Source organism: Micromonospora sp. HB375 (assembly GCF_017872985.1).
GTDB classification, from domain to species: domain Bacteria; phylum Actinomycetota; class Actinomycetes; order Mycobacteriales; family Micromonosporaceae; genus Micromonospora; species Micromonospora chalcea.
The window spans coordinates 5,062,511-5,290,349 of the sequence record NZ_JAGGJO010000001.1 but is presented as its reverse complement, the minus strand read 5'-3'; the positions used below and the strand labels follow the sequence as shown (position 1 = coordinate 5,290,349).

The window sequence follows — 227,839 nt, the reverse complement described above, 5'->3', positions numbered from 1 at the left end:
TACGAGGCGGAGTTCGCCCGGCTGCTGCCCGAGCTGGCCCGGATGCCCGCAGGCGTCGCCGCGCCCGCCGGGCCGGCCCTCGCCGACACCCCGCGCGGCTACCTGTTCGACCTGGTCGCCGACCTGTTCCGGCGCATCGCCGAGGAACGCCCGCTGGTGCTGGTGATCGAGGACCTGCACTGGGCCGACCGCTCCACCCGCGACCTGATCGGCTTCCTGGTGCGGGCCGCCCGCGCCACCCGCCTGCTGGTGGTCTGCACGTACCGCACCGACGAGCTGCACCGCGGGCACCCGCTGCGGCCGTTCCTCGCCGAGCTGGACCGGGTCCGCGGCGTGGACCGGATCGAGCTGGGCCGCCTCGACCGCGACGGCACCGCCGCCGTGCTCGCCGACCTGCTCGGTGTCGAGCAGTTCGCCCGGACCGTGGACGACGTGCACGAACGCACCCAGGGCAACCCGTTCTTCATCGAGGAGCTGGCCGCCGCCGGTGGCCCGGTCGGCTGCGCCACCATCCCGGAGACGCTGCGCGACCTGCTGCTGGCCCGCGTCGACCGGCTGCCCGAGCCGGCCCAGCGGGTGCTGCGGATCGCCGCCGCCGGCGGCACCCGCTTCGCCCACCAGCTGCTCGCCGAGGTGGCCGGCCTGCCCGAGGCCGAACTGGAGGACGCGCTGCGCGCCGCCGTCGCCGGTCAGCTCGTGGTGGCCGACCCGGACGGCGACTACGAGTTCCGGCACGCGCTGGTCCGCGAGGCGGTGCACGACGACCTGCTGCCCGGCGAGCACGCCCGGCTGCACGCCCGGTACGCCGCCGCGATCGAGGCCCAACCCCACCTGGTCGCCGCCGGTCGCGCGCCGGCCGAGATCGCCCACCACTGGTACGCGGCGCACGACCACCCGCGCGCGCTCACCGCCGCCCGGGTCGCCGCCGAGGCGGCCGCCGAACGGTACGCGTACGCCGAGCAGAGCCGGCTGCTGGAGCGCGTCCTCGAACTGTGGGAGCAGGTGCCCGACGCCGCGGACCGGCTCGGCATGGACCACCTGCGGGTACTGGAGGACACGCTCATCGCCGCGGTCACCGCCGGTGACCTCAGCCGGGCGCTCACGCTCACCCGGGCCGCGCTGGCCGAGGTCGACCCCGACGCCGAACCGCTGCGTGCCGCCCGCCTGCTCGACCACCGGGGCCGGCTGTTCGCGCTGCTCGGCAAGAGCGACGGCGCGGCTGAGCTGCGCGAGGCGTACCGGCTGGCGGCCGGCGCCCCCGACGGCCCGGAACGGTTCGCCGTGCTGGCCGACATCGCGTCGCACCTGATGAAGGTCGACCCGCGCGAGGCCGCCACGGTGGCCGCCGAAGCCGCGGCCGGCGCGTCCGAGGTCGGCACCGACCTGGTGCTGCTGCCCACCCGGATCGCCCTGCTGCACCGCCTCGACGGCACGCCGGAGCGCGGGCTGGCCGAGCTGCGCCGGGTCGAGGCGCGGGCCCGTGCCGCCGGTGACTCGTGGGCCCTGGTCAGCGCGCTGGTCTTCCTCTCCGACGTGCTCTACGAGCTGGGCCGCTACGACGAGTCCGAACAGGCGGCCGCGGCCGGGGTGACCGAGGCGCGCCGGGTCGGCATCAGCCGCTCGATCGGGGCGTACCTGCTGTCGAACCGCGCCGAGGCGCTGATCGCGCTGGGCCGCTGGGACGAGGCGGACGCCACCTGCGCCGAGGCGGCCCGAATCGACCCGCCGGGCGTCTCCGGTCTGCACTGGCTGCAACTGCGCGCCGGGCTCCACCTGGCCCGCGCCCACCCCGCCGCCGACGAGGTCGTCGGGCGGGCGCTGGCGTTCCTCAGCCGCCCCTACCTGTGGCCCAACCACCGGCTGCCGCTGCACGAGCTGCGCGTGGAGGCCGCGCTCGCCGCCGACGACAAGCTGGAAGCGGTACGCGCGGCGCGCGCCGCCCTGGCCGACCCGCACCTGGCCGACCTGCCGCGCGAGGGCTGGCCGGTGCTCAGCGCGGTGGCGCGTACCGCCGCGCTGACCGGTGACGCGACGCTCGCCGCCGACGTGTCCACCAGGGCCGCCGCGCTGCCCGCCCGGCATCCGGCCGAACAGGCGTACGCGGCGCACGTCACCGCCGTCCTGGCCGGGCTCGCGCCCACCGGTCCCGCCGGGGCGCTCGCGCAGTGGCGGGCGGCGGTGGCGGCGTGGCGGACGGCCGGGCAGCCGTACCCGCTGGGCCGGGCGCTGCTCGGGCTGGCCGAGGCGGCCGCCGCGGCGGGCGAGCGGGACGACGTGGCCGCCGCGGTACGGGAGACGGTCGAGGTGGCCGCCCGGCTCGGCGCCACCCCGCTGGGCGAGCAGGCGGCGACGCTGGCCCGCCGGGTCGGGCTGCGCGGCACCGGGCGACCCGGGCCGGACCTGCTGACCAGCCGGGAACGGGAGGTGCTGCGCCTGGTCGCCGAGGGGCACAGCAACAGCCGCATCGCCGAGCGGCTGTTCATCTCGCCGAAGACGGCGAGCGTGCACGTGTCCCGGATCATCGCCAAGCTGGACGTGACCAACCGGGTGGAGGCCGCCGCGCTGGCCCACCGCCTCGGCCTGCTGGACCCGCCACCGGGCCTGCGTCAGGGGCGTGGCAGGTAGATTCGCCAGCCGGCGACGGTGACGACGTCGAGTGCGCCCGGTTCGGGGCCGAGACGCGCGTCCAGCCGGGCGGCCAGCGGCGAGCCGGCGAGCGCCACCCAGGCGGCGTCCGGGTCGGCCGCCACCTCCCGCCGGTACGCGGGCAGCCGGTCGAATCCGGGGCGCAGGTCGTCCTCGACCACGGCGCAGAGCACGTTCTCGCCGGTGGCGTAGGTGAGCCGGTTGCACGTCCAGTAGCCGCCGCGCACGTGCCGGACGCCGAGCGCGCCGAGCGTGTCCACGAGCGAGCGGTGCCGGTCGGCCTCGGCGTGCACGGCCGGCGCCGCCCGGACGACCTCCACTGTGGCCGCCGCGCCGGTTCCGAGCACACCTGCGAGCACCGCCACCGCCCCGACACCCGCCACCCGGGCCCTAGCCCCGGCCGCCCGCCCGCCGGTCGCCTTGATCGACTCCACCTCGGCGAGTGGGCGGACGGCCTGCCACAGTGGCCAGAGCAGGGCGGGCACCGCCACCGCCAGGCACGACAGGTACCGGCTGCTCTCGATCGGCGTCCGCCCGGCCGCGTTGCTGACCGCGTAGGCGGCGAGGACCCCGGCAGCGCCGCCGAGCAGCGCCAGCCGCACCCCGGCCGACACCCGCTCCACCGAGCGTGGACCGCCCCAGGTTCGTCGCAGGGTGTGCCACGCGGTGAACGCGGCCAGCGCCAGCAGCACCGGGAACGCGAGCGCCCACCAGAGCTGCCAGGTGGCGCACCGGCCGGGCGAGCAGAAGCCCATCGCCAGCGGCGGCCCGAGCACCAGCCCGCCGTACAGCCGGTCGGCCCAGTCCGCGGCAGCGCCCGTGCCACCGGCCGCCAGCACGGCGGCCACCGGATTGCGGCCGTGCCGGAAGCTGTCCACGAGCATCGGCGCCGTACCCAGCAGCAGCGCCCCGGACAGCACCACACCGGCCCGCCCGGCCAGTTCCCGCCACCGCCACGCCACGAGCAGCGCGCCGAGCGTCAGCACGTACGGCAGGATCAGCGGGTCCACCCAGAGCAGCAATCCGGCGATCAGCCCCCAGGCCGCCCAGCGGGGCAGCCGCGCGCCCGCCCCGGTCACGCAGAGCCCGACGGTGAGCAGCGCCAGCGCCGCGCCGGCCGGGTTCAGCTCCGGATAACCGCCACCGGCGATCAGCTGGTTCTTCACCACCCGGTCCGCGCCGAGCGCCAGCACGGCGACGACCAGCAGGGCGTACCAGCGGTCACCGCCGAGCCGCCGGGTCAGCCGCCAGGACAGCAGCAGGAACAACGCGTACAGCGCCAGCGTGGGCAGCCGCAGCACGAGCACCGACGGTCCGGCCAGCGCGATCAGCGGCGCGGCCAGGTACGCCTCCAGCGTGCCCATGTACGCCTGGCCGTAGAACCACACCGGGAAGCCGTCGCCCCGGGCGATGTGCAGGGCGGCCAGCCCCATCGTCGCCTCGTCGCTGTTGGTGGGCGGCACGTCGGCGAACAGCAGCGCCAGCCGGTAGCCCACAGCGGCGAACCCGACGAGCACGGCGAGCAGCGTCGGTAACGGCAGCCGCCGGGGCGTACGGGAGCGCACGGTCTCGCGTGGCTCCTCGCGTACCTCGGCGGTCATGCCTGTGATCATGGCATCCGGCGGGTGGCCGGCGGCGGGTGACGCGGTCGACGGCCGGCCTCAGCCGGCGGCGACGACCTCCCGGCGGGCGTCGAGCGCCTGCTGGTAGAGGCGGCCCGCGCGGTACGACGAACGGACCAGCGGGCCGCTCATCACGCCCGCGAAGCCGATCTCCTCGGCCTCCTCGCGCAGCTCGACGAACTCCTCCGGCTTGACCCAGCGGGTGACCGGGTGGTGCCGGGGGGAGGGGCGCAGGTACTGCGTGATGGTGATCAGCTCACAGCCCGCCTCGTGCAGGTCGCGCAGCGCCTGGGACACCTCGGCGCGCTCCTCGCCCATGCCCAGGATGAGGTTGCTCTTGGTGACCAGGCCGTCGGCGCGGGCCTGGCGGATCACGTCGAGCGAACGCTCGTAGCGGAACGCCGGGCGGATCCGCTTGAAGATGCGCGGCACCGTCTCCACGTTGTGGGCCAGCACCTCCGGCCGCGAGCCGAACACCTCGGCGAGCTGCTCGGGCACGGCGTTGAAGTCGGGGATCAGCAGCTCGACACCGCAGCCGGACTGCAGCGCGTGGATCTGCCGGACCGTCTCGGCGTACAGCCAGGCACCACCGTCGGGCAGGTCGTCGCGGGCGACACCGGTGATGGTCGCGTAACGCAGACCCATCGCGGCGACCGACTCGGCGACGCGCCGCGGCTCGTCGGCGTCGAACTCGGCCGGCTTTCCGGTGTCGATCTGACAGAAGTCGCAGCGCCGGGTGCACTGGTCACCACCGATGAGGAAGGTGGCCTCCCGGTCCTCCCAGCACTCGTAGATGTTGGGGCAGCCGGCCTCCTGGCACACGGTGTGCAGCCCTTCGCGCGAGACGAGCCCGCGCAACTGGGTGTACTCCGGGCCCATCTTGGCCTTGACCTTGATCCACGGCGGCTTGCGCTCGATCGGCGTCTCGGCGTTGCGTGCCTCGATCCGCAGCATGCGCCGCCCCTCCGGGGCGACCGTCGCGGGGCGCGCGGGCTGCTCAGTCGTCGGCGCGGATTGCTCGATCGTCACAAAACCGAGCGTACGCCGGTCGGCGCCGGTCGATGAACGGCGGGCGACCGCCGTCACCCCGGAATCGCTGTGACACCGGACACGAAGGGCCAAAAATCCCGGTCACACCGCGAGGCGCCCGGTGCTAGCGTGCCGGGCAGAGCTGTGACGGAGCCGAGTAACGGACCGATCCGCCAGTCGAGAGAGCCGCCGGTTGCTGCGAGGCGGTCTGGCGCCGGGCCGTGAAGACCCTCCCGAGCTGCGGGAAGAACAGCGCCTGTGCGCCCAGTAGAGCCCGCCCGGCCGGCCCCGGTGAAAAGGCGACGAACGAGGCTCCCGCCCCGGCGGGGGCGAAGGTGTGGTGGCACCGCGAGGTTCCCGCTCGCCCACATCTCCCTGGGGATCGCGTTGCGATTGGTCAAGGAGGTAGTCGTCGTGCAACGCATCCTGTCCCCCCAACTCCCCGCCCATGTGGGCGCCACCGTGCGCCTTGCCGGCTGGGTCCACCGCCGCCGGCTGCTCAAGTCGGTAGCCTTCCTGGTCCTCCGCGACGGCGGCGGGCTCGCCCAGGTGGTGGTCACCGCGCCCGCCGTGCGCGCGCAGGTCGAGGCGCTCACCGAGGAGACGGTCGTCGAGGTGGTCGGCACGGTGGTCGCGAACCCCGCCGCGCCCGCCGGGGTCGAGGTCGTCGAGCCGACGGTACGTCCGCTCGGGCCGCCCGCCGTCCCGCCCCCGTTCGACCTGTACCGGCCGGTGCTCACGGCCGGCCTGTCCACCCAGCTCGACCACGCGCCGGTCGCGCTGCGGCACCCGAGCCGATCCGCCGCGCTGCGGATCTCGGCGGCGGCCGTGTCCGGCTTCCGGGCCACGCTCGACGGGCAGGGCTTCGTCGAGGTGCACACGCCGAAGGTGGTCGCCTCGTCCACCGAGAGCGGGGCGAACGTGTTCGCGCTGGACTGGTTCGGGCGTCCCGCCTACCTGGCCCAGTCGCCGCAGTTCTACAAGCAGCTCATGGTGGGCGTCTTCGAGCGGGTGTACGAGGTCGGGCCGGTGTTCCGCGCCGAGCCGCACGACACCGCACGGCACCTGGCCCAGTACACGTCGCTCGACGTCGAGCTGGGGTTCGTGGCCGACCACCGGGACGTGATGGCGGTGCTGCGGGACACCCTGGCCGGGATGGTGGCGGCAGTCGCCGACCGGGCGGACGGTGCGCTGGCCACGCTCGGCGTGACGGTGCCGGAGGTGCCGGCCGAGATCCCGGCGGTGCACTTCACCGAGGCGTTGACGATCGCCGGCGCGCCGCCTTCCGAACCCGATCTGGCCCCGGCGCACGAGCGGGCGCTGGGGGAGTGGGCGCTCCGGGAGCACGGCAGCGACTTCCTCTTCGTCACCGGCTATCCGATGGCGAAGCGCCCCTTCTACACCCACCCGGACCCGGCGCGGCCCGCGTACTCGAACGGTTTCGACCTGCTGTTCCGCGGCGTGGAGCTGGTCACCGGCGGGCAGCGGCTGCACCGGCACGCCGACTACCTGGCCGCGCTGGCGGCGCGCGGCGAGCCGGTCGAGCCGTACGCCGGGTACGTGGACGCGTTCCGGCACGGCATGCCGCCGCACGGCGGGTTCGCGATCGGGCTGGAGCGGTTCGTCGCGCGGCTGACGGGCGCGGCGAACGTCCGGGAGGTGACCGCCTTCCCGCGCGACCTGCACCGCCTCGCGCCCTGACGGCTGCGCCCTCGCGCGGCTTGCTCCGTGCCGGTCCGCGGCGGCGGGCTCGCTCCTAGCCGGTCCCGGTCCCGGTTCCGACCCCGATGGCGGGCGCGGGCTCGGCATCGGGCCGGCGGTCTCGCCGCCGACCTCCGGAATCGGTTCGGATCTGCCACTGAGCGTGACGAGAGATCGCTCGGCCTAGTGGTCACTCTCGGTGAGGGTTGTTGCGGGGCGGTCGAGAGGCCCTCGGCGTCGGCGGATTGCGCTGAGCTGGGGTTATGGCGGACTGCCGTCCGGAGGGAGGGAAGGGTGTCTGCGCCCTTTGCTCTGCAGCCACGAGCGCAACGGTCGACCGGGCGTGATCGTTGCGGATCTGGCTGCAGAGCAAAGTCGGCGGGAGGTCACATGCCGCGGACGCGGCGTTGTCACTCACCGTGACCGATGGCGGGGTGGGGGCTGGGCGAGCGGCGGTTGTGGGCGGACGGCGATCCGGACCGGTCGGCCACCGCGCCGCCGAGCGGTCGGGCCGGGCCGATCGGCCGGACCGGGCGGTCAGGCCGGGCCGAGCAGGTCCCAGAGGTTGCCGGCGATGTCGCGGAAGACCGCGACCCGGCCGTACGGCTCGGTGCGGGGCGGCCGGACGAACTCGACCCCCGCGTCGGCCATCCGGCGGTACACCGCCTCGAAGTCGTCGACCTGGAGGAAGAAACCCACCCGGCCGTGGGTCTGGTCGCCCACCGCACCGGCCTGGTGCTCACCGTCGGCGCGGGCCAGCAGCAGGCCGGTCCCACCGCCCGGCGGGCGTACGACCACCCAGCGCTTGGGCCGGCCGTCGTTCGTCAGCGAGGGCTTGTCCTCGGCCAGCTCGAAGCCGAGCACCTCGGTGAAGAACGCGATCGCGGGGTCGTACTCGGTCACGACGAGCGTGACCAGGTCGAGCCGCACGGGTTCAGACCTGCGTCAGCGTCGGCAGGTGCCGCTCGACCACCGGCAGCACGTCGGCGACGGTGATCGGCCGGCCCAGCTCGGCGGTCAGCGAGGTGACCCCGGCGTCGCGGATGCCGCAGGGCACGATCCGGTCGAAGAAGCCCAGGTCGCAGTCGCAGTTGACGGAGAAGCCGTGCAGCGTGACGCCGCGGGCCACCCGGATGCCGATGGCGGCCACCTTGCGGGCCGGGCCCCTGTCGTCCTCCGGCACCCACACGCCGGAGCGCCCCTCGACCCGGCCGGCGGCCAGCCCGAACTCGGCGCACACGTCGATCAGCAGCTGCTCGGTGCGGCGGACGTACGCGACCACGTCGACCGGGTCGGGCAGCCGGACGATCGGGTAGCCGACGAGCTGCCCCGGACCGTGCCAGGTGATCTTCCCGCCGCGGTCCACGTCCACCACCGGGGTGCCGTCCATCGGGCGGTCCCACGGCTCGGTGCGCTTGCCGGCGGTGTAGACGCTGGGGTGCTCCAGCAGCAGCACCGTGTCGCCCTGCTCGCCGGCCACCACCGCCTCGTGCAGCCGGCGCTGCTCGTCCCAGGCGGCCTGGTAGTCGAGCAGGCCGGCGCGGACGGCGGTCAGCCCGGAAGTCGTCACGCTCACCCGTCCAGCCTAGTCCCGCCCCCCGGGAACCGGACCCGTGAGCCTCGTCGCCATCGGGCCGAGGTGGCGGTCAGTCCGGCACCCGCCACAGCCAGACGTCCTCCACCCGCTCCGGCTCGCCGAGCAGCGCGGTGGCGGTACGCCGCAGCGCGTCCTCGTCGACGTCGTACTTCGCGCCGTGCACCCGGTCCGGCAGCACCACCGCCCGCACGCCCCAGTGGCGCAGGTCCGCCCGGGACTCGCGGATGCTGCCGTCGGTGATGATCGGCACCAGCCCGGTCCGGCCGGCCTGGTCCATCAGCGAGTCGAAGGTGCGCGGCACCGGCCCGATCCGGCCCCGGCCCTCCGGACCGCCCGGGCCGAGGAAGAACCCGGCCGGGATGCGGAACTCACCCTGCCGGTGGGCCAGCGCGTACGCCTGCCAGCGCTGCCCGTCCGGGTACACGTCGACGGTCAGCGGCAGCGGGGTCAGCACCCCGTCGGGCGGGACGTAGCGCTGCCAGGCGCCACTGGTGATGAACGCCGGGATCGGTTCGCGGACGCTGGTCAGCAGCGGCGTCGGCACCAGCGGCAGCAGCGCGGCGACGAACGCGAGCGCCCAGGCCACGCCGATGGCGCGGCGCCGGGGCGGCCGGGCGAGCAGCGAGTCGATCGCGTACGCCAGCAGCAGGCCGATCACCGGCGCGACGACAAGGGCCAGCCGGGACGGCAGCGCCGCGTTGATCACCGGCAGGTTGTCCAGCACCCCGAACGGCAGCGTCTGCTCGAAGCGGCGGCCGTTCCACTTCACCGTCGGCCCCCACGACAGCACCGCGAAGACCACCGCGGTCACCCCGAGCGCCGCGAGGGTGGCCCGGAACGCCCGGTCCGCGCGCCACCACAGCAGCGCGAAGCAGGCCAGGCCGAGCACGAGCAGCGGTACGCCGAAGAACGAGTTCTCCTCCGTCGGGTTGGGCGCCAGCGAGGTGCCCCACCCGGCCCAGCCGGCCAGCGACCGGCGCGGGTACGACCCGTACGCGGCGATGTCCTCGGAATGGATCAGCGGGTCGAAGCCGGTGCCGTGGAACCGCTGCGGCCCGAGGAAGTGCAGCCACAGCGGGTACGCCAGCAGCACTCCGGCGACGAGCGCGGTGACTCCGAGTCCGGCCGCCATCCGGGGCAGCGCGGCGCGTACCTCCGGCCACCGGGCCGGGTGCAGCGCCCAGACGGCGAGGAACACGCCGAGCGCCAGCGCGGTGAAGAACAACCCTTCGGCGGCGATCGAGAACGCGGCCGCCACCAGCAGCCCGAGCACGATCCCGCCGGTGACCGCGCGGCCGGGGCGGCGCAGCCGGAACACGCCCCAGATCAGCAGCGGCACCAGCCAGCCGGCGGTCCAGTTCAGGTGCGCGTTGGCGTGCGACACCATCGCCGGGCAGAAGGCGATGAACAGCGCCCCCACGCCGGCGGCCAGCCGGCTGCGCACCAGGTACCGGCTCAGCAGCCAGTACCAGGCCACCGCGGTGGCGGCGAGGTTGAGCGTGAGGATGACCAGGAACGTCGCGGGCGGCCCGATCAGGTACGTCAGCGGCGCGAAGACCGCCGCGTACACGGTGATCGAGGTGTTCACCGCGAGGTTCACCCCGTCCGGGACGTTGATCAGCGTGGTGTAGAGCGGGTTCTCCCCGTGGGTGAGCGCGTGCCCGCCGAACGCCAGCAGCCACTCGAACAGCGCCTGGTCGCTGGAGTTGACCGTGATGGCACGGCTGTTCGGATCACGCCACATGCCGCTGGTGACCCAGAAGGCCAGGGCCAGGGCGGCGAGCGTCACCAGCAGGTCGGCCCGCCGGTCACGGACGCGGGTCGTCGACGGCCCGGTGGCCAGGAACGGGGAGGACGGCACGCAGCGGACGTTACCAACCGGACCTGGGCAGACCGCCCGGACACGAAACTCACCCGCACACTTCGGCGGTCGCGAATGTGTGAGCGGCGGCCATTCCGGTGTGACGAAACACAGCCGTAACGTCGCGGCAACCCGGAGGTGACTCAGTTCACATTCCACGATCGGGAGGTTCCCGTGCCCCGCTCCTCATCCCTCATCGCCCGCGTCGCCGGGGCGGCGGCCGGGGTCGTGCTGGCCGCGGCCACCGCGCTGGTCGCCGCCCTCCCCGCCCAGGCCGCCTCGCTCACCCAGGTCACCGGCTTCGGCTCCAACCCCGGAAACCTGACCATGTACGCGTACCGCCCGGACGGCCTGCCGGCCGGCGCGCCCGCCGTGGTGCTGCTGCACGGGTGCGTGCAGAACGCCTCGACCTACGTCGCCAACTCCGGCTGGCAGAAGTACGCCGACCAGTGGAAGTTCACGCTCATCGCGCCGCAGCAGCCCAGCGGCAACAACGCCAACTCCTGCTTCAACTGGTTCGAGACCGGTGACACCGCGCGCGGCCAGGGCGAGGCGCTGTCGATCAAGCAGATGGTCGACTACGCCAGGACCACCTACGGCACCGACGGCGCCCGCGTGTACGTCAGCGGCCTCTCCGCCGGCGGCGCGATGAGCGCGGCCATGCTCGCCGCCTACCCGGACGTCTTCGCCGGCGGCTCGATCATCGCCGGCATCCCGTACCGCTGCGCCACCAGCACCGTCACCGCGTTCAGCTGCATGAATCCGGGTGTGGACAAGACCCCAGCCCAGTGGGGCGACCTGGTCCGCGGCGCGTACGCCGGCTACACCGGCAAGCGGCCCCGGGTGGCGATCTGGCACGGCACCAGCGACACCACTGTGGCGACCGCGAACGCCGCCGAGTCGCGGGACCAGTGGACGAACGTGCTGGGCCTGTCGACCACCCCGACCAGCACGTCCACGCTGCCGTCCGGCACGAGCCTGGAGGTCTACGGCAACGACCAGGTCCGCCTCTACCGGGTCTCCGGCATGGGCCACGGCACCCCCGTCGACCCGGGTACGGGGGCGGACCAGTGCGGCACCGCCGGGGCGTACTTCCTGGACACCATCTGTTCGACGTACCGGGACGCGCTCTTCTTCGGGCTCGGCGGTGGCGGCGCCTCGCCGAGCCCGACCCCGACGGCGACCGCGTCACCCACGCCCACCGCGTCGCCCTCGCCCACGCCATCGCCGACCGGCGCGCCGGTCTGCGTCACCGCCAGCAACTACGCGCACGTGGTGGCCGGGCGGGCCTACCAGTCCGGCGGGTACGCCTACGCGCTGGGCAGCGGGCAGCGGATGGGCCTCTACAACACCTTCTACACGAGCACGCTCAAGCAGACCGGGCCCGCGTACTGGGTGATCGGCTGCTGAACGGCCACGCCGCGCCGCCCTCGCGGGCTCACTCCGTGAGGGCGGCGCGCAGCGCGCCCGGCAGGTCCGGATGCGTCCAGGGAAAGCCGGACTTGTCGAGTACGCCCGGCAGCACCCGGGTGCTGGTGAGCGCCTCCTGCGAGAAGCCGCCGAGCACCACCTTCAGCGCCACCGCCGGGATCGGCATGATCGCGGGGCGGTGCAGCTGACGGGCAAGTTCCCGGGTGAACTCGGCGTTGGTGACCGGCGCCGGGCCGACCACGTTGACCGGGCCCGCCACGTCGTCGCGGTCGAGCAGGAACTTCGCCGCGTTCAGCCAGTCCCGCATCGAGATCCACGGCAGCCACTGCCGCCCGTTGCCCAGCTTGCCGCCGACGCCGAGCCGGAACGGCAGCAGCTGCGGCTTGAGCAGGCCGCCGTCGCGGTGCAGGGGCAGTCCGGTACGCAGCCGCACCACCCGTACGCCCGCGTCCTCGGCCGGCCGGGTCGCGGCCTCCCACACCCGGCAGACGTCGGCGAGGAACCCCTCACCGGCCGGCGCCTCCTCGGTGACCGCGCGGTCACCGGTGTTGCCGTACCAGCCGACCGCCGAGGAGTTCAGCAGCACCACGGGCCGGTCCGCGGTGGGCAGACCGGCGATCGTGATGGCGAGCGTGGTGGTGCTGTCCACGCGGCTGGTCCGGATCAGCTTCCGGTACTCGTCGTTCCAGCGCTTGTCGCCCACCCCGGCCCCGGCCAGGTTCACCACCGCGTCCGCCTCGGCGACGCACTGCGGGTCCAGTTGCGCGGCGGACGGGTTCCACTGGCGCTCGGTGGGTGTGCGTGGTGGGCGGCGGACCAGGCGGGTGACCTGGTGGCCGTCCGCGGTGAGGCAGTCGACCAGTCGGGTGCCGAGGAAGCCGGACACGCCGGCCATGAGGATCCGCATGCTCACATCTTCGAGTACGCGGCGCTATTCGGATGCGTGGAGCGAAATCACTCACTCGTCACGCCCACCCGTCACGCGCGCTGAACGCGTTGCGTTTTTTTCGAATAGCGATACCCTTGTGGTCATGAGCAGCGCGCTGCGTGAACGTACCGTCCTTCCTCCGGACGACCCGGCTGAGCTGGCCCGGTTCGTGCACGAACTGCGGAGCGCCAGCGGTCGTGCGCGGGCCAGGCTGGTCGGGCCGGACGGGTCCGAGATCGAGATCCCCGACGAGTTGTACGGAGTGCTGCGGGACGTGGTGACGGCACTGTCCGAAGGGCTTGCGATCTCCATCGCACCGCACAACACGATGCTGACGACCCAGGAGGCGGCAGACCTGCTCAACATCTCCCGGCCCACGCTGGTCCGGTTGCTGTCCGAGGGCGAGATGCCGCACACGATGCGCGGCCGTCACCGGCGAGTCATGCTCCGGGACGTTCTCGACTACCAGGAGCGGACCCGGCAGGCACGCCGCCGGACGCTCGACCGGATGACCGCCGAAGCCGAGGAAGACGGCCTGTACGACGCGACGGCCACACCGCGCAGGACGAGATGAGCGTGACCTGAGTGGCGTTCCCGGCTTTTCTCGACACCTGCGTCCTCTACCCGGCGCATCTCTGCGACACCCTGCTGCGGCTGGCCGAGGTCGCCGCCTACCGGCCCCTCTGGTCCAGGGACGTCCTTGACGAGCTGCGACGCAACCTGATCGCACGAGGCATCGCGGAGGAGCGGGTCGACCGCCGGATCGGCCAGATGTCCGAGGCGTTCCCGGACGCCATGGTCAGCGGGTACGAGTCGCTCATCGACGGCATGTCCAACGATCCCAAGGACCGGCACGTGCTGGCTGCCGCCGTCCGGGCGAACGCGGAAGTGCTGGTCACGTTCAACGTCGGTGATTTTCCCGAGGCGTCGCTCAAGTCCTTCGACATCGTGGCGATGCACCCGGACGACTTCCTGCTCGACCAGCTGGACCTCTACCCGGGGCAGACACTGGACGTCCTGCACCGCCAGGCGGCCGCCTACCGCAGGGAGCCGACGACCGTACCGGGTCTGCTCGTACTGCTGGGACGCACCGGCCTGCCCAGGTTCGCCGCGGAGGTCCGCCGACACCTCTGAGGCGCCCCCGCGGCGAGACCCTTGACCGTCAGGCGTCAGCCGGGGCGGTACGCAGGTCGGCGAGCAGGCGCTCCACCTCCGCGTACGCCTCCTGCGGCAGCGGCCCGTACGCCAGCGTGCCGAGGTTCTCCCCGGCCTGCGCCACGGTCCGGCAGCCGGGGATGGGCAGCGTCTGCGGGCTGCGGGCGAGCAGCCAGCCCAGCGCGCCCTGGGCGAGCGTGCGGCCGTCGGCGGTCAGCGCCTCGCGGACCCGGGCCACCCGCTCGGACCACTCGGCGCGCGGCACGCCACCGGTGAACCAGGGCAGCCACTCCGGCGCCACGCCACGCACGTCGTCGTCGCCCCGGGCGGCCGGCGCGTCCTGGTACTTCGCGGTGAGCAGACCCATCGCCAGCGGCCCCCGGTTGAGGCTGGCCAGGTCGAACTCCGCGCACACCGCGAGCATCCCGGCGTTGTCCCGCAGCACCGACTGGTCGTGCTGGATGGCGGCGCAGTGCGGTCCGGCCTCGGCGAAGGCGCGCGCCGAGGCGGGGTCGTCGGTGCTCCAGCCGTACGCCCGGATCTTCCCCTCCGCGACCAGGTCCTCCAGCGTGCCGACGAGGTCCAGCGCCCGCGGCACCGGCAGGCCGCCCAGGTGGAGCTGGTAGAGGTCGACGTGGTCGGTGCCGAGGCGGCGCAGCGAGCCCTCCAGGCTGCTCCGCGCGTACTCGGGGGTGGCCTCCTCGCCGAGGGCCTGCCGGGTCTCCTCGTCCGTGGGGTAGCCGAACTTGGTGGCGATGACGGCCCGGTCCCGGCGGCCGGCGAGCGCGCGCCCCAACACCCGCTCGCTGTGCCCCGCGCCGTAGTTGCTGGACGTGTCGAACAGCGTCGCGCCCAGCTCCAGGGCCCGGTGGACGGTACGCACCGACTCGTCGTCGTCCACCTCGCCCCAGCCCAGCGGCTGCGTGCCGTCCCAGAGCGGACCCCCGATCGCCCAGCAGCCCATGCCGATCGCGCTGACCTCGATGCCGCTGCGGCCCAGCCGTCGTGTCGTCGTCATGCGCCCAGTGTTCACTTTCGAGTGTGCTCGAAGTCCAGCGCTTTTCCGGCCAGCCGGGGCAGGAGCGCGTCGACGGCTCCTGCCGCCCAGACCGTAAGGAAGGGCCCCTTCTTAACGCCTGGCGAGGTGAAAGGGCCCCTTCTTAACACGTGTCACACGGCGTCGAGGCGGGCCAGGTCGGCGGGGGAGAGGCGCAGCGCGGCGGCGGCGACGTTCTGCTCCAGGTGCGCCGGGTCGCCGGTGCCGGGGATGGCCAGCACGTTCGGGCCGCGGGCCAGCGTCCACGCCAGCCGGACCTGGGCCGCCGTCACGCCGTGCTCCCGGGCCACCGCGAGCACGTCCGGGTGCTCCTCGCCGGTCGCGCCGGCCTCCCGGCCGCTGGTGACGATGGAGAAGAACGGCACGAACGCGGTGCCGTGCGCGGCGCAGGCGCGGATCAGCTCGTCGTGCTGACGGCGGTAGCCCAGGCCGTACGAGTTCTGCACGCACACCACCGGTGCGATGGCGCGCGCCTCGGTGACCTGGTGGGGGCGTACGGCGGAGACGCCGAGGTGCCGGATCAGCCCGGCGTCGCGCAGCTCGGCGAGCGCGCCGAAGTGCTCGGACAGCGGCTCCGGGCCGTGCACCCGCAGGTTCACCACGTCCAGGTGGTCGCGGCCGAGCTGGCGCAGGTTCTCCTCCACCTGCCCGCGCAGCTGGTCCGGGCGGGCCGCCGGCAGCCACTGCCCGGACGGGTCCTTGCCCGGCCCGACCTTGGTCACGATGACCAGATCCTCCGGGTACGGCCACAGCGCCCGGTTGATCAGCTCGTTGGCCGAGCGCAGCGGCGAGAAGTAGAACGCGGCCGTGTCGATGTGGTTGACGCCCAGCTCGACGGCGCGGCGCAGCACGGCGACGGCCCGGTCGCGGTCGCTCGGGCTGCCGTCGGCGTTCGCGGTCAGCCGCATCGCGCCCAGGCCCATCCGGTTGACGGTGAGGTCGCCGAGCTGCCAGGCGCCGGCCGCGCCGGCGTGGACGGTGTCGATGGTCATGTGGCCCCCGTATCCCTCAGGTGTGGCCCCGCGGCGGGGCCGACAGGTTTCACGGAGGCGGCGGGCCGCTGGTTCACTCGCCTTCGTCGCGGTCGTCGGGCCGTTCGTGCCAGCGGGCCCGCCAGGCCGCCTCGTGCGCCTCGTGGCTGGCGCGTTCCTCGAAGACCAGCTTCCGCAGGGCCCGCCGGCCCTCGTCGAAGACGATCACTTCGACGGCCACCATACCCACCGTGATGGCGGTGAGCATGCCCAGCGCGGCCAGCCCCGGCACCCGTTCCGCGACCGGGATGCTCAGGCCGAGCAGCAACGCCGTCGCGACCCGCGTCCAGCTCAGCGTGCGCAGGGTACGGAGCTGGAACAGCATGTTGCCGCAGAGATAGCAGATCACGCCGCCGAACAGCAGCGGCACGCTCGGCCCGTGCCCCGGCTCGCTGGGCGGCACGTTCGGGTCGGCGATGCCGTGCACTATCGTCTCGGCGCCGAGCGCGAACAGGATGATGCCCGCGATCATCGGCAGGAACAGGTAGGCGTACGCGTCCCGGGCCATCGCCACCCGGGGGCCGTCCTGCGCGACGTGCAACGCGATCCGGGCGGCCGGCCCGATCATGTCGTAGTGCGCCCACCAGAGCGCGGCGGTGAAGAAGATGCCGAGCACGGCCGCGGTCACGGCCGGCCAGGTGGGCGGCTGGCCGAGCAGGTTGCTGCCGACGCCGACCGAGATCACGGACTCGCCCAGCGCGATGATCAGGATCAGGTCGTACCGCTCGGTCCAGTGTTCGGCCGATGCGACGCCCCAGCCCCAGGTGCCGGCGAGGATGCCGGTGCCGTACTGGAGCAGGACGACCACCGCCCACAGCACGTCGCGGAGCACCGCCGCGGAGAACAGGTCGTCGATCCTCGGCGGCAGCAGCGCGGCGACCAGCAGCAGCGCGGTGCTGCCGATCAACTCCGGGGCGAACCGGAGGAGTTGCCGGCGCTCGTTCGGGCTGTCCCGGACCGCGTGCCGGTACAGCAGCAGGTGGATCAACCGCAGGACGGTGTAGCTGAGCGCCGCGACCATCGGCCCGGCCGCGTTGCCGGTCGGGTCCCGGAACGCCTGCGGCAGCGACAGCGCGAACGTGAACAGCGCGGCCATGCCGACTGTCATGAGCACCGGGACGAAGCCTTCGCCGAGGCGTACCCGGGTGGCGACCACGCTGTGCACCACCCACGACCACCAGAGCACGGCGAGGACCAGCAGCGCGTGCAGCAGCGCCCCGCCGGTCACCTGCAGGGCGGTGGCCCGGGTGATGATGAAGAACGAGAAGACGAAGACCAGGTCGAAGAAGATCTCGAACCGGTCGACGCGGGCGCCCGGGGCCACCGGCACCGCCGGCCCCAGGCGTCCACGCCACCGGTTCGAGCCCACCGGCCGAGTCTGTCAGCGCAGGTCGGGCCGGGTGGCCGATTCGGTCAGCCCGTCCGGTGGCGCAGGCCGTCCATCAGCAGGTCGAGCAGGCGTCCGGCCTGGGCGCGCTGGTCCGGCTCGCCGGCCACCAGGGACACCCCGCTGAGGCTGGCGAGCACGTCGGCGGCGGCCACGTCGGCGCGTACGGCACCGGCCGCCGCGCCGGCGGCGAGGAGTTCGCCGAGCGCGGCCAGCAGCAGGTCGCGGCTCTGCGCGTACGGGTTGGCGCCGGAGGCGATGACCAGCCGCAGGGCGTCGGCCATGCCCCGCTTGGTGGCGAGGTAGTCGACGAACCGGTCCATCCACGTGCGCAGCGCCACGTCGGCGGGCCGGGTGGCGAGCAGCGCCGGCGCGGCGTCGCAGAGCTTCTCCAGCTCGTTGCGGTACGCCGCCTCGATGAGCGCTTCCCGGCTGGGGAAGTGGCGGTAGAGCGTGCCGATCCCGACCCCGGCCTCCTTGGCGACGCGGTCGAGCGTTACCTCCGCGCCCGCCTGGGAAAACGCCTGCACCGCGGCGTCCAGCAGGCGCTGCCGGTTGCGCAGCGCGTCGGCGCGCAGCGGTCGGTCGGGCACGGTTCCTCCTCGGCTCGACCGGGTCGCGGGCCCGGGTCGGTGGTAACCGGAGCCTCCTCCGGTTATGCTGAGCAAGTAACGGAGGATCCTCCGCTTCTCATCGTAGCGGGCGGACATCGGTCCGCGTCGCCGTCGACAAGGATGGACCATGACAACCCCGACACCAGTCACGACCCCGTTCGACTCCGAGACCACCGCCCTGGAAGTGGTCCGCGACCTGGACCTGACCGGCCGGCGGGCCGTCGTCACCGGCGGCGCCTCCGGGATCGGCGTGGAGACCGCCCGCGCGCTCGCCTCCGCCGGAGCGGACGTCACCCTCGCCGTCCGCAACACCGAGGCCGGTCAGCGCGCCGCCGCCGAGCTCACCGGCGCCACCGGCAACGACCGGATCCTGGTCGCCCCGCTCGACCTGGACGATCTCGCGTCGGTGGCCGCGTTCGTCCGGAACTGGGACGGGCCGCTGCACATGCTCGTCAACAACGCCGGGATCATGGCCTCCCCGGAGATGCGCACCGAGCAGGGCTGGGAGATGCAGTTCGCGACCAACCACCTCGGACACTTCGCGCTGGCCACCGGACTGCGCCCGGCGCTCGCCGCGGCCGGCGGCGCGCGGATCGTCTCGGTCAGCTCGGCCGCCCACCTGCGCTCACCTGTGGTGTTCTCCGACATCCACTTCCGGCAGCGGCCGTACGACCCGTGGCTGGCGTACGGGCAGTCCAAGACCGCGAACGTGCTGTTCGCGGTGGAGGCGACCCGCCGCTGGGCCGACGACGGCATCTGGACCAACGCGCTGATGCCCGGCGCGATCCGGACCAACCTCCAGCGCTACATCACCGAGGAGGAGTTGGCCCGGATGCGCGCGCAGAGCGGTGGCGGCGCGGCCTCGTTCAAGACCCCGGAGCAGGGCGCGGCGACCTCGGTGCTGGTCGCCACCTCACCGCTGCTCGACGGCGTCGGCGGCCGGTACTTCGAGGACTGCCAGGAGGCCGGGCCGAACCAGCCGGGCACGCGGACCGGCTGGGCGCCGTACGCCCGGGACCCGGAGGCCGCCGAGCAGCTCTGGACGGTATCCGAGGAGCACCTGAAGGGCTGAGGCCGCTGACGACGAAGGGGGCGCGCGGCATGTCGCCGCGCGCCCCCTCGCCGTCTCGGATCTACAGACCCAGCTCGGCCTCGAAGTTGCCGGCCTCCAGCCGCTCCTTCACCGCGGTGAGGAAACGGGCCGCGTCGGCGCCGTCGATCAGCCGGTGATCGTACGACATGGCCAGGTAGACCATCGACCGGATCGCCACGACCTCGCCCAGCTCCGGGTCGTTCACCACGACCGGGCGCTTCACCACAGCTCCCGTGCCGAGCATCGCCGACTGCGGCGACGGCACGATCGGGGTGTCGAACAGGGCGCCCCGGCTGCCGGTGTTGGTGAGCGTGAACGTCGCCCCGGCCATCTCGTCCGGGGTGATCTTGTTGGCCCGGGTGCGCTCGGCCAGGTCGGCGATCCGCTTGGCGATGCCGCCCATGTTCAGGTCACCGGCGTTGTGGATGACCGGCACGAGCAGGCCGCGCTCGGTGTCCACGGCGATGCCCAGGTGCTCCGCGGCCGGGTAGGTGATCGTCCCGCCCTCCAGGTCCATGCTGGCCTGGACGATCGGGTACGTCTGGAGCGCCTCGACGGCGGCGAGCGCGAAGAACGGCAGGAACGACAGCTTCACGCCGTGCTTGGCCTGGAACGACTCCTTCGCCCGCGCCCGCAGCTTCGCGACCCGGGTGACGTCCACCTCGACCACGGTGGTCAGCTGGGCCGTCTCGTGCAGCGACTGCTGCATCCGCTTGGCGATGGTGGCCCGGATACGCGGCAGCTTCTCCGTCGTACCCCGCTTGGCGCTCGGCTGCGGCTTGGCGGCCGGCTGGGCCGGCGCCTCCGCCTTCGCGGCCGGAGCGGCGGCGGTCGGCGCGGGCTTGGCGGCCTTCGCCTTCTCCGCCGCCTCCAGCACGTCCTGCTTGCGGATGCGGCCACCCACGCCGGTGCCCTTGACCGAGCCCAGGTCCACGCCGTGCTCGGCGGCGAGCTTGCGCACCAGCGGCGTCACGTACCCGGCGGAGTCCTCGCCGTGCTCGGCCGGAACGCTCCGGCGCTGCGTGGCGGCCGGCGCGGCCGGCTGGGCCGCCGCCTCGGCCTTGGCCGGCTGCGCGGCCTGCTCCGCCTCGGCGGCCGGCTCGTTGTAGGCCGCGCCCGGCGTCGGCTCCTCGACCTTCGGCTCCGGCTTGGGCTCCGGCTTGGGCTCGGGCTTCGCCTCGGCCTTGGGCTCCGGCTTGGGCTCGGGCTTCGGCTCCGCCTTCGCGGGCGCGGCACCGGCCACCCCGACGATCGCCAGCACGGCGCCGACGTCGGCGGTCTCGTCCTCGGCGACCTTGATCTCCTGCAGCGTGCCGGCGACCGGCGACGGGATCTCGGTGTCGACCTTGTCGGTGGAGACCTCCAGCAGCGGCTCGTCCACCTCGACGGTCTCACCGACCTGCTTGAGCCAGCGGGTGACGGTGCCCTCGGTGACGCTCTCGCCCAGGGCCGGCATGGTCACCGGCGTGCCCTCGCCCGACGACGCCGCCGGCTGGGCCGGCTCCTCGACGGCCGGCTGCTCGGCCTCGGCGCCCGGCTCGGCGGCGGCCTCCTCGGCCTGCTGCTCCGGCTCGGGGCCGGTGCCCTCGGCGGCGGCGGTCGGCTCGGTGGCCGGCTCGGCCTCCTGCTTCGGGGCCGCGCCCGCGTCCTCGCCCTCACCGGCGATGACCGCCAGCTCGCTGCCGACCTCGGCGGTCTCGTCCTCGCCGACCACGATCCGGCTCAGCACGCCCGCCGCGGGGGACGGGATCTCGGTGTCGACCTTGTCGGTCGACACCTCGAGCAGGGGCTCGTCGACCTCGACGGTGTCACCCTCCTGCTTGAGCCAGCGCGTGACGGTGCCCTCGGTGACGCTCTCGCCGAGCCGGGGCATGGTGACCGATACCGGCATGTTCTCCAGACTCCTTCATTCCCTGGTGGGATTCTCGCCCGTCGCCGGACGCCGCGGTTGTCGTGTCAGGCGTGCGCGTGCAGCGGCTTGCCGGCCAGGGCCAGGTGCGCCTCGCCCAGAGCCTCGTTCTGCGTCGGGTGGGCGTGCACGAGCTGCGCCACCTCGGCCGGGTACGCCTCCCAGTTGTAGATGAGCTGCGCCTCGCCGATCAGCTCACCGACCCGGGCGCCGACCATGTGCACGCCGACCACCGGGCCGTCGTCCACCCGGACCAGCTTCACGTGGCCCGCGGTCTTGAGGATCTGGCTCTTGCCGTTGCCGCCCAGGTTGTAGTTGTACGTCTTGATCTTGTCGGCGCCGTACTGCTCCTTGGCCTTCGCCTCGGTCAGGCCGACCGACGCCAGCTCCGGGTCGCAGTACGTCACGCGCGGGATGCCGGCCTCGTCGATCACGGCCGGGCTCTTCCCGGCGATCTCCTCGGCGACGAAGATGCCCTGCTGGAAGCCGCGGTGCGCGAGCTGCAGGCCGGGCACGATGTCGCCGACCGCGTAGACGTTCGGCACGCTGGTGCGCAGCCGCTCGTCGGTCAGCACGTAACCGCGGTCCATCTTGACGCCCTGCTCCTCGTAGCCGAGGCCGGCGGTGTTCGGGCCGCGGCCCACGGCGACCAGCAGCAGCTCGGCCTCGACCGTGTCACCGCCCTGAATCGTCAGCTTCACGCCCTTGTCGGTCTTCTCGACCTTCTCGAACGGCTTGCCGACCTTGAAGTTGATCTTCCGCTTGCGGAACGCCCGCTCCAGCGCCTTCGACGACTCCTCGTCCTCGGCGGCGACCAGGCGGGGCAGCGCCTCGACGATGGTCACGTCCACGCCGAAGGACTTCCAGACGCTGGCGAACTCGACGCCGATCACGCCGCCGCCGAGCACGATCGCCGAGGACGGCACGCGGTCCAGGGTCAGGGCGTGGTCGCTGGTGATGATCCGCTCGCCGTCCACGTCCAGGCCGGGCAGGCTCTTCGCGTACGAGCCGGAGGCCAGCACGACGTTACGGCCGGTGTAGCGCTTGCCGTCCACCTCGACGACGTTCTTGCCGACCAGCTTGCCGGCGCCCGCCACGAAGGTGATCTTCTTGCTGCTGCCCACCAGGCCCTGCAGGCCCTTGTACAGGCGGGAGATCACGCCGTCCTTGTACGAGTTGACCGCCTTCATGTCGATGCCCACCAGCTCGGCCTTCACGCCGAACTGCTCGGACTCGCGGGTCTGGTCGGCGATCTCGGCGGCGTGCAGCAGCGCCTTGGTCGGGATGCACCCGTTGTGCAGGCACGTCCCGCCGAGCTTGCTCTTCTCGATGAGGGCGACGGAGAGGTCCAGCTGGGCGGCACGCAGCGCCGCCGCGTAGCCGCCGCTACCACCTCCGAGGATGACGATGTCGAAGGTCGTGTCGTTCGGCTCGCTCACATCCAACTCCCAGGTCGCGTCACTGCATCGGGGGTTACGGCGGAGTAACAGGCACACCCCACCTCGGTCATCTTGTCACCACCACGGACCGGGCGCGTACCGAGGTGCCCAACGACACGTCGGTGACACGTACCCTTGGCACCGTCCTCGACGACGGCTTGGGGGAGGAGTGGATTCGGTGGGGTTGTTCCGACGACGAAAGCGGGCCGCCCCGGCGAGCCGCGACCGTGCCGCCGACCGCGCCGATCTGGACCACTTGGAGAACTTCGTCCGGACCCGTAAGGGCGTCGAGGCGTACATCGAGCCCCGTACGACGGTCACCGAGACCACGATCATGCTGATCGCCGACGACGGCGAGTGGACCCGGCGGCGCGTCGGCGGGCCGGACGAGGCCCGCCGCTGGGCGCACCGGATCGCCATCCCGATCTACGACGTGCGGCTGATGGGCTATCCGCAGCGCATGCGCGACTACAACGAACGCCGCAAGCGCCGCCCGGAGCCGTTCTGAGCGGGCGCGGGCGCGGGTGTTAAAAAGGGCCCCTTCTACAACGCGAGGCGTTAAGAAGGGGCCCTTCCTTACACGTCAGCCGTTGGTGGCGACGTCCTCGACCAGGTGCACGAGCGTACGCACCGGCACGCCGGTGCCGCCCTTGGTCCAGTAGCCGGTCGCCTCGCCCGAGTGGTAACCCGGACCGGCGATGTCGATGTGCGCCCACGCCACGTCGTCGGTGACGAACTCGCGCAGGAACACGCCGCCCTGCAGCATGTGCCCGGCCCGGTCCATCCCGGCGTTGACCTGCGAGATGTCCGCGACGTCCGACTCCATGCCCTTGCGCACGTCGTCCGGCAGCGGCATCGGCCAGGCCGGCTCACCGGTCGCGTCACCGGCCACCCGCACCCGCTCGCACAGCTCCGGGGTGCCCATCACACCGGCGATCCGCTTGCCCAGCGCGATCACCTGCCCGCCGGTCAGCGTGGAGGTCTCGAACAGGTAGTCCGCGCCGTCCGCGCAGGCCCGCGCCATCGCGTCGGCCAGCACCATCCGGCCCTCGGCGTCGGTGTTCAGCACCTCCACCTTCTTGCCGTTGAACATGCTGATCACGTCGCCCGGCCGGTAGCTGGCGCCCGACGGCATGTTCTCCGCCATCGGCAGGTAGCCGGTGACGGTGACCGACGGCTTGAGCGCCGCGATCGCCAGCATGGCCGCGCCGACCGCCGCCGCGCCGGCCATGTCCGACTTCATCTCCCACATGCCCTGCGCCGGCTTGATCGAGATGCCGCCGGTGTCGAACGTGATGCCCTTGCCGACCAGCGCGACCCGCTTGCCGTTGCCGCCGCCCTCCGGCGTCCAGGTGAGCTTCACCAGCCGCGGCGGGGCCTCGGAGCCCTGGCCGACGGCGAGGATGCCGCCGTAGCCACCGGCCTTGAGCGCCGCCTCGTCCAGCACCTCGACCTCCAGCCCCGCCTCGCGGGCGGCGGCGGAGACGGCGTCGGCGAACGCCGGGGGACGCAGCTCGTTCGGCGCGGTGTTCACCCAGTCCCGGCTGGTCCGCACCGCGCCGGCTACCGCCTGCGCCCGCGCGACCTCGGCCTGGGCGGTCGCGTCGGCCGCGTCCGGCACCGCCACCAGCACCTCGGCCACCGGCTCACGGCGGGCCGGCTGCGGCTTGGTCTTGTAGCCGGCGAACCGGTAGCCGCCCAGCAGCGCGCCCTCGGCGACCGCGCGCAGCGCGGCCGGGGCGTCGGCGTCGTCGGGCAGCGGCAGGGCCAGGGCGACGCGCGCCGCGCCGGCCAGCGCCCGTACGGCGGCGCCGGCGGCCCGGCGCAGCGACTCCGGGGCCGGAGCGGCGCCCGAGGGCTCCGGGCCGAGGCCGACGGCCACGACCAGCGGGGCGGTCACGGTGCCCAGCGTGGCCAACTTGATCACCTCGCCCGGGCCACCTGTCGCGCCGAGCAGGGCCAGCGTCTCGGTCAGCTTTCCGTCGAACGCGGCGGCGATGCTCTCCCCGCCGGTGGCCAGCAGCAGGGCGTGGGCGGGTGCGCCGCTGCCCGGCTCGGTGGTCTGGCTGTGCACGCCGATCACGATCGCGTCGACGGCGAGTTCGGCGGGGTCGGTGTCGACCAGGCTGAGGGTGGTGCGGGGCGATGTCACGAAAGCTACTCCGGGCGGGCCGGGCCGGCCGCGTCGTCGCGTACCGGCGGTGAAGGTGTCTCCGGCGGCAACCTACCCGCCGGAAGGCGTGGGTGTCCCGCCGATGCGCGCCGACGGGATCCCGCCGATGCTAACCACAGTCGTCGCGGCCGGTAAGTTGCCACCCATGACCGAGGTGACCTCCGACGCCGCCGAGACCCGGCTGCGCCGCTCCCCGCTGCACGAGCGGCACACCGCGCTCGGCGCGAAGTTCGCCCCCTTCGGGGGCTGGCAGATGCCGCTGGAGTACGCCGGTGGCGGTGTGCTCAAGGAGCACACCGCCGTCCGCGAGGGCGTCGGCGTGTTCGACGTCTCGCACCTGGGCAAGATCCGGGTCACCGGGCCGGGCGCGGCGGACTTCGTCAACGCCTGCCTCACCAACGACCTCGGCCGGATCGCTCCCGGTCAGGCGCAGTACACGCTCTGCTGCGACGACGCCACCGGCGGCGTGGTGGACGACATCATCGCCTACCTGCACGCAGACGACCACGTCTTCCTGATCCCCAACGCGGCGAACACCGCCGAGGTGGCCCGCCGGCTGCGCGCCGCCGCGCCCGCCGGGGTCACCGTCACCGACGAGCACGAGGCGTACGCGGTGCTCGCCGTCCAGGGCCCGCGCTCGGCGGACCTGCTGGGCTCGCTCGGCCTGCCCACCGGGCACGACTACATGAGTTTCTCCACCGCCACGCTCGACGGGGTGGAGCTGACCGTGTGCCGCACCGGCTACACCGGCGAGCTGGGCTACGAGCTGGTCGTGGCGTCCGAGCACGCGGTCGCCGTCTGGGACGCGCTCTTCGCCGCAGCCGGCGACGTCCGCGCCTGCGGCCTGGCCGCCCGGGACACGCTGCGCACCGAGATGGGCTACCCGCTGCACGGGCAGGACCTGTCCCCGGAGATCACCCCGGTGCAGGGCCGCTCCGGCTGGGCGGTGGGCTGGGACAAGCCGGCGTTCTGGGGCCGCGACGCGCTGCGCGCCGAGAAGGCCGCCGGACCCGCCCGTACGCTGCGCGGCCTGACCGCTGTCGACCGGGCCATCCCGCGCCCCGGCATGGCCGTGTACGCGGGCGACCGGCAGGTCGGCACCGTCACCAGCGGCACGTTCAGCCCGACGCTCAAGCACGGCGTCGCGCTGGCGCTCGTCGACACCGACCCGAAGCTGGCCGACGGCGAGGAGCTGGAGGTGGACATCCGGGGCCGCCGTGCCCGGATGCGCCTGACCCGGCCGCCGTTCGTCAAGCCCTCGGTGCGCTGAGGCCGGAGGCGGATCGGCGCTCGGCGCGCTGAGCCGCGCGGGTCAGTCCTCGCCGCGCTCCCCGGCGTCGAGGACTGCCTGCGTCCAGCCGCCCTCCAGCACGCCGGTGCCGTCCAGCACCGCCCAGTCGACCACGTCCGATGCCTCCACCACCACGGGTGAGCCGATCCGTACGCTCGGGTCGGTGTTGGCGTCGCTGGCGCTCGCGCCGACGATCCGTTCCGGGCTCTCCCACGAGGTCACCCCGGCCCAGACGTACTCGGGGCCGTCGTCGCCGGGCAGCCCGTACTTGACCACGAGCTGGCTCTCCTCGGGCAGCCGCCCGGCCAGGAACCGGGCCCGGATGTCGCCGAGCGCCTCCCGGGCGGTCTCCACCGCGCGGCTCATCGCGTCCCCCGTGCGGGTGTAGCGCACGTCCGGCTGGATGCCGTTGAACAGCGTCGCGCAGGCGGCGGCGAAGTAGCGGCCGGGCGGACCCGGATGCCCGGGCGGCGGGTTGAGGCTCAGGAACGAGTCGGCGTCCGGGTCGGTGGCCGGGTCCAGCTCCAGCCGCAGCAGCACCGGCGCGGTCGCGCCGTGCTGCTCCGGATTGCCGTACGCCACGGCGATGTCGTGCCCGGTCACCGTGGCCAGCACGGGAAGCTGCACGAACGCCGGCACCTCCTCACCGGCGAGCCCGTCGGTCCAGTCCCGCAGCAGCCGCCGGGCCGCGCCGGTCATCACCGCGCCCCACGCCCGGGTCAGGTGGTCCGGCACGCCCTGGGCCTGCAACTCCAGCAGCCCGAACCGGCGCAGCCCCTTCGTGGTGAACCACAGCCCGTCGGAGTCCGAGGAGTAGGGCACCAGCACCCAGTCGACGAGCCGGATCCGGCCCTGCTCGTCGGGCAGTGAGCGCAGCGCCGCCGCCGGGTCGAGGAACTGGAGCCCGAAGACGTCCACCACGTCCCCGCCGACCGTCTCGGCGACCGCGGCGGCCACCGCGCGGGCGGCCCACTCGTGCGCGGGCGGCCAGCCCGGCCGGTACTCGGCCTGCACCACCACCAGGTGGGTGGCGGCGGCCAGCCGGGCCAGTTGCTCCTCGGTGGCGCCGAACGCGGTGAGCAGGTCCGGCGGCAGCTCGGGGAACTCGTCGACGGTACGGGTGTCGACGGTCATCAGCGGGCTGTCGAGCATCTGCTTGGCCAGCCCGTGCACCGGCTCGGCGAGCCGCCCGGCCAGCCCTTCCACTGCGGTCTTCGGGCTCACCTTGGGCAGCCCGGTGATCGGCACCAGATAGGTCGCGTCGAGCGACTCGGGCACCGGTACCGGCAGGAAGTCGTCCGTGATGAGCATGCCGTCCCCCTCGACCGCGCCGGTGCACTCGCCCCGAACGCTACCCGCCCGGACCGGTGACGCTCAGCCGGTCAGCACCAGTCCCAGGTAGGACAGCGTGGTGACGATCTCCACGAGCGCCCCGAGCACGTCGCCGGTGATGCCGCCGAAGCGGCGTACCAGGTGCCGGAGCAGCCCGGCCGCGACGGCGAGCGCGCCGAGCACGGCGAGCGGCCCCTGCCACGGACGGTCCGGGACTGCGGGCACGGCCGCCAGCGCGACGGCGACCGCGCCGAGCGCCAGCGCGCCCCACCCGACGGTGCCGGCCACGAGCGCGCCCAGGCCCTCCGGCCGCGCGGCCGGCACGCCGCGCCGGCAGGCCAGGCCGACGGCGAGCCGCCCGGCCGCGGTGGCGGCGACCACGGCGGCGAACGCGGCGAGCGCGTCCCGGCCGGCCAGCTCCGCGAGCACCGCGCTCTGGAGCAGGAGTACGACCACCAGCGCGACCACCCCGAACGGGCCGACGTCCGGCTGCTTCATGATCTTCAGCGCGGCCGGACCACGCCGGTACGAGCCGAGCGCGTCCACGGTGTCGGCCAGCCCGTCCAGGTGCAGCCCCCGGGTGAGCAGCGCGCCCAGCCCCACCGTGACCAGGGCGGCGACGAGCGGTGGCGCGAGCGCGCCGGTGAGCAGCAGCGCCCCGCCGAGTACGGCGCCGAGCAGCGCGCCGACCAGCGGGGCGAGCGCCATCGCGGTGCCGGCGGCGGCCCGGTCGACCCGGCCGGCGCGTACCGGTGCGGTGGTGAACGTGGTGAGCGCCAGCCGGATGCCGTCGGCGAGCCGCGCCTCAGTCGGCACGTCGGCCGGGGGAGACCGGCTCGTCGGACCCGATCGTGGTCGGTCCCGGCCCGGCCGGCTCCGGCTCGGCGAAGTCCGGCTCGTCGCCGGTCCGGCCGTCGCCGGTGTCGCCGTCGTCGTCGGGGCCGCCCAGCGACGGATGCGCCGGCAGCGTGGCGGCGAGCGTCAGCGCGGAGCGCAGCAGCGGCAGCGCGGCCAGCGCGGTCGCCCCCTCGCCCAGGTCGAGCCGCAGGTCCACCAGCGGGGTCAGGCCGAGCACGTCGGCGGCCAGCCGCACACCCGGACGGCCGCCGTGGTCGGGCAGCAGGCACCAGTGCCGCGCCTGCCCGGCCAGGTCGCGGCTGACCATCGCGGCGGCGGTGCCGACCGGGCCGTCCAGCAGCACCGGCACCTTACGGGCGGTGGCGCCCAGCAGGACGCCGGTGGCCAGCGCGATGTCGCCGCCACCCAGCTCGGCCAGGATGTCCTTGGCCTCGCGGGACGAGCGGCGGGTGCGGTGCAGCGCGTCGCGTACCGCCGCGCAGCGGACCATCCAGGCGGTGTCGTCGATCTCGCCCTGCTCGGTGATCACCCGGCCGAGCACGGTGGGCGGCTCCGCGCCCGCGGTGGCCGCGAGCACCGCCGCGGCGGCGGCCTCGGCGCCCGCACCGCACGCGGCGAGCACCAGCAACTGCACTCCCGCGTCGGCGGCCTGCTCGGCGAGCCGCCAGCCGTAACGCAGCGCCGCCTCCACCTCGTCGCCGGGCAGGGCCGGGCGGTCCTCGATCGGCGCCGACGTGGGCGCCTCGACGATCTGCAGGTCGGCGCGGTTCTCGGCGGCCAGCCGGGCCAGCGCGCCCCGGCCGGCGCGGGCCTGCCGGGCCCGGCGGGCCGACTCACCGGCCGGCGCGCCGGCCGACACGCCGCCTTCGTGGTCGCCCTGGATCAGCAGTACGCGCACCGAGTCCCACGGCCGCGGCATCGAGGTGCCCTGGGTGGCGGCCGCGAAGCCGACCACCTGCTCCAGCACGCCCAGACCGGCGCCGGGAAGGTCGAGCGTGGCGAGCCGGTCGACCGCCTGCGGACCGGTGTAGTCGTCCGGCATCGGCAGTTCCATGCCCGGCTGGATCACCAGGCCGGTGGCGATCATCGGCAGCGCCATGGTGGGGGCGGCCCAGTCGCCCGTGCCGGGCTCGTCGGACGCGGCCGGGGCGGGCAGCGGGGCGGCGGCCGGGGTGAGCACCTCGGGCAGCGTCACGTCCCCGGCGCCGAGGTCGGCCGGTACGGCCTGAGCCGGTGCGGTCCGGCTCGCGGCGGCTCCGGTCGGCGCGGCCTGGTCCGGCGCGGGCCGGGGTGCCGTGGCCCAGGATGTCGCGACCTGGGGCGCCGCGTCGCGGCTCGGCCCGGCCTCGGGCGACGTGCCGGCGGGCGGCACGGCGTGGGCCGGAGCGGCCGGCTTGAGCCAGGTGGTCTGACCGGCGACCACCAGCGCGACCGCGTCGCAGGCGTCGGCGACCGCGCGGTTGGCGGCGCCGAGCGCGTCAGTGAACGCCCGGCCGAGCGGCGTGGTGGGCACCAGGGACAGGCCCACCTCGGGGCTGACCAGCACCAGCCGGGCGGTGCTGGAGCGCACCGCCGCGGCCAGCTCGGCGATCGTGGCGGTGTCGTCGGCCGGCTGGTGGGCCGGGTCGAGCAGCACCGTCACCCAGCCGCCCAGGTCGTCCACGAGCAGCGTCTCGTTCGGCCCGGCGGCGGCGATCACCTCGACCAGTCGGCCCGGGTTCGCGGCCGTCTCCTCGGTGGTCCAGCTCCCCGGCCGGCGGGCGCGGTGCGTCGCGAGGCGGGCCGCCCACTCGGTGTCCTCGGGATCCCCGGCCGGGGCGGTCGCCACGTACCGGACCGTGGGCGCGTCGGCGACCAGCGACTCGGCGATCTCGGACTTGCCGGAGCGGATACCGCCGAGCACCAGGAGGGTGTGCCACCCGTCAACGGACATGCTCCGTACCTTAGATGCCGCCGCCCCGGCGGGGCAGTGAGAGGTGGCTCATCGCGGTCGGCGCTCGGGGGCCTCGAAGCGATAGTCGTTGGGATTCACGTCAACCGGCTTCGGATCCTCCTGCCAGGCTCCCTCGCCGGGACGGGCGAGAAGCGCGTCGAGCAGCTCCTCCCGGTCCATCTCGTGGGCCGCCTCGATGCCGCCGCGTACCGCCATCGCCCGTATCTCCTCGGTGTCCATCTCCCGCAACGGCCGCATGGTGTCCTCCCTCGCTGACGACGTCCGGCGTGGATACCCCGCTGGTGACGGCCGAACCTTGCGGGCACCCGCGCGTCGGCCCGCGCCGGTCGAGGGGTGAAGCGTCGTGGGCGGGCGACTAGGCTTGCGGAGGTTTGGCGTCCTGCGGGACGACGGCGGCGAGGGGAGACGCGGCATGGCGTGGAGCTGGCGGTACGAGGGCACGAACGGCGACGCGGTCGACGGGCCGGATGAGTCGTTCACGAGCCAGGCGGACGCCGAGTCGTGGATCGGCCAGACCTGGCGGGAGCTCGCGGCATCCGGCGTCACCACCGTCGTGCTGGTCGAGGACGACCGGGTGGACTACCGGATGAGCCTGCAACCCCCGGCCGAATGACCGGCTACGACCGCCCCGGCGAGCCGCTGGTCCTCGGCGTGCCCCGGGCGGCGTTCCGGCCGAGCCCGATCTTCCTGGCCCTGGTCGCGCTCTTCGTGGCCAGCGGGGTGATGGCCTGGAACCGGTACGGCAACGTCCGGTTCGACGTGTTCCTCTTCGTGGTCTCCGGCTGGCTGGTCTCACTGTGCCTGCACGAGTACGCCCACGCCGTGGTCGCGTACCGGGCCGGTGACCGGGACATCGCCCACCGGGGCTACCTGACGCTCAACCCGCTGAAGTACACCAGCCCGCTGCTGTCGATCGTGCTGCCGGTGGTCGTGGTGCTGCTCGGCGGCATCGGCCTGCCCGGCGGCGCGGTCTGGGTGGACCGGCACGCCATCCCGGGCCGGCTGCGGCACACGCTGGTCAGCCTCGCCGGGCCGGCCACAAACGTGCTGTTCACGCTGGTGCTGGTGGCCGCGGTGGCGTGGGGCCCCGAGCTGGGCGGCCCGCTGGAGTTCTGGGCCGGTGTCGGGCTGCTCGCGTTCCTCCAGCTCACCGCCAGCGTGCTCAACCTGCTGCCGGTGCCGGGCCTGGACGGCGGCAACATGCTCCAGCCCTGGCTCAGCCCCGCCTACCGGCGGATGTACGACCTGTTCGCCCCGTACGGCTTCATCCTGCTGTTCGCGCTGCTGTGGAGCCCGCAGATCAACCGGGCGTTCTTCGGCGCGGTGTTCGCCGTCGGCGACGCGCTCGGGCTGCCGCGGGAGCTGTACCAGATCGGCTACGCCCTGATCCGCTTCTGGCAGTAGCCGACCGGCCGTTCCCGGGCCGGCTCACACCGGCCCGGGAACGACGCGACGTCACGGACGCTGCGCCGGGCTCTCGGTCTTCGCCGGGTCCCGCTCGGTGACCGGCTCGACGATCTCGTCGATCGCCTTCAGCAGGTCGGCGTCGAGCTTCACGCCCGCCGCCTTCACGTTGTCGTGCACCTGCTCGGGCCGGGACGCGCCGACGATCGCCGAGGCGACGTTCGGGTTCTGCAGCACCCACGCGACGGCGAGCTGCGCCATCGTCAGCCCGGCCTGCTCGGCCAGCGGCTTGAGCCGCTGCACCCGGGTGAGCACGTCGTCGTTGAGGAACCGCGCGATGAAGTTCGCGCCGGACTTCTCGTCGGTGGCGCGGGAGCCGGCCGGCGGCGGCTGGCCCGGCAGGTACTTGCCGGACAGCACACCCTGCGCCATCGGCGACCAGACGATCTGACCGATGCCCAGCTCCTCGCTGGCCGGGATCACCTCGGTCTCGATGACCCGCCACAGCATCGAGTACTGCGGCTGGTTGGAGATCAGCGGGATGCGCAGCTCACGGGCGAGCGCGTGCGCCTCGCGCAGCTGCGACGCCTTCCACTCGGAGACGCCGATGTAGTGCGCCTTGCCGGAGCGTACGACGTCGGCGAAGGCCTCCATCGTCTCCTCCAGCGGCGTGCTGTAGTCGTACCGGTGGGCCTGGTAGAGGTCGACGTGGTCGGTCTGCAGGCGGCGCAGCGAGCCGTCGATCGACTCCATGATGTGCTTGCGGGACAGGCCCCTGTCGTTGCGGCCCGGCCCGGTCGGCCAGTAGACCTTGGTGAAGATCTCCAGCCCTTCCCGGCGCTCACCCTTGAGCGCGCGGCCGAGCACCGACTCGGCCCGGGTGCCGGCGTACACGTCGGCGGTGTCGAACGTGGTGATGCCGCTGTCGAGCGCGGCGCGGACGCACGCGAGCGCGGCGTCCTCCTCGACCTGTGAGCCGTGGGTGATCCAGTTGCCGTACGAGATCTCGCTGACCATCAGGCCGGAGCGGCCCAGGTGACGGAATTCCATGCTCCCGACCCTAGTCCTGCCCGGTGGCGACCGCCGTCCGGCGCTCCCCGCCGGGCGCGGGTCAGAGCACCGGGCTCGCGTCGGCGAGCAGACGGTCGATCTCCGCTACCACCGCCGCGCGGCCGGGATGCACCGGGTCGATGAGCGGGTCGCCGCGCCGGTCCAGCGCGCCCCACCGGCCCGACTCCGTGGCGACCAGGAACGCCACCGGATGCACCACCACAGTCGGGTACGCCGGCGTGACCACCACCCGCCCGGCGCGGTCCACCACGCCCCGGCGGCCGGCCAGCTCGACCACGGCCAGGCCGTCGGCGGTAAACCCGTCCACCTTCCGTCCGTCGGCCAGCGGCGTGCCGAGACCGTGGTACCGGGTCGGCACCACCACCTCGCCGGTGAGGTCCACCGCGCCCCAGCCGCCGTTCTGCCGTACCGCCGCCAGTCCGTTGCGGAACGACCTGACCTCCTCGTACCCGGGCGGGATCCGCACGATGTTCATCCGGTCCACGGCCATCCAGCGGCCCTTGCCGTCCATCGACACCCAGGACAGCCCCTCGGAGAAGGCGCCCACCGCCCGGTAGCCGTTGTTCGCCTCGATCAGCGCCGCGCCGGACGTGTCGATCAGCGCCCAGCGGGACGCCTCCGGACGGCGTACCCAGGCCAGCCCTTCGTGGAACGGCTGCACCTCGGCGTACCGGTGCGCGATCACCATCTCGCCGTCGGCGTTCGCGTACCCCCAGAGCTGCTGCTCCTCGTCGAACGTCGCCACCGGGAGACGCGGCGCGCCGAGCACCTCCTCGGGCCGGCGCGGGGCCGGACCGAAACCGTCGGCGGCGGCCCGCTCCGCGATCGCGTCCAGCGCCACCTCGACGCGCGCGTTCATCGCCGCGTCCTCGCCGTGGCGCAGGTCCAGCGCCCGCTCGAAGTGCAGGCACGCCTCGGTCAGCCGTCCCTGGTCGTAGCAGCTCCGCCCGGCGTGCTCGTGCAGCAACGCGCGCAGCGGGTCCGGCAGCTCCGGCGAGTTCGTCTCGGCGAAGAGCCGGTCGGCCTCCGCGTGGTCACCCCGCCACCGCAGCGCCTCCGCGAGACGGGCCCGGGCCAACGCGGTACGCCGCAGCTCACCCGTCGTCTCCGCGTACGTGACTGCCAGCCGCGCGTCCCCGAGCGCGTCGTCCAGGTCGCCGAGGATCCGCGACGCCACCGCGCGCAGGCTCAGCAGCCGGGCCCGGCCACGGTTGTCCAGTGTGGTGTCGAGCTTGCCGGTCAGGCCGTCCCGGATCAGCCGCAACTGCGCCGGATCGGGCGCCTCCTCGCGCAGCGTACGCGGATCCAGCCGCCAGCCGACCGCGGCGAGGGCCTGCTCCGGGTCCGCCGGGGGCGGCGGCGGTCCGGCCGGTTCGGCGTCCGCTTCGGTGTCCGCTTCTTCGGTACGGGGAGTCGGCGCGTCGTCGGTCTGAGCGGTCGGCTCGTCGGCGGGCTCGGGTGGTGCGGGCTCGCGGTCGTGCTCCGGGTCGACGGTTGTGGTGTCGGTGTCGGGTGTGGGCTTGCCGCCGGCCGTAGGCTCGGCGGGTGCGCGGTCCGGGTCACCGGTCGGTGCGGTCTCGCCGTCGGAGTCCTCGCCGGGCGCGGTGGCCGGGGTGTCGGCGGCCTGCGGCTGCGGGATCGTGATGCCGGAGGGCTCGGTGCCGGCGGGTGCCGATTGCGGGGTCGCGATGCTCGTGAGGTCGGCTTCGGCTCGGCTGCCCGGAGACTCCAGTGGCGAGGCGGTGATGTCGGCGCGGTCGGCGTCGGCCCGGATGCTGCCGGTCGGCTCCGGTGTGGTGGCCGGTTCCTCGACGTGACCGGCCCTGCCCGGCTCGCCGGCTGTCTGGCTCCCGCCGCCAGCCTCTGAATCCGTGGCGTCCTGCCCGGCATCTACAGTGACCGGCGGCTCGGCGTCGGTGACCGGCCGGCCGCTTCCGGTGTCGGCGGACGTGCCGGTGGCGGGCATGCGGTTGCCCGCGTTCTCCCCGCCGGAAGCGGTCCCGTCCGGTGTGTCCAGGTGTCCGGCCGCCGGGTCCGCAGTGCTCGTGGATTCGTCGGTGTCGGTGTTTGCGTTGGTGCTGATGTCGGTGGCGGCAGGGGCGCTCGGTGTGGCGTCGCTGGTTGCGGCGTCGGATGGCGTGGTGACGCCGGTAGCGGGCGGCGTCGAGCCGGTACCGGACCCGGCCTCGGCCACCTCGGGGGTACGAATCGTCGCCGGCTCGGCCCGGTCTGCCACAGATCCTGGTACGAAATGACCCCCAGGGGGGCCGGAATCGTCCAAGATCTCCGGCGGTTCCGGTGTCTGGGCGGGGGCGGCGGGCTGGCTGGGACGGAACCATGCCTCGGCGCCGGAGTCCGTGGCCGGGGAGGGCGGAGCGGTTGTCGCCCCCGGGCGGGGGTGCTCGGCTCGCTCCGATGGCTCGCCGGTCCGGTCGACAGCCGGGCCGGGTTCCGTCCGTCCTGTGCCGGGCGCGGGACGGGCACTGGCGTCGGCGTAGGGCCGGTCGGCGTCAGGGGCCGACGTGGACGGAGCCTGCACCTCGGACTCGCGCCGACGACCGGCATCCACATCCGACGGCTTGGCCTCGGCGTCCGGTCCGGCCTCGGGCTCGCCGATGGCGCCGCTCTCCACGACTGGCCGGGGCGCGATCGGGGCCGGGTGCTCCACCGAGTCGGCGGGCCTGACGTCGGGTAGCTGCTCGGCCGGTGTGGGTACGGGCGGCCTGCCCGCGGTCTGCTGTGCGGGCACGGAACCGGAGTAGGCAGGCGGTGCCGGGCGAGCCCTCGCGGGTTGCGCCGTGTTCACCGGGTCGGAAGAAGGCGGGCCGTGACGCTCGGCGGTCCCGTCCTGCGACGGCGTGGGCCGGGCCGCGCCCTCGCTCCGGTCCGTCGGTGCCGCGCCACCCGGACGCTGCGCTCCAGAAGTGGGCGCTCCGGACGTGGGCGCACGGGATACGTGCGCGTCGGAAGGAGGCGGAACGGGGGTGACCGCGCCGGAAGCGGGGCTGCCCGCGCCAGGCATGTCGGCCTGCGGCGCGGCGGGGGCGGACGCTCCGGAAACGGGAGCGTCCGCGACGGGCACGCCGGCCTGCGGCGCAGGAGGTGCCGGACGCGGGGTGTCGCCGGTCCGAGGCGCAGCCGAGCCCTCCCCGGAACGCCCGGGCGTGGCCGGCGGCGGCACCGGATCGGGCCGTACCGGGGCGACCCGGGGACGGTCATCGGGACGGGTGTGTGCGGCCGGCTCGACAGGTGCCGTCTCCCGGCCGTCGGCGACCCGGGGCGGCGGGTGACCGGCCGGCCGCACCGGCCACTGCACCGGCGGCGCCGACCTGCGCGCATCGTGTGGCGACCGGCGGTCGTCCGGCTGCGCCGGACTCCGGTCGGGCGATCCCGGCCGGGGGTCGTCCGGCCGCACCGGCCACTGCGGGGCACGGGTCTCGGGGCGGGCGGCGGCATCCGGCTGTGGCCGACTGGGCTCGGGACGGGGCATCACGGTGGGCGGCCGGGTGGCGGAGGGCTGGGAGCGCGCCTCGTCGCGGTGACCGGCGAGGTCGGACGGATTGCCCGGACCTGTCGGCCGGGTGTCCCGCGCGCCCGGGCGGCCGGAAGCGCCCTGCTCCGGCTGGCGTGCGTCGGGGCGGGTGGCGTCGGACGGCGGCGTCGGGTACCGCTGCGGCGCCGGCCGCTCCACGGGTGGGCGCTGCCGTTCGTCCGGCCGGCGCGTGTCCGTCTCGGGACGGGGCCGCGGCTCGATGATGGGCCACTCGCCCTGGTGCGGGCGGGACCGGTCGACCGGCGGGCGCTGACCCTGCCACCGCTGGTCGGCGCCGGGACGCGGTGCGCCGTACCGGTCGGGCTCGGTCTGCGGATGCCCGTTCTCGGGCGCCCGGCGCTGGGTCTCCGGGTACGCGGCGGCCTCCCGGCCCGGCGCACGTCCGTCTGCCAAGGGCCGGCCGTCCACCGGCTCACGCCGCTCCGCCGGGGGACGCCGGCTCGGGTCACGCCAGCCGTCACCGTCGGTGCCGCGCCAACCGTCCCGGCCCGGCTGGCCCCACCCGGCCGCGCCCCGCTCCAGCGGCGGCACGGCGTCGTCGCGCCGATCGGCCGGGCGCCCGGCGCCGTGGTCACGCCGCCCGTCGGACGGCGGCTCCCGGCGCTCGTCCGGGAAGCGGTCGCGGCGTCCGTCGGGCATGGACTCGCGGCGCCCGGCGGGGGAATGGTCCCGCCGCGCGTCGGACGCCGAGCCCCACCGCTGTTCCGACACGGCAGGCGGGCCCTCGACCGGGGCGCGGCGTCCGTCGGCCTGGTGCGGGCGGTCGGCCCGGCGCTCGCCATGGTGCGGGAACTCGTTCGGCTCCGGCATCCAGCCGGGCTGGGACGGCCGGCGCGGTGCGGCCTCGGGGCGTACCCAGCGTTGGTCGAGCCGCTGCTCGGGCGGCGTGGGCGGGCCGGTGCGGCGCCGATCCTCCGGCCAGGGCCGCCGCCCGTCCGCGGGGTGCCCGCGGCGGTCGTCCGGAGGGCTGCCGGCGGGGCGCTGGCCGCCGTGATCCGTGGGCCCGGCCGGGTACGCCCCGCGGGACGTGGCCGGACCGGCCGGGCCGCCACCGCGTGGACCGCCGGACCCCGGCTGCTCGGCCCCGCGCGGACCGGCGGGACCGGTCGGGTACGTGCCATGTGGGCCGGCTGGACTGGTCGGGTACGTGCCGCGTGGGCCGGCTGGACTGGTCGGGTACGTGCCGCGCGGGCCTGCTGGACTGGTCGGGTATGTGCCGCGTGGGCCGGCCGGACTGACGGGGTACGCGTCGCGCGGACCCGCGGGACCCACCGGGCCGGCGGGGTGCGGGCCGTGCGGACCCGCCGGGCTGACCGGGTGGAATCCGGCGGGACTGACCGGGTTCGCGCCGGCCGGGCTGACCGGATACGGATCGGTGTCGGGCGCGGGACTGACGGGGTGGAACCCGGCCGGGCTGACCGGGTGCGCGCCTGCTGGGCTGACCGGGTACGGGTCGGCGTCGGGCGCGGGGCCGACCGGGCGTACCTCGGCGCGGCCGACCACGGTACGGCGGCGCGGCGTCAGGTTCTCGATGCCGATGTCACCCGGGTAGCGCTGCCCCGGGAACTGCGGCTGCCACTCGTGGGTGGGCTCGGCGGCCCAGGCCGGTTCGGCCGGCTCGCGCCAGCTCCCCCAGCCACTCATCGGCAACCCCTCCGGCCGCTCGCGCGGGACGGCCCCGGGGCCGGCTCGCGTCGCTCGCTCACGGCGGTGTCACCTCATTGGAAATTCGCGCGCTGGGGCGCCGGACGTGCCGGTACAGTCGCCCGGTCCAGCACGTCGTGGCTGCGGAAGGAGGGTAACGGCGTGGGCTCGGTCACCGCCACTGTGGCACCACCCACCGGCGCACACGTTACCCCATGGTTTCGGACATTCGGCGCGATCGCGGCGGCCGGGTTCCGGCGGCACGCGACCTACCGTCAGGCCGCCGTGGCGGGGCTGTTCACCAACACCGTGTTCGGCTTCCTGCGCTGCTACATCTTCCTCGCCGCGACCGGCGCGGCCGGCACCGTGGCCGGCTACGACAGGGCGCAGCTCGCCACGTTCGTCTGGGCCGGCCAGGGGCTGCTGGCGGTGATCGCCATCTGGGGCTGGACCGACCTGGCGGACCGGATCCGTACCGGTGAGGTGGCCGCCGACCTGCTGCGACCGGTGCACCCGGTGACCAGCTACCTCGCCACCGACCTGGGCCGGGCCGGGTTCGCGGCGCTGGCCCGGCTGGTGCCGCCGCTGGTGATCGGCCCGTTCTTCTTCGCGGTGTACGTGCCCCGGCACTGGGCAACGGTGCCGCTGTTCCTGCTCTCCGTGCTGCTCGCGGTGGTGGTCTGCTTCGGCTGCCGCTACCTGGTGAACGCCACCGCGTACTGGCTGCAGGACGTCCGAGGGCCGATGATCCTGTGGACGCTCGGCTCGGGCGTGCTGGCCGGGCTCTACTTCCCGCTCGGGTTCCTGCCCGGCCCGCTGGAGGCGGTCCTGCGGTACGCCACCCCGTTCCCCAGCATCCTTCAGGTGCCGCTGGACGTGCTGGTGGAGCGGGAGCCGATGTCCACCGGTCTCGCCCTGGTCGGGGTGCAGGCCGCCTGGGTGGTGGCGCTGCTGGCGCTGTGCCGGCTGGTGCAGCGCCGCGCCGAGCGCCGCCTGGTGGTCCAGGGTGGCTGAGCGCGACAGCGCGCCCAGGGTGGCTGAGCGCGACAGCGCGTCCAGGGTGGCTGAGCGCGACAGCGCGTCCAGGGTGGCTGAGCGCGACAGCGCGCCCGGGGTGGCTGAACTGCGGGCGTACCGGGCGCTGCTCGGCGCGCAGGCGCGTTCGCAGGCGGCGTACCGCACGTCGTTCGTGGTGGACCTGGTCGGCAACGTGGGCGCGACGGTGTTCGACGTGGTCACGGTCCTGGTGATCTTCGGTGTGACGCGGGAGCTGGGCGGCTTCACGCTGCGCGAGACGCTCGTCGTGGTCGGGCTGTCGGCGTGCGGCTTCGCCACCGCCGACCTGCTGGTCGGCAACATCGAACGGCTTCCCCGGTACGTGCGCACCGGCCTGTTCGACGCGGTGCTGGTCCGCCCGCTCGGCGCGCTGCCGCAGCTGCTGCTGATGGACCTGCCGCTGCGTAAGCTGTCCCGGGCCGTGTTCGGGCTCGCCGTGCTGCTGTTCGCGCTGGTCTCGGCGGGGATCGACTGGACACCGGGCCGGGTGGCGCTGGCGGTCGTCGCGCCGCTGGCCGCCGTGGTCTTCTTCGCCTCGGTCTTCGTGCTGACCGCGACGGTGTCGTTCTACTGGGTCGACTCGGGCGAGCTGGCCAACTCGGTCACCTACGGCGGGCGTGACTTCACCTCGTACCCGGTCACCGTCTACGGCGGCTGGTTCCGCGCGTTGTTCGCGTACGGGATGGGGTTCGCCTTTGTCAGCTACCACCCGGCGCTGGCGTTGCTGGGCCGCGCCGACCCGCTCGGCCTGCCGTCCTGGGCGGGCTGGGCCGCGCCGGGCGTCGCGGTGGTCGCGGCGGCGCTGGCCGCCCTGGCCTGGCGCGTCGGGGTCCGTCACTACCGGAGTACGGGGTCATGAGCGTCATCGAGATGGACGGGCTGCGCAAGGAGTTCACGGTCCGGGTCCGGGCCGGGCGGTTGCGGCGCGAGAAGCGGACGGTGACCGCCGTCGACGGGGTTGACCTGCGGGTGGAGCGCGGCGAGATGCTCGGCTACATCGGCCCGAACGGCGCCGGGAAGTCGACCACGTTGAAGATGCTCACCGGCGTGCTGACGCCGTCGTCCGGGCGGGCCCGGGTGTGCGGGCTGCGCCCGGTGGCCGACCGGACCCGGCTGGCGCTGCGCATCGGCGTGGTGTTCGGGCAGCGCTCGCAGCTGTGGTGGGACCTGCCGCTGCGGGACTCGTTCGACCTGCTGCGGCACGTCTACCGGGTGCCGGCCGGCGAGCACGCGGCCCGGCTGGCCCGCTGCCGGGACCTGCTCGACCTGGACGGGTTCCTGGACACGCCGGTCCGGCAGCTCTCGCTGGGTCAGCGGATGCGCGGTGAGCTGACCGCGGCGCTGCTGCACGGCCCGGAGGTGCTGTTCCTGGACGAGCCGACGATCGGCCTGGACGTGGTGAGCAAGCAGGCGGTGCGCGGTTTCCTGGCCGAGCTGGGCCGGGCCGGCGACACCACGCTGGTGCTCACCACGCACGACCTGGCCGACATCGAGCGGCTGTGCCGGCGGCTCGTGGTGATCGACCACGGGCGGGTGGTGCACGACGGGTCGATCGCCGAGCTGCACCGCCGGTACGGCTCGCGCCGGATGGTGGTCGCCGAGCTGGACGCGGCGCTGCCCGAGCCGCCGGTGCTGCCCGGCGCGCCGGTGCAGCGGGTGGAGGCGGACGGGCGGCGGCTGGTCTTCGCGCTGGAACGGGCGAGCGTCGCCGAGGTGGTGGCCGGGCTGGCCGGCCTGGCCACGCTGCGGGACATCTCGATCGTGGAGCCGGACATCGAGGAGGTCGTGGCGCGGCTCTACCGGGCGCCGGCCGCGGTCACGGGTGCTCCATGACGAGTACGGCGAACGTGCCGGGGGCCAGCGCCTCGTACCGGTGCGGGGTGTCGCCGGGGAAGGTGACGTAGTCGCCGGGTCCCAGCTCGACCGGGTCGGTCTCCGGGCCGACGCGCATCCGTCCGGCGGCCACCACGACGTGCTCGACGCTGCGCGGGGTGTGCGCCTCGGCGATCCGTACCGCGCCGGGTTCCAGTTCCATCACGTAGACGTCCCGCCGGGCGTGCGGCGCTCCGGCGGCGAGCAGGGTGGCGGAGAAGTCGGCGTGCTCGGAGCGGATCCGGGGGCCCTCGCCGGCCCGGACCACCCGCACGGCGGCGGCGGGTGGTTCGACCAGGCGGCTGAACGGTACGTCCAGCGCCACGCCGAGCGCCCAGAGCGTCTCCACGCTGGGGTTGCCGGAACCGGACTCCAGCTGGGACAGGGTGGACTTGGCGATGCCGGCGCGGCGGGCCAGCTCGGTGAGCGACAGGCCGGCCCGTTCGCGTTCGCGGCGTAGCGCGGCGGCGATGGTCGCGAGTGGGGGAGCGGGGTCGATCGCCATGTGTTCGCTCCAACGGTCGGTTTGTTCGGTTTGACGAACAAGCGTTCTCGCGTTCAGGATAATGGACATGCGTACGGCATACCGAACGGGCGACGCCCGGGTGCTCCGCGACGTCGCCGCCATCGGCGCGGCGATGCTCGCCGTGGGCGCGTCGTTCGGCGCCGTGGCGGTAGCCGCCGGCCTGCCCGCCTGGGCCACGCTCGCCATGTCCGCGGTCGTCTACGCCGGTGGCGCCCAGTTCATGGCGGTGGGGCTCGTCGTGGCCGGCAGTCCGCTCGCGGCGGTCCTCGCCGGCCTGCTCCTCAACGCCCGCCACCTGCCGTTCGGCCTGGCCCTCGGCGGCGCGCTCGGCTCCCGGCGCTGGCAGCGGCTGCTGGGCAGCCACCTGATGACCGACGAGGCGACCGCGTTCGCGCTGGCCCGCCCGGCCGGTCCGGGGCGGCGCCGGGCGTTCTGGCTCGCCGGGGTGCTGCTCTTCCTGGCCTGGAACACCGGCACCGCGCTCGGCGTGCTCGCCGGCGGCGCGGCCGGCGACCCGGCCGCGCTGGGACTCGACGCCGCGTTCCCGGCCGGGCTGGCCGCGCTGCTGCTGCCCAGCCTGCGCGACCGGGAGACCCGCCGGGTGGCGCTGACCGGCGCCGGCCTGGCCGTGCTGGCCACGCCGCTGCTGCCGGCCGGGTTGCCGGTGCTGCTCGCGCTCGCCGCGCTGGCCCTGCCGCTGCTGGCCCGCCGCCGCCCGCCCGCCGCGCCACCCCGGACCGCTGACGAGGCGGCTGATGATCGGAGCGTGCGGGCCGGGGAGGTCTCGTGCTGATCGCCGTGATCCTCGCGCTGGCCGCCGGCACCTACGGCTTCCGCGTCGCCGGGGTGCTGCTGCGGGACCGGCTGGACCTGCCCGAATGGGCCCGCCACCTGCTGCCGGTCGGCGCCGCCACGCTGCTGGCCGCGCTCGCCGCCACCGCGGCGCTGACCGAGGCCGGTGGCTTCGCCGGGTACGCCCGCCCCGCCGGGGTGCTGATCGGCCTGGTGCTGGCCTGGCGCCGGGCGCCGTTCGTGCTGGTCGTGGTCGCGGCGGCGGCCACTACAGCGGTGCTGCGCCTGCTCGGGGTGGACTGACGCCGGCCCTCGCACGAGAACGGCCCCGCACCGCCGGAGCGGGAAGGGGCCGATTTCGGAGCGGGGCCGGTCAGACCTTGTCGCCGATGTTCACCCGGGGCGCGGGAGCGCGCATCCGGCGGAACGTGATCGACCGCATGATCGCGTAGAAGTAGAGCGAGCCGAGCTTCTCGGTGCTCTTCGGGAAGCGCTCGCGGACCAGCCGCTTGATCTTCCGGGAGATCAGCACCGAGTCGATCAGCACGCCGAGCGCCAGCGCGCCCCACAGCAGGTTGGACAGCAGCCGCACGATCGGCGGCATGGCCTGGTTGGAACCGACCAGCACGATCAGCGCGCCGCCGAAGAACCAGGTGCCGACCGTACGCCGGGAGTCGACCACGTTGCGGGCCAGCAGCCGCTCGGGCCCCCGGTCACGCGGGCCGCCCTCGCGCCGGAACTCGGCGGCGGCCTCGGCGCGGGCGGCGCGGCGCTGCGCGCGGGCCTCCTCCTTGGTCAGCGGCTTGGCCGGCGCGGTCGGCCGGCGGCCGGCGACGGGGCGCTTCGGCGTGACCTGCCCGAGTTCCTTCTTGCTGGGCGTGTAGCCCCGGGGACGGGCGGCGGCGGACTCCTCGTCGGTCGTCACAGTGGTGACGGACTCCTCGACGAGGTCGGCGGACTTGCGGCGAAACAGCGACGGCACGCGGCAAGGGTAGCCAACCGGCCGCGCCCGGTGCACATCACGGGTGCACCGGGCGCGGACGGACGGTTGAACGGGACGGTCAGGGACGCTCGACGTGCGCGCCGAGGTCGGCCAGCTTGGCCTCGAAGTCCTCGTAGCCGCGGTTGATCAGGTCCACGCCGTACACCCGGGAGGTGCCCTCGGCGGCGAGCGCCGCGATGAGGTGGCTGAACCCGGCCCGCAGGTCCGGGATGACCAGGTCGGCGGCGTGCAGCTTGCTCGGCCCGGCGATCACCGCGGAGTGCTTGAAGTTGCGCCGGCCGAAGCGGCACGGGGTGCCGCCGAGGCAGTCCCGGTAGACCTGGATGTTGGCGCCCATCGTGTTCAGCGCCTCGGTGTAGCCGAGCCGCTGCTCGTAGACCGTCTCGTGGACGATCGACAGGCCGCGGGCCTGGGTGAGCGCGACCACCAGCGGCTGCTGCCAGTCGGTCATGAAACCCGGGTGTACGTCGGTCTCCAGCGCCACCGCGTTCAGCTCGCCGCCCGGGTGCCAGAAGCGGATGCCGCCCTCCTGGCCGGGGCTGCCGCCGCGCGGCGGGCGCAGGTCGGTGACCTCGTACTCGCCGCCGACCGAGCGGAAGATGTTCAGGAAGGTCATCATGTCGGCCTGCTGGGCGCCCAGCACCTCGACGTGACCGCGGGTCGCCAGCGCCGCCGCCGCCCAGCTGGCCGCCTCGATCCGGTCCGGGATCGGCCGGTGGGTGTAGCCGTGCAGCTTCTTGACGCCCTGGATCTCGATCACCCGGTCGGTGTGCACCTTGATGATCGCGCCCATCTTCTGCAGCACGCAGATGAGGTCGATGATCTCCGGCTCGACCGCCGCGTTGCGCAGCTCGGTGACGCCCTCGGCCATCACCGCGGTGAGCAGCACCTGCTCGGTGGCGCCCACGCTCGGGTACGGCAGCGCGAACTTCGTGCCGTGCAGCCCGTTGGGCGCGGACAGGTGCAGGCCCTCCGGCGTCTTGTCGACGGTGGCGCCGAACTCGCGCAGCGCCTGGAGGTGGAAGTCGATCGGACGCGGGCCGATGTGGCAGCCGCCCAGGTCGGGGATGAAGGCGTGGCCGAGCCGGTGCAGCAGCGGGCCGCAGAACAGGATCGGGATCCGGCTGGAACCGGCGTGCACGTTGATCTGGTCGGTGCTGGCGCTCTCGACGTTCGAGGGGTCGAAGACCAGCTCGCCCTCCTCGTCGCCGTCGCTGACCTTGACGCCGTGCAGGCCGAGCAGACCGCGGACCACCTCGACGTCACGGATACGCGGCACGTCGAACAGCCGGCTGGGTGTGTCGCCGAGCAGGGCGGCGACCATCGCCTTGGACACCAGGTTCTTCGCGCCGCGGACGCGGATCCGCCCTTCCAGCGGAGTGCCTCCGTGTACGACCAGGACGTCGTCGGTCAACGCAACCTCCAGCGCGTTGGGTGCTGCCGTGTCTAGTGATGGGTGCACGAAGTTCATCGCTACCCGGAACGCGGTCATGGGAAAACGGGCCGCGTGTGTCGTCGCCCCGGCAGCATAGCCCTCCGTGACGAAAATGGAATCGGTCACATCACCAGCGAGGGCACGAACCGGGGTGTCCGGTGCGTTTACGTGCCAGTGGGGTGACCGAGGGTGATCACGCTCCCGGAAGCGCGAGCATCTGGTCCAGCGCCGACCGGGCGTGTCGGGCGGTCTCCGGATCGACGGTGATCTGGTTCACCACGCGGCCGGCGACCAGCTCCTCCAGCGCCCACACCAGGTGCGGCAGGTCGATCCGGTTCATCGTCGAGCAGTAGCAGACCGCCCGGTCGAGGAACATGATCTGCTTGTCCGGGTGGGCCAGCGCGAGCCGGCGTACCAGGTTCAGCTCGGTGCCCACCGCCCACGCCGAGCCGGCCGGGGCCGCCTCGATCGTCCTGATGATGAACTCGGTCGAGCCGACCAGGTCGGCGGCGTTCACCACCTCGTGCCGGCACTCCGGGTGCACCAGCACGTTCACGCCCGGCACCCGCTCGCGTACGTCGTTGACGCTGTCGAGCGTGAACCGGCCGTGCACCGAGCAGTGGCCGCGCCACAGGATCATCTTCGCGTCCCGCAGCTGCTCGGCGGTCAGCCCGCCGCCCGGCTTGTGCGGGTCGTAGAGCACGCAGTCGTCGAGCGAGAAGCCCATCTCCAGCACCGCGGTGTTGCGGCCCAGGTGCTGGTCGGGCAGGAACAGCACCTTGCGGCCCTGCTCGAACGCCCAGTCCAGGGCCCGCTTGGCGTTCGACGAGGTGCAGACCACGCCGCCGTTGCGGCCGACGAAGCCCTTGATGTCGGCCGAGGAGTTCATGTACGTCACCGGGACGGTCTCAGCCGCGATGCCCAGGTCGGTGAGCGTGTCCCAGGCGGCCTCGACCTGCGACAGCACCGCCATGTCGGCCATCGAGCAGCCGGCCGCCAGGTCGGGCAGGATCACCTTCTGCGCGTCCGAGGTGAGGATGTCCGCGCTCTCGGCCATGAAGTGCACGCCGCAGAAGACGATGTACTCCGCATCAGGGCGCGCCGCCGCCTCCCGGGCCAGCTTGAACGAGTCGCCCGTCACGTCGGCGAACTGGATCACCTCGTCGCGCTGGTAGTGGTGCCCCAGCACGAACACCTTCGTGCCGAGCGCGGCCTTCGCGGCGGCGGCGCGGGCCACCAGGTCGGGGTCGCTCGGCGCGGGAAGATCACCCGGACACTCCACGCCACGTTCGGTGGCGGGGTCGCTGCCGCGGCCGAGGAGCAGCAGCGCCGTGGCGGTGTTGGACGGCTCAACCCAGGTCGAAGTCACGCCCCCATGGTCCCACAGCGCGACCACCGCGCAGCCGTCCCCGATGTGGCCTGCCACACTGCTGCGCATGCGCGTGCTGCTCTGCCCGGACAAGTTCGCCGGCACGTTGTCCGCCCCCGAGGTGGCCGCCGCGGTGGCCGAGGGCTGGCGGGACGTCGCCCCCGGCGACGAACTGCTGGTCCGGCCACTGGCCGACGGCGGACCGGGGTTCGTCGAGGTGCTCGCCGACGCGCTCGGCGGGCGCCGGCTGCCGGTGCCCACGGTCGACCCGCTGGGCCGTCCGGCCACCGGTGAGATCCTGCTCACCGACGACGGCACGGCGTACCTGGAGAGCGCCCAGGCGTGCGGCCTGCACCTGCTCTCCGACGCCGAACGGGACCCGAAGGCCACCACCTCGTACGGGCTGGGGCTGCTGGTCACCGCCGCGGTCGAGGCGGGCGCGCGCACCGTGGTGGTGGGGCTGGGCGGCTCGGCCACCAACGACGGCGGCGCCGGGATGCTCGTACCGCTGGGTGTCACGCCGCTCGACGACGCCGGCCGGGCGCTGCCGTACGGCGGCGCGGCGCTCACCGCGGTGGCCGCGCTCGACGGCGAGCCGCGGCTGCGCGGCGCGACGCTCGTCGCCGCCACCGACGTGGACAACCCGCTGCTCGGGCTGCACGGCGCGAGCAGCGTCTTCGGCCCGCAGAAGGGCGCCGACCGGGCCGACGTGCTGCTGCTCGACGCCGCGCTGACCCGCTGGGCGGACGTGCTGACGCAGCGCCTGCCGGGCTGCCCGCCCGGTCTGGGCGCGCTGCCCGGCGGCGGCGCCGCGGGCGGCCTCGGCGCAGCAGTGCTGGCGCTGGGCGGCCGGTGCGAATCGGGCATCGGGCTGGTCACCCGCGCGGTGAAGCTGGACGCCGCGCTCGACGCCGCCGACCTGGTGATCACCGGCGAGGGCTCGTTCGACCACCAGTCGCTGCGCGGCAAGGTGGTCGCCGGCGTGGCCGGCGCCGCCCGGGACCGGGGCGTGCCCTGCGTGGTGCTGGCGGGACGGGTGAGCACCGGGCGGCGGGAGGCCGCGGCGGCCGGCGTGACCGACGCGTACAGCCTGGTCGACCACTTCGGCGGCGAGGAGCGCGGGGGAGTGGACGCGGCGATGACCCGCCCGGCCGAGGGGCTGCGCGCGCTCGGCGCGCGGCTGGCCGGGCAGTGGAGCCGCTGACCGGTTCCGCTGGTCACGCCGCCGGGTGGTGACGCCGACGGCGGCGTACGATCGAAACGGACCACACCGGGAATCACTGGCGGACGTGCGGCGTTGGCCAGGACGTCCGGACCTATACCGCGCAGGGAGACTTCCACGTGACCACGCCAGCGCAGACCGAGTCGACCGAGGCCAAGGCCCCCAGCACCGTCGTCCTCACCGACGTCGCGGCGCAGAAGGTCAAGGCCCTGATCGAGCAGGAGGGCCGCGACGACCTGCGGCTCCGGGTCGCCGTGCAGCCGGGTGGCTGCTCCGGCCTGCGGTACCAGCTGTTCTTCGACGAGCGCTCGCTCGACGGTGACATCGTCACCGACTTCGACGGTGTCGAGGTCGTCGTCGACCGGATGAGCGCCCCCTACCTGACCGGCGCCACCATCGACTTCGCCGACCGGATCGACGCCCAGGGCTTCACCATCGACAACCCCAACGCGGGCAACTCCTGCGCCTGCGGCGACTCCTTCAGCTGAGTCGACGCACCGACCGCAAGCGGCGGGCCGTCCCGGTGGGGCGGCCCGCCGCTTCGTCGTACCCCCTGGGGGTGACGTCCGGATGTGCGCTGATCGACCGGTTGGTGACCGACCGCCGTCCGTCCGGTCCGGGGGCCGGTAGGCTGACCGCGCCGTGCTCCCGACCCCGAGGGTTGACATGAAGATCGCCGTGACCGGCTCGATCGCGACCGACCACCTGATGAGCTTCCCCGGCCGCTTCGCCGACCAGCTCATCGCCGACCAGCTCGACAAGGTCTCGCTCTCCTTCCTCGTCGACGAGCTGGTCCTGCGGCGCGGCGGCACCGCCGCCAACATCGCGTTCGGCATGGCCCAGCTCGGGCTGCGCCCGGTGCTGCTCGGCGCGGTCGGCGCCGACTTCGCCGACTACCGCTCCTGGCTGGAGCGCCACGGCGTCGACTGCGACTCGGTGCACGTCAGCGAGGTGGCGCACACCGCCCGCTTCGTCTGCACCACCGACACCGACATGTGCCAGATCGCCTCCTTCTACGCCGGGGCGATGAGCGAGGCCCGCAACATCGAGCTGCACCCGGTCGCGCAGCGCCTCGGCGGCCTCGACCTGGTGCTGGTCAGCGCCAACGACCCGGCCGCGATGATCCGCCACTCCGGCGAGTGCCGGGACCGGGGCTACGCCTTCGTCGCCGACCCGTCCCAGCAGCTCGCCCGGATGGACGGCGCGGACGTGCTCGGCCTGGTCGAGGGCGCCGACTACCTGATGACCAACGAGTACGAGAAGTCGCTGCTGCAGAGCAAGGCCGGGCTGACCGACGAGCAGCTGCTCGACCAGGTCAAGGTGCGGGTCACCACGCTGGGCAAGCAGGGCGTGGAGATCGCCGGCCGGGAGGTCGGCACGATCCGGGTGCCGATCGCGCGGGAGATCCAGGCGGTCGACCCGACCGGCGTCGGCGACGGCTTCCGGGCCGGCTTCTTCGCCGCGCTCGACTGGGGCGTCGGCCTGGAGCGGGCGGCCCAGGTCGGCTGCCTGCTGGCCACGCTGGTGCTGGAGAACTTCGGCGGCCAGGAGTACGAGGTCCGCCGCGACCTGTTCGTGAAGCGACTCGCCGAGTCGTACGGTGACGCGGCCGCCGAGGACGTCCGGCCGCACCTGCTGTGACCGGCGCGGCCGTCCCGTCGGGCGGGGTGGACCCCGAGGCGGTCCGCCCCGGCTCCGGCGGCCCGGTTCTGGTCGCCTTCGCCGGGCTGCCCGGCGTGGGCAAGACCACCCTCGCCGCCCGGGTCGGCGTCGCGCTGCGCGCCCCGGTCCTGCCGGTCGACCCGGTCGAGCGGGCCCTGCACCGCTACGGCCTCACCGGCGACGTGCCGGGCATGGCCGCGTACGGCGCGGTCGCCGGGCTGGCCGAGGTGCAGCTCGGCCTGGGGCTCAGCGTGGTGGTCGACGCGGTGAACCCGGTCGCCAGCGCCCGGGGCCTCTGGCACGACGTGGCCGAACGGGCCGGCGTGCCGCTGCGGGTGATCGAGGTGCACTGCGGCGACGAGGAGGAGCACCGGCGCCGGGTCGAGGCCCGCCCGCCCGAGGACGGCACCTGGGAGCTGACGCTGCGCCGCCGGGCCGAGTACGAGCCGCTGATCGGCCCCCGCCTGGTGGTCGACACCGCCGTGGCGGCCGACCCGCTGCCCGGCATCCTCGCGTACCTGAGCTGAACGTCGGGCGTTAAGAAGGGTCCCTTCCTCTACCCGAGGCGTTAACAAGGGGCCCTTCCTTACACCCGGACGTCGTAGGCGGGCCCGTCGTGCGCGGCGAGGAACTCGTGGCCGCGCATCCGGCACCACGCCGGGATGTCCACCGCCGCCGCCGGGTCGTCGGCCAGCACCCGCACCACCGCGCCGGCCGGCAGCCCGGGCACCAGCCGGGCGAGATTGATCACCGGCAGGGGGCAGCGCTGCCCCCGGCAGTCCAGCACCTCGTCCGGCTCGCTCACAGGTCGGTCACCCCCGCCTGCGCCCGCAGGTCCGCCACGATTCCGGGCAGCTCGGCCAGGAACCGCTCCACGTCCGCCTCGGTGGTCTCCCGGTGCAGCGACACCCGCACGTTGCCGTGCGACAGCACCCCCATCGCCTCCAGCACGTGCGACGGGCGCACCGTCGACGACGTGCACGACGAGCCGGAGGACACCGCGAACCCGCGCCGGTCCAGCGCGTGCAGCAGCGCCTCGCCGTCCACGTACAGGCAGGAGAACGTCACCAGGTGCGGCAGCCGGTCGACCGGGTCGCCGACCACCTCCACGTCCGGCACCTCGGCCGCCACCCGCGCCCGGATCCGGTCCACCAGCGGGCCCAGCCGCGCCGCCTCGGCCGCCGCGTCGGCCGCCGCCGCGCGCAGGCTCGCCGCCGCCGCGACCACCGCCGGCAGGTTCACCACCCCCGGGGTACGCCCCGACTCCCGCTCGTCGGCCGGGTACGGCGACTCCCACCGGGCGCCCTTGCGCACCACGAGCAGCCCGACGCCGGGCGGCCCGCCCCACTTGTGCGCGCTGGCGCTCAGCACCGACCAGCCCGCCGGCAGTGGCGCCCGGCCGGCGAGCTGCGCCGCGTCCACGTACAGCGGCACGCCCGCCTCGGCGCACAGCTCCGCCGCAGCGGGCACCGGCTGCACCGTGCCCACCTCGTGACTGGCAGCGATCAGCGCCGCGAGGGCCACGCCGGGCGCGGCCACCGCCGACGCCCAGGCGTCCAGGTCCACCCGGCCCAGCCGGTTCACCGGTACGGACACCGCCGCGCCGCCGGCGGCCGTGTGCCGCTGCGCGGCGTGCAGCACCGCCGAGTGCTCGACCGCCGAGTGCACAAGCGTCGCCCCGGCCCGCCGCCGCCCGGCCAGGCCACCGAGTACGGCGGCGTGCGCTGCCGCCGTACCGCTGGGGGTGAAGGACAGCTCGTCGGCGCGGACGCCGAGCGTCTGCGCGGCGGCCTCGCGCGCGGCGTCGAGGAGCTGGCGGGCCCGGCGGGCCGCCGAGTAGAGCCGGGCCGGGTCGGCCCAGCCGTCGTCCAGGGCGGCCAGCATCGCCTGCCGCGCGACCGGATGCAGCGGCGCGGCGGTGGCGGCGTCCAGGTAGACCGGGGAGGCGCTCATGACGTTCCACGCTATCGCCCGGTTACGCCCAAGATCCCCCCGATGGGGGTGGACAGCGACCCCAAGACGGCCTGGCCGGTCATGGTCGAGTAATCTGCGACCGTCGGTGACGCCTTTGCCGTCGGTGTCAAGGAGAACAACCGCCGCGGCGCGCTAGGGAGGCAGGACCAGGTGGTCGCAAGGAGTTCGGAGGTACGGCGCTCGGCCGTACGGGACAGCGCTTCCCCGGGGGCCGGTGGACGCCGGCGGCGTGGTGCTGGTCGAATCGCCGGGCTCGGTCTCGGCGCGGCGGCGCTGCTGGTCTCGCTCACCGGCTGTGACGTCGGCAAGGCGTTCGGCGGGTTCGGCTGGCCGCAGGGCGGCATCACGCCCGAGTCGCAGCGCATGTACGACCTGTGGATCGCGTCCTGCATCGCGGCGCTGGCCGTCGGTGTGTTCGTCTGGGGCCTGATCTTCTGGTGCGTGGTCCGCTACCGCAAGCGCGGCAACGAGCTGCCGGTGCAGACCCGCTACAACCTGCCGATGGAGTTCCTCTACACCATCGCGCCGATCCTCGTGGTCTCCGTGCTCTTCTACTACACCGCGGTCGTGCAGACCGACGTGATCAAGGAGTCGAAGAACCCGGACGTCACCGTCGAGGTCGTGGCGTTCAAGTGGAACTGGCAGTTCAACTACCGCGACGGCCAGGGCCGCGACGCCAACACCGTCGCCTCGGTGCTGGGCACCAGCGAGGTCATCCCGGTGCTGGTGCTGCCCAGCGGCCGCTCGATCCGGTTCGAGGAGACCAGCCGCGACGTCATCCACTCGTTCTGGGTGCCGGAGCTGCTGTTCAAGCGCGACGTCATGCCGGGCAACGTGCGCAACACGTTCGAGGTCTCCCGCATCGACCAGGAGGGCGCGTTCGTCGGCCGCTGCGCCGAGCTGTGCGGCAGCTACCACGCCTTCATGAACTTCGAACTGCGGGTCGTCTCGCCGGAGAAGTACGACCAGTTCCTCGCGGCCAAGAAGGCCGGCAAGTCGACCCAGGAGGCGCTCGGCGCGATCGGTGAGCCCGAGTACGCCACCGAGACGAAGCCGTTCGACACCCGGCGCGACGTGAACAACTTCAACCCGTCCGACGCCCAGGCCGGCGCGGGAAGCTGAGAGGTCCGGCATGAAGACCGAGTGGAAGATCTTCCTCACCATCGCCACGTTCCTCCTCGGCGCGACCATCCTCTACGGCGCCTGGACGTACGCGGACAGCGACGGCCGCATCGAGTGGATCGGCACCGTGGCGCTGCTGCTCTCCTTCCTGCTCTGCGCCATGTGCGGCGGCTTCTTCTGGTTCGTCTCCCGCCGGATCGACCTGCGCCCCGAGGACCGGCCGGACGGCGAGATCGCCGACGGCGCCGGTGAGGTCGGCTTCTTCAGCCCGGGCAGCTACTGGCCGTTCGCGTTGGCGCTGGCCGCCGCGATCGCCGGCCTGGGCCTGGTGTTCTGGCAGTTCTGGCTGCTGGGACTGGGCCTGGTGACGGTCGTCTTCGCCACCTGCGGGCTGCTCTTCGAGTACTACTCCGGCACCCGCCGCACCGCCGAGCACTGACCCAACGCGCCACGGCAGGCCCGCACCCCCTCCGGGGGAGCGGGCCTGCCGCGTTCCGCGCCTCCCTCCGCCGTCCCCGTTGATCATGAAGTTGACGGCACCGGCGGTCCTTTTTGTCCCCGCCAACCTCATGATCACCGCCCGTACGGCGGCGCTCTGGCGCTCTCCCGTTCCGCCTCCGGTGCGCACCACCGGCTCACGCCGGACTGTTCCATCAGCCGAGAGAGCCGTTCCGGTTGGCAGGACCACGAGAGATCTTGGAAGGAAGCGGTCTCCATGACAGCCGTTTCCTTCCAAGATCTCGCCGCGCGGCTCGGCCAGGTGGGGCGAACCGCAGTCCGCTCCCCATGACGCGGTGCCGCCACCGGGTCATCGTTGACACCCACGCCCGAGCCCACCGCGCGCCCGGCGCCGCCCCGCCCCGTTGATCAAGGAGTTTGTGTCCGCCTGGACAACCGTGGGGGACACAAACTCCTTGATCACGCGAGGCAGGCGGTTGGGCTGTCGGGCGTGGCGGGGAGGGAAAGGGCGCCGAAAGGGAGTGGAGGTCAGGCGGCCTGGGGGTGAGAAGGGCGGCGGGTGCGGCGGCCGGACAGGCGGGCCGGGCGGAAGGTGAACGTGGCGATCACCACTGCCGTGCCGCAGCGGGTGCAGATCAGCTCCGGGCAGTCGGCGCCGTGCCCGTCGCCGCAGGGCGGCGCCTCGAACAGCACGACGTCCTCGCAGGTGTCGCAGTGCAGCTCGCGGTCAGACACGGGTGGCTCCTCTCGCTCCGGGCCCGGGGCGAGGCGGTGTGGCGCCGGCCGGTGGACCGAAGACCGAAAACGGATAGACCGAAAACGGAAAATAACTCCCGTGTAGTTTGGCACGCGGGTACGACACCCTCGCCGTCAGGCGGCGCGTGCCACCTCCAGCCAGCGCTCCAGCGCGGCCGCCGCGGCGCCCGAGTCGACGGCCTCGGCGGCCCGGTCCAGGTTGGTCCGCAGCGCCTCGTGCAGATCGCCGTCGAGCGGGCCCTGGGTGGACAGCGCCACAGCGGCGTTGACCAGCACCGCGTCCCGTACCGGGCCGGTCTCGCCGGCGAGCAGGCGGCGTACCACGTCGGCGTTGTAGGCCGCGTCTCCGCCGCGCAGGTCGGCCAGGGTGGCCCGGGGTACCCCGAGCTCCGCCGCGTCCAGCAGCGCCTCCGTGACGGTGCCCTGCTGCGCCACCCAGACCCGGGTGGGCGCGCCGGTGCTGAACTCGTCCAGGCCGTCCTCGCCGCGTACCACGATCGCGGAGTCGCCGCGGGCCGCGAAAACGGCCGCCATCACCGGGGCCATCCGCTTGTCGAAGCAGCCCACCGCGCCCGCGCGGGGCCGCGCCGGGTTGGTCAGCGGGCCGAGGAAGTTGAACGCGGTGGGTACGCCGATCTCGCGCCGGACCGGGCCGGTGTGCCGCATCCCGGGGTGGAAGCGGGCGGCGAAGCAGAAGCCGATGCCGGCCTCGGTGACGCAGCGGGCCACCTGCTCGGGCTCCAGGTCCAGCGGTACGCCGAGCTCCTCCAGCACGTCCGCGGTGCCGCACGAGGAGGAGGCGGCCCGGTTGCCGTGCTTGACCACGCGGACGCCGGCCCCGGCGACCACGAGCGCCGCCATGGTGGAGATGTTCACCGTGTGCGCGAGGTCACCGCCGGTGCCGACCACGTCCAGCGCGGTGTCGCGTACCTCGTCGGGCAGGAGCACCGGCACCGCGCGGGTCAGCATGGTCTCGACCAGGCCGCCCAGCTCGGCGGGGGTCTCGCCCTTGGTGCGCAGCGCCACGGCGAACCCGGCGATCTGCGCCGGTGTCGCCGAGCCGGCCATGATCTCGCCCATCGCCCACGCCGTGTCGGCGGTGGAGAGCTCCTCGCCGCGCAGCAGCGCGTTGAGCAGAAGCGGCCAGGTCCGTTCGCCCATGACGGGCCTCCCGAGCGGCGTGAGGAAAGCGGTTGGGGCTTGCCACGGCCGCGTCGCCGTGGCGCGCGAGGGCCGGGGGATCAGGCCGCGGCGTGGGTGCGGCGCAGCAGCTCCGCGACGGTGCTGCCGGCGACCACCGGGTCCAGCGGGTGGGTCAGCGTGGCGTCGACCTCGGCGTACGCGGCCAGCCAGCGGTCGGCGGCGCGGGCCAGCACCACGCAGGTCGGCGGCGCGTCGTCCCGGTCGTCCTTGATCTGGCGGGCGATGCCGATGCCGCCGCCCGGGCTCGCCTCGCCGTCGAGCAGCAGCAGGTCGATCTCGTAGTCGTCGACCAGCCGGACGCAGGCGGCGTACTCGTCGGCCTCGACGAACTCGATCTCGATGCCGGGCGCCGGGCGGGTGCCCACGGCCAGCCGCATCCGGTCGCGGACCTTCGGGTCGTCGCTGTAGAGCAGGACGGTGCAAAGACGATCGCTCATCGTGACGTGGCTCCCACCTCGTAGCTGCCCGCTGATCGTAGCGGGCGTCACGTTCGGCCTGTCCTCCGCCCGGGCGGGGGAGGGCGTACCCCGTCAGGGGCCTCAGGCGCTCGCTTCCGCGGCGCGCTCGCGGGCCTCCTGGCGGTCCAGCTCGCGGTCGAGCCGGCGGGCCTCGCGCTCGGACTGTTTGACCCACTGGACGACCAGGACGGCGAGCATGGTGACGCTGACGAACTCGCCGCCGGCCCAGAGGACGCCTCCGGCCACCACCTGGTCGTTCCAGGGGTCGGACCAGGACAGGTTGAGCGACGGGTACCAGTCGCCGCCGAACAGCGTGGTGCTCTGCATGATGGTGAGCCCGAGCACGGTGTGGAACGGCACCGAGAGCAGCATGAGCAGCGCGCGCGCCGGGTACGGCCAGCGTCCGGGCAGCGGGTCGAGGCCGAGCAGCGGCCAGAAGAAGACGCAGCCGGTGGCGATGAAGTGCGCGTGGACGAGTTCGTGCGCCCACTCGTGGCGCAGGGTGAACTCGTAGAGGTCGGTGAAGTAGAGCGCGAACGGGTTCACCACGAAGATGGTGAACGCCACGAGCGGGAAGCTGTAGATCCGCGCGATCCGGCTGTGCACGATCGCGAGCAGGCGCTTGCGCGGGCGTACCGGCAGCGTGCGCAGCGCCAGCGTGACCGGCGCGCCGAGCGCCAGGAAGATCGGCGCGATCATCGACAGCACCATGTGCTGGACCATGTGCACCGAGAGCAGGGCGGTGTCGTACGCGCCGAGCCCGGTGAGCGTGACCAGCGCGATGCCGCCGAGGCCGGGGCCGAGGAACGACACGGTACGGATGACCGGCCAGCGGTCGCCGCGCAGCCGCAGCCGGTGCACCCCGTAGAGGTACAGGCCGGCGGCGAGCACGATGCCCAGCGTGAGCCAGCTGTCCAGCCGGGTCTCGGTGAACACCCGGGCCACGGTGAACGGCGGCGGGGCGCTCTCGCCTCCCGCCGCCAGCGTCGCCGGAACGGCCGAGGTGACGGCGAGGATCTGATCGACGTGCAGCACGCTTTTCAGGGTAGGTCAGGCGAAGCGGACCACCACGATCGGGCCACGGAAGGGCCGGGTTTGGCACCCCGCTGATCGTCGGTCCCGGTCAGGGGCAATAATGACCGCGTGACTGCGGCCCCAGCCATTGACAAGAGCCGGATCCACTCCCTGACGCGACCCAACATGGTCAGCGTCGGGACGATCGTGTGGCTCTCCAGCGAACTCATGTTCTTCGCGGCGCTGTTCGCGATGTACTTCTCCATCCGCGCGGCTGCGCCGGAGCAGTGGGAGAAGCACACCGAGGTGCTGAACATCCCGTACGCGACCACGTTCACGGTGATCCTGGTGCTCTCCTCGATCACCTGTCAGATCGGCGTGTTCGCGGCCGAGCGCGGCGACGTCCACGCCCTGCGCCGGTGGTTCACGATCACGTTCATCATGGGTCTGATCTTCGTACTCGGTCAGCTGAACGAGTACCGGACCCTGGTGCACGAGGGCGTGAAGATCAACGAAGACGGCTACGGGTCGATGTTCTACCTCACCACCGGATTCCACGGTCTGCACGTGACCGGCGGTCTGGTCGCCTTCATCATCTTCATGATCCGCACCACCATGGGTCGGTTCACCCCAGCCCAGGCGACCTCGGCGATCGTCGTGTCCTACTACTGGCACTTCGTGGACGTCGTGTGGATCGCGCTCTACGCCATGATCTACTGGCTCCAGTGATCTTGGCGCGTCACGAACCGCGCCGCTGCTCCGTCCCCTGAGACAAGGTCCAACCGGTTAAGGACACAGGTCATGACTTCTGACAACGACCGCCGACGCGGTCTGCTCGCGCGGCTGCGCGGGCGGCCCGTAGCGCGCAGCAGGGGCCGCCGCCGGCTGGGCGCCGCGGTCCGGCTGTTCGCCGCGCTGATGCTGGCCGGCGGTGCCTACACCGTCTTCGCCCCCGGCGTGCAGGCGCAGGACAACCCGCCGTTGACCGCCGCAGGCAACGAGGGTAAGGCGCTGTTCGACGTGAGCTGTGTGACCTGTCACGGTCGCAATGCCCAGGGCGTCGAGGGCCGTGGTCCGAGCCTGATCGGCGTCGGGTCCGCCTCGGTGGAGTTCCAGGTGAGCAGCGGTCGCATGCCGATGGCCCGGCAGGAGGCCCAGGCCATGCGCAAGCCGCCGCAGTTCACCGACGAGCAGGTGCGCCAGCTCGGGCAGTACATCCAGGAGCTCGGTGGCGGTCCGGAGGTGCCCAACGGCGACCTGCGTGAGGGCGCCAACCTGGCCACCGGTGGCGAGCTGTTCCGGATCAACTGCTCGCAGTGCCACGCCTTCGGCGGTGGCGGCGGTGCGCTGTCCTCCGGCAAGTACGCGCCGAGCCTCGCGCCGGCCAGCGACCGGCAGATCTACGCCGCGATGCTGAGCGGTCCGCAGAACATGCCGGTGTTCGGTGACAACCAGATCACGCCGCAGGAGAAGGCGGACATCATCGCCTACATCCAGGACACGCTGAAGAACGACGGCGACCCGGGCGGGTTCAACCTGGGCCGGTACGGCCCGTCGACCGAGGGCATCGCGATCTTCCTGGTCGGCATCGTCGCGCTGGTCTTCGCGAGCCTGTGGATTGCGGGCAAGTCGTGACCGGACGGATCAATGGTTCCAGTGCTGTGGCGCCGACCCCCGGCGTCACCCGTAGCGAGGTGACGGCATGAGCACCCACACCGAGCACCAGGCCCAGCGGGGCCCGGAGCCGCTCGACGTGAACGACCCCCGGCTCTCCCGGTTCGAGGTCGTTCAGGAGGGCGCCCGGCGGGACGACATCGAGATCGTCCACTACGAGCCGCAGGTGGTCCCGGGCAGCAAGGCCGAGCGCCGGCTGACCCGTACCGTCGCCCTGATGTTCCTGCTGACCGGCGTCTTCGCGACCGCCTTCCTGGTGGTCTACATCTGGTGGCCGTGGCAGTGGGAGCCGGGTCGCGGCGGCGACAAGCTCTACACGCCGCTGCTCGGCGTGACGCTGGGCCTGGCGCTGCTGGGCATCGGTTTCGGCATCCTGACCTGGGGCAAGAAGCTGCTGCCCAAGGAGGTGTCGATCCAGGACCGGCACGACCAGGTCGACGACCCGGAGGGTCGCAAGATCACCGGTGAGACGATGCTCTACCTCGCCGACGAGATGGGCGTACGCCGCCGGCCGCTGCTGGGCATCTCGCTGCTCGCCGGCCTGGCGCCGGTGGGCGCGGTGGCCGCCGCGCCGCTGATCGGTGGCCTGATCGAGCAGCCGCACAAGAACAACCAGATGTTCACCACCGGCTTCCAGCCGGGCGAGGGCGGCAAGAAGATCCGGCTGATCCGTGAGGACGGCCGTCCGATCCGCCCGGCCGACGTCAGCGTCGGCGGCCAGCTCACCGTGTTCCCGGGCATCGACGGCGGCGTCAGCAACAAGCACGCCGACTCGCCCACCCTGCTCATCCACCTGCGGGAGGACGACGCGCAGAAGTCGCGCGCCGCGAACGAGCGCAAGGGCCACGGCGACTACATGTGGGGCAACTACGTCGCGTACTCCAAGATCTGTACGCACGCCGGCTGCCCGGCCAGCCTCTACGAGCAGCAGACCAACCGCCTGCTCTGCCCCTGCCACCAGTCCCAGTTCCTCATCACCGACAACGCCAAGCCGATCTTCGGCCCGGCGAACCGGCCGCTGCCGCAGCTGCCGATCGAGGTGGACGAGGAGGGCTTCTTCGTGGCGAAGTCCGACTACACCGAGACCATCGGTCCCGACTTCTGGGAGCGGCCATGAAGCGCCGAAAGTTTGATGCCGCCGCGCTGCCGGCCAAGAGCGCGCGGGCGGTGGACGACCGCTTCCAGGTGGCCACGCCCCTGCGCAAGCTGCTGAACAAGGTCTTCCCCGACCACTGGTCGTTCCTGCTGGGCGAGATCGCGCTGTTCTCGTTCATCGTCCTGCTGCTGACCGGCGTCTTCCTGACGTTCTTCTTCGAGCCGACGATGACCGAGGTCATCTACAACGGCAGCTACGCGCCGCTGCGGGGCACCCCGATGTCGGCCGCGTACGCCTCCAGCCTGGACATCTCGTTCGATGTCCGGGGTGGCCTGATCATGCGGCAGATGCACCACTGGGCGGCCCTGCTGTTCATGGCCGCGATCGTGGTGCACATGCTGCGGGTGTTCTTCACCGGCGCGTTCCGCAAGCCGCGTGAGACCAACTGGATCATCGGTTCGCTGCTGTTCTGGGTCGGCTTCCTGGCCGGCTTCACCGGCTACTCGCTGCCGGACGACGGCCTGTCCGGCACCGGTCTGCGCATCGCCTCCGCGATCATCCTGTCGATCCCGGTGATCGGTTCCTGGGTCAGCTCGTCGATCTTCGGCGGGGAGTTCCCCGGCACCATCATCATCAGCCGCTTCTTCATCGCCCACGTGCTGCTCGTCCCGGGTCTGCTGGTGGCGCTGATCAGCGTGCACCTCGGCCTGGTGTTCAAGCAGAAGCACACCCAGTGGCCCGGCCCCGGCCGGACCAACTCCAACGTGGTCGGCGAGCGGATGTTCCCGCGCTACGCGCTCAAGCAGGGCGGCTTCTTCATGGTCGTCTTCGGCGTGATCGCGCTGATGGGCGGCCTGTTCCAGATCAACCCGATCTGGCTGTTCGGCCCGTACGAGGCGTGGGTGGTCTCGGCGGCCAGCCAGCCCGACTGGTACGTCATGTTCCTCGACGGCTCGACCCGGCTCATGCCGGGCTGGGAGATCCACATCCCGATCGGCAACGGGTACGTCATCCCACCGCTGTTCTGGCCGACGGTGGTCCTACCCGGAATCCTGGTGGGCCTGTCGACGATGTACCCGTTCCTGGAGGCGCGCCGCCTCAAGGACTACAAGCACCACAACCTGCTCCAGCGGCCCCGGGACGTTCCGGCCCGGACCGCCGTGGGCGCCATGGCGCTGGCCTTCTACATCGTGCTGACGCTCTCCGGCGCCAACGACGTCATCGCCGACAAGTTCCACATCAGCCTGAACGCGATGACCTGGGCGGGCCGGATCGGCCTGCTGATCCTGCCGCCGATCGCGTACTACATCACGTACCGGATCTGCCTGGGTCTGCAGCAGCACGACCGGGAGGTGCTGGCCCACGGTGTGGAGACCGGCATCATCAAGCGGCTGCCCGACGGCCGGTTCGTCGAGGTCCACCAGCCGCTCACCTCGGCCGAGGGGCACGACGGTCACCCGCCGGCGCTGGACTACGTCGGCTGGGTGGTGCCGAAGAAGATGAACCGGCTCGGCGCCCTCGGCCCGGCGATCCGGGGCTTCTTCTACCCGATCGAGAAGCCGGCCGAGGCGCCGGTCTCGCCGGGGCACCCGCCGGTCGAGGACCGGCCGGAGCGGGAGGAGATCGGCAGCGGCGAGAGCCGTCGCTGACCTTCCCGGTACGACTGACAGTGGCGCCCGCCGGATCATCCGGCGGGCGCCACTGCCGCTTTACGTACCTGTCGTCCGGTTGTGCCCGCCCGGCGCCCGACGTGCGGTGCACCGGTCCCCGCCGCCCCCCGACACGGACGGGTGGAATCGCAGGAATAACCCCGGTCAGCCGGGTATCCGTGCGGTCCGACGTCTCATGGGGGAGGAAAGATGCTGGGAATCAAACGCCTGGGCCTGATGGCCGCGCTGGTGGTCGTGGGGCTGGCGCCCGCCGCCGCGGCACAGGCCGCGGCGCAGCCGTCGACGCAGGACACGCAGTACCTGCAGGCGGTGCACCAGGTCAACCTGTTCGAGATCACCGCCGGTAACCTGGCCCAGCAGAAGGGTCAGAACCAGCAGGTCAAGGACCTGGGCAAGATGTTCGTCACGGACCACACCCAGCTGGACCAGACGGTGCAGTCGACCGCCCAGCAGCTCAACGTGCAGCTGCCGGCCGACCCGACCGCCGACCAGCAGAAGGTCCTCGACAAGCTGAACAACCTCAACGGGGCCGAGTTCGACAAGGCCTGGGTGACCGCGCAGCTCGCCGGCCACGTCCAGGCCATCCAGGCCACCCAGACCGAGATCTCGCAGGGCTCGGAGCAGTCGGTGGTGCAGATCGCGCAGGACGCGCTGCCGGTCCTGCAGGCGCACTACGACGCGCTGGTGGCCCTGGCCCAGACGCTGGGTGTCCCGGTTCCGCAGACCAGTGCCAGCGGCACGCCCAGCCCGGGCGGCACCACCTCGCCGGGTGGCACCGAGTCGCCGGCTCCGGGCGGCACCGAGACCGAGGAGCCCGCTCCGGGCACCACGGAGACCCCGGTGCCCAGCCAGAGCTGACGTACCGCACGGTCGACGGTGGCCGGTCCGCCCACGGGGCGGGCCGGCCACCGGCTCGTGTCAGTCGGCGCTCGCGAGCCCGATCGCGAACGCCGCCTCCAGGTCGTGCTGGGAGTACGCGCGGAACGCGATGTGCGACTCGGTGTTCAGCACGCCCGGCACCTTCGAGATGCTGCCGGCGATGACCTGCGCGATCTGCTCGAACTCCCGGACGCGGACCATGGCGATCAGGTCGACGTGCCCGGCCACCGAGTAGACCTCGCTGACGCCGGGCAGGTTGGCCAGGGTCTCGGCCACCTCGGGGATGGAGTCGGTGGCGCAGTCGATCAGCACGATCGCGGTGATCACGGGACGGTTCTCCGTTCGTCGGCGACGAGGCCCATGCTAGATCCCGCGGCCCTCACCGCGCCGCCGGGACGGTCAGGTCGTCCCCGGCCCGGATCACCCGGTGGAGGCTCTCCCCGGCCGCGACGGTCGCGCCCGGCCACACCACGGACCGGTCCACGTCGCCGTCCACCCGCGCGCCCGCGCCCACCACCGAGCCGGTGACCCGGCCGGTCACCGTCGCCGCCGGGTCCACCAGCCCGTCCGGGCCGGCGGCGTGCAGGTTGGCGTCCAGGTAGTCGGCCGGGGTGCCGGTGTCGTAGAACGTGCCCCGGTAGGGCACCACGGTGAGCGCGCCGGCCGCCTCCGCGGGCCGCCACACCGCCCGGACCAGGTCGCCGAACGTGGCCGGCAGGTCGCGGACCAGCCGCCAGGGCAGCAGCGAGAAACCCACGAACTCGTGGCCGTCGAACGTCCCGGGGGCGTCCGGGTCGTCGGCGGGCCGGCCGAGCAGGCGTACGCCGTGCCCGTCCCAGCCGTCCAGCAGCGCGGCGATGTCCGGCCCGGGCGGGGCCGCCGGATCGGCCAGGTACGCGTCGGCGTTGCCCACCAGCACGCCCCGGCCGGCGATCCAGTCTCGCAGCCGGCCGACGCCTCCGGCGGTGCCCAGCGGGGCGTCCGGCTCGACCGACAGGTGGGCCCGGTCGCCGACCCGCGCGACCACCTGGTCACCCAGGTAGCAGGCGTTCACCGCGACCCGTTCCGGACCGGCCAGGCCGAGCCCGGCCAGCCGGGCCAGCGCCCGGTCCAGCAGCGGGACGTTGCCGACCGGGCAGAGCGCCTTCGGCACCCGCTCGGTGAGCGGGCGCAGCCGGGTGCCCTCACCGGCGGCCAGCACCACCGCGCACACCTCGCCCCCCGGCGCCGGAGCGCCCGCGTACGGGGTGCTCACGCGGCCGGTGGGCGCTCGCCGGCGCGCGGGCCGATGCCGTAGTAGCCCAGCAGGTTCGCGGTGGCGCGGCTGAGCCGGGGCAGGTCGTCCAGCGGATGGAAGGCGGCCTCGAAGACCTCGGCCCCGTCCACCTTCAGCTCGGTGGTCGACGCCGGCACCTCCGCCTCGAAGACCACGTCCACCCAGCCCTTGGCGTGCACCACCGCGTTCGGCACCGCCGGGCGCAGCGCGTCGGGGGACAGGCGGACACCTGATTCCTCGTACAGCTCCCGGGCGGCGCCGACCACCGGGGCCTCGCCGCGTTGCAGCAGCCCGGCGGGCAGCGTCCAGCTGTAGCCGGGCGGCTGGCGCAGCAGCAGGATCCGGCCCGCGCCGGTGGCCTCCGCGTCCTTGACCAGCGTGACCGCGCCGACGACGTACTTCGGCACGGCCAGCCGCACCAGCCGCCGCCGCAGCGGGACCGGAAGCCGGTAGAAGATCTGGTAGCCGAGGGCCCGTCCGGTGGCACGCGCGCGGGGGATCATGCCGTCCAGGCTAGTGGTCCCGGCGCGGACCGGCTTCGTCTACTGCCTGTGGTCGACCAGATCGATCAACTGCTGGACCACGGTGTCCGGCTCGACGGTGCGGTCGAAGACCGCTACCAGCATCGTCTCCAGGTCGGGGTAGCCCAGTTCCTCGGACAGCCGCAGCAGCGGCAGGTCGCTGGCCAGACCCCGGTTGTGCTTGCGCAGCGCCAGCCCGATGGAGGCCCGGCCGAGGCGTACCTTGTCGGCGATCGAGATGCCCGGCTCGGTGTGCTCGGCGAACCAGCGGTTGATCTGCATCTGGGCGTGCGGCGACTTGACGAAGCCCAGCCACTCCCGGCGCGGGCCGCGCGGGGCCACGTCGGCCTCGAAGCCGCTCTCCGCGTCGCGCTCGGTGTAGATCTCCACCACGTCGCCCTCCTCCAGTTCGGAGGAGAGCGGGGCGAGCCGGCCGTTGATCCGGGCCGCCAGGCAGTGGTCGCCGCGCTCGGTGCCCAGCTCGTACGCGAGGTCGACCGGCGTGGCCCCGGCCGGCAGCACCACCTGCCGCCCGTCGGCGACGACCTGGATCTGCGCCTCCGACAGGTCGCAGCGCAGCGACTCCATGAACTGGGTCGGGTCGACGGTCTCCTGCTCCCAGTCGAGCACCCGGCGCAGCCAGGCCAGCTCGTCCGCCCGGTCGACGGCCCGGCCCGCGGCGCGGGGGAAGCGGTAGTGGGCGGCTACGCCGTACTCCGCGGAGCGATGCATCTCGGTGGTGCGGATCAGCACCTCGACGGTGCGGTCCTGCGGGCCGCAGACGCTCGTGTGCAGGGAGCGGTAGAGGTTGTTCTTCGGGGAGGCGATGAAGTCCTTGAAGCGGCCCGGCACCGGCCGCCAGAGCCCGTGCACGGCGCCCAGCGCGGCGTAACAGTCGGTCGCCGGACCGTCCACCACGATCGCGATACGCGGCAGGTCGTACGGGGCCGTGTGACCGCCGGCGACGGTGTCCTTCCAGATCGAGTAGAGGTGGCGGGGGCGGGGGGAGACGTCGGCGTCGACCCGGTTGCGGCGCAGCGCCACCCGGGTGCGGGCCACCACGTCGGCGAGGTAGGCGTCCCAGCCGGGCCGGTCGTGCACGAAGCGGGCGAGCCGCGCATGCTCCTCCGGCCGCAGGTGCAGCAGGACCACGTCGTCCAGCTCGCGTTTGAGCGTCTGGATGCCGAGCCGGTCGCAGAGCGGGACCAGCACCTCCTGGGTCTTGCGGGCGATCCGCTCCCGGGACGCGGCCGAGCGGACGCCGAGCGTACGCATGTTGTGCAGCCGGTCGGCCAGCTTGATCACCAGCACCCGGACGTCCTTGCCGGCCGCCACGATCATCTTGCGGACGGTCTCCGCCTCGGCGGCCTTGCCGTAGAACGCCTTGTCGAACTTCGTCACGCCGTCGACCAGGTGGGCGACCTCGCGGCCGAAGTCCTCCTGGAGCGCCTGGAGCGTGTAGCGGGTGTCCTCCACCGTGTCGTGCAGCAGCGCGGCGACCAGCGTGATGGTGTCCATGCCGAGGTCGGCGCAGATCTGCGCCACCGCCAGCGGATGGGTGATGTACGGCTCGCCGCTCTTGCGGAACTGGCCGCGGTGCATGTTCTCGGCGATCGTGTAGGCGCGGCGCAACACCGAGGCGTCGGCGCTCGCGTGGATGCCGCGATGGGCCCGGACCAGCGCGGTGACCGGGTCGCCGTCGGAGGTCGGCCAGGTGAGCAGGGAACGCAGGCGGCGGGTGAGTGGCAGTTCGCCCTGGGCTGGAAGCGCGCCACCCAGGGCGGCGCCGTGTCCGGCGTCGACGTCCACCTGGGACACCTCCTCACCCCGGCCCTCGGCCGCCGGGAACCGGCGACCGGGAGCAGAGCCCGCGAATCGGGCAGGTCTGCACTCCTTTAACAGACTAAGGGAGTCGAGGTAGTCCGATCGGTCAGTTGGTCATGAGCGTTCGGTCGAGACTTTGTGGGTTCCGCCGCTCTCCGCCTTCGTCAGGAGGTCGCGGAAACGCCCCGCGCCGGCCACCGGCGAGGCCCATCCGGCGCTCGCCTCGACCAGGCGGGTCTCCGGTCGCTCCAACCAGGACAGGATCCGTTCGGTCTCCTCGGCGGTCGCGGCCGGCACCGGCCCGTGCCCGGGCAGCACCGTCTCGGCGGTGGCCCGGATCGCGTCGATCGTCGGTCGCGGATGGACACCCGGCGGGGACACCCCGGCCCCCGCCAGCCGCCCGTGCCGCACCAGCGCCAGCTCCCAGCCGCCCCGGGCCGCCGGCCGGGCGGCGGCCAGCTCGGCGATGCCGGTCAGCGCGGCCAGCCGCTGCATCCGGACCGCCGCGCGCAGCACCGCGACCAGCCGCCCGCGCACCACAGCCGCCTCCTCGTAGCGCTGGGCGGCCGACAGCACCTCGATGCGGGCGAGCAGCGCGTCCACCACCACGCCGGGATCGTCGCTGGTGGCGGTGCGGAACGGCGTCGCCGCCCGGTCGTCGTACTCCTCGGGGGTGATCCGGTGCTCGCAGGGCGCCGGGCAGCGACCCAGCTCGGCCAGCGCGCAGGCCGGCATGGTGGTGCGCCGGGACAGCCGGTGCGTGCACTGCCGCAGCGGCACCGCGTCGTGGAAGCCGGCGGCGGCCAGCTCCGCCGCCTGCCGGGACCGGAACGGCCCCAGGTAGGCCGTGTCGGTCGGCGCGATGTCGCGCACGATCGACAACCGGGGGTACGCCTCGTCGGTGAGCTTCAGCCACACCTGGCGCTCCGGATACTTCGACCTGCGGTTGTACGGCGGCGCGTGCGCCGCGATCAGCCGCAGCTCGCGGACCTCCGCCTCCAGCGAGTGGGCGCACTCCACCGCCTCCACCCGCTCGGCGGCGGCGAGCATCTCGGAGATCCGGGCCCGCTTCTCCGCGGCGGTGAAGTAGCTGCGCACCCGGGTGGCGATGTCGCCGGACGTGCCGACGTAGAGCGGCCGGTCGTCGGCGGCCCGGAAGATGTAGACGCCCGGCACCTTCGGCAGCCCGTCGGCGAGGTGCCGCTTGCGGCGCTGGGTGGGTGTGACCGCGCGGGCGAACTCGATCGCCTCGCCGACCGTGTCGACGCGGTGCCCGCCGAGCCGGCCGATCAGCCCGTGCAGCACGTCGACGGTGGCCTTGGCGTCGTCCAGCGCCCGGTGGGTGGGCTGGGTCGCGGTGCGGAAGTAGGCGGCGAGCGTGCCCAGCTTGCGGTTGGGCACCTCGTCGCGGGTCAGCACCCGCCGGGCCAGCGCGGCCGTGTCCAGCACCCGCGGGTTGGGCCAGCGGTAGCCGTGCTTCACGCAGGCCGCCTTGAGGAACCCCACGTCGTACGGCGCGTTGTGGGCGACCAGCACGGCGTCGCCGACGAACTCCAGGAAGCTCGGCAGCACCTGCTCGATCGGCGGGGCGGGCAGCAGCATGGCCTGCGTGATGCCGGTGAGCACGGTGATGAACGGCGGGATCGGCACGCCCGGGTTGACCAGCGTGGCGAGCACGCCCAGCTCCTCGCCGCCGCGCACCTTCACCGCGCCGATCTCGGTGATCCCGCCGCCGTCGGGCGCGCCGCCCGTGGTCTCCAGGTCGACCACCACGAAGGTGGTCGCGTAGAGCGGCAGCGCCGGGTCCACGCCGCTGCCCGCCGCAGTGTCCAGGCCGGCCAGCGACTCCTGGACGTACTCCGCTCGTGTCACCCGCGGGACGCTAGCGGCACGGTCCGACACTTGCGTCACTGCGGCCCCAGGAGATACCACGGGGGTACGATGAGAGATCGGCTCACTCACCGGGCGGTGGGCCCGTTCGGGGTGGGAGACTTGCCTCATGCCCCTCACCGAGCCGCACGACGACCACTCCTCCGCGGAGGAGCCGGTCCTCGGCGTGCCCGGCGCCGGTGAGGACGCGCCGACCCCGGTCGAGCCCGAGCCCACCCTGCCCGAACCGGTCCGGCAGCGGATCGTGACGCTCACCGCGGCCGTGCTGCCCGGCCTGCCCGCCGACGAGGTGCCGGTGCCGCTGCGGCGGGTCGCCAAGTTCGCCCCGAACCGCCGCGCCCGGCTCGGCGCGCCCGCGATCGCCGCCCAGCTCACCGCCGACCCGCTGTTCCGGCAGCGGGTCACCGCCCGGGTGCTCGCCGACGCCGGCGACCTCGGCGCGGCAGTGGTGGAGGGCACCGCCCCGGCCGCGGCCGACCCGGTCGAGGTGGCCGCCCTGGCCTACCTGGCCCGGCCCCGGGGCTGGCGGGAACTGATCGAGGCCAGCGGCGAGGCGGTACGCGCCGAGGCCGACAGCGCTGTGGTGGCCGAACTGGTCCGCGAGGCCGAGCAGCGGGCCGCGCGCGCCGAGCACGACCGGGCGGTGGCCCGGGTCGAGGCGGAGAAGCTGCGCGACGAGCTGGCCCGGGTCCGCGAGGAACTCGGTCAGCTCCGCGAGGAGGCGCGCCAGCTCGCCCGTACCCTGCGGGAGACCCAGGCCCGCGAGCGCAAGGCCACCGAACTGCTCGCCACCGAGCGGGGCCGGGCGGCCCGCGCGGCGGCCGACGCGGACGCCGAGCTGCGCCGCGCCCGGGCCCGGCTGGCCGAGGCGGAGGCCGCCGCCGGCGTGGCCCGGGCCAGCGCCAAGGAGGCCCGGTCGGTCGACGACGCCCGGCTGTGGCTGCTGCTGGAGACGATCGGCCAGGCCGCGGTCGGGCTGCGCCGCGAGCTGGCGCTCGACCCGGTGGACAAGCTTCCGGCCGACTTCGTCGCCGACGCGTTCGCCGAGCAGCCGGGCGCCGCGCAGGCCGGCCCGTCGACGCGGGCCCGCGACACCGACGACCCGGCCCGCCTCGACCAGTTGCTCGCGCTGCCCCGGGCACACCTGGTGGTGGACGGTTACAACGTGACGAAGCGGGGCTTCGGCGAGATGTCGCTGGAGCAGCAGCGCAAACGGCTGATCACCGGGCTGGGCGGGATCGCCGCGCAGACCGGGGACGAGGTCACAGTGGTCTTCGACGGCGCCGAGCGGATTCACGGCCTGCCCCCGGCGCCGCGTGGCGTGCGGGTGCTGTTCTCCCGTAAGGGCGAGACCGCGGACGAGCTGATCCGTCGGCTGGTCCGCGCCGAGCCGGCCGGGCGGCCGGTGGTCGTGGTCTCCTCCGACCGCGAGGTCGCCGACGGGGTACGCCGGCACGGCGCGTACCCGCTGGGCGCCGACTCGCTGCTGCGGCGCCTGGCCCGCTCCTGAGCCTTCTCTCTCCCCCCTTGATCGACTCCAGATCGGGGGAGTGGTGGGGTCGGGCGCGTGCTGATCGCGCCACTTCGGCGTACTGGTTGGGGTTCGCGGCGGGTGCTGCCTCGTTGTCCGGTTCTGTCGTACCGGGGCGTTAGCGTTCTGGTGACCGACGGTGGTGGTCCCTTCCCCGAGCGCCACCGGCGACCCGTCAGGAGGCGTTGATGCTGATCGACTGCGACACCTGCGGCAACCGTGGCGCCGGCTGCTCCGGCTGCCTGGTGACCGCACTGCTCGACTCCGACCCGGCCGACCTCGGCCCGGCCGAGCACCGGGCGATCGAGGTGTTCGCGCGGGCCGGGTTCGAGGTCGAGGTGCTACCACCACCCGCGCCCGCCGAGGCGCTGGCGCCGATGCCCCGCCGCCCCGGCCGTCGCCGCCGGGTCGCCTGACGCTGCCCGCCGCTCGCCGCTCGCCGCTCGCCGCTCGCCGCTCGCCGCCCGCCGCCCGCCGGCTTCCGCCTGCCGCTGAAGGAATGCTGCCCCGGGGTGCTCAGGCCGGCCGCCGGGATCACCCCGTCCACCGCATGTCGATCGGGCCCGGGCCGCCGTCTGCCGCGTCGGCCCACCCTGGCATGCGCTGCTCCTCGATCCCCCGAGTCTGGATCCCAGCCACATCTGACGCTCCTTCTCGTCCCCGCCCCGGCAAGGGCCGTCGATCTTGGAGTTGTGGTGCCCAGGATGTCCGAGTAGCCACGTTTGTCAGCCGCCACAACTCCAAGATCGGCGCGCGGGGCGGGCTGGGGCCGCGCGGGGGCGGGGCGGGGCCGCGGGGCGGGCACGGCGGTCTCGCTTGCGCGGCCGGGCAATAGGATGAGCGGTCACGGCGGGAGGGGGCGGGATGACGCGGACCGGGCACGACGGCGGGGTGGAGCGGTGACCCCGCGCGCGTGGGCCCTGCTGACCCTGGCCGGCCTGGCGGTGGCGCTGCTCGTGGCGGTGGCGCTTCTGGTGCCGTGGAGCCGGCCGCCCGCGCCGCGAGCCGACCAGCTCGCGGCGCTGCGTGACCTTCCGGCCGAACAGGTGACCCGGGGCCGCGCGTTTCACGGCGCGCTGCGCCCGGCGGCCTGGTCGGCGCTGGCGGTCGGGCTGGTGGTGGCGTTGCTGCTCGGCCTGACCCCGCTGGGCGGGCGCCTGGTCGAACTGGCGGGCCGGCCCTTCGGCGGGCACTGGATCGCGCAGGCGGTGCTCGGCGGGCTGGCCGTCATGTTCCTCGCCGACCTGCTCACCCTGCCGTTCGCGGCCTGGCGGCGCACCGTGCTGGTCCGCTACGGGCTGAGCACCCAGAGCTGGGGCGGCTGGGCGGTCGACCTGCTCAAGTCGTACGCGGTCAGCGCCGTGATCGGCGCGCTGGTGCTGCTCGGCTTCTACACCGTGGTCCGCCTGGCCCCGCGCTGGTGGTGGGCGTTCGGCGCGGCCGGCGCGGCGGCGCTGGTGGTGGTGCTGTCGTTCGTGCTGCCGGTGCTCGTCGAGCCGGTGTTCAACCGGTTCACCCCGATGGAGCCGGGCCCGCTGCGCAGCGAGCTGACCGCGATGGCGGCCCAGGACGGCGTACCGGTGCGCGACGTGCTCGTCGCCGACGCGTCGCGGCGCACCCGGGCGGTGAACGCGTACGTCTCCGGGCTCGGCCCGACGCGGCGGGTGGTGGTCTACGACACGCTGCTGCGCGAGGCGGAGCCGGCCGAGGTGACGAGCGTGGTCGCCCACGAGCTGGGCCACGCCAAGGACCGGGACGTGTGGACCGGCACGCTGCTCGGCGCGCTCGGCGCCGCCGCCGCGGTGGTGGCGCTCTACCTGATCGGCTCCTGGACGCCGCTGCTGCGGCTCGCCGGCGTCGACTCGATCGCCCAGCCGCGGGCGTTCCCGCTGCTGATCGCGCTGGTCACGGTCGCCGGGCTGCTCACCACGCCGGTGCAGGCGCTGGTCTCCCGCCGGATCGAGGCCCGCGCCGACGCCCACGCGCTGGCGCTCACCGGCGACCCGGCGACGTTCGAGGCGATGCAGCGCCGGCTGGCGGGGGTGAACCTGGCCGACCCCGACCCGCCGCGCTGGGAGCACCTCTGGTCGGCGACCCACCCGTCCACCGTGGAGCGGATGGCCGCCGCCCGCGCCTACGCCAGGGAGTCCGGCCGATGAGCCGCACCTTGCTGATCACCAACGACTTCCCACCGCGCCCCGGTGGCATCCAGTCCTTCGTGCACAACCTCGCGGTGCGACAGCAGCCGGGATCGGTGGTGGTCTACGCGTCGAGCTGGCGCGGGGCGGAGAAGTTCGACGCCGACCAGCCGTTCGAGGTGGTGCGGGAACGTACCCGGGTGCTGCTGCCCACGCCGCTGATCGCGCGGCGGGCGGCGCGGCTGGCCCGCGCGTACGACTGCGACACGGTCTGGTTCGGCGCGGCGGCCCCGCTGGGGCTGCTCGCGGCGGGCCTGCGGCGGCGGTCCGGGATCCGCCGGGCCGTGGCGCTGACCCACGGACACGAGGTCGGATGGGCAGCGCTGCCCGGCGCCCGCTCGGCCCTGCGCCGGATCGGCCGGGGCGTGGACGTGACCACCTACCTCGGCGAGTACACCCGGACGCGGCTGGCGCGCGTGCTGGACGGGCTGACCGAGCTGCGGCGGCTCGCGCCCGGCGTGGACGTGGAGACCTACCACCCGGACGTCGAGGGCACGAAGGTCCGCGAACGGCTCGGGCTGGCCGACCGGCCGGTGGTGGTGTGCGTGTCGCGGCTGGTGCCCCGCAAGGGCCAGGACATGCTGATCCGCGCGCTGCCGGAGATCCGCCGCCGGGTGCCCGGCGCCGCGCTGCTGGTGGTCGGCGGCGGACCGTACCGCTCGACGCTGGAGAAGCTGGCCCGGCAGAGCGGGCTGGAACGCGACGTGGTGTTCACCGGTTCGGTGCCGTCGGCCGACCTGCCCGCCCACTACGCGGCCGGTGACGTGTACGCGATGCCCTGCCGCACCCGTAACCGGGGCCTGGACGTGGAGGGCCTCGGGATCGTCTACCTGGAGGCGGGCGCCACCGGGCTGCCGGTGGTGGCCGGCGACTCCGGGGGCGCGCCGGACGCGGTCCGCGACGGCGAGACCGGGTACGTGGTCGGCGGCCGGGACGTGGCCCAGCTCGCCGACCGGGTGGCCACGCTGCTCGCCGACCGGGACCTGGCCCGGCAGTTCGGCGCCGCCGGCCGGGCCTGGGTGGAACGGGAGTGGCGCTGGGAGACGCAGGCGCAGCGGATGGCCGCGCTGCTGGCCGGCTGACCGCCGCCCCCGGCCCGCAAGCGGCTCCGGCACGACCGCCGAGCCGCCTCAGGAGACGGCTTCGACGTGCACGGGCACCCGGCCCAGGTGCGGCGCCGCCGGGCCGGGGCGGCCGAAGTGCCAGCCCTGCCCGGCGTCGCAGCCGATCGCGCGCAGCCGGTCCGCCTGGTCGGCCGTCTCCACGCCCTCGGCGGTGACGGTCAGGTCCAGCGCGTGCGCCAGCGACACGAGCGAGGCGAGGATCCGCTCGTCGGTGCCGCTGTCCGGCGCGCGCAGGCCGGTGACGAACTCACCGGCCACCTTCAGCTCGTCGACCGGCAGGTCCCGCAGGTACGCGAGGTTGCAGTAGCCGGTGCCGAAGTCGTCGATGGCGACCCGGACCCCCAGGTCACCGAGCACCCGCAGCGCCCGCACCGGCTCGACCACGGTGCTCATCATGGTGCTCTCGGTGATCTCCAGTTGCAGCCGGCGCGGCGGCAGGCCGGTGCGGCCGAGCACGCCGCGTACCTCGGGCACCAGGTCGGCCCGGTGCAACTGGCGTACGGCGAGGTTGACGCTGACGAACGGCGCGTCGCCGTCGACCGCCGACCAGGTGCCCGCCTCGCGGCACGCCTCGGCCAGCACCCAGCTGCCGAGCGGGACGATCAGCCCGGTCTCCTCGGCCAGCGGGATGAAGCTGTCCGGCCGCAGCACGCCCAGCTCGGGGTGACGCCAGCGGACCAGCGCCTCCATGCCGAGGACCCGCCCGTCGCGCAGGGACGTCAGCGGCTGGTAGTCGAGGTAGAACTCGCCCCGGTCCAGGGCGGCGGGGATGGCCGCGGACAGCGCGTACCGGGCCAGGTCGCGGCGGTTGCGGTCGGCGTCGAACAGCGACCAGCGGGCCCCGCCCGCGGCCTTGGCCCAGTGCAGCGTGCTGTCGGCCGCGCGCATCAGCTCCATCGGGGAGGTGCCCGCGACCGGGCGCTCCACGATGCCGATGCTCGCCGAGACGGTCAGCTCGTGGCCGTCGACCAGCGCCGGCTCGCGTACCGCGGCCAGCGCCGCCTCGGCGACCTGCACCGCGTCGTCGGTGCCGGTCGTGCGCTCGATCAGGATCACGAACTCGTCGCCGCCGAGCCGGGCCACCAGATGCTCGCCGAGCGCCTCGTGCAGCCGCTGCGCCACCGCGACCAGCAACGAGTCGCCGACCTGGTGGCCGAGGGAGTCGTTGACGACCTTGAACCGGTCCAGGTCCAGGAAGCAGACGCCGACCCGGTCGGCGCCCCGGTTGATCGCGGCGGCCAGCCGCTCGGTGAACAGCGTGCGGTTGGGCAGGCCGGTGAGCGGGTCGTGGGTGGCCTGGTGCCGGAACCGGGCCTCGCTGTCGCGCAGCGCCCGTTCCGCCTGCGCACGGGCCATCATGGCGGCCCGGCGGATGGACTCCTGCTCGTCGAGCGTGCGGTCGCGCAGCGCGCGGGCGTACCCGGTGGCGACGGTGGCGAGCAGCCGGGCCATCCGGTCCTCGACGTCGTCGACGACCAGGTCGAGGTCGCGGACCAGGCGCAGCTGGATCACCTCGACGGTGCGGCCCAGCCCTTCGGCGGAGGCGATGTGCGCCTGCACCAGCTCCGCGCCGACCTGCTGGCCGATCCGCAGGTCGAACGGCTCGGCACGCAGCGCCTGGGCCAGCCGTTCGGTGAGCCGTTGCAGCATCTCCTCCAGCTGCGACTGGGTCATCGGCAGGTAGCTGGTGCCGGACACCGCCTTGGCCCAGGCCCGGGCGAACACGCCGGGCCTGCTGCGGGCCGCGTCGTCACCCACCGAGCCGCCCGACCCCGCCCATGAACACGGCCCGCTCGGCGTTCTCGGCCTGGTCGGGGGAGTCCGGCCGCCACTGCGGCACCCACACCACACCCGGGTCGACCAGTTCGAAGCCGTCGAACAGCGCGGTCAGCTCGGCCCGGCTGCGGATCCAGAGCTGGCTGTCGGTGCGCCGGTAGACCCGCTCCGCCTCGGCCCGCTCGCCGGTGCCGTCGCGGCCCTCCTCGCTGGCCTGGGAGAGCACCAGGTGGCTGCCGGGCGCCAGTGCTCCGCGCAGCGTCCGCAGGATCTCCTCGGGGCGGTCGCTGTCCGGGATGAAGTGCAGCACCGCCACGATCATCACCGCGACCGGACGGCTGAAGTCCAGCAGCCGGGTGACCTCCGGATGGGTCAGGATCGCCTCCGGGCGGCGCAGGTCCTCCTGGAGTACGGTGGCGTGCTCGTTGCCGGCCAGGATCTCCTGGCTGTGCGCCACCGCCACCGGGTCCACGTCGACGTAGACGACGCGCGACTGCCCGTCGATCCGCTGGGCGATCTCGTGCACGTTGCCGACGGTGGGGATGCCGGAGCCGATGTCGAGGAACTGGCGGACGCCGGCCTGGGCGAGGTACTGCACGGCCCGGCGCAGGAACGCGCGGTTGGCCTGGGCCATCAGTGGCGCCTCCGGCACCGCCTCCACCATCGCGCGGGCGGCCGCCCGGTCGGCGGCGAAGTTGTGCGAGCCGCCGAGGTAGTAGTCGTACATGCGGGCGACGCTGGGGCGTTCGATGTCGATCGTCTCGGGTGCCCAGTCCGGCCGCTGCATGTCCTGCCCCTCGGGTGTCGACGGCGCGCGGTGGTCACCGCCGCGCGGATCACCCGGGTATTCTGCCCCTCCGCCGTCGTGGTGCAAAGACCGTCGTCGCTATGCGTCCGGCCGTTCACCGTACGCGGTCAGCCGCACCCACGACGCCGGAGAGGCCCGCGTCCGCGGTGGACGGGGCCTCTTCCGGCGGTGTGCCTCAGAACTTGGGCGCGTCCGGTGCCTCGAGCAGGCCCAGCCGCAGCGCGGTCATCAGCGCCTGGGCCCGGTTGGCGGCGCCCAGCTTCTCGTAGAGCTTGGAGATGTGGGTCTTGGCGGTCGACTCGCTGACGAACAGCTGCTTGGCGATGCCCGCCACGCTCATGCCGTCGGCGAGCAGCCGCAGCACCTGGCCCTCACGGGGGGACAGCTGCGGGCCGGACGGGGCCAGCCGGCGCTTCATCGCCTCGGCCAGGTCGGCGGCGGTGAACGCGCTGGGGGAGGAGGCGGCGTGCCGGGCGGCGGCGACCACCTCGTCGGCCGGCGCGGTCTTCGGCACGAACGCGCTCGCGCCGGCTTCCAGGGCGCCGAAGAGCTGGTCGTCGCCGGCGTACATGGTCAGCACGACGATGCCCATCGACGCGCTGGACTTGCGCAGGGCGCGGGTGGCCTCCAGGCCGCTGCCGTCGGGCAGGCGAAGGTCCATGATCACCACGTCGGGCTGGAGCGCGCCGGCCTGGCGCACGCCCTCCGCGGCGGTGGCGGCCTCGCCCACGACCTCGAACTGGCGGTCACGCTCGAACGCGTGACGAAGACCCTTACGGATGAGGTCGTGGTCGTCGACTAGGAGAACCTTGGTACGGGTGGCCGGTGTCGGACTGCTGGTCATCCTCGGGTTACTCCCCTTCTGCTGCTGCGGCGCTGCCGCGCACCTTATCGCGCCGGGGCGACGAGCCGAGCACCACGGCCACTGTCGTCCCACTGGGTCGACGTGGCCTGATCTCCAACCGGCCTCGGATACGTTCCGCCCTCTCGGCCATGATCGCAAGGCCATAGTGCCCGTCCGGGCGCTGGTCACCGATGCCGTGACCGTCATCCGACACTTCGATTCGGGTGTACGGGGGATCCACCTCGCACGTGACCCACAGATTCGACGCGCCGGCGTGCTTACGGGCGTTCGTCACCGCCTCCTGCGCGATGCGCAGCAACTCGGCCTCGGTCGCGGCCGGCAGCCGGGCGGTGGACTCGTCGAGTGACAGGTGCACCCGCAGGCCGCCGGAGGCGCCGACGGTGCGGGCGTACTCGGCGATGGCGGCGGCCAGGCCACCGTGCCGGTCCACCTCGCTGCGCAGCTCGAACAGGCTCAGCCGCAGCTCGGTGATCACCCGGGTCACCTCCTGGCGCAGCGTGCGCAGCGAGTCGGCGGTCTCGTCGGCGTCCTCGTGCACGGTGGCCAGGGCGTTGTCGATGCCGTACCCGACCATGACCAGTTCCTGGGCGACCCCGTCGTGGATCTCCCGGGCCAGCCGCTGCCGCTCCTCGTTGGTCGCCAGCGAGCGCACCTCGTCGAAGAGCAGCGCCGCCTCCAGCCGCAGCGCCGCCGGGCCGGTCAGCGCCGTCACCCGGGACACCACCGGCGGCGGGTACGCGGCGGCGGTGTCCGCCTCGATCACCACCAGGCCGACCGTGCGTACGCCCGCCACCAGCGGCACGATCAGCGCGGAGACCTCGCCGGAGTGCCGGGACCGGGCCTGCGACCGGGACGAGACGGTCGGCTGCTGGCTGGCCCAGGCGTCGGCGATGGCCGAGTCGGCGTCGAGCGTGGTCTCCCAGTCGACCCGGTCCGCGCCGATCTGGGCCAGCACCACCAGCCGGCCGCCGCCGCTGGCGGAGAGCACCGCGCCCCGGTCGGTCTTCGCCACCACCCGCAGCTCCTCCAGCAGGTGCTCGGAGATGCCGCCCGGGTCCAGCGTGGCGCCGGGCAGCTGGCGGGCGACCGTACGCAGCTGGGTGAGCAGCCGGGTCGCCTCGGCGTACGGCTGGGGTTTGCCCTCGCCGCGGACCCGCATCACGCGCTGGAGCGTGCCGGCGGTGTAGAGGCCGAGACCGGCCAGGATCAGCCACTGGGCGCAGACCGCCAGGTAGCCCACCTGACCGAGCTGCGCGCCGCCGTCGACCCGGGTGAACGCGGCGCTCGCCACGAGCGTCGCCGCCGCCACCGCGAGCAGCGCGGCGCCCTCGCGGAACCGGCGGCTCAGCGCGGTCACGGTGACCGGCACCGCGAGGTACGGCAGCACCGCCGAGGCGCCCACCCCGCCGGTGACACCGGTGAGGTGGGTGTCGGCGGCGACCTGGCTGGCGGCCAGCCCGAGCACCACCACCTCGGCGAACCTGCTGATCGGGGTGAGCAGCCGGTGCTGTGGGGCGAGCACGGCGGGCAGCCCCGCGACGCCCAGCAGGGCGATCCACCAGAGCTGGGCGGCGTCGCGGGTGGCGAACAGGGTCAGGGCGGCGACCAGCGCGAGGAGGACCGCGCGGGCCGCGACCGCGAGGGGCTGCGTCTGCGGCTGGCCGGATGTGGAGGCGGGCACGTGACGGATCGTAGTCAGCGTTGGTAGATCTCCGCGATCTCCGAGGCGTACGTCTTGTGCACGACCTGCCGCTTGACCTTCAGCGACGGGGTCAGCTCACCGGTGGTCTCGGTGAAGTCCTGCGGCAGGATCCGGAACACCTTGATCGCCTCGGCCTTGGAGACCGCCTGGTTGGCCTGGTCGATCGCGCCCTGCACCTCGGCGCGCAGCGTCGCGTCCTCGCGCAGCTCGGCGATGCTCGTGGTCTCCGGGCGGCCCTGCGCGGCGAGCCACTTCGGCAGCGCCTCCTCGTCGATGGTGACGAGCGCGGCGATGAACGGCTGCCGGTCGCCGACCACCACGCACTGGCTGATCAGCGGGTGCGCCCGTACCTGGTCCTCCAGCACCGCCGGGGCGACGTTCTTGCCGCCGGCGGTCACGATGATCTCCTTCTTGCGGCCGGTGATGCTCAGGTAGCCGTCCTCGTCGAGGTGCCCGAGGTCGCCGGTGCGGAACCAGCCGTCGGCGCTGATCGCCTCGGCGGTGGCCGCCTCGTTGTGCCAGTAGCCCTGGAAGACGATGTCGCCGGCGATGAGGACCTCGCCGTCGTCCTCGATCCGGATGGTGACGCCGGGCAGCGGGCGGCCGACGGTGCCGATCCGGGTGCCGGTGGGCAGGTTCGCGGCGGCGGCCGGGGAGGTCTCGGTCAGGCCGTACCCCTCGCAGATGGTCACCCCGATGCCGCGGAAGAAGTGCCCGAGGCGCGCGCCCAGCGGCGCGCCGCCGGAGATGGCGTCGCGGCACCGGCCGCCCATCGCCGCCCGCAGCTTGCGGTAGACCAGCTTGTCGAAGAGGGCGTGCTGCGCGCGCAGGCCCAGGCCGGGACCGCCGGGCAGCTCCTGCGCCTCGCTCCAGGCGATGGCGACCTTCTCCGCCCGGTCGAAGATCTTGCCCTTCCCCTCGGACTCGGCCTTCTGCCGCGCGCCGTTGTAGACCTTCTCGAAGACCCGGGGTACGGAGAGCACGAACGTCGGCTTGACGTCCTGCAGCTCGGCGACCAGGTTCTTGGTGTCCGCGCAGTGCGCCATGGTGGCCCGGGCGTGCACCACGCCGACCTGGATGAGCCGGGCGAAGGCGTGCGCGAGCGGCAGGAACAGCAGCGTCGAGGCGCCCGGGCGGAACAGGTTCGGCAGCACCGGCACCGCGTTGGCGATGTCGGTGTAGATGTTGCGGTGGGTCAGCACGCAGCCCTTCGGCCGGCCGGTGGTGCCGCTGGTGTAGATGATCGTGGCGACGTCGCCGGCCTTGAGCATGGAGCGGCGCGTCTCGACCTCGGCCGGGTCCACCGCCTCGCCGGCGGTGACCAGGTCGTCCACCGCGCCCAGCTCGATCTGCCAGACCTCGCGCAGCTCGGGCAGCCGGTCCCGGACGCCGGCGACCAGGGTGGCGTGCGCGGTGCTCTCCACCACCACGGCGACGGCGCCGGAGTCGCCGAGGATCCAGGCGGCCTGCTCGGCGCTGGAGGTCTCGTAGATCGGCACGGTGACCGCGCCGGCGGCCCAGATCGCGTAGTCGAACAGGGTCCACTCGTAGCGGGTGCGGCTCATCAGGCCGACCCGGTCGCCGGGGGAGACGCCCGCCGCGATCAGGCCCCGGGCCACCGCGACCACCTCGTCGCGGAACTGCCGGCAGGTCACCTCCTCGCGCGCCGTCCCCGCGCCGGGACGGACGAACTGCACGGTGTCCGGGGCGACCTCGGCGTTTTCCCAGACCGGGTCGGTCAGGTTGGCCGCGTCGCCGACGGTGACGATCGGCGGGACGGAGAACTCGCGCACCTGCACTCCCTCGTGCTCTACCGGCGGGGGCCGGCCTGGTCGGCTCTGTCGAAACCTACCCGCACACCCCGGGGGGTCGGCCAGGGAGGTTGGCCGACCGGCTGGTGGGAGGCCCGTCGGCGGGTGGAGCGGCGCCGGGCGGGACGCGGCCGGGTAGCCTCCCCCCATGGCGGACTCCTCCACCCAGTCGATCATCATCGGCGCGTCACCGGATCGGGTGGCGGCCGTCATCTGCGACTTCCCCAGTTACCCCGAGTGGACCGAGGCGGTACGCGAGGCCGAGGTGATCGAGGAGTACGAGGACGGCTATGCCAGCCAGGTCCGGTTCACCCTCGACGCGGGCGTGCTGGCCGACGAGTACGTGCTGGCCTACGAGTACGCCGAGGACATCTCCCGGATCGAGTGGCGCCTGGTCGCCCCGTCGAAGATGCAGCGGTCCCAGCGCGGGTCGTACGACCTGGTGGGCAACCCGGACGGGACGACCACGGTGACCTACACGCTGGAGGTGGAGCTGTCCGTGGCGATGCTCGGCATGTTCCGCCGCAAGGCCGAGAAAATGATCATGGATACGGCGTTGAAGCAGCTCAAGCGCCGGGTAGAAGCACCCGGTGCGGCGCACTGACCCGACCGTCCCGGTAGTCACGCTGGAGGAGCCGAACCATGGGCACCACTGATCCGGGTTCGGCCCGGGAAGAGGCCGAGCGCCTCGTCGCCACCCTGCTCGCCGGCGCGAAGATGGCCGCCGCCGCGCCCGGCTCCGGCGCCTGGGGTCCGCTCGGTGGGATCCTCTCCGGTGTCCTCGGTCACACCCCGCCCGGCGCCGGGCCCGCTCCGGAGACGCCCGCGCCCGCCGGTTTCGCCACCGGCTCGCCGGAATGCTGTGTCTGCCCCGTCTGTCGCGGTATCGCCGCGTTGCGCGACCCGAGTCCGGAATTCGCCGAGCGGCTCGCCACCGGCGCCGGGGACCTGGCGGCCGGCGTGGCGAGCCTGCTGCGCGCGTTCACCCCCGCCGAGCCGGAGCGAACCGCCGACGACGGCACCGCCGCGGCGGACGGATCCGGGGACCACGTGTGGCGCGAGGCGACCCGTACCGGGCATGATTCTCAGCCGGCACCCGAGCAGGACGTGTGGTCCGCCGCCACCCGGGGGGAGGGCGCGGCCGATTCGGGTGCCGCCGCCGACGCCGCCGGGCCGCCGGAGCCGGCGACGAGCCGGCCACCGGCCGGCCGTCCCGTGGTGCCCGCCTCGCGGGCGTCCGGAGAGGTGGGCGCGGACGCACCAGGCGACGGGGCCTGACCACCGGACATCCCGGGACCGTACGGCTGGTTCGGCCGGTCCCCGGGCAGCACAGCAGAGGGGAGTGGCAGCGGTGACGCTGACCATCGGAGTCGACGTCGGTGGCACGAAGGTGGCCGGCGGTGTCGTGGACGACGCCGGCACGGTACTCGTGCAGACGCGACGGGACACCCCCGCCGACGACGTGGCCAAGACCCGCGACGTCATCATCGAGGTGGTCACCGAACTGGCCGCCGGGCACGCCGTCGAGGCGGTCGGCATCGGCGCCGCCGGCTGGATCGACGCCTCCCGCTCCACCGTGCTGTTCGCCCCGAACCTGGCCTGGCGGGACGAGCCGCTGCGCACGTACGTCGGGGACGCCACCGGCCTGCCGGTGATCGTGGAGAACGACGGGAACGTGGCCGCCTGGGCGGAGTTCCGCTACGGCGCGGCCCGCGACGCCGACGACTCGATGGTCATGTTCACCATCGGCACCGGCGTCGGCGGCGGCATCGTGCTCGGCGGCGGCCTGGTCCGCGGCGCCAACGGCATCGCCGCGGAGCTGGGGCACATGCTCACCGTGCCGGACGGCCACCAGTGCGGCTGCGGCCGGCTGGGCTGCATCGAGCAGTACGCCAGCGGCAGCGCCCTGGTCCGCTTCGCCCGCGCCGCCGCCCGGCAGGAGCCGCACCGGGCCACCGCGCTGCTGGAGCTGGCCGACGGCGAGGCCGAGTCGATCACCGGCCCGATGGTGACCGCCGCGGCCAAGGGCGGCGACCCGGTCTCCACCGAGGCGTTCGCCCAGGTCGGCCGCTGGCTCGGCACCAGCCTCGCGGACATGGCGCAGATCCTCGACCCGCAGGTGCTGGTGGTGGGCGGCGGCGTGATCGACGCCGGTGACCTGCTGCTCGGCCCGACCCGCCGGTCGTTCGCCGAGGCGCTGGCCCAGCGCAGCCGCCTGCCCGTCGCCGAGGTGCGCCCGGCCGAGCTGGGCAACACCGCAGGTGTGATCGGCGCCGCCGACCTGGCCCGGCGGATCTGACATGACGGACTCGGGTGTGCCGCTGCGGGTGCTGTCGTACAACGTCCACGGCCAGCGGGACGACACCGCCGCGCTGGCCGAGGTGGTCCGGGGCGCGGACCCGGACGTGGTGATCGTCCAGGAGGGACCGCGCCGGTTCCGGTGGCGGCAGAAGTGCGCCGCGCTCGCCGAGTCGTTCGGCATGGTGGTGGCGGCCGGCGGCCTGCCGTCGCTGGGCAACGTGCTGCTGACCAGCCTGCGGGTGCGGGTCACCGACACCAGCTGCCAGCGCTATCCGCTGACGCCGGGGCGGCACATGCGCGGCGCCGCGTACGCACGCTGCCGGGTCGGCGGCGTCGACGTGCTGCTGGCCGGCTCGCACCTGTCCACCGACCCGGCCGAGCGGCCCGCGCAGGCGGCCGCGTTCAAGCGGGAGCTGGCCGCGTCCACGCTGCCCGTGGTGGCCGGCGCGGACCTCAACGAGGGCCCGGACGGGCCGGCCTGGCGGACGGTCGCCGAGGGGCTCACCGACGCGGCGCTGGCCGCCGACCGGGCCGACCGGCACACGTTCTCCTGCGCCGACCCGCGCCGCCGCATCGACGCGCTGTTCGTCGACCCCCGGATCACAGTGGTCGACTACGACGTGGTGGACACGCCGCTGACCCGTCGCGCCAGCGACCACTTCCCGGTCCTGGTGGACCTGCTGCTGCCCACCGCCTGACGGCCGCGGACCGCCGGCCGTGACGCACGGTCACGGACCCGGCGGCCGGCAGGACAACCGCTTCGCCGCCTTTGCTCTGCCGCCACATGCGCATCAGTTACCCGTCGTGATCGGCGGCCGCCTCCCGGCCGGCCGGCCGAGAGGCGTCAGGCCAGCTCCCGCCGGTGCCGCGTCCGTGGCGGCAGAGCAAAGGGCGCACGAGGTACGCCTCCGGCGCGGCCGGTCCATTCACGCTCGGTGACCGGGTCGGCGGTGACGCTGTGTCAAGCGAGTCGAGCGGGTGGGCGGCGGCGAAATCGGTGGCTGGACAACCGCTGGCATTCTCGGCAGGATTTCGCGGTGTCCTCCTCCACCGACCCCGGCCACCCCGATCCGGACTCCACGGTCGCATCGAGCCGTGCCGAACGCCCGGTCTCCGACCGGGGTGACACGGTCTGCGTCATCGGCGCCGGCGCCAGCGGCCTGACCGCCGTCAAGAACCTCCGCGAGGCCGGCTTCGGCGTGGACTGCTACGAGCGGGAGACAGGCGTCGGCGGCACCTGGAACTGGCGGCACGACCGCAGCCCGGTGTACGCCAGCACGCACCTGATCTCGTCCCGGCCGTTCACCCAGTTCCCCGACTTCCCGATGCCGGACGACTGGCCGGACTACCCGCACCACAGCCAGCTGCTGTCCTACTTCGAGCGGTACGCCGACCACTTCGACCTGCGCCAGCACGTCTGGTTCGGCACCGAGGTGGTCCGGGTCGAGCCGGTCGAGGGGGACCGGTGGGACGTGACCACGCGCAGCACCGGCGGCTACGGCCCCGAACGCACCTCCCGGTACGCCGCCGTGGTGCTCGCCAACGGGCACAACTGGTCGCCGAAGCTGCCCCGCTACGAAGGGCTGGAGCAGTTCCGGGGCGAGGTCATGCACGCCTCGTCCTACAAGGACCCGGCGCAGCTGCGCGGCAAGCGGGTGCTGGTGGTGGGCGCCGGCAACACCGGCTGCGACATCGCGGTCGAGGCGGCCCAGCAGGCGTCGCACTGCTGGCACTCCACCCGGCGCGGCTACTGGTACGCCCCGAAGTATGTCCTCGGCCGCCCCGCCGACCAGGTCAACGACACGCTGCTGGCGCTGCGGGTGCCACTGCGGGTACGGCAGTGGCTCTACCACTGGACGCTGCGGCTGACCGTCGGCGACCTGACCCGGTTCGGCATGCCCGAGCCCGACCACCGCGTCTACGAGACGCACCCGATCGCCAACAGCCAGCTCGTCTACTACGTCGGGCACGGCGAGGTCACACCGGTGCCGGACGTGGCCCGGTTCGACGACCGTGCGGTCGAGCTGACCGACGGCCGGCGCATCGACCCGGAGCTGGTCGTCTTCGCCACCGGCTATCTGCCGCGCTTCGAGTTCCTCAAGGGACAGGTGCTCGGCGACGAGGACGGGTCCGGGCGGCCCCGGCTGTGGCTCAACGCGTTCACCGCCGGGTATCCCACGCTCGCCGTGGTCGGCCTGGTGCAGCCGGACTCCGGCATCTTCCCCATCTCGCACTGGCAGAGCGTGCTGTTCGCCCGGCTGCTCACGCTGCGCGCCACCCGGCCGGAGCGGGCCGCCGCGTTCGAACGCAAGGTCCGCGCGGGCCTCGGCGAGCGGTACTCGGCCAAGGTCAAGGACAGCACCCGGCACTGGTTCGAGGTCGGGCACGCCGACTACCTGCGTGCGCTCCAGCGGGCGCTGCACGAGCTGGAGGGTGTCAAATGACGGTTGAGCGTGTGCGGGTCGTCCGGTCCTGGGAGTGGGCCCGGCCGGAGCGGCCCGCCCGCCGGGAGGTGCTCGCCGCCGTACCCGAGCGGGAGGAGGCGAAGCCGCCGCTGCTGTTCGTACCCGGCTTCGGCCACGGCGCGTGGGCGTTCGCCGAGCACTGGCTGGGGCACGCCGCCGGTCGCGGCTTCCCGGCGTACGCGCTGAGCCTGCGCGGGCACGGCGGCAGCGAGCCGGCGCCGGAGGCGACGCTGCGCTCGTACACCCATGACGTGACGCAGGTGGCGGCGAGCCTGCCGCGGCAGGCGGTGCTGGTGGGGCACGGCGCCGGCGCCCGGGTCGTGGCGCACGCGCTGGCCCGCTACCCGGCGCGGGCCGCGGTGCTGGTGGCGCCGGTGCTCGGCGGCTGGGCGACGTTCGGCACGGCGTTGCGGCGAAATCCGGCCGGGACCCTGCCGGCGGTCTTCGGCGCCGGGCTGCGGCTGCACCGGCGGCAGCTGTTCAGCCGGGAGCTGCCCGACGCCGACGCCCGGCGGCACCTGGCCCGGCTGGGCCGGGCCGGGCGGCGGGCGCAGTGGCAGCTGCTGACCGGCCGGGGGCCGGAGCCGGCGGTGGGCCGGCCACCGGTGCTGGTGCTGGGCAGCCCGGACGACCGGGTCGTGCCGGCGTCCGCGCTGATCCGGGCCGCCCAGCGGTACGCCTCCGCGCCGCTGCTCTTCCCCGGCATGGGGCATGACCTGATGCTCGACGCCCGCTGGCGGGAGCCGATCGACGCGATCCTGGACTGGCTGGACAAGGACCCGGCGTCCGCGGCGGGGTGAGCGCCGGGGCGCCGGCTCAGCGGGTTGCGGCGCGGCGGCCGGCGAGCGACCCGCTCTCCTCCAGCGCGCTCAGGTAGGACGCCGCCCAGGCGTGGATGTCGTTGCGCGCCAGATGGTCGCGCATCGCGCGCATCCGCGCCGACACGTCCTCCGGGCCGGCCCGCAGCGCGGCCAGCAGCCCCTGCTTGAGGCCGTCGAGGTCGTGCGGGTTGACCAGGTACGCCTGCTCCAGCTCGGAGGCGGCGCCGGCGAACTCGCTGAGCAGCAGCGCGCCGGTGCCGTCGACCCGGGCCGCCACGTACTCCTTCGCGACCAGGTTCATCCCGTCGCGCAGCGGCGTCACCGCCATCACGTCCGCGACGCGGTAGAGCGCGACCAGCTCGGCCCGGTCGAACGGCTGGGAGAGGTAGTGGATCGCCGGCTCGCCGACCCGGCCGAACTCGCCGTTGATCCGCCCGACCTGGTGCTCCACCCGGTCCCGCAGGATCTGGTACTGCGCCACCCGGTCGCGGCTGGGCACCGCCACCTGCACCAGCACGGTGTCGCGGACCTTGATGTCGCCGCTGGCGAGCAGCTCGCGGTACGCCTTGAGCCGCTGCTCGATGCCCTTCGTGTAGTCCATCCGGTCGACGCTGAGGATCACCTGCTCCGGCTGGCCCAGGTCCTGCCGCAGGCGGCGGGCCCGCTCGGCGACCTCCGGGCGGGCCGCGAGCGCGGACATCTCGGCGGTGTCGATGGCGACCGGGAAGGCGCCGATGCGCACCACCCGGCCGTCGACGCCGATCCGCCGGTCGGTGGCGGGCAGGCCGAGCACCTTGGTGGCGAGCTGGGCGAAGTTGTGCGCGGCCTGGGCCCGCTGGAAGCCGATCAGGTCGGCGCCGAGCATGCCGCGCAGCAGCTCGGCGCGGCGCGGCAACTGCATGAACAGCTCCGGCGGCGGGAACGGCACGTGCAGGAAGAAGCCGATCCGCAGGTCCGGTCGCAGGTCGCGGAGCAGGCCGGGCACCAGCTGGAGGTGGTAGTCCTGCACCCAGACCAGGCCGCCGGGCTCGGCCGTCTCGGCCGCGGCCTCGGCGAAGCGCTGGTTGACCCGCTGGTACGCCTCCCACCACCGGCGGTGGTACTCCGGCTGCTCGACGGCGTCGTGGTAGAGCGGCCAGAGGGTGGCGTTGGCGAAGCCCTCGTAGTGGTCGCGGAAGTCCTCGGCGCTCAACGGGACGGTGTGCATCCGGACGCCGTCCACGTCCGGCAGCGCGGGGGCGGGACCGGTGCCGCCGGCCCAGCCGACCCAGGTGGCGGGCGTCTGCCGCAGCAGCGGGTGCAGGGCGCTCACCAGGCCGCCGGGGCTGCGGCGCCACTCGAAGGCGCCGTCGGGCGCCACACTGTCGTCGATGGGGAGGCGGTTGGCCACCACCACCAGGGGGCTCTGTCGCATCGGGCATTCCGCTCAGCAGGGGACCGGCGACCCGGAAGAGACGCAAGCCGGACAGCCGGTGCGGGACGTGACGTTCAGCCTATTCCTACTGACTGTAAGTTACACGCTTGTTACGTCCCGGCCCAGGGGCGAGCGGCGTCCCGCCATCCGGGCAGAGCCGGACGGCGCGACCTCAGACGACCGCGCCGTCGTCCGGGTCGTGGTCGTCCCGGTCGCCGGGACGCAGCCGCCAGATCAGCATCACGAAACCGGCCAGGATGCCGGAGAAGCCGAGCAGCGTCACCACCGACGGGTCGACCAGCGACACCACGGTGGGGGACAGGAACAGCAGGAAGCCGAGCACGATGCAGGCCACGCCGAGCACCGCGTACTTGGAGAAGCGGGGCAGCGGCGGCGGCGGGGGCGGGGTGTAGTGCTCCTCGTCCGACGCCTCGTCGGGCAGGTTGGCGCCGAACGTGTCCAGGCCGTCCAGCAGCGAGGGCTCGTCGTGCCGGTCCCGGCTCAGCGAGACGCCGGAGATGTCGGCCGCGTACGGCAGCCGGCGCACGTCGGTGGCGGTCGGCCCGGCCGGCTCCTCGGGGCGGCTGCCGGCGGCGGCGCCCGGCGGGGGCGGGTCGTCCACGTCCTCGGCCGCGGGCCAGGGGTGGCTGCCGGCGCTCGGCGCGGTGTGGAACCCGGCGACGATCTTCGCCCACTCGGCCTCGATGTCCGGCTCGTCGGCGCGCGGCTGCTCGCCGCCGCCCTCGTCGGCGAGCTGGGTGAGGTAGTCCCGGGCGGTGGTCAGGTGCGACCTGTCGACGTAGAGCCGGTCGACCGGGCGGGCCGGCACGGTGGTGGTGCGGGTCACCGGGTTCAGGTCGGCCGAGGGCTGGAGGTAGGCCGCGATGCCACCGGCGGCGAGCACGTCGAGCAGGTGCTCGCCGACGCGTGGATCGACGTCGCCCGCGACCGCGTACTCGGCCGCGTCGAGCCCGTTGTCCCGCCGTCCCCGACGGGGCCCGCCCCCTGACACCGGACACCCCCTTCGCCGATCCCTGCCCGTGCCCTGAATCGTGACACGTCGGCACCCGGTTCCGGGAGTGCGTTGTGGCGTGCCGCTCGTCGTTCGTACCCTCTTCCCGGACTCCTCCGGGCGCCGACGGCGCCTCCGGGGCCACGCGGCGACCCGCCCGCCGCCACCGACACGGGAAGGACGCCGGTGCTGTACTGGCTGCTGAAGTACATCATCCTCGGCCCGCTGCTGAGGCTGATCTTCCGCCCGCAGGTCGAGGGACTGGAGCACGTGCCGGACACCGGGCCGGTGATCCTCGCCAGCAACCACCTCTCCTTCTCGGATTCGATCTTCACTCCGTTGATCGTCAAGCGAAAAGTCACATTCATCGCCAAAGCCGAATACTTCACGGGTAGGGGCCTCAAGGGCTGGCTCACCAAGATGTTCTTCGTCGGCTCCGGCACCATCCCGGTCGACCGCTCCGGCGGCCGGGCCGCCCGTGCCGCCCTCGACACCCAGCTGTCGGTGCTGCGGGCCGGCGGCATCGCCGGCATCTACCCGGAGGGCACCCGGTCGCCGGACGGCCGGCTCTACCGGGGCAAGACCGGGGTGGCGCGGCTGGCGTTGGAGAGCGGCGCCCCGGTGGTCCCGATGGCCATGCTCAACTCCGACGCCATCCAGCCGACCGGCCAGATCATCCCCAACCTGGGCCGGGTGCGGATCCGGTTCGGGCCGCCGCTGGACTTCTCCCGCTACGCCGGGATGGCCGGTGACCGGTTCGTCGAACGGGCCGTCACCGACGAGATCATGTACGAGCTGATGGAGCTGTCCGGCCGCGAGTACGTCGACACGTACGCGCAGAAGGCCAAGGGCGCCGGGGCGCGCCAGCCGGTACCGGCCTGACCTTCAGCCCGCCCCGGCGATCCGCAGCAGCCCACCGGCGGCGTGCCGGCCGGCGAACGCGCGTACCCGGGCCAGCGTCGCCGCCGCGGCCGGCGGGTCCGCCTCGGTCAACGGCCCGACCGCCAGCGCGGACGCGATCATCTGGTCGGTCACGTCGGTCATCTCCGCGTACCCCTCGGCGGCGGTGGTGAGCAGCCGGCCCGCCCGCGCGGCGTCCCCGGCCCGCCGGGCCAGCGCCGCCTCGGCCGACCCCCCGGCCGCCCGCGCCCAGCGGGTCACCCGTGGCGCGTGGGCCAGCAGGTCGCGCACCAGCTCCGCGGCGTCGCCGCCGAGCAGCGCGGCGACGTGACCGACCGCCGGCACCCACTCGGCGAACGGGATCATCTTGGTCTGCCGCCAGTCCTCGTCCAGCTCGGTGAGCAGCGCCATCGCCTCGTCCCGGCGGCCCTGCACGGCGCGGCAGAGCGCGGCGTGCGCCAGCGTGGAGCGCAGCACGCGCTGGAAGCCGCTGCGCCGGGCCGCGACGAGCGCCTGGTCCACCAGGTCCTCGCCGGCGCCCGGGCCGGCCGGGTCGTCGCCGAGCGCCCGGATCCAGCCGGACACGGCCACGATGTGCAGGTCCCACTCGTCGGTCGGGCGTCGCGTCGACCCCTCGGCCATCCGCAGCGCCGCCGTCCAGTCCCCGCTGTAGTACGACTGGGCCCACTGGTCGCTGAAGCTCACCGTCAGCGCGTGCTCGCCGGCCAGGTCCAGGGACCGCTGCTCGTCGACCAGCCGGGCCGAGCCGGTCAGGTCGCCCTCCTCCTGCAGCACCCAGGCCAGGTTGTGCACCGCGCGGCGGCGGCTGGTCAGCCGCTCCAACCGGCACTCCTCGGTCACCTCGGCCAGCTCCGCGTACGCCTCCTCGGCGCCGGCCTGGTAGCGGACCACGGCGAGCGTGATGCGCGCGTTCGCCCGCGCCTCGGGCAGCCCCAGCCGCTCGGCCAGCTCGGCGGCGCTGCGCGCGGCCACGCACGCCGGCTCGGTCTCCGCGTCGAGCATGTGCGCCCGGGCCAGCTCCAGCAGCACGCCCACCTTGTCCTCGCTGTCCGGCAGCGTGGCGTGCAGCCCGATCGCCTGATCCAGGCAGCGCATCAGCTCCGAGCGGTCGGCCCGGGCGAAGGCCGCCGTGGCCAGCAGCCGCCACGCCTTCGCCGCGCCGGGCCGGTCACCGGCGTCGGCCAGCCGGCCGGCCAGCGTGGTGAGCAGCGCGGTCCCGCCGCCGTCGAGGAACCCGTCGCGGTCCCGGTAGAACGCCAGCTCGGCCTGGAACAGCTCCAGCGCCGGGTCCGGCCCGCACTCCACGCTCAGCGCGCGCTCCACGAGCGTGGCAGCGGTCTCCAGCGCGTGCAGCTCGTACGCCCGGCGGGCGGCCCGGTGCAGCGCGGACCGGGTCGCGGCGGCGTGCGGGGCCTGGTCCAGCCCGACGGTACGGGCGATCTCGTGCGCCGCCCACCTGTGGTTGGCCAGCACCTCGGCCCGGTCGTGCTGCCGGCCGTCGGCGAGCTGCTCCAGCCAGTCGGCGGTGCGCTGGTGCCGGGCGACCCGCTCGGCGCGGGGCAGCCGCTGGTAGCAGACGTCCCGGACCAGCACGTGCCGGAACCGGTACTCGGCCTGGCCGGGCATGGTCGAGACGGGCAGCTCGTAGACCAGGTCCCGGCGCTGGAGGTGGTGCAGCGCGCGCTCGACCCACTCCGTCGGGCGGCCGAGCGCCAGCGCCACCGGCGCCGCCCAGAACTGCACGCCCACCACCGAGGCGGCCTGGAGCACCGCGCGGTCGGCCGGGTCGAGCAGGTCCAGCCGGTTGGCGATGACCGCCTGCACGGTACGCGGCATCCCGGCGACCCCGGCCGGGTCGACGAGCGCGAGCCCGGCGGTCCGCTCGGCGAGCCCGCCGTCGAGCAGCATCCGCGCGTACTCCTGGGCGTAGAGCGGGTTGCCGTCGGCGAACTCGATCAGCGGCGCCCGCGCGTCCTGCGGCAGCGTGGCCTGGCCGAGCAGCAGCGAGTAGAGCGTGTCGATGTCCCCGTCGTGCATCGGCGGCACCGAGATGGACATCGCCCCGCTGATCGTGCCGGTCCAGGCCGGGTGCCGCTCGCGCAGCTCCGGCCGGGCGGTCGCGACGACGAGCAGCGGCACGTTGCGCGCCGCCGCGCCGAGCTGCTCGACGAAGGACAGCATCGCCTCGTCGGCCCAGTGCATGTCCTCGAAGACGAGCACCGTGGGGCCGGTCGCGGCCAGGGCGAGCAGGAAGCGCCGCCACGCCGCCTCGGTCTCGGCCGAGGTGAGCCGTTCGCCGGAGACGCCGACGAGCGGGCCCAGCGCCTCGGCCAGCCGTACCGCGTGCGGCTCGGCGAGGCGCCCCAGCCGCTCGCGCAGCCGGTCCCGGACGGTGGCCGGGTCGTCGGCGCCGGTCAGCCCGGCCCAGCTGCGGACGATGTCGGCGAGCGCGGCGTAGGTGACGTTCTCGCCGAACGGCGGGCACTGGCCGGTCAGCCAGGTGACCCGGGCGCCGGGCAGGCTGGCGGCGTGCCGGGCCAGCTCGCGCAGCAGCCGGCTCTTGCCCACCCCGGCCGGGCCGAAGACGGTGAGCAACTGCGAGGTGCGCTCGGTCAGCGTGCGGTGCAACGCGCTGACCAGCAGGCCCCGCTCGTGGTCCCGGTCGACCATCGGGGTCAGCTCGGCGGTCTGCCCGTCGCGCCGGGGCCGTGCCCGCACGGCCAGCCAGATCCGGCTCACCGTGGACCGGCCGCGCAACGTCACCGGCGGCTGGTCCGCGTACTCCATCTCGCGCCGGGTGGCCGCCCACGTGCTCTCGTCGACCACCACGCCGCCGACCGGGGCGAGCGCCTGCAACCGGCTGGCGGTGTTCACCACGTCGCCGGTGACGAACGCCTGGCCGCCGTCGCGCGCCGCGGCCAGGTCGACGAGGGCCTCGCCGGTGGCGATGCCGACCCGGAAACCCAGCGGCGGGTGCGGCCCGGCCGGCTGGCGGGCCAGGCTGCGCTGCAGCTCCAGCCCGGCGCGTACGCAGCGCAGCGCGTCGTTGTCGGTGGCCACCGGCGCGCCGAACAGCGCCATGACGGCGTCGCCGATGTACTTCTCCACCACGCCGCCGTACTGGTGCACCAGCCGGCGCACCGTGGCGAAGTAGACCTGTTGCAGGCTGCGTGCCTGCTCCGGATCGGCCCGCTCGGCGTACGTGGTGAAGTCGACGATGTCGATGAAGAGCACGCTGACCTGCCGGCGGTCCTCCTGTACCGCCACCGCGTGGTCGCGCAGCGGCTGACCGCAGTTGGTGCAGAAGTTCGCGCCGGTGTCGTTGGCGTGCCCGCAGCCCGGGCAGGACGCCGCCAGCGGACGGCCGCACCCGCCGCAGAAACGGTCGTCCGGCCCGGCGGTCCGGGCGCAGTGTCCACAGGTGAGGTCGATGTCCGGCTCCGTACGCGTGAGGTCCCCAGTGTCCCGCGCGGCCGCCGCAGTCGGGTACCCGACGGGTCGGCGGGACGTCACGGCTGTTCGGCCGGGTCTAGTCTCCCCTAGCAGGAAGTCCCGTCGACAGGGAGATTGCCGTGCACGTCCGGCTGTCCGCCTCATGGACCGATCCACGGGGGACGGTGTGGGCCGTCGGCGACACGGTCGACGTGGACGCCGTAACCCTCGCCGAACTGGAGGAAAAAGGAATGGTGGAGCAGCCCGCGGGTAGCGGATCGACCGAGACCACGACCACCACGACGACCCCGCCGAAGAAGACCGACCCCTCGAAGATCGGCCCGGGCCCGAGCGCGCCCCCGGCCGACAGCGACAAGGACTGACGGTCCGACCACGACGACGCGGGGGCCGGCGGGACGACCGCCGGCCCCCGCGTCGTCGTCGCTCAGCGGTCGTTCATGCCGGCCCGGCGGCGCAGCGCGGCCACGTCGGTGACCACGATGCGGCGCCCTTCGGTACGCAGCCAGCCCCGGCTGGCGAACGAGCCGATGGCCTGGTTGACGCTCTGCCGCGAGCCGCCGGCCATCTCGGCGAGCTGGCTCTGGTTCAGCTCGATGGTGATCATCGGGGCCTGGCTCTCGCCGGCCAGCCGGACCAGCGTCTTGGCCACTCGGCCGGGCAGGTCGAGGAAGACGTGGTCGGCGTTCTGCTCGGTGAGCCGGCGGATCAGCTGGCCGAGCGAGCGCATCACCGCGTCCAGGATGCGCGGGTTGGAGTGCACCAGCTCCATGAAGGCGGGCCGGGACAGCGCCAGCGCGGCGCAGTCCTCGATCGCCTCGGCCGAGGCGGACCGGGTGGAGGCGTCCAACAGGGACACCTCGCCGAGCACGTCCGGGGGTCGGATCACCGACAGCACCGCGCGCTCGCCGGTCGGCGCGGTACGGAACACCGCGACCGCGCCGCGGCGCAGGACGATCAGCGACTCGCCGGGGTCGTTCTCGACGAAGAGCAGCTGCCCCTTGCGGTAGGTGCGCGGTACGGCCGCGGCGATGACCCGCTGCCGCACCTCCGGCTCGAGCCCGGCGAACATCTCCACGCCCGTGAGCGCGTCACCCGGCTCCGGCAGGCGAGACTCCACGGCTCAACCCCTCCCCGGTCAGAAGTCACGACTCGCACACCGGGTGAAGCTGTCAGTCCCGGTACGAAGGCAGCTCAACCGGTTCGGCGCCCGACGGCGGTACACATCAGATCATGACGGTCCCGTCGCGTGCTGTACACCCCCGGAGACACTTCCGTGACCATGGCCCGGCCGTGTCCGGCACGCCGCCGACCTCGGCGGACGCCCCGGCGGGCGGTCCCCGGCGGTGATGGGCGAGGATGAGGGCGATGGTCTACCGCTATTTCTACGACTGCGAATTCATCGAGGACGGCCGGATCGTCGACCTGGTGTCGATCGGCGTCGTCGACGAGTACGGCCGCGAGTTCTACGCGGTCTCCACCGAGTTCGACGACTCCCGGGCGGTGCCCTGGGTGCGGCGCAACGTGCTGGACAAGCTCCCCTCGCCGGCCGACCGGGCCTGGCGCTCGCGCGCGCGCATCCGTGACGACCTGCACGACTTCCTGCTGGAGCCGGTGCGGGACCGGCCGGGCGAGCAGCTGGAGCTGTGGGCCTGGTACGCCGCGTACGACCACGTCGTGCTGGCCCAGCTCTGGGGCGCGATGCCGGCGCTGCCCCGGGAGATCCCCCGGTTCACCAAGGAGCTGCGTCAGCTCTGGGACGACCGGGGGCGTCCCCGGCTGCCGGACGCCGAGGCGGACCGGCACGACGCGCTCGTCGACGCCCGGCACAACCTGGCACGGTGGCGGGCGATGACGGCGCGGGAGGTTTGACCGGTTCCGCCCAGGGCACGGGAGCGGCATCTACGCCGATCCGAGACAGGAGTGCCCCATGAGCCATGAGCCGACAAGCGCCGCGGACGCCCGCCGCCGGGTCACCGAGCTGATCCGGGACGCCCGGATCTGCCTGCTCACCACCACCGGCGTGGACGGTCGTCTGGTCAGCCGCCCGATGGGGCTGCAGGAGGCGGAGTTCGACGGGGACCTGTGGTTCTTCGCATACGCCGACTCGGCGAAGGTGCGGCAGATCCGGGTCAACCCCCAGGTGAACGTCGGTTTCTCCGACCAGCGCCACCACGCCTGGGTGTCGGTGGCCGGCACCGCCACCGAGGAGTGGGACCCCGAGCGGGCGAAGGAGCTGTGGAACCCGCTGCTCAAGGTGTGGTTCCCGGACGGTCTGGACACGCCGGGGATCACGTTGATCAAGGTGCACGCCGGCTCGGCGGAGTACTGGGACTCGCCCGGCAGCACAGTGGTGAACCTGCTCGGGTTCGCCAGGGCGGCGGTGACCGGCAAGCCGCCGAAGGCGGGGGAGAACCACGAGGTCAGCTACTGACGGGTAGGGCCGTCCGTCGTCCGGAACGGCCCGGGGTGCGGTGTCGGCGTACACCTGTGGCGACTACAGTGCGCACTGACGGCCCGCCCCGGGCCGGCAACGGCGCCGATGGTCTGATCTGACACATATCCTGGGGCTTATCCGGGCTTCACCTGATGCTCCAGGAGGATGAGCAGATCATGCGTATCGGCGTGCTCACCGGCGGCGGCGACTGCCCAGGTCTCAACGCGGTGATTCGGGCGGTGGTCCGCAAGGGCGTCGCCACCTACGGTCACGAGTTCGTGGGCTTCCGGGACGGCTGGAAGGGCCCGCTCGAGGGCCTGACCAAGCCGCTGGGCATCCCCGAGGTGCGCGGCATCCTGCCCCGCGGCGGCACCATCCTCGGCTCGTCCCGCACCAACCCGTTCAAGATCGAGAACGGCGTGGAGCGGATCAAGGAGAACCTGGCCGCCCAGGGCGTGGACGCGCTGATCGCGATCGGCGGCGAGGACACGCTCGGCGTCGCCACCAAGCTGCACGAGCTGGGCGTCCACGTCATCGGCGTGCCGAAGACGATCGACAACGACCTGGGCGCCACCGACTACACGTTCGGCTTCGACACCGCGGTGAACATCGCGATGGAGGCGATCGACCGGCTGCACACCACCGCGGAGAGCCACCACCGCACGCTCGTGGTCGAGGTCATGGGCCGGCACGCCGGCTGGATCGCGCTGCACGCCGGCCTCGCCGGTGGCGCCAACGTGATCCTGCTGCCGGAGCGGCAGTTCGACGTCGAGCAGGTCGCCGGCTACGTCGAGAAGCGCTTCCAGCACCAGTACGCCCCGATCGTCGTGGTCGCCGAGGGCGCCCAGCCGCTGGACGGCCAGATGGTGCTGCACAACCAGGAGCTGGACGCGTTCGGCCACGTCCGCCTGGGCGGCATCGGCCAGTGGCTCGCCGAGCAGCTGGAGGCCAAGACCGGCAAGGAGGCCCGCACCGTGGTGCTCGGCCACATCCAGCGTGGTGGCACGCCGACCGCGTTCGACCGGGTGCTCGCCACCCGGCTCGGCCTCCACGCGATCGACGCCGCGAACGAGGGCGACTGGGGCAAGATGGTCGCGATGCAGAGCACTGACATCGTCCGGGTCCCGCTGGCCGACGCCACCCGCGAGCTGAAGACCGTGCCGCTGGAGCGGTACGCCGAGGCCGAGGTCTTCTTCGGCAGCTGATCGACGGCGCACGGCGTGGCGGGCCGGTGATCCGGCCCGCCACGCCACGCCCACGTGACCCGGGAAGGGGTACGGCTGATGGCACGCGAGGTGCACACGGTCGCGGTGATCGGCGCCGGCAAGATCGGTGAGCTGATGCTGTCCGGGCTGCTGCGCTCCGGCTGGCCGGTGGAGCGGCTGCTCGCCACCGCGCGCCGCCCGGCCCGGGCGAAGGAGCTGGCCGACCGCTACGGCGTACGTGTGGTGGACAACCTCACCGCGGTGACCGAGGCCGAGGTGCTCGCGGTGTCGGTCAAGCCGCAGGACGCCGCCGCGCTGCTGGACGAGATCGGCCCGAAGGTGCCGGCGGACAAGCTGGTCATCTCGCTCTGCGCCGGCCTGCCGACGGCGTTCTTCAACCGACGGCTGCCAGAGGGCACCCCTGTGGTCCGGGTGATGACCAACACCCCGGCGCTCGTCGACCAGGCGATGAGCGCCATCTCGGCGGGCGCGTACGCCACCGGCGAGCACCTGGCCCTGGCGGAGGAGATGTTCTCCCCGCTCGGCTCGACCGTGCGGGTGCCCGAGTCGCAGCAGGACGCGGTCACCGCGCTCTCCGGCTCCGGCCCCGCCTACTTCTACCTGCTGGTCGAGGCGATGATCGACGCGGGGATCCTGCTCGGCCTGCCGCGCCAGGTGGCGCACGAGCTGATCGTGCAGACCGCGATCGGTTCGGCGGTGATGCTGCGCGACTCCGGCGAGCACCCGGTGAAGCTGCGCGAGGCGGTCACCTCGCCGGCCGGCACCACCATCTCCGCGGTCCGCGAGCTGGAGAACCACGGCGTACGCGCGGCCATGCTGGCGGCGCTGGAGGCGGCCCGGGACCGGGCCCGGGAACTCGCCGCCCAGGCGGACTGACGCTCAGCCGCGACGCGACGCCGGCCGCGGATGCCGCCGGAGCAGCAGGATCAGCACGGCCAGGGCGAGCGTCCCCCACAGTGGCACCCAGCGGGGCCGGTGCTGGGCGAGCGTGCCGACCGCGCCACCGACGCTGTAACTGACCAGGGCGAGCAGCCCGAGCAGGGTGCCCCGCCGGGCCCGGGCCCGGCCGGCGGCGGGGCCGAGCAGCCAGCGGGCGGCCCGCTCACCGGTCTTGGTCGTGGTGCCCGACTGGTAGGTGATCGGCGTGGCGATCCCCGCGGTACGGCTCGCCAGCGTGGTCAGGCTGCCCATGGCGGCCGCGCCGGCGGCGGCGAGCAGAACCCGGGACGCCGTGCCGTCCCGGCCGTACGCGAGCGCCAGGTTGAGCGCCGCCCAGACGATCATGGCGGCCTCGGTGACCGCGATGTCCACCAGCGGCGCCGACGTCGGCCCGGTGCGGCCGCGGAGCAGGCTGACCAGCCCGGCGGCGGTGGCGAACGCGACGATCGACGCCGCCGAGACCGGCCACGTGGAGTGCCCGCCGGTGGGCCCCATGCCGAGGAAGATGGCGTTTCCGGACTGGTTGGCGACGAACGCGCCGTATCGCAGGAACGCGAAGGAGTCCAGCGCGCCGGCGGTGACGACGGCGAGCACCAGCGCCGCGAGCGGGCGCCGGAACTCGCGGTAGGAGTCCGCGGGGTCGTACGGCGCCGACCGGTTCACCCGTCCCCCGTTCGTGTGCAGGAGCAGCCCCGGCAGTTTCGCTGTCGGGCCGCCGCGGCGAACCTACTATATGTCGCATATGTAGGGTTTAGGGCGCTTCGCAATGCGGCGACCGGACGCGCGGCCGGCCGCTGGGGCGCCGGGTACCTGATCACGCAGTTCTTCCTGAGCCTGCTCGACGCGCTCGGTCGCTCGGGCGTGTTCGCGCTGATCGCCGCCGACTACGACCGGCGGCGGCGGGCGCACGCCGGTTCCTGAAATCTCCCTGAACGGCTGCGGCGCGACTAAACCGCTCTTACCGTGACGGAATAGCTGAAACCGTACAAAGCGTGCGGACGAAGGGATCGCGAAGTGCATCTCACGCCGAAGGAATTCGACAAGCTGACGATCCACTCGTTGGCGATGGTCGCCAACGCCCGCAAGGCGCGCGGGGTCAAGCTCAACCACCCCGAGGCCGTGGCGGTGATCTGCGCCGCGGCGCTCGAGGGCGCGCGCGAGGGCAAGACCGTCGAGGAGGTCATGAACGACGCCAGCCACGTGCTCACGGCCGACGACGTGATCCCCGGCGTGGCGGACATGATCCCGATGCTCCAGGTCGAAGCGGTCTTCACCGACGGGTCACGGCTGATCACCGTCCACTCACCCATCCAGTAGAGCAGCGACCGGAGGCCACGGTCTCCGGCAGAGCGGGGGCGACATGGCGAAGCAACACCCGGGACCGAACTCCAAGCACCTTCGGCCCATCGGCGGCTACAAGCTCAGCGACCAACCTCTGGAACTCAACGCCGGGCGGCCGGTGACCGAGGTGGTCGTGCACAACACCGGTGACCGGCCCATCCAGGTCGGCTCCCACTTCCACTTCTTCGAAGCCAACCGGTTCCTGGAGTTCGACCGCCCGGCGGCGTTCGGCAAGCGGCTGAACATCCCGGCCACGACCTCGATCCGGTTCGAGCCCGGCGACCGCAAGACAGTGCAACTGATCCCGTACGGCGGCTCCCAGCGGGTGTACGGCTTCAACGGACTGGTCCAGGGCTGGACCGGCGACGGGCCGATCCCCGGGTACCGGCCGGACCGGGCCGAGGCGCTCCACCAGGCCCAGACGCGCGGCTTCAAGACCACGTCGCAGGACCAGGACCAGGGCAAGGGTCAGGACCAAGGCAAGGGCAAGGGCAAGTAGCCCGCCACTCTCAGACGCGCCAGAGCTGGAGCGATAACGCATGAGTCAGATCTCACGGCAGGAATACGCCGGAATGTACGGCCCGACCACGGGTGACCAGATCCGGCTGGGTGACACCGACCTCTACATCGAGATCGAGAAGGACCTGCGGGTCCTCGGTGACGAGGTGATGTACGGCGGTGGCAAGACCCTGCGCGACGGCATGGGCAGTGCCAGCCAGGCCACCAGCGCCGAGGGCGTGGTGGATCTGGTGATCACCAACGTGACAATCGTCGACGCGCTGCTCGGCGTGGTCAAGGCGGACGTGGGGATCAAGGACGGCAGGATCGCCGGGATCGGCAAGGCCGGCAACCCCAACATCATGGACGGGGTGACCCCGGGCCTGGTGACCGGACCGGGCACCGACGCGATCTCCGGTGAGCACCTGATCCTGACCGCCGGCGGCATCGACGCGCACGTCCACCTGGTCACTCCGCAACAGGTGTACGCCGCGCTCAGCAACGGCGTCACCACCCTCTGGGGCGGCGGCACCGGGCCCAGCGACAGCACCAACGGCGTCACCATCACGCCCGGCCCGTGGAACATCCACAACATGATGCGGGCCTTCGAGAACCTGCCGATCAATATCGGCCTGCTGGGCAAGGGCAACAGCAGCGGCCGGGCGCCCCTGGTCGAGCAGATCATGGCCGGGGTGCCCAGCTTCAAGATCCACGAGGACTGGGGCGCGCCGCCCGCGGTGATCCGGTCCTGCCTGGCCGTCGCCGACGAGTACGACGTCCAGATCAGCATCCACACCGACACGCTCAACGAGAGCGGCTACATCGAGGACAGCATCGCCGCCTTCGAGGGCCGGACCATCCACACGTTCCACACCGAGGGCGCGGGCGGCGGGCACGCGCCGGACATCATCAAGGTCGCCGGCCAGATGAACGTCCTGCCCGCGTCGACCACGCCCACAGTGCCGTACGGCATCAACAGCCAGTCCGAGCTGTACGACATGATCATGGTCTGCCACAACTTCAACCCGAAGGTGCCCTCGGACGTCGCCTTCGTGGAGAGCCGGATCCGCACCGAGACCATCGCCGCCGAGGACGTGCTCCTCGACGAGGGCGTCATCTCGATGATGCAGAGCGACTCGCAGGCCATGGGCCGGGTGGGGGAGACCTGGCTGCGCACCGTCCAGCTCGCCGGGCAGATGAAGAACGCCCGCGGCAAGCTGGCCGAGGACTCCGACGCCAACGACAACTTCCGCGTCCTGCGCTACGTCGCCAAGATGACCATCAACCCGGCGATCACCCAGGGCGTCTCGCACGTCATCGGCTCGGTCAGCCCGGGCAAGCTCGCCGACCTGGTGCTCTGGGAGCCCGCGTTCTTCGGCACGAAGCCGAAGATGGTGCTCAAGGGCGGCATGATCGCCTGGTCGATCATGGGCGACCCGAACGCCTCGCTGCCCACCCCGCAGCCGGTCTACTACCGGCCCATGTTCGGCGCCACCGGCTCCCAGCTCGCCAAGAACTGCGTGACGTTCGTGTCCCGGGCCGCCCACGAGTCCGGTGTGGCCGAACAGCTCGGCCTGCAACGGCAGGTCATGCCGGTCTACGGCTGCCGCAACCTGACCAAGCGCGACATGGTGCGCAACGACCGTACGCCGAAGCTCGAGGTCGACCCGGAGACCTTCGCCGTGAAGATGGACGGCGTGCACGCGACCGTGCCGGCGGCCAAGAACCTCCCCCTCAGCCAGCTCTACTTCTTCAGCTGACCCGGCGTGGCACCCGCCCCCGGCCGGGCCGGCGGCGGGGTCGCGTGAAAGGAGAACACATGCTCGTCGAAACGGTACTCGGCAACGTGAACGAGCCGGCCTGGACCGAGCGGCTCCGGGAGGCCAAGGTCGACGACCTGGTCCTCGACCAGTGGGACGCCCAGAAGAGCCGGCTGCGCCGGACCACGAGCCTCGGCACCGAGCTGGCGCTGTCCCTGGCCCGCGGCGTACGGCTGCGCGACGGCGACGTGCTGGCCTGGGACGACGCCACGGCGACCGCTGTGGTGGCCCGGATCGCGCTCGGCGAGGTGATGGTCGTGCACCTCGACACGCTGCACGGCGAGTCGCTGGACATGGTGATCCGTTCCGCCGTCGAACTCGGCCACGCGATCGGCAACCAGCACTGGCCGGCGGTGGTGAAGGGCACCAAGATGTACGTCCCGCTGACTGTGGACCGCAAGGTCATGGACTCGGTGATGCGGACACACGCGTTCACCGGCCTCACCCACGAGTTCATCCCCGGCACCGAGATCATCGCGTACCTGGCCCCGCACGAGTCGCGGCGGCTGTTCGGCGGGGCCGACTCGACCCCGCACACGCACCTGCCCGCCGACCTGAACTGAGGGGCCGGGGTGTCCACGGTGACCGAGGCCCTGAAGCTGCTCCAGTTCGGCGACTCGGTCTTCCCGGTCGGCGCGTTCTCCTTCTCCAACGGGCTGGAGACGGCGGTCGAGCAGGGTGCGGTGCACGACCGGACCACGTTGCAGGAGTTCGTGCGGACGGTCACCCGTGCCGCCGCCACCGGTGACGGGGTGGCGCTGCTCGTGGCGCACCGCGCCGCGCGTGCCGGTGACCTCGACCGGATCCGGGCGGCCGACGAGGCCGTACACCTGCGCAAGATCAACGAGGAGACGCGGACAATGACCGTCCGCATGGGGCGCAAGCTGGCCGAGGCCGCCGAACGGGTGGTGGGGGAGTCCCTGCTGCGCAAGCGCGTCGCGGAGAGCGGCGGCGGCGTCCCGGTCACCTACCCGGTCGCGCTCGGCGTGCTCTTCGCCGAACTCGGCGTGGGCGAGGCGGACGCGTTCGCCGCCCACCAGTACGGCGCGGCCTCCATGGTGCTCGGCGCGGCGGTCCGGCTGATGCGGGTGGACCACCTCGACACCCAGTCGATCCTCTTCGCGGTGAACGAGCGGGTCGGCGAGGACTACGAGGAGGTGCGCACCGCCGGGCTGGACGACATGCAGAGCTTCGCGCCGCACCTCGACGTGCTGGCCGGCGCGCACCAGCACGCACACGTACGCATGTTCATGAGCTGAGCGCTCACCCACCTGAAGGGCTTCATCAGATGAAATCAGCGAGTCGGATCGGTGTCGGCGGCCCGGTGGGCAGCGGCAAGACAGCCATCATCGAGGCCGTCGTGCCCCGCCTGGTCGAGCAGGGCCTGCGCATCCTGGTCATCACCAACGACGTGGTCACCACCGAGGACGCCAAGCACGTCCGCCGCGCCCTGACCGGCGTGCTGGTGGAGGAGCGCATCGTCGGCGTGGAGACCGGCGCCTGCCCGCACACCGCCGTCCGCGAGGACCCCAGCATGAACCTCGCGGCGGTGGAGGACATGGAGGCGCGGTTCCCGGACAGCGACGTCGTGCTCATCGAGAGCGGCGGGGACAACCTCACGCTCACGTTCAGCCCCGCGCTCGTCGACTACTTCATCTACGTGATCGACGTGGCGGCCGGCGACAAGATCCCGCGCAAGAACGGTCCGGGCATCTCCAAGTCCGACATCCTCGTGATCAACAAGACCGACCTGGCCCCGTACGTCGACGCCGACCTGGACGTGATGGCCCGCGACGCCGAGCTGATGCGCGGCGGCAAGCCGTTCGTGTTCACCAACTGCAAGACCGGCGAGGGCATCGACGACCTGGTGGACCTGGTCCGCCGCAACGCGCTGTTCGACGCCGAAGTGCTGGCATGACCACTCTGGACTCCGTCCGGGAACTCGCGCCGTACCAGGACCAGCCGGCGCAGCTGCCGGCCGCCGCGAACGGCAAGGTGGGCATCCTCCGGCTGGGGTTCGAGTGGCGCGAGGACCAGGACCGGACCATCCTGCGCGACGTCTTCCGGCAGTCGCCGCTGCTGGTGCAGCGCGCGCTGTACTGGGACGAGGAGATGCCGGGCCTGCCCTGCGTCATGATCCTCACCACCTCGGGCGGCGTGCTCCAGGGCGACCGGCTGAGCATCGACGTCGACCTGGGGCCGGGCGCGCAGGCGCACCTGGTCACCCAGGCCGCCACCAAGATCCAGGAGATGGACGCCAACTACGGCACCCAGACCCAGAGCTTCACCCTGGCCGAGGATGCCTACCTGGAGTTCCTGCCCGAGCCGGTGATCCCGTTCCGGCGCAGCCGGTTCGTCTCCGACACCGTGGTCCGGCTCCCGGAGACCGCGACAATGCTGTACGCCGAGGTGCTCCAGCCCGGCCGCAAGTACTACCGCGACGGCGAGATCTTCGCGTACGACCTGTTCTCCACCACGCTGCGGGCGCACCGGCCCGACGGACGCCCGTTGTTCGTGGAGAAGTTCGTCATCACTCCCGGCCGGTTCCCGGTGACGCGGATCGGCATGATGGACCGCTTCCACGTCTTCGGCAACGTCGTGCTGCTCACCGACCCGGACCGGGCGGCCCGGGTCTTCGAGCGGACCGCGACGCCGGTGTGGGACGAGCAGACGCCGCTGGCCACCGCCGTCAGCCGACTGCCCAACGACGCCGGCCTGGTGTTCAAGGTGCTCGGGCAGGAGACCGAACCGGTCCGCGCCGCGGTACGCGCGTTCTGCACTGCCGCCCGCGAAGAGGTGACCGGCTGCACCTTCCCGCCGGTCTTCAGCTGGCGTTGAGGCGAGGAGAACAGCGGCATGGCCGACATCGGAGGTGGCTGGCACCGGCTGGCCGACCGGAACCCGGCGGTCGGATTCGTCGACGCGAGCCTGCGCGGCGCCGCGCAGGTGGTGCTCCAGAACAATCCGCTCAGCGGCCTGCTCATCCTGATCGCGCTGGCCTGGGGCGCGTTCGAGAACGGGACGCCCCGGGTGTTCGGCGGCGGCGTGCTCGGCCTGGTCGTGGGCACCGCGACCGCGCTGGCGCTGCGGGTCGACATGTCCAGCTGGCGCAAGGGCCTGTTCGGCTTCAGCCCGCTGCTGACCGGCCTCGCGGTGCCCACGTTCCTCGACCAGCGCCCGCTGATGTGGCTCTACCTCGTGCTCGGCGCGATCGGCACGGTGGTGGTCACGCTCGCCCTCAACGCCGTGTTCAAACGCTGGAACCTGACCGCCTACACGTTCCCGTTCGTACTCACGACCTGGTTCCTGCTGATGGCGGCGTACCAGTTCGACAGGTTCACGGTGCTCACCAAGCTGACCCCGAAGTTCCCCGGTGAGGGATCCCTGACCGGCGGCACGTTCGACTGGGGCCTCATCCCGGTCTTCTTCAAGGGCGTGTCCCAGGTCTACCTGATCGAGAGCTGGGTCACCGGCCTGCTCATCCTCATCGCCCTGCTGATCAACTCCCGGTGGTCGGCGCTGTTCGCGGTGATCGGCGCCGTCGGCGCGACACTGCTGGCGCTCTGGTTCGGCGCCGACGGCGCGTCCCTGGACAAGGGGCTGTTCGCCTTCAACGCGGTGCTGACCGCGATCGTGGTGGGCGCTGTGGCGCACCGTCCCGGCGCACTGGTCACCGTCTACACGCTGTTCGGTATCGCGCTGACGCTGTTCGTGCAGATGGCGCTGACCACCATGCTCACCCCGCTCGGCATCCCGGTGCTCACCGGGCCGTTCAACATCGCCACCTGGCTGTTGCTGCTGCCGGACCGGCACTTCGCGCCGGTGCCCAACCACGAACGGGTCAAGGACACCTTCCTGCACACCGTCCGCGACTCCGTCCACCTGCGAGAGAAGGAGGGAAACCGTGTCCGCTCCGAACGCGGGTGACACCGCCTGGGTGCTCGTCTGCGCCGGCCTGGTCCTGTTCATGACACCGGGGCTCGCCGCGTTCTACGGCGGCATGGTCCGCACCCGCAACGTGCTGGCGATGCTGCAACAGAACATGATCGCGCTGGGCGTGGTCAGCCTGACCTGGGTGCTCGTCGGCTACACCATCGCCTTCGGCGACGACGCCGGCAGCGGACTGTTCGGCAACCTGGAACTGTTCGGGCTCGCCGACCTCAAGGTGCCGCCCGCGCCCAACCTGCACGTGGTCGACGGCCGGATCACCATCCCGACGCTGGCGTTCGTACTGTTCCAGATGATGTTCGCGGTGATCACGCCGGCGCTCGTCACCGGCGCCACCGCGGGCCGGCTGCGTTTCGGCGGCTGGGTGCTGTTCCTCGCGGTCTGGTCGGTGGTGGTCTACGCGCCGATCGCGCACTGGCTCTGGCATCCCGGCGGATGGCTGGCGAAGTTCGGCACCCAGGACTGGGCCGGCGGGCTCGTCGTGCACGCCAGCGCCGGCGCCGCCGTCCTCGCCGTCCTGCTCGTCGTCGGCCGGCGCCGGGACTGGCCGCACACCGCCGCGCCACCCAACTCGATCCCGCTGACCATCGTCGGCGCCGGCATCCTCTGGTTCGGCTGGTTCGGCTTCAACGGCGGCGACGGCCTCCAGGCCAACGGCCTGGCCGCGCAGGCCGTCCTCAACACGCACCTGGCCGCCGCCGCGGCGATGCTCGTCTGGCTGGCGCTGGAGCGCGTCACCGACGGACACAGCACCGTCGTGGGCGCGGTCTCCGGCGCGGTCGCGGGCCTGGCCACTGTCACCCCGACCGCCGGGTACGTCAACGCGGCCTCGGCCGTCGCGATCGGCGCGCTGGCCGGCCTGGTCTGCCACTTCGCGCTGAAACTGAAGTACCTGCTGCGCCTCGACGACGCGCTCGACGTGCTCGCCGTGCACTTCGTCGGCGGCATGCTCGGCACGCTCCTGCTCGGCCTGTTCGGCAACCGCGGGGTCAACCCGCTCGGCGCGGACGGGCTGTTCCTCGGCGGCGGGGGCGGCCTGCTGTGGCGCCAGCTCGTCGGCGTGGTGAGCGTGGTCGCGTTCTCGTTCGTCCTGACCTGGCTGATCGCCGCCGGGGTGCAGGCACTCATCGGCCTGCGTGTGCCGCCGGCCGATCAGGAACGCCTGGACCAGGCGCAACAGGGCGCCGACGCGTACCACCTGGGCGGGGTCACCAGCCTGACCGCGCCGGGCGCGCCCCGCCGCCGTGCCGCGGCGGCGCCGGCCGGCGAACCAGCAGTGCCACCAGGCCAGCGGGTACGGGTGGTCACCGCGCTGCTGGAACCGGACCCGGCGGCGAACAGCGCCGACCTGCGCGACGCGCTGCTGCGCGCGGGCGCGATCTCGGTGATCGTCAGCGACGCCGCCGTGGCGACGACGACACCGAAGGCGAGCCTGCTGCCGCGTGGTTACTGGCAGGACCAGCCGCTGTCGGCCCGGCTGCGCGTCACCGTGCTGGTGGGTGCGGACGGGGTGGGGGCGGTGCTGGACGAGCTGGACCGGATGGGCGCGCGGCGAAGCGACACGTTCGTGCAGGAGGCGGAACGCGTCCAGTCCTGACGGTCCGTCGACCGATGCCGGCGGACAGCTCACCGGAGAAAGTCACGACAGGCCCTCGTGACCTGTGTGGGATCGTTCTGGTGCCACTCAATCAACAGCGGCTGATGCCCTGAGGACCGGAATGGAGCCGATCTTCTGGGAGCTGAGGCTTTCCCAGCCTCACCGGAAGTTGAGCCTTGTCCGGGTTGGACTTGATGATGCGGGCGCTGCGCCAAGCGTCATGCGCCGTAAGCCGTTCTGCGGCCCGCTTGGCTCCAATGAAGTCGGGGATGCGCCTGTACGCGCCAGGGGGTAGCGCCTGAGCAGCCTGTTCCAACCGTGACCAAATGGTCTCACGCACCTCGCATTTCGCCTCATCGATGTCCATGTGGCCCCCTCACGACGACGTCAGAGCGAGCGCCCAGGGCGACCTCTGCCACAGTCGTCATCGGCTCACGCCGTCTCGTTCTCCCGCAGGTGCGGCAACATCTGACCGACCAGCCCAGGGGTGATCGCGAGGGTAGTCGTCGACTCGGCGCTGTACTCGGCCCCACTGATGTCGGCGACGACGGCTCCCGCCTCACGGGCGATGGCCACCCCGGCTGTCATGTCCCAGGTGTGGTTGGAGAGGGTGATGGCGGCGTCGATCTTCCCCTCCGCCAACCAGACGAGATCCACTGCGGCTGATCCACTCATTCGCACGCGCTGCACCGTCGCGGCAAGCCGCGCCATAAGTGCCAGCCGGATCCGATTCTTGTTCGCGGCATCCGCTCCGACGGCGAAATCGCCGATCCCTACGACGGCTTCGTCCAGGCTGGTGGTGTCGCTCACCTTGACCGGATCGCCGTTCGCGAATGCCCCACAACCTTCGGCGGCCCAGTATCGAGCACCGAGGAAGGGTAGGTCCACGACGCCGAGGGCTGGACGTGTTCCGTGGAGTAAGCCGAGGGAGATGCCGCACAAGGGGATACCGCGCACGAAATTGATCGTTCCGTCGACCGGATCAAGCGTCCACTGCAAATCCCCGGTGCCGCTGACTCCCTCCTCCTCCCCGAGGAAGGCGATGCCGGGTGTCGCATCGCGCAGGAACGATCGAAGGTCTCGCTCAATCGCGTAGTCGACATCCGAGACGAGATCGCGGTCGCCTTTACTGGTAGAGGTGACCGGTGCCTGGCGGCGCATGAAGGTGGCTGCCCGACCAACAGCATCGAGGGCGACCGGCAGCAGCTCACGGTACGAGGTCACAGTTGCCGGCTCCGCTCCCACTGAGAGTCGAAAATCTGCTCATACACCGGATACAACCCCGTCGTGGGTTCTCGGCGTCGCATCACGAAGGTCGGAGAGTCGACCCCTCGGCTCGTGGGCAGGTATGCCTGGGCAAGGCAGAGGTCGTCGATGAGGAGCACGTTGAACCGAAGCGTCTCGTCGTAGAGGGCGAGCTGCACGTTGCCGTACATGTCGCCCGACAGGCGGTCACGCACCCGCAACATCGTCTCGATGTTGAGCTTCGTCAGTGCCGCGAGCTGGCCGGCCGGGAAGCTCTCCTCACGTTCCCTGGCTTGGATCGCCGAGCCGTCAGGATCCAGGAACAGGCATCGGACCTGTGCGCCGCCTTCGATGAGCTGACGCCAGCGGTGATCGGGGTAGTGCTGGCACAGCAGGTTCAGGGAGAGCCCCATCGCTCGAACCTTTCGGGCGCCGTCCAGGATGCGATCCGCAGGCAGGTGCGCAGAGAGCTCCGCCCGATTGCGGAAAACCGCCGTGACGTCCGCTATTGAGGTGCCACCGTTCCCTTCCGCCTGGATATCGGCAGCACCTTGCCGCAGCTCGGCGGCATCGGCCAATCCCAAGCCTGACCGGAATCGCCGATGAACCTCGTTCCCCGCCCGCGCGAGCGCGGTGTCGAGAGCGGCCTGGATCTCCGGTCGGGGTTGCACCGCATCCCGGCCGGCCTCCCATTTCGAGACGGTGCGCTCGCTGACGCCGAGGTGCTCGGCGAAGTCGCGGATGCTCATCCGCAGCGCGTGCCGCAGCATCCGGGTCTCCCGGCCGGTCCACTTCTGCACGGTCGTCATCGGCTCGCCTCCGAGTGCGTCGAGACCGGCTGCCAGCAGCTTAGCGACTCGACTTCAGAGCTGGTACAGCGCAAGTGCAGAGCGTAGTCGTACCCGATGAGCCGCAAGCTGGCGAGGGTGGACGCATGGCCCGGGGCGGGTGCTGGGCTCCGGCGGGGCGTCACCCGAGCGCGCCCGCCGTCCCCGCCCGCCCCGGTGCCGCTCCGACTCTCGACGGAAGGGCTCTTCATGGCGGCGGTGCTGGACGACTTCCCGGTACTCACCCCGGTCAGCGACGAGGACGTAGTGTTGGCCGTACGCGCGGTGGCGGTGCATGTGCCGGAGCGGTGGCCGGCGGGTCCACTGTGCCGCAGTGAGCGGGTCCCGCATCCGTGCCGGCTGGCCCGCTGGGGCCGCAGCACATTGCAGGCGGCCGGGCTCACCGAGGAGCGCGTGGACGAGTTGGTCGCCGCCGGCGACCCGGGCGCCTGGCCGTGGGCGTGACCGGGCTCGGGGCGTACCCGACGGAGAGCTGGCCCGGGTCGGCGGCGGTGCGTGAGGCGGTGGCCCGGTGGCTGCGGCTGGTGGCGGCGGACGCGGAGCTGGCGCCGTACCTCGTCGGGGTTGATCGGGCCCGGCTCGCCGGACACCTGGCGCTCACCCTCACGGTGGCGCTCGGCGGACCGGCGGGCGACATCGCCCGGCCAACGGCCGAGGCATGGCGCGGCCTGGGCCTGACCGAGGCGCAGCACCGCCGCGTGGTCGACTACCTGGCCGGGGTGCTCTGGGCGCTCGACGTGCCGGCAGGCTCGGTGACAGCGGCCCGGCGGGCCTTCTCGGACGAGGCCGGCTGGTGACCGCCGCCCTCGCCGCGTCGTGGTCCGTCACCATGCGGTACGCCCGCGAGGCAGCCGACCACTTCTGGTGCGCGGTCGAGGAGCGCTGCCCCGGGACGCTGCCGGAGCGGGAGGCGGCGGTGTTCCTCGCCGCATTCGGACGGCTGGTCAGCGGTGGCGACGACCCGGCCGGTCGGGCGGCGTTGTTGACCGTGCTCGGCCGGGCCTGTCGCCGCTACCGGCTGCTGCCGCACCAGCTCACCGTCGAGGCCGCGCTCGTCGCGACGGTGTCCCGGCAGGCGAGGTTGACACCGGAACTGGTGGCGGCCTGGGCAGGGGCCGCCCGGCGGGCCACGGCGGCGGTGAGCCGTGCGGTCGAGCAGGCCGACGACGGCCCGCCCTGGTGGCCGGCGCAGGTCGTCGACCACGACCGGGCCGCCGACGGCATCGCCGTGGTGACCGTGCGCCCCTGGCGCCGCCTGACGTTCCGGCCCGGCCAGGCGCTGCCCGTCTGCGCCGAGCGCCGGCCCGGCCGGTGGCGCTGGTACTCGCCGGCCAACGCTCCGCGCGCCGACGGCACCATCGAACTCCACGTCCGTGCCGTCGCCGCCGTCTCCCGCACGCTCGTGCACCGGGTACGCCCCGGTGACCGGATCTGGCTCGGCCCGCCCCGGTCGACCGGCCTGACCCTCGACCCGGCGTCGAAGGCGGACCTGCTGCTCGTCGCCGGGGGGACCGGGCTGGCGCCGCTGCGCGCCCTGGTCGAGCAGGTCGCCGCCGCGCCGGCCGGTCGCCGGGTCACAGTGGTGGTCGGCGCCCGTACCCTCGCCGACCTCTACGACCCGATCAGCCTCGACAAGCTTCAGAGCAGCAACGACTGGCTGACCGTCGTGCCCGCGTTCTCGCACGATCCGGTGGCGGAGGCGGGAGAGCAGGGTGATGCGCTCACCGTCGCGCTCGACCACTGGCGACCCGGCCAGGAGGTCTACCTGTGCGGGCCACCGTTGATGGTGGCCGGGTCGCGGCTGCGCTTGCTCGCCGGTGGGGTGCCGGCCGAGCGGATCCACCTGCCCGACGGGTTCGGCGTCTGATGGGCGTCTATCACAGCCGCAACGCGCTGGCCGGCCCGCTCACCGCGGACCGGCTCAGCGCCGTCGAGCTGCCCCGCACGTCACTGGGGCGGCGCGGTTACCGGACCGACGACGTCGACGCGCTGTTGCACCGGCTCGCCTACGAACTGGGGGAGCGGATCCGGCTGCTCGACGACGCCCGGGACGAGAACGACCGCATCAAGCGGGCCCTGCGCGCCTGGCAGGCCGAGGTGCGGGAGGCTGCCGGTGTCGTCTGGTCTCCCGCGGCCATTCCAGGCGCACCGTCTCGTCCCGGCCCCGACGGTCGACGTGCGGGTGAGCGGTGACCCGGACGACACCGGTCGTGCCGCATACTGGCCCGGTGTTCACTCTCGCCCAGGCGCGACACCTGGTGGCCACGCTGCGGCCGCGCGTCGACGAGCTGATCCGGCTGCGGGCCGACCTGGCCGAGCTGCGTGTCGATCTGGCCGACCACGGCGTCAGCGCGCTCGGCGGGCTCGCCGAGGTGAAGGCCCTGGAGGCGCGGCTGCACGTGGTGGTGGACGAGTTCCACCAGCACGACATCGCGGTCAAGGGGATCGCCCCGGTGCTGCTCGACTTCCCCGGTGAGCGCGACGGCCGGGCGGTGCTGTGGTGCTGGCTGGAGGGGGACACCGACATCCGGTGGTACCACCGGGTCGAGTGCGGATTCGCCGGCCGCCGTCCGGTCTGAGCCGGCCTGTGGGTGACGCGCGCCGGGCGGTGCCGTCCGACGCCGACGAGCTGGTGCGGCTGCGCGGGCTGATGCTCGCCGGAATGAGCGGCGCGCCGACGCCGCCGGGCCGCTGGCAGGACGTGGCCCGGGACAATCTGCGCGCCTGGCTGGCCGAGCCGGACCCGTGGCTGGCCGCAGCGCACTGCTGGCCTGGTTCCGGGACCGGGGCGTGCGCCGGGTCGACCTGCGGGCCTCGGCGGCCGGTCGGCCGCTCTACCGTGCCCTGGGTTTCCGGGAGACCGCCGACCCGGCGATGCGCCTGACGTTCCCGGCGGAACAATCCTTCATCCCGCTCCGCGAGACCGGCAACGATTTGTAGGCGTAAGTCGCTATGCGCGCTGAACCGCAAATCGGTGATCTTCCATGCGCCGTGATCTTATTGATATCTATCTCTCACCACCACTTCACGCCCCCAGGAGTGCGACGTGCGGAGATCCCGTTTTGCCACCCTCGCCCTGACCCTGGCCGCCTCGGTCGGGGTCACTCTGTCTCTGGCCGCCCCCGCCCAGGCGGCCCCGTCCGACCGCTACGTCGCGCTCGGCGACTCGTACGCCTCCGGCGTCGGCGCCGACAGCTACACGTCCGAGAGCGGTAACTGCCTACGCAGCACGAACGCCTACCCGGCGCTCTACAACGCCAACATCAAGCCGGCGTCGTACCGATCGGTGGCCTGCTCCGGCGCCACCACGGCCGACGTCATCAACAGCCAGCTCTCCGCGCTCTCCTCGACCACCACGCTGGTCAGCGTCACCGTGGGCGGCAACGACGTGGGCTTCGCCAACATCATGAGCACCTGTGTGCTCCAGGGGGAGACCCAGTGCGTGGCGGCAGTGCAGTCCGCCATGAACGTCGCCCGCACCTCGATGCCCGGCCGGCTCGCCAACGTCTACAACGGCATCAAGAGCCGCTCGCCCTCGGCCCGCGTCGTGGTGGTCGGCTACCCGGTCTTCTACCAGCTCGGCACGACCTGCGTCGGGCTCAGCGCCACGTCCCGGGCGAAGATCAACGAGGGCATCAACCTGCTCGACGACATCACCCGCACGGCCGCCGTCTCGGCCGGCTTCAAATTCGCCGACGTCCGCTCCATCTTCGTCGGCCACCAGCTGTGCAGCGGCGGGACCAAGTGGCTGCACGCGCTCAACGTGCTGAGCCTGAGCAAGTCGTACCACCCGACGGCGGCCGGGCAGTCCGGCGGCTACTACCCGGTCTTCCGGTCCGCCGCCGGCTGACCCGGTCCGCGGCAGCGGCACGCCTCCCCGCGGGGGCGTGCCGCTTCGCCGTGCCCGGCGGCGGTGTGCCCGTCAGGCCGGCAGGACCTTCTCGATCGCCGCGCGCAGCTCGGGCGAGTCCGGCGTGACCTGCGGGGCGAACCGGGCGGCCACTGTCCCGTCCGGGGCGACGAGGAACTTCTCGAAGTTCCAGCGCACGTCGCCGGTGTGCCCCTCGGCGTCCGGCGTGGACACCAGTTCGGCGTAGAGCGGGTGCCGGTCCGGGCCGTTGACGTCGACCTTCTCCGTCAGCGGGAACGTCACGCCGTAGTTGACCTGGCAGAACTCCTCGATCTCGGCGGCGCTGCCCGGCTCCTGGCCGGCGAACTGGTTGCACGGCACCCCGAGCACCGTGAGCCCGCGCCCGGCGTACGTGTCGGCGAGCTCCTGAAGGCCCGCGTACTGCGGGGTGAGGCCGCAGCGGGAGGCCACGTTGACCACGAGCAGGGCGCGGCCACGGTAGCGGCCGAGGTCGGCCGGTCCGCCGGTGAGGGCGTCGATCTGGACGTCGAAAACGGTCATGTGACGAGGCTACGGGCCGTCACGCGGACCGTCCCGCGCCACCCGTGAAATCGACGCATCTACATCTTGACGAAGTGGTGACGGCGTGAGTAGCGTCTCAGCAATCAATTTGGAAACTTTCCTAACTATTGGAGGGACGCCGTATGAAGAGATCGCTCCGCCGGGCCCTGTGGGCCACCGGCGCCGTGGTCGCGCTCGCGGTCGCCGCGGTGCCCATGACCACCGCGTCGGCCGCCGGCAGCGTCACCGCCACCTTCGCCAAGGTGCAGGACTGGGGGACCGGCCACGAAGGGCGGGTGACCGTCACCAACGGCACCAGCTCCACCGTCAACGGCTGGCGCATCGAGTTCACGCTGCCCTCCGGCACCTCGATCAGCAGCTCCTGGGACGCCGACATCACCCGCAGCGGTGACCGCTACGTGGCGGTCAACAAGAGCTGGGCCGCGACGCTCGCCCCGGGCGCCAGCTTCAGCTGGGGCTACAACGGCACCGGCGGCTACAAGGCGCCGGTGAGCTGCACGATCAACGGCGGCACCTGCACCGGCGGCGGCACGCCGACGACCACCGCGCCGACCACGGCGCCGCCGACCACCGCGCCGCCCACCACGGCGCCGCCGACGACCGCCCCGCCGACCACGCAGCCGCCCACCACGCCGCCGCCCGGCGGCAAGAAGGTCGTCGGCTACTTCGCCGAGTGGGGCGTCTACGCCCGCAACTACCACGTCAAGAACATCCACACCAGCGGCTCGGCCGCGAAGCTCACCCACATCCTGTACGCCTTCGGCAACACCACCGGCGGCCGGTGCAGCATCGGGGACAGCTACGCCGACTACGAGAAGGCGTACACCGCCGCGGACAGCGTCGACGGCGTGGCCGACACCTGGGACCAGCCGCTGCGCGGCAGCTTCAACCAGCTGCGCAAGCTGAAGAAGATGTACCCGAACCTGAAGGTCCTCTGGTCCTTCGGTGGCTGGACCTGGTCCGGCGGCTTCACCCAGGCCGCGCAGAACCCGGCCGCGTTCGCCGACTCCTGCTACTCCCTGGTCAAGGACCCGCGCTGGGCGGACGTCTTCGACGGCATCGACGTCGACTGGGAGTACCCGAACGCCTGCGGCCTCCAGTGCGACAGCAGCGGCCCGAACGCCTTCAAGAACGTGGTCTCGGCGCTGCGGAGCAAGTTCGGCTCCAGCTTCCTGGTCACCGCGGCGATCACCGCCGACGGCAGCAACGGCGGCAAGATCGACGCGACCGACTACGCGGGCGCCGCGACGAACCTCAACTGGCTGATGCCGATGACGTACGACTACTTCGGCGCCTTCAACGCCCAGGGGCCGACCGCGCCGCACTCGCCGCTCTACTCGTACTCGGGCATCCCGCAGCAGGGCTTCTGGTCCGACGCGGCGATCCAGAAGCTGAAGTCCAAGGGCGTACCGTCCAGCAAGCTGCTGCTCGGCGTCGGCTTCTACGGACGCGGCTGGACCGGCGTGACCCAGGCTGCGCCCGGCGGCAGTGCCACCGGCGCGGCCCCCGGCACCTACGAGGCCGGCATCGAGGACTACAAGGTGCTCAAGAACAGCTGCCCGGCCACCGGCACGGTCGGCGGCACCGCGTACGCCAAGTGCGGCAGCAACTGGTGGAGCTACGACACCCCGGCGACCATCGGCGGGAAGATGAGCTACGCCAACAGCCAGGGCCTCGGTGGCGCGTTCTTCTGGGAGCTCTCCGGTGACACCAGCAACGGTGAGCTGATCGGCGCCATCAAGGGCGGTCTCGGCTGAGCCGAGGGCCGACGCACCACCCACCCGGCGGGGAGGGGCCGTACCGGCCCCTCCCCGCCCGCGTGCCGCCCTGGCCGCGCGCGCCGATCCGGGTCAGGATGGGGAGTCACCCGGCCGCGCGGGCCGGGTGTGGCACACTCGCCGCTCGACGAGTCCACGCGACGGGAGGACCGATGGATCGCAGCCACCGCGGCCGGTTCGCCGCGCTCGCCCTCGCCTTCGCGCTCACGCCGGCGCTGGCCGCCTGCGGCTCCGGCCCGGACGGCGCCGCCACCGCGCCCAGCGGCCGGGCGCCCGCCGAGGAGGCGGCGGCCAAGAGCCGGGAGCGCGTGCAGGCGTACCTCGACGCGCTCACCGCCCGCGACGCCGACGCCGGCCGCAGCCAGCTCTGCGCGCCCATGCACGCCGCCTTCGACGCCGCCGCCACCGGCCCGAACGGCGACTTCGCCGACCACTTCACGGTGCCCGACGCGACGATCACCGACGTCCGCTCCGGCCCGAACGGGCAGGAGGTCAGCGCCTCCGTCACGGTGGCCGCCGGATCTCGCAAGGCCACCCGGTCCCTGCTGTTCACGGTGACCCGTAACGGGGCGGACTGGTGCATCTCCGGCGAGGTTCCCGGCGACCGCACGGCCGACCCGTCCGAGCCGCCGCCGGCGGCGCGGCCCTCGCCGGTCTCCTCCCAGTGACCGGAACCATGCCCCTCGGCGGCGAGTGATCGCGACGGTCGCCGTACGCTTTCCTCCATGCGCCATGAGTGGCATCAGCTGAGTCACCCCGCCGTGGGCAGCCCTGGCCTGCAGACCAGCCGCCCGACCGCCGACTCCGCCGAGGACGCGGCCCTCGGCCTCGACCGATGGCGGGAGCTGCCGCGCGCGCAGACCCCGCCGTGGGACGACCCGGCCCAGGTCGCCGAGGTCTGCCGGGTGCTGGACACGGTTCCCTCGGTGGTCGCGCCCTACGAGGTCGACCAGCTGCGGCAGCGGCTGGCCCTGGTCTGCGAGGGCAAGGCGTTCCTGCTCCAGGGCGGTGACTGCGCCGAGACGTTCGCCGACAACACCGAGAGCCACCTGCTCGCCAACGCCCGCACGCTGCTCCAGATGGCCATCGTGCTCACGTACGGCGCGTCACTGCCGGTGGTCAAGGTGGCCCGGGTGGCCGGCCAGTACACCAAGCCCCGGTCCCTGCCGACCGACGCCCGGGGGCTGCCCGCCTACCGCGGCGACATGATCAACTCGCTGGAGGCCACGCCGGAGGCGCGGGTCGCCGACCCGCAGCGCATGATCCGGGCGTACGCCAACTCGGCCGCCGCGATGAACATGCTCCGGGCGTACCTGGCAGGCGGCCTGGCCGACCTGCACGCCGTGCACGACTGGAACAAGGACTTCGTCCGGCAGTCCCCGGCCGGGGAGCGCTACGACGCGATCGCCCGCGAGATCGACCGGGCACTGGCCCTCATCCGGGCCTGCGGGATGACCGACGACGAGGCGCTGCGCACCGTCACGCTCTACTGCTCGCACGAGGCGCTGGCGCTGGAGTACGACCGGGCGCTGACCCGGATCTCCGACCACAAGGCGTACGGCCTGTCCGGGCACTTCCTCTGGATCGGCGAGCGGACCCGGCAGATCGACGGCGCGCACATCGACTTCATCTCCCGCATCGCCAACCCGATCGGCGTCAAGCTCGGCCCCACCACCACGCCGGACGAGGCGATCGAGCTCTGCGAGAAGCTCAACCCGGACAACATCCCCGGCCGGCTCACGCTGATCAGCCGGATGGGCAACCACCGGGTACGCGACGCGCTGCCGCCGATCGTGGCGAAGGTCACCGCCGCCGGCGCGAAGGTCGTCTGGCAGTGCGACCCGATGCACGGCAACACGCACGAGTCCTCGAACGGCTACAAGACCCGGCACTTCGACCGGATCGTGGACGAGGTGCTCGGCTACTTCGAGGTGCACCGCGGCCTCGACACCCACCCGGGCGGCCTGCACGTCGAGCTGACCGGCGAGGACGTCACCGAGTGCCTCGGCGGCGCCCAGGGCATCGAGGACCTCGACCTGCCCGACCGGTACGAGACCGCCTGCGACCCCCGGCTCAACACCCAGCAGTCGCTGGAGTTGGCGTTCCTGGTGGCGGAGATGCTCCGTGGCTGACGCGAGGAGTGAGCTTGCGAGCCCCGCAGTCGGCAGCCGAAGGGATGACAGTGGGTGAACTGATCGATCTGCGGACGGACACCGTGACCCGGCCGACGCCGGGGATGCGGGAGGCGATGGCCGCCGCCGAGGTGGGCGACGACGTCTACGGCGAGGACCCCACAGTCGCCGCCCTGGAGGCGGAGGTGGCCGCGCTGTTCGGCCACGAGGCGGCGCTGTTCGCCCCGAGCGGATCGATGGCCAACCAGATCGCGCTCCAGTTGCACGTGCCGCCCGGCGACGAGTTGCTCTGCGACGCCGACGCGCACGTGGTCACGTACGAGGTGGGGGCCGCCGCCGCGTACGGTGGGATCTCCTCGCGGACGTGGCCGGCGGTGGGCGCGGACCTGGACCCCGACGTGGTCGCCGGGATGATCCGGCCGGACGGCTACTTCGCGGTGCCCACGCGCGCGATCGCGGTGGAGCAGACCCACAACCGGGGCGGCGGCGGGGTGATCCCGCTGCCGATGCTGCGACGCATGCGCGAGGTCGCCGACGAGCACGGGGTGGCGCTGCACTGCGACGGCGCCCGGATCTGGCACGCGCACGTCGCGGACAGGGTGCCGCTGGCCGGGTACGGGGAGCTGTTCGACACGCTCTCGGTGTGCCTCTCCAAGGGCCTCGGCGCGCCGGTCGGCTCGCTGGTGGTGGGCAGCGCGGAGAAGATTGCCCGCGCGCGGGTCCTGCGCAAGCGGATGGGCGGTGGCATGAGGCAGGTCGGCATTCTTGCCGCCGCCGGCCGGTACGCGTTGGCGCACCACGTCGAGCGGCTCGCCGAGGACCACGCGAAGGCGGCCCGGCTGGCCGAGGCGGTCGCCCCGCACGGGGTGCTCGCGTCGGTGGTGCGCACGAACATCGTGCCGCTGGACCTGACCAAGCACCCTCTCGACGCGCACGCGCTGGCGGCGGCCGCGCGGGAAGCCGGTCTGCTGATCTCGGTGCTCGGCCCGCGTACCGCCCGGTTGGTGACCCACCTGGACGTCACCGACGAGCAGATCGACAGCGCCGCCACCATCCTCGACACCGCCCTGCGCGCCTGACCCTCCGGCAACGCCGTGGCGAGGGCGGGAGGAAACGGCTGTGTCAGGGGCGCAGGCGTTTGAGGGCGGCGATGTCGGCGGCGTGGCCGACGTGCTTCTCCGTCGGGGTCTCCACCAGCACCGGTACGCCGGCGGTCGCCGGATGGCGCATCAGCTCGGCGAACGCCGGTTCGCCGATGGCGCCCTTGCCGATGTTCTCGTGCCGGTCCCGGGTGGAGCCGCACAGGTCCTTCGAGTCGTTCGCGTGCACCAGCCGCAGCCGGTCGGCGCCCACCGTGGCGACCAGCGTGTCGAGCGTGGCGGTCATGCCGCCCTCGGCGGCCAGGTCGTGCCCGGCCGCCCAGGCGTGACAGGTGTCGAAGCACACGCCCAGCATCGGGTGCCGGTCGACCGCGTCGAGGTAGGGGCCGAGGTGCTCGACCCGGGACGCCAGTGACCGGCCGCCCCCGGCGCTCGGCTCGACCAGCAGCATCGGCCCGCCGGTGGCCGCGGTCTCGTCGAGCAGCGGGAGCAGCGACTCCCGGACCTGCCGCAGGGCCGCCTCGGCGTGCCCGGCGTCCACCGAGCTGCCGGCGTGGAACACCACGCCCTCGGCGCCGATCGCCCGGCCCCGCCGCAGCGCGTGGGCGAGCGTCTCCGCCGACCTGGTGACCGTCGCGGGGGTGGGGGAGCCGAGGTTGACCAGCAGCGACGCGTGGATGAACACGGGCAGGCCACGCTCGGCGCAGCCGTCGCGGAACAGCGCGTCCTGCGCCGGGTCACCGGCCGGCAGCGCCCAGCCACGCGAGTTCGAGACGTAGACCTGCACCACCTCGGACTCGGCCGCATCCGCGTACGGCAGGGCCGCCCGCGCCAGGCCACCGGAGGTGGGGGTGTGCGACCCCACCGGCCGGCACCCGTTCGCCGCGCTCACAGGCACGTCACAGTGATCGTGGTGCCCGGCGGCACCGGCGTGTTCTCGGCCGGGTTCTGGATCCGGACGATGCCGTTCGGGTTGAGCTGGATGTTGACCGGGAAGCCCTGGCTCTCCAGCGTCTGCTTGGCCTGCTGGCAGGGCATGTCGACCACCCGGGGCACGGCCACCTGCGGCGGGCCCTTGCTGATCTCCAGCTTGACCTGGGCGCCCTTTTCCACACCGGTGCCGTCGGCCGGGCTCTGGCCGAGGATCTCGTCCTTCGGCTTGTCGGACTCCTTGACGTTCTCCACCGGCTTGAGCCCGAGCCGCGCGAGGATGGCGCGCGCCTCGGTGAGGCTCTTGCCGACCAGGTCGGGCACGCTCACCGGGGCGCGGCCCTTGCTGAGGATCAGCGTCACCTTGGCCCCGGGCTTGACCTCAGTGCCCACCTTCGGGTCGGTGGCCAGCACGACACCCGCCGGCAGCGCGTCGTCGTAGCGGGAGCTGCCCTTGGCCGCGACCAGGTTGAGACCCTCCAGCTCCACCTGGGCGAGCGCGAAGTCCTTGCCCACCACGTCCGGCACCGGCAGGCGCTCCGGACCGAGCGACAGGGTCAGCGTGATCGTGCCGCCCTTGACGATCCGGGCGGCCGAGCCCGGCGCCTGCCCGAGCACGGTGTCCTTCGGGACGTTCTCGTCGTACCGGGGGTCGGCGTAGCGCAGCGTGAAACCACCGCGCTGGGCCTGCGCCTCCGCCTCGGCCTTGGTGAGGCTCACCATCTGCGGCGCGACCGTGTAGCGGCCCACGCCGAACCACCAGCCGCCGACGGCGGCGACCAGGCCGAGCACCACGACCGCCGCGGCGACGGCCAGCCGGCCGCGCGGCGAACCCATGATCCGGGTACGCAGGGCGGCGAACCGGGCGCCCACCCCCTCCGGTTCGGCGGCGCGTCGGCGGTGCGGGCGCTGCGTGGCGGCGCCCTCGGGCAGCCGGGCCCACGACGGGCGCTCGATCGGCTGCAGCGCGGCCACCACCTGCGTCGGCTGGCTCAGCACCGCCGTGTCGTCGCTGAGCTGACGCAGGACAGTGGTGTGCGTGTGCGGGTTGCCCAGTTCCTCGCGGGCCGCCTGCACCTCGGTCAGCAGCGCCGCGGCGTCGGCCGGACGGGCGGCCGGGTCGCGCCGGGTGGCCCGGGCGACGAGCGCGTCGACAGCCGGCGGCAGCGCCGGAACCAGCGTGGACGGGGCCGGCACGTCCCGGTCGACGTGCTGCCAGGCGACCTCCACCGGGCGGTCGCCGTCGTAGGGCACCCGGCCGGTGAGCATCTCGAACAGCACGATGCCGGCCGAGTAGACGTCGGTGCGCGGGTCGGCGTGGCCCTGGGTGACCAGCTCCGGCGCCACGTACGCCACCGTCGCCATGAGCTGGTTGCCGTTCTCGTCCTCCGCGCTCGCCTCGACGGCCCGGGCCAGCCCGAAGTCGGCCACCTTGACCACGCTGTCGACCAGGTCCCGGCTGCCACCGGCGGGCACCTCGGCGACCAGGACGTTCTCCGGCTTGACGTCGCGGTGCACCAGGCCGGCCCGGTGCGCGGCGGCGAGCGCGGCGAGCACCTGCTCGGTGATCGCGAGCGCCTCGTCCGGGTTCAGCCGGCGGCGCTCGGCGAGCACGTCACGCAGCGTGCGGCCGCGCACGTACTCCATCACCAGGTACGGCAGGCCGGCGTGGATGCCCTGGTCGTAGACCGCCACCACGTTCGGGTGGGTGAGCCGGGCGATCGTCTTCGCCTCGTCGGTGAACCGCTCGACGAACCCGGCCATCCGGGCCCGGGCCTGCGGCGCCTGGGTCGGGTGAATGATCTTGACCGCCACGGTGCGCTCCAGGCGCTCGTCGGTGGCGGTGTACACGGTCGCCATGCCGCCACGGGCGACGCGACCGCGAATGCGGTAGCGCCCCTCGATCAGCGAGCCCAGCAACGTGTCGGCGACCTGTGTGTCCATCGGCAGGCAGTCTATGTGTCGGAAGGGTGAACGTAGAACAGGATGCTACCGCCGGGTTGGGACACCGGTGGCCCGGCGCGCTCCGGCGCAGGTCGGGGGGTGCCGTGCACCGGATCCGGCGGGCACGTGGCAGGGTGGTCGGGTGACCGATTCCGTACCCGCCGAGACCGGCGCCGACCTGGCCGGACCGGCCGACCCGGCCGGCTGGCTGACGCTGCCCGACGTGGCCGAGCGCCTGGACCTGTCGATCAGCAAGGTGCACCAGATGATCCGCGACCGCGAGCTGCTCGCGGTGCGCCGCGACGGCGTCCGCCGCGTCCCGGCCGACCTGGTGGCCAACCGCACCGTGCTCAAGCACCTGCCCGGCGTGCTCAACCTGCTCGCCGACGCCGGGTACGACGACGAGGAGGCGCTGCGCTGGCTCTACCGGGAGGACCCGTCGCTTCCCGGCACCCCCGCAGTGGCCCTCGGCGGCGACCTGGCCCGCGAGGTCAAACGCCGAGCCCAGGCCGTGGCCTTCTAACCCACACCCCACCCACCCCGTCGATCATGAAGTTGACGGCGAAGTCGATCTCCAAAAGTGCCGCCAACTTCATGATCGACCGCTTCGGAGGCGGGGGACAGCGCGGGGGGAGTGGCTGTCAGGCGGGGCGGCGGGTGGCGGCTATGGCCAGGTCCACCAGCGCCTGGCGGGCCTCGGTGTCCAGGTCGACGGCGGTGAGCGCGGCCAGCGCGCTCTCCGTGAGCGCGGTGATGTGCCGTTCGGCACGCTCCAGCGCGCCGCTGGAGGTGATCAGCTCGCGCAGCCGGTCCACCCCGGCCGCGTCCAGGTCCGGTACGCCCAGCCCGGCCAGCAGCGCCTCCCGGCCGGCCTCGTCGAGCGTCTCCAGGGCGGCTGCCACCAGGTACGTCCGCTTGCCCTCGCGCAGGTCGTCACCGGCCGGCTTGCCGGTGAGCTCCGGGTCGCCGAACACGCCCAGCACGTCGTCGCGGAGCTGGAACGCCTCACCCAGCGGCAGCCCGTACGCGGAGTAGGCGGCGTGCACCTCGGCCGGGGCGCCGGCCAGCGCGGCGCCCAGCAGCAGCGGCCGTTCGACCGTGTACTTCGCCGACTTGTACCGGGCCACCTTGGCCGCCCGGTCGAGCGAGGTGTCAGCGGTCGCCTGGGTCAGCACGTCCAGGTACTGCCCGACGGTCACCTCGGTGCGCATCTCGTCGAAGACCGGCCGGGCCCGGGCCACCGTCGCCGGCGGCAGGCCGGAGGAGTGCAGCAGCTCGTCGGACCAGACCAGGCACAGGTCACCCAGCAGGATCGCGGCCGAGTCGCCGAACGCGTCCGCGTCGCCGCCCCAGCCGGCCGCCCGGTGCCGGGCGGCGAACCTGCGGTGCACCGCCGGCTCGCCCCGCCGGGTGTCCGACCGGTCCATCAGGTCGTCGTGAATCAGCGCGCTGGCCTGCACGAACTCCAGCGCGGCCAGGGCGGCGACGACCTGGTCGGAGTCGACTCCGCCAGCGCCCCGGTAGCCCCAGTAGCCGAACGCCGGGCGCAGCCGCTTGCCGCCGCCCAGCACGAACGCCTCGATCGCCTCGGCGACGGGCAGCAGGCCGTCGTCGACGGCGGTCAGCCAGCCGCGCTGGCCGGCCAGGAACTCGGTGAGCGCCTTGTCGATCCGCTGACGCAGGCCGGCACGGTCGACGGGGGAAACGGGAGCAGCGTGGGTCACGCCACGACGCTAGCGGTTCGGGCCCGCTCCCGTCGTGCCGCCGTCCCGGCGTGCCTCGCAGCTCACCGGCGGCGACGGCCGCCACGGGTGCCGTGACGGCAGGTACGGACGGGTCGCCGCGAGCAGCCGTGCGTACCCCCGGGTCGCCGGTCCGGGCGGACGGCGGGCCAGCCCGCGGCGGAACTCGGTGAGCTGGCCGACGGCCCGGGGCGAACCGGAGCGGACCGCGTCGAGCAGCGCCTCGCCGGCCACCGCGCACGCCTCGGGCTCCGCGCCGAGCCCCAGGTGCGCCCGGGCCAGCCAGCCGCCGTACACGGCGGAGCGGCGCGGGCGGCCCGGCGCTGCCACCACGGGCGTCAGCAGCGGCACGGCCGCGGCGGCCCGGCCCAGCGCGACGAGCGTGCGCCCGGTCATCGCGGCCAGCTCGGCGGCGTCCAGCCAGTAGAGCCACTGCGGCTCCCGGCCGGGCTCCGGCGGCCCGGCCCGGTCGGCGCCGGCCAGCGCCTCACCGGCGGCTCGCCGCCGCCCGCCGAGCGCGGCGGCGAGCGCGACCCGGTGCAGCAGCAGCGCCCGCAGCCCCGGGGAGGCGGTGGCGCGGCTGGCCGCGTACCCGATCCGGGCCAGGACCAGCGCGCCGGCCGCGTCACCGGCGTCGGACAGCAGGTGGCTGGCCGACCCGAGCACGTGCCCGGCCAGCGGCGGCTCCCCGGCGGCCACCGCGGCCCGCAGCGCCAGCCGGTAGGCGACCAGGCCGCCGGTGAGGTCGCCGGCGTCGGCGGCCAGCCACCCGGCGAGCTGCGCCGACTCGGCCAGCGACGGCAGCATCCGCCGCCGGCCGGCGGGCCCGGCGCGCCGGTAGCCGCGCACCGAGCGGCGCAGCCGGCGGGCGCCGAGGCCGGCGAGGTCGCCGCCACCGAGGAGGTCGTCCCAGCGGCGCAGCGTGGCCAGTGACGCCCCGTCCGCCGGGTGCCCCCGGACGGGGCCGGCGCGGTCGGCGGCGCGGGCCGGTCCGTACCCGTCGCCGGTGGCCGGGCCGGGGACCGGCGGTGTCGCCGGGCCGGTGAACGGACCGGCCAGCGTGCCGCCGCCCGGGTCGGCGGCCCAGCGGTGCGCCAGGGTGAGCAGCGCCAGCCGGGCCCGGGACCCGGCCGGGTCGACGGCCACCGGCGTCACGCCGAGCCGGCGGCTGCTGGCGGCGGCCCCGGCGAGCAGCTCGCCGGGCACGCCCAGGACCGTCGCCAGCCACGCGGACCAGAAGTCGCCGGGGAGCCGGAGCTGGCGCTCCCAGCGGGACACCTCGTGCCGGGTCAGGGTGGGCACGCCGGAGGCGGCGCAGAGCTCGGCGGCGAGGCGCTGCTGGCTCCAGCCGCGGGCGGCCCGCAGCTCGGCCAGGAGCGGCCCGAGCAGCCGCGGACCGGGCGGCCAGGACGGGATCATGGTGACCTCCGGGGGCGACGACGTGAAATGGCGACGCGGACGTCCGGCTGGCACCGGCGCGTCACAGTCGTGCGACCCCCGCGCGGGCCCCCGGGACGGCCGTCGGCCGCCCCACCGCGCTGTGGTCTTTCTACCCCCGGGGTACGACGTCGCGCCGCGAAGTGTTCGCGGGCTGGGAAGACCCTCGGTAAGCCGTGCGCTCCCGGCTACAGTCGGTCCGTGGCGCTCGGTCTTCCCTCGGTCCTCCCCAATCCCCAGCCGGCCATCGGGGAGCTGATCCGTGACGGCCGCCCCACCTTCTCCTTCGAGTTCTTCCCGCCGAAGACACAGGCCGGGGAGAAGCTGCTCTGGCAGGCCATCCGCGAGCTGGAGTCGCTGCGCCCCTCGTTCGTCTCGATCACCTACGGCGCGGGCGGCTCGACCCGCGACACCACGGTGGCGGTGACCGAGCGGATCGCCACCGAGACCACGCTGCTGCCGATGGCGCACCTGACCGCGGTGAACCACTCGGTCGCCGAGCTGCGGCACGTGATCGGCCGGCTGGCCTCGGTCGGGGTGCGCAACGTGCTGGCCGTGCGGGGTGACCCGCCGGGCGACCCGGGCGGCGAGTGGATCGCCCACCCCGAGGGCGTCCGGTACGCCGAGGACCTGGTCCGGCTGGTCCGCGACAGCGGTGACTTCAGCGTCGGCGTGGCCGCCTTCCCGTACAAGCACCCGCGTTCGCCGGACGTGGACAGCGACACCGCGTACTTCGTGCGCAAGTGCCGGGCCGGCGCGGAGTTCGCGATCACCCAGATGTTCTTCGACGCCGACGACTACCTGCGGCTGCGTGACCGGGTGGCCGCCACCGGCTGCGACACGCCGATCCTGGCCGGGGTGATGCCGGTGACCCAGATCGGCACCATCGAACGCTCCGTGCAGCTGTCCGGCGCGCCGTTCCCGCCGGCGCTCGCCGAGCGGTTCGAGCGGGTGGCCGACGACCCCGAGGCGGTCCGCCGCCTCGGCGTGGAGCAGGCGAGCGAGATGTGCGAGAAGCTGCTCGACGAGGGCGTGCCGGGGATCCACTTCATCACGCTCAACCGGTCCACCGCGACCCGCGAGGTGTGGCAGCGGCTGCGCGCGGCCGCACGGGTGTGACCACCCGCCACACGACACCCGCGCCGTGCTTCTACGGTTGATCCGTGGTGGGCACACAGCTGAACTGGGACCAGTACGCGACCGCGTGGGCGCGGCTGCACGGCGGATTCGATCCGCGTACCGCCGCGCCGGTGGTGCGTGCCTGGCTGCGCTTCGCCTACCACGTGGGCTACGTGCTGGGCCGGCTGCGCGTCGGCCCGACCCCGGTGACCGTGTTCGGGGTGCTGCTCTGCTTCTGCGTACCCCTGTTCGCGGAGCGGCCCGGCGACGGACCGTTCCTGGGCGCGCTGTTCGTGCTGCTGGCGGCGGTGGCCGACAGCGTCGACGGCGCGGTGGCGGTCGCGACCGGCCGCACCACCCGGCTGGGTTACGTCTACGACTCGGTCGCCGACCGGCTCGGCGAGGTGGCCTGGCTGATCGCGTTCTGGCTGCTCGGCGCGCCGGGCGCGCTGGTCGCGGCGGCCGGGGGCCTGTCCTGGCTGCACGAGTACGTGCGGGCGCGCGCGGTGTCGGCGGGGATGCGGGAGATCGGCGCGGTGACGGTGGGGGAGCGGCCCACCCGGGTCAGCGTGGCGCTGGTCGGGCTGCTCGTCGCCGGGCTCACCGGGCTGATCGACGCCGACCTGACGGCCGGCACCATCACCATGGCCACCACGGTGTGGGTACTGCTCGCCGGGTTCGGCCTGGGGCAGTTGCTCTCCGCCGTCCGCCGCGCCCTGGTAGACGCGGGCTGACCGCCGCGCCCGCGCCCGCGCAGCCCCGCCGCGCCCACGCGAGGCGCGCGGCGGGCGGCGGGCGGCGGGCGGCGGGCGGCGCGCGTTAATAAGGGGCCCTTCCTCTACCGGAGGCGTTAATAGGGGGCCCTTCCTTACACCCCTCACCAGGCGGGGCCGACCGCCTCGGCGACGATCTCGGCGGACATCGTGACCATGGGCAGCCCGCCGCCCGGGTGGCTGGAGCCGCCGACCAGCCAGAGCCCGGCCGCCGGCCCCCGGTTGGCCGGGCGCAGCAGCCCGCCCGCGGTGCCGTAGATCGCCCCGCCCGGCGCGCCGGTGGCCGCGTCCAGGTCGGCCGGGGTACGGATCTCCCGGAACACCAGCCGGTCCCGCACGTCGGCGCCGCGCTCGGCCAGCACGTCGAGAATCCGGTCCGCGTACGCCTCGGCCAGGCCCGGCCGCCGCCAGTCCACGGCGCTCGCGGCGGTGCCGTGCCGGGGCGCGTTCACGAGCACGAACCACGCCTCGTGGCCGTCCGGGCGGACCGCCGGATCGTCGGCGGCGGTGACGAACACGGTCGGGTCCGGGGCCGGGCGGGCCCGCACCCCGCGACCCGGGTCGCCGAACACGGCGTCGAACTCGGCGTCGTAGTCGCGGGGGAAGAACACGGTGTGGTGGGCCAGCCCGGAGTCGCCGCGTACGCCCAGCAGCAGCACGAACCCGGCCAGGCTGCGGTCGGTGAGCGCGGCCAGCCGGCGCGGGTCGGGCAGCAGGTCCCGGTAGACGGTGAGCGCGTCCACGTTCGCGACCACCACGTCGGCCGGCACCGGCGCGGCCGACCCGGCCACGCGTACCCCGTGCACCCGCCCGCCCGCGGCGTCGATCCGGGTGACCGCGGCGTCGGTGCGTACCACCACGCCCAGGTCCAGGCAGCGCGACAGCAGCGCGTCGGCGAGCGTGCCCAGCCCGCCGCGCAGGTACCAGCCGCCGTACGCCAACTCGGCGTAGGGAACGGCGACGAGCGCGGCCGGGGCGCGGCGCGGGTCGGCGCCGGTGTACGTGGCGTACCGGTCCAGCAGCATCCGCATCCGCGGGTCGGACAGGTGGCGGCGGCCCAGCCCGCGCAGGCTGCGGCCGGGGCCGATGGCGGCCAGGTCGCCCAGCCGCCAGGCCAGCGCGGCCAGGTCGCGGGGCGAGTCGACGGTACGGCGCAGGATGTCCCGGTGTGAGGCCGTCCACACCCGGCCGGCGCGCCGCCACAGCCCGCGCCAGTCGGCGGCGGACCGGTCGCCGAACGCGGCGCCGATCCGGGCGGCGAACTCGTCCGGGTCGGCGCAGGAGTCGAGCGCCTGTCCGCCGCCGGGGAAGACGTGCCGCACGATCGGGTCCAGCGGGACCAGGTCCAGGTATTCGTCGAGCTTCGCGCCGGTCGCCTCGAACAGGTCGTGGAAGACCTGCGGCAGCGTGAACAGGCTCGGCCCGGTGTCGAAGTGCCACACCCCCTCCGGGGTGTGGTGGGCGTACCGGCCGAGCTTGCCCCCGACCGTGCCGGCCCGTTCGAGGACGGTGACCTCGTGCCCGGTGACCGCGAGCCGGGCGGCGGCGGCGAGCCCGCCCACCCCGGCGCCGATGACCACGATGCGCGCCATGGCGTGCCCCTCCTAGGTGACCGGGCGACCCCGCCAGGTGAGCCGGTGTCGCTTCCGCAGATGGTACGACCGGACGGTCAGCCAACCGAGGACCACGACCGACACGGGGTGTGCGAGCGCGTCGGGCCACGCCCGTCCGCCGGTGGCGCGGGCGCTGACCACCCGCCCGGCGACCCCGGCCAGGTAGGCCAGGACCGCCACGGCGGCCACCGCCGGCGCGCCGGCGAGCAGCGCCCCGAGCGCCAGCAGCGGCGGCGCGACGTAGAGCGCGAACAGCAGCGCCAGCACGGCCGCCGCGGCGGCCGGGTGCCCGAACGTCGCCCACAGCGACTTGGTGTAGCCGTCGCGCAGTTGCGGCCAGGTGTCGTACATCCGGCAGGACGCCAGCCGGGACCCGTCGGCGAGCGCGATCCGCCCGCCGGCCCGTTTCACCGCCCGGGCCAGCTCGATGTCCTCCAGCACCTTGTCGGCCACCGCCGCGTGCCCGCCGGCCCGCAGGTAGCCGGCCCGGTCCACGACCAGGAACTGCCCGCCCGCCGCCGCGAGGGACGGCCGCCGCGAGCGTTCCATCGCGCGCAGCGGCAGGAACGTCAGCCACAACCACTGCAGCAGCGGCTGCGCCAGCCGGTCGGCCACCGTCCGCACCACGATCCGGGGGTACGGCGACAGCAGCGCCGCGTCCGCCGCGCGCAACTCGGTCACCGCCGCCGCCACCGCGTACGGGGTGAGCACCACGTCCGCGTCGACGAAGGCCAGCACCGCCGGCTCCGGGGCGGTCCGGGTGGCGAGCTGCCAGCAGGCGTGCGGCTTGCCCAGCCAGCCCGGCGGCGGGGCGACGCCGGTGAGCAGCGTGAGCCGGGGATCGTCACCGGCCACCGCGCGGACCACGTCGGCGGTGCCGTCGGTCGAGCCGTCGTCGAGCACCACGATCCGCAGGTCCGGCACGCCGCGCTGGGCCAGCAGCGCGCGCAGGCACGGGGTGACCCGCTCGGCCTCGTCGCGCAGCGGCAGCAGCACCGCCACCGGCTCGGTCACCTCGGCCGGGCCGGCGGCCGGGCGGCGCAGCCAGGCGTACGCGTTGACGATCGTGTGCCCGGTGAGCGCGGCGACCGCCACGGCCAGCGCGAGGGTGGCGATCATGCCGGGGCGTCGACGCGCGGCGCCGGCTCCGGCGCGGCGGCCCGGTCCCGGCGGGCCCGCCACAGCGTCACCGCCAGCGGCACCGCCGCCACCGCCATCCCGGCCGCGCCCCACAGCGCCGACGCCGGCAGCCGCAGGAACACCGCGTGCGCCAGCACGCTGGAGGCGTACGTCCAGAGGTAGAGCGCGAACATCGGCGCGTCCCGGCCGTCGGTCCGGTCCACCGACGGACCGGCGAGCGGGCGCAGCGCGACCGCGAGCAGCACCGCGAAGCCCAGCCAGCCCAGGTAGTTGCTGACCGGGATGCCGGGCAGCCCGGGCAGCGCCGGGGTGGCGTCACGCCAGGTCCAGTAGCCCTCGGCCACCATCTGCGGGTCGAGGAACAGGTCCCACGCGGCCAGTCCGACCGCCGACAGCGCGATCCGGGCGAGGCGGGAGCGGACCAGCCGGACCGCGGTGAGCCACGCCGGCCAGGCCATCCAGGTCCAGGCGAGTGGGATGATCAGCGGCACCCCGGCCAGCTTCGGGCCCAGCTCGCCGGAGTAGTCGTAGGTGCCGAACGGGAACCCGGTGGCCACGCCGATCGCCTCCACCGCGAACCCGCCGCCGGTGACGACCGCGACCAGCGCGGCGGCGGTACGGACGCCGCGGGTGAGCAGCGCGTGGCCGACCGAGAGCAGCCAGCCGAGCACCACTGTGGCCACCGTGAGCCCGGCCCGGGTCGCGCCGCCGGTGAGCGGGTAGCAGATCTGGGCGAGGATCAGCGCGGCCAGCAGCGCCCAGGGCAGCCGGGCCGCCCTCATGCTGTGCCGCCTTTCGTTCGCGACTGCGGGGCTCGCAAACCCGGCTCACTCCTCGCGCTCACGGGGCCGACCTTTCGTTCGCGACTGCGGGGCTCGCAAACCCGGCTCACTCCTCGCGCTCACGGTGCCGCCCTTTCGTTCGCGACTGCGGGGCTCGCAAACCCGGCTCACTCCTCGCGCTCACGGGGCGTCCGGCGGGGGCAGCGGCAGGTCCCGGCCGAGCACGCCGAACGGCCGCTCGTCGCCGGGGAAGTGGAAGTGCCGCAGGACGTCGACGAAGCCGAACCGGCGGTACAGCCGCCAGGCCCGGGACTTCTCCTCGTCGGCCTCCGGCGTGGACAGCAGCGTGGTGTCGCCCTCGGCCACGGCGAGCAGCGCGCGCAACTGGCGGGCGCCCAGGCCGTGCCCCTGCGCGGGCGGGCGGACGTGCAGTTCGACCACCTCGAACGGGTGCGCCAGCCAGCGCTGCCGGTCCCGCGCGTTCAGCGCCCGGTGCACCTGGTCGTGCCACCACTGCCCGGTGGCGCCCCGGTAGCCGTACCCGAAGCCGGCCAGGTGGCCCTCGGTGGTGAGGCTGGCGACGGCGCGGAAGCCGGGCCGGCGTACGTGGGTGGCGATGTAGCCGCGGCGGGCCTCCAGCAGGTCGGGCCGGTAGCCCATCGCCTCGCCGTAGACGGCCACCACGTCGTCCAGCCGCCGGACCAGGTCGTCCGGTGTCCACCGCACCAGCCTCATGCGTACCCTCTCGCTGTTTCCGGGCCGCCCTCGGCGGCCCAGCCGAGCACCGTGCGGTCGCCGACCACGTCGCCCACCGCGAACCGCGCGAACAGTTCCTCCGCGTACCAGCCCTCGGTGGGGGTGCGGGTGATCGCGGCGCGGTGCTCGGGGGAACGGTACGCGAACGCGACCAGGTCCGCCGGGTCGCGCCACACGCTCACCGTGCCCTGCCAGCCCAGCGGCGCCTCGCCGACGCCGAAGCGGGCGAGCAGGCCGGGCGCGGCGTGCAGCTCGGTGGCGACCGGCGGGATCGCCCGCCAGAACGTGGCCGCCCGGCGGGCCCGCAGCCGGGCCCGGGTCAGCGCCAGCACCGGACCGGTGACCCGCCCGCCCGACGGCGCGCCGAACGGCTCCCGGCCGGACCACCGGCCGCGGCTGGTCAGCGGGCGCAGGTCGACCCGTACCGCGGCGCGGGCGATCCGGGCCCAGGAGCGGGCGACCGGGGAGGCGTCGAAGCCGGCCGCGTCGGCGGGGGAGTCCCAGACCACGAGCGCGGCCCACCGGGTCAGGTCGGCGTCGCCGGGGCCGAATCCGGTGCCGGTCCCGGTGCCGAGCAGCTTGGCGAAGCGGACGCCGGGCAGGCGGCGCAGCCGCGCCGGGTGGGTGGCCATCCGGGCCAGCACACCGGGTACGGCCCGCCGGGGCACACGCCACACGTGCAGCGTGACGAGTTCGGGGTTCACGCCACCTCGGCCGGCGCGCCGGCGGTGATCCGCAGCAGTTCCGCGTACGTGGTGGGGAACACCGCCCGGGGTACGCCGCCGGCGGCCCACACCTCGTCGTACCCGGTCAGGGCGGTGTCGACGACGGTGCGCAGCGGCGCGGGGTGGCCGACCGGGGCGACGCCGCCGATCACCTGCCCGGTGTGCTGCTTGACGAACTCCGGGGTGGCCCGGCGCAGCCGGGTCACGCCCAGCGTGGCGGCCAGCCCGGCGGTGTCCACCCGGTGCGCGCCGGAGGTGAGCACCAGCAGCGGCGCGCCGTCCGCGTCGAAGATCAGCGAGTTGGCGATGGCGCCGACGGCGACGCCGAGCGCCTCGGCCGCGGCGGCGGCGGTGTGCACCGCGTCGGGCAGCAGTCGGACGAGGCTGGCCTCGCCCGATCCGTCCCGCGCGCCCGCCTCGTCGAGCGCGCGCTGCACCGCCTGCACGTTCGGGTGTGGCTGCATGCCCCCATTCTTCCCTCACCCCCGGTCCGGCCCCGCCGGGGGCCGTGGCCCTCCCGTGTGTCCCCGGCGCGTCACACGTTGCGTTTTCGTCGGTAGGGAGGTGTACTGTCAGGGTAGTTAGAACGAGTGTTCGATTTGGTTAGAGCGGATAGCGGCTCAGCTCCCCGGCTGGCCCGGCTCCGGTCCGACCGGTCGGGCACCCGTCGAACGCTCCGGAAGCGGTGTTTCGCGGCACCGGCTTCCGGGAGGTGCGGCACCGCGGGCCGCACCGGGTTCGGACAGTCGCGAGTCCGGGCCCGTCAGGCAGGTCGTCGCCCGCCGCCCACGACCCCCGGGCGGCGGGCGACGGACCCGCCGGCACGCCGGCCGGGGGTGGGTGTGGGGAAGCGTCCACACCCGGCCGGCCAGCCACCCGAAGGTGCGTCTTCCTCCGCACCGACCGCTCCGGGCGACCGGGCGACGGTTTCCCCGTCGCGCGACCGCCCGCCCCGGCCACACGCGGAGGAGAGACCCATGCCGACCAGTCCGGCCCAGGCGCCCACGGTGCCCGCGCACGTGCTGCCGCACCGCACCCCCGCCCAGTTGCTCGCGGTGGCCCGCGACGGGCTGGCCGAGGCCGCCCGCACCCGTCCCGACGGTCTCCGGTACGCCGCCGCCCACCTCGCGGCGCTGCGCGCCGCCGCCGCAGTGCTCGCCGCCCGGGCCCGTCCCGCGCCCACCCGGCGGAACCGGATCACCAGCGTCTGGGTGCTGCTCGCCACCGTCGCCCCCGAGCTGGACGAGTGGGCCGCCTACTTCGCCACCGGCGCGAGCAAGCGGGCCGCCGCCGAAGCAGGCATCCCCCGCGTGGTCACCGCCCGGGAGGCCGACGACCTGCTGCGTGCCGCCGAGGAGTTCGTGACAGTGGTGGAGACCGCGCTCGGCCTGGCCCACCAGCCGGCGCTCGACGGCCTGCCCCGGCCCCTGCGGCGCGGCGTCTCCGACTCCCCGCCGTCGCGGCCCGGAGCGGCAGCCGCCTGATTCGTGGCGCCCGGCCACCACCGGCGGGACCCCGGGTGGCCGGGCGCCGCACCAACGGCACCACGTGCCGCAGCACCGACACGATCCACAGCACACGATCCACAGCACCATCCACGGGCGGGCCCGTGGCGGAAACACGACGGGGGGTTGGTCCGATGGCGGGCCGCATGGTGGTCGGTTCCGCCGCCCTGGCCGAGCTGGTCCGTCCGGCGAGCGCGCCCGACCCGGCCGGTGGCCACCGGGTGCTGCCCGTCCGGGCCGAGCTGACCGGGCTGCTGCCCAACCGTGGCCTGCGCCGCGGCAGCACCGTCGCGGTCGGCGCCGGCCAGCCCCGGCGCAGCGGCGCCACCTCGCTGATCCTCGCGCTGCTCGCCGAGGCGTCCCGGGCCGGCTCGTGGTGCGCCGTGGTCGGCGTACCCACCTTCGGGGCCGGCGCCGCCGCCGAGGCGGGCATCGCCCTGGACCGGCTGGCCCTGGTGCCCGACCCCGGGCCGGAGTGGCCCACAGTGGTCGCCGCGCTCATCGACGGGGTCGACGTGGTGGTCACCGCCGTGCCGGCCACCGTCTCCGCCTCGATCGCCACCCGGCTGGCCGCCCGCGCCCGGCAGCGCGGAAGCGTGCTCGTCCCGTACGGCCGGTGGGACGGCGCGGACGTCACGCTCCAGGTGGTCCGGGGCGTCTGGCAGGGGCTCGGTGCCGGTCGCGGGCGGCTGCGCCGCCGTGAGGTGACCGTCTCGGCCCGGGGGCGGGGCGCCGCCGCCCGCCCCAAGGAGATCAAGGTGTGGCTGCCCGACGACGAGCTGACCCGGGTGATCCCCCGCTCGGCCGGGTTCGGCGCACCGTCCGCCGTGCCGTCGCGCCGGCTGCGCGTGGTGGCTCCACCCGCCCGTACGCCCGCCGTGGCCGGGCCGGCGTGAGCGGCGTACCGCAGCGGACGCTGCTGCTCTGGTGCCCGGACTGGCCGGTCCTCGCCGCCGAGATCGTCGACGGGGTGCCCGCCACCGACCCGGTCGTGGTGCTGCACGCCAACCGGGTGGTCGCCTGCTCCGAGCGGGCCCGTGCCGAGGGGATCCGGCGCGGGCTGCGCCGCCGGGAGGCGCAGGGGCGCTGCCCGCACCTGACGGTGGTCGACCACGACCCGGGGCGGGACGCGCGGGCGTTCGAACCGGTGGTGGCCGCCGTGGAGGAGGTGGTCGCCGGCGTCGAGGTGATCCGGCCCGGCGCCTGCGCCACGGCGGCCCGGGGGCCGAGCCGCTACCTCGGCGGCGAGGAGGCGGCGGCCGAGCGGATCGTCGAGCACGTCGCGCAGAGCTGCGCGGTGGAGAGCCAGGTCGGCATCGCCGACGGGGTGTTCGCGGCCGGGCTGGCCGCCCGGGAGGGGCGGATCGTGGCGCCCGGCGGCACCCGCGAGTTCCTGGCCGCCCGGCCGGTCGAGGCGCTCGGCCGGCCCGCCCTGGCCGACCTGCTGCGCCGGCTCGGCGTCCGCACCCTCGGCGACTTCGCGGCGCTGCCCGCCGGGGACGTGCTGGCCCGGTTCGGTTTCGACGGCGCGCTGGCGCACCGGCTCGCCGGCGGCCGGGACGACCGCCCGCTCGCGGTCCGGCAGCCGCCCGCCGACCTGATCGTCACCGCCGACTACGACGAGCCGGTCGACCGGGTCGACGCCGCCGCGTTCGCCGCCCGCACGCTCGCCGAACTGCTGCACGAGCGGCTGGCCGGGTACGGGCTGGCCTGCACCCGCCTCGGCATCGAGGCGGTCACCGCGCACGGCCAGGAGCTACACCGGGTCTGGCGGCACGACGGCCTGCTCACCGCCGCGGCCATCGCCGACCGGGTCCGCTGGCAGCTCGACGGCTGGCTCACCGGCAGCAACGGCCGGGGCGGGACGCGCCCGGCCCGCCCGACCGCCGGGATCGTCCGGTTGCGGCTGGTGCCCGACGGGGTGCTCGCCCAGGCGGGCCTGCAGCCCGGGCTGTGGGGGGAGACCGGCGCGGAACGGGAGCGGGCGCACCGCGCGCTGAGCCGGGTGCAGGGCATCCTCGGCCCCGAGGCGGTGGTCACCGCCGTGCTCGGCGGCGGGCGTTCCCCGGCCGACCAGGTGCGCCTCGTGCCGTGGGGCGACGAGCGGGTGCCCGCCCGTCCCGGCCCGCCACCCCTGCCGCCCGCCTCTCCCGCCGCCGCGCCACCGGTCCCGGCCGGTTCGGTGCGCGGTGTCGCGTCGTCGCGCCCGGTCCCGGCCGGTTCGGTGCGCGGTGTCACGTCGTCGCGCCCGGCTCCGGCCGCTCCGGCGAGCGGCGTGACGCCGTCGCGCCCGGCCGCCGGGGCCGCTCCGGGTGCCGCGTCCGCCCCTGTCGTCGTACCCCCTGGGGGCCGTGCGGGGCGGCGGGCCGGGCGGGGCCGGGCGATGGCCGAGCCGCCGTGGCCGGGCAGGATCCCGCCGCCCGCGCCGGCCGTGGTGCTGCCCGCCCCACTGGCCGCCGACGTGCGCGACGCGGCCGGGGATCCGGTCGTGGTGAGCGCCCGGCTGGCGGTCAGCGCGGCGCCGGCCCGGCTCACCGTCGGCGACGGCCGCCCGGCGGAGATCACCGGGTGGGCCGGCCCGTGGCCGGTGGACGAGCGGTGGTGGGCGCCGGCCGAGGCGCGCCGCCGGGCCCGGTTCCAGGTGAGCCTGGCCGACGGCGCCGCGCTGCTGCTCGCGGTCGAGGGCGGGCAGTGGCTGGTGGAGGCGATCTATGACTGAGTGCCGGGGGAGCGCGGGGTGAGCTTCCACAACCCGAAGATGCCGTGGTCGAAGCTGGAGCAGGTGCTCTCCGGGCGGGCCAAGGGGGAGCGGCACCTGCACGTGGTCGACCCGCTCGCGGTCGACGCCGACGGCGGCGACTCACCGGCGTGGAGCCGCAAGCGCCAGGAATACCAGCCGCCGCAGCTGGACCGGCCGGACGGCGTGGTGCCGTACGCGGAGCTGCACGCGCACTCCAACTTCAGCTTCCTCGACGGGGCCAGCCACCCGGAGGAACTGGCCGAGGAGGCGGCCCGGCTCGGGCTCACCGCGCTCGCCGTCACCGACCACGACGGCTTCTACGGCGTGGTGCGCTTCGCCGAGGCGGCCCGCGCGCTGCGGCTGCCGACGATCTTCGGCGCGGAACTGTCCCTCGGGCTGCCCGGCCCGCAGAACGGCGAACCCGACCCGCTCGGCCGGCACCTGCTGGTGCTGGCGCACGGCCACGAGGGGTACGCGCGCCTGGCCGCCACCATCTCCCGGGCCCAGCTGCGCGGCGGGGAGAAGGGCCGCCCGGTCTACGGCGAGCTGGAGGAGCTCGCGGCGGAGCTGAAGGACCACGTGCTGGTGCTCACCGGCTGCCGCAAGGGGCACGTGCCCGCCGCGCTGCTCACCGAGGGCGTCGACGCGGCGGCCCGGGAGCTGGACCGGCTCACCGCGCTGTTCGGCGCGGAGACGGTGGCGGTGGAGCTGACCGACCACGGCCACCCGGTCGACGCCGACCGCAACGACGCGCTCGCCGACCTGGCCGCCGCGGCCGGGCTGCCCACAGTCGCCACGAACAACGTGCACTACGCCACCCCGGGCCGGCGGCGGCTGGCCACCACGGTCGCGGCGGTCCGGGCCCGGCGCAGCCTCGACGAGATCGACGGCTGGCTGCCCGCCGCGGCCACCGCCCACCTGCGCAGCGGCGCGGAGATGGCGGCGCGGTTCGCCGCGTACCCGGGGGCGGTGGCGCGGGCCGCCGAGTACGGCGCGGAACTCGCCTTCGACCTGCAGCTCGTGGCGCCGAAGCTGCCGGCGTACCCGGTGCCGCCCGGGCACACCGAGATGAGCTGGCTGCGCCGGCTGACCATGGACGGCGCCCGCGAGCGCTACGGCCCGCCCGAGGCGCACCCGGAGGCGTACGCGCAGCTGGAACACGAGCTGCGGATGATCGAAGACCTCGGGTTCCCCGGCTACTTCCTGGTGGTCTACGACATCGTCGCGTTCTGCCGCGCGCAGGACATCTACTGCCAGGGCCGGGGCTCGGCGGCCAACTCGGCGGTCTGCTACGCGCTGCGCATCACCAACGTGGACGCGGTCCGGCACCGGCTGCTGTTCGAACGGTTCCTCGCCCCGGAACGCGACGGCCCGCCGGACATCGACGTGGACATCGAGTCCGACCGCCGGGAGGAGGTGATCCAGCACGTCTACGCCCGCTACGGCCGGGAGCACACCGCCCAGGTCGCCAACGTCATCTCGTACCGGCCCCGGTCGGCGGTGCGGGACGTGGCGAAGGCGTTCGGCTTCTCACCCGGCCAGCAGGACGCCTGGAGCAAGCAGATCGACAGGTGGGGCTCGGTCGCCGCGGTCGACGTGGCGGACATCCCGGAGCAGGTGGTCGCGTACGCCAACGAGCTGCAGACGTTCCCCCGGCACCTGGGCATCCACTCCGGCGGCATGGTGATCTGCGACCGGCCGGTGATCGAGGTGTGCCCGGTGGAGTGGGGCCGGATGCCCGGCCGCAGCGTGCTCCAGTGGGACAAGGACGACTGCGCGGCCGTCGGCCTGGTCAAGTTCGACCTGCTCGGCCTCGGCATGCTCTCGGCGCTGCACTACGGCTACGACCTGATCGGCTCCCGCCTCGACCTCGGCGACATGACGCTGGACGACCCCGAGGTCTACGACATGCTCTGCCGGGCCGACTCGGTGGGCGTGTTCCAGGTGGAGAGCCGCGCCCAGATGGCCACGCTGCCCCGGCTCAAGCCGCGCGAGTTCTACGACCTGGTGGTGGAGGTGGCGCTGATCCGGCCCGGCCCGATCCAGGGCGGCTCGGTGCACCCGTACATCAGGCGCAAGAACGGCCAGGAGCCGGTCACGTACGCGCACCCGCTGATGCGCAACGCGCTGGAGAAGACGCTCGGCGTGCCGCTGTTCCAGGAGCAGCTCATGCAGCTCGCCATCGACCTGGCCGGGTTCGACGCGGCCGGCGCCGACCAGCTGCGCCGGGCCATGGGGGCGAAACGGTCGGTGGAGCGGATGGCGCAGATCGCCGACCGGCTCTACGCCGGGATGGCCGAGCGGGGCATCACCGGCGAGCTGGCCGACGACGTCTACCGCAAGCTCACCGCGTTCGCCAGCTACGGCTTCCCGGAGAGCCACGCGATGAGCTTCGCCTACCTGGTGTACGCCAGCTCGTGGCTCAAGCGCTACCACCCGGGCCCGTTCCTGGCCGCGCTGCTCAACGCCCAGCCGATGGGCTTCTACTCGCCGCAGACGCTCGCCGACGACGCCCGCCGGCACGGCGTGGAGGTACGCCGGCCGGACATCAACGCCAGCGGCGCCAAGGCGGTGCTGGAGTCCACCCCGCAGACGCGGTGGGGCAGCGTGCCGGGCGAGCCGCCGCACGCCTGGGGGCTGGGCGGCCCGGCGGTACGGCTCGGGCTGGGCAGCGTCCGTACCCTCGGCGAGGACGTGGCCGAGCGGATCGAGGCGGAACGGACGGCGCACGGGCCGTACCGGGACATGCCGGACCTGGCCCGCCGCGTCGGTCTCACCGCCGCGCAGCTGGAGGCGCTGGCCACCGCCGACGCCTTCGCCTGTTTCGGGCTGACCCGGCGGCAGGCCCTCTGGGCCGCCGGCGCGGCGGCCCAGGACCGGCCCGGCCGGCTGCCCGGCACGGTGACCGGCGCGGACCCGCCCACGCTGCCCGGCATGGCCGCGGTGGACCGCCTGGTCGCCGACGTCTGGGCCACCGGCCTGTCCCCGGAGAGCCACCCGGCCCGGTTCATCCGGGACCGCCTCGACGAACTGGGCGCGGTGCCGATCGCCCGGCTCGGCCAGGTGCCGCCCGGGCAGCGGATCCGGGTCGGCGGGATCGTCACCCACCGGCAGCGCCCGGCGACCGCCGGCGGCGTCACGTTCCTCAACCTGGAGGACGAGACCGGAATGCTGAATGTCACTTGCTCCCCGGGGCTGTGGCAGCGCTACCGTCGAATCGCCCGCACCAGTGGAGCACTGGTGGTGCGGGGCCGGCTGCAGCGGCACGAGGGCGTCACGAACCTCACCGCGGACCGGCTGGACGCGATCGAGCCCCCCGTCACACCGGCATCCAGGGATTTCCGTTGATGGAGTGATCCACATTACGGTTTCCGTGAGCCGGAGGCGGGAGACTCCCGACGCGGGTGGGCAGAGTGGCCCACCCGGGGTATGGGGGATGAACAGATGACCTTTCACCGCACGTACGCCGGTGGCGTAGCCAACGCCCGACGGACCCGCCTCGGCGCCGACTGGGCGCCCACCCACGAGGCCGAGCCGCGGGAATACCAGGTGACCGACGGCCCGGTGGCCAACGACCAGCGCTCCCGCGCCGAGGACGACCCCGCCGGCGGCGGCGAGTCCTGAACCTGGGCCGGGGGGTGACTAGGCTCGGCGCGTGGAGCAGATCCGAACCCTCACCCCCCGCACCGCCGTCATCTGGTCGGTGCTCCGGGCCGAGCTGGACCGGCGGGCCGGCGAACGACTCTCCGTGCTCGACGTCGGCGGCGGGACCGGCGGTTTCGCCGTCCCGCTCGCCGAGGCCGGTCACCGGGTCACAGTGGTCGACGCCAGCCCCGACGCGCTCGCCGCGCTGACCCGCCGCGCCGCCGAGGCCGGGGTCGCCGACCGGGTACGCGCGACGCAGGGCGACGCCGACGCGCTCGCCGGGCTGGTCGAACCGGCCACCGTGGACCTGGTGCTCTGCCACTCCGTCCTCGAAGTCGTCGACGAGCCGGAACCGGTGATCTCCGCGCTGGTCACCGCGTTGCGCCCGGGCGGCGCGGCGAGCGTGCTCGTCGCCGGCCGGGCCGCCGCCGTGTTCGGCCGGGCGATGAACGGGCAGCTTGACGCCGCCGCGGCGCTGGCCGCCGACCCGCACGGCACCACCGGCCGCCGGGACACGCTGCGCCGCCGCTACGACGCCGCCGACGCGAGCGCGCTGCTCACCGCCGCCGGCCTCGCCGTGGAGGAGATCCACGGGGTACGGGTGCTCGCCGACCTGCTTCCGGCCGCCGTGGCCGACGGTCAGCCGGCCGCCCTGGTGGAGCTGGAACGGGCGCTCGCGGCCCGGCCCCCGTACCGTGATCTCGCCGCTCAGCTGCACCTGTTCGCCCGCCGCCCGGCATGACCGGCCCGGCTCCGGGCCCGCTGGACCGGGTTGCGCCGCGCTACGACGGCGGCAGCCTGGCCGACGTGCTGCCCAGCGCGCTGTCGGTGCTCGGCGTACCCGGTGCGGCCGACCGGCTCGGCCTGGCACCGGGGCTGGCCGGGGTACGCCGGATCGCGGTGCTGCTCGTCGACGGCCTCGGCTGGTACCAGATCCCCACCGCCGCCCGGTACGCCCCGACGCTCGCCGGACTGGCCTCCACCACCGGCCGGCCGCTCACCACCGGCTTCCCGTCCACCACCCCGACCAGCCTGGTCAGCCTCGGCACCGGCACCGCGTCGGGCGCGCACGGCGTGCTCGGCTTCACCGTCCGGGTGCCCGGCACCGACCGGGTGCTCAACCACGTCGACTGGGCCGGCGACCCCGACCCGGTGAGCTGGCAGCCGGTGCCCACCTGGTACCAGCGGGCGCGCGCCGCCGGGGTGGCGGTGACGGTGGTCAGCCGCCCCGAGTTCGCCGGCAGCGGCCTGACGCTCGCCGCCAACCGGGGCGGCGACTACCGGGGCGCGGCCGGCGCCGACGCGCTCGCCGCGCGGATGCTGGCGGCGCTGGCCGCCGGGGACGGACCCGCGCTGGTGTCCGGGTACCACCCCGACCTGGACCGGCACGGGCACCTCAGCGGCGTCGACTCCGCGCCGTGGCGGTCCGCCGCCGCCGATGTGGACGCGCTGCTGGCCCGGCTCGTCGACGGGCTGCCGCCGGACGCCGCGCTGCTGGTCACCGCCGACCACGGCCAGCTCGACGTGCCCGCCGGGCACCGGATCGACCTGGACGCCGATCCCCGGCTGCGCGCCGGGGTACTGGTGGTCGCCGGTGAGCCCCGCGTCCGCTACCTGCACACCGAGCCGGGCGCCGAAGCCGACGTGGTGGCCGCCTGGACCGAGCTGCTGGGCCCGGCCGCGCACGTGCTGACCCGCGCCGAGGCGGTGGCGACCGGCTGGTTCGGGCCGGTGCCCGAGGCGCACCTGAGGCGGATCGGCGACGTGGTGGTGGTCTGCCGGGACACGTACGCGGTGGTCGCCACCCGTTCCGAGCCGCCGATGGCGTCGCGGCTGGTGGCGTACCACGGCGCGGACACCGCCGCCGAGATGACCGTTCCGCTGCTGGTGGTGCGGGGCTGACCCGGCTCATCCGCGGCTCCGGCCGCGTCGGTGGCCGCCGGGCTGGGCGGTGGGGTTGTCGGACCGGCGGGCTAGCCTGCTGGCATGGGCCGCAGCCAGTCGTTGCCCCGAGGCGGTGACCCGCGCTTCGGGGCGGACGCCGACGACACCGGCTGCGCCATCCTGCACGTCGACATGGACGCGTTCTACGCCTCGGTCGAGGTGCGCCGCCGACCCGAGCTGCGCGGGCGGCCGGTGGTGGTGGGCGGCGTCGGCCCGCGCGGCGTGGTCAGCTCCGCCAGCTACGAGGCCCGGCAGTACGGCGTCCGCAGCGCCATGCCCACCGCCCGCGCCCGGGCGCTCTGCCCCGGCGCTGTCTACCTGCCGCCCGACTTCACCGCCTACACCGAGGCGTCGCGGGCGGTCATGCGGATCTTCCGGGACGTTACGCCCCTGGTCGAGCCGCTCTCGCTGGACGAGGCGTTCCTCGACGTGGCGGGCGCCCGCCGGCTGTTCGGCCGGCCCGCCGACATCGCCGCGCTGATCCGCCGCCGGGTCGCCGAGGAACAGCGGCTGACCTGTTCGGTGGGCGTCGGGCCGAGCAAGTTCGTGGCGAAGCTCGGCTCCACCCGGGCCAAGCCCGACGGCCTGCTCGTGGTCCCGGCCGCTCAGGTGCTGGAGTTCCTGCACCCGCTGCCGGTGTCCGCCCTGTGGGGCGTGGGGGAGCGTTCCGCCGACGCGCTGCGCCGCCTCGGCCTGCGCACCGTACGCGACCTCGCCGAGGCGCCGGCCGGCCTGCTGCGCCGGGCCGTGGGCGAGGCGTCCGCCGCCCACCTGCACGAGCTGGCCTGGGGGCGTGACCCGCGCGGGGTGACGCCCGAACAGGTGGAGAAGTCGATCGGCGCGGAGGTCACGTTCGACACCGACGTGACCGACCCGGACGAGATCCGGCGGTCCCTGCTCGCCCTCGCCGACAAGGCCGGCGCTCGGCTGCGGGCGGCCGGGCAGGTGGGCCGTACCGTGTCGCTCAAGGTCCGTTTCGCCGACTTCCGGACGATCAGCCGCTCCCGCACGCTCGCCGTGCCCACCGACACCGCCCGGGAGATGTTCGACACGGCCTGGGCGTTGTGGGGCGCGCTCGCTCCCGGCGAGCCGGTTCGGCTGGTCGGGGTCCGGATGGAAGGTCTCGCCCCCGCCGGGGAGACCCCGCAGCAGCTCACCCTCGGCGCGCCCGAGCGCGGCTGGCGTGAGGCGGAGGCGGCGGCCGATGCGGCGGCCGCCCGATTCGGGCGGTCCGTCATAGGTCCGGCCAGTCTTCTCGGCCGTCGTGATACACGACAAGTCGAAAAACCGACCCGGCCGTAGGTCGTCCCGCTTTCCGACGCGCGGGGGCCCTCGTAGACTTGCGGGTAAGCAGCCGGTTGGCTGCCACGGTCTGTCGGCCCGCCCGGGTCGACCAACGTGACCGGGGAGGAGTGCCGTGCCGCTCTCGGAGCACGAGCAGCGGCTGTTCGAGCAGATCGAGCGGTCGCTTGCCGAGGACCCCAAGTTCGCCTCGGCCGTGCGCGCCAGCGACCCGCGTTTCCACGCGCGGCGTCGCGTGCTCGTCGCTGCCGGCGTGGTCGTCGCTGGTCTGGCCCTGTTGATCTATGGTGCCGTGATCAAGATTCCCGCGGTGGCCGTGGCGGGTTTCGTCGTCATGCTGGCCTCGTTGGGCTACGCGGTGCAGTCGCACCGCCGATCCCAGTCGCCCGACCTGCACGTGGTCGGCGGCACAACGAGCCGGCGTCGTCCCCGTGGCCGCAGCAGTGGCCGCCGGGGCTCCTTCCTCGACCGGATGGAGGACCGCTGGCGGCAGCGCCCGGAGGGACACCGCTGACCGTGCTCCGCCCCGGACCGGGGCGGATGTCGCGGCGACGCCCGTCGGCGTGCGCTTCGTCGTGCCCGCTCCACGGCGGCGGGTGCGCGTAGCCGTCGATCGCGCCGCACCCGTCCACGCCCCGATGTCGGCCGGTGTGGCGGTGCCCCCGGATTCCCCGGCTGCGGCGTGAGTCTCTCCCCGGTCCGCTGGCCAGTGCTTCGCAGCCGATCATCGCCTCCGCGCCGACCTGCGGCGGCTCCTGTCGGCTGATAGTCCACGACTAGAGATCGATCTTCCAAAGCGCGGGAAACGCGAAGATCTTGGTAGGAAAGGGCCGCTATAGGGGCCTTTTCCTACCAAGATCTCAAGCGCCCCCGCTCCCCACCCCGCCAGCCCGCTGAGCAGTCGGTGATCAAGGAGTTTGTGTCCGGTCGGAGGCCTCGCGGAGACACAAACTCCTTGATCAACGGGCCGGGGGCCGGGGGGACGGGGCGGGGGACGGGGCGGGGGACGGGGCGGGGCGGTCAGCGGGCCGTGCGGCCCGCCAACAGGCGGCGTGGGCTCCAGCGCAGCATCTGCGTCCGGGCCTGCCCGCTCGTGGTGACGATCCGGGCCGACTGCTCGGCCAGGGCGGTCCGCCAACGCTGGATCACCGACGGGGGCAGCAGCGCGGCCAGCAGCCGGGTGCGGCGGTCGGCCCCGGCCGCGAGCGCGCCCCGGACCGTCCGCAGCGCCGGTTGCAACTCCGCGCCGGCGAGCGGGTCCCGCGCGTACCGGGCCCGCTCCTCGGCCCGGCCCAGCAGCCGTACCCCGGTCGCGGCGTCGCCGTTCTCGGTGAGCGCCTCCCGGGCCAGCCGCTCGGCGGTCGCGCGGGGGGTCTCCGTGCGGTCCACCCGGACGTGGAAGTCGACGAGCGTGTCGAGCAGCTCGTCCCAGGCGGCGTGCGCGTCGGCGCGGGCGGACTCGGCGTCCACGCCGACGACGACCTCCCGTGCCTCGCCCCGCTGGCCCGGCACCGCGAGCGCGGTGGCCGAGGGCGCCCGGACCCGGACGCGCCGGCGGCGGCGCAGGGTGGAGCGGCGCAGGCCCGGTACGGCGAACAGCGCCAGCAGCGCCAGCGCCGCGGCCAGCCACCACGGCCACACCCGGTTCTGCTCGGCCGGGTCACCTCCGCCCAGGGACAGGCCCTGGTCGGTGTCCTTGTCGAGCCGGTCCGCCTCGTTCGGGCCGGCCGACGGGTCGGCGGCGCCGGGAGCGACGGTGCTGCCGGGCGACGGGGTGACCTCCTCGGGGGCGTCGGTGTCCGGCGCCCAGGCGGAGCGGACCGAGCCCTGCACGCTCGCCGCCGGGGTGGCGTCGAACGGCACCCAGCCGATCCCGTTGCCGAAGTTGACCTCGGTCCAGGCGTGCAGGTTGCGGTTGGTCAGCACGTACGTGCCGCCGTCGGACTTGCTGCCGTTGGTGAAGCCGACAGCCACCCGGGCCGGAATACCGGCGGCCCGGACCAGCCAGGCCATCGCCGCCGCGTACTGCTGGCAGTAGCCGACCTTGGTGGCGAGGAAGTCGGTGATGTCCTGCCCGCTGCTGCCGTCGCGGGTGGACAGCGAGTAGGTGAAGCCGTTCTCCACGGAGAAGTACTCGTAGATCGCGCGGACCTTGTCGTAGTCGTTCGACTTGCCCCTCACCAGCTCGCCGACGAGATCCTCGACCTCCGGGACCGACGGCCGCTCGGTCTGCTGGCGCTTCACCGGGCTGTCCGCGGGCAGGGACGGGGCGGCGCGCAGCGCCGCCGGGCTGAACGTCGAGCGCACGTACTCGAACGAGTAGCTCTTGCCGCGGGCGTTCTCCCGGTTGGAGAAGACGATCTGCTGGCTCGAGTCGTACAGCCAGTTGCCGTTGAGGTCGTCCGCCTTCACCGGATCGGCGTAGACCGGCAGCAGCGGCATGTTCAGGTTCTTCGACACCTCGACGGTGGCCTTGTAGCGCTGCCGCTCGACGCCACGCGGGGTGCGCTCGCTCGGGTCGGGCAGGCCGCGGGTGACCGGCCGCCCGGTGGGCACGCGCGCCTGGAAGCCGCTCGGCCGCAGGTCGTCGACCACGCCGAGGCGCAGGTAGAACGGGCTCGGCTCGTTGGTGCTGACCTTCACCAGCTCGGTTTCCTGGCTCTGGTTGAGCTGGCCGCTGAGCGCTGCGAACAGGTCGATCCGGCCCGGGCTGCCACCCTGGCCGGGCCGGCCGTTGCCCTCACCGGGCCCGGCGCCGACGTTGTTCATCAGCCCGCCGGTCATCCCGGGCACGGCCAGGGGCAGGGCCACCGCCACCGCCACGCCGACCACTGCCAGCCGGCGGCCCGCCGCGGCCAGCGGCGACGCCTCCCAGACGTCGACGTCGCGTCCCTCACCGGTGAACCGGCGGCCGAACCGGCGTACCCGGTCGACGTTGTCGGTGACCAGCAGCCACAGGTAGCCGGCGGCGCCCACCACGAACGGGGTGGCGGGGACGCTGTCCAGGTAGACCGCCACCGGCACCGAGTAGATGGCGAGCATCGGCAGGCCGGCCAGCGCCGGCCGGCGCAGCCCGACCGAGAGGACGTCCACCACCACGGCGACCGCGCCGATGCCGAGCACCGCGAGGAACAGCAGCGAGTCGACGTCGGGCACCTTCACGCCGTACGAGCGCATGTCCTCCAGCGACGCCTGCGTCAGCTCGCCGAAGTGGGCGAACGTGCCCGGGGCCGGGATGAACGCGAGCAGCTCGGCGCCGCTCGGGAAGATCCACGTCAGGCCCAGGGTCAGGCCGGCGAGCATCGCCAGCACCTGGCCCCACAGCGGCGCCCGGGCCAGCCGGCTCAACGCGGCCGAGCCGGCCACCACGGCGACCACGATGGTGGCCTGGATCAGCCACGTCCAGCGTTCGAAGATCGCCGACAGCGGGGCCGCCGCCAGCAGGGTCGCCGCCGCGGCGACGAACCCGATGTTGCGATGGGGGGTCACGGGAGCTTCCTTCCGGTCATCGCATGCCTCCGGCGACCGTCTCGGCCAGGGCCGCCCGCAGCGCGAATCCCTGCGATCCGCGCCCGGCCTGCGGCCACAGCACCGGCAGACGGCTGCCGTGCTCCACCCCGATGACCCGCCAGCCGCTCTGCAGCAGCGCGAGCGCGGCGGCGCCGTGCGCCCGTTCCGCCTCGGTGCGGGCCTTCGGCGGCAGGTTCAGCCAGGTGTTGCTGTCGAGCAGGAACGCCACACAGGTCGCCCCGTTGCCGCGCAGCCCGGCCAGCAGCTCCGCCTCGGCGGCGCCGAGCGTGCCGAGCAACGCGATGATCAGGCCGCCGTCGGCCCGCTGCCGGACCTGCTGCACCAGCGTGGTGATCTCGCCGCGCCGGTCCAGGTGCACGTCGGCGAGCTGGTCCAGGAGCAGGCCCTCACCGCCGGCCTCGGTCGCCGCGACGTCGGCGCCGTTGCCGGTGACCAGGCGCAGCTTGTAGCCGGCCTGGCGCAGGTGCACGGCGATGCTGGCGGCCGCCGAGACCGCCCACTCGAAGCTCGCCGTCGGTCCCTCGCCCCGGTGCCCGGCGGCCCGGGTGTCCAGCACGACGGTGGCGCGGCTCTCCCACGGCTGCTCCTCGCGGCGCACCATCAGCTCGCCGGTGCGGGCGGTCGACTTCCAGTGCACGCGGCGCAGGTCGTCGCCCATCCGGTACTCCCGGGTGGCGGCGTCGTCCTCGCCGTGTACCGCTACCGAGCGGGCCCGGCTGTCGCCGCTGCCGGCGTACTCGCCTGGTAGCCGCACCGACGGCAACGGAGTGACCTGCGGGATCACCGTGAGGTGGTCGGTGCTGGGGAACGAGCGGGTCAGCTCGCACAACCCGAACGGGTCGGTCAGCCGGATCACCAGCGGGCCCACCTCGTAGCGGCCGCGCACGTCCGCCCGGACGGTGTACGCCACGGAGCTGGCCTGGTGCGCGCCGAGCCGCTCCAGCACCACCCGGGGGCGGCTGCCCAGCGCGTACGGCAGGCGGTCCTCCAGCAGCAGCGTGCCGGTGGGCAGCCGGGACAGGTTCTGCAGCCGCAGCACCACGCGGGAGCTGGCCCCGACCGGCACCCGGTGCGGCTCCAGCGACCTGTTGCAGGCCAGCTTGTACCGGCTGCGCCCGACGTACGCGGCGGCCAGCAGCGGCAGGACGGCGAGCAGGACCGCCACCCGGAGCAGGTCCTTCTCGCCCAGGATGCCGGCGGAGATCGCCGCGGCCACCGCGGCCGCCAGGAAGGAGCGGCCGCGGGTGGTCAGCCCACGCAGGCCGTCGCGCACGTCACGGCCTCCGCGGCTCGTACGGCCCGCGGCCGTTGTTGCCGCCGCCGGGGCGGGTGTCGTACGGCGAACGCTGCCGGTCGTGCGGGAGCGGCAGGCGGTGCACCAGCTCGGAGACGATCGCGTCGGTGGTGCGCCGGGCCAGCTGGGCGTCGGCGGTCGGGATGATCCGGTGCGCCAGCACCGGCACCGCGAGGACCTGGAGGTCGTCCGGCAGCACGTAGTCGCGGCCCTCCAGGGCGGCCACCGCGCGGGCGGTGCGCAGCAGCTGGAGCGTGGCCCGCGGGGATGCGCCCAGGCGCAGGTCCGGCGCCTCCCGGGTGGCGGTGACCAGGTCGATCGCGTACTGCTTGACCGCGTCGGCGACGTGCACCTGCCGGACGTGACCGATCAGCCGGCGGACGGTGGCCGCGTCGGAGACCGGCCGCAGCCCCGACAGCGGGTCGGTGGCGCCGTGCCCGTCGAGCATGGCCAACTCGGCGCGCGGGTCCGGGTAGCCCATGGCGATGCGGGCGGTGAACCGGTCGCGCTGCGCCTCGGGCAGCGGGTACGTGCCCTCCATCTCGATCGGGTTCTGCGTCGCGATCACCATGAACGGCGTCTGCAGCTGGTAGGTGACGCCGTCGACGGTGACCTGGCGCTCCTCCATGCACTCCAGGAGCGCCGACTGGGTCTTCGGCGAGGCCCGGTTGATCTCGTCGCCGACCACCAGGTTGGCGAAGACCGCGCCGGGGCGGAACTCGAAGTCGTGCGTCTCCTGGTTGTAGACGCTCACGCCGGTGACGTCGCTGGGAAGCAGGTCGGGGGTGAACTGGATCCGCCGGACCGAGCAGTCGATGGACCGGGCCATCGCCTTGGCGAGCTTGGTCTTGCCGACGCCGGGCACGTCCTCGATGAGCAGGTGGCCCTCGGCCAGCAGCACCGCCAGGGCGAGCCGGACGGTGGCGGTCTTGCCCTCGATGACCTGCTCGATGTTGGCCACGATGGCCTCGCTGGCGGCGCGGAACTCGTCGTGCGGCAGCAGACCGCCCACCTCGTCCCAGGTCTGTTGTGTCACGGGCCTCCTCCTCGTCGCCTGGACGGCAGCTCTTTATAGAGCACCTGGACCCGCCGTTGGGTTCGCGACGCCGAGCCACGTCTGCCGCAGTAATCTCACTGGCCTCTCAGGCTAACCATGTTTGTCGTTACTGCCGACTCCCGCAGGTGGTCGGTCGGTTACGCCCGGAATATTCGCCGGACCGGGGGACCGGCCGCTCCGGGCGGAACGGGCGCGCCGCCGCCGAGGGCTGCGAGGTACACTGCCTGCATGGCCGGGTTCTTCCTGCTTCTTACCGAGCCGTGTTGATGCGCTGAACGCGCGACAGCACGGCCGCCCCTCCTGCGCGAGGGGCTTTTTTGTGCCCGCAGCAGACCGCCCACAATTTTTCGAATCGCCCGATCCGCGCCGAGGAGACGCCATGAGTGAGGCAGCCGCACCGGCGACCGACATTCCCCCGTTCCGGTACACCGCCGCACTGGCCGACGAGATCGAACACCGCTGGCAGGACACCTGGGAGCGGGACGGCACCTTCCACGCGCCGAACCCGACCGGCCCGCTGGCCGACCCGGGTCATCCGCGCGCGGGCGCCGAGAAGCTGTACGTGCTGGACATGTTCCCGTACCCCTCCGGCGCCGGCCTGCACGTCGGCCACCCGCTGGGCTACATCGGCACCGACTGCTACGCCCGCTACCAGCGGATGGCCGGGCGCAACGTGCTGCACGCGATGGGCTTCGACGCGTTCGGCCTGCCCGCCGAGCAGTACGCGGTGCAGACCGGCACCCACCCCCGCACCACCACCGAGGCGAACATCGAGCGGTACCGGGCGCAGCTGCGCCGGCTGGGGCTGGGCCACGACGAGCGGCGGTCGGTGGCGACCATCGACACCGACTTCTACCGCTGGACGCAGTGGATCTTCCTGCAGGTCTTCAACTCGTGGTACGACACGGACGCACGCAAGGCCCGGCCGATCGCCGAGCTGATCGCCGAGTTCGAGGGCGGCACCCGCGCCACCCCGGACGGGCGGCCGTGGGCCGAGCTGTCCGTGGGGGAGCGGCGGCGCGTCGTGGACGACCACCGCCTGGCGTACGTCTCGGAGGCGCCGGTCAACTGGTGCCCGGGCCTGGGCACCGTGCTGGCCAACGAGGAGGTCACCGCCGACGGCCGCTCCGAGCGCGGCAACTTCCCGGTCTTCAAGCGCAACCTGAAGCAGTGGATGATGCGGATCACCGCGTACGGGGACCGGCTGCTGGAGGACCTGGACACACTGGACTGGCCGGAGCCGATCAAGCTGCAGCAGCGCAACTGGATCGGCCGGTCGACCGGCGCGCACATCGACTTCCCGACCGCCGCCGCGCCGGTGCGGGTGTTCACGACCCGGCCGGACACCGTCTTCGGCGCCACCTACATGGTGCTGGCCCCCGAGCACGAGCTGGTCGACGTGCTGACGCCGGCCGCCTGGCCGGAGGGGACGAAGGACGCCTGGACCGGCGGGCATGCGAGCCCGCGTGAGGCCGTCGAGGCGTACCGGAAGGCCGCCGCGGCCAAGACGGACATGGAGCGGCAGGCGGACAGCAAGGAGAAGACCGGCGTCTTCGTCGGCGCCTACGCGACCAACCCGGTGACCGGCGGGCAGATCCCGATCTTCATCGCCGACTACGTGCTGGCCGGGTACGGCACCGGCGCGATCATGGCGGTGCCCGCGCAGGACGAGCGGGACTGGGACTTCGCCGAGGTCTTCGAGCTGCCGATCGTGCGGACCGTGCAGCCGCCGGAGGGCTTCGCCGGCAAGGCGTACACCGGGGACGGCCCGGCGATCAACAGCGCCGCGCCGGAGCGCGGCATCGACCTGGACGGCCTGGGCGTCACCGAGGCCAAGGCGCGGATCATCGAGTGGCTGGAGGCGAACGGACACGGCGCCGGCGCGGTCACCTGGCGGCTGCGCGACTGGCTGTTCTCCCGGCAGCGTTACTGGGGCGAGCCGTTCCCGATCGTGTACGACGAGACCGGCGCGCCGATCGCGCTGCCCGAGTCGATGCTGCCGGTCGAGCTGCCCGAGGTGGAGGACTTCTCGCCGAAGACGTTCGACGCCGACGACGCCGACAGCAACCCGGAGACCCCGCTGTCGCGGCGGCGCGACTGGGTCGAGGTCGAGCTGGACCTGGGCGACGGGCCCAAGCGCTACACCCGCGAGACCAACGTGATGCCGCAGTGGGCCGGCTCCTGCTGGTACGAGCTGCGCTACCTGGATCCGACCGACTCGCAGCGCTTCGCCGACCCGGAGAACGAGGCGTACTGGATGGGGCCGCAGCGCCCGGGTGACTGCGGTGGCACCGACCTGTACGTCGGCGGCGCCGAGCACGCCGTGCTGCACCTGCTGTACGCGCGCTTCTGGCACAAGGTGCTGTACGACCTGGGCCACGTCTCGTCGTTCGAGCCGTTCCGCCGCCTGTTCAACCAGGGCATGATCCAGGCGTACGCGTTCGTCGACCCGCGCGGCGCGTACGTGCCCGCCGAGGAGGTCGTCGAGGTCGACGGCCGCTGGTTCCACGGCGAGACCGAGGTCCGGCGCGAGTACGGCAAGATGGGCAAGTCGCTGAAGAACGTCGTCACCCCGGACGACATGTGCGCGGCGTACGGCGCGGACACGTTCCGGGTGTACGAGATGTCGATGGGCCCGCTGGAGGTGTCCCGCCCGTGGGAGACCCGGGCGGTCGTCGGCTCGTACCGGTTCCTGCAGCGGGTCTGGCGCACCGTCGTCGACGAGCAGACCGGTGAGCTGCGGGTCACCGACGCGCCGGCCGACGAGGCGACCCGGCGGCTGCTGCACAAGGCGATCGACGGGGTCCGCGCCGACATGGACGGGATCCGGTTCAACACCGCCATCGCCAAGCTGATCGAGCTGACCAACGGCCTGACCCGGCTGGCGGAGACGCCGCGTGAGGTGGCCGAGCCGCTGGTGCTGATGGTCGCGCCGTTCGCCCCGCACATGGCGGAGGAGCTGTGGCGCAAGCTGGGTCACGAGCACTCGCTGGCGTACGCGGACTTCCCGGTCGCCGACCCGGCCCTGCTGGTGGCCGAGTCGGTCACGTACCCGGTGCAGGTCAACGGCAAGGTCCGGGGCCGGATCGAGGTGCCGGCCGACGCGTCCGAGGAGACGGTCCGCGCGGCGGCGCTGGAGGCGGTCGCCGGCACCCTGGCCGGCAAGGAGCCGCGCAAGGTGATCGTGGTGAAGGGCCGGATGGTCTCGGTCGTCGTCTGACCCGGCGGGTGGGCGTGTCCACACGCGGGACACGCCCACCCGCCGGTCAGGTCGCGCGGCGTCGCCGTTCGGCCCGCCACCAGCGGTGGACGATCAGCACGCTGGCGATCAGGCCGAGGCTCGCAGGCGCCGCCGCGTACCAGTTGATCGACCCGGGCGTGGTCACCGCCGCGCCGATCGCCGCGTAACCGATGGCGGTGGGGGCGGAGGCGATCACGCTGCCGGCCAGGAACGGCACCACCCGGGCGGCGGTGGTGCCGTAGCCGTAGCTGACCAGGCCGAACCCGGCGATCGGCAGCAGCCGGACGGTGATCACGCCGAAGACGCTCTGCCGGGCGAACCAGCCGTCGAGGCGGGCCAGCCGGCCGCGTACCCGCTCGGCGACGAAGTCGCGCCCGAGCACCCGCCCCACCGTGAAGCCGAGGGCCGCCGCCAGCAGCGCCGCGCCGAGCGCGTACGCGGCGCCCTGCACCGGGCCGAAGATCGCGCCCGCGGCCAGCGTGACGAACGTGCGCGGCACCAGAGCCACCAGCAGCAGCGCGCCGCCGAGAACCGCCGCGGGCGGGCCGTAGCCGCCGAGCGAGTCGGCGAGCCGGGGCAGGTCGGCCGGATCCGGCCGCGGCACCAGCAGCAGCGTCACGCCGAACCCGGCGAGCAGCAGCAGGAGCAGCCCGAACCGGCGCGCCGAGGGCTGCCGCAGCAACCCGGCGAGCCGGCGGGCCACCGGTCGCCGCCCCGGCCGGGCGGCGTCGGTCACGGCCTCGGGGCGGCGGCCACCGCGGTGCGGCGTTCGGAGCGGAGCCGGTCGGCCCAGGTGTCGTCGAGCGGCGGAAGCTGGTGGATGCCGGTCGCCCAGCGCAGCAGCAGGTCGGCCAGGTCGGGGTTGCGCGCCAGCGCCGGGCCGTGCGAGTAGGTGCCGAGCAGCTTGCCCCGCCACGCGCCCTCGGTGGCGCCGTCGTTGCCGACGCCCGTGGTGACCCGGGCCAGCGGGGACACGCCGGGGCCGAGGTGGGTACGGCCGCCGTGGTTCTCGAACCCGGACAGGTGCGGGATGCCCAGCCGCGGGTCGACCTCGCCGGCCAGCTCGCCGACGGCCCGGGTGGGACCGCGGTCGGAGGAGAGGTCGAGCAGCTCCAGGCCGGCGCACTGGGTGCCCTTGGCGAAGAAGGAGGTGCCGAGCAACTGGTAGCCGGCGCAGACGCCGAACACCACCGAGCCCTGGGCCACCGCCCGGTGCAGGCCGCCGTCGGCGATCAGGCGCTGGGCGCCGAGCGCCTGCGGGCCGTCCTCGCCGCCGCCGAGCAGGTAGATGTCGGCGGTGGCGGGCAGCCGCTGGTCGGAGCGGACCTCCAGCACCTCGACCGGCATGCCGCGCAGCTGGGCCCGGCGGGCCAGGATCAGCGCGTTGCCCCGGTCGCCGTAGGTGGACAGCAGGTCGGGATAGATCCAGACGATGCGCAGGCTCTCAGTTGACACGGTCCAGCTCCGCTCGGATGTCCTGGAAGGCGGTGTAGTTGGCGATGACCTCCAGCCGGCCCGGCGGCACCGCGCGGACCGCCTCGTCGAAGCTGCGGACGTGCTGGAACGGCACGCCGTTGACCTCGAGCCGCACCGCCAGGTCGTACGCCCGGTCGCCGGTGATCAGCACCTGCCGGCCGGTCAGCGGGGAGAAGTCCACGTCGAACAGCCAGGACGTGTCCAGCCCGTCGGGGTCGCGGGCGTTGATGGACAGCAGTGTCGGCGCGACGTCGGCCATGTCGAACGCCTCCAGCCAGCTCGCCGGGTTCTTCGCCAGCAGCAGCCGGATGTTGCGCCCGTCGCGGTTCACCTGGGCGTAGCGCCCGGCCACCGAGGTGACGGTGCCGAGCCGGGAGACCGCGTCCACCGGGCGTACGCCGAACTCGGCGGCGACGGCCAGGGCGGTGGCCGCGTTGCCGAGGTTGACCTTGCCGGGGAGCTGAAGCTGGATCTTGTGCCAGGCGCCGGTGGGGTCGAGCACGCCGTCGTCCTCGACCGTCCAGTTCGGCTCGGGGCGGCGCAGCGGGCAGCCGGTGCACCACCACTGCTCACCGGAGCGCTGGATGGTGGAGCCGCACTCGGGGCAGACCCAGGAGTCGTCGTGCCAGCGCTGCCCGGCGCTGAACCAGGTGACGTGCGGCGGCACGTGGCCCTGGGCCGGGTCGGCCGGCGGGGTGGCGGCCCACACCACCATCGGGTCGTCGGCGTTGGCGACCACCCGTACCCGCGGGTGCCGGACCAGGGCGGCGCGCCAGAGCTGCGCCATCATGGCGACCTCCTTGGCGCGGTCGAGCTGGTCGCGGGAGAGGTTGAGCAGCGCCACCACGTGCGGCTCGGTCGCCTCCAGCACCTGGGCGAGGTAGTGCTCGTCCACCTCCAGCACCGCGTACGGCGTGCTGCCGGCCTTGGCGAGCGCCGAGGTGTGGCCGGTGGGCATGTTCGCGCCGAAGGAGTTGGTGGCGACCCGGCCCAGCACGCCGACCGCGGCGGTGGTGAGCCGGGTGGTGGTGGTCTTGCCGTTGGTGCCGGACACCAGGGCGATGGCGCGCCCGGCCGAGAGGTGGGCGAGCAGGTCCGGGTCGATCTTGAGGCCGATCCAGCCGCCGATCACCGAGCCGTCGCCACGGCCCGCGGCCCGCGACAGTGCCGCGGCGGTGCGCGACACGGAGCTGGCCACCTTTGCCCGCAAGGGCATCTTCGCGTCCGTCACGCGAGCGAGGTTACCGGACCGCCACCTCCACCAGATCGCCGCCGACGGCGAACCGTTCGGCCGGGGACGTTCCGGCGGACGGGTGGAGCGCGCGGGGCCGGACGGCGTCGGTCGATGTCGGGTAGCGGACGGTGCCGGGCGCGCCCCACCCCCTCCACTCCGCCCCACCCGCGTTGACGTGCGGTTTTGCGCGCGGAAACGCCACGCCGCGCGGGCGATTCTGGTTGCAGGTGGAGGGAAGTGGAGTAGAGTGGGGCGCGATGGTGAGGCCGGGAGGGCCACACCGGCCCGGGGGGTCAGCGGCGCCGCGAACGCCGCTCAGGGCGAGGGGGTTGGGCCGATGTTCCTCGGCACCCACACTCCGCGCCTGGACGACAAAGGCCGGTTGATCCTGCCGGCGAAGTTCCGGGACGAACTGGCGGGGGGTGTCGTGATCACCAAAGGGCAGGAGCGCTGCCTCTACGTCTTCCCGATGCCCGAGTTCCAGCGGATCGCCGACCAGTTGCGCGCGCAGCCGATGACGAGCAAGGCGGCCCGGGCCTACAGCCGGGTCTTCTTCGCCAGCGCGCACGACGAGGTGCCGGACAAGCAGGGGCGGGTCACCATACCCGGCCACCTGCGGTCGTACGCGGCACTGGACCGGGATCTGGTCGTGATCGGAGCGAGCACCCGGGTGGAGATCTGGGACAAGGCGGCCTGGGAGGCCTACCTCGCGGAGAGCGAAGACGACTTCGCCGACATCGAGGAGGGGGTGCTGCCCGGCGGTCTGTAGGGCGTGACGGCGCCCGACGTACTGCGAGATCTCCAGCCGCTTTCGAGTTCCTGGCACCCCTTCCCCGGTGCCAGGCGCACGATCCGACACGGAGGGCCGCGGCCTCCGGCGGGCGGGAGCGGATGGGGATCTGGCGGTATGGCGAGGCGTCGTGGCGACGACGGACACGTGACGGAACGGTTGGCGAACGGGGTGGGGGTCGAGATGGGGGAGCTACGCGGCACGCACGTGCCGGTGCTGCTCGAGCGGTGTCTCGAGCTGCTGGCCCCCGCACTGGGCCGGCCCGGTCGCACCGTCCACGTCGACGCCACGCTCGGCCTGGCCGGGCACGCCGAGGCGGTGCTCACGGCGCATCCGGACACGGTGCTGATCGGCCTGGACCGGGACACCGAGGCGCTCGCCCACGCGCGGGTCCGCCTGGCCCGGTTCGCCGACCGGATCCACCTGGAGCACGCCGTCTACGACGAGCTGCCCGAGGTGCTCGACCGGCTCGGTTACCCGGCGATCGACGGGGTGCTGTTCGACCTGGGCGTCTCGTCGCTGCAACTGGACGCGCCCGACCGCGGGTTCGCGTACGCGCAGGACGCGCCGCTGGACATGCGGATGGACCAGACCCGGGGGGTGACCGCCGAGGAGGTGGTCAACACCTACTCCCACCCGGACCTGGCCCGCCTGCTGCGGGTGTACGGCGAGGAGAAGTTCGCCGGGAAGATCGCCTCGGCGATCATCCGGGAACGGGAGCGGGCCCGGATCACGTCGTCGGCCCGGCTGGCCGAGCTGGTCCGGGAGAGCATTCCGGCGCCAGCCCGACGAACTGGCGGACACCCGGCAAAGAGAACGTTTCAGGCTTTACGGATCGAGGTAAACAGAGAACTGGCAGCGCTGGAGACAGCGCTGCCGGCCGCTCTGGACAAGCTCACAGTGGGCGGCCGCATGGTGGTCCTGTCCTACCACTCGCTGGAGGACCGGCTCACCAAGCACGCGCTCGCCGACCGGGTCCGCAGCAAGGGCCCGGTCGACCTCCCGGTCGAACTGCCCGGGTCGGGCCCGACGTTCCGGCTGTTGAGCCGGGGCGCCGAGCTGCCCGGGGAGGCGGAGGTGGCCGCGAACCCGCGCGCCGCCTCGGTGCGGCTGCGGGCAGCGGAACGGCTCGACCCGGAGGCGGCCCGGCAGGGGCGTACCGACCGCGAACGGTACCGCCGCCGGGTGAAGGCGATGCACCAACCGGGGACGGGGTCACCGGGGTCCGGGACGGACCCCGCGTCGGCTCCGGGGGACGGGATCGGGACGGACGAAGAGGGGGAGGGGACATGAACGTCGAGAAGCGCGACGGCCGGGGAGCCGTCGGGCAGCGCGCACCGCGGTCGGGGGGCCGGACCGCGGCGCAGCGCACCACGCGGGCCACGACGGCGACCGACCGCCGGGAGGACACTCGCGCCCGGGGGGCGCGCGAGTTCCCGACGCAGGGCAGCGCCGCTCTGCGGCCGGCCGAGCGGACCCGGGTCACCGGCACGCCGGCGCCGCGCCTGCGGGTCGCCCCGCCGGCGCCGATCCGGGTGCCCCGGGCGCCTTTCGTCGCACTGATCCTGGTTCTCGTGGTCGGTGGGGTGCTGGGCATCCTGGCCGTCAACACCAAGATCAATGAGAACGCCTTCAAGCTGGAGAGGCTCCAGCAGCAGCAGGCCAAGCTCGACGTGGACGAGCAGGAGCTCAAGAAGGAGATCGCCAACCAGAAGGCACCCGGCAACCTGACCGCCAACGCCCGCAAGCTGGGCCTGGTCGAGTCCGAGGACCCGGCCTACATCCGGCTGCCGGACGGGCAGACCATCGGGGTGCCGCACCCCGCCCAGGGCGCCCCGTCGGTCACCAGCCAGCAGGGCAACGGAGGCTGAGCGGTGCCGCCGAGATCGGAGGATCCGCGCCGGGACGCCACGGGCTCCCGGCGCGGATCGTCGCGGGGGTCGGAGCCGCGCGAGCCGGGTCTCGGCGGGATCTCCGACGCCCGGGCGTACACCCCACGCGGACGGACCGTGCGCGAGGGCGGCGGCGCCGAGCAACGGCGTACCCCCCGCAGCACCCGGTCCGGCGACCCGTTCCGGCCCGCGTTGCAGGTGCTCGACGGCGGCCGGGCCGGGCGTGCCGGCACGCGCGAGCCCACGGGTGACGGCGCCCGGACCGGCCGCCGGGCCACCGCCGCGGGCGGCCGGGCCGGCGTGGTGCGGACCGTCTCGTCCCGGCCCGTGCGGGAGCCGTTCGACGACGAGGAGGACGCGCCGCCGCCGCGCCGCCGGTCCCAGCCGCGCCGTCCCGCCGCCCAGCCGCGCCGACCGGTCCGCAAGCCGCGCCGGCCCCCGCGGCTGGGCGATCCGCGCCGGCGGCTGCGCCTCGGCACGCTGCTGGCGCTGACGTTGTTCGCCAGCATCGGCGTGCGGCTGGTCTACCTCCAGACCGTCGACACCCCGGCGTACGCCGACGGCGGCCTGCCCAACCGGCTCGCCGTGGTCGAGCTGCCGGCCCCGCGCGGGGCGATCCTCGACCGCAACGGTGAGCCGCTGGCGCACAGTGTGGAGGCCCGGTACGTGTTCGCCGACCCGACCCGGGTCAAGGACCGCGCCGCCACCGCACGGGCGCTGTCCCCGTTGCTCGGCGTGCCCGCCTCGGACCTGGCCGAGAAGATGCGCGAGCGCAACCTGCCCGGCACCGACACCCCGTTGCAGTTCGTCTACCTGGCCCGGGGCGTCGAGATCGGCACCGCGAAGCGGATCATGGCGCTCGACCTGGCCGGCATCAACGTGCACCGGGACGAGCGGCGCGAGGTGCCCGGCGGGGACCTGGCCGCGAACCTGCTCGGCTTCGTCGGCCAGGACATGAACGGCCTGGAGGGGCTGGAGGCCAGGTACGACGACGTGCTGCGGGGACAGGCCGGCAAGCGGACCTACGAGGTGGGCCAGGGTGACCTGGCCGCGCCCATCCCGGGCGGCTACAGCCGGACCACCCAGCCGAAGCCGGGCAGCTCGCTGCAACTCACTGTCGACCGGGACCTGCAGTTCATGACGCAGCGGATCCTGGCGAAGCAGACGGAGAAGGTGAAGGGCAGCGTCGGCGCCGCGGTGATCATCGAGATCCCCAGCGGCGAGGTGCTGGCCCAGGCCAGCCAGCCGACGTACGACGCGGCCAACCCCACCAAGGTCACCTCGCCGTCGGACCGGGACGACGCGGCCACCACGTTCGTGGTCGACCCGGGCTCGATCCACAAGGCGATCACGTTCGGCGCGGCGCTCCAGGAGGGCGTGATCACCCCGGACACCGCGTTCCCGGTCGCCAACACCATCGAGCGGGGCGGGGTCACCTTCCGCGACACCCACCCGGTCGACGGCCGCACCATGAGCATCCCCGGCATGCTCGCCTTCTCGTCGAACGTCGGCACGATCGAGATCGGCGAGAAGCTGGGCAAGGAACGGCTCTTCGACTACCAGAAGCGGTTCGGGCTGGGCCAGGTGACAGGCGAGGGCATGCCGGGTGAGGCGGCCGGCCGGCTGCTCCCGCCGGACCAGTGGAGCGGCTCGGCGTACGGGTCGGTGCCGATCGGGCACAGCGTGGACGCCACGCCGCTGCAGATGGCCGCCGCGTACGCGGCCATCGCCAACAACGGCACGTACGTGCAGCCGCACCTGGTCAAGGAGACGATCGGCGCGGACGGCACACGCAGCCCCGCCGCGACGCCGACCACCCGGTCCGTGCTCAGCCCCGCGAACGCGGCCGCGCTGCGCCGGATGATGGAGGCGGTCACCACCGTCGACGGCCCGGAGGGGCAGGCCACCGGGCTGGCCGCCGCTGTGCCCGGCTACCGGGTGGCCGGCAAGACCGGCACCGGGCTGCGCTACGACAACGGCAAGCAGCAGCCCGGTGAGGTCGGCTCGTTCATCGGCATGGCCCCGGCGGAGAACCCCCGGTACGTGGTGGCGGTCTTCGTGTGGAGCCCCGGCGGCGGTGGCGGCGCGGTGGCCGCGCCCGCGTTCCGGGAGATGATGGGCTTCACTCTCCGCCACTACCGGGTGCCTCCGTCGCTGACCAACAAGTCCCCGAAGTTCGAGGTCTTTCCGCGCTGAGCCGGGACGGCGGGACATCATCGGTGAGTGGCGACGAACCACCGGGGCGGCTGTGCGGTCGGAACCGGACGACCGGGTAGGGTCTGACGCCGTGCCCGGCAATCCACGTCCCGCCACCGTGCGTCCCGTACGGCTCGGCGACCTCGCCGCCCGCGTGGCGGTGACCCCGCCGGAGGGGGCCGCCGAGGTGGCTGTCACCGGCGTGACCCACGCCAGCCAGGAGGTCCGCCCCGGCGACCTGTACGCGGCCCTGCCCGGCGCGCGGCGCCACGGCGCGGAGTTCGCCGCCGCCGCCGCCGAGGCGGGCGCGGTGGCCCTGCTCACCGACCCGGCCGGCGTGGCGCTGGCCGTCGGCGCCGGCCTGCCCGTGCTCGTCGTCGACGACCCGCGCGAGGCGCTCGGCGAGGTGGCCGCCACGGTCTACGGCGACCCGACCGCCGGCCTGACCGTGATCGGCGTGACCGGCACCGCCGGCAAGACGTCCACCAGCTACCTGGTCGAGTCCGGGCTGCGCGCCGCCGGGCGCGTCACCGGCCTGATCGGCACCGTGGAGACCCGCCTCGGTGACCTGGTGATCGACAGCGTCCGGACCACCCCGGAGGCCACCGACCTGCACGCCATGCTCGCGGTGGCCCGCGAGCACGGGGTGGACACCGTGGTCATGGAGGTGTCCAGCCACGCCCTGGCGATGGGCCGCGTCGGCGGCGTCCGCTTCGACGTCGGCGGCTACACCAACTTCGGCTCCGACCACCTGGACTTCCACGCCGACGAGGCGGACTACTTCGCGGCCAAGGCCCGGCTGTTCGACGGCCGCTGCCGGGTCGAGGTGCTCAACCACGACGACCCGGCGCTGCGCCCGCTGTACAAGGCGGGCACGGTCACCTACTCGGCGGCCGGCGACCCGGACGCCACCTGGTGGGCCGAGGGCATCGACGGCGAGGGGTACGCGCAGCGCTTCACCCTGCACGGGCCGGACGGGCTCGCGCTGCCCACCGGCGTGGCGCTGCCCGGCCGGCACAACGTGGCGAACGCGCTGCTGGCCGTCGCGCTCCTGGTCGCCGTCGGGGTGGACGCGGAGACCGCGGCGCGCGGCGTGGCCGCCTGCGGCGGCGTGCCCGGGCGGCTGGAACTGGTCAGCGGCGACGCCCCGGTACGCGGGGTGGTCGACTACGCGCACAAGGCCAACGCGATCGAGGCGGTGCTGACCGCGCTGCGCGACCTGACCGGCGGCCGGCTGATCTGCGTGCTGGGCGCCGGCGGCGACCGGGACCGGGGCAAGCGGCCGGTGATGGGCGGCGTGGCCGCGCGCGGCGCCGACGTGGTGCTGGTGACCGACGACAACCCGCGGACCGAGGACCCGGCCGCGATCCGGGCCGAGGTGCTGGCCGGCGCGTACGCCGCCGCGACCCCGGCCCGCGTCATCGAGGTGCCCGGGCGGCGGGCGGCGATCGAGGAGGCGGTCCGGGTGGCCGAACCGGGTGACGTGGTGGCGGTGCTGGGCAAGGGCCAGGAACGCGGCCAGGAGATCGGCGGCGAGGTGCTGCCGTTCGACGACCGGGTGGAGCTGGCGGCGGCGCTGCGCGCCCGCTTCGGTGACCTGGTGGGTCAGCGGTGATCCCGCTGACGCTGGCCGAGGTGGCCACCGCCGTCGACGGCCGGCTCGTCGGCGCCGACCCGGACGCCCGGGTCACCGGCACCGTCGAGTTCGACTCCCGCAAGGTGAGCCGGGGCGGCCTGTTCGTGGCCTTCCCCGGCGAGCGGGTGGACGGCCACGACTACGCGGCCGGCGCGATCTCCTCGGGCGCGGTGGCGGTGCTCGGCACCCGGGAGGTGCCGGGCGTGCCGATGGTGCTCGTCGGCGACGCGCTCGACGCGATGGGCCGGCTGGCCCGCGCCGTCGTCGACCGGCTGCCCGGCCTGACCGTCATCGGGCTGACCGGCTCGTCCGGCAAGACCACCACCAAGGACCTGATCGCCCAGGTCGCGGTCCGGCTCGGCCCGACGGTGGCCCCGCCCGGCTCGTTCAACAACGAGCTGGGGCACCCGTACACGGCGCTGCAGGCCACCCCGGAGACCCGCTTCCTGGTGATGGAGAAGGGCGCCCGCGGGGTGGGGCACGTCCGGTACCTGTGCGACGTGGTGCCGCCCCGGATCTCGGTGGTGCTCAACGTCGGCGTGGCGCACCTGGGCGAGTTCGGCTCGGTGGAGGCCATCGCGCTGGCCAAGGGGGAGCTGGTCGAGGCGCTGCCCTCCGACGGGCTGGCGGTGCTCAACGCCGACGACCCGCGGGTGGACGCGATGTCGACGCGTACGCAGGCCCGGGTGGTGCGGTACGGCGAGTCGGAGCGCGCCGACGTGCGCGCCGTGGACGTGACGCTCGACGGCCGGGGCCGGCCCTCGTACACGCTTGTCACCCCGGAGGGGAGCGCGCCGGTGCGGCTCGGGCTGACCGGCCGGCACCAGGTCTCCAACTCGCTCGCCGCGGCGGCGGTCGGGCGCGAGCTGGGCCTGCCACTGCCCGACCTGGCGGCGGCGCTGAACGAGCTGGGCCTGGTCTCCACCCGGCGGATGGACGTCTTCGAGCGCCCCGACGGGGTGACCGTGATCGACGACTCGTACAACGCGAACCCGGCCTCCACCGGCGTGGCGCTGCGGGCGTTGGCCAGCATGCGCGGCGAGGGGCGTACGGTCGCGGTGCTCGGCTACATGGCCGAGCTGGGTGACTTCGAACTTCAGGGGCATCAGCAGGTCGGCCGGCTCGCGGCCGAGCTGGGAGTGGACCGGCTGCTCGTGGTGGGCGAGCCGGCGGCGCCGATCCACGAGGGCGCGACAGCGGTAGGCAATTGGGGAGGAGAGTCGGTGCTGCTCAGCGATCAGGCGGCGGCCGTCGAGGTGCTGCGGAGCGAGCTGCGTCCGGGAGACGTGGTGCTGGTGAAGGGCTCCCGGTACCGGACCTGGGAGGTGGCCGACGCGCTGCGCGCGGACGCCCGCGAGGGTGCGACGGAGGGCGGCGCCGCATGAGGGCGGTCATCGTCGCCATCGGGGTCGCGTTCCTGATCTCGCTGTTCTGCACCCCGATCGCGATCAAGGTGTTCGCCCGGCTGAAGGCCGGCCAGCCGATCCGGTCGAACCTCGGGCTCGCCAGCAACGAGGGCAAGAAGGGCACGCCGACGATGGGCGGCGTGGTCTTCATCCTGGCCACTGTCATCGCGTACGTCGCCGGGCACCTGGCCCTGACCACGCTGCCGGACGCGCAGATCGCCCAGGTCGAGCCGACGATCACGGCGCTGGTGCTGCTGGGGCTGATGGTGTTCTCCGGCGCGGTCGGCTTCATCGACGACTTCCTGAAGGTGCGCAAGCGGCACAGCGGCGGCCTCAACAAGCGGGGCAAGCTGGCCGGGCAGATCCTGGTCGGCGCGGTCTTCGGCGCGGTGGCGGTCTACTTCCCGTCGAGCATGACCGACGCCGGCGGCAACGCGACGAACACCGAGACGGTGGCCAGCACCACGCTGAGCTTCATCCGGGACATCCCGGCGCTGGAGATCGGCAAGATCGGCTCGGTGATCGTCATCATCATGGTGGTCATGGCCGCCACCAACGGCGTCAACCTCACCGACGGCCTGGACGGCCTGGCCACCGGCGCCTCGGTGATGGTGCTCGCGGCGTACGCGCTCATCGCGTTCTGGCAGTACCGGCACTGGTGCGCCGACCCGAACTACACCGAGGCGTACTGCTACACCGTGCGCGACCCGCTGGAGATCGCGCTGATCGCCGGCGCGGCGGCGGGCGCCTGCGTGGGCTTCCTGTGGTGGAACACGTCCCCGGCGCGGATCTTCATGGGTGACACCGGCGCGCTCGGGCTGGGCGGCCTGATCGCCGGCATGGCGATGTCCACCCGCACGATCCTGCTGCTGCCGATCCTGGGCGGCCTGTTCGTGATCATCACGATGTCGGTGGTCATCCAGATCATCTCGTTCCGTACCACCGGCAAGCGGGTGTTCCGGATGTCGCCGTTGCAGCACCACTTCGAGCTGGCCGGCTGGAGCGAGGTCAACATCGTGGTCCGCTTCTGGATCATCGCCGGCATCGGCGTGGCCATCGCGCTGGGCCTGTTCTACAGCGAGTTCCTCGCCGCGGTCAGCTAGGTGTAAGGAAGGGCCCCTTATTAACAGACGTCTGTTAATAAGGGGCCCTTCCTTCAGATCCGACACGCCGACCGGGCGGTTGCGCCACGGGCGGGCGGGGCGAGCGGCAATGATGGGCCTGTGGGGGAGGGACGAGACATCCAGGTGACCAGCGACCCGCCGGCCCGGCGTGCGCCGGCGGCCACGCCTCCGGTCGAACCGCCGGCGGCGCGCTGGGATCCGGCCGGTGGGCTGGCCGCGCTGCGTGGCCTGCTGGCCCGGCCGCTGGCCTCGTACTACCTGCTGCTGTCCAGCGTCGGACTGCTGCTGCTGATCGGCCTCACCATGGTCTTCTCCGCGACCAGCGTGAAGGACTTCGCCGAGGGCGGCGACGCGTCCGCGTCGCTGACCAAGCAGGCCGTGTTCGCGGTGATCGGCATCGGCGCGTTCTGGGCCTGCCAGCGGCTGCCCGCGCGCACGTTCCGGGCGGTCAGCCGCCCGGCGCTGGGGGTGGCGGTCGCGCTGCTGCTCCTGCTCAACCTGCTCGTCGCGATGGGCTCGCTGTTCGGGGTGACGTCGATCGGGCCGTTGCGGGCCGAACTCCTCTCACTCTCGCTCGGCCCGATCTCGCTGCAACCGGTCGAGGTGGCGAAGTTCGCGCTGGTGCTGTGGGCGGCGCACGTGCTGGCCCGCAAGGGCGCGGTGCTGGGCTGGTGGAAGGAACTGGCCACGCCGCTGTTCCCGGTGGTGGGCCTGCTGTTCGTGCTGGTCGGCTACAACGACCTGGGCAGCATGCTGTGCCTGCTCGCGCTCGTGGTCGGCATGCTCTGGGCGGCGGGCGTACGGACCCGGGTCTTCGCCGCGCTCACCGCGATCGGCCTGGCCGGCATCGGCCTGCTGGTGGCCGCGGCCTCGCTCGGCGCCGGCTCCGGCTCCCGGGGCGCCGACAACTACCGGCTCGGCCGCCTCACCATGTGGCTCGACCCGCCCTCCCCGCGCACGTGTTTCGAGCAGGAGCTGCCGAACTGCTACCAGCTCGTGCAGGCCCGCTACGCGATCGGCAACGGCGGCTGGTTCGGCGTCGGCCTGGGCCAGAGCTCGCTGAAGTGGAACTGGCTCCCCGAGGCGCACAACGACTTCATCTTCGCCATCGTCGCGGAGGAACTGGGCGTGGTCGGCTGCACCGTGATCCTGGTGCTGTTCGCCGTGCTCGCGTACACCGGGCTGCGCATCGCCCGCCGGGTCGAGGACCCGTTCCGCCGGCTCGCCGCCGCCGGCGTGACCGCCTGGCTGGTCGGCCAGGCGGTCATCAACATCGGTGGCGTGACCGGGCTGCTGCCGCTGACCGGCGTACCGCTGCCGTTCATCTCCGACGGCGGCAGCGCCCTGGTGGTGACGCTCGCCGCGGTCGGCATGCTCGCCTCGTTCGCCCGCGCCGAGCCGGACGCCGCGCGAGCGCTGCATGCCCGTCCGCCCGCCCGATGGGTCCGACTAGTGTGGGCCCCGTTGCCGCCGCTTCCCGGCCGGCGCCGCAAGCCGGCGTCGCCGCCGGCCGACCGAGGGTCCGTGCCCCGGTCCCGGCAGCGGCGGCAGGACGATCAGGCCGCGCCCCGCGGCGCCCGGTCCGACCGGGCGCGCACCGGCGCGGCGAGCGAGAGGAGACGCTGATGGGTCCGCTGCGTTCGGTGGTGCTCTGCGGAGGGGGTACGGGCGGGCACATCTACCCGCTGCTCGCCTTCGCCGACTGCCTGCGCCGACACGACCCGAGCGTCCGGATCACCTGTCTGGGCACACCGAAGGGGCTGGAGAACGAGCTGATCCCGCCGGCCGGCTACGACCTGCGGCAGATCCCGGCGTACCAGCTTCCCCGGTCGGTGAACATGAGCCTGGTGCGCACCCCGGACCGGATGTGGAAGGCGGCCCGCGCCGCGGGCAAGGTGATCGACGAGGTCCAGGCCGACGCCGTGGTCGGCTTCGGCGGGTACGTCTCGGTGCCCGGTTACCTGGCCGCGTGGCGGCGGGAGCTGCCGATCGTCATCCACGAGGTCAACGTGCCGCCGGGCGTGGCCAACCGGCTCGGGATGAAGTTCACCAAGAACGTCGCGGTGGGCTTCCCGCACCAGCCGGCCCAGGCCGAGGCGCTGCGCGACGCCCGGGTGGTGGGCGTGCCGCTGCGCCGGGGCATCGCCGGGCTGGACCGGGCCGCCCTGCGTGACGCCGCCCGCGCCCACTTCGGACTCCGTCCCGACCTGCCGGTGCTGTTCGTCGCCGGTGGCTCGCAGGGCGCCCGCTCGATCAACCTGGCCGTGTCCGGCGCGGCGAAGGAGCTGGCCCGCAACGGCGTGCAGGTGCTGCACGTCATCGGCGCCCGCAACGAGCCGGTCTCGGTGCCCACCGACCTGCCGGTGCCGTACGTCACGCTGCCGTACCTGTCCGAGATGGAGCTGGGCTACGCCGCCGCCGATCTGATGCTGGCCCGGGGCGGCGCGATGACCTGCGCCGAGGTGGCCGCGATCGGACTGCCCACCGTCTACGTGCCCTACCCGCACAGCAACCAGGAGCAGAAGCGCAACGCGCTGCCGGTGGTGGAGGCGGGCGGCGGTCTGCTGGTCGACGACGCCGAGATGACCCCAGCCTGGGTGGAGCGGACGGTGATCCCGCTGATCCGGGACCCGCAGCGGCTCTGGGCGATGAGCCAGGCGGCAGCCGGCTACGGCCGCCGCGACGGCGACGTGGCGCTGCTGAACTTCGTCTACGAGGCGGTGGCCCGCTGATGAGGGAAACCGCGACGGGAAGGTACGTCTGATGAACACCGCGCAGTTCACGCCCGCCGGCACCATGACGGCGGAGGACCTGGGCCGGATCCATCTGATCGGCGTGGGCGGGGTCGGGATGGCCGGGCTGGCCCGGCTGTTCCTCACCCGGGGTCTGCCGGTCTCCGGCAGCGAGCTGCGGGAGTGGCCGTCGCTGGCCGGCCTGCGGGCGCTCGGCGGCACCATCCACTCCACCCACGAGGCGTCCAACCTCGACGGCGTGGACACGGTCGTCTACTCCTCGGCGATCCCGCAGGACCACCTGGAGATGGTGGAGGCGCGCCGGCGGGGCCTGCGGGTGCTGCACCGGTCCGAGGCGCTCGCCGCGGCGATGACCGGCCGCCGTACGGTGGCGGTGGCGGGCACCCACGGCAAGACGTCCACCACCTCGATGGTCACCATGGTGCTCCAGCAGGCCGGCACCGATCCGTCCTTCGTGATCGGCGGCGAGATCTCCGAGGTCGGCTCCGGCGCGCACCACGGGACCGGCGAGCACTTCGTGGTCGAGGCGGACGAGAGCGACCGCTCCTTCCTCATCTACCGCCCGTTCGTGTCGATCATCACGAACATCGAGGCGGATCACCTCAACACCTACGGCGACCTGGCCACGCTGGAGGCGGCGTTCGCCGAGTTCGCCCGGCTCACCGACCCGGCGGGGTTCGTGGTCACCTGCGCCGACGACCCGGGCGGGCGGCGGCTGGCCGAGACACTGCGCGCCGAGGGCCGCCGGGTCTGGACGTACGGCGAGTCCGCCGACGCGGACCTGCGGATGAGCGACGTCGTCTCGTCCGCGCACGGGGTGCGCTACCAGGCCGAGATCGAGGGTCGGGCGTTCGGCGAGTTCCGGCTGCCCGTACCGGGGCGGCACATGGCGCTCAACAGCGCCGCCGCGGTGCTCGCCGCGTACCTGCTGGAGCTGCCGGTCCCGGCGGCGGAGGCCGCGCTCGGCGCGTTCCCCGGCGTGCGGCGCCGCTTCGAGCGCAAGGGCGTCGCCGACGGCGTGCTGGTCTACGACGAGTACGCCTACCACCCGACCTCGATGACGTTGGCGCTGCAGACGCTGCGCGAGGTGGCCGGCGACGGCCGGCTGATCGTGGTGTTCCAGCCGTACCGGCTCTACCGGACCCGGGACAACCAGGCGGAGATCGCCGCCGCCCTCGGCATCGCCGACGAGGTGGTGCTGCTGGAGGTGTTCGGTCCCGGCGAGACGCGCCGCCCCGGCGAGGGCTCGGCCGCGCTGATCCAGGACGTGCCGCTGCCGGACGAGCGCAAGGTGTTCGTCGAGGCGTGGGACGACGTGCCGGCCGAGGTGGCCCGCCGGGCCCGGGCCGGCGACGTGGTGGTGACCATGGGCGCGCCGCCGATCTCGCTGATGGGTGACCAGTTGCTCGACGCCCTGCTGGCCCGCTCCGGCGGCACGGGGCTGGACGCCGGCGTCGGCCCGGACGGCGCGGCGGCCACCGCCGGATGAGTCCCGGTCCGGCCCGCGGCCGTACCCCCGGCCCGGACGGCGGAGGTGGCCGGCGCAGCCCGGTGCGGCGCTGGCAGCTCGTGCGGGCCAACGCGGACGCCGTGCCGCCGTCGGCCCGCCGGTTCATGGCCCGGGCCCGGCAGCGGCGGATGCGGGCCGCGCTGCCGTGGGCGGTCGCCGCCGCGGTGCTCGCCGTCGTGGGCCTGGTGGCGTGGACGGTGCTCGGCACCGGCCTGTTCGGCGTACGCGAGGTGCGGGTGGTCGGCGCGCGGCTGGTCACGCCGGTGCAGATCCGCGACGCCGCGGCGGTGCCGGACAACGAGCCGCTGGCCCGGGTGGACCTGGCCGCGACCGCCCGCCGGGTCGGCACGCTGCCGCCGGTGGCCAGCGCCACGGTCGAGCGGGAGTGGCCAGGCACGCTGGTGATCCGGGTGCGGGAGCGCACCGCGGTGGCGGCGGTGCCGCAGGGCGACGGGTTCGTGGTGGTGGACGGCTCGGGCGTGGTCTTCCAGCGCCTGGACCGGGCGCCGGACGGGTTGCCGCTGGTCAAGGTGGCCCGGCCGGGCCCGGACGATCCGGGTACGCGGGCCGGGCTGGCGGTGCTCGCCGCGCTGGGGGAGAAGCTGCGCGCGGAGCTGGTCGCGGTGGACGTGGCCGGCCTGGCCCGGATCACGTTGCAGCTGCGCGGCGAGCGTCAGGTGTTCTGGGGCGACGCCTCCCGGGGCGCGGACAAGTCCACCGTGGCGACCGCGTTGCTGAGCCGCAAGGCGGACCGGATCGACGTCAGCGCGCCGGACGTGGTCACGTTCGAGTGACCCGCGGCTCAGCGAGCGGACGCTGTGTCCCCTGTCGCTCGGTCGCGACACGCCGGAACAGGTCCTTGGCTCCTGGCGCGGCGGCGCATACGTTGCCCCGAAGAGATCAGTGGTTGACATAACTCTAAGCCTCTAGTAGAGGGTGAGGGTTCAGCCGTCGGAGGCCGCTGATCCGGCCAAGCCGTGTGGGGTCGGCCCATGCCAATCTCGAAGGGAAAGGACCGGAGATGACACCTCCGCACAACTACCTGGCGGTCATCAAGGTCGTCGGCATCGGGGGCGGCGGAGTCAACGCCGTCAACCGGATGATCGAGGTTGGGCTCAAGGGCGTCGAGTTCATCGCGATCAACACCGACGCGCAGGCGTTGCTGATGAGCGACGCCGACGTCAAGCTCGACGTGGGCCGGGAGCTGACCCGGGGACTGGGCGCGGGCGCCAACCCGGACGTCGGCAAGAACGCCGCCGAGGACCACCGCGACGAGATCGAAGAGGTCCTCAAGGGCGCCGACATGGTGTTCGTGACCTGCGGCGAGGGCGGCGGCACCGGCACCGGCGGCGCGCCGGTCGTGGCGAACATCGCCCGCAAGCTCGGCGCGCTCACCATCGGCGTGGTGACCCGGCCGTTCTCGTTCGAGGGCAAGCGCCGGCAGGTCCAGGCCGAGGCGGGCATCGAGGAGCTGCGCAACCAGTGCGACACGCTCATCGTGATCCCGAACGACCGGCTGCTCGCGCTCGGTGACCGCAACATCTCCATGATGGACGCGTTCCGCACGGCGGACCAGGTGCTTCTCTCCGGTGTCCAGGGCATCACCGACCTGATCACCACGCCGGGTCTGATCAACCTGGACTTCGCCGACGTGAAGAGCGTGATGAGCGGCGCGGGCAGCGCGCTCATGGGCATCGGCAGCGCCCGGGGCGAGAACCGCGCCGTCGAGGCGGCCGAGGCGGCCATCTCCAGCCCGCTGCTGGAGCAGAGCATGGACGGCGCGCGCGGTGTGCTGCTGTCCATCGCCGGCGGGTCGGACCTCGGCCTGTTCGAGATCAACGACGCGGCGCAGCTGGTCACCGACGCGGCCCACCCGGACGCGAACATCATCTTCGGCGCGGTCATCGACGACGCGCTCGGTGACGAGGTGCGGGTCACCGTGATCGCGGCGGGCTTCGACGGGGGCGCGCCCGCGTACAAGGCGGTCGAGCCGCCGCGCAAGAGCAACCAGAACCCGCCGGCCCAGCCGAACGCGCCGGTGAGCCCGCCGGCCACCATGCCGGCGCCGCAGCAGCCGTCGCGGCGGGTGCTCTTCGACGACGTCGACGTGCCCGACTTCCTCAAGAACGGGTCCTGAGCCGCGCCGATGACGGAGTCACAGACGGCGGTGCGGCCCGAGCGGCGCGCCGAGCTGGCGGCCGGGCTGGCCCGGGTCCGGGCCCGCATCGCCGACGCCTGCGCGGCGGCCGGGCGGCAGCGGGACGCGGTCACCCTGGTCGCGGTGACCAAGACGTACCCGGCGTCGGACGTGGTGGCGCTGGCCGCGCTGGGCGTGACCGACGTCGGGGAGAACCGCGACCAGGAGGCGGCGCCGAAGGCGGAGGCGGTGGCCGGCGCCGGCGCCGCGCCGCGCTGGCACTTCATCGGCCAGTTGCAGCGCAACAAGGCCCGGTCGGTGGTCCGGTACGCCGACGTGGTCCAGTCGGTGGACAGCGTCCGGCTGGCCGCCGCGCTGGACGCCGCCGCGGGCGCGGTCCGGGACCGGCCGCTGGACGTGCTGGTGCAGGTGAGCATCGACGGCGACCCGGCCCGGGGCGGGGCGCTGCCGGGCGCCGCCGATCCGCAGCGCGGGCTCGACCCGGTCGCTGCGGCGGTGGCCGGCGCGGACGGGCTGCGGCTGGCCGGCCTGATGGCGGTGGCGCCGCTGGGCTGGGAGCCGGACCGGGCGTTCGCCCGGCTGGCCGAGGTGGCGGCGGCGCTACGGGCCGACCATCCGGGCGCCACGGTGCTGTCGGCGGGGATGAGCGGCGACCTGGAAAGCGCGATCGGGCACGGCGCGACACATGTCCGTGTCGGCAGCGCGTTGCTCGGAATGCGCCCTGCGCTGCGGTAGCCTCACCACGACGGAAGCAAATTACATCAGTGTTGTTCAGGACGGCGTCCCCGTAGCCGGGGGCCGTGACGGGCGGACCGCGAACCGCACGTCAGGGGATTGCCGATCCGGTCCGGTGGGCATGATCGTCCACTCGTGATCAAGCGACACGGCACGGGGGCGCGTGCCGCACGGCGGACGGAAGGGCGCGGGGATGGGTGCACTGCGCAAGGCGGGGGTCTGGCTCGGTCTGGTCGAGGAGGACGACGAGCGGGCGTACGAGGACGGTGGCTACGACAAGGGTGGCTACCGGGACTCGTCGCGCTACCGGTCGAGCCGGTACGCCGAGGAGTTCGCCGACGAGGACGACGACGAGGCCGACGAGCCGCCGGCGACGCGGTCCCGCCTCAGCGACCGGGGCCGGCTGTCCGAGCGCGCCTCCAGCCGGTCGGTCGACACCGACCGGGGCGACGTGGAGCGCCCGGAGCGGGTCGAGCGCTCCAGCGTCCGGTCGATCACCCGGTCCTCCGCCGGCGAGACCTCGGGCGCCCTGACCTATCACACGCGGGACAATCTCGCGCTCGCGCCGCAGGCCCAGCCGCGCGAGCGGGAGCGGGTGGCGCCGGAGGACGAGCAGCGCTACCAGATCACCACGCTGCACCCGACCACCTACCGCGAGGCGCGGACCATCGGCGAGCACTTCCGGGACGGCGTCCCGGTGATCATCAATCTCACCGAGATGGACGAGGCGGACGCCCGCCGCCTTGTCGACTTCGCCGCCGGGCTCGCGTTCGGCCTGCGCGGTACGATCGAGCGCGTGACCAACCGGGTGTTCCTGCTCTCACCGGCCAACGTCCAGGTCACCGCGGAGGACAAGGCCAAGATCGCTGAGGGCGGCTTCTTCAGCCTGAGCTGACCCACATGACCGAGGGACGTCGCCTGCCGTGTTGTCGATCCTGTTCCAGGTGCTCTACCTGCTGCTGTACATCTTCCTAATTGTCCTTTTGGCGCGATTTGTTATGGGGGCGGTGCTGGCCTATGGTCGCCGCTGGCAACCGGGCCGGGGAGCGTCGGCGGGACTGGAAGTCGTGTGGAGCGTCACTGATCCGCCCCTGCGAGCGTTGAGGCGTGTGATCCCGCCACTGCGAATTGGTACCGTGAGCATCGACCTGGCCTCCCTTGTGCTCCTGGTTATCCTGTTCGTGCTGATGGAGTTCGTGTTTAGGCGCCTGATCTTCGCGTTTGCCTGACCAGAGCGCTTTCGCGGCCGCAACTGACCCGAGGAGTTTCGATGCCGCTGACCCCGGCCGACGTTCACAACGTCGCCTTCAAAAAGCCGCCGATCGGCAAGCGGGGGTATGACGAGGAGGAGGTCGACGCCTTCCTGGACGAGGTCGAGCGCGAGCTGGCCCGTCTGATCGAGGAGAACAACGAGCTGCGCGCCCAGGTGGAGCGCGGCGGTCGGGGTGGCGCTCCCGCCGGCCCCGGCGGTGACGCCCGCCTCGCGGCGGAGCTCAACGACGTCAAGGCCCAGCTCGACCGGGTGCAGCGCGACAAGGCGGCCGCCGAGCAGGCGGCCCGCGCGATGCAGGCCGAGCTGGAGCAGGTCCGCACGCAGGGCGGCCCGGCCGGGGTGACCGGGGACGGCGAGCAGCAGGCGCTGCGGGTGCTCATGATGGCCCAGCGCACCGCCGACGACCACGTCTCCGACGCCCGTCGCGAGGCCGACCAGCTGCTCTCCGAGGCCCGTTCGAAGGCCGAGGAGGTCACCCGGGAGGCGCGCGCCAAGGCCGACGCCCTGGAGCGGGACGCCCGCCAGCGGCACCAGGAGGCCATGGGCGGCCTGGACGCCAAGCGCACCGCGCTGCAGAAGCACATCGAGGAGCTCAAGCAGTTCGAGCGCGAGTACCGCACCCGGCTCAAGGCGTACCTGGAGAGCCAGCTGCGTGACCTCGACGGTCGCGGCCAGGGCCTCGAGGTGGAGATGAACCGCGCCGAGGGCACCCGTGCCGCCGGCAGCAACGGTCTCGCCGCGGCCGGCCTCGCCGGCTCCTACGGCGGTGGCCGCGGCGCCGGCTCGCTCGAGTCCGGCCGCTGATCCCGCGTCGGTGGCCGTCCCCGTGACGGCCACCGACCGCCCAGACCGACACGACGCGGCCGGGGGTGAGCCGTGGTAGCCGCCAGCATCCTGCTCATCGTCGTCGCGGTCGTGCTGCTGGTCGCCGGGCTCGCCGGCGGATCCAGCCTCCTGCTCATCGTCTCGATCGCGGCCAGCGTCCTGTCCGCCGTCGTCTTCGTCGCGTTCGCCCGCCAGGCGGCCGCGGCGCGGGCCACGGTCGGCCGGGCGACCGGGCCGCGTACCCGGACCGCGCACACCGTCCCGTCTCCGGACGACCCGGTGAGCCCGGTCCCGCACCACACGTCCACGGTCGACGCCGGCGGATCCGGGTGGCGGCAACCGCCCGGGTCGCCGGTGACCGAACCGGACGACACCCCGCCGCCTGCCGCGTACTCACCACCGGCCGATCCGTTCGACGCCGATCCGTACACCGCGCCTTACGAGCCGGCGACCGCCGAGTCGTACGAACGCGTCGCCGCCGAGCCGGTGACCGACGCGGAACCGACGCCCTACTCACCGCCCGGCCAGCGCGCCTCGGACGCCACGCGGCCCACCTCGCCCGCGCCGGGCGATGCGTTCGACGGCGACCCGCCGGCCGAGTACCTCTCCGCCGGGCAGGTGGCCCGGCTGGTGCGGCTGCCCGGCGAGGTCCTGGTGGTCGACGGCCACCCCCGCTTCCACCTGCCCGGCTGCCCGCATCTGGTGGGCCGGGAGGACGAGCCCGTTCCGGTCGCCGAGGCGGTCGGCCTGGGCTTCACCCCGTGCGCGCAGTGCGCCGCCGCCACCACCCTGCTGGCCGAGGCCCGGCCCCGCTGACCATGACGATCGCGGACGACACGCTCACCGTCGCGGTGCGGGTGAAGCCCGGCGCGTCCCGGACCCGGGTCGGCGGCCGGTACGACGGGCCGCTGGGTCCCGCGCTCGTCGTCGCGGTGCACGCGCCGGCGGTGGACGGCCGCGCGACCGAGGCGGCCCGAAGGGCGCTCGCCGAGGCGCTCGGCGTCCGGCCGGCGACCGTGTCGCTGCGCTCCGGCGCGGCCAGCCGGGACAAGCTCTTCCTGGTGGAACGCCCGCACGCCGAACTGCCCGGGGTGCTGCGGCGACTGCGCGACGGCAGCACGCCGTGAGATCCGCCCGGGCCGGTCGGCGATGACCCCCGGGCTGGACGTCGCGTTGCTGGTGGGCGCCGCCGTGCTGCTGGTGGCGGTGGGCGCGGTGCGCTTCTCCACCCGGCTCGGCGTGCCGAGCCTGCTGGTCTACCTGGCGCTCGGGGTGCTGCTCGGCGAGGCCGGGCTGGGCATCCGCTTCGACGACGTCGAGCTGACCCGGGTGCTCGGCTTCTGCGCGCTCATCGTGATCATCGCGGAGGGCGGCCTGACCGCCCGGTGGAGCACGCTGCGGCCGGTGCTCGGGCTGGCGGCCACGCTGTCCACCGTCGGCGTGGTGGTCAGCATCGTGGTCGTCGGCGTGGTGGTGCACCTGCTGCTCGACCTGGACTGGCGGCTGGCGCTGCTCTACGGCGCGGTGCTCTCCTCGACCGACGCGGCGGCGGTGTTCGCCACGCTGCGCCGGTTGCGCCTGCCACCCCGGCTGGTGGCCGCGCTGGAGGCCGAGTCCGGGGTGAACGACGCGCCCGTCGTGCTCGTGGTGCTGCTGCTCTCCCGCGCCGGAGCGGAGGCGGCCCACCCGTGGTGGTACGAGGCGCTGCTGCTCGGCTACGAGCTGGGCGTCGGCGCGGCGGTCGGGGTGGGCGCCGGGCTGGCCGGGCGGTACGCGCTGCGCCGGGCCGCGCTCCCGTCGGCCGGCCTGTACCCGATCGCGGTGGTCGGCTTCACCGTGCTGGCGTACGCGGCCGGCTCGGTGGTGCACGCCTCCGGCTTCCTCGCCGTGTACGTGGCCGGCGTGCTGCTCGGCAACTCCCGCCTGCCGCACCGGCAGGCCATCCTCGGCTTCGCCGACGGGCTGGCCTGGCTGGCCCAGATCGGCCTGTTCGTGCTGCTCGGCCTGCTGGTCTCGCCGAGCCGGCTGGACACCGCGGTGCTGCCCGCCGTGATCACCGGGCTGGCCCTGCTGCTGCTCGCCCGGCCGTTGTCGGTGGCGGTGTCCGCGCTGGCGTTCCGGGTCAACCTGCGCGAGCAGCTCTTCCTGTCCTGGGCGGGTCTGCGCGGCGCGGTGCCGGTGGTGCTCGCCACCATCCCGCTGTCGCTGCACGTGCCGGGGGCGGACCGCCTCTTCGACGCGGTCTTCGTGCTGGTGGTGATCTTCACGTTGCTCCAGGCCGGCACGCTGGCGCCGGCGGCCCGCCGGCTGGGCGTGATCGCGCCGGCCGAGCCGAACGAGATCATGCTGGAGACCGCCCCGCTGGAGCGGATGCGCGCCGACCTGCTCCAGCTGGAGGTGCCGGACGGGTCCCGGCTGGCCGGGGTGCACGTGGACGAGCTGCGGCTGCCGGTGGGCGCCGCGGTCACGCTGGTGCTGCGCGACGGCGTCGGGTTCGTGCCCGGCGCGGACACCCGGCTCAAGGTCGGGGACAGCCTGCTCATCGTCGCCACCGCCGGCGTACGGGACGAGACCGAGCGGCGGCTGCGGGCGGTGAGCCGCCGGGGCCGGCTGGCGCGATGGTTCGGGGAGTACGGCGAGGAGACGGCCCGCTGATCTGCTACCGTTCCTTTTGCCCCGATTGATGGCAGTCCGGGGCGGATACGTGGGACGACGGTGCGGCACGTTGTCGGACGCCTGTACGTTCCGTATTCTTGCCAACCTCCGGAGTGCACGGCGGGCCCGCTCGCCGTGCACCCTTCCGTACGCGGAGACGCCGACGACGGCGTCCCCGCCCACGTACCGCTGACCGCCGCGCCACGCGGCTGAGGGAGCTGACGATGGCGAAGCCAGCCGACACCAGGACCGCCGGCCGCAAGCCCGCGCCGAAGGCCACCCGCAGCGCGGCGGAGACCGAGAAGATCCGGGCCGCCCTGGCGGCGCGGCGGGACGAGCTGAACGCCGAGTACGATCAGACGCTGAGCGAGATCACCGAGCTGCAGCGCGACCGGCTGACCGACTCGGCCGGGGACGACCAGGCCGACACCGGCACCAAGACGTTCGAGCGGGAGCAGGAGATCTCTCTCGCCAACAGCATCAAGGAGCGGATCACGCAGGTCGAGCGCGCGCTGGAGCGCCTCGACGAGGGCGGCTACGGCTGGTGCGAGCGGTGCGGCAACCCGATCCCGGTGGAGCGGCTCGCCGCGTTCCCGTCGGCCACCCTCTGCGTGACCTGCAAGCAGCTGGAGGAGCGGCGCTGATCACCGCTCCCCGGCGGCCGTACGGCAGACGGTGACCACGCCGTCGCAAGCGTCGATGGGGAGCAGATGACCGCAGCACCGCCCGCCGGTTCCGGCACCACCGAGTCGGGTGCCGGCGCGCCCCGCCGCAGGGCCGTCGGCCTGCTGCTCGGCGTGTCCCTGTTCTCGCTGCTGGCGGATCTGGGCACCAAACAGCTCGCGCTGGCCGAGCTGACCGGCCGGGAGCCGGTGTCGGTGCTCGGCGGCGCGGTCTACTTCAGCCTCACCCGCAACAGCGGCGCCGCCTGGAGCATCGGCTCCGACCACACCTGGGTCTTCCCGATCATCACGTTCGTGGTGATCGGGTGGATCGCGTGGATGGCGCTGCGGCTGCGCTCGCTGCCGTGGGCGGTGTCGCTGGGCCTGGTGCTGGGCGGCGCGCTGGGCAACCTGATCGACCGGATCTTCCGCGCGCCCGGGCACTTCGTCGGCCACGTGGTCGACATGATCAGCCTCTTCGACCCGTACGGCCAGGTCTGGCCGGTGTTCAACCTGGCCGACAGCTCGCTGGTCTGCGGCGTGGTGCTGGCGGTCTTCCTGGAGCTGACCGGCCGGCAACGCGACGGCTCCCGGCTGCGCGACGAGAAGCGCGACGACGTCGCCGCGACCGAGCAGCGGGAGACCGCGTGACCTCCGCGTTCGCCGCCGGCGGCGACACCCGCTCCCTGCCCGTCCCGGACGGCCTCGACGGCATGCGCCTGGACCAGGCCGTGTCCCGGCTGTTCGGGCTCTCCCGCACCGCCGCCGCCGGCCTGATCGACGCCGGCGACGCGCTCGTCGACGGCGTGGCCCGGCCCAACTCGCACAAGGTCAAGGCCGGCTCGTGGCTGGAGGTCACGCTGCCCGCGCCGCCCGCCCCGCCGACCGTGGTGCCGCAGGCCGTGCCCGGCCTGACCGTGGTGTACGCCGACGACGACATCGTGGTGGTGGACAAGCCGGTCGGGGTGGCCGCGCACCCGAGCCCCGGCTGGACCGGCCCGACGGTGATCGGCGGGCTGGCCGGCATCGGCCACCGCATCTCCACCAGCGGCGCGGCGGAGCGGCAGGGCGTGGTGCACCGGCTCGACGTCGGCACCACCGGGATCATGGCGGTGGCCAAGAGCGAGCGCGCGTACACCGCGCTCAAGCGGGCGTTCAAGGAGCGCGAGGTGGAGAAGCGCTACCACGCCGTGGTGCAGGGCCACCCGGACCCGCTGCGCGGCACCATCGACGCGCCGATCGACAGGCACCCGCACCACGACTACCGGTGGGCGGTGGTCTCCGGCGGCAAGCCGAGCATCACCCACTACGACACACTCGAGGCGTTCCCCTCCGCCAGCCTGCTCGACGTACGGCTGGAGACCGGGCGCACGCACCAGATCCGGGTGCACTTCTCCAGCATGCGGCACCCCTGCGTGGGCGACCTGACCTACGGGGCGGACCCGACTCTGTCGGCCCGGCTCGGGCTGTCCCGGCAGTGGCTGCACGCCCGTTCGCTGAGCTTCGCGCACCCGGGCACCGGCGACGAGGTGACGTTCGTCAGCGACTACCCGGAGGATCTGGCCCGGGCGCTGGAGATCCTGCGCGACTGACCATGAGCGACGACACCGCGCCGCCGCGCCGGTCCCGGTTCACCACGCTGACCTGGTTGGCGCTGGCCTGCGCGCTGGTGGTGCTGGTGGTAGCGGTGGCACAGCGGCGGGACCGTCCGGTCAGCGACCGCACTGTCGGCGAGGTGACCCGGGTCGGGGTGGCCGCCGGCGCGAGCGTCCCGGCGTACCTGCGTGCCGCCGGGGAGGAGCTGGCCGCCCTCGACGCGCCCGACGCCTACGCGCTCGTCTCGTTCGCCGGCTACCTGACCCCGGCGCGGGCGGCCGCCGCGCTGGACGGCGCGCCGGTCTCGGCGGTGGTGGCGCGGGTGCCGCTGTCCGGCCGGCAGACCGAGATCGTCCGGATCGCGGCGTTGCGGCTGCCGGACGACGTGGTCGCCGGGATGGCCGACGTCGCCGGGCGCAAGGACCGGGAGGCCGCCGACTACCGGTCGCGCGCCGCCGCCCCGGCGGCCACCGCCGATCCGGAGCTGCGCCGGGTGTACGAGAGCGGGGCCGAGGTCGCGGCCCGGGAGGCGGACGCCTACCGGACCGGGTGCGCCTGCGTGTACGCCGCGGTGGTCCGTGCCGCGCCGGACGCGCTGCGCGCGCTCGCCGGGCGCCCGGACGTACGGGTGGTGGACCCGGCGCCGGAGGTCACCCGGCTCGACCGGACGGTGTTCACCCCGCCGCTGCCGGAGCAGCGTGACGTGGCCCGGCCGCCGGCGGACAGCGCAGCGGCCCAGGGCGGCGGAATGGGCGATTCGTCGGAAGCTGCACGGACGGTGAGCGGACCTTCACCGACCGCCCGTGCGCCGGTCCCCGGATCCGGGCCACCCAATCCCGCTCCCACCTCCTGAGACATCAGCGGGCGCGGCCACCCGGTCGATCCCACCGTGCGGCGGGTCACCGGGCGATGTGCGGCGCGGGGAGTGGTCCGAATAGGGTTTCGTTCGTAGCCTGTCAGGCGGAGATCGATGGGCTGGGGGAGGGCGAATCCTTGGACGGCAGCGAGACCGGCTGGGGTCGGCAGGGCGAGCCGGCACCGCGGTGGCGGGCGCTGCTCGACCGGGCCCGGCTCGGCGGTCGCGGCGCGGAGCACGCCGACGCCGACCGGCACGTCGAGGACCACCACGCGCCGCCGCCCGACCCGCTGCCACGCCGCGCCGCCGGCACCGGCTGGACCGGGCGCGCCGCCGCCGTCGGCCGCGCCCCCGACGGGTCGTACGGCGCCGAGCCCGGTTACCGGGCCGAGGCCACGTTCCGGGTCGACCCCGCCTTCCGCGCCGACCCCCGCCAGGAGGGTGAACCGGCCTACCGGGCCGAGCCGGCGTACCGCACCGACCCGGAGCCGTCCTGGCGCGCCGGGCAGCCCTATCCGGCCGAGCCGTCCTGGCGCGCCGAGCCGTCTGTCGCGCCGGACCCGTCCTTCGCCGCCGAGCCCCGGCCGGAGCCGTCCTGGCGCGCCGAACCGGCGCTGCCGGAGCCGCGCGGCCGGGCCGAGGCGCCGGCCGAGTCGCGCTACTCCCTTCTCGACGGTGGCTACCGGCCCGCGCCACCGCCGGCCGAGTCCCGGTACGCCCTGCTCGACCGGGGCCGCTACCGGCCGGACGTCCCGCCCGCGCCGGAACCGGTGGTGCCCGCGCCGCGCAGCCCGCTGGAGGGCCGCTCCGGCCGCGCCGGGCGGGTCGCGCCGGCCCAGGCGCAGTGGCGTGCCCCCGAGCCGGACGCCGAGCTGGAACGCGCCACCAGCGTGCTGCGCCGCGAGCTGGGCACGCCCCGGGTGCTCGCGTTCGCCAACCCCAAGGGCGGGGTGCACAAGACCACCGCCACCGTGCTCGCCGCGGCGACGGTGGGCAGCGTCCGCGGGCGCGGCGTGCTCGCCTGGGACGACAACGAGCTGCGCGGCACGCTCGGGCTGCGGGCCGGCAGCGCCCGGCACGCCCGCACCATCCGCCACCTGATCCACGACCTGGCGCAGATCGAGATCCTCGAGGGCAACCGGCTGCTGTCCCACCTCGACGACTACCTGCGGCACGCCTCCGACGGCTCTTACGACGTGCTGGCCGGCGAGGAGAGCCCGCGCTTCGCCCAGCGGCTCGACCAGTTCACCGTCAAGCGGGTGCTGGAGCTGCTGCGCCGCACCCACGAGGTGGTCTGCGTGGACACCGGCAACAACGTGGAGAGCCCGAACTGGCGTACCGTGATGCAGGCGGCCGACCAGCTCGTGGTGACCACCGTGCCGCGTGAGGACGCGGCGTTCAGCGCGGACTGGATGCTCGACCTGCTGCACGAGGAGGGCATGGGCGACCTGGCCGACAACGCGGTCACGTTGATCTCCTGCCCGACGCCCGGCCGGACCTCCCTGCAGGACGACCTGGAACGGCACTTCGCCACCCGGACCCGGGCGGTGGCGGTGGTGCCCTACGACCCGGCGCTGGAGACCGGCTCCTCGATCGAGTACCACCAGCTCCAGGCCGAGACCCGCAACGCCTGGCTCAAGGCCGCCGCGGTGATGGTGGAACCGTTCGCGCGCTGAGGCGGCGACCACCGCCCCGCGCCGTGCCCCGGCCTGAGAGGATCAACGGGTGACTCCGGACACCCCTGATCCCGAGCGGACGCGCGAGCGTGCCGACGGCGCCGAGGCGCGGCCCGAGCGCGAGCAGCCGCCTGCCTGGCCCGGCGGACCACCCGGCTGGCCCGGCGGACTGCCGGTGCCCGCCGGCACCCCGGTCACCGCGCCCGGCGCCGACCCGCTGGCCGGGCATCCGGGCGTCGTGACGCAGCTCCCCGGTGCGTCGCCCGCGTCCCGGCGATCCGCCGGCCGGGTGGTGGCGACCACCCTCGGCGTGGCCGCGCTGCTCACCGCGCTCGGCGCGCCGCTCGGGCTGCTCTGGGTGTGGGCGGCGCCGGCCACCCCGGTACGGCAGACGCCGGCCGGCGCGGTCTACGCCACCACGCAGCCGGAGCAGCCGATCGCCGCGGACGGCTGGTTCAGCCTCCTGACCCTCGGCTTCGGCGTGCTCGCCGCGATCACCCTGTGGGTGGTGCTGCGCCGCCGGCGTGGTCCGGCGGGCCTGCTCGCGGTCACCCTCGGCGGTCTCGGCGCGGCGGTGGTGGCCTGGCAGGTCGGCCGCCGGATCGGCCTGTCCACGTTCCAGCGGCTGGTGGAGACCGCGCCGCCGGGTACCGCCTTCACCAAACCCGTCGACCTGCGCGCCGGCGGCGTCGACTGGTTCGGCCCGCTCCCGCTGCCGCACGGCAACCTGCTGCTCGCCGCGTTCGGCGCCGCAGTCACGTACACGCTGCTCGCGGGCTGGTCGCGGTGGCCGTCGCTGCGGCCGGAGCCGGAGTTCGACGGCGGGTGGCCGCCGCCGGCGCCGGGGTTCAGTTCGGCGCCGGGAGACCCGCCAGCTCGCTGAGCGGCACCGGCACCGCCCGGACCTGCCGCAGCAACGCCGTCTCCCGGTTGAGCAGGCGCAGCTCGGCCCGCAGGCGGGCGGCGGTGTCGTCGATGGCGAGCAGCCGCTGCCGGTCGTCCACGGTCAGCGCGGCGGTCGCGGCCACCAGGTGCGAGAGCACCGTCGGGTCCTCCGGCAACTGCTCGGAGATCTCCTGCTGGTCCGGCCGGATCAGGCCGAGATATTGCCGGAACACCGAGATCACCCGGGCCGCCAGCAGGTCGGCCGTCTCGTCCGGGCCGCCCGGCTCGGGCAACCACTCCACCTCCGCCGTCAGGTAAGGCTCGGCGGAATGGTCGACCTCGGCGAGGCGGAACCGGCGCCGCCCCACGGTGACGATGTCGAACCCGCCGTCGGCCAGCTCGGTGACCTGCCGCAGCTCGGCGGTGCAGCCCACCTCGTGCAGCGTGACCTCGCCGGCGGTCAGCCCGAAGCGCCCCGGCGGCCCGGCCGGCGCCACCTCCCAGCCGGCCCGGATCGCGACCACGCCGAACTCGCGCGGCGCGCCCTCGGGCAGCGCCACCAGGTGGCGTACCAGCGCCCGGTAGCGCTCCTCGAAGATGTGCAGCGGAAGGACCAGCCCGGGGAAGAGGACGGTCCCGAGCGGGAACACCGGCAGCCGTGCGCTCACGCGATCGAGCGTATCCCCAACGCGCCCGCCCGCGCGTGTCCCGGCTCACCGTCCCGGCGTGCGGGCGGCCCGGGCCGGTCGCCGCGGCGGCGGCCTAGACTCGCAGGCGTGCTGAATCGGATCGACCTGCGCGGCGGGGCACGTGACCCGCGCCGCCTGCTGCCCCGTGCCCAGCTCGACGTCTCCGTGGCGGTCGAGCGGATCCGCCCGCTGGTCGAGGCGGTCCGGGAGCATGGGTACCCGGCGATCCGGGAGGCCAGCGAACGGTTCGACGGTGTGTCACCGGAGCGGCTGCGGGTGCCGGTCGAGACGATCCGCGCCGCCGAGGACGAGCTGGACCCGCAGGTCCGCGCCGCGCTGCTGGAGTCGATCACCAGGGCCCGCAAGGTGCACGCCGACCAGCGCCGCACCGACCACACCACGACCGTGGTGCCCGGCGGCACGGTCACCGAGCGGTGGGTGCCGGTCGACCGGGTCGGTCTCTACGTCCCCGGCGGCCTGGCCATGTACCCGTCGACGGTGGTGATGAACGTGGTGCCGGCCCAGGCGGCCGGGGTGCGCTCGCTGGTGGTGGTGAGCCCGCCGCAGAAGGACAACGACGGCCTGCCGGACCGCCGGGTCCTGGCGGCCTGCGCGCTGCTCGGCGTGGACGAGGTGTACGCCGTCGGCGGCGCCCAGGCCGTCGCCATGCTCGCGTACGGGGCGGGCGCCGACCCGGCCGGGGACGAGCGCTGCGAGCCGGTCGACATGATCACCGGCCCGGGCAACATCTGGGTCACCGCCGCGAAGCGGCTGCTGCGCGGCGTGGTCGGCATCGACGCCGAGGCCGGCCCGACCGAGATCGCGATCCTGGCCGACGACACCGCCGACCCGGCGCACGTCGCCGCCGACCTGATCAGCCAGGCCGAGCACGACCCGCTCGCGGCCAGCGTGCTGGTCACCCCGTCCACAGCGCTGGCCGACGCGGTCGACGCGGAGCTGGCCCGGCAGGCGCCCGCGGCCAAGCACGCCGAGCGGATCGGCACCGCGCTGCGCGGCGAGCAGAGCGGCGTGGTCCTCGTCGACGACCTGGAGGCGGGCCTGCGGGTGGTCGACGCGTACGCGGCCGAGCACCTGGAGATCCAGACCGAGAACGCCCGCGAGTGGGCGCTGCGGGTCCGCAACGCCGGTGCGGTGTTCGTGGGCGCGTGGTCGCCGGTGTCGCTCGGCGACTACTGCGCGGGCTCCAACCACGTGCTGCCCACCGGCGGCTGCGCCCGGCACTCCTCCGGGCTGTCCGTGCAGTCGTTCCTGCGCGGCGTCCACCTGGTCGAATACACGCAGGAGGCGCTGCGCGACGTGGCCCCGCACGTGGTCACGCTGGCGACCGTGGAGGACCTGCCCGCGCACGGCCAGGCGGTCAGCGTCCGGTTCCCCGAGGGCGGGGCGTCGTGACCACGCTCGACGACCTGCCGATCCGCGAGGACCTGCGCGGGCGCACGCCGTACGGCGCGCCGCAGCTCGACGTGCCGGTGCGGCTGAACACCAACGAGAACTCCTACCCGGTGCCCGAGCCGGTGGTCGAGGCGATCGGCAAGGCGCTCGCCGCCGAGCTGCGTGACCTCAACCGCTACCCGGACCGGGACGCGGTGGCGCTGCGCGCCGACCTGGCCGCCTACCTGGGACACGGGCTCACCGCCGACCACGTGTGGGCGGCGAACGGCTCCAACGAGATCCAGCAGCAGCTGCTGCAGGCGTTCGGCGGTCCCGGGCGCACCGTGCTCGGCTTCACCCCGGCGTACTCGATGCACCCGCTGCTGGCGCTCGGCACCGGCACCCGGTGGGTGCCCGCCCGGCGCGGCGCGGACTTCGGGCTCACCGCCGCCGACGCGGTGGCCCAGGTCCGCGAGCACCGGCCGGACGTGGTGTTCCTCTGCTCGCCGAACAACCCGACCGGCACCGCGCTCGACCCGGCCGTGGTCGCCGCCGTGCTGGACCAGGCGCCCGGCATGGTGGTCGTGGACGAGGCGTACGCCGAGTTCGCCCGGCCCGGCACGGTGAGCGCGCTGGCGGTGCTGCCCGGCCACCCGCGGCTGGTGGTGACCCGCACCATGAGCAAGGCGTTCGGCTTCGCCGGCGGGCGGCTCGGCTACCTGGCCGCCGACCCGGCGGTGGTGGACGCGGTGCAGCTGGTCCGGCTGCCGTACCACCTGTCCGCGCTCACCCAGGCCGCCGCCCGCGCGGCGCTGGCGCACCGGGACGCCCTGCTCGGCACCGTGGCCGCGATCATGGAGCAGCGGGACCGGATCGTCGCCGAGCTGCGCGCCCGGGGCCACCGGGTGGCCGACAGCGACGCGAACTTCGTGCTGTTCGCCGTCGACGGGGACCAGGCGGTGGCCTGGCGTACCCTGCTCGATGCCGGCGTGCTGGTGCGCGACGTCGGCCTGCCCGGCTGGCTGCGCGTCACCGCCGGCACCCCGACCGAGACCGACGCCTTCCTCACCGCGATGGAGAACGTTTCATGAGCCGGATCGCCCGGATCGAGCGGGTCACAAACGAGACCAAGGTGCTCGTCGAGATCGACCTCGACGGCACCGGCCAGGCCGACATCTCCACCGGCGTCGGCTTCTACGACCACATGCTCAACCAGATCGCCCGGCACGGCGGCTTCGACCTGACCGTGCACACGGTCGGCGACCTGGAGATCGACGCGCACCACACGATGGAGGACACCGCGCTGGCGCTGGGCGCCGCGTTCGACCGGGCGCTGGGCGACAAGGCGGGCATCCGGCGGTACGGCTCGGCCACCGTCCCGATGGACGAGGTGCTGGTCCGCGCCGCCGTCGACCTGTCCGGCCGCCCGTACGTGGTGCACGACGAGCCGGCGCTGGCCCCGTACATCGGGCCGGTCTACCCGACGAGCATGACCCGGCACATCTGGGAGTCGTTCGGCCAGTCGGCCCGGATCACGCTGCACGTGGACGTGCTGCGCGCGGCCCGGCCGGGCGGTCACCCGGACGCGCACCACGTGGTCGAGGCGCAGTTCAAGGCCGTCTCCCGCGCGCTGCGCGAGGCCACCGCGCTCGATCCCCGTAACGCCGGTGTGGTGCCGTCCACGAAGGGCGCTCTCTAATGAAGGTGCTGCCCACTCTCGTGTTGATCCTGGCCGGGCTGCTGGTCGGCGGGACGTGGTCGCTGCTCAAGCAGGGCGCGCCGCGCGCCGCCGTGGTGGTCACCGGGCTGCTGGCCGTACTGGCCACCGTCGCCGGGGTGCTCTGGCTGCTGCCGGGGGAGAGCTGATGACGCGGCGCGTGGTGGTGCTCGACTACGGCTCGGGCAACCTGCGGTCGGCCGAGCGCGCGGTGGCGCGGGCCGGCGCCGACGTGACCGTCACCGACGACCTGGACGCCGCCGCGTCGGCCGACGGCCTGGTGGTGCCGGGCGTCGGCGCGTTCGCCGCCTGCATGGCCGGGATCGAGGCGCTGGGCGCCGGGCCGGTGATCGCCGAGCGGGTCGCCGCCGGGCGGCCGGTGCTGGGCATCTGCGTCGGCATGCAGATCCTCTTCGGGCACGGCGAGGAGCACGGCGTGGTCACCAAGGGGCTCGGGCTGCTGCCCGGCGGCGTGACCCGGCTGCCCGCGCGGCGGCTGCCGCACATGGGCTGGAACACGGTGCGGCCGCCGGCCGGCTCGACGCTGTTCGCCGGGCTGCCGGAGGGCACCCGGTTCTACTTCGTGCACTCCTACGGCGTGACGGACCCGGCGGCGCTGGCCGAGGCGGGCGCCACGGTGACGACCGCGCACCACGGCACGGACTTCGTGGCCGCGGTGGAGCGGGGCGCGCTGTCGGCCGCCCAGTTCCACCCGGAGAAGTCGGCCGACGCCGGTTCGGCGCTGCTGCGCAACTGGCTCGGCACGCTGTGACCGGCCCGCTGGCGTCGGCGTGAGCAAGGAGCGGGCCCGCCGCCGCGCGGCGCGCGAGGCCGAGCAGGAGCGTGCGCGCGCCGCCCGCGCCCGCCGGGTGGCCCGCCGGGAACGGCGTCGTTCCCTGGTACGCCGGCTGACGCCGTCGCTGCGGCGCGGCCGTACCGGCCGGCTGCGCCGGCACACCCGCCGGGAGCGGGCGACGATCCTGGTGCTCACCGCGGTGGCGGTGGTCGGCATCTGGAGCCTGGTGGACGACCTGGCGCTGCGGCTGGTGCTGGTCGCGTTGTTGTTGCTGGTCCTGCCCGCGATCGTGGTGATCGCGCTGGACCGTCGTTGAGGATCCGAGGAGAGAAGCGTTGAGCCTCACCCTGTTGCCCGCCGTGGACGTCGCCGACGGCCAGGCCGTCCGGCTCGTGCAGGGCGCCGCCGGTAGCGAGACCGCGTACGGCGACCCGCTGGACGCGGCGCTGGCCTGGCAGTCCGACGGCGCGGAGTGGATCCATCTGGTGGATCTGGACGCCGCGTTCGGGCGGGGCTCCAACGCCGCGCTGCTGGCCGAGGTGGTCGGCAAGCTGGACGTGAAGGTGGAGCTGTCCGGTGGCATCCGCGACGACGAGTCGCTGCGGGCGGCGCTGGCCACCGGGGCGGCGCGGGTGAACATCGGCACCGCCGCGCTGGAGGATCCGCAGTGGTGCGACCGGATCTGCGGCGAGTACGGCGACCGGGTGGCGATCGGGCTGGACGTGCGCGGCCGTACCCTGTCGGCGCGCGGCTGGACCCGCGACGGCGGTGACCTGTACGAGGTGCTGGCCCGGCTGGACGCGGCGGGCGCGGCGCGGTACGTGGTCACCGACATCACCAAGGACGGCACCATGCGCGGGCCGAACCTGGACCTGCTGCGCGAGGTGTGTGCCCGCACCGACGCCCCGGTGATCGCCTCCGGCGGCGTGTCCACGCTCGACGACCTGCGGGCGCTGGCCACGCTGGAGCCGGTGGGCGTGGAGGGCGTGATCGCCGGGAAGGCGCTCTACGCGGGCGCGTTCACCGTCGCCGAGGCGCTGGCGACGCTGCGGGCCGGCGCGTGACCGCCGCGCCGCCCGAGCCGCCGGCGGACGCCGGTGTGGTGACCCGGCTCGGCTCGGGCGGCCCGTGGGAGGCGCTGTACGGCTACTCGCGGGTGGTCCGGGCCGGTTCGCTGGCGATCACGGCCGGCTGCACCTCGACTGTGGACGGCCGGGTGGCGCACGCCGGCGACGCGGCGGCGCAGACCGCGCAGGCGATCCGGATCGGCCTGGACGCGCTGGCCGAGGTGGGTGCCGGTCCGGGCGACGTGGTGCGGACCCGGATGTACGTGACGGATCGGATCTTCGCCGACGAGGTGGGCCGGGCGCACAACGCGGTGTTCGGCCCGGTACGCCCGGTGGCGACGATGGTGGTGGTGGCCGGGCTGATCGACCCGGACCTGCTGGTCGAGGTCGAGCTGGAGGCGTACCTCCCCGCCTGAGGCGTTCCGGGGTGCCTCGCGCGCCCCGGACCACACGCCGATCGGTTGTGCACAACCTAATTGTGCGTTACGGTTTCGCGGTGACCGATGATCTGGTGCTGCGCCGGCAGGTGTGCTTCGCCCTCTACGCGGCGTCGCGCGCCATGACCGACGTCTACCGGCCCATCCTCGACGAGCACGGCCTGACCTATCCGCAGTACCTGGTGCTGCTGGTGCTCTGGGAGCGTGACGACGACGCCCCCACGGTCTCCGAGCTCGGCGCCGCGCTCCGGCTCGACTCCGGCACGCTCTCCCCGCTGCTCAAGCGGCTGGAGGCGGCCGGCCTGGTGGTGCGTACCCGTTCGGCCGCCGACGAGCGCCGGGTCGAGGTGGGCCTCACCGGCCAGGGCCGGGCCCTGCGGGAGCGGATGTGTGACGTGCCGCGGCAGGTGGCCACCGCCACCGGGCTCACCGAGGCCGAACTGGTCTTCCTCCACGGCATCCTCACCCGGGTCACCGAGACGATCCACCGACAGAAGGAGCAGTGACATGCAGGTGCTCTACACCGCCTCCGCCCGCGCCACCGGCGACGGCCGCGACGGTCACGTCCGCACCTCCGACGGCACGGTCGAGCTGGACCTCGCCGTACCGAAGGAGATGGGTGGCGCCGGCGGCGCGGCCAACCCGGAGCAGCTCTTCGCGGCCGGCTACGCGGCCTGCTTCCACTCCGCGCTGCGCGTGGTCGCCCGCAAGGCCAAGGCGGACGTCTCCGGCTCGGTGGTCGAGGCCGAGGTGGGCATCGGCCCGAACGGCAGCGGCGGCTTCGGCCTCGCCGTGACGCTCGTGGTGGACCTGCCCGCGGTCGAGCGCGCGGCCGCTGAGCAGTTGGTCGACGCGGCCCACCAGGTCTGCCCCTACTCCAACGCGACCCGGGGCAACGTCGAGGTCACCCGCACGGTCCGCGAGGCCCGATGAGCGGGATGAACCGGGAGATCCATCTGGCGTCCCGGCCGCAGGGCTGGCCGACCGCGGAGAACTTCCGGCTGGTCACCACCGAGGTGCCGACGCCGGGCCCGGGGCAGGTGGTGGTCCGCAACCGGTTCATGTCCGTCGACCCGTACATGCGCGGGCGGATGAACGACGTCAAGTCGTACGTGCCGCCGTTCGCGCTCGACGCCCCGCTCGACGGGGGCGCGATCGGTGAGGTGGTGGCCGGCGAGGCCGGCGGCGTCAAGCCCGGCGACACGGTGCTGCACGGGCTGGGCTGGCGTGAGTACGCGCTGGTGGACGCCAAGGGCGCGCGCAAGATCGACCCGGACCTGGCGCCGGTGACCGCCCATCTGGGCGTGCTCGGCATGACCGGGCTGACCGCGTACGCCGGGCTGCTCGACGTGGCCGCCATGAAGCCGGGGGAGACCGTCTTCGTCTCCGGCGCGGCCGGCGCGGTGGGCAGCATGGTCGGCCAGATCGCGAAGCTGCGCGGCGCCGGCCGGGTGATCGGCAGCGCCGGCTCCGCGGCGAAGGTGGAACGGCTCACCGCGCTCGGCTTCGACGCCGCGTTCGACTACCACGACGGCCCGGTGTCCAAGCAGCTCAGGGCGGCCGCGCCGGACGGCGTCGACGTGTACTTCGACAACGTCGGCGGCGACCACCTGGAGGCCGCGATCGGGGCGATGAACGTGCACGGCCGGGCCGCCATCTGCGGCATGATCGCCCAGTACAACGCCACCGAGCCGCCGGCCGCGCCGCGCAACCTGGCGCTGGTGATCGGCAAACGCCTGACGCTGCGCGGCTTCCTCGTCAGTGACCACGGTCACCTGCGGGAGCAGTTCGTGCAGGAGGTGGCGGGCTGGCTGCGCGAGGGCCGGCTGTCGTACGACGAGACGATCGTCGACGGCATCGAGCAGGCCCCGGAGGCGTTCCTCGGCCTGCTGCGCGGCGAGAACCTCGGCAAGATGCTGGTCCGTCTCTGACCGGCGTGAACCCGTACCACCACGGGCGGTGGTGACCGGCCTCACCGGCGGGTCACCACCGCCCGCGCGTTGGCTAGGCTCGGGGCATGACGGTGGCGGTACGGGTCATCCCGTGTCTGGACGTGGACGCCGGGCGCGTGGTCAAGGGGGTCAACTTCCTCGACCTGCGCGACGCGGGCGACCCGGTGGAGCTGGCGGCGGCGTACGACCGGGCCGGCGCGGACGAGCTGACCTTCCTCGACGTCACCGCCTCGTCCAGTGACCGCGGCACCATGCTCGACGTGGTGCGGCGTACCGCCGAGTCGGTCTTCATCCCGCTCACCGTGGGCGGCGGCGTCCGCCAGGTCGCCGACGTCGACACGCTGCTGCGGGCCGGGGCGGACAAGGTGGGCGTGAACACCGCCGCCATCGCCCGCCCGGAGCTGATCGCCGAGATCGCCGACCGGTTCGGCAGTCAGGTGCTCGTGCTCTCACTGGACGTGCGCCGCGCGCCCGACGGCACGACGCCGAGCGGTTTCGAGGTGACCACGCACGGCGGGCGGCGGGGCACCGGGCTGGACGCGGTCGAGTGGGCGGCGCGCGGCGCCGAGCTGGGCGCGGGGGAGATCCTGCTCAACTCGATGGACGCCGACGGCACCAAGGCCGGGTTCGACCTGCCGCTGATCCAGGCGGTCCGGGAGGTGGTCGACGTCCCGGTGATCGCCAGCGGCGGCGCGGGCGAGGTGGCGCACTTCCCGCCGGCCGTCGGCGCGGGGGCGGACGCGGTGCTCGCGGCGAGCGTCTTCCACTTCGGTGAGCTGACCGTCGGCGAGGTCAAGGACGCGCTGCGCGGCGCCGGGCACCCGGTGCGCTGAGGCGCGCTCACTGCCGGCCGGAGTGCCCCTCGGGGGAGCGGCGCGGCATCGGGATCGAGCGGACCACGTACTCCTGCACGGCGGCGGCGTGGTCGTCCTCGTCGAGCTGCCACTCGGACTCACCGGGCGGGTGCCGGCGGGTCAGCACGCCCTGCACCGTGTCCACAGTGGTGCCGAGCCCGGCGCTGGGGCGGGTGCGCCAGAGCCGCTCACCGTCCGGTGTGACCCGGAACCAGCCGTCGGCGACGCTGACCAGGCCCGCGCCGACGAGCCGCCGGACCGCGCCCTCCACCTCGTGCCGCTCGGGGATGGCCTGGTTGAGGTGGTCGGCGGTGGAGAGGACGTCGGCCAGTCGTACGCCTTCGGGGCGGCGTGTCGACGCGGACCGCCGGTGCCGGCCGGCGCCACTGGCGATGACAAGCGCGACGAAGATCCAGGCGTCGCTCCAACGCCATCCGTTCTCCCCCATGCAGGAATGATGCCCGGCCGCGACGGCGGAGGAAACACCTGGTTTTGCTGTTCTTCGTCACCGCAGCTCAGCGCGTTGCGGATCGCTTCGGGCCGTGGCGGTCGGCCCGGCGCCGGTCACGTAGCGTAAGCGCCGCTCGCCGGACGTGCGGGCAGCGCGAAGACCGGGATGAAGAACTGGGCGAGCGGGCCGATGGTCAGCGCGTACGCCACGGTGCCGAGGCCGACGGTTCCGCCGAGCAGCCAGCCGAGGGCCAGCACGGTGACCTCGATGCTCGTGCGGACCAGCCGCACCGAGAAGCGGGGATGACGGGCGACGAATCCGGTCATCAGACCGTCGCGGGGCCCGGGGCCGAGCCCGGCGCCGAGGTAGAGCCCGGTGGCGGCGCCGTTGGCGACGATCCCGGCCACGAGCATCGCGGCACGCGCCGGCATGCCCTCACCGGGCGGCAGCACGGCCAGGGTGGCGTCGACGACCAGGCCGATGAACACGACGTTGCTGACCGTGCCGAGGCCGGGCCGCTGCCGCAGCGGGATCCAGAGCAGCAGCACGAGAGCGCCGACGGCGATGGTGACGGTGCCGAAGGAGAGACCGGTCTGCCGGGCGAGCCCCTGGTGGAACACGTCCCACGGGTCCAGCCCCAGCTCCGACCGGATCATCAGCGCCATGCTGAGGCCGTACAGGACGAGCCCGGCGTAGAGCTGGGTGAGTCGTCGAGCCGAACGGTGCCCGAGATTGCCAAGCGGTGCCATGCATGCCACCCTAGGGGCCAATTGCAGGACGTAAGGGGTCCAATTTCGGAGGTGTGGCCATGACCAGCCAGGTGCGCGGCGTCCAATTGGCGCGACTCCTCGGCCAGTGGCATGCGCTGCCGGGCCGCCGCCGCAGCCCCGACTACGCCGCGCTCGCCGGCGCCGTCCGGGGCCTGCTCGCCGACGGCCGGCTGCCCCTGGGGGTACGCCTGCCGGCCGAGCGGGAACTGGCCGAGGCGCTGCGGATCAGCCGGACCACTGTCACCGCCGCGTACCGGGAACTGCGGGAGAGCGGCCACCTGGCCAGCCGCCGGGGCGCCGGGAGCTGGACCATGCTGCCCGGCGGCCACCGGGTCGCCAGCACCGGGCTGTGGACGCCGCTGGACGACCGCGACATGATCGACCTCGGCGTGGCCGCGCTGTCCGCGCCGCCGCAGCTCGTCCCGGCCGCCCGGGCGGCCGCCGAGGACCTGCCCCGCTACCTCGGCGGGGCCGGCTACCACCCGACCGGCATCATCGAGCTGCGGGAGGCGGTGGCCCGCGGGTACACCGAGCGCGGGCTGCCCACCAGCCCGGAGCAGATCATGGTCACCAGCGGCACCCAGCACGCGCTGGACCTGGTGCTGCGGCTGGCCCTGTCGCCCGGTGGCGCGGTGCTCGTCGAGTCACCCACCTACCCCAACGCGCTGGCCGCGCTGGCCGCCCGGCGCGCCCGGATCGCCACGCACGGCCTGTCCGACGAGGGCTGGGACGCCGAGCTGCTGCTCGGCAGCATCCGGCAGACCCGGCCGAAGCTCGCGTACGTGATCCCGGAGTTCCACAACCCGACCGGCCACCTGATGGCGGCCGACCTGCGCGAACGGCTGGTCGGCGCGGCCCACGCGGCCGGCACCGACCTCGTCGTCGACGAGTCCTTCGTCGACCTGCCGCTGGACGGCACCCCGCTGCCGCCGCCGGTCGCGGTCTTCGACAGGCATTCCCGGGTGATCAGCATCGGCGGGATGAGCAAGCCCTACTGGGGCGGCCTGCGGATCGGCTGGGTCCGCGCCTCCGCGCCCCAGGTGCAGCGGCTCGCCGCGGCCCGGGTCGGGGTGGACATGGCCAGCCCGGTGCTCGACCAGCTCGTCGCCGTGCATCTGCTCGCCGAGGCGCCGGCCATCGTGGCCGCCCGCCGGGCCCAGCTCGCCGCGCAGCGCGACGCCCTGGTCGCGGCGCTCGCGGAGCAGCTGCCCGACTGGCGGGTCACGCCGCCGCGCGGCGGCGTGACGCTCTGGGCCGAGCTGGACGGCCCGATCTCCAGCGCGCTGGCCCGGGCCGCCGAGGAGGTCGGCGTACGGCTGGCGCCCGGACCCCGGTTCGGCCTGGACGGGACGCTCGAGCGCTTCCTGCGGTTGCCCTTCACGCTGCCCGCCGAGGAACTGGTGGAAGCGGTGGGCCGGCTCGCCGCGGTGCGCTACGACCTGGACCGCACCAGCCGCCCGCAGTGGCGCGAGCCGAGCGTCATCGCCTGACCGCCCGCCCGATCCGGTGGTGAACCGCCCGAACCACAGCTGCGGGCGGGTCCGCGCCCGCACACTGCCCGGGTGGGAGACGGGGACGCGGTCCGGTGGTCGTGGGCGGTGCGGCGCAGCGCGCCGGGCTCCCGCACCACCCGGCTGGAGCTCTTCTACGACCTGGTCTTCGTCTTCGCGTTCCTGAGCGTCACCACGCTCACCGCCTCGGTGCTCACGCCCGCCAACCTCTACCGGTTCCTGCTGGTGCTGGCGCTGCTCTGGTGGTCGTGGACCGGCTTCGCCCGGATGGGCAACGCGTTCCGCGCCGACCAGGGGATGCTGCCGCTGATCGGCGTCGTCACCGTGGCGGCCACGTTCCTGCTCGTGCTCAGCACGCCCAGCGCGTTCGCCAACAGCGGTGGCTGGCTGCCCGGGCCGCTGGTCTTCGCCGCGTGCTACTTCGTGATCCGGACCGCCCAGCTCACCGTCTTCGCCTGGGCCGACCGCGCCGACCCGGCCCGGCGCCGGGGACTGCGGATGCGCTTCCTGGCCCCGACGGTGGCCACGGCGCTGCTTGTCGTCGCCGGCACACTCCCCGGCCGGCTGCCGCAGGAGCGGTTCGCGGTCGGGCTGCAACTGGCGCTCTGGACGCTGGCGCTGCTTGTCGAGTACGTCGCCGGGACGGTCCTGGGCCAGCAGTGGTGGGTGGTGCTCTCGGCCGGGCACTGGGCGGAACGGCACGCGCTCATCGTGCTCGTCGCACTCGGCGAGTCGATCATCGCGCTGGGGCTCGGCCCGAAGCGCGGGCTGCCGCTCACCGGCCCGGTGGCGATCGCCGCGTTGCTCGGCATCACGGTCGTGGCGGCGCTGTGGTGGGCGTACTTCGACACGCTGGCGTTCGCCATGGAACAGGTCCTGCACCAGGCCCGGGACCGCGCCACACGGCTGCGGCTGGCCCGCACCGCGTACACGTTCCTGCACCTGCCGATAGTCGCCGGGATCATCCTCTACGCGCTCGGCCTCAAGGACCTGCTGGCCGAGGCCGCCGATCCGCACACGCCCGCCTGGGGGCTGCCGCTCGGCGACTTCTGGGGCGCGATCCTGTTCGGCGGGGTCGCGTTGCACCTGCTCGGCGTCGCCGGGTGCTGGTGGGTGGCGCTGCGCGAGATCCACTGGCGGCTGCTGACCACCGTGGGGGCGCTGACCGCGGTCGCCCCATTCGTGTTCCGTGTGCCGGAGCTGGTCGCGCTGATCGTGCTGGCGGTGGTCACCGGCGCGGGAGTGGCCTGGGAGACCCGGGGCGAGAACGGTCACCGGCGCCGGGTACGCCAGCTCGCGCTGGAGGAGCAGATCGCCGCCGAGGCCGAGCAGAGCCGCTGGCGGCAGCAGCACCTCTGACCGGCGCCGACGCGAACGGCCGTGCCCCGGGACGGTGGGGCACGGCCGGCGCTACCGACTGGCGGTGCGGGTCACAGCTCGGCGAGCGTGCCCTCGTACATCTTGTCGATCTCGGAGGAGAAGTTCGTCTCCACGCTCCGGCGCTTGATCTTCAGCGACGGCGTGACCTCGCCGTCCTCGATGGTGAGGTCACGGGGGAGGATCGTCACCTTCTTGATCGTCTCCCAGCGGTTGAGCTTGGCGTTCAGCTCGGCGACGTACCCCTCGACCATCTCCCGCGCCTGCGGCGAGGTGACGATCGTGGTGTAGTCGCTGCCCTCCAGCGGGGTGCCGGCGGCCCAGCCCTTGATCGCGTCCGGGTCCAGCGTGACGAGCATGGTGCAGTAGTTGCGCGCCTGCCCGATCACCACCGCCTGCGAGGTGTACGGGCAGACCGCCTTGAACATGCCCTCGATGTGCGACGGCGCGACGTACTTGCCGCCGGACGTCTTGACCAGGTCCTTCTTGCGGTCGGTGATGCGCAGGTAGCCGTCGTCGTCGAGCGTGCCGATGTCGCCGCTGCGGAAGAAGCCGTCCTCGGTGAACGCGGCGGCGGTCTCCTCGGGGAGGTTGTGGTAACCCCGCATGACCGGCTTGCCCCGCATCAGGATCTCGCCGTCGGTGTCGATCCGGCACTCCAGATCACCCATGGCCCGGCCCACGCTGCCGATCTTCAGCCCGTCGGGCGGGTTCACGAACGCGCCGGCGCTGGTCTCGGTCAGGCCGTAGCCCTCGGAGATGGGCAGGTTGGCGGCGGCGAAGAAGGTGGCGATCTCCTTGCTCAGCGGCGCCGCGCCGGAGACCAGCACCCGCATCCGGCCGCCGAGCCGGGCCTGCAGCTTGCTGAACACCAGCTTCTCGGCCAGCGCGTACTTCATCCGCAGCCCGGCCGGCACCGGCTTGCCGGCCTGCTCCAGCGCGACCTTCTCCTTGCCGACCTCGACGCCCCAGGCGAAGATCTTGGCCTTCGCGCCGCCCGCGCCCTGCGCGGTGGTGACCGCCTTGTTGTAGACCTTCTCGAAGACCCGGGGCGCGCCGCACATCAGCGTCGGCCGGATCACGCCGAGCAGGTCGACCAGCTTGTCCACCCGGCCGTCGACGTACGTGGGCAGGCCGACGTGGGTGGCGCCGCAGAGCAGCGTCTTGCCGAACGAGTGAGACAGCGGTAGCCACAGGTACTGCAGGTCGTCGGTGCGCAGCAGGCCCAGCTCGGCCTGCGCCACGCCCTCCCAGCACCAGCCGCCGTGCAGCAGCTCCACGCCCTTCGGGCGGCCGGTGGTGCCCGAGGTGTAGATGAGCGTCGCCAGGTGGTCCGGGCCGATGCCGGCCACGAGCATGTCGATCAGGTCGGGCTCGGCGCTCAGCGCGGCGGCGCCGCGCTCCTCCAGCTCGGCCAGGGTGAGCTGCGGGACGGCGGCGGCCGGGTCGGGCGCGCCGTCGAAGAGCACCACGTGGGTCAGCGCGGGCAGGTCCGCTCCGGCGATCTTCGCCGCCTGGGCCGGGTTCTCCGCGAACAGCACCTTCGAGCCGGAGTCGGCGATGATGTAGACCGCGTCGTCGGGCTCGGTGGTCGGGTAGACGGTGGTGGTGGCCCCACCGGCGCACATGATGCCGAAGTCGGCCAGCACCCACTCCAGCCGGGTGTTGGCCAGGATCGCCACCGGGTTCTCCAGGCCGACACCGAGCCCGTGCAACCCGGCGGCGATCGCCTTCGCGCGTTGCCCGACCTGCTCCCACGTCAGCCAGACCGGGCCCGAGTCGTCGGGTGCGGGGTGAGCGAACGCCTGGCGGTCGGGGGAGTCCGCCACGCGCTTGAGGAACATGTCGGGTACGGAACGGTACGGTACATCGAGAGCCATCGCTGTAGCCGCCTTCAGGGGTGGAGGGACGTGACGGGGGTCACGCCGGTCTGCGGTTACCGAAGGGTATTGCCTGTACCCGGCCAGCGGCTAGCCCTGATCGGCCGAGTCGCCACCGGTCCCGACTTCTGGAATCGGATCAGGCGTATCGGCTGGCGGCGCGGGACCAGTCGTAGGTGGCCCGGATCCAGTCTCGGCGGGTGTCCAGGAACGCCCGCATCCCCTCGTCGGCCCCGGCGCTCAACGCCGCGTCCCGCTCCGCGTACGAGGCGAGGGCCGCGTTGAAGCGGTTCGCCGCCGCGTTCAGCGCCGCCGACTCGTCCTGCCCGGTCTCGCCCGCGATCGTGGTCACCAGGTTGTGCGCGTCCGGGGTGACGCCCCGCTCCTTGCCGTAGGAGAACACGTCGTTGCACCAGCAGACCAGGTCGGTGGCGAGGGCGTCCAGCGCGGTGAGCGCCGGGGTCGCCCGCTGGTCGGCCCGGGGCAGGGACGGGCGGGCCAGGTCGGTCACCGTGAAGCTGGGGCGTACGCCGCCGGTGTGGCGGCGCATCTGCACGTACTCGGCGACCCCGGGCACGCGCCGGCGCTCCCGGTTCGCCGCCTCCCACAGCAGCGCCAGCAGGTACTCCCGCAACTGACTCACCAGCCGCATCAGGTGCGCCGGCCGGCCCCGGCCGCGCGCCCGCCGGCACAGATCGTGCAGCGCCAGGCCCATCGGGCCGGCGTCGGTGGGCGCGGGCGCGTCCGGGTCACCGTGCCGGTCGAGCACTTCCAGCAGCGCCGCCAGGGTGGGCGCGAGCACCGTCGGCGCGGCGCCCAGCCCGTCGTCGTCGCAGGCGTCGTCCACCACGAACAGCCAGTTGATCAGGTCGGTGAGCAGCCGCAGACCGGCCGGGGACGCCTCGGGGCAGGCCCGTCCGGCCAGCTCCGAGGCATGGGCGCCGGCCAGCCGCAGCAGGCCGGCCTGGGTCTTGACCAGGCCGAAACCGCGCACCCAGGCGACGCTCTGCGCGGCTACCTCGTCCGCGGCCGGGTGACACCGGGAGGGAAAGGGCGGCTCGTGCAGCGCCGAGAGCGCGAAGTCCCGCATCGTCGTCCCCTGTCCGCCGCCCCGCAGGGTCGGGCCGGTGCGCAGGAGCGTACGGCAGCCGGCGAACGTTATCGAACGCCGGGTGTCCACATTCTACGATCGCCTGGGTGGGCGGGCGGAAACGTCTGTCACAGGCCCAGTTCGGCGGTACGCAGACGCTCGGCGCGCTCGGCCGGACCGTCCACCTGGACCCGGGCCACCCGCTGCCGCCCGGTGAGGAACAGCACGAGTTCCCCCGGCGCGCCGACCAGCCGCAGCCGCTCGCCGCCGCCACCGGCCCGCAGCTCGCCGTGCCCCGGCGCCTGCACCAGCACCTCGGCCGGGAAGCGCCGCAGCGCCATCCGGGCCAGCAGGGCGACCCGCTTCCAGAGCACCGCCTGCTGCCCGGCCGGCAGGTCACGCGGCTGCCAGCCCGGCCGGGCCCGGCGGACGTCCTCGTGGTGGATGAAGAACTCCATCCCGTTCGCGATCTCGTCGGTGAGCGGGTTGCTCACCGGGCTCCACACCGGGGGACGGCGGACCCGGGCGATCAGGTCGGCGTACGGCCCGGCGGCGATCCGCCTGCGGACCGACTCGCCGTAGCCGCGCAGCGGCGGCAGCAGGATCCCGCCCGCCGCGTCCGGCCGGCGCTCCCGCACCAGCAGGTGCGCCGCCAGGTCGCGGGTGGTCCACCCCTCGTTCACAGTCGGCGCGTCCGGTCCCAGCTCCAGCATCAGGTCGGCGAGCGCCTCGCGCTCCGTTCGGGCGTACCGCGGCATGGCCCGATCGTAGGCCCGTCGCGGCCGATCGGCGCGCCACGCCCGGCGCTACGGCGGGCCGCGAGCATCGAGGGCCGGTGTCCGCCCAGGTCCGGTGCGAACGTGACGGCGGACATATCCCGGCCGGGTCGGCGGAGCTGGCGGCGAGCGGTAAGGATGGGGGAGAAAATTGCGGCTTACGGCGGGGGCGAACGTGGCGAGCGGGACAAGTCGGGACGTGCTCGGCAGAGGGCTACGGGTGCTCGGCCGGGCCATCCGGGAACAGCCGCGGATCTTCGCGGTGGCGGTCAGCGGCAGCGTGCTGTTCGGCCTCCTGGTGATCGCCAGCGCGTACGTGGTCGGCGGGGTGGTCGGCAAGGTCGTCGTGCCCGCGGTCGAGCGCGGCGAGGTGGCCCGCGGGACCCTGGCGCTGGCCGCGGCGGCGCTGCTCGGCATCAGCGTGCTGCGGGTCGTCGGCATCTTCGGCCGGCGGCTCGGCGCCGGTTACATGCAGTACCGGCTCCAGGCCGCCTACCGCCGCCGGGTCACCCGCCGCTACCTGGAACTGCCGCTGGCCTGGCACCACCGCAACTCCACCGGCACGCTGCTGTCGAACGCCAACTCCGACGTGGAGGCGGCCTGGTACCCGATCGCGCCGCTGCCGTTCGCGGTCGGCACGCTGGTGATGCTGGTCGGCGCGGTGGCGTCACTGTTCGTCACCGACTGGGCGCTGGCCCTGGTCGGCCTCGCCGTGTTCCCCGCGCTGTTCGCGCTCAACGTGGTCTACTCCCGCCGGATGGCGCCCCGGCAGGCCCGGGCGCAGCGGCTGCGCGCCGAGGTCAGCGGCATCGCGCACGAGAGCTTCGACGGCGCGCTGGTGGTCAAGACGATGGGCCGCGAGGCCCAGGAGACCGCCCGTTTCGCCGCCCGCGCCGGCGAGCTGCGGGACGCGCTGATCTCGGTCGGCCGGCTGCGCGGCGTCTTCGACCCGATGCTGGAGACGCTGCCCAGCCTCGGCACGCTCGCCGTGCTGGTGGTCGGCGCGATCCGGCTGCGGCAGGGCGCGATCACCGTGTCCGAGCTGGTCAGCGTCGCGTTCCTGTTCACCGTGCTGGCCTTCCCGGTGCGCGCCATCGGCTGGGTGCTGGCCGAGCTGCCGCGCAGCGTCGCCGGGTGGGACCGGGTGCGCCGGGTGCTCGACGCGACAGGCGAGATGCCGTACGGCACGAGGACGCTCGACCCGGCCACCCGTACGCCGGCCACGCTCGCGTTCCACGACGTGCACTTCGCGTACGAGCCGGCCGAGGCGCACCTGCCCGGCGCCCAGGTGCTCGGCGAGGTGACGTTCACCGTGCCGGCCGGGAAGACAGTCGCCCTGGTCGGGCCCACCGGTTCGGGCAAGTCCACGATCGCGTCGTTGGCCGTGCGCCTGGTCGACCCGGGCGCCGGGCGGGTCACGCTGGACGGCGTGGACGTGCGGGAGCTGACCGCCGCCTCGCTCGCCGGCACCGTGGCGCTGGTGGCGCAGGTGCCGTTCGTCTTCGACGACACGGTCCGGGCCAACATCGCGCTGGACCGGGCCGGCATCGGCGACGACGAGGTGTGGGCGGCGCTGCGGCTGGCCGAGGCGGACGGCTTCGTGGCCGCGCTGCCGGACGGGCTGGACACCATGGTCGGCGAGCGGGGCACCTCGCTGTCCGGCGGGCAGCGGCAGCGGCTGACGCTGGCCCGGGCGCTGGCCGGGCGCCCCCGGCTGCTGGTGCTCGACGACGCCACGAGCGCTGTCGACCCGCGCGTCGAGGCGGCCATCCTGGCCGGGCTGCGCGCGCCCGCCGACGGCGGCGCCCCGGCGTCGATCCTGGTGGTGGCGTACCGCCGGGCCACCATCGCGCTCGCCGACGAGGTGATCTACGTGGAGCAGGGCCGGGTGGTCGCCCGCGGCGCCCACACCGAGCTGCTGGCCACCGTGCCCGGCTACGCCGACCTGGTCACCGCGTACGAGCAGGCCGAGCAGGAACGCGAGCAGAAGCAGACGTACGACGAGGTCACGCCGTTGCCGTCGGGCCTGGAGATTGAGGTGGACCGGTGAGTACGACCACGGGGGAGAACACCGAGAGCGCCGAGACCACCTGGCAGACGTTGCGGCGCGGGCTGGCGCTCTCCCCGGAGCTGCGCACCGGTCTCGCCGGCACGCTGGCGCTGGCGCTGGTCTACATGGTCGGCCGGGTCGCCGTGCCGGTGGCGGTGCAGCGCGGCATCGACCACGGCATCGTCGGCGGGCTCGACCTGAACGTCATCTCGCTCACCGTGGCGATCACCGCCGGGGTGCTGGTGGTCACCACCGCCTGCGGCTACCTGATGATGCGCCGGCTGTTCACGGTGAGCGAGACGGCCCTGGCCGGGGTGCGCACCCGGGCGTTCCGGCACGTGCACGACCTGTCCATGCTGCACCAGCAGTCCGAGCGGCGCGGCTCGCTGGTCTCCCGGGTGACCAGCGACGTCGACCAGATCACCCAGTTCCTCCAGTGGGGCGGCGTGATCCTGATCGTCAACCTGGGCCAGCTGCTGGTGACCACAGCGGTGATGCTCGCGTACTCCTGGCAGTTGACGCTCGTGGTGCTCGTCGCGTTCGCGCCGGCGGTGCTGGTGATCCGGCAGTTGCAGCGCCGCCTCGCCGGGGCCTACGGCCTGGTGCGGCAGCGCACCGGCACGCTGCTCGGCGCGATCGGCGAGAGCGTGGTGGGCGCGCCGGTGATCCGGGCGTACGGCATCGCCGGGCGGACCGCGCGGCGGCTCGACACGGCCATCGACGGGCAGCGGGTGGCCCAGCAGCGGGCGATCCGGATCAGCATCATGGGCAGCTCGGTGGGGGAGCTGGCGGCCGGGCTGGCGCTGGCCGGCGTGGTCGTGGTCGGGGTGAGCCTGGGCGTCGACCGCACGCTGTCGGTCGGCCAGCTCACCGCGTTCCTGTTCCTGGTCACGCTGTTCATCCAGCCGGTGCAGATCGCCACCGAGGTGCTCAACGAGGCGCAGAACGCGATCGCCGGCTGGCGCCGGGTGCTGGACGTGCTGGACGTCTCCCCGGACGTGGCCGACCCGGGCGAGCAGGGGCGGGAGCTGCCGCCCGGGCCGCTGGACGCCCGGTTCGCCGGCGTGACGTTCGCCTATCCGGGCGGCCCGCCGGTGCTGCACGACGTGACGCTGGACATCCCGGCCAAGAGCCGGGTGGCGGTGGTGGGCGAGACCGGCAGCGGCAAGACCACCTTCGCCAAGCTGCTCACCCGGCTGATGGACCCGACCGAGGGCGCGGTGCTGCTCTCCGGCGTCGACCTGCGGCAGGTGCGTTTCGACTCGCTGCGTTCCCGGGTGGTGATGGTGCCGCAGGACGGCTTCCTGTTCGACGCCACGGTCGGGGAGAACGTCCGCTTCGCCCGCCCCGACCTGACCGACGAGCGGCTCACCGCCGCCTTCGGCGAGCTGGGTCTGGCCGACTGGCTGGACGGGCTGCCGTCCGGGCTGGACACGCCGGTCGGCGAGCGCGGGGAGGCGCTCAGCGTCGGCGAGCGGCAGCTCGTGGCGCTGGCCCGGGCGTACGTCGCGGACCCGGACCTGCTGGTGCTGGACGAGGCGACGAGCGCCGTCGACCCGGCCACCGAGGTACGCCTGCAACGCACGCTCGACGCGGTGACCCGGGGGCGGACCACGCTCGCCATCGCGCACCGGCTGTCCACCGCGCAGGCGGCGGACGAGGTGATCGTGGTGGACCGGGGCCGGATCGTGCAGCGTGGCCCGCACGACGAGCTGGTCCGCGACACCGACTCGGTGTACGCGCTGCTGTACGCGTCCTGGTTGGAGCAGACCCGGTAACCGGTCAGCGGGAGTAGAACTCCACCACCAGTTGCTCGTCGCAGACCACCGGCACCTCGTGCCGGGCCGGTTCGCGTACCAGCGTGGCGCGCAGCTGCGCCGGCTGCGCCGACAGGTACGGCCGGGGTTGCGCGTCGGCGTGCGCCCCGGCGGCGGCGAGCTGGAACGGCGGCAGCGTGCGGCTGCGCTCGCGTACGCCGACCACCTGGCCGGGCCGCAGCCGGTACGACGGCCGGTCGACCTTGCGCCCGTCCACGGTGATGTGGCCGTGCCCGACGAGCTGGCGGGCCTGGTAGATGCTGCGGGCCAGCCCGGCCCGCAGGACCACCGCGTCGAGGCGTCGTTCCAGCAGCGCGACGAGCGTGTCGCCGGTCTTGCCGGCGGCCCGGGCGGCCTCGTCGAACAGCCGGCGCAACTGGGCCTCGCTGACGTTGTACTGGTGGCGCAGCCGCTGCTTCTCCAGCAGCCGCACCTGGTAGTCGGAGGTGGTGCGGCGGGACCGGCCGTGCACGCCCGGGGGATAGGGGCGCCGCTCGAAGTACCGCACGCACTTGCGGGTCAGCGGGATGCCGAGGGCCCGGGAGAGCCGGGCTTTGGGCCGGGGGTGGTTCACGGGGGCGTCTCCGATCGTCTAGCCTGCTTCTTAGGTAAGCCTAACCTATCTTGAGGAGGTCGGGATCATGCGGCCCAGCCCGGCGGAGATCGTGCGAACCCTTGTCGCGGGCCGGTTGCCCGCCCTCGTCCACCTGGCCCGGCACCCCGGCCCGCACCAGGTCCGGCACGCCGTCGACCCGGACGGGCGGGTGCTGCTGCTCGTACCCGTGGTCAGTGACCTCGCCGCGGCGCTCGTGCCGCCGGCGGGCGACGCCGACGTGGCCGCCGTGCTCGACGTGCTCGACCTGCCGCCGGCGGCCGGGGCGCCCTCGCTCGGCCGGGCCTGGGTGTCCGGCTGGGCGACGCGGCTGAACGGGGACGAGGCGCGCGACGCGGCGGTCGACTTCGCCGCCACCGACCCGGTCGCCGATCTGCTCGACGTGGGCAGCCGGTTCCACCTGCACCGCTTCGAGGTGGCCGAGGCCCGCTGGGAACGCGCCGGGCGGGTGCGCCGGATCGACCCGGAGGCGTTCGCGGAGGCCGAGCCGGACCCGCTGCACCCGGTCGAGGCCGCCCTGCTCGCGGACCTGGCCGACCACCACGCCGAGCAGGTCGGCGACTACCTTCGGCGGCGGCTGGACCTGCCCGGCGACCAGATCCCGCGGGTGGTCCGGATCGACAGGTACGGCCTGCTGGTCGCGCACGGGCGGCCCGGCGCGACCCGGCGGGCCCGGCTCGCCTTCCCCCGGCCGGTCGCCGACGTGGCGGAGCTGTCCCGCCTGCTGCACCCGATGCTCTGCCCCCGGGCGGCCGCGGCCTGAGCCGCGACGGCTCAGGTGATGTCGCCGGTGAGGTACCGCTGGACCGTCGGGCCGACGGCGGCCACCAGCGTCGCCGGCTCGGCGGTGGCGACCGCGTCGAGGCGGAGCACGTACCGCATCATCGCCAGCCCGGCGAGCTGGGTGGCGACCAGGCCGCCGCGCAGCGCGCGCTGCGCCGGGTCGACGTCGAGCTGGTCGAGCACCCGCCGCAGCACCTGCGTGACCAGGAACTCGCGCAGCAGGCGCGCCGTCCAGTCGTTGCTGACCGCCGAGCGCAGCAGCGCCACCGCGGCGGTGCCGGTGGGGGAGTCCCAGACCTCCAGGAACACCCGGACCATCCGCTCGCCGAGCGCGTCCGGGCCGCCGGCGAGCACCGCCGGCAGCAGCCTTCCCGGGTCGGCCGGGAACGCCGTCGCGGCCCGGAACAGCTCCTCCTTGCCGCCGAAGTAGTGGTGCACGAGCGCCGGGTCCACTCCCGCCGCCGCGGCGATGGCCCGGATGGACGCGGCGTCGAACCCCCGCTCGGCGAACGCCTCCCGCGCCGCGGCGAGGATCGCCTCGCGGGTGTCCGGAGTGCCGGGCCGCCGCCCGGTGCGCCGCGCGTTCACCCGCTGCGCCGGCGCAGCGTCGCGGCGGCCAGCACCAGCGCCGCCACCGCCGCCCCGGTCACGATCGCCACGTCCCGCCACATCGTCCCGGTCGGCTCGGCGTGCGCGCCGACCTCCTGCAGCGCCTCGACGGCGTACGACAGCGGCAGCGCGTCGCTGACCGCCTGGAGCCAGCCGGCCATCTGGTCGCGCGGCACGAACAGGCCGCACAGCAGCAGTTGCGGGGCCACCACCACCGGCATGAACTGGACCGCCTGGAACTCGGTGCGGGCGAACGCCGAGCAGAACAGCCCGAGCGCCACCGCCAGCACCGCGTTCACCCCGGCGATCAGCACGACCAGCCACGCGCTGCCCGCGGTCTCCAGGCCGAACACCCGGTACGCGACGACCGAGGCGACAGTGGACTGGAGCACCCCGGCCAGGCCGAACGCGATGCCGTACCCGAAGAGCAGGTCGAGCTTGCCCAGCGGCGTGGTGAGCAGGCGCTCCAGCGTGCCGGTGGTGCGCTCGCGGAGCATGGCGATGCTGGTCACGAGGAACATGATGATGAACGGGAAGAAGCCCAGCATGATCAGGGCCACCCGGTCGAACGTGCTGGGCGCGCCGGGCGGGGCGGGCTGGTCGACGTACATGAAGTAGACGAGCGTGAGCAGCACCGACGGCACCACCACGAGCAGCGCCACGGTCCGCCGGTCGTGCCGGAGCTGGCGCAGGATGCGCCCGGTGGTGGCGGCCAGGATCCGTCCGTTCATCGCGCCTCTCCCTCGGCGTCGCGGATCAGGCGCAGGAACGCCTCTTCCAGGTCGTCGGTCCCGGTGGCGGCGCGGACCGCGGCCGGGGTGTCGTCGGCGACCAGCCGGCCCTCGCGGATCAGCAGCAGCCGGTCGCAGCGGGCGGCCTCGTCCATCACGTGGCTGGACACCAGCAGCGTGGTGCCGGCGGCGGCCATGGCGTGGAACCGGGCCCACAGGTCGGCCCGCAGCACCGGGTCCTGGCCGACCGTCGGCTCGTCGAGGACGACCAGCTCCGGCTCGCCGACCAGCGCGCACGCGAGCGAGGCGCGGCTGCGCTGGCCGCCGGAGAGCGTGCCGACGAGCTGGTCGGCCGCCTTTCCCAGGCCGACGTCGGTGACCGCGCGGTCGGCCTCGGCGCGGCCCCGGCCCTGGAGCACCGCGAAGTAGCGGGCGTTCTCCCGCACCGTCAGATCGGCGTAGACGCTCGGCGCCTGGGTCAGGTAGCCCACCCGGCGGCGCAGGTCGGCCGAGCCGGCCGGGCGGCCGAGCACGTCGACCGCGCCGGAGCCGACCGTCTGCACGCCGACCACCGCGCGCATCAGCGTGGTCTTGCCGCTGCCGCTGGGCCCGAGCAGCCCGGTCACCGTGCCCCGGGGCACCCCGCAGGTGATGCCGTGCAGCACCCGCCGCCCGCCCCGGTCGACCACCAGCTCGCGGACCGACACCGCGTCGTCCATGCTCGCCTCCGTCAATTCATCACCCGATGAACTCAACGCTAGATGAATTCCGTCGGCGAGGCAACGAGGGACTTGACTTCGAGTGGGCTCGAACTGGAAGCCTGGAGGGCGTGGACATCAGCACGCGGGAGATGAGCCTCACCGTGGGTGAGGCGGCGGAACGGGTCGGCCTGACCACCTACACGCTGCGCTGGTACGAGCAGGAGGGGCTGGTGGGCCGCGTCGGACGGGACTCCTCCGGCCGCCGGCGCTACACCGAGTCCGACGTCAACTGGCTGTTCCTGCTCACCCGGCTGCGGCGCACCGGGATGCCGGTGCGCGACATGCGCCGCTACGCCGAGCTGGCCCGGCACGGCGACAGCACGCTCGGCGCGCGGCGGGCGCTGTTCGAGGCGCACCGCGCCCGGGTGCTGGCCCGGATGGCCGAGCTGGAGGAGGACCTGAAGGTTCTCGAACACAAGATCGACGCGTACCGGCGGGCGGAGGAGGAGTCGGGCTGAACACCCGGCGGCGGACAGGGAGTCCGGCATCGGAAGATCAGGTTTCGGCACCATGAGGCAGTGGGTCCAGCTCCGTTGTCCGACACCGGGTTCCTCGACCTCTGGGCCGCCCGCCTGCGGCACGCCGCCGACCGGCCGGTCGTCGGGATCATGCTGCGGGGCAGCCACGCCCGGCGGGCCGCCACCGAGCACAGCGACGTGGACGTGGACGTGCTGGTGGCCGCCGACGAGCCACGCGCCACCGGCGGGCCCCGGCAGGTCACGTCCCGCCGCGGCACGCCGTACGCGGCCCGGCGGGCGTACCTGACCGAGTTCGGCGGCCGCCTGGTGCACGTCTCCGTGGCCGCCCGCGACGTCCGCTCCTGGGTACGCCGGCTCGGCCAGCCCGCCGACTGGGCGTTCGGCCTCCCGGTCACCGCGCCGGCCCGGCTGCTCTGGGCGGTGCCGGAATGGCGGCGCCGGATCGACCTGCCGGTGCTCTGCCAGCCCGCCGACGAGCCGCGCCTGGAGGAGCTGATCGCCACGCTGGGCAAGGTCGCCGCCGCGCGCCTGGCCGGTGACCCGGTCGGGGTCCGGCTCGCCGCGGCCGACCTGGCCCGGCTCTGCCCCTCGGTGCTGCGGCCGGCCAACCCGTCGGTGCGCGTGGTGTCCCGCCGGGCCGCCCTGACCGCCGCGCTGGACCTGCCGGTCGCCCCGCCCGGCTACCGCGACGACATGCTCCTCTGCCTCGGGCTGCGCCCCGGCGACCCGGCCGAGGTCGGCGCCGCCGCCGGACGGCTGGTCAACGGCATCCTCCCGCTGGTGCGCCCGTACGCGGCGGAGATCGCCCGGGCCACCGGGACCGACCTGGCCGAGGCGCTCACCGACGGCCGGGCGGACCGCTACCTGCGGCAGCTGGGCCGGGCGCTGGCGACGGTGACGCCCGCCTCCCGGGACACGTCGGCGGTCCCCGGGCCGCGTGCGGGAGAATGGTCAACCGTGCCCGCCCCTGACGCGCCGCTGACCGGCGCCCCCAGTCCCGGCCCGGCCCGGCCGTCCCGGCTCGACCCGGCCATCGCGGCCAAACTCCGCCGCACCCCGGACGGCCTGGTCGCCGCCGTGGTCCGCGCCCACGACACGGGCGAGGTGCTGATGGTCGCCTGGATGGACGACGAGGCGCTGCACCGCACGCTCACCACCGGCCGGGCCACCTACTGGTCGCGCAGCCGCGGCGAGTACTGGGTCAAGGGCGCCACCTCCGGCAACCACCAGTACGTGCGCTCGGTGGCCCTGGACTGCGACGGCGACGCGCTGCTGGTCAGCGTGGAGCAGGTCGGCGCGGCCTGCCACACCGGGCAGCGCACCTGCTTCTTCACCGACCTGCCGGTCAGCTCACCGGAGGAGACCCCGTGACCGACGGCACCGTCAGCCCGGACCGGTCCACCTTCGCCGACCTGGCCGCCCGCTGGCGGGTCGTGCCGGTGACCCGGCGGCTGCTCGCCGACGCCGAGACCCCGGTCGGGGTCTACCGCAAGCTGGCCGGCGGTCCCGGCACGTTCCTGCTGGAATCCGCCGAGCAGGGCGTCGGTTCGGCCGGCACGGCCTGGTCGCGGTACTCGTTCATCGGCGTCCGCAGCAGCGCCACGCTCACCGAGCGGAACGGCGAGGCGCGCTGGACCGGCACACCGCCCGCGGGCGTACCGACCACCGGGGACCCGGTCACCGTGCTCCGCGAGTCGGTCGACGCGCTCGCCGGCCCGGCCTGGGACCCGGCCGGCGGAATGCCGCCGCTGACCGGCGGGCTGGTCGGCTACCTCGCCTACGACCTGGTCCGCCGCTTCGAGCGGCTGCCCGAGCTGACCGAGGACGAGCTGGACGTGCCCGAGCTGGGCATGATGCTCGCCACCGACCTGGTGGTGCTCGACCACTACGAGGGCTCGGCGATCCTGGTCGCCAACGCGGTCCTGCCCCCGCTCGATACGCCCGGGCGGGCGGAGCTGGTCGACGCCGCGTACCACCACGCGGTGGGTCGCCTGGACGCCATGACCACCGCGTTGTCCCGACCGATCCCGCCCATGGTGTCCACCGTCGGCCGGCCGGGCGTCGGCGAGGTGGTCAGCCGGACCCCGGAGGGCGGCTACCCGAAGGCCGTGGCGGCGGCCAAGGAGGCGATCCGCGCCGGCGAGTGCTTCCAGATCGTGCTCAGCCAGCGTTTCGAGCGCCCCACCGAGGCCGACCCGCTGGACGTCTACCGGGTGCTGCGCACCACCAACCCCAGCCCGTACATGTACCTGCTGCGCTTCGACGGCTTCGACATCGTCGGGTCGTCCCCGGAGGCGCACCTCAAGGTCAGCGCCGGCCCGGACGGGCGGCGGCGGGCCCTGCTGCACCCGATCGCCGGCACCCGGCCGCGCGGCGGCTCCCCGGAGGCCGACGCCCGGCTCGCCGCCGAGCTGCTCGCCGACCCCAAGGAACGCGCCGAGCACGTCATGCTTGTCGACCTGGGCCGCAACGACCTGGGGCGGGTCTGCCGGCCGGGCACCGTGGAGGTGCCCGAGTTCGCCACCATCGAGCGCTACAGCCACGTCATGCACATCGTCTCGACGGTCGTCGGCGAGCTGCGCGCCGACCGCACCGCGTTCGACGCGCTCGCCGCCACGTTCCCGGCCGGCACGCTCAGCGGCGCGCCCAAGGTACGCGCCATGGAGATCATCGAGGAGCTGGAGCCGGTGCGGCGCGGCGTCTACGGCGGCACCGTCGGCTACTTCGCCTTCGGCGGCGACCTGGACATGGCCATCGCGATCCGTACCGCGCTGATCCGCGACGGCCGGGCCTACGTGCAGGCCGGCGCCGGGATCGTGGCCGATTCCGATCCGGCCGCCGAGGATCGGGAGACGCGCAGCAAGGCCGCCGCCGTCCTCGCCGCGATCGCGGCCGCCGAGACGCTGCGGGCAGCCCGGTGAGCGCGCCCGGCACCACCGCGCCGTCGGCCCGCGGTCGGCGCGAACTCGCGTACGCGGTGCTGCTCTGCCTGGCCGGGGCGGGCCTGGCCTGCTGGGCGGTGACCCGGACCTGGTCGGTGGAGATGACCGCCCGGGGGTCGCTGCCGCCCGGCCGGGCCGACCGGACCGGCGCGGAGCTGCTGCCCTGGGTGCTGGCGCTGACCTACGTGGGGCTGGCCGGCGGCGGCGCGGTGCTCGCCACCCGGGGCCGCCTGCGCCGGCTGCTGGGCCTGCTGCTGGGCGCGGTCGGCGTGGCCGTGGCGGTCGGCGGCGGGATCGGCCTCGCCGAGGCCGGGGTGAGCCGTCAGTGGCCGGCGCTGGTGGTGGCCGGCGGCCTGGCCCTCGCGGCCGGCGGCGCGTTCACCGCGCTGCGCGCAGCGGGCTGGCCCGCGATGGGCGCGCGGTACGAGCGACGGGCCGTCCCGGCGGTCGAGCCCGGCCGGCCGGCGGTCGAGCGGGGCACCCGGGACGCGTGGGACGCGCTGGACCGGGGCGAGGACCCGACGGTCAGCTGACCGGCTGCGCCTCGCGCGCGTCGCGCCGGCGGCGGGCCGCGGCCCGTGCGGCGGTCAGCTCGGCCACCAGCCGCTCCAGCTCGCGGCGCTGGGCGGCGCGGGCCCGGTCGGCGCAGACGGCCTCCCAGGCGTTGCCCTGGGCGGTACGCGTCCGGCCGTCACCGGCCACCGCGCGCTCCAGCGTGTGCACCACGCCGAAGGCGAGGGAGGCGACGGTCCGGGAGATGGTGGTCAAGCCGATGGTCTGGTTCGGCCCGTTGGCGCTCATGGTCACCCCGCACGAGATGGTTGTCGGCGGTGGTCAGCCGCCGGTGTCGAGTCTGCCCGAGGACGATGCTGCCGGGCTCACGTTTCGCCCTCGTGAAGCACAGGTCAACGGTCCGCCAGGCGGCCCGACCTGGGCAGGGCCGGAGGTCCTTGAGCTTGGTCACAGCCCGGCGCGGGAGCGGTGCTGCGGCGACGGATCAACCGTGGTGAGATGGGGATGGGTGACGGTCGATGCCAGCGTGGCGCTGCGTGACGTGGCGTTCACCGGAAGTCGGCCATCATGCCACAGCCCATGTCGTGAGGTGCGCCATACCCCCCGGCACTTGTCGCCAGGTGGCGCCCCCTAGCATCGGCCCATGACGCCCGGAGAGGGGAGTCCGTTGGTGACTGCTGAGCATGCGCACGCGGAGGGGGACGACGCCGGAGCGGCGCCGTCCGCAGGCGTGCTCGACGAGATCCTGGCCGGTGTGCGCGAGGACGTGGCCCGGCGGCAGGAGCAGGTTCCGCTGGAGCGGATCCGTGAGCTGGCCGCCGCCGCGCCGCCGCCGCTGGACGCGTACGCGGCCCTGCGCCGGCCCGGCGTGGCCGTGATCGCCGAGGTGAAGCGCTCGTCGCCGTCCAAGGGGCGGCTGGCCGAGATCGCCGACCCGGCGGACCTGGCCGGTGACTACGCGGCCGGGGGAGCGCGGGCGATCAGCGTGCTCACCGAGGGCCGGTGGTTCGGCGGGTCGCTCGACGACCTGGCGGCGGTGCGGGCCGCGGTGAACGTGCCGGTGCTGCGCAAGGACTTCGTCGTCTCCAGCTACCAGGTGCACGAGGCCCGCGCGCACGGCGCCGACCTGGTGCTGCTGATCGTCGCCGCGCTGGAGCAGAACGTGCTGGTCGGCCTGCTGGAGCGAATCGAGTCGCTGGGCATGACCGCGCTCGTCGAGGTGCACACCGAGGAGGAGGCGGACCGCGCCCTGGAGGCCGGCGCGCAGGTGATCGGCGTGAACGCCCGTGACCTGCGTACGCTGGAGGTCGACCGCTCGGTGTTCGAGCGGATCGCGCCCGGCCTGCCGAGCAGCGTCGTCAAGATCGCCGAGTCCGGGGTGCGCGGTCCGCACGACCTGATCCGGTACGCCTCCGCCGGCGCCGACGCCGTGCTGGTGGGCGAGGGCCTGGTCACCCAGAAGAGCCCGCGCGAAGCGGTCGCCGAGCTGGTCAACGCCGGTAACCACCCGGCCACGCCCCGCCCGGTGCGCTGAGCCGCCGGGCCACCCGATCCGAGAGGACGCCCGCGATGAGCGCCGCACCCGCAACCGGCCCGGTCCCCGACGCCGCCGGTCACTTCGGCCGGTTCGGCGGCCGGTTCGTCCCGGAGGCGCTCGTCGCCGCACTGGACGAGCTGGACGCGGCGTACCGCAAGGCGATGGGCGACGAGGACTTCCTCGCCGAGTTCGACGCGCTGCTGCGTGACTACGCCGGCACGCCCTCGATGCTCTACGAGGCCCGGCGCTTCTCCGCGCAGGTCGGGGCGCGGGTCCTGCTCAAGCGGGAGGACCTCAACCACACCGGCGCGCACAAGGTCCGCAACGTGCTGGGCCAGGCGCTGCTCACCAAGCGGATGGGCAAGCGGCGGGTCATCGCGGAGACCGGCGCCGGCCAGCACGGCGTGGCCACCGCCACCGCCGCCGCGCTGTTCGACCTGGAATGCGTCGTCTACATGGGCCAGGTGGACACCGAGCGGCAGGCGCTCAACGTGGCCCGGATGCGGATGCTCGGCGCCACCGTCGTCCCGGTGACCACCGGCTCGCGCACGCTCAAGGACGCGATGAACGAGGCGATGCGGGACTGGGTCGCCAACGTCGACGACACCCACTACCTGATCGGCACCGCCGCCGGCCCGCACCCGTTCCCGGAGATGGTCCGCGACTTCGTCCGCGGCATCGGCGTGGAGGCCCGCCAGCAGTGCCTGGACCTGACCGGCACGCTGCCGGACGCGGTCGCGGCGTGCGTCGGCGGCGGCTCCAACGCGCTGGGCATCTTCCACGCGTTCGTGCCGGACGCCGGGGTCCGCCTCTACGGCTTCGAGGCCGGTGGCGAGGGCGTCGGGACCGGCCGGCACGCCGCCAGCATCACCGGCGGTTCGTCGGGCGTGCTGCACGGCACCCGCACGTACGTGCTGCAGGACGCCGACGGGCAGACCATCGAGTCGCACTCGATCTCGGCCGGCCTGGACTACCCGGGCGTCGGCCCGGAGCACGCCTGGCTGCACGACACCGGGCGGGCCACGTACCTGCCGGTCGACGACGCCGACGCGATGGCCGCGTTCGAGATGCTCTGCCGAACCGAGGGCGTGATCCCGGCGATCGAGAGCGCGCACGCGCTGGCCGGCGCCCGCGCGATCGCCCCCCGGCTCGCCGAGGAGCTGGGCCGGGAGCCGTTGATCGTGGTCAACCTGTCCGGCCGGGGCGACAAGGACGTGCACACCGCCGGCGCGTACTTCGGCATCCTCGACAAGGAGTGACAGCGTGAGCCGCATCGGGGTCGCCTTCGACAAGGCGCGGGCGGACGGCCGGGCCGTGCTGGTCGGCTGCATGCCGGCCGGTTTCCCGACCGTCGAGGGCAGCATCGCCGCCATGAAGGCCATGGTCGAGGCGGGCGTGGACGTCATCGAGGTGGAGATCCCGTACTCCGATCCGGTGATGGACGGCCCGGTCATCCAGAAGGCGAGCGACATCGCGCTCGCCGGTGGCGTCCGCGTCGCGGACGCGCTGCGCGTCGTCGAGGCGGTCGCCGCGACCGGGGCGAGCGTGGTCACCATGACCTACTGGAACCCGATCGAGCAGTACGGCGTCGACGCGTTCGCCCGCGACATGGCCGCCGCCGGTGGGACCGGCCTGGTCACGCCGGACCTGATCCCCGACGAGGCCGCCGAGTGGCTGGCCGCTTCCGACGCGCACGGCCTGGACCGGACGTTCCTGGTCTCACCGTCCTCGACCGACGCGCGGCTGCGGATGACCGCCGAGCACTGCCGCGGCTTCGTCTACGCCACCGCGATCATGGGCGTCACCGGCGCCCGCGCGCAGACCTCCGAGGCGGCCCCGGTCCTGGTCTCCCGGCTGCGCGAGGTCACCGACATCCCGGTCGGCGTCGGGCTGGGCGTGGGCACCGGCGCGCAGGCCGCCACCGTCGCCGGGTACGCCGACGCGGTGATCGTGGGCAGCGCGCTGGTCCGCTGCGTGCTGGACGCCCCGGACCAGGCCGCCGGCCTGACCGCGCTGCGCAAGCTGAGCGCCGAACTGGCCGAGGGCGTCCGCAACCCGGCCCGCTGACGCCCGGCTCGCCACCTGCTTGATCGACTCCACTTCGCCGAGCTGGCGTGGTCCAGGACGCCGGGATACCGCCACTTCGCCGAACTGGTGTCGATCAAGCGAGCGAGCGGGCGGGCGGTCAGCGGCTACTGCTGTCGACCTGCTCGGAGGCGCGCTGGCCGGGCGGGGCGGGCTGCCCGTCGCCGGGCTGTCCGTCGCCGGGTGGCGTGAGCGCGTCGGCGGCGGTCGTGTGCCGCAGCACGCCGGCGCGGCCGGCGAGCGCGTCCGCGATCGCCGCGCGCGTCGTGGGGGTCAGCACGTCGGGCAGCTCTTGCGGCGGCCACCACCGAGGCAGGCACCCGGTCGCCGGTTCGCCCGCCGGTCCGGCGTCGGCCGGTCCGGCGCGGAACACGTGCACCAGCACGTCTGGGCGCGCGCCGCACCGCCCGGCCGGTGGGGCGGGCACCGGTGGACCGGTGACCCGGTAGAGGCCGACCAGGTCGGCCGGCGCCACCGCCCAGCCGGTCTCCGTGCGGACCGCCCGGACGACGGCATCCACCGGGCTCTCGTCGTGGCGCAGCCGCCCGCCCGGCAGGCCCCAGCGCCGGGCCCCCTCGGACCGGCCGCAGAGCAGCAGCCGCCCGGATGCGTCGGTGACGACAGCGGCGACCGCCCAGGTGAGCGAGCTCATGGACAAAGAGCCTATGACGGTGCAAACCAGAAGTCATCCGACCCGCGCGGCAGGCCGACCGGGGTGCCGCGCACACAGTCCGCACCGGTACCGTGTGCACCCGTGACCCTCGCCCCGATGACCCCACTGGCGGCCATGCCCAGCCCCAGCACCGCCGTCTGGCAGCTCGGTCCGGTTCCGATCCGGGCGTACGCGCTCTGCATCATCCTCGGCATCGTGGTGGCCTGCGTGGTCACCGAGTACCGGCTGCGCCGCCGCGGCGTCGCTCCGGGCGCGGTGCTCGACATCGCTGTCTGGGCGGTGCCGGCGGGCATCATCGGCGCGCGGATCTACCACGTGATCACGTCGCCGGAGAAATACTTCGGCGCCGGCGGCGAGCCGATCAAGGCGCTCTACATCTGGGAGGGCGGCCTCGGCATCTGGGGCGCGGTGGCCGGTGGCGCGGTCGGCGCGTGGCTCGCCGCGCGGCAGCTCGGCATCCCGTTCACCGTGATCGCCGACGCGCTGGCGCCGGGCCTGCCGCTGGCGCAGGCCGTCGGCCGTCTGGGCAACTGGTTCAACAACGAGCTGTACGGCGGGCGGACCACGCTGCCGTGGGGCCTGGAAGTGCACGTCATGGACCCGGACAACCCGGGTCACGCACTGCGCGACGACGCCGGCAACCCGGTGCTCCAGCCGGGGCTCTACCACCCGACGTTCCTCTACGAGGCGCTCTGGAACATCGGCGTCGCCGCGCTGGTGCTCTACCTCGACCGCAAGCTGCGGCTCGGGCGCGGCCGGGCGTTCGCGCTCTACGTGATGGGCTACACGGCGGGCCGGTTCTGGATCGAGCTGATGCGCACCGACGAGGCGAACCTGATCCTCGGCGTACGCCTCAACGTCTGGACCGCCGCGCTGGTCTTCCTCGGTGCGCTCGCCTACTTCATCCGGGTCCGCGGCCCGCGCGAATACCTGGTGCCGGTGGGCGAGCCGGCCCCCGCCGCCGGCCCGGCCGGCGACGTGTCCCAGGTCGACCTGTCCGCCCGGGAGGCCGCCGCGCGGCCGGCCCCGCCCGAGGGCTACCGGGTGGTGAGCGAGGAACAGTTCGACGCGTACCGGAAGACCGGCGTGCTGCCCCCGGTGGAGCCGGCGGCCGACGACGACCGGCCGGAGACCCCCGACGGTGCCACCGACGGCGACGCGGAGCAGGCCGACCGCACGGACACCGACCCCGTGGCCACCGACGGCGACGCGGAGCAGGCCGACCGCACGGACACCGACCCCGCCGCCACCGACGGCGCCGACGCGGACGGCACCGACGCCGACGCGGAACGGACGGACGCCGAGCGCACGAACGCGGGCCGGGCCGACGCCGCCGCGCGCCCCACCGACCGGGACAGCTGAGCGGGGGAGTCATGCGCAGCGCGGTGGTGGTCGGCGCCGGCCTCGGCGGGATGGCGGTGGCCGGCGTGCTGGCCCGCTCGGGATGGCAGGTCACGCTGCTGGAACGCGCCGACCGGGTCCGGCCGGAGGCGACCGCCGTGGTGCTCTGGCCCAACGGGGTACGCGCGCTGCGCTCCCTCGGGCTGGGCGACGGGCTGGACGCGATCGCCACCCCGCTGCCCGACGGCGGCGTGCGCCGCCCGGACGGGCACTGGCTGGTGCAGGCCCGGTCCACCCCGGCCGAGCGGATGCCGGTGGTGGTGCACCGGGAGGACCTGCACGACGCGCTCATCGCCGGCCTGGGTGACCGGGTCGAGCTGCGTACCGGCGTGAGCGTGCGGACGGTGCGCGCCGCGTCCGGTGAGCGCCCGGCGGTGGGCGACGGCCGGCACACCTACGAGGCGGACCTGGTGGTGGCCGCCGACGGCACCGACAGCGAGATCCGCCGGCAGTTGGCGCCGGAGACCTCGGTGGTCAGCTCCGGGTGCGCCGCGTGGCGGGCGGTCATCCCCTGGTACCGGGCCCCGCAACTGCCCGACGACCAGCCGCTGCAGGGGGAGACGCTGGGCGCCGGCTACCGGTTCCTGGCCGCCTCGCTCGGCGAGCGGGGCAACGCCGGGGCGTCCCGCCGGGGCGGCGTCTACTGGGTGGCCACGGCGGCGGGCGCGCCCCGCCCGGAGCCGCCGGAGGTCCAGCTCGCCCTGCTCAAGCGCTGGTTCGCCGGCTGGCCCGCGCCGATCGGCACGCTGCTGGACGCGACCGACCCGGACGACGTGGTGCAGCAGGAGATCCGCGAGCTGCGTCCGCTGCCGAAGGCGTACGGCTTCCCGGCCGGGCCGGGCGGCGTGGTGCTGCTCGGCGACGCCGCGCACGCCATGCCGCCGCACCTCGGCCAGGGCGCCTGCCTGGCGTTCGAGGACGCGGCGACGCTGGCCGGACTGCTACGGGAGTCGCGGCTGCCGGACGCGGTGACCGCGTACGACAGGCTGCGCCGGCCCCGCGCGGCCACGATGGTCCGGCAGACCCGGCGGATGTCGGCGGTCCTGCAGGCCCGGGGCCGGCTGGCGCTGCGCGCCCGCGACGCCGCCCTCGGCACGATCAGCCCGCGCCTGCGTAACACGGCCGCCGCGGCGGCCGCCGCCTGGCAGCCGCCGTCCTGACCTCCGCCGCGGCGGCCTCAGATGACGGCGGCGGGCTCGGCGATGCAGGCGGTGCCGATCCGGCGGAACCCGACCCGTAGGTAGACCCGGGCGATGTCCTCGCTGCCGGCGCTGAGGAAGATCAGGTCGGTGCCGGCGGCCCGCAGTTCCCGAGCGAGGGTGGCGGTCACCGCCGCGCCGAGGCCGCGCCGCCGCGCGGACGGCAGCGTGGCCACCCCGGCGATCTCCGCCACGTCGCCGACCCGCATGGCCATGCCGCCGGCGAGCGCGCCTTCCTCGGGCGTGGCGGCGAGCACGGAGATGCGCCGGCCGTCGGCGACCCGGGTCGCCTCCTCCTCCAGCGCGGCCACGTCCAGCCCGGAGACGGTGGCGTCCCGCTCGGCCGGTCCGGCCTCGCCGCGCGCGGTGCCGCCGTTGGCGAAGCCGACCGCGGCGACGGCCCGCCGCAGCGCGATGTCCGCGGCGAAGCCCGCGTCGCCGGGGTCCAGCACCCGCACCGGTACGTCGCTGAACGTTCCCGGTTCGGGCAGGCGCTCCGGTTCCAGCAGCATCAGCGGCGCCTCCAGCACGCTCAGCCCGGCCGAGCGGGCCACCGCCAGCAGCTCCGGTTGGTGCTCGTGCACCCATTCGAACGCCTCCGGCAGGCCCAGTTCCTGCTGCCGGGTGCGTACCGCGTTGACATCGGCGAGGGTGGGGTGCTCGGTGGCGTCGAGCCGGGGCCGGGCGTAGAACGGCCATCCGGCGCCTTCCCGGACGAAGAGCACCAGGGCGCCGTACTCCTCGGTCCGGGCCCCGTCGCGGGGCACCGCGTCGTAGAACCGCTCCAACCGGTCGAGTACGTCAGCGCGTGCGAGATCCACCGCGCGAGACTACATGTCCCAGCATCTGGAAGTGTGATCAATCTGAACTGGCCTTGCGCCGGAAGCCCTAACGTAGACTCAATAAACCGCAGAGGGCCGACGTCGTCCCCATCATGATCCATCCTGAGTGACGACAGGAGGCCCGGTGGCCTTTCCGTACCCTCACAGCCCGCAGTCGGCCCCACCGGCGACCGGGCTCTACGACCCCGCGTACGAGCATGACGCCTGCGGTGTGGCCTTCGTGGCCGACCTGCACGGGCGGCGCTCGCACCAGGTCGTCGCGAACGGCCTCGGGGCGCTGTGCCGGCTGGACCACCGGGGCGCCCGGGGCGCGGAGCACAACACCGGGGACGGCGCCGGCATCATGATCCAGGTGCCGGACGCGTTCCTGCGCGCCACCGTCGACTTCCCGCTGCCCCCGGCCGGCCAGTACGCCACCGGCCTGGTGTTCCTGCCCGACGACGACGCGGCCGAGACCCGTGCCCGCCAGGTGGTCGACAAGTACGCGCTGGTCGAGGGCGCCGACGTGCTCGGCTGGCGCGAGGTGCCGACCGACCCGTCCGGCCTGGGCGAGACGGCGCTCGCGGCGATGCCCCGGGTCCGGCAGCTCTTCGTGGCCGCGCGCCGGCTGACCGACTCACCCGCCGGCCCGGCCGGCTCCCCGCTGACCGGGCTGGACCTGGACCGGGTGGCGTTCTGCCTGCGCAAGCAGGTCGAGCGGGAGACCGCCGAGCGGGGCGTGCCGGCGTACTTCCCGTCGCTGTCCGGCCGCACCATGGTGTGGAAGGGCATGCTCACCCCGGACCAGCTTCCGGAGTTCTACCCGGAGCTGACCGACGAGCGGGTGGTCAGCGCCATCGCGCTGGTGCACTCGCGCTTCTCCACGAACACGTTCCCGTCCTGGCCGCTGGCGCACCCGTACCGGTTCATCGCGCACAACGGCGAGATCAACACGATTCGCGGCAACCGCAACTGGATGCAGGCTCGCGAGGCGCTGCTGCGCAGCCCGAACCTGCCCGGCAACATCCGCCGGGTCTTCCCGGTGTGCACCCCGGCCGCGTCCGACTCGGCGAACTTCGACGAGGTCCTGGAGCTGCTGCACCTGGCCGGGCGGAGCCTGCCGCACGCGGTGCTCATGATGATCCCCGAGGCGTGGGAGAACGACCCGGACATGCGCGCCGACAAGCGCGCCTTCTACCGCTTCCACGCCAGCCTGATGGAGCCGTGGGACGGCCCGGCCTCGGTCGCCTTCACCGACGGCGAGATCGTCGGCGCGGTGCTCGACCGCAACGGGCTGCGCCCGGGCCGCTGGTGGCACACCGCCGACGGGCTGGTGGTGCTAGGCAGCGAGGCGGGCGTGCTCGACCTGGACCCGTCCACCGTGATCGCCAAGGGCCGGCTCCAGCCGGGCCGGATGTTCCTGGTCGACACCGTCAACGGCCGGATCGTCTCCGACGACGAGATCAAGACCGAGCTGGCCGCCGAGCAGCCGTACCAGGAGTGGCTGCACGCGGGCCTGATCGAGCTGGACGACCTGCCGGCCCGCGAGCACATCGTCTACACCCACGACTCGGTACGCCGCCGCCAGCAGGTGTTCGGCTACACCGAGGAGGAGCTGAAGATCCTGCTCGGCCCGATGGCCCGCAGCGGCGCGGAGCCGATCGGCTCGATGGGCACCGACACGCCCATCGCCCCGCTGTCCACCCGGCCGCGGCTGCTCTACGACTACTTCCATCAGCTCTTCGCGCAGGTCACCAACCCGCCGCTGGACGCCATCCGGGAGGAGCTGGTGACCAGCCTGGCGTCCACCATCGGGCCGGAGGGCAACCTGCTCGACCCGGGTCCGGCGAGCTGCCGGCAGATCGTGCTGCCGTACCCGGTGATCGACAACGACGAGCTGGCCAAGATCCTCTCCATCGACGAGGACGGCGACCTGCCCGGCTTCAAGGCGGTCCGGGTCTCCGGTCTCTACCGCCTGCGCGACGGCGGCGCCGGCATCAAGGCCCGGCTGACCGAGATCTGCCGGCACGTCTCCGAGGCGATCGAGGACGGCGTACGCATCCTGGTGCTCTCCGACCGGGACTCCAACGCCGACCTGGCCCCGATCCCGTCGCTGCTGCTCACCGCCGCGGTGCACCAGCACCTGGTACGCGAGCAGACCCGCACCCAGGTCGCGCTGATCGTCGAGTCCGGCGACTGCCGTGAGGTGCACCACGCGGCGGTGCTGATCGGGTACGGCGCGGCGGCGGTCAACCCGTACCTGGCCTTCGAGTCGGTCGAGGACATGATCTCCACCGGCGTGCTGGCCGGCGTCGACCGGGTGAAGGCGGTCCGCAACTACGTCAAGGCGCTCGGCAAGGGCGTCCTGAAGATCATGTCCAAGATGGGCATCTCGACCGTGTCCTCGTACTGCGGCGCGCAGGTCTTCGAGGCGGTCGGCCTGGAGACCCGTCTGGTCGACAGGTACTTCCGGGGCACGCCGAGCACCATCGGCGGCATCGGGCTGGCCGAGATCCACGCCGAGGTGGCGGCCCGGCACGCGCGGGCCTGGCCGGCGCCCGGCGTGCAGGCCACGGACCGGCTGGAGGTCGGCGGCGAGTACCAGTGGCGCCGCGAGGGCGAGCTGCACCTGTTCAACCCGGAGACCGTCTTCCTGCTCCAGCACGCCACCCGCAGCCGCCAGTACGACGTGTTCCGGCAGTACACCGCGAAGGTCGACGAGCTGGCCGCGCAGGCCGGCTCGCTGCGCGGGCTGTTCACGCTGCGCACCGGCGTACGACCGGCGGTGCCGCTGGACGAGGTCGAGCCGGCCAGCGAGATCGTCAAGCGCTTCGCCACCGGCGCCATGTCGTACGGGTCGATCTCGGCGGAGGCGCACGAGACGCTCGCCATCGCGATGAACCGGCTCGGCGGCAAGTCCAACACCGGCGAGGGCGGCGAGGACGTCGAGCGGCTGCACGACCCGGCGCGGCGCTCCGCGGTCAAGCAGATCGCCAGCGGCCGCTTCGGCGTGACCAGTGAATACCTCGTCAACGCCGACGACCTCCAGATCAAGATGGCGCAGGGCGCGAAGCCCGGCGAGGGCGGGCAGCTACCCGGCAACAAGGTCTGGCCGTGGATCGCCCGGACCCGGCACGCCACCCCCGGTGTCGGCCTGATCTCCCCGCCGCCGCACCACGACATCTACTCCATCGAGGACCTGGCCCAGCTCGTCCACGACCTGAAGTGCGTCAACCCGGCCGCCCGGGTGCACGTCAAGCTGGTCAGCGAGGTCGGCGTGGGCACCGTCGCGGCGGGCGTGGCCAAGCTCAAGGCCGACGTCATCCTGATCTCCGGCCACGACGGCGGCACCGGCGCGTCCCCGCTCAACTCGCTCAAGCACGCCGGCACGCCGTGGGAGCTGGGCCTGGCCGAGGCACAGCAGACGCTGTTGCTGAACAAGCTGCGCGACCGGGTGACGGTGCAGGTCGACGGCCAGCTCAAGACCGGCCGGGACGTGCTGATCGCGGCGCTGCTCGGCGCCGAGGAGTTCGGCTTCGCCACCGCCCCGCTGATCGTCGAGGGCTGCGTGATGATGCGGGTGTGCCACCTGGACACCTGTCCGGTCGGCATCGCCACCCAGAACCCGGTGCTGCGCGAGCGCTTCACCGGCCGCCCCGAGTTCGTGGAGAACTTCTTCCTCTTCCTCGCCGAGGAGGTCCGCGGCTACCTGGCCGAGCTGGGCTTCCGCAGCATCGACGAGGCGATCGGGCACACCGAGCTGCTCGACGTGGCTGGCGCGATCGACCACTGGAAGGGCCACGGGCTCGACCTGAGCCGCGTGCTGCACCTGCCCGAGCTGCCCGAGGGCGCGGCCCGCCGGGGCGTACGCGCCCAGGACCACGGCCTCGACGCGGCGCTGGACAACCGGCTCATCGAGCTGGCCGGGCCGGCGCTGCGGGAGCGCACCCCGGTCCGGGTCGAGGTCGAGGTGCGCAACGAGCACCGCAGCGTCGGCGCGATGCTCGGCGGCGAGGTGACCCGCCGCTTCGGCGGCGCCGGCCTGCCCGACGACACGATCGAGTTCCTGCTGCGCGGCACCGCCGGCCAGTCGTTCGGCGCGTTCCTGCCGCGCGGCGTCACGCTGCGCCTGCACGGCGACGCCAACGACTACGTCGGCAAGGGACTGTCCGGCGGGCGCCTCGTGGTGCGGCCGGACGCCGACGCGCCGTTCGTCGGCGTGGACGCCGCGCCCGGCCGCCGCGCCGAGGACCAGATCATCGCCGGCAACACCATCCTGTACGGCGCGACCGGCGGCGAGGTCTACCTGCGCGGCCGGGTGGGGGAGCGGTTCGCGGTCCGCAACTCCGGCGCGGTCGCGGTGGTCGAGGGCCTCGGCGACCACGGTTGCGAGTACATGACCGGCGGCACCGTCGTGGTGCTCGGGCCGACCGGGCGCAACTTCGCCGCCGGCATGTCCGGCGGCACCGCGTTCGTGCACCGGCTCGACCGGCGACTGGTCAACACCGAGCTGGTCGACCTGTCGTCGCTGCGCGACGAGGAACGCGACCGGCTGCACGAGCTGGTCCAGCGGCACTTCGCCGAGACGGACTCGGCGGTCGCCGAGGACCTGCTCAAGCGCTGGCCGCAGGCGGTGGAGGAGTTCACCGCGGTGGTGCCCCGGGACTACCGCCGGGTCATGGAGATCATGCGGGCCGCCGAAGCCGCCGGCCGAGACGTCGACGACGCGGTGATGAGCGCCCTCTCGCCCGCGCCGGTACCGCCCGCGCCCCGGGCGGTCGCCCAGGAGGTGGCTCGTGCCTGACCCGAACGGTTTCCTGCGCTACGACCGGCGGCTGCCGGCCCGCCGTCCGGTGCCGGTGCGGATCTCCGACTGGCGGGAGGTGTACCCGCCGGCCGGTGAGGAGCTGATCCGCGAGCAGGCCACCCGGTGCATGGACTGCGGCATCCCGTTCTGCCACGACGGCTGCCCGCTGGGTAACCGCATCCCGGACTGGAACGACCTGGTCCGCACCGGCAACTGGGACGCGGCGGTGGACTCGCTGCACGCCACCAACAACTTCCCCGAGTTCACCGGCCGGCTCTGCCCGGCGCCGTGCGAGGCGGCCTGCGTGCTCGGCCTGGGCGGCCAGCAGCCGGTCACCATCAAGCAGGTCGAGGTGGAGATCGCCGACGCGGCGGTGGCCCGCGACGGCCTGCGGCCCCGGCCCGCGTCCGTGTCCACCGGCCGGTCGGTGGCGGTGGTCGGCTCCGGCCCGGCCGGGCTGGCCGCCGCGCAGCAGCTCGCCCGCGCCGGTCACACGGTCACCGTGTACGAGCGCGACGACGCGATCGGCGGCCTGCTCCGCTACGGCATCCCCGACTTCAAGCTGGAGAAGCAGCACATCGACAAGCGGCTGGCCCAGCTCACCGCCGAGGGCGTGCGGTTCCGCACCGGCGTCGAGGTCGGCGTCGACGTGACCGCCGAGCAGTTGCGCGCCGAGCACGACGCGGTGCTGCTTGCCTGCGGCGCGTTGCAGGGCCGGGACACCCCGGAGACGCCCGGCCGGGCGCTGCGCGGCGTGCACCAGGCGATGGCGCACCTGGTCGCCGCGAACCGGGTGGTGGCCGCCGCCGGGGACGGGAAGCCCGCCCTCGCGACGCTGCCCGACGGTACGCCGATCGACGCCGCCGGCAAGCACGTGGTGATCATCGGTGGTGGCGACACCGCCGCCGACTGCCTCGGCGTGGCGCACCGGCAGGGCGCGGCCGGCGTACACCAGCTCGACCTCTACCCGGAGCCGCCGACGGAGCGGGACGCGGCGCGGGACCCGTGGCCGACCTGGCCGTGGGTGCTGCGCAACTACCCGGCGCACGAGGAGGGCGGCGAGCGGGTCTTCGCCGTCGCCGTGCAGGAGTTCGTGGACGACGGCACCGGCCAGGTCCGCGCGGTCCGGATCGCCGAGGTGACAGTGGAGAAGGTGGACGGTCGCCGCATCGTCACCGCGCTGCCCGGCTCCGAGCGCGAGATCCCGGCCGACCTGGTGCTGCTCGCCATCGGCTTCGAGGGCACCGAGGAGCAGCCGCTGCTGGCGCAGTTCGGGGTGACCCGCAACGGCCGCGGCGCGATCGACTCCCGCCCGGACTGGCAGGCCACCGACGGCGTCTTCGTCGCCGGTGACATGCACCGGGGCGCCTCGCTGATCGTCTGGGCGATCGCCGAGGGACGCGCCGCCGCGGCGGCGATCCACACGTACCTGGGCGGGGTGGGCGACCTGCCCGCCCCGGTCGACCCGGCCCGCCAGCCGCTCGCCGCCAGGTGAAAGGAAGGGCCCCCTCTTAACGCCTCAGGTAGAGGAGGGGGCCCTTCTTAACACCCGCCGCCGCCGCGCGGCCGTCCGGGAAGGGTGGCCCAGGTCATGCCGGACGGGGCCCCGGCGGCACGACGACCGTCGTTAGGCTGCGGCCATGGACGTCGAGGTACGCCTGCGGCGCATCCGCCGCTGGCTCTGGCTGGTGGTGGCGGGGCTCTTCCTCAGCGGGGTGACCGCGTTCCCGCTGGAGGTCGAGGTGCGCTGGCTGCTGGCGGCGTCCGACCCGCTCGCCGGGCAGTTTCCGGCGCTGGTCGACTGGATCGAGCGGGTCCACGTCGGACTGGTGGCGGCCGGCGAGGACTACCCGTTCCTGCGGTACGGCACCGACTGGCTGGCCTTCGCGCACCTGGTGCTCGCGGTGGCGTTCTGGGGGCCGCTGCGTGACCCGGTCCGCAACGTGTGGGTGGTCCAGGTCGGAATGATCGCCTGCGCCGGCATCGTGCCGCTGGCGGTGATCTGCGGTCCGATCCGGGACATCCCCTGGTTCTGGACGCTCGTCGACCTCTCGTTCGCGGTCGGCGCGTTCCCGCCGCTCTGGTTCGCCTACCGCCACATCCGCGCGGTCGAGGCGGCGCAGCCTTGGACGGCGTCGACTGCGGCACCCGTGCCGACCGCCGGTTGACCGGCCGGCCGGGCCGCCCCCGTGGTGGGGGAGCGGCCCGGCCGGCGCCCGGTCAGCGGCCGAGCAGGTCGTGCGCCGCGCGGATCTTCGTCCACGAGGCCGGCTGCGCCGGTGCGGCGGTCGTCCGCGCGGCGGCGGTCACGTCGGGGCGGCCGGGCGTGAACAGCCAGGTGGTGAACACCGCGTCGAGGTCCCGCCCGGAGATCCGCTCGGCGAGCGCCTGGAACTGCGCGACGGTGCCGTTGGCGTACTGCCGCTTGGCCGTCCAGGTACGCAGGATGCGGAAGAACGCGGCGTCGCCGACGGCGAGCCGGATCTGGTGCAGCGCCATCGCGCCCCGGTCGTAGACGGCGTCGTCGAAGATCCCGCTCGGGCCCGGGTCGCCGGGGCGCACCTGCCAGAACTCGGAGTCGGCCGGGTAGCTGTCGTAGGTGAAGTCGAACAGTTCCTGCGCGGTGCCCTCGCCCTGCTCCTCGGACCAGAGCCACTCGGCGTACGAGGCGAAGCCCTCGTTGAGCCAGATGTGCCGCCAGTCCGCCACCGACACCGAGTCGCCGAACCACTGGTGGGCGTTCTCGTGCACCACCACGTACGGGTTGGCGCCGCGCCGCCAGAAGCCGGGGCCGTACACCGGGCGGGTCTGCGTCTCCAGCGCGAAGCCGATGCCGTCGACCGGCCCGGCCACGCCGCCCTGCGCCTCGAACGGGTACGGGCCGAACAGCCCGCTCTCCCAGTCGACGATCTCGGCGGTGCGTTCGATGCTGGCCCGCGCGGCGGGCAGGCGCTCGCCGAGCGTGGTGCTGTACGCGTTCACCACCGGCTGGCCGTTGGGCGCGACGTCGGTGACGATGTCGTACTGCCCGATGGCCAGGAACGCCTGGTACGTGGCGCCGGGCTTGACGCTGCGCCAGCTCCACCGGGTGCGGTTGCCGGCCTCGGGCAGCGGGTCGCGCGGCTGCACGCCGTTGCTGATCACCTCGACGCCGGTCGGCACCGAGACGGAGATGTCCCAGGTGGCCTTGTCCTTCGGGTGGTCGTTGCTCGGGTACCACCACCAGGCCGACTCGGGCTCGTTGACGGCGAGCGCCCCGTCGGCGGTACGGGTCCACGCCGTGTAGCCCTGGACCGTGGTCTGCGACGGCACGCCCGCGTACTTCACCACGACGGTGAGCTGCTGCCCCTTGGTCAGCGGCCGGGCCGGGGTGATCACCAGCTCGTGGTCGCCGGCCCGGGTGTACGTGGCGACCCAGCCGTTCACGCGCACCGACTCGACGGCGAGGACGAAGTCCAGGTTGAACCGGGACAGGTCCTTGGTGGCGGTGGCCAGGATCGTGGTGGTGCCGGTGAGCCGGTCGGTGGCCGGCTCGTAGCGTAGCCGGATGTCGTAGTGCCCGACGTCGTAGCCGCCGTTGCCGTAGTCGGGGAAGTAGCTGTCGCCCAGCCCGGGGCTGCCGGGCGTCGGGGTGGCCGCCGCGGGTTGCGGCCGGCCCCATCCGGCCGGGGCGGCCTGGCCGGGCGCGCCGGTCACTGTGGTGCCGGCCGCGGTGAGGGTCAGGGCGGCGATGGCCGCCGTGAGTGCGCGTCGCACGGGGGACTCCCTCCGTCGGGTGTCGTCACCGCCAAGCTAATCGACGCATGTGAACGCATCTGTCCCGTCCGGCCGATCTCGACTATTCAATTTCGGCAAATGTTTCGATAGCATTACCGACCAGTAACAGCACTGATCCCTCGGCCACTCGCGCGGTCAACGGGCTCCACCACCCTGCCCCGTGGAGGCTCTGCCATGCCCCGTCGCGTCCGTACCGTGTTCGCCGCCGTCCTGGCGGCCGTCCTCGGCGCCGTGCTCCTGCCCGGCGCCGCCCGGGCGGCCACCGTCAACTACGTCGCTCTCGGCGACTCCTACTCCTCCGGAGTGGGCGCCGGCCCGTACGACCTGTCCACCTGCCTGCGCAGCCAGAAGTCGTACGCCCCGCTCTGGGCCGCCGCCCACTCGGTCACCAGCTTCAAGTTCCCGGCCTGCGGCGGCGCGGTCACCGCCGACGTGCTCAACAACCAGGTCGGCCAGCTCAGCAGCAGCACCACGCTGGTCACCATCACCATCGGCGGCAACGACGCCGGCTTCGCCGACGTGATGACCAGTTGCCGGTTCGGCAGCACGTCGAGCTGCGAGAGCGCTGTGAACGAGTCGAAGGCGTTCGCCACCGCGACGCTGCCCGCCCGGCTCGACGCCACGTACACCGCGATCCGCAACCGGGCCCCGAACGCCCGGCTGGTGGTGCTCGGCTACCCGCGGCTGTTCGAGACCGGCTCCTGCGGCCTGCTCGCCATGAGCAGCTACAAGCGCACCATCCTCAACCAGGCCGCCGACACGCTCAACGGCGTCATCTCCGGCCGGGCCGCCGCGGCCGGGGGCACGTTCGTCGACGCGCGGCCGTTCTTCGCCGGGCACGGCGTGTGCGCCGCCGACCCGTGGATCCGTGACGTCAGCGGCGTGATCGAGGCGTACCACCCGAACGCCAGCGGCTACCGCTACGGCTACCTGGCGGCGCTGACCGCCGCCATCGGCTGACCGGCACGGCGAAGCCCCGCCCGGCACCGGCGCCGGGCGGGGCTTCCGTCCGCGTACCCCATGGGGTCAGCGGGCCGGGACCAGCTCCGGCGCCGGCGCCAGGTCCGGCACCGCCGGCCCGATCCGTCGCCGCGGCCACCGGCGGCGGCCGGAGGGTACGGCGAGCGCGGCCAGCGCCGCCGCCACCGAGATGCCGGTGAGCAGCAGGAAGCCCGCCGTGAAACCGGCCTCCCGGGGCAGCCCGCTCGGCTGCGGATTCGCAGTGATCACGGCACTGGCGAGCGCCGCGCCGATCGCGCCGCCGATGGTACGGATGTTGGCGTTCATGCCGGTCGCCGCGCCGGTCTGCCCGGCCGGCACGTTCGCCACGATCAGGTTGGCCATCGAGGCGAACGCCAGCCCGATGCCGAGGCCGACCAGGCCACCGGCGACACCGACCTGCCAGCGGGTGTCGTGCGCGACGGTCAGCATGGCGGCGGCCGCGACGTTGAACACCGCGCCTGTGCTCAGCTGCGCCTTGGCGCTGAACCGGGACTGCAGCCGTCCGGCCAGCAGGCCGGCCACGAACATGCCGACGAGCATCGGCAGCATCAGCAGCCCGGCCTGGGTGATGCTGGCGCCGAAGCCGTAGCCGGCGCTGGTCGGGATCTGCGCGAACTGCGGCAGGAAGGCGTAGACGGCGAACATCGAGGCGCCGTAGAGCAACCCGACGAGGTTCGTGGTCCAGACCGCCGGTAGGCGCATCATCCGCAGGTCGATCAGCGGGTTCGCGGCCCGCGCCTCGGTCGCCAGCCAGGCGACCGCGAGCACCGCGGCCAGCGCCAGCAGTCCGACCACCCGGCCGGAGCCCCAACCCCACGCGGCGCCCTTGCTGACCGGCAGCAGCAGCGCCACCAGCCAGCCGGACAGGAGTACGGCGCTGAGCCAGTTGATCCGGCCCGGGGTGCGTACCGGCGAGCGCGGCACGAACCGGTGCGCGGCGAGCGCGGTCAGGCCGACCACCACCAGCGGGATCCAGAACAGCCACCGGTAGCCCAGCGTGGCCACGATCGGCCCGGCCAGCACCACGCCCAGCCCGCCGCCGACTGCGACGACCGCGGAGATCGAGGCCACCGCCGAGCTGACCCGGGCGGCCGGGAACTCGTCGCGGATGATGCCGAACGACAGCGGGAAGACGGCGCCGCCGATGCCCTGCACCACGCGGGCGGCGATCAACACGCCGATGCTGGGGGCGACGGCCGCCAGCAGGCAGCCCAGCGCGAGCGCGGCGAGCGAGAAGACGAGCGTCTTCTCCTTGCCGACCATGTCGCCGACGCGGCCGATGATCGGCGTGAAGACGGACGCGGAGAGCAGGTAGGCGGTGAGGACCCAGGTCACCGTGTTGGGCGAGGTGTGGAGGTCGTGCTGGATGGTGGGCAGCACCGGCGTGATCAGCGACTGGAGCATCGCGAAGAATCCGGTGCCGGCAGCCAGCACGAGGAACGTGAGCCGGCGCGAGCCGCGCCGGGTTGAGTGGATCATGTGGGACGACTCCCCGTTCGGTACGAGACTGGTGGCCGCTCGCGCGGTCGTGCGGCGGTGGCGGCCGGAAGTCCGGAGTAAGCTATCCGGAGGGGTGGCTCCGGTCAGCAACCGGAGGCTTGCCTCCATTAACTTAGCGGAGGGTTGCCTCCGGTTGCAAGACGGAAGGGGTGACGCGGGTCATGACCGACGCCGACGTGCCCGGTGAGGTCTTCTCCCGCCGCCCGAAACGGGCCGACGCCCGCCGCAACTACGACGCGCTCATCGCCGCCGCCCGTGAGGTCTTCGGCGAGCACGGCGCGGGCGCGTCGCTGGAGGAGATCGCCCGCCGGGCCGGCGTGGGCATCGGCACGCTCTACCGCAACTTCCCCCACCGGCGTGACCTGTTCGAGGCGGTCTACGTCGAGGAGGTGCGCGCGCTCAGCGCCTCCGCCGCCGACCTGGCCGACGAGCCGCCCTGGGACGCCCTCGTCGGCTGGCTGCACCGGTTCGTCGCCTACGTGGCCACCAAGCGGGCGCTGGCCGAGGAGCTGGTGCACGACTCCGAGGTGTTCCGCAGCTGCCGCACCGAGATCTACGCGACCGGCGAGCCGCTGCTGCGCCGCGCCCAGGAGGCCGGAGCCGCCCGGCCGGACGCCGGCTTCGACGACGTGATCCGGCTGATCAGCGGACTGGCCGCGTACCAGTTCCCGGACCCGGCCCAGCGCGACCGCGTCCTGGCCATCGCGCTGGACGGCCTGCGCCCGCCGGCCCGTGTGACCTGATACGTCTCGTCGCCCGGCCGTCTGTCGACGTGACGCATCAAGGGCTGCTCGGCACGGGAGGAAGTGGCGGGCGCGGCCGTGCCCAGCCGACGAATCGAGCGAACAACACTTGTGGGCTGGGAGCCTCGTACGGGTTGAGGCGATGTAGCTCGTGGGCTGCGTCATAGAGCTGCCCACACAGGTAGATCGACAGGGCGACACGATCGTTCGCGTACTCGGCGAGCAGTGCGAGTCGAGCCTCCGCGCACGGCCACGGATAAGCGCAGCGTTTGCAGATCCAGAGTGGGCGCATAGGCAGATGCGCGCGAGCGCCCGTGCTCACCCCAGCCCTCGCAGCCGCGTGGCCGCGTAAGTGCGGCTGCTGCTGGACATGCGCTCCCGAGTTGTTGATTCCAGTCGGTGCAGACCAGCCAAATACACGAAAAGTTCCCGCTTGGTGACTGCGGTGCCTCGGGCGTTCAACTCGTACGCCTCGATCCATGCCCAGCCGTCGTATGGCTGGCGATCCTCGATCTCCCGGATCACGCGAACGGTGATCGGGCGAAAGAACTGAACGCTTGCCCTGCGGTCGAGGCAGAGGAGGTCTCCCGCCTTGAGCGGGCTGTCATTCGCCGTTGCGTCGCGTCGACCCGCCCTCGGCCTGCTGTCGGGCATGAGTTTCCTCTCCTGCCAGGGGGGCTGCGTCGGGCGGCTCGCCCGACATCCCTGGTCCTGTGGCCGCCGGACGTCCGAGCACCGGCTGTGTCGCCTGGAGGTCAGCTTTGCTGAGAGCTATGGGACCAATACACAGCGTTGATGTATGGTGCCGAGACGTTCGGGACGTCCATGAGGGAGGAAGGATGAACCACGCGCTCCAGGTGGCGATGGCCGAAGCCGGTGAGACGGCGGAGAGCCTTGCAGCTCAGATCGGCGTGGATCCGAAGACGGCGGCCCGTTGGGTCTCTCCGGGACGTATTCCGCAGCCTCGGCGACGTGCCCAGGTGGCGGCGCTCCTCGGCCGGGACGTCGGGGATCTTTGGCCGGACGTCCTCAAGCGCCGTGAACCGCCGTGGCTGCGTGAGTGGGTCGACTGGGAGCGGGAGGCCGTGTCGATCCGCTGGTTCGAGCACACATGGGTGCCCGGGCTGTTGCAGACCGAGGCATATGCACGCGCGACGCTGACCGGCGAGGCGCTGACCGCAGCGGAAATCGATGAGCTGGTCGCCTCGCGGCTCGAACGACAGGCGATCCTCCGTCGGGACCGGCCGCCTCTGGTCGTCGCGGTCATCTTCGAGGGCGTACTGCATCAGTCGGCCTACGGCGACCGGGAGCTGATGCGGGAGCAGCTTGAGCACCTGGTCCACTGCGCAGCCCTGCCCGGTGTGCAGATACACGTCGTGCCGAGGGACATCGGCATGTATCCGGGGCTCGGTGGCGGCTTCATCCTCGCCGAACTGCCCACCGGTGAACATGTCGCGCACGTCGACAGCCAGGCGTCCGCGCAGCTACTTAATGAGGCTGCGGCCGTTGCTACGCTCAGCCGTAGGTGGGAGCGCATCAGGGGCGAGGCCCTCTCCCGAACCCAGTCACTAGACCTGATCATGGAAGCGGCAGGATCATGGACATG

At 73.9% G+C, this 227,839-nt stretch carries 212 protein-coding genes and 4 pseudogenes (3 of these 216 running past the window's edge); 136 read left to right on the top strand and 80 right to left on the bottom strand.

All coding sequences use genetic code 11. From position 1 onward, the window contains the following. A protein-coding gene (locus J3R08_RS23165; protein WP_280841882.1) for an AAA family ATPase crosses the window boundary here: on the top strand, positions 1-2,625 show its 3' portion. 297 nt of this gene lie to the left of the window's left edge; 2,625 of the gene's 2,922 nt are visible here — the last part of the coding sequence; its start codon lies off the left edge, out of view; its stop codon occupies positions 2,623-2,625. On the opposite strand, the gene J3R08_RS23160 is transcribed toward J3R08_RS23165, so the two are convergent. Continuing rightward, positions 2,607-4,247 (bottom strand): DUF423 domain-containing protein, encoded by a 1,641-nt coding sequence (locus tag J3R08_RS23160; RefSeq protein ID WP_245254795.1) that lies wholly within the window; start codon positions 4,245-4,247, stop codon positions 2,607-2,609. The genes J3R08_RS23165 and J3R08_RS23160 overlap by 19 nt on opposite strands. Positions 4,248-4,307: 60 nt before the next feature. Then, positions 4,308-5,354 (bottom strand): lipoyl synthase, encoded by a 1,047-nt coding sequence (lipA, locus tag J3R08_RS23155; RefSeq protein WP_166456624.1) that lies wholly within the window; start codon positions 5,352-5,354, stop codon positions 4,308-4,310. Between the two features lie 357 nt (positions 5,355-5,711). Between lipA and aspS the strand changes: the two genes are divergently transcribed. Continuing rightward, complete coding sequence (gene aspS / locus J3R08_RS23150) at positions 5,712-6,998, top strand: aspartate--tRNA(Asn) ligase (protein ID WP_209962743.1); 1,287 nt, start codon at positions 5,712-5,714, stop codon at positions 6,996-6,998. Between the two features lie 537 nt (positions 6,999-7,535). Here the strand turns inward: aspS and J3R08_RS23145 are convergent. The 3 genes from J3R08_RS23145 to J3R08_RS23135 form a co-directional block, all read right to left on the bottom strand. Then, on the bottom strand, positions 7,536-7,928 hold the full coding sequence (locus tag J3R08_RS23145; protein ID WP_166456622.1) for a VOC family protein: 393 nt from the start codon (positions 7,926-7,928) through the stop codon (positions 7,536-7,538). A 4-nt stretch (positions 7,929-7,932) separates the two neighbouring features. Continuing rightward, entirely contained in the window at positions 7,933-8,574 is a 642-nt protein-coding gene (gene lipB / locus J3R08_RS23140; protein WP_043329324.1) for a lipoyl(octanoyl) transferase LipB, read from the bottom strand. 70 nt (positions 8,575-8,644) lie between these two features. After that, positions 8,645-10,456: a DUF2079 domain-containing protein gene (locus J3R08_RS23135; RefSeq protein ID WP_209962740.1), complete on the bottom strand. Its 1,812-nt coding sequence runs from the start codon at positions 10,454-10,456 to the stop codon at positions 8,645-8,647. Positions 10,457-10,630: 174 nt separating this feature from the next. On the opposite strand from J3R08_RS23135, the gene J3R08_RS23130 reads away from it, so the two are divergent. Continuing rightward, the gene (locus tag J3R08_RS23130; protein ID WP_043329327.1) at positions 10,631-11,866 is read left to right on the top strand and encodes a PHB depolymerase family esterase; all 1,236 of its coding nucleotides are present in this window, start codon (positions 10,631-10,633) and stop codon (positions 11,864-11,866) included. Positions 11,867-11,894: 28 nt separating this feature from the next. Here J3R08_RS23130 and J3R08_RS23125 read toward each other — a convergent pair whose 3' ends face one another. Further along, the gene (locus J3R08_RS23125) at positions 11,895-12,794 is read right to left on the bottom strand and encodes a TIGR01777 family oxidoreductase (RefSeq protein WP_209962738.1); all 900 of its coding nucleotides are present in this window, start codon (positions 12,792-12,794) and stop codon (positions 11,895-11,897) included. A gap of 124 nt (positions 12,795-12,918) precedes the next feature. Here J3R08_RS23125 and J3R08_RS23120 point away from each other — a divergent pair, with 124 nt between their 5' ends. Then, entirely contained in the window at positions 12,919-13,389 is a 471-nt protein-coding gene (locus tag J3R08_RS23120) for a helix-turn-helix domain-containing protein (RefSeq protein ID WP_043331068.1), read from the top strand. Positions 13,390-13,400: 11 nt separating this feature from the next. Further along, positions 13,401-13,949, top strand: a complete 549-nt coding sequence (locus J3R08_RS23115; RefSeq protein WP_043329330.1) for a PIN domain-containing protein — start codon at positions 13,401-13,403, stop codon at positions 13,947-13,949. A 28-nt stretch (positions 13,950-13,977) separates the two neighbouring features. Here J3R08_RS23115 and J3R08_RS23110 read toward each other — a convergent pair whose 3' ends face one another. From J3R08_RS23110 to J3R08_RS23095, 4 genes are all read right to left on the bottom strand, one after another. Then, positions 13,978-14,988, bottom strand: a complete 1,011-nt coding sequence (locus tag J3R08_RS23110) for an aldo/keto reductase (protein ID WP_209962736.1) — start codon at positions 14,986-14,988, stop codon at positions 13,978-13,980. A gap of 152 nt (positions 14,989-15,140) precedes the next feature. Then, a complete protein-coding gene (locus J3R08_RS23105; RefSeq protein ID WP_209962734.1) occupies positions 15,141-16,019 on the bottom strand; it encodes an oxidoreductase in 879 nt (292 codons plus the stop codon). Between the two features lie 73 nt (positions 16,020-16,092). After that, on the bottom strand, positions 16,093-17,427 hold the full coding sequence (locus J3R08_RS23100; protein WP_043329334.1) for a low temperature requirement protein A: 1,335 nt from the start codon (positions 17,425-17,427) through the stop codon (positions 16,093-16,095). 44 nt (positions 17,428-17,471) lie between these two features. Beyond that, entirely contained in the window at positions 17,472-18,038 is a 567-nt protein-coding gene (locus tag J3R08_RS23095; protein WP_043329335.1) for a TetR/AcrR family transcriptional regulator, read from the bottom strand. 148 nt (positions 18,039-18,186) lie between these two features. Between J3R08_RS23095 and J3R08_RS23090 the strand changes: the two genes are divergently transcribed. Further along, on the top strand, positions 18,187-19,131 hold the full coding sequence (locus tag J3R08_RS23090; protein WP_209962732.1) for an SDR family NAD(P)-dependent oxidoreductase: 945 nt from the start codon (positions 18,187-18,189) through the stop codon (positions 19,129-19,131). A 61-nt stretch (positions 19,132-19,192) separates the two neighbouring features. Here the strand turns inward: J3R08_RS23090 and sucB are convergent, their stop codons facing one another. Both sucB and lpdA read right to left on the bottom strand, forming a co-directional pair. After that, positions 19,193-21,043, bottom strand: a complete 1,851-nt coding sequence (sucB, locus tag J3R08_RS23085; RefSeq protein ID WP_069088985.1) for a 2-oxoglutarate dehydrogenase, E2 component, dihydrolipoamide succinyltransferase — start codon at positions 21,041-21,043, stop codon at positions 19,193-19,195. A 65-nt stretch (positions 21,044-21,108) separates the two neighbouring features. Next, positions 21,109-22,500 (bottom strand): dihydrolipoyl dehydrogenase, encoded by a 1,392-nt coding sequence (lpdA, locus tag J3R08_RS23080; protein ID WP_043329337.1) that lies wholly within the window; start codon positions 22,498-22,500, stop codon positions 21,109-21,111. Positions 22,501-22,678: 178 nt separating this feature from the next. Here lpdA and J3R08_RS23075 point away from each other — a divergent pair, with 178 nt between their 5' ends. Further along, positions 22,679-23,008, top strand: a complete 330-nt coding sequence (locus J3R08_RS23075; protein ID WP_113972556.1) for a hypothetical protein — start codon at positions 22,679-22,681, stop codon at positions 23,006-23,008. 75 nt (positions 23,009-23,083) lie between these two features. Here J3R08_RS23075 and J3R08_RS23070 read toward each other — a convergent pair whose 3' ends face one another. Then, entirely contained in the window at positions 23,084-24,652 is a 1,569-nt protein-coding gene (locus J3R08_RS23070; RefSeq protein ID WP_064448300.1) for a leucyl aminopeptidase, read from the bottom strand. A gap of 166 nt (positions 24,653-24,818) precedes the next feature. On the opposite strand from J3R08_RS23070, the gene gcvT reads away from it, so the two are divergent. Next, positions 24,819-25,943 (top strand): glycine cleavage system aminomethyltransferase GcvT, encoded by a 1,125-nt coding sequence (gcvT, locus tag J3R08_RS23065; RefSeq protein ID WP_209962730.1) that lies wholly within the window; start codon positions 24,819-24,821, stop codon positions 25,941-25,943. Between the two features lie 42 nt (positions 25,944-25,985). On the opposite strand, the gene J3R08_RS23060 is transcribed toward gcvT, so the two are convergent. From J3R08_RS23060 to J3R08_RS23045, 4 genes are all read right to left on the bottom strand, one after another. Further along, a complete protein-coding gene (locus J3R08_RS23060) occupies positions 25,986-27,275 on the bottom strand; it encodes a DUF2314 domain-containing protein (protein ID WP_043329341.1) in 1,290 nt (429 codons plus the stop codon). A 63-nt stretch (positions 27,276-27,338) separates the two neighbouring features. Next, positions 27,339-28,112, bottom strand: coding sequence for an adenosylcobinamide-GDP ribazoletransferase (locus tag J3R08_RS23055; protein ID WP_209962729.1), 774 nt, complete (start codon positions 28,110-28,112; stop codon positions 27,339-27,341). Further along, entirely contained in the window at positions 28,102-30,087 is a 1,986-nt protein-coding gene (locus J3R08_RS23050) for a bifunctional adenosylcobinamide kinase/adenosylcobinamide-phosphate guanylyltransferase (protein WP_187693323.1), read from the bottom strand. The genes J3R08_RS23055 and J3R08_RS23050 overlap by 11 nt, the downstream gene beginning before the upstream one ends. Before the next feature lie 48 nt (positions 30,088-30,135). Beyond that, entirely contained in the window at positions 30,136-30,345 is a 210-nt protein-coding gene (locus J3R08_RS23045; RefSeq protein WP_018785377.1) for a hypothetical protein, read from the bottom strand. A gap of 175 nt (positions 30,346-30,520) precedes the next feature. Between J3R08_RS23045 and J3R08_RS23040 the strand changes: the two genes are divergently transcribed. Both J3R08_RS23040 and J3R08_RS23035 read left to right on the top strand, forming a co-directional pair. Next, a complete protein-coding gene (locus J3R08_RS23040) occupies positions 30,521-30,721 on the top strand; it encodes a hypothetical protein (RefSeq protein ID WP_043329344.1) in 201 nt (66 codons plus the stop codon). Then, the gene (locus tag J3R08_RS23035) at positions 30,718-31,512 is read left to right on the top strand and encodes a site-2 protease family protein (protein WP_043329346.1); all 795 of its coding nucleotides are present in this window, start codon (positions 30,718-30,720) and stop codon (positions 31,510-31,512) included. Before J3R08_RS23040 ends, J3R08_RS23035 begins: the two co-directional genes overlap by 4 nt. A 51-nt stretch (positions 31,513-31,563) precedes the next feature. Here the strand turns inward: J3R08_RS23035 and J3R08_RS23030 are convergent, their stop codons facing one another. Together J3R08_RS23030 and J3R08_RS32530 are read right to left on the bottom strand one after the other, a co-directional pair. Beyond that, on the bottom strand, positions 31,564-32,562 hold the full coding sequence (locus J3R08_RS23030; protein ID WP_030500117.1) for an aldo/keto reductase family protein: 999 nt from the start codon (positions 32,560-32,562) through the stop codon (positions 31,564-31,566). Positions 32,563-32,623: 61 nt separating this feature from the next. Further along, entirely contained in the window at positions 32,624-37,780 is a 5,157-nt protein-coding gene (locus J3R08_RS32530) for a WG repeat-containing protein (RefSeq protein ID WP_280841881.1), read from the bottom strand. A gap of 162 nt (positions 37,781-37,942) precedes the next feature. Here J3R08_RS32530 and J3R08_RS23020 point away from each other — a divergent pair, with 162 nt between their 5' ends. The 3 genes from J3R08_RS23020 (at position 37,943) to J3R08_RS23010 (ending at position 40,669) form a co-directional block, all read left to right on the top strand. Continuing rightward, the gene (locus J3R08_RS23020) at positions 37,943-38,794 is read left to right on the top strand and encodes an ABC-2 family transporter protein (RefSeq protein WP_209962727.1); all 852 of its coding nucleotides are present in this window, start codon (positions 37,943-37,945) and stop codon (positions 38,792-38,794) included. Positions 38,795-38,894: 100 nt separating this feature from the next. Further along, the gene (locus J3R08_RS23015; RefSeq protein WP_113972724.1) at positions 38,895-39,695 is read left to right on the top strand and encodes an ABC transporter permease; all 801 of its coding nucleotides are present in this window, start codon (positions 38,895-38,897) and stop codon (positions 39,693-39,695) included. Continuing rightward, positions 39,692-40,669 carry an ATP-binding cassette domain-containing protein gene (locus J3R08_RS23010; protein ID WP_064448308.1) on the top strand — a complete coding sequence of 326 codons (978 nt, stop codon included), beginning with the start codon at positions 39,692-39,694 and terminating at the stop codon, positions 40,667-40,669. Before J3R08_RS23015 ends, J3R08_RS23010 begins: the two co-directional genes overlap by 4 nt. Here the strand turns inward: J3R08_RS23010 and J3R08_RS23005 are convergent. Beyond that, positions 40,653-41,213 carry a helix-turn-helix domain-containing protein gene (locus J3R08_RS23005; protein WP_043329354.1) on the bottom strand — a complete coding sequence of 187 codons (561 nt, stop codon included), beginning with the start codon at positions 41,211-41,213 and terminating at the stop codon, positions 40,653-40,655. The two genes, J3R08_RS23010 and J3R08_RS23005, sit on opposite strands and share 17 nt — an antisense overlap. A gap of 67 nt (positions 41,214-41,280) precedes the next feature. On the opposite strand from J3R08_RS23005, the gene J3R08_RS23000 reads away from it, so the two are divergent. Both J3R08_RS23000 and J3R08_RS22995 read left to right on the top strand, forming a co-directional pair. Next, positions 41,281-42,027 (top strand): AzlC family ABC transporter permease, encoded by a 747-nt coding sequence (locus J3R08_RS23000; protein WP_069088990.1) that lies wholly within the window; start codon positions 41,281-41,283, stop codon positions 42,025-42,027. Next, on the top strand, positions 42,021-42,329 hold the full coding sequence (locus J3R08_RS22995; RefSeq protein WP_069088991.1) for an AzlD domain-containing protein: 309 nt from the start codon (positions 42,021-42,023) through the stop codon (positions 42,327-42,329). Before J3R08_RS23000 ends, J3R08_RS22995 begins: the two co-directional genes overlap by 7 nt. A 70-nt stretch (positions 42,330-42,399) precedes the next feature. On the opposite strand, the gene J3R08_RS22990 is transcribed toward J3R08_RS22995, so the two are convergent. From J3R08_RS22990 to nadA, 3 genes are all read right to left on the bottom strand, one after another. Next, the gene (locus J3R08_RS22990; RefSeq protein WP_043329355.1) at positions 42,400-43,008 is read right to left on the bottom strand and encodes a DUF3043 domain-containing protein; all 609 of its coding nucleotides are present in this window, start codon (positions 43,006-43,008) and stop codon (positions 42,400-42,402) included. A 79-nt stretch (positions 43,009-43,087) separates the two neighbouring features. Then, a complete protein-coding gene (gene murA, locus J3R08_RS22985) occupies positions 43,088-44,443 on the bottom strand; it encodes a UDP-N-acetylglucosamine 1-carboxyvinyltransferase (RefSeq protein ID WP_030500128.1) in 1,356 nt (451 codons plus the stop codon). A 214-nt stretch (positions 44,444-44,657) separates the two neighbouring features. Then, on the bottom strand, positions 44,658-45,833 hold the full coding sequence (gene nadA, locus J3R08_RS22980) for a quinolinate synthase NadA (RefSeq protein ID WP_187693530.1): 1,176 nt from the start codon (positions 45,831-45,833) through the stop codon (positions 44,658-44,660). Positions 45,834-45,876: 43 nt separating this feature from the next. On the opposite strand from nadA, the gene J3R08_RS22975 reads away from it, so the two are divergent. The 4 genes from J3R08_RS22975 to J3R08_RS22960 all read left to right on the top strand — a co-directional run bounded on the left by J3R08_RS22975 (position 45,877) and on the right by J3R08_RS22960 (position 49,244). Beyond that, complete coding sequence (locus J3R08_RS22975) at positions 45,877-47,037, top strand: glycerate kinase (RefSeq protein WP_205797307.1); 1,161 nt, start codon at positions 45,877-45,879, stop codon at positions 47,035-47,037. Between the two features lie 137 nt (positions 47,038-47,174). Beyond that, positions 47,175-47,543 carry an iron-sulfur cluster insertion protein ErpA gene (erpA, locus tag J3R08_RS22970; protein ID WP_043329360.1) on the top strand — a complete coding sequence of 123 codons (369 nt, stop codon included), beginning with the start codon at positions 47,175-47,177 and terminating at the stop codon, positions 47,541-47,543. A gap of 178 nt (positions 47,544-47,721) precedes the next feature. Further along, positions 47,722-48,696, top strand: coding sequence for a carbohydrate kinase family protein (locus J3R08_RS22965; RefSeq protein WP_209962725.1), 975 nt, complete (start codon positions 47,722-47,724; stop codon positions 48,694-48,696). Beyond that, on the top strand, positions 48,693-49,244 hold the full coding sequence (locus tag J3R08_RS22960; RefSeq protein WP_043329365.1) for an ATP-binding protein: 552 nt from the start codon (positions 48,693-48,695) through the stop codon (positions 49,242-49,244). Before J3R08_RS22965 ends, J3R08_RS22960 begins: the two co-directional genes overlap by 4 nt. Before the next feature lie 59 nt (positions 49,245-49,303). Here the strand turns inward: J3R08_RS22960 and J3R08_RS22955 are convergent, their stop codons facing one another. Continuing rightward, positions 49,304-49,522: a sulfurtransferase TusA family protein gene (locus tag J3R08_RS22955; RefSeq protein WP_209962722.1), complete on the bottom strand. Its 219-nt coding sequence runs from the start codon at positions 49,520-49,522 to the stop codon at positions 49,304-49,306. Further along, positions 49,519-50,670 carry a cysteine desulfurase family protein gene (locus tag J3R08_RS22950; RefSeq protein ID WP_069088994.1) on the bottom strand — a complete coding sequence of 384 codons (1,152 nt, stop codon included), beginning with the start codon at positions 50,668-50,670 and terminating at the stop codon, positions 49,519-49,521. Before J3R08_RS22950 ends, J3R08_RS22955 begins: the two co-directional genes overlap by 4 nt. Positions 50,671-50,841: 171 nt before the next feature. Between J3R08_RS22950 and coxB the strand changes: the two genes are divergently transcribed. Beyond that, positions 50,842-51,813, top strand: a complete 972-nt coding sequence (coxB, locus tag J3R08_RS22945; RefSeq protein WP_064445179.1) for a cytochrome c oxidase subunit II — start codon at positions 50,842-50,844, stop codon at positions 51,811-51,813. A 10-nt stretch (positions 51,814-51,823) separates the two neighbouring features. Continuing rightward, positions 51,824-52,252, top strand: a complete 429-nt coding sequence (locus J3R08_RS22940) for a cytochrome c oxidase subunit 4 (RefSeq protein WP_064445180.1) — start codon at positions 51,824-51,826, stop codon at positions 52,250-52,252. A 548-nt stretch (positions 52,253-52,800) separates the two neighbouring features. Here J3R08_RS22940 and J3R08_RS22935 read toward each other — a convergent pair. From J3R08_RS22935 to J3R08_RS22920, 4 genes are all read right to left on the bottom strand, one after another. Next, a complete protein-coding gene (locus J3R08_RS22935; RefSeq protein WP_209962720.1) occupies positions 52,801-53,007 on the bottom strand; it encodes a hypothetical protein in 207 nt (68 codons plus the stop codon). 135 nt (positions 53,008-53,142) lie between these two features. Continuing rightward, entirely contained in the window at positions 53,143-54,189 is a 1,047-nt protein-coding gene (gene trpD, locus J3R08_RS22930; protein WP_043329373.1) for an anthranilate phosphoribosyltransferase, read from the bottom strand. Positions 54,190-54,269: 80 nt separating this feature from the next. Beyond that, on the bottom strand, positions 54,270-54,668 hold the full coding sequence (locus J3R08_RS22925; RefSeq protein ID WP_030500140.1) for a chemotaxis protein CheY: 399 nt from the start codon (positions 54,666-54,668) through the stop codon (positions 54,270-54,272). Between the two features lie 102 nt (positions 54,669-54,770). Then, positions 54,771-55,724, bottom strand: coding sequence for a cytochrome c oxidase assembly protein (locus J3R08_RS22920; protein WP_043329374.1), 954 nt, complete (start codon positions 55,722-55,724; stop codon positions 54,771-54,773). A 108-nt stretch (positions 55,725-55,832) separates the two neighbouring features. On the opposite strand from J3R08_RS22920, the gene J3R08_RS22915 reads away from it, so the two are divergent. The 5 genes from J3R08_RS22915 (at position 55,833) to J3R08_RS22895 (ending at position 61,001) form a co-directional block, all read left to right on the top strand. Then, a complete protein-coding gene (locus J3R08_RS22915) occupies positions 55,833-56,432 on the top strand; it encodes a heme-copper oxidase subunit III (protein WP_043329376.1) in 600 nt (199 codons plus the stop codon). Between the two features lie 72 nt (positions 56,433-56,504). Further along, on the top strand, positions 56,505-57,338 hold the full coding sequence (locus J3R08_RS22910) for a cytochrome c (RefSeq protein WP_030500143.1): 834 nt from the start codon (positions 56,505-56,507) through the stop codon (positions 57,336-57,338). Between the two features lie 67 nt (positions 57,339-57,405). Next, positions 57,406-58,494: a ubiquinol-cytochrome c reductase iron-sulfur subunit gene (locus J3R08_RS22905; protein ID WP_030500144.1), complete on the top strand. Its 1,089-nt coding sequence runs from the start codon at positions 57,406-57,408 to the stop codon at positions 58,492-58,494. Next, positions 58,491-60,122 (top strand): cytochrome b N-terminal domain-containing protein, encoded by a 1,632-nt coding sequence (locus J3R08_RS22900; RefSeq protein ID WP_030500145.1) that lies wholly within the window; start codon positions 58,491-58,493, stop codon positions 60,120-60,122. The genes J3R08_RS22905 and J3R08_RS22900 overlap by 4 nt, the downstream gene beginning before the upstream one ends. A gap of 210 nt (positions 60,123-60,332) precedes the next feature. After that, entirely contained in the window at positions 60,333-61,001 is a 669-nt protein-coding gene (locus J3R08_RS22895; protein ID WP_030500146.1) for a DUF4142 domain-containing protein, read from the top strand. A 60-nt stretch (positions 61,002-61,061) separates the two neighbouring features. On the opposite strand, the gene J3R08_RS22890 is transcribed toward J3R08_RS22895, so the two are convergent. The 5 genes from J3R08_RS22890 to J3R08_RS22870 all read right to left on the bottom strand — a co-directional run bounded on the left by J3R08_RS22890 (position 61,062) and on the right by J3R08_RS22870 (position 66,515). Then, the gene (locus J3R08_RS22890; protein WP_209962718.1) at positions 61,062-61,349 is read right to left on the bottom strand and encodes an Lrp/AsnC family transcriptional regulator; all 288 of its coding nucleotides are present in this window, start codon (positions 61,347-61,349) and stop codon (positions 61,062-61,064) included. A gap of 52 nt (positions 61,350-61,401) precedes the next feature. Further along, positions 61,402-62,277 (bottom strand): sugar phosphate nucleotidyltransferase, encoded by an 876-nt coding sequence (locus tag J3R08_RS22885; protein ID WP_209962717.1) that lies wholly within the window; start codon positions 62,275-62,277, stop codon positions 61,402-61,404. Continuing rightward, entirely contained in the window at positions 62,274-62,801 is a 528-nt protein-coding gene (locus J3R08_RS22880) for an NUDIX hydrolase (RefSeq protein ID WP_209962715.1), read from the bottom strand. The genes J3R08_RS22885 and J3R08_RS22880 overlap by 4 nt, the downstream gene beginning before the upstream one ends. Before the next feature lie 39 nt (positions 62,802-62,840). Further along, positions 62,841-64,628 (bottom strand): bifunctional (p)ppGpp synthetase/guanosine-3',5'-bis(diphosphate) 3'-pyrophosphohydrolase, encoded by a 1,788-nt coding sequence (locus J3R08_RS22875; RefSeq protein WP_030500149.1) that lies wholly within the window; start codon positions 64,626-64,628, stop codon positions 62,841-62,843. A 129-nt stretch (positions 64,629-64,757) separates the two neighbouring features. Further along, positions 64,758-66,515: a DEDD exonuclease domain-containing protein gene (locus J3R08_RS22870; RefSeq protein ID WP_209962713.1), complete on the bottom strand. Its 1,758-nt coding sequence runs from the start codon at positions 66,513-66,515 to the stop codon at positions 64,758-64,760. Positions 66,516-66,642: 127 nt separating this feature from the next. On the opposite strand from J3R08_RS22870, the gene J3R08_RS22865 reads away from it, so the two are divergent. The 4 genes from J3R08_RS22865 (at position 66,643) to J3R08_RS22850 (ending at position 71,344) form a co-directional block, all read left to right on the top strand. Further along, entirely contained in the window at positions 66,643-68,043 is a 1,401-nt protein-coding gene (locus J3R08_RS22865; protein WP_113972547.1) for an NYN domain-containing protein, read from the top strand. A 209-nt stretch (positions 68,044-68,252) separates the two neighbouring features. Then, positions 68,253-68,480 carry a hypothetical protein gene (locus J3R08_RS22860; protein ID WP_043329386.1) on the top strand — a complete coding sequence of 76 codons (228 nt, stop codon included), beginning with the start codon at positions 68,253-68,255 and terminating at the stop codon, positions 68,478-68,480. Between the two features lie 483 nt (positions 68,481-68,963). After that, positions 68,964-70,223: a M48 family metallopeptidase gene (locus J3R08_RS22855; RefSeq protein WP_209962711.1), complete on the top strand. Its 1,260-nt coding sequence runs from the start codon at positions 68,964-68,966 to the stop codon at positions 70,221-70,223. Beyond that, on the top strand, positions 70,220-71,344 hold the full coding sequence (locus J3R08_RS22850) for a glycosyltransferase family 4 protein (protein ID WP_209962709.1): 1,125 nt from the start codon (positions 70,220-70,222) through the stop codon (positions 71,342-71,344). Before J3R08_RS22855 ends, J3R08_RS22850 begins: the two co-directional genes overlap by 4 nt. 48 nt (positions 71,345-71,392) lie before the next feature. Here the strand turns inward: J3R08_RS22850 and J3R08_RS22845 are convergent, their stop codons facing one another. The 5 genes from J3R08_RS22845 to J3R08_RS22825 all read right to left on the bottom strand — a co-directional run bounded on the left by J3R08_RS22845 (position 71,393) and on the right by J3R08_RS22825 (position 78,330). Then, a complete protein-coding gene (locus tag J3R08_RS22845) occupies positions 71,393-73,060 on the bottom strand; it encodes a bifunctional diguanylate cyclase/phosphodiesterase (RefSeq protein ID WP_205797365.1) in 1,668 nt (555 codons plus the stop codon). 76 nt (positions 73,061-73,136) lie between these two features. Further along, positions 73,137-73,949, bottom strand: a complete 813-nt coding sequence (locus J3R08_RS22840) for an SAM-dependent methyltransferase (RefSeq protein WP_043329389.1) — start codon at positions 73,947-73,949, stop codon at positions 73,137-73,139. Positions 73,950-74,145: 196 nt separating this feature from the next. Further along, positions 74,146-74,814, bottom strand: a complete 669-nt coding sequence (locus J3R08_RS22835) for a response regulator transcription factor (protein WP_013287678.1) — start codon at positions 74,812-74,814, stop codon at positions 74,146-74,148. A 7-nt stretch (positions 74,815-74,821) separates the two neighbouring features. Continuing rightward, entirely contained in the window at positions 74,822-76,516 is a 1,695-nt protein-coding gene (locus J3R08_RS22830) for a GAF domain-containing sensor histidine kinase (RefSeq protein ID WP_043329391.1), read from the bottom strand. Positions 76,517-76,530: 14 nt separating this feature from the next. After that, a complete protein-coding gene (locus tag J3R08_RS22825) occupies positions 76,531-78,330 on the bottom strand; it encodes a long-chain fatty acid--CoA ligase (RefSeq protein ID WP_064446408.1) in 1,800 nt (599 codons plus the stop codon). A 166-nt stretch (positions 78,331-78,496) separates the two neighbouring features. Here J3R08_RS22825 and J3R08_RS22820 point away from each other — a divergent pair, with 166 nt between their 5' ends. From J3R08_RS22820 to J3R08_RS22795, 6 genes are all read left to right on the top strand, one after another. Further along, positions 78,497-78,952 (top strand): SRPBCC family protein, encoded by a 456-nt coding sequence (locus J3R08_RS22820; protein WP_043329393.1) that lies wholly within the window; start codon positions 78,497-78,499, stop codon positions 78,950-78,952. A gap of 38 nt (positions 78,953-78,990) precedes the next feature. Continuing rightward, the gene (locus tag J3R08_RS22815; RefSeq protein WP_043329396.1) at positions 78,991-79,626 is read left to right on the top strand and encodes a hypothetical protein; all 636 of its coding nucleotides are present in this window, start codon (positions 78,991-78,993) and stop codon (positions 79,624-79,626) included. Positions 79,627-79,699: 73 nt separating this feature from the next. After that, on the top strand, positions 79,700-80,647 hold the full coding sequence (locus tag J3R08_RS22810) for an ROK family glucokinase (protein ID WP_030500161.1): 948 nt from the start codon (positions 79,700-79,702) through the stop codon (positions 80,645-80,647). Between the two features lies 1 nt (position 80,648). After that, positions 80,649-81,347 carry an endonuclease/exonuclease/phosphatase family protein gene (locus J3R08_RS22805; RefSeq protein WP_064445187.1) on the top strand — a complete coding sequence of 233 codons (699 nt, stop codon included), beginning with the start codon at positions 80,649-80,651 and terminating at the stop codon, positions 81,345-81,347. Positions 81,348-81,686: 339 nt separating this feature from the next. Next, entirely contained in the window at positions 81,687-83,093 is a 1,407-nt protein-coding gene (locus J3R08_RS22800; protein ID WP_209962707.1) for an NAD(P)/FAD-dependent oxidoreductase, read from the top strand. After that, on the top strand, positions 83,090-83,914 hold the full coding sequence (locus J3R08_RS22795) for an alpha/beta hydrolase (protein ID WP_069089002.1): 825 nt from the start codon (positions 83,090-83,092) through the stop codon (positions 83,912-83,914). Before J3R08_RS22800 ends, J3R08_RS22795 begins: the two co-directional genes overlap by 4 nt. Before the next feature lie 16 nt (positions 83,915-83,930). On the opposite strand, the gene J3R08_RS22790 is transcribed toward J3R08_RS22795, so the two are convergent. Beyond that, on the bottom strand, positions 83,931-85,349 hold the full coding sequence (locus J3R08_RS22790) for a trehalose-6-phosphate synthase (RefSeq protein WP_043329406.1): 1,419 nt from the start codon (positions 85,347-85,349) through the stop codon (positions 83,931-83,933). Positions 85,350-85,521: 172 nt separating this feature from the next. Beyond that, complete coding sequence (locus tag J3R08_RS22785; protein WP_043329408.1) at positions 85,522-86,361, bottom strand: DUF308 domain-containing protein; 840 nt, start codon at positions 86,359-86,361, stop codon at positions 85,522-85,524. A gap of 186 nt (positions 86,362-86,547) precedes the next feature. Here J3R08_RS22785 and J3R08_RS22780 point away from each other — a divergent pair, with 186 nt between their 5' ends. Next, complete coding sequence (locus J3R08_RS22780) at positions 86,548-87,243, top strand: 1-acyl-sn-glycerol-3-phosphate acyltransferase (RefSeq protein WP_043329411.1); 696 nt, start codon at positions 86,548-86,550, stop codon at positions 87,241-87,243. A gap of 3 nt (positions 87,244-87,246) precedes the next feature. Here the strand turns inward: J3R08_RS22780 and J3R08_RS22775 are convergent, their stop codons facing one another. Beyond that, complete coding sequence (locus J3R08_RS22775; protein ID WP_280841879.1) at positions 87,247-90,795, bottom strand: AAA family ATPase; 3,549 nt, start codon at positions 90,793-90,795, stop codon at positions 87,247-87,249. A 59-nt stretch (positions 90,796-90,854) separates the two neighbouring features. On the opposite strand from J3R08_RS22775, the gene J3R08_RS22770 reads away from it, so the two are divergent. Then, complete coding sequence (locus tag J3R08_RS22770; RefSeq protein ID WP_043329413.1) at positions 90,855-91,097, top strand: hypothetical protein; 243 nt, start codon at positions 90,855-90,857, stop codon at positions 91,095-91,097. A gap of 62 nt (positions 91,098-91,159) precedes the next feature. On the opposite strand, the gene J3R08_RS22765 is transcribed toward J3R08_RS22770, so the two are convergent. Continuing rightward, positions 91,160-91,852, bottom strand: a complete 693-nt coding sequence (locus J3R08_RS22765; protein ID WP_013287664.1) for a Crp/Fnr family transcriptional regulator — start codon at positions 91,850-91,852, stop codon at positions 91,160-91,162. Between the two features lie 248 nt (positions 91,853-92,100). Here J3R08_RS22765 and J3R08_RS22760 point away from each other — a divergent pair, with 248 nt between their 5' ends. The 4 genes from J3R08_RS22760 to proC all read left to right on the top strand — a co-directional run bounded on the left by J3R08_RS22760 (position 92,101) and on the right by proC (position 95,271). Further along, entirely contained in the window at positions 92,101-92,604 is a 504-nt protein-coding gene (locus J3R08_RS22760) for a polyadenylate-specific 3'-exoribonuclease AS (protein ID WP_043329415.1), read from the top strand. A 58-nt stretch (positions 92,605-92,662) separates the two neighbouring features. After that, on the top strand, positions 92,663-93,166 hold the full coding sequence (locus tag J3R08_RS22755) for a pyridoxamine 5'-phosphate oxidase family protein (protein ID WP_043329417.1): 504 nt from the start codon (positions 92,663-92,665) through the stop codon (positions 93,164-93,166). Positions 93,167-93,345: 179 nt separating this feature from the next. Continuing rightward, positions 93,346-94,374 carry a 6-phosphofructokinase gene (locus J3R08_RS22750; protein WP_043331080.1) on the top strand — a complete coding sequence of 343 codons (1,029 nt, stop codon included), beginning with the start codon at positions 93,346-93,348 and terminating at the stop codon, positions 94,372-94,374. 78 nt (positions 94,375-94,452) lie between these two features. After that, positions 94,453-95,271, top strand: a complete 819-nt coding sequence (gene proC / locus J3R08_RS22745) for a pyrroline-5-carboxylate reductase (RefSeq protein ID WP_043331082.1) — start codon at positions 94,453-94,455, stop codon at positions 95,269-95,271. A 3-nt stretch (positions 95,272-95,274) separates the two neighbouring features. On the opposite strand, the gene J3R08_RS22740 is transcribed toward proC, so the two are convergent. After that, positions 95,275-95,997, bottom strand: a complete 723-nt coding sequence (locus J3R08_RS22740; protein WP_274479116.1) for a YoaK family protein — start codon at positions 95,995-95,997, stop codon at positions 95,275-95,277. A gap of 15 nt (positions 95,998-96,012) precedes the next feature. On the opposite strand from J3R08_RS22740, the gene J3R08_RS22735 reads away from it, so the two are divergent. The 10 genes and pseudogenes from J3R08_RS22735 to J3R08_RS22690 all read left to right on the top strand — a co-directional run bounded on the left by J3R08_RS22735 (position 96,013) and on the right by J3R08_RS22690 (position 104,538). Continuing rightward, complete coding sequence (locus J3R08_RS22735; protein WP_209964531.1) at positions 96,013-96,255, top strand: hypothetical protein; 243 nt, start codon at positions 96,013-96,015, stop codon at positions 96,253-96,255. A gap of 93 nt (positions 96,256-96,348) precedes the next feature. Continuing rightward, entirely contained in the window at positions 96,349-96,651 is a 303-nt protein-coding gene (locus tag J3R08_RS22730) for an urease subunit gamma (RefSeq protein WP_013287657.1), read from the top strand. A gap of 43 nt (positions 96,652-96,694) precedes the next feature. Further along, positions 96,695-97,030, top strand: a pseudogene (locus J3R08_RS22725) (urease subunit beta); the annotation flags it as partial. Between the two features lie 184 nt (positions 97,031-97,214). Beyond that, positions 97,215-98,933: an urease subunit alpha gene (locus J3R08_RS22720; RefSeq protein WP_043329421.1), complete on the top strand. Its 1,719-nt coding sequence runs from the start codon at positions 97,215-97,217 to the stop codon at positions 98,931-98,933. 59 nt (positions 98,934-98,992) lie between these two features. Continuing rightward, positions 98,993-99,556, top strand: a complete 564-nt coding sequence (ureE, locus tag J3R08_RS22715) for an urease accessory protein UreE (RefSeq protein ID WP_013475749.1) — start codon at positions 98,993-98,995, stop codon at positions 99,554-99,556. A gap of 18 nt (positions 99,557-99,574) precedes the next feature. After that, positions 99,575-100,252, top strand: coding sequence for an urease accessory protein UreF (locus J3R08_RS22710; protein ID WP_223201363.1), 678 nt, complete (start codon positions 99,575-99,577; stop codon positions 100,250-100,252). A gap of 29 nt (positions 100,253-100,281) precedes the next feature. Then, a complete protein-coding gene (gene ureG, locus J3R08_RS22705) occupies positions 100,282-100,911 on the top strand; it encodes an urease accessory protein UreG (RefSeq protein ID WP_013287653.1) in 630 nt (209 codons plus the stop codon). Further along, complete coding sequence (locus J3R08_RS22700) at positions 100,908-101,831, top strand: urease accessory protein UreD (RefSeq protein ID WP_209962705.1); 924 nt, start codon at positions 100,908-100,910, stop codon at positions 101,829-101,831. The genes ureG and J3R08_RS22700 overlap by 4 nt, the downstream gene beginning before the upstream one ends. A gap of 18 nt (positions 101,832-101,849) precedes the next feature. Then, the gene (yut, locus tag J3R08_RS22695; protein ID WP_209962703.1) at positions 101,850-102,920 is read left to right on the top strand and encodes an urea transporter; all 1,071 of its coding nucleotides are present in this window, start codon (positions 101,850-101,852) and stop codon (positions 102,918-102,920) included. Continuing rightward, the gene (locus J3R08_RS22690) at positions 102,898-104,538 is read left to right on the top strand and encodes an ammonium transporter (RefSeq protein ID WP_209962701.1); all 1,641 of its coding nucleotides are present in this window, start codon (positions 102,898-102,900) and stop codon (positions 104,536-104,538) included. Before yut ends, J3R08_RS22690 begins: the two co-directional genes overlap by 23 nt. A gap of 432 nt (positions 104,539-104,970) precedes the next feature. On the opposite strand, the gene J3R08_RS22685 is transcribed toward J3R08_RS22690, so the two are convergent. Beyond that, positions 104,971-105,762 (bottom strand): inositol monophosphatase family protein, encoded by a 792-nt coding sequence (locus J3R08_RS22685; protein WP_069089009.1) that lies wholly within the window; start codon positions 105,760-105,762, stop codon positions 104,971-104,973. Continuing rightward, complete coding sequence (locus J3R08_RS22680) at positions 105,759-106,592, bottom strand: DUF5919 domain-containing protein (RefSeq protein WP_209962699.1); 834 nt, start codon at positions 106,590-106,592, stop codon at positions 105,759-105,761. The genes J3R08_RS22685 and J3R08_RS22680 overlap by 4 nt, the downstream gene beginning before the upstream one ends. Before the next feature lie 228 nt (positions 106,593-106,820). On the opposite strand from J3R08_RS22680, the gene J3R08_RS22675 reads away from it, so the two are divergent. From J3R08_RS22675 to J3R08_RS22645, 7 genes are all read left to right on the top strand, one after another. Further along, positions 106,821-107,075, top strand: coding sequence for a hypothetical protein (locus tag J3R08_RS22675; RefSeq protein ID WP_209962698.1), 255 nt, complete (start codon positions 106,821-106,823; stop codon positions 107,073-107,075). Continuing rightward, a complete protein-coding gene (locus J3R08_RS22670; protein WP_069089129.1) occupies positions 107,072-107,428 on the top strand; it encodes a hypothetical protein in 357 nt (118 codons plus the stop codon). The genes J3R08_RS22675 and J3R08_RS22670 overlap by 4 nt, the downstream gene beginning before the upstream one ends. After that, complete coding sequence (locus J3R08_RS22665) at positions 107,425-108,498, top strand: FAD-binding oxidoreductase (RefSeq protein WP_231915394.1); 1,074 nt, start codon at positions 107,425-107,427, stop codon at positions 108,496-108,498. The genes J3R08_RS22670 and J3R08_RS22665 overlap by 4 nt, the downstream gene beginning before the upstream one ends. Beyond that, entirely contained in the window at positions 108,498-108,824 is a 327-nt protein-coding gene (locus J3R08_RS22660; protein ID WP_209962696.1) for a DivIVA domain-containing protein, read from the top strand. Before J3R08_RS22665 ends, J3R08_RS22660 begins: the two co-directional genes overlap by 1 nt. 35 nt (positions 108,825-108,859) lie before the next feature. After that, complete coding sequence (locus J3R08_RS22655; RefSeq protein WP_018785307.1) at positions 108,860-109,210, top strand: DUF2203 domain-containing protein; 351 nt, start codon at positions 108,860-108,862, stop codon at positions 109,208-109,210. A gap of 166 nt (positions 109,211-109,376) precedes the next feature. Further along, positions 109,377-109,571 carry a hypothetical protein gene (locus J3R08_RS22650; RefSeq protein ID WP_064445200.1) on the top strand — a complete coding sequence of 65 codons (195 nt, stop codon included), beginning with the start codon at positions 109,377-109,379 and terminating at the stop codon, positions 109,569-109,571. 106 nt (positions 109,572-109,677) lie between these two features. Further along, positions 109,678-110,481 carry an SGNH/GDSL hydrolase family protein gene (locus J3R08_RS22645; protein ID WP_209962695.1) on the top strand — a complete coding sequence of 268 codons (804 nt, stop codon included), beginning with the start codon at positions 109,678-109,680 and terminating at the stop codon, positions 110,479-110,481. Positions 110,482-110,553: 72 nt separating this feature from the next. On the opposite strand, the gene J3R08_RS22640 is transcribed toward J3R08_RS22645, so the two are convergent. After that, positions 110,554-111,042 (bottom strand): glutathione peroxidase, encoded by a 489-nt coding sequence (locus tag J3R08_RS22640; RefSeq protein WP_064445204.1) that lies wholly within the window; start codon positions 111,040-111,042, stop codon positions 110,554-110,556. A gap of 143 nt (positions 111,043-111,185) precedes the next feature. On the opposite strand from J3R08_RS22640, the gene J3R08_RS22635 reads away from it, so the two are divergent. From J3R08_RS22635 to J3R08_RS22620, 4 genes are all read left to right on the top strand, one after another. After that, positions 111,186-112,820 (top strand): glycosyl hydrolase family 18 protein, encoded by a 1,635-nt coding sequence (locus tag J3R08_RS22635; protein WP_069089011.1) that lies wholly within the window; start codon positions 111,186-111,188, stop codon positions 112,818-112,820. A gap of 173 nt (positions 112,821-112,993) precedes the next feature. After that, entirely contained in the window at positions 112,994-113,509 is a 516-nt protein-coding gene (locus J3R08_RS22630) for a hypothetical protein (protein ID WP_069089012.1), read from the top strand. Between the two features lie 57 nt (positions 113,510-113,566). After that, positions 113,567-114,973, top strand: a complete 1,407-nt coding sequence (locus tag J3R08_RS22625) for a class II 3-deoxy-7-phosphoheptulonate synthase (protein WP_064445207.1) — start codon at positions 113,567-113,569, stop codon at positions 114,971-114,973. A 59-nt stretch (positions 114,974-115,032) separates the two neighbouring features. Then, the gene (locus J3R08_RS22620; RefSeq protein ID WP_209964373.1) at positions 115,033-116,052 is read left to right on the top strand and encodes a low specificity L-threonine aldolase; all 1,020 of its coding nucleotides are present in this window, start codon (positions 115,033-115,035) and stop codon (positions 116,050-116,052) included. A 43-nt stretch (positions 116,053-116,095) separates the two neighbouring features. On the opposite strand, the gene J3R08_RS22615 is transcribed toward J3R08_RS22620, so the two are convergent. Together J3R08_RS22615 and pknB are read right to left on the bottom strand one after the other, a co-directional pair. Beyond that, positions 116,096-116,965, bottom strand: coding sequence for a deoxyribonuclease IV (locus tag J3R08_RS22615; RefSeq protein WP_209964370.1), 870 nt, complete (start codon positions 116,963-116,965; stop codon positions 116,096-116,098). Beyond that, complete coding sequence (pknB, locus tag J3R08_RS22610; RefSeq protein ID WP_064445208.1) at positions 116,962-118,947, bottom strand: Stk1 family PASTA domain-containing Ser/Thr kinase; 1,986 nt, start codon at positions 118,945-118,947, stop codon at positions 116,962-116,964. The genes J3R08_RS22615 and pknB overlap by 4 nt, the downstream gene beginning before the upstream one ends. A 142-nt stretch (positions 118,948-119,089) precedes the next feature. Here pknB and J3R08_RS22605 point away from each other — a divergent pair, with 142 nt between their 5' ends. After that, the gene (locus tag J3R08_RS22605) at positions 119,090-119,470 is read left to right on the top strand and encodes an Rv2175c family DNA-binding protein (protein WP_043329433.1); all 381 of its coding nucleotides are present in this window, start codon (positions 119,090-119,092) and stop codon (positions 119,468-119,470) included. A gap of 118 nt (positions 119,471-119,588) precedes the next feature. Here J3R08_RS22605 and J3R08_RS22600 read toward each other — a convergent pair whose 3' ends face one another. Both J3R08_RS22600 and J3R08_RS22595 read right to left on the bottom strand, forming a co-directional pair. Further along, a complete protein-coding gene (locus tag J3R08_RS22600; RefSeq protein ID WP_209962694.1) occupies positions 119,589-120,671 on the bottom strand; it encodes a polyprenyl synthetase family protein in 1,083 nt (360 codons plus the stop codon). A gap of 9 nt (positions 120,672-120,680) precedes the next feature. After that, positions 120,681-122,108 carry a helix-turn-helix transcriptional regulator gene (locus J3R08_RS22595; RefSeq protein WP_245254793.1) on the bottom strand — a complete coding sequence of 476 codons (1,428 nt, stop codon included), beginning with the start codon at positions 122,106-122,108 and terminating at the stop codon, positions 120,681-120,683. A gap of 219 nt (positions 122,109-122,327) precedes the next feature. Here J3R08_RS22595 and metF point away from each other — a divergent pair, with 219 nt between their 5' ends. Next, on the top strand, positions 122,328-123,245 hold the full coding sequence (gene metF, locus J3R08_RS22590; protein WP_064445210.1) for a methylenetetrahydrofolate reductase [NAD(P)H]: 918 nt from the start codon (positions 122,328-122,330) through the stop codon (positions 123,243-123,245). A 44-nt stretch (positions 123,246-123,289) separates the two neighbouring features. After that, a complete protein-coding gene (locus tag J3R08_RS22585) occupies positions 123,290-123,979 on the top strand; it encodes a CDP-alcohol phosphatidyltransferase family protein (RefSeq protein ID WP_064445211.1) in 690 nt (229 codons plus the stop codon). Positions 123,980-124,122: 143 nt separating this feature from the next. Here J3R08_RS22585 and J3R08_RS22580 read toward each other — a convergent pair whose 3' ends face one another. The 6 genes from J3R08_RS22580 to J3R08_RS22555 form a co-directional block, all read right to left on the bottom strand. Beyond that, positions 124,123-125,610, bottom strand: coding sequence for an NAD(P)/FAD-dependent oxidoreductase (locus tag J3R08_RS22580; RefSeq protein ID WP_069089014.1), 1,488 nt, complete (start codon positions 125,608-125,610; stop codon positions 124,123-124,125). Between the two features lie 12 nt (positions 125,611-125,622). Continuing rightward, the gene (locus J3R08_RS22575) at positions 125,623-126,750 is read right to left on the bottom strand and encodes a glycosyltransferase family 2 protein (protein WP_069089133.1); all 1,128 of its coding nucleotides are present in this window, start codon (positions 126,748-126,750) and stop codon (positions 125,623-125,625) included. Next, entirely contained in the window at positions 126,747-127,553 is an 807-nt protein-coding gene (locus J3R08_RS22570; RefSeq protein ID WP_069089015.1) for a carotenoid biosynthesis protein, read from the bottom strand. Before J3R08_RS22570 ends, J3R08_RS22575 begins: the two co-directional genes overlap by 4 nt. A 180-nt stretch (positions 127,554-127,733) precedes the next feature. Continuing rightward, entirely contained in the window at positions 127,734-128,288 is a 555-nt protein-coding gene (locus tag J3R08_RS22565) for a GNAT family N-acetyltransferase (protein ID WP_043329442.1), read from the bottom strand. Continuing rightward, positions 128,285-129,013, bottom strand: a complete 729-nt coding sequence (locus tag J3R08_RS22560; protein ID WP_113972533.1) for a monooxygenase — start codon at positions 129,011-129,013, stop codon at positions 128,285-128,287. The genes J3R08_RS22565 and J3R08_RS22560 overlap by 4 nt, the downstream gene beginning before the upstream one ends. Beyond that, the gene (locus J3R08_RS22555; protein ID WP_043329446.1) at positions 129,010-129,498 is read right to left on the bottom strand and encodes a YbaK/EbsC family protein; all 489 of its coding nucleotides are present in this window, start codon (positions 129,496-129,498) and stop codon (positions 129,010-129,012) included. The genes J3R08_RS22560 and J3R08_RS22555 overlap by 4 nt, the downstream gene beginning before the upstream one ends. Before the next feature lie 513 nt (positions 129,499-130,011). On the opposite strand from J3R08_RS22555, the gene J3R08_RS22550 reads away from it, so the two are divergent. The 10 genes and pseudogenes from J3R08_RS22550 to J3R08_RS22510 all read left to right on the top strand — a co-directional run bounded on the left by J3R08_RS22550 (position 130,012) and on the right by J3R08_RS22510 (position 140,684). Further along, on the top strand, positions 130,012-130,518 hold the full coding sequence (locus J3R08_RS22550) for an SAV_6107 family HEPN domain-containing protein (protein WP_209962693.1): 507 nt from the start codon (positions 130,012-130,014) through the stop codon (positions 130,516-130,518). A gap of 155 nt (positions 130,519-130,673) precedes the next feature. Continuing rightward, on the top strand, positions 130,674-131,435 hold the full coding sequence (locus tag J3R08_RS22545) for a hypothetical protein (protein WP_209962692.1): 762 nt from the start codon (positions 130,674-130,676) through the stop codon (positions 131,433-131,435). After that, a pseudogene (locus J3R08_RS22540) lies at positions 131,432-132,670 on the top strand (DNA polymerase Y family protein); the annotation flags it as partial. The gene J3R08_RS22545 and the pseudogene J3R08_RS22540, both read left to right, overlap by 4 nt. 132 nt (positions 132,671-132,802) lie before the next feature. Further along, positions 132,803-133,258 (top strand): annotated as a pseudogene (locus J3R08_RS32880) (DNA polymerase Y family protein); the annotation flags it as partial. 18 nt (positions 133,259-133,276) lie between these two features. Further along, a complete protein-coding gene (locus tag J3R08_RS22535) occupies positions 133,277-136,627 on the top strand; it encodes an error-prone DNA polymerase (protein ID WP_064445218.1) in 3,351 nt (1,116 codons plus the stop codon). Between the two features lie 96 nt (positions 136,628-136,723). Further along, a complete protein-coding gene (locus tag J3R08_RS22530) occupies positions 136,724-136,903 on the top strand; it encodes a hypothetical protein (RefSeq protein ID WP_030500224.1) in 180 nt (59 codons plus the stop codon). A 31-nt stretch (positions 136,904-136,934) separates the two neighbouring features. After that, positions 136,935-137,666, top strand: coding sequence for a methyltransferase domain-containing protein (locus J3R08_RS22525; RefSeq protein ID WP_030500225.1), 732 nt, complete (start codon positions 136,935-136,937; stop codon positions 137,664-137,666). After that, complete coding sequence (locus J3R08_RS22520; RefSeq protein ID WP_209962690.1) at positions 137,663-138,826, top strand: alkaline phosphatase family protein; 1,164 nt, start codon at positions 137,663-137,665, stop codon at positions 138,824-138,826. The genes J3R08_RS22525 and J3R08_RS22520 overlap by 4 nt, the downstream gene beginning before the upstream one ends. Before the next feature lie 84 nt (positions 138,827-138,910). Then, a complete protein-coding gene (locus tag J3R08_RS22515; protein WP_209962688.1) occupies positions 138,911-140,170 on the top strand; it encodes a DNA polymerase IV in 1,260 nt (419 codons plus the stop codon). A gap of 115 nt (positions 140,171-140,285) precedes the next feature. Then, positions 140,286-140,684 carry a DUF3040 domain-containing protein gene (locus J3R08_RS22510; RefSeq protein WP_030500228.1) on the top strand — a complete coding sequence of 133 codons (399 nt, stop codon included), beginning with the start codon at positions 140,286-140,288 and terminating at the stop codon, positions 140,682-140,684. 506 nt (positions 140,685-141,190) lie between these two features. Here the strand turns inward: J3R08_RS22510 and J3R08_RS22505 are convergent. Genes J3R08_RS22505 through J3R08_RS22495 form a run of 3 tightly spaced genes read right to left on the bottom strand, consistent with a single transcriptional unit; the run spans position 141,191 to position 146,031 of the window. Continuing rightward, entirely contained in the window at positions 141,191-143,659 is a 2,469-nt protein-coding gene (locus J3R08_RS22505; protein ID WP_043329454.1) for a DUF3488 and transglutaminase-like domain-containing protein, read from the bottom strand. A 16-nt stretch (positions 143,660-143,675) separates the two neighbouring features. Further along, the gene (locus J3R08_RS22500; protein WP_030500230.1) at positions 143,676-144,974 is read right to left on the bottom strand and encodes a DUF58 domain-containing protein; all 1,299 of its coding nucleotides are present in this window, start codon (positions 144,972-144,974) and stop codon (positions 143,676-143,678) included. A 1-nt stretch (position 144,975) separates the two neighbouring features. Beyond that, positions 144,976-146,031: a MoxR family ATPase gene (locus J3R08_RS22495; RefSeq protein ID WP_043329458.1), complete on the bottom strand. Its 1,056-nt coding sequence runs from the start codon at positions 146,029-146,031 to the stop codon at positions 144,976-144,978. A 400-nt stretch (positions 146,032-146,431) separates the two neighbouring features. On the opposite strand from J3R08_RS22495, the gene leuS reads away from it, so the two are divergent. Then, positions 146,432-149,272: a leucine--tRNA ligase gene (gene leuS / locus J3R08_RS22490; protein ID WP_209962686.1), complete on the top strand. Its 2,841-nt coding sequence runs from the start codon at positions 146,432-146,434 to the stop codon at positions 149,270-149,272. 46 nt (positions 149,273-149,318) lie between these two features. Here the strand turns inward: leuS and J3R08_RS22485 are convergent, their stop codons facing one another. From J3R08_RS22485 to J3R08_RS22475, 3 genes are read right to left on the bottom strand one after another with little or no spacing between them, the layout of a single operon-like run. Further along, on the bottom strand, positions 149,319-149,996 hold the full coding sequence (locus tag J3R08_RS22485) for a TVP38/TMEM64 family protein (RefSeq protein WP_374102413.1): 678 nt from the start codon (positions 149,994-149,996) through the stop codon (positions 149,319-149,321). 29 nt (positions 149,997-150,025) lie between these two features. Further along, on the bottom strand, positions 150,026-150,748 hold the full coding sequence (locus J3R08_RS22480) for a type 1 glutamine amidotransferase (protein WP_043329464.1): 723 nt from the start codon (positions 150,746-150,748) through the stop codon (positions 150,026-150,028). Beyond that, positions 150,738-151,985, bottom strand: coding sequence for a MurT ligase domain-containing protein (locus tag J3R08_RS22475; RefSeq protein WP_064446416.1), 1,248 nt, complete (start codon positions 151,983-151,985; stop codon positions 150,738-150,740). Before J3R08_RS22475 ends, J3R08_RS22480 begins: the two co-directional genes overlap by 11 nt. Before the next feature lie 355 nt (positions 151,986-152,340). Here J3R08_RS22475 and mraZ point away from each other — a divergent pair, with 355 nt between their 5' ends. The 25 genes from mraZ to J3R08_RS22350 all read left to right on the top strand — a co-directional run bounded on the left by mraZ (position 152,341) and on the right by J3R08_RS22350 (position 178,629). Further along, the gene (gene mraZ, locus J3R08_RS22470) at positions 152,341-152,772 is read left to right on the top strand and encodes a division/cell wall cluster transcriptional repressor MraZ (protein WP_013287610.1); all 432 of its coding nucleotides are present in this window, start codon (positions 152,341-152,343) and stop codon (positions 152,770-152,772) included. Between the two features lie 204 nt (positions 152,773-152,976). Further along, positions 152,977-154,086: a 16S rRNA (cytosine(1402)-N(4))-methyltransferase RsmH gene (gene rsmH / locus J3R08_RS22465; protein WP_043331095.1), complete on the top strand. Its 1,110-nt coding sequence runs from the start codon at positions 152,977-152,979 to the stop codon at positions 154,084-154,086. After that, positions 154,083-154,664 (top strand): hypothetical protein, encoded by a 582-nt coding sequence (locus J3R08_RS22460; RefSeq protein ID WP_043329466.1) that lies wholly within the window; start codon positions 154,083-154,085, stop codon positions 154,662-154,664. Before rsmH ends, J3R08_RS22460 begins: the two co-directional genes overlap by 4 nt. Before the next feature lie 3 nt (positions 154,665-154,667). After that, on the top strand, positions 154,668-156,881 hold the full coding sequence (locus tag J3R08_RS22455; protein WP_064445225.1) for a penicillin-binding protein 2: 2,214 nt from the start codon (positions 154,668-154,670) through the stop codon (positions 156,879-156,881). Positions 156,882-156,933: 52 nt separating this feature from the next. Further along, a complete protein-coding gene (locus tag J3R08_RS22450) occupies positions 156,934-158,496 on the top strand; it encodes a UDP-N-acetylmuramoyl-L-alanyl-D-glutamate--2,6-diaminopimelate ligase (protein WP_209962684.1) in 1,563 nt (520 codons plus the stop codon). Continuing rightward, entirely contained in the window at positions 158,493-159,902 is a 1,410-nt protein-coding gene (gene murF / locus J3R08_RS22445) for a UDP-N-acetylmuramoyl-tripeptide--D-alanyl-D-alanine ligase (RefSeq protein WP_043329471.1), read from the top strand. The genes J3R08_RS22450 and murF overlap by 4 nt, the downstream gene beginning before the upstream one ends. After that, complete coding sequence (gene mraY, locus J3R08_RS22440) at positions 159,899-161,026, top strand: phospho-N-acetylmuramoyl-pentapeptide-transferase (RefSeq protein ID WP_043329473.1); 1,128 nt, start codon at positions 159,899-159,901, stop codon at positions 161,024-161,026. The genes murF and mraY overlap by 4 nt, the downstream gene beginning before the upstream one ends. Before the next feature lie 231 nt (positions 161,027-161,257). Then, positions 161,258-162,673, top strand: coding sequence for an FtsW/RodA/SpoVE family cell cycle protein (locus J3R08_RS22435; protein ID WP_176722845.1), 1,416 nt, complete (start codon positions 161,258-161,260; stop codon positions 162,671-162,673). Then, positions 162,673-163,779 carry an undecaprenyldiphospho-muramoylpentapeptide beta-N-acetylglucosaminyltransferase gene (murG, locus tag J3R08_RS22430; RefSeq protein WP_043329477.1) on the top strand — a complete coding sequence of 369 codons (1,107 nt, stop codon included), beginning with the start codon at positions 162,673-162,675 and terminating at the stop codon, positions 163,777-163,779. The genes J3R08_RS22435 and murG overlap by 1 nt, the downstream gene beginning before the upstream one ends. Before the next feature lie 31 nt (positions 163,780-163,810). After that, positions 163,811-165,289, top strand: coding sequence for a UDP-N-acetylmuramate--L-alanine ligase (murC, locus tag J3R08_RS22425; RefSeq protein ID WP_064445228.1), 1,479 nt, complete (start codon positions 163,811-163,813; stop codon positions 165,287-165,289). Beyond that, entirely contained in the window at positions 165,286-166,104 is an 819-nt protein-coding gene (locus J3R08_RS22420) for a cell division protein FtsQ/DivIB (protein WP_069089027.1), read from the top strand. Before murC ends, J3R08_RS22420 begins: the two co-directional genes overlap by 4 nt. 227 nt (positions 166,105-166,331) lie before the next feature. Beyond that, on the top strand, positions 166,332-167,447 hold the full coding sequence (gene ftsZ, locus J3R08_RS22415; RefSeq protein WP_030500246.1) for a cell division protein FtsZ: 1,116 nt from the start codon (positions 166,332-166,334) through the stop codon (positions 167,445-167,447). Positions 167,448-167,456: 9 nt separating this feature from the next. Then, on the top strand, positions 167,457-168,203 hold the full coding sequence (locus J3R08_RS22410) for a YggS family pyridoxal phosphate-dependent enzyme (RefSeq protein ID WP_043329481.1): 747 nt from the start codon (positions 167,457-167,459) through the stop codon (positions 168,201-168,203). Positions 168,204-168,396: 193 nt separating this feature from the next. After that, entirely contained in the window at positions 168,397-169,098 is a 702-nt protein-coding gene (locus tag J3R08_RS22405; protein WP_043329483.1) for a cell division protein SepF, read from the top strand. Positions 169,099-169,126: 28 nt separating this feature from the next. After that, a complete protein-coding gene (locus tag J3R08_RS22400) occupies positions 169,127-169,432 on the top strand; it encodes a YggT family protein (RefSeq protein ID WP_030500249.1) in 306 nt (101 codons plus the stop codon). Between the two features lie 41 nt (positions 169,433-169,473). Beyond that, on the top strand, positions 169,474-170,280 hold the full coding sequence (locus J3R08_RS22395) for a DivIVA domain-containing protein (protein WP_043329484.1): 807 nt from the start codon (positions 169,474-169,476) through the stop codon (positions 170,278-170,280). A gap of 300 nt (positions 170,281-170,580) precedes the next feature. Further along, positions 170,581-171,117, top strand: coding sequence for a hypothetical protein (locus J3R08_RS22390; RefSeq protein ID WP_373887996.1), 537 nt, complete (start codon positions 170,581-170,583; stop codon positions 171,115-171,117). Between the two features lie 2 nt (positions 171,118-171,119). Continuing rightward, positions 171,120-171,428: a DUF167 domain-containing protein gene (locus J3R08_RS22385; RefSeq protein WP_209962680.1), complete on the top strand. Its 309-nt coding sequence runs from the start codon at positions 171,120-171,122 to the stop codon at positions 171,426-171,428. Between the two features lie 22 nt (positions 171,429-171,450). Further along, positions 171,451-172,956: a potassium/proton antiporter gene (locus J3R08_RS22380; RefSeq protein WP_209962678.1), complete on the top strand. Its 1,506-nt coding sequence runs from the start codon at positions 171,451-171,453 to the stop codon at positions 172,954-172,956. A 224-nt stretch (positions 172,957-173,180) separates the two neighbouring features. Next, positions 173,181-173,600, top strand: coding sequence for a TraR/DksA C4-type zinc finger protein (locus J3R08_RS22375; RefSeq protein ID WP_030500254.1), 420 nt, complete (start codon positions 173,181-173,183; stop codon positions 173,598-173,600). A gap of 66 nt (positions 173,601-173,666) precedes the next feature. Continuing rightward, positions 173,667-174,269, top strand: a complete 603-nt coding sequence (gene lspA, locus J3R08_RS22370; protein WP_043329486.1) for a signal peptidase II — start codon at positions 173,667-173,669, stop codon at positions 174,267-174,269. Continuing rightward, positions 174,266-175,210, top strand: a complete 945-nt coding sequence (locus J3R08_RS22365) for an RluA family pseudouridine synthase (RefSeq protein WP_064445235.1) — start codon at positions 174,266-174,268, stop codon at positions 175,208-175,210. Before lspA ends, J3R08_RS22365 begins: the two co-directional genes overlap by 4 nt. Positions 175,211-175,212: 2 nt before the next feature. After that, entirely contained in the window at positions 175,213-176,067 is an 855-nt protein-coding gene (locus J3R08_RS22360) for a hypothetical protein (RefSeq protein ID WP_069089031.1), read from the top strand. 140 nt (positions 176,068-176,207) lie between these two features. Further along, positions 176,208-177,746, top strand: a complete 1,539-nt coding sequence (locus J3R08_RS22355; protein ID WP_064445237.1) for a hypothetical protein — start codon at positions 176,208-176,210, stop codon at positions 177,744-177,746. 49 nt (positions 177,747-177,795) lie between these two features. Further along, the gene (locus J3R08_RS22350; protein WP_069089032.1) at positions 177,796-178,629 is read left to right on the top strand and encodes a DUF2567 domain-containing protein; all 834 of its coding nucleotides are present in this window, start codon (positions 177,796-177,798) and stop codon (positions 178,627-178,629) included. Here the strand turns inward: J3R08_RS22350 and J3R08_RS22345 are convergent. Then, positions 178,595-179,299: an LON peptidase substrate-binding domain-containing protein gene (locus tag J3R08_RS22345; RefSeq protein ID WP_043329490.1), complete on the bottom strand. Its 705-nt coding sequence runs from the start codon at positions 179,297-179,299 to the stop codon at positions 178,595-178,597. The genes J3R08_RS22350 and J3R08_RS22345 overlap by 35 nt on opposite strands. A gap of 108 nt (positions 179,300-179,407) precedes the next feature. Here J3R08_RS22345 and hisD point away from each other — a divergent pair, with 108 nt between their 5' ends. The 12 genes from hisD (at position 179,408) to hisF (ending at position 187,514) form a co-directional block, all read left to right on the top strand. Continuing rightward, entirely contained in the window at positions 179,408-180,733 is a 1,326-nt protein-coding gene (gene hisD, locus J3R08_RS22340) for a histidinol dehydrogenase (RefSeq protein ID WP_043329491.1), read from the top strand. Then, on the top strand, positions 180,730-181,803 hold the full coding sequence (locus J3R08_RS22335) for a histidinol-phosphate transaminase (RefSeq protein ID WP_064445240.1): 1,074 nt from the start codon (positions 180,730-180,732) through the stop codon (positions 181,801-181,803). Before hisD ends, J3R08_RS22335 begins: the two co-directional genes overlap by 4 nt. Then, a complete protein-coding gene (gene hisB / locus J3R08_RS22330) occupies positions 181,800-182,411 on the top strand; it encodes an imidazoleglycerol-phosphate dehydratase HisB (RefSeq protein ID WP_043329493.1) in 612 nt (203 codons plus the stop codon). Before J3R08_RS22335 ends, hisB begins: the two co-directional genes overlap by 4 nt. Further along, on the top strand, positions 182,411-182,578 hold the full coding sequence (locus tag J3R08_RS22325; protein ID WP_176722837.1) for a hypothetical protein: 168 nt from the start codon (positions 182,411-182,413) through the stop codon (positions 182,576-182,578). The genes hisB and J3R08_RS22325 overlap by 1 nt, the downstream gene beginning before the upstream one ends. Continuing rightward, positions 182,578-183,201, top strand: coding sequence for an imidazole glycerol phosphate synthase subunit HisH (gene hisH, locus J3R08_RS22320; RefSeq protein WP_064445241.1), 624 nt, complete (start codon positions 182,578-182,580; stop codon positions 183,199-183,201). Before J3R08_RS22325 ends, hisH begins: the two co-directional genes overlap by 1 nt. A 19-nt stretch (positions 183,202-183,220) precedes the next feature. Next, positions 183,221-183,541 carry a hypothetical protein gene (locus J3R08_RS22315; protein ID WP_064445242.1) on the top strand — a complete coding sequence of 107 codons (321 nt, stop codon included), beginning with the start codon at positions 183,221-183,223 and terminating at the stop codon, positions 183,539-183,541. A gap of 19 nt (positions 183,542-183,560) precedes the next feature. After that, a complete protein-coding gene (priA, locus tag J3R08_RS22310; RefSeq protein ID WP_043329497.1) occupies positions 183,561-184,289 on the top strand; it encodes a bifunctional 1-(5-phosphoribosyl)-5-((5-phosphoribosylamino)methylideneamino)imidazole-4-carboxamide isomerase/phosphoribosylanthranilate isomerase PriA in 729 nt (242 codons plus the stop codon). After that, a complete protein-coding gene (locus J3R08_RS22305) occupies positions 184,286-184,708 on the top strand; it encodes a RidA family protein (RefSeq protein WP_043329499.1) in 423 nt (140 codons plus the stop codon). The genes priA and J3R08_RS22305 overlap by 4 nt, the downstream gene beginning before the upstream one ends. Before the next feature lie 80 nt (positions 184,709-184,788). Then, positions 184,789-185,235: a MarR family winged helix-turn-helix transcriptional regulator gene (locus J3R08_RS22300; RefSeq protein WP_043331106.1), complete on the top strand. Its 447-nt coding sequence runs from the start codon at positions 184,789-184,791 to the stop codon at positions 185,233-185,235. Position 185,236: 1 nt separating this feature from the next. Beyond that, positions 185,237-185,662 carry an organic hydroperoxide resistance protein gene (locus J3R08_RS22295; RefSeq protein WP_064445243.1) on the top strand — a complete coding sequence of 142 codons (426 nt, stop codon included), beginning with the start codon at positions 185,237-185,239 and terminating at the stop codon, positions 185,660-185,662. Next, entirely contained in the window at positions 185,659-186,660 is a 1,002-nt protein-coding gene (locus J3R08_RS22290) for an NADP-dependent oxidoreductase (protein WP_064445244.1), read from the top strand. The genes J3R08_RS22295 and J3R08_RS22290 overlap by 4 nt, the downstream gene beginning before the upstream one ends. Before the next feature lie 86 nt (positions 186,661-186,746). Further along, a complete protein-coding gene (gene hisF / locus J3R08_RS22285; protein WP_043329502.1) occupies positions 186,747-187,514 on the top strand; it encodes an imidazole glycerol phosphate synthase subunit HisF in 768 nt (255 codons plus the stop codon). Between the two features lie 7 nt (positions 187,515-187,521). Here the strand turns inward: hisF and J3R08_RS22280 are convergent, their stop codons facing one another. Further along, complete coding sequence (locus tag J3R08_RS22280; RefSeq protein WP_043329504.1) at positions 187,522-187,983, bottom strand: hypothetical protein; 462 nt, start codon at positions 187,981-187,983, stop codon at positions 187,522-187,524. A 116-nt stretch (positions 187,984-188,099) separates the two neighbouring features. After that, positions 188,100-188,735, bottom strand: a complete 636-nt coding sequence (locus tag J3R08_RS22275; RefSeq protein WP_209962677.1) for a YitT family protein — start codon at positions 188,733-188,735, stop codon at positions 188,100-188,102. A gap of 59 nt (positions 188,736-188,794) precedes the next feature. Between J3R08_RS22275 and J3R08_RS22270 the strand changes: the two genes are divergently transcribed. Together J3R08_RS22270 and J3R08_RS22265 are read left to right on the top strand one after the other, a co-directional pair. Beyond that, positions 188,795-190,246, top strand: coding sequence for a PLP-dependent aminotransferase family protein (locus J3R08_RS22270; RefSeq protein WP_064445245.1), 1,452 nt, complete (start codon positions 188,795-188,797; stop codon positions 190,244-190,246). Positions 190,247-190,318: 72 nt separating this feature from the next. Continuing rightward, entirely contained in the window at positions 190,319-191,626 is a 1,308-nt protein-coding gene (locus tag J3R08_RS22265) for a low temperature requirement protein A (RefSeq protein WP_181373758.1), read from the top strand. Positions 191,627-191,697: 71 nt separating this feature from the next. Here J3R08_RS22265 and J3R08_RS22260 read toward each other — a convergent pair whose 3' ends face one another. The 3 genes from J3R08_RS22260 to J3R08_RS22250 all read right to left on the bottom strand — a co-directional run bounded on the left by J3R08_RS22260 (position 191,698) and on the right by J3R08_RS22250 (position 195,372). Then, complete coding sequence (locus J3R08_RS22260; protein ID WP_043329509.1) at positions 191,698-193,524, bottom strand: long-chain fatty acid--CoA ligase; 1,827 nt, start codon at positions 193,522-193,524, stop codon at positions 191,698-191,700. Between the two features lie 139 nt (positions 193,525-193,663). Then, complete coding sequence (locus J3R08_RS22255) at positions 193,664-194,614, bottom strand: terpene synthase (RefSeq protein ID WP_043331108.1); 951 nt, start codon at positions 194,612-194,614, stop codon at positions 193,664-193,666. 128 nt (positions 194,615-194,742) lie between these two features. Then, positions 194,743-195,372 carry a TIGR03085 family metal-binding protein gene (locus J3R08_RS22250; RefSeq protein WP_030500278.1) on the bottom strand — a complete coding sequence of 210 codons (630 nt, stop codon included), beginning with the start codon at positions 195,370-195,372 and terminating at the stop codon, positions 194,743-194,745. 193 nt (positions 195,373-195,565) lie between these two features. Here J3R08_RS22250 and J3R08_RS22245 point away from each other — a divergent pair, with 193 nt between their 5' ends. After that, complete coding sequence (locus J3R08_RS22245) at positions 195,566-197,440, top strand: ABC transporter ATP-binding protein (RefSeq protein WP_209962676.1); 1,875 nt, start codon at positions 195,566-195,568, stop codon at positions 197,438-197,440. After that, positions 197,437-199,218 (top strand): ABC transporter ATP-binding protein, encoded by a 1,782-nt coding sequence (locus J3R08_RS22240; RefSeq protein ID WP_209962675.1) that lies wholly within the window; start codon positions 197,437-197,439, stop codon positions 199,216-199,218. The genes J3R08_RS22245 and J3R08_RS22240 overlap by 4 nt, the downstream gene beginning before the upstream one ends. Before the next feature lie 4 nt (positions 199,219-199,222). On the opposite strand, the gene rpsD is transcribed toward J3R08_RS22240, so the two are convergent. Next, complete coding sequence (gene rpsD, locus J3R08_RS22235) at positions 199,223-199,831, bottom strand: 30S ribosomal protein S4 (RefSeq protein WP_064445248.1); 609 nt, start codon at positions 199,829-199,831, stop codon at positions 199,223-199,225. Positions 199,832-199,898: 67 nt separating this feature from the next. On the opposite strand from rpsD, the gene J3R08_RS22230 reads away from it, so the two are divergent. Further along, the gene (locus tag J3R08_RS22230) at positions 199,899-200,633 is read left to right on the top strand and encodes a DUF2470 domain-containing protein (RefSeq protein WP_043329514.1); all 735 of its coding nucleotides are present in this window, start codon (positions 199,899-199,901) and stop codon (positions 200,631-200,633) included. 11 nt (positions 200,634-200,644) lie between these two features. On the opposite strand, the gene J3R08_RS22225 is transcribed toward J3R08_RS22230, so the two are convergent. From J3R08_RS22225 to J3R08_RS22215, 3 genes are read right to left on the bottom strand one after another with little or no spacing between them, the layout of a single operon-like run. Continuing rightward, the gene (locus J3R08_RS22225) at positions 200,645-201,241 is read right to left on the bottom strand and encodes a TetR family transcriptional regulator (protein WP_030500283.1); all 597 of its coding nucleotides are present in this window, start codon (positions 201,239-201,241) and stop codon (positions 200,645-200,647) included. After that, positions 201,238-201,993 carry an ABC transporter permease gene (locus tag J3R08_RS22220; RefSeq protein WP_166456895.1) on the bottom strand — a complete coding sequence of 252 codons (756 nt, stop codon included), beginning with the start codon at positions 201,991-201,993 and terminating at the stop codon, positions 201,238-201,240. The genes J3R08_RS22225 and J3R08_RS22220 overlap by 4 nt, the downstream gene beginning before the upstream one ends. Continuing rightward, positions 201,990-202,712 (bottom strand): ABC transporter ATP-binding protein, encoded by a 723-nt coding sequence (locus J3R08_RS22215; protein WP_043329517.1) that lies wholly within the window; start codon positions 202,710-202,712, stop codon positions 201,990-201,992. Before J3R08_RS22215 ends, J3R08_RS22220 begins: the two co-directional genes overlap by 4 nt. Positions 202,713-202,822: 110 nt before the next feature. Here J3R08_RS22215 and J3R08_RS22210 point away from each other — a divergent pair, with 110 nt between their 5' ends. The 5 genes and pseudogenes from J3R08_RS22210 to J3R08_RS22195 all read left to right on the top strand — a co-directional run bounded on the left by J3R08_RS22210 (position 202,823) and on the right by J3R08_RS22195 (position 206,708). After that, positions 202,823-203,212, top strand: coding sequence for a MerR family transcriptional regulator (locus tag J3R08_RS22210; protein ID WP_013287558.1), 390 nt, complete (start codon positions 202,823-202,825; stop codon positions 203,210-203,212). A gap of 150 nt (positions 203,213-203,362) precedes the next feature. Continuing rightward, a pseudogene (locus J3R08_RS32200) lies at positions 203,363-204,010 on the top strand (phosphoribosyl-AMP cyclohydrolase); the annotation flags it as partial. 180 nt (positions 204,011-204,190) lie between these two features. Beyond that, entirely contained in the window at positions 204,191-204,604 is a 414-nt protein-coding gene (gene hisI / locus J3R08_RS32195; protein ID WP_043331113.1) for a phosphoribosyl-AMP cyclohydrolase, read from the top strand. Continuing rightward, positions 204,601-206,154, top strand: a complete 1,554-nt coding sequence (locus J3R08_RS22200; protein WP_209962674.1) for an anthranilate synthase component I — start codon at positions 204,601-204,603, stop codon at positions 206,152-206,154. The genes hisI and J3R08_RS22200 overlap by 4 nt, the downstream gene beginning before the upstream one ends. Continuing rightward, positions 206,151-206,708, top strand: coding sequence for a Trp biosynthesis-associated membrane protein (locus tag J3R08_RS22195; protein WP_187692885.1), 558 nt, complete (start codon positions 206,151-206,153; stop codon positions 206,706-206,708). Before J3R08_RS22200 ends, J3R08_RS22195 begins: the two co-directional genes overlap by 4 nt. On the opposite strand, the gene J3R08_RS22190 is transcribed toward J3R08_RS22195, so the two are convergent. Beyond that, on the bottom strand, positions 206,701-206,976 hold the full coding sequence (locus J3R08_RS22190) for a hypothetical protein (protein WP_069089043.1): 276 nt from the start codon (positions 206,974-206,976) through the stop codon (positions 206,701-206,703). The genes J3R08_RS22195 and J3R08_RS22190 overlap by 8 nt on opposite strands. A 442-nt stretch (positions 206,977-207,418) precedes the next feature. Here J3R08_RS22190 and trpC point away from each other — a divergent pair, with 442 nt between their 5' ends. Genes trpC through trpA form a run of 3 tightly spaced genes read left to right on the top strand, consistent with a single transcriptional unit; the run spans position 207,419 to position 210,292 of the window. After that, positions 207,419-208,222 (top strand): indole-3-glycerol phosphate synthase TrpC, encoded by an 804-nt coding sequence (trpC, locus tag J3R08_RS22185; protein WP_030271968.1) that lies wholly within the window; start codon positions 207,419-207,421, stop codon positions 208,220-208,222. A 35-nt stretch (positions 208,223-208,257) separates the two neighbouring features. Further along, positions 208,258-209,484 (top strand): tryptophan synthase subunit beta, encoded by a 1,227-nt coding sequence (gene trpB / locus J3R08_RS22180; protein ID WP_187692884.1) that lies wholly within the window; start codon positions 208,258-208,260, stop codon positions 209,482-209,484. A 4-nt stretch (positions 209,485-209,488) separates the two neighbouring features. Further along, entirely contained in the window at positions 209,489-210,292 is an 804-nt protein-coding gene (gene trpA / locus J3R08_RS22175; RefSeq protein ID WP_043329522.1) for a tryptophan synthase subunit alpha, read from the top strand. A gap of 118 nt (positions 210,293-210,410) precedes the next feature. Here trpA and J3R08_RS22170 read toward each other — a convergent pair whose 3' ends face one another. Next, entirely contained in the window at positions 210,411-210,962 is a 552-nt protein-coding gene (locus J3R08_RS22170) for an NUDIX hydrolase (RefSeq protein ID WP_209962673.1), read from the bottom strand. Between the two features lie 102 nt (positions 210,963-211,064). On the opposite strand from J3R08_RS22170, the gene lgt reads away from it, so the two are divergent. Then, positions 211,065-212,345 (top strand): prolipoprotein diacylglyceryl transferase, encoded by a 1,281-nt coding sequence (lgt, locus tag J3R08_RS22165; protein ID WP_209962672.1) that lies wholly within the window; start codon positions 211,065-211,067, stop codon positions 212,343-212,345. 11 nt (positions 212,346-212,356) lie between these two features. After that, positions 212,357-213,544 carry an NAD(P)/FAD-dependent oxidoreductase gene (locus J3R08_RS22160; protein ID WP_209962671.1) on the top strand — a complete coding sequence of 396 codons (1,188 nt, stop codon included), beginning with the start codon at positions 212,357-212,359 and terminating at the stop codon, positions 213,542-213,544. Between the two features lie 17 nt (positions 213,545-213,561). Here J3R08_RS22160 and J3R08_RS22155 read toward each other — a convergent pair whose 3' ends face one another. Next, a complete protein-coding gene (locus tag J3R08_RS22155) occupies positions 213,562-214,404 on the bottom strand; it encodes a GNAT family N-acetyltransferase (protein WP_043329528.1) in 843 nt (280 codons plus the stop codon). 145 nt (positions 214,405-214,549) lie between these two features. On the opposite strand from J3R08_RS22155, the gene gltB reads away from it, so the two are divergent. The 3 genes from gltB to J3R08_RS22140 all read left to right on the top strand — a co-directional run bounded on the left by gltB (position 214,550) and on the right by J3R08_RS22140 (position 221,379). Next, a complete protein-coding gene (gene gltB, locus J3R08_RS22150) occupies positions 214,550-219,208 on the top strand; it encodes a glutamate synthase large subunit (RefSeq protein ID WP_209962669.1) in 4,659 nt (1,552 codons plus the stop codon). Next, positions 219,201-220,706 carry a glutamate synthase subunit beta gene (locus J3R08_RS22145; RefSeq protein ID WP_209962667.1) on the top strand — a complete coding sequence of 502 codons (1,506 nt, stop codon included), beginning with the start codon at positions 219,201-219,203 and terminating at the stop codon, positions 220,704-220,706. The genes gltB and J3R08_RS22145 overlap by 8 nt, the downstream gene beginning before the upstream one ends. A 145-nt stretch (positions 220,707-220,851) precedes the next feature. Next, positions 220,852-221,379, top strand: a complete 528-nt coding sequence (locus J3R08_RS22140; RefSeq protein ID WP_043329534.1) for a hypothetical protein — start codon at positions 220,852-220,854, stop codon at positions 221,377-221,379. Positions 221,380-221,431: 52 nt separating this feature from the next. Here the strand turns inward: J3R08_RS22140 and J3R08_RS22135 are convergent, their stop codons facing one another. Then, positions 221,432-222,967: a M1 family metallopeptidase gene (locus tag J3R08_RS22135; protein WP_166456887.1), complete on the bottom strand. Its 1,536-nt coding sequence runs from the start codon at positions 222,965-222,967 to the stop codon at positions 221,432-221,434. A gap of 195 nt (positions 222,968-223,162) precedes the next feature. Between J3R08_RS22135 and J3R08_RS22130 the strand changes: the two genes are divergently transcribed. Continuing rightward, positions 223,163-223,948: an SGNH/GDSL hydrolase family protein gene (locus tag J3R08_RS22130; RefSeq protein WP_043329537.1), complete on the top strand. Its 786-nt coding sequence runs from the start codon at positions 223,163-223,165 to the stop codon at positions 223,946-223,948. Between the two features lie 66 nt (positions 223,949-224,014). Here the strand turns inward: J3R08_RS22130 and J3R08_RS22125 are convergent, their stop codons facing one another. Further along, a complete protein-coding gene (locus J3R08_RS22125; protein ID WP_069089051.1) occupies positions 224,015-225,469 on the bottom strand; it encodes an MFS transporter in 1,455 nt (484 codons plus the stop codon). Positions 225,470-225,651: 182 nt separating this feature from the next. Here J3R08_RS22125 and J3R08_RS22120 point away from each other — a divergent pair, with 182 nt between their 5' ends. Next, positions 225,652-226,233: a TetR/AcrR family transcriptional regulator gene (locus J3R08_RS22120; RefSeq protein ID WP_043331116.1), complete on the top strand. Its 582-nt coding sequence runs from the start codon at positions 225,652-225,654 to the stop codon at positions 226,231-226,233. 37 nt (positions 226,234-226,270) lie between these two features. Here J3R08_RS22120 and J3R08_RS32190 read toward each other — a convergent pair whose 3' ends face one another. Continuing rightward, positions 226,271-226,525, bottom strand: coding sequence for a hypothetical protein (locus J3R08_RS32190; RefSeq protein WP_082930966.1), 255 nt, complete (start codon positions 226,523-226,525; stop codon positions 226,271-226,273). Between the two features lie 26 nt (positions 226,526-226,551). Then, positions 226,552-226,887 carry a hypothetical protein gene (locus J3R08_RS22115; RefSeq protein WP_209962665.1) on the bottom strand — a complete coding sequence of 112 codons (336 nt, stop codon included), beginning with the start codon at positions 226,885-226,887 and terminating at the stop codon, positions 226,552-226,554. A 185-nt stretch (positions 226,888-227,072) separates the two neighbouring features. Here J3R08_RS22115 and J3R08_RS22110 point away from each other — a divergent pair, with 185 nt between their 5' ends. Next, positions 227,073-227,839: the 5' portion of a Scr1 family TA system antitoxin-like transcriptional regulator gene (locus tag J3R08_RS22110; protein WP_209962663.1), read on the top strand. 1 nt of this gene lie beyond the right edge of the window; only the first 767 of its 768 coding nucleotides appear in the window; the start codon lies at positions 227,073-227,075; only part of the stop codon is in view: it crosses the right edge, with 2 bases visible at positions 227,838-227,839. Continuing rightward, a protein-coding gene (locus J3R08_RS22105) for a DUF397 domain-containing protein (RefSeq protein ID WP_082930880.1) crosses the window boundary here: on the top strand, positions 227,831-227,839 show its 5' portion. 198 nt of this gene lie beyond the right edge of the window; 9 of the gene's 207 nt are visible here — the first part of the coding sequence; the start codon lies at positions 227,831-227,833; the stop codon falls past the right edge of the window. The genes J3R08_RS22110 and J3R08_RS22105 overlap by 10 nt, the downstream gene beginning before the upstream one ends.

Coding starts and splice junctions, on each gene's coding strand:
- murC (WP_064445228.1), top strand. CDS start 163,811: ATGAACACCGCGCAGTTCACGCCCGCCGGCACCATGACGGCGGAGGAC.
- J3R08_RS22255 (WP_043331108.1), bottom strand. CDS start 194,614: ATGCGGGACTTCGCGCTCTCGGCGCTGCACGAGCCGCCCTTTCCCTCC.
- J3R08_RS22570 (WP_069089015.1), bottom strand. CDS start 127,553: ATGAGGGCGGCCCGGCTGCCCTGGGCGCTGCTGGCCGCGCTGATCCTC.
- J3R08_RS22880 (WP_209962715.1), bottom strand. CDS start 62,801: ATGATCCCCCGCGCGCGTGCCACCGGACGGGCCCTCGGCTACCAGATC.
- J3R08_RS23010 (WP_064448308.1), top strand. CDS start 39,692: ATGAGCGTCATCGAGATGGACGGGCTGCGCAAGGAGTTCACGGTCCGG.
- J3R08_RS22395 (WP_043329484.1), top strand. CDS start 169,474: ATGCCGCTGACCCCGGCCGACGTTCACAACGTCGCCTTCAAAAAGCCG.
- J3R08_RS22120 (WP_043331116.1), top strand. CDS start 225,652: ATGACCGACGCCGACGTGCCCGGTGAGGTCTTCTCCCGCCGCCCGAAA.
- J3R08_RS22700 (WP_209962705.1), top strand. CDS start 100,908: ATGACCACTCTGGACTCCGTCCGGGAACTCGCGCCGTACCAGGACCAG.
- J3R08_RS22640 (WP_064445204.1), bottom strand. CDS start 111,042: ATGACCGTTTTCGACGTCCAGATCGACGCCCTCACCGGCGGACCGGCC.
- J3R08_RS23000 (WP_069088990.1), top strand. CDS start 41,281: ATGCGTACGGCATACCGAACGGGCGACGCCCGGGTGCTCCGCGACGTC.
- murG (WP_043329477.1), top strand. CDS start 162,673: ATGGGTCCGCTGCGTTCGGTGGTGCTCTGCGGAGGGGGTACGGGCGGG.
- J3R08_RS22865 (WP_113972547.1), top strand. CDS start 66,643: ATGCCCCTCACCGAGCCGCACGACGACCACTCCTCCGCGGAGGAGCCG.
- J3R08_RS22795 (WP_069089002.1), top strand. CDS start 83,090: ATGACGGTTGAGCGTGTGCGGGTCGTCCGGTCCTGGGAGTGGGCCCGG.
- J3R08_RS23110 (WP_209962736.1), bottom strand. CDS start 14,988: ATGACGACGACACGACGGCTGGGCCGCAGCGGCATCGAGGTCAGCGCG.
- J3R08_RS22190 (WP_069089043.1), bottom strand. CDS start 206,976: ATGAGCGCCAACGGGCCGAACCAGACCATCGGCTTGACCACCATCTCC.
- J3R08_RS22910 (WP_030500143.1), top strand. CDS start 56,505: ATGACTTCTGACAACGACCGCCGACGCGGTCTGCTCGCGCGGCTGCGC.
- J3R08_RS22230 (WP_043329514.1), top strand. CDS start 199,899: ATGCGGCCCAGCCCGGCGGAGATCGTGCGAACCCTTGTCGCGGGCCGG.
- J3R08_RS22595 (WP_245254793.1), bottom strand. CDS start 122,108: ATGATCCCGTCCTGGCCGCCCGGTCCGCGGCTGCTCGGGCCGCTCCTG.
- J3R08_RS22325 (WP_176722837.1), top strand. CDS start 182,411: ATGAAGGTGCTGCCCACTCTCGTGTTGATCCTGGCCGGGCTGCTGGTC.
- mraZ (WP_013287610.1), top strand. CDS start 152,341: ATGTTCCTCGGCACCCACACTCCGCGCCTGGACGACAAAGGCCGGTTG.
- gcvT (WP_209962730.1), top strand. CDS start 24,819: ATGACCGAGGTGACCTCCGACGCCGCCGAGACCCGGCTGCGCCGCTCC.
- J3R08_RS23160 (WP_245254795.1), bottom strand. CDS start 4,247: ATGACCGCCGAGGTACGCGAGGAGCCACGCGAGACCGTGCGCTCCCGT.
- J3R08_RS22275 (WP_209962677.1), bottom strand. CDS start 188,735: ATGGCACCGCTTGGCAATCTCGGGCACCGTTCGGCTCGACGACTCACC.
- J3R08_RS22380 (WP_209962678.1), top strand. CDS start 171,451: ATGACCCCCGGGCTGGACGTCGCGTTGCTGGTGGGCGCCGCCGTGCTG.
- J3R08_RS22405 (WP_043329483.1), top strand. CDS start 168,397: ATGGGTGCACTGCGCAAGGCGGGGGTCTGGCTCGGTCTGGTCGAGGAG.
- J3R08_RS22675 (WP_209962698.1), top strand. CDS start 106,821: ATGGCGGCGGTGCTGGACGACTTCCCGGTACTCACCCCGGTCAGCGAC.
- J3R08_RS32190 (WP_082930966.1), bottom strand. CDS start 226,525: ATGCGCCCACTCTGGATCTGCAAACGCTGCGCTTATCCGTGGCCGTGC.
- J3R08_RS23120 (WP_043331068.1), top strand. CDS start 12,919: ATGAGCAGCGCGCTGCGTGAACGTACCGTCCTTCCTCCGGACGACCCG.
- J3R08_RS22975 (WP_205797307.1), top strand. CDS start 45,877: ATGTGGCCTGCCACACTGCTGCGCATGCGCGTGCTGCTCTGCCCGGAC.
- hisH (WP_064445241.1), top strand. CDS start 182,578: ATGACGCGGCGCGTGGTGGTGCTCGACTACGGCTCGGGCAACCTGCGG.
- J3R08_RS22125 (WP_069089051.1), bottom strand. CDS start 225,469: ATGATCCACTCAACCCGGCGCGGCTCGCGCCGGCTCACGTTCCTCGTG.
- sucB (WP_069088985.1), bottom strand. CDS start 21,043: ATGCCGGTATCGGTCACCATGCCCCGGCTCGGCGAGAGCGTCACCGAG.
- J3R08_RS22900 (WP_030500145.1), top strand. CDS start 58,491: ATGAAGCGCCGAAAGTTTGATGCCGCCGCGCTGCCGGCCAAGAGCGCG.
- J3R08_RS22530 (WP_030500224.1), top strand. CDS start 136,724: ATGACCTTTCACCGCACGTACGCCGGTGGCGTAGCCAACGCCCGACGG.
- trpD (WP_043329373.1), bottom strand. CDS start 54,189: ATGGGCGAACGGACCTGGCCGCTTCTGCTCAACGCGCTGCTGCGCGGC.
- J3R08_RS23045 (WP_018785377.1), bottom strand. CDS start 30,345: ATGCGGCCGTTGCGGGAGATGGACACCGAGGAGATACGGGCGATGGCG.
- hisF (WP_043329502.1), top strand. CDS start 186,747: ATGACGGTGGCGGTACGGGTCATCCCGTGTCTGGACGTGGACGCCGGG.
- J3R08_RS22160 (WP_209962671.1), top strand. CDS start 212,357: ATGCGCAGCGCGGTGGTGGTCGGCGCCGGCCTCGGCGGGATGGCGGTG.
- J3R08_RS23090 (WP_209962732.1), top strand. CDS start 18,187: ATGACAACCCCGACACCAGTCACGACCCCGTTCGACTCCGAGACCACC.
- J3R08_RS32530 (WP_280841881.1), bottom strand. CDS start 37,780: ATGAGTGGCTGGGGGAGCTGGCGCGAGCCGGCCGAACCGGCCTGGGCC.
- leuS (WP_209962686.1), top strand. CDS start 146,432: ATGAGTGAGGCAGCCGCACCGGCGACCGACATTCCCCCGTTCCGGTAC.
- J3R08_RS22250 (WP_030500278.1), bottom strand. CDS start 195,372: ATGCCGCGGTACGCCCGAACGGAGCGCGAGGCGCTCGCCGACCTGATG.
- J3R08_RS22420 (WP_069089027.1), top strand. CDS start 165,286: ATGAGTCCCGGTCCGGCCCGCGGCCGTACCCCCGGCCCGGACGGCGGA.
- lspA (WP_043329486.1), top strand. CDS start 173,667: ATGACCGCAGCACCGCCCGCCGGTTCCGGCACCACCGAGTCGGGTGCC.
- J3R08_RS22840 (WP_043329389.1), bottom strand. CDS start 73,949: ATGCAGCGGCCGGACTGGGCACCCGAGACGATCGACATCGAACGCCCC.
- J3R08_RS22835 (WP_013287678.1), bottom strand. CDS start 74,814: ATGACCAGCAGTCCGACACCGGCCACCCGTACCAAGGTTCTCCTAGTC.
- J3R08_RS22550 (WP_209962693.1), top strand. CDS start 130,012: ATGCCGACCAGTCCGGCCCAGGCGCCCACGGTGCCCGCGCACGTGCTG.
- J3R08_RS22375 (WP_030500254.1), top strand. CDS start 173,181: ATGGCGAAGCCAGCCGACACCAGGACCGCCGGCCGCAAGCCCGCGCCG.
- ftsZ (WP_030500246.1), top strand. CDS start 166,332: ATGACACCTCCGCACAACTACCTGGCGGTCATCAAGGTCGTCGGCATC.
- J3R08_RS22280 (WP_043329504.1), bottom strand. CDS start 187,983: ATGGGGGAGAACGGATGGCGTTGGAGCGACGCCTGGATCTTCGTCGCG.
- J3R08_RS23005 (WP_043329354.1), bottom strand. CDS start 41,213: ATGGCGATCGACCCCGCTCCCCCACTCGCGACCATCGCCGCCGCGCTA.
- J3R08_RS22170 (WP_209962673.1), bottom strand. CDS start 210,962: ATGAGCTCGCTCACCTGGGCGGTCGCCGCTGTCGTCACCGACGCATCC.
- J3R08_RS23060 (WP_043329341.1), bottom strand. CDS start 27,275: ATGCTCATCACGGACGACTTCCTGCCGGTACCGGTGCCCGAGTCGCTC.
- J3R08_RS22895 (WP_030500146.1), top strand. CDS start 60,333: ATGCTGGGAATCAAACGCCTGGGCCTGATGGCCGCGCTGGTGGTCGTG.
- J3R08_RS22750 (WP_043331080.1), top strand. CDS start 93,346: ATGCGTATCGGCGTGCTCACCGGCGGCGGCGACTGCCCAGGTCTCAAC.
- J3R08_RS22815 (WP_043329396.1), top strand. CDS start 78,991: ATGGGCACCACTGATCCGGGTTCGGCCCGGGAAGAGGCCGAGCGCCTC.
- J3R08_RS22360 (WP_069089031.1), top strand. CDS start 175,213: ATGAGCGACGACACCGCGCCGCCGCGCCGGTCCCGGTTCACCACGCTG.
- J3R08_RS22460 (WP_043329466.1), top strand. CDS start 154,083: ATGAACGTCGAGAAGCGCGACGGCCGGGGAGCCGTCGGGCAGCGCGCA.
- pknB (WP_064445208.1), bottom strand. CDS start 118,947: ATGGACACACAGGTCGCCGACACGTTGCTGGGCTCGCTGATCGAGGGG.
- proC (WP_043331082.1), top strand. CDS start 94,453: ATGGCACGCGAGGTGCACACGGTCGCGGTGATCGGCGCCGGCAAGATC.
- J3R08_RS22220 (WP_166456895.1), bottom strand. CDS start 201,993: ATGAACGGACGGATCCTGGCCGCCACCACCGGGCGCATCCTGCGCCAG.
- J3R08_RS22630 (WP_069089012.1), top strand. CDS start 112,994: ATGGATCGCAGCCACCGCGGCCGGTTCGCCGCGCTCGCCCTCGCCTTC.
- J3R08_RS23035 (WP_043329346.1), top strand. CDS start 30,718: ATGACCGGCTACGACCGCCCCGGCGAGCCGCTGGTCCTCGGCGTGCCC.
- J3R08_RS23125 (WP_209962738.1), bottom strand. CDS start 12,794: ATGCGGATCCTCATGGCCGGCGTGTCCGGCTTCCTCGGCACCCGACTG.
- J3R08_RS22290 (WP_064445244.1), top strand. CDS start 185,659: ATGAGCGGGATGAACCGGGAGATCCATCTGGCGTCCCGGCCGCAGGGC.
- J3R08_RS22295 (WP_064445243.1), top strand. CDS start 185,237: ATGCAGGTGCTCTACACCGCCTCCGCCCGCGCCACCGGCGACGGCCGC.
- J3R08_RS22555 (WP_043329446.1), bottom strand. CDS start 129,498: ATGCAGCCACACCCGAACGTGCAGGCGGTGCAGCGCGCGCTCGACGAG.
- J3R08_RS22660 (WP_209962696.1), top strand. CDS start 108,498: ATGGGCGTCTATCACAGCCGCAACGCGCTGGCCGGCCCGCTCACCGCG.
- J3R08_RS22130 (WP_043329537.1), top strand. CDS start 223,163: ATGCCCCGTCGCGTCCGTACCGTGTTCGCCGCCGTCCTGGCGGCCGTC.
- J3R08_RS22860 (WP_043329386.1), top strand. CDS start 68,253: ATGCTGATCGACTGCGACACCTGCGGCAACCGTGGCGCCGGCTGCTCC.
- J3R08_RS22680 (WP_209962699.1), bottom strand. CDS start 106,592: ATGACGACCGTGCAGAAGTGGACCGGCCGGGAGACCCGGATGCTGCGG.
- J3R08_RS22845 (WP_205797365.1), bottom strand. CDS start 73,060: ATGACCCAGTCGCAGCTGGAGGAGATGCTGCAACGGCTCACCGAACGG.
- J3R08_RS22940 (WP_064445180.1), top strand. CDS start 51,824: ATGAAGACCGAGTGGAAGATCTTCCTCACCATCGCCACGTTCCTCCTC.
- J3R08_RS22635 (WP_069089011.1), top strand. CDS start 111,186: ATGAAGAGATCGCTCCGCCGGGCCCTGTGGGCCACCGGCGCCGTGGTC.
- J3R08_RS22580 (WP_069089014.1), bottom strand. CDS start 125,610: ATGGCGCGCATCGTGGTCATCGGCGCCGGGGTGGGCGGGCTCGCCGCC.
- J3R08_RS22805 (WP_064445187.1), top strand. CDS start 80,649: ATGACGGACTCGGGTGTGCCGCTGCGGGTGCTGTCGTACAACGTCCAC.
- J3R08_RS22720 (WP_043329421.1), top strand. CDS start 97,215: ATGAGTCAGATCTCACGGCAGGAATACGCCGGAATGTACGGCCCGACC.
- J3R08_RS22965 (WP_209962725.1), top strand. CDS start 47,722: ATGAAGATCGCCGTGACCGGCTCGATCGCGACCGACCACCTGATGAGC.
- J3R08_RS22215 (WP_043329517.1), bottom strand. CDS start 202,712: ATGGACGACGCGGTGTCGGTCCGCGAGCTGGTGGTCGACCGGGGCGGG.
- J3R08_RS22385 (WP_209962680.1), top strand. CDS start 171,120: ATGACGATCGCGGACGACACGCTCACCGTCGCGGTGCGGGTGAAGCCC.
- yut (WP_209962703.1), top strand. CDS start 101,850: ATGGCCGACATCGGAGGTGGCTGGCACCGGCTGGCCGACCGGAACCCG.
- rsmH (WP_043331095.1), top strand. CDS start 152,977: ATGGGGGAGCTACGCGGCACGCACGTGCCGGTGCTGCTCGAGCGGTGT.
- J3R08_RS22905 (WP_030500144.1), top strand. CDS start 57,406: ATGAGCACCCACACCGAGCACCAGGCCCAGCGGGGCCCGGAGCCGCTC.
- J3R08_RS22820 (WP_043329393.1), top strand. CDS start 78,497: ATGGCGGACTCCTCCACCCAGTCGATCATCATCGGCGCGTCACCGGAT.
- J3R08_RS22520 (WP_209962690.1), top strand. CDS start 137,663: ATGACCGGCCCGGCTCCGGGCCCGCTGGACCGGGTTGCGCCGCGCTAC.
- J3R08_RS22625 (WP_064445207.1), top strand. CDS start 113,567: ATGCGCCATGAGTGGCATCAGCTGAGTCACCCCGCCGTGGGCAGCCCT.
- J3R08_RS23040 (WP_043329344.1), top strand. CDS start 30,521: ATGGCGTGGAGCTGGCGGTACGAGGGCACGAACGGCGACGCGGTCGAC.
- J3R08_RS22575 (WP_069089133.1), bottom strand. CDS start 126,750: ATGATCGCCACCCTCGCGCTGGCCGTGGCGGTCGCCGCGCTCACCGGG.
- J3R08_RS22925 (WP_030500140.1), bottom strand. CDS start 54,668: ATGAGCGATCGTCTTTGCACCGTCCTGCTCTACAGCGACGACCCGAAG.
- J3R08_RS22565 (WP_043329442.1), bottom strand. CDS start 128,288: ATGAGGCTGGTGCGGTGGACACCGGACGACCTGGTCCGGCGGCTGGAC.
- J3R08_RS22760 (WP_043329415.1), top strand. CDS start 92,101: ATGGTCTACCGCTATTTCTACGACTGCGAATTCATCGAGGACGGCCGG.
- J3R08_RS22755 (WP_043329417.1), top strand. CDS start 92,663: ATGAGCCATGAGCCGACAAGCGCCGCGGACGCCCGCCGCCGGGTCACC.
- J3R08_RS22140 (WP_043329534.1), top strand. CDS start 220,852: ATGGACGTCGAGGTACGCCTGCGGCGCATCCGCCGCTGGCTCTGGCTG.
- J3R08_RS22475 (WP_064446416.1), bottom strand. CDS start 151,985: ATGCCCTTGCGGGCAAAGGTGGCCAGCTCCGTGTCGCGCACCGCCGCG.
- ureG (WP_013287653.1), top strand. CDS start 100,282: ATGAAATCAGCGAGTCGGATCGGTGTCGGCGGCCCGGTGGGCAGCGGC.
- J3R08_RS23030 (WP_030500117.1), bottom strand. CDS start 32,562: ATGGAATTCCGTCACCTGGGCCGCTCCGGCCTGATGGTCAGCGAGATC.
- trpB (WP_187692884.1), top strand. CDS start 208,258: ATGAGCGCCGCACCCGCAACCGGCCCGGTCCCCGACGCCGCCGGTCAC.
- J3R08_RS22260 (WP_043329509.1), bottom strand. CDS start 193,524: ATGGCTCTCGATGTACCGTACCGTTCCGTACCCGACATGTTCCTCAAG.
- J3R08_RS22545 (WP_209962692.1), top strand. CDS start 130,674: ATGGCGGGCCGCATGGTGGTCGGTTCCGCCGCCCTGGCCGAGCTGGTC.
- J3R08_RS22270 (WP_064445245.1), top strand. CDS start 188,795: ATGACCAGCCAGGTGCGCGGCGTCCAATTGGCGCGACTCCTCGGCCAG.
- J3R08_RS22950 (WP_069088994.1), bottom strand. CDS start 50,670: ATGAGCGCCTCCCCGGTCTACCTGGACGCCGCCACCGCCGCGCCGCTG.
- J3R08_RS23105 (WP_209962734.1), bottom strand. CDS start 16,019: ATGACCATCGACACCGTCCACGCCGGCGCGGCCGGCGCCTGGCAGCTC.
- J3R08_RS22850 (WP_209962709.1), top strand. CDS start 70,220: ATGAGCCGCACCTTGCTGATCACCAACGACTTCCCACCGCGCCCCGGT.
- J3R08_RS23050 (WP_187693323.1), bottom strand. CDS start 30,087: ATGTCCGTTGACGGGTGGCACACCCTCCTGGTGCTCGGCGGTATCCGC.
- J3R08_RS22790 (WP_043329406.1), bottom strand. CDS start 85,349: ATGCGACAGAGCCCCCTGGTGGTGGTGGCCAACCGCCTCCCCATCGAC.
- J3R08_RS22115 (WP_209962665.1), bottom strand. CDS start 226,887: ATGCCCGACAGCAGGCCGAGGGCGGGTCGACGCGACGCAACGGCGAAT.
- J3R08_RS22410 (WP_043329481.1), top strand. CDS start 167,457: ATGACGGAGTCACAGACGGCGGTGCGGCCCGAGCGGCGCGCCGAGCTG.
- mraY (WP_043329473.1), top strand. CDS start 159,899: ATGAGGGCGGTCATCGTCGCCATCGGGGTCGCGTTCCTGATCTCGCTG.
- ureE (WP_013475749.1), top strand. CDS start 98,993: ATGCTCGTCGAAACGGTACTCGGCAACGTGAACGAGCCGGCCTGGACC.
- hisB (WP_043329493.1), top strand. CDS start 181,800: ATGAGCCGGATCGCCCGGATCGAGCGGGTCACAAACGAGACCAAGGTG.
- J3R08_RS22515 (WP_209962688.1), top strand. CDS start 138,911: ATGGGCCGCAGCCAGTCGTTGCCCCGAGGCGGTGACCCGCGCTTCGGG.